We start from the raw sequence: 224,887 nt of genomic DNA on the forward strand, positions 1-224,887 counted from the left end.
CGCGCGCGACGATGCCGAAGCTGTTGAAGGGCTGCAGCGCGACGTTGGACTCCACGATCATGGGAGAATTGTCGCATTCACCTTGCGCATCCGAGGAGCCTGCATGCCGTCTTTCGATACCGTCTGCGAACCGAACCTTCCCGAGGTCAAGAACGCCGTGGAAAACACGGCCAAGGAAATCGCGACCCGCTTCGACTTCAAGGGGACGGCCGCCGCCGTCGAACTGAAGGACAAGGAAATCACCATGATCGGCGACGCCGAATTCCAGCTCGTGCAGGTTGAAGACATCCTGCGCGCCAAGCTGACCAAGCGCAGCGTCGACGTGCGTTTTCTCGACAAGGGCGACGTGCAGAAAATCGGCGGCGACAAGGTCAAGCAGGTGATCAAGGTCAAGAGCGGTATCGAGACCGAGGACGCCAAGAAGATCACCCGCCTGCTCAAGGACAGCAAGATGAAGGTGCAGGCCGCCATCCAGGGCGACGCGGTGCGCGTCACCGGCGCCAAGCGCGACGACCTGCAGGCGGCCATGGCGCTCATCAAGAAAGACCTGCCGGACATGCCGCTCAGCTTCAACAATTTCCGCGACTGAGCCGCCCATGAAGGCCCCGCTGCTCGCTCTGTGGCTGGGCCTCGCCGCTGCCGGCGTGCATGCCGGTTCGGTGATGCTCACCGGCACCATCGGCAACCGCGCGATTCTGGTGGTCAACGGCGGTGCGCCTAAGACGGTGGCCATCGGCGAGAAGGTGCAGAACGTGCGCCTGCTGTCGCTGCAGGACGGCCAGGCCGTCGTCGAATCCGCCGGCCAGCGCATCACGCTGCGGATGGATTCGCCGGTGAGTGTCGGCGAAGGTGGCGGCAGCGGCGCGGGCGGTTCGCGCATCGTGCTCAATGCCGACAGCCGCGGCCACTTCATGGCGAGCGGCGCCATCAACGGGCGCAGCGGGGTCAGCTTCATGCTCGACACCGGTGCCACCACCGTGGCGATGTCGGTGGCCGATGCCACACGCCTCGGCCTCGACTACCAGAAGGGCACGCCGGTGCGCATGAACACCGCCAACGGCGTGGCGCAAGGCTACCGGCTGCGGCTGGATTCGGTTCGGGTAGGCGATGTCGAGGTGCGCGACATCGACGCCATCGTCTCGCAGCAGCCGATGCCCTTCGTGCTGCTGGGCAACAGCTTCATCGGACGCTTCTCGATGCGGCGCGACGCCGAGCAGATGGTGCTCGAACGCCGCTTCTAGTCTGCGTCAGGGGTCAGGGGTCAGCGGTCAGCGGTCAGCGTTGCGCGGCCGTCACCACCACTTCGATCTTGTAGCCCTTGTTGGCCAGCGCCGCCTGCACGGTGGCGCGCGGCGGCGTGTGGCCGGCCGGCACCCAGGCGTCCCACACCTCGTTCATCGCGCCGATCTCGGCGATGTCGGTGAGGAAGATCTGCGTCATGAGGATGCAGGTCTTGTCGCTGCCGGCCTCGGCCAGCAGCTTGTCGATCATCGCGAGCACCTGCGCGGTCTGGCCGCGGATGTCCGCCGTGGTGTCGTCGGGCACCTGGCCCGCGAGGTAGACGGTGCCGTTGTGCACGGCCGTCTCGCTCAGGCGCGCGCCGACGTGGAAGCGTTGAATCTCTGCCATGGTCATTCCTTTTTCTTGTTGGCGCCGAGCTTGGACTCGGTGCCGGCCACCAGACGGCGGATGTTTTCGCGATGCCGCCAGATCAGCAGCAGGCTGACGGCGATGAGGGTGATGAGCACCGTCCGGTTCAGCGGCCAGGCGATGCCACCGCCGATCAGGTAGAACGACGGCGCGAAGAAGGCGGCGACCAGCGACGCCAGCGACGAGTAGCGGAAGAAGAAGGCGATGATGGCCCAGCTCATGCCGGTGGCGAGCCCAAGCATCCAGTCGATGCCGACCAGCACGCCCGCCGCCGTGGCCACGCCCTTGCCGCCCTTGAAGCCGAAGAAGACCGGGTACAGGTGGCCGATGAAGGCCGCGAGGCCCGCCAGCGCTGCGGTGCCCATCCCCATGCCGAGGTCGGGCCCGATCAGGCGGATGACGAACACCGGCAGCCAGCCCTTGAGCGCGTCGAGCAGCAGCGTGGCCAGGGCCGCGCCCTTGTTGCCCGAACGCAGCACGTTGGTAGCGCCGGGGTTGCCGCTGCCGTAGCTGCGTGGGTCGGCCATGCCGAGCGAACGGCTCACGATCACCGCGAAGGACAGCGAGCCGAGCAGGTACGACAGGACGATCGCGATGAACGAGGGAAGGTGAAAGCTCAAGGGGGTCTCCGTGGGGGCTGCGCCGTGCTTGCGGCGGTGCGCCGTCGTCGGGCTGGCTATTCTGCCAGCGCGCACTGCACCGGTTGCGCGCGGAGCACCGCCGCGCTCGCTCAGTTCGCGGGGTCGCGGATGTCCCAGCGGATCTTGTCGATCTCTGCAAGTACCTCGGGCGAGAGCTGGGTGCCCCAGGCGTCGATGTCCTCGTCGAGCTGCGCCACCGAGGTCACGCCGATGATGGTGCTCGCCACCTGCCACTTGGTGTAGCAGAAGGCCAGCGCCAGGCGCGCCGGCGTCATGCCGTGGTCGCGCGCGAGCTGGTTGTAGCGGCGCGCTGCCCTGAGCGCATCGGCGCGGCCCCAGCGCTGCTTGCGCACCGACTCGTAGCTGGCGATGCGGGCGCCCTTCGGCGCGTCGGGGCCGTCGATGCCACTCTGGTCGTACTTGCCGGTCAGCAGGCCGAAGGCCAGCGGCGAATAGGCCAGCAGCGAGACGCCCAGGCGGTGCATGGTTTCGTCCAGCCCGTTCTCGAGGCCGCGGCTCACCAGGCAGTAGACGTTCTGCACGCTGGCAATGCGCGGCAGCCCGTGCTGCTCGGCCAGGCGGACGAACTCGTGCACGCCGTAGGGCGTCTCGTTCGACAGGCCGATGTGGCGCACCTTGCCCGCCTTCACCAGCCCACCGAGCGCTTCGAGCTGCGCGTGGATCGAGGTCTCCGACGTTTCCTTCGTCGGTTCGTAGTACAGGTTGCCGAAGGCCGGCACATGGCGCTCGGGCCAGTGGATCTGGTAGAGGTCGATCACGTCGGTCTGCAGCCGCTTCAGGCTGGCATCGCAGGACGCCACGATGTCCGCGGCCGTCATGCCCTTGCCTTCGCGCACCCAGTCCATGCCGCGCGACGGGCCGGCGACCTTGGTGGCCAGCGTGACCTTCTGGCGCGCGCCGGGGCGCTTGGCGAACCAGTCGCCGAGGATGGTTTCGGTGGCGCCGAAGGTTTCGCGGCGCGCCGGCACGGCGTACATCTCTGCCGTGTCGAGGAAGTCCACGCCGCGCTCCAGCGAGCGGTCGAGGATGGCGTGGGCGGTGGGCGAATCGACCTGCTCGCCGAAGGTCATGGTGCCGAGGCAGATCGGGGTGACGTGCAGATCACTCTGCCCGAGTCGGATGCGTTGCATGGTGAAGATCGCGAGGACCGGAGAAGAAGGAAGCGCCAAACTGTACCGCGCCGCACGCGCCGCTGCAGGGCGCGGCCGGCATGTCCGTTGCGCGACCGGCAACGCCCTGTGCCTTCGTATGATCGATCGAATGTATGTCCCGCAACGCCCCTCCTCCAGCGCCCATGTGCCGGTGCGCACCCTGCGCTACCACCTGCGCAGCTGGGGTACGCCCTCCCCGACGCGGCCGCCGCTGGTGCTGCTGCATGGCTGGATGGACGTCTCGGCCTCCTGGCAGTTCGTGGTCGACGCGCTGGCCGAGGAGCGCTTCGTCGTCGCACCCGACTGGCGCGGCTTCGGCCTGACCGACGGCGGTGCGGTCGACAACTACTGGCTGCCCGATTACCTGGCCGACCTCGACTGGCTGCTCGACCATGTGGCGGGCGAGGCGCCGGTCGACCTGGTCGGCCACAGCATGGGCGGCAACATCGCGATGCAGTACGCGGGCGTGCGTCCGCAGCGCATCCGCCGTCTGGTCAACCTCGAAGGCTTCGGCATGCCCGCGCGACAGCCCGAGGAGGCGCCCGCGCGCTATGGGCAGTGGATTGACCAGCTCAGGAAGCTGCACCGCGGCGAGATGGCGATGCACGGCTACTCGGACCCGGACGGCGTGGCACGCCGCCTGATGAAGACCAACCCACGCCTGCCGCAAGACAAGGCCGACTGGCTGGCGCGGCACTGGGCGGCCGAACAGCCGCACCCCGACGGCGGCACCCGCTGGGCCATTCTGGGCGACGCCGCGCACAAGGTGGTCAACGCCAACATCTACCGCGTGGACGAGGCCCTGGCCCTCTACGCCGCCATCACCGCCCCGGTGCTCTCGATCGAGGCAAGCGACGACAGCCTGGCCCGCTGGGCCGGGGGCTACACGCGCGCCGACTACCACCGGCGGCTGGCGTCGGTGCGCGACGTGCGAAGCGCCCAGGTCCCCGACTGCGGCCACATGCTGCACCACGACCAGCCCGAACGGGTGGCCGCGCTGATCGACGCCTTCTTGCGCTGACGCAGCGGCGGGCGCTCGGGACGTTCTCCGACACACGCAGACACCAATCGCGGGCAGACTCGGCGGGTTTTGCTCATCTCGCGCGCAGCCCATGCCCCACACCGCCGTCAACGCCATCGCCCCCCGAGAGTTCCAGCGCCTGCTGAGCCGGAACGTGAAGCTGCCACTGATCGGGGGCGTGCTCGGCGCAGTGGTCTTCGTCGGCCTCATCTTCTATCTGCTGTCGGTGATCTCATGGGTCGAGCACACCGACCGGGTGACCCGGGAGGCGAGCGAACTCCAACGGCTGAGCGTCGACCTGGAAACCGGCATGCGCGGCTTCCTGATCACCGGCGAAGACGTGTTCCTGCAGCCCTACGAGAGCGCGCAACCGCGGCTGGCCGCCGGCATGGCCGTGCTGCGCGAGCGCGTGTCCGACAACCCGGCACAGGTTGACCGGCTCGACCGCATCGCCACGCTGCAAACCGCGTGGAACGGGTTCGCCGCAGAGATGATCGCGTTGCGCCGTGCCGGCGGCGACGTCGAGCAGGCGATCCGGGCCGGCCGCGGCCGACGCCTGTCGGACGACATGCGCACCGGCTACGCGAACTTCATCAACGTCGAACAGACGCTGCGCTTCCAGCGCAACAACGAAGCCAACAACACGGCCATCGCGATCGTGGCGCTGTTCCTCTTCTTCACGCTCACGCTCTCCGGTCTGCTGGCCTTCTTCGGTCGGCGCCAGCTGGTGCGGCTCTCGGAAGGCTACGACACGGTGCTGCAGCGGCAGGCAACGCATGCGGAGGCCTTACAGCGGCAGGCCTGGCTGCGCGGCGCGCAGACGGAGCTGGCCGACGACCTGGTCGGCGAGCTCAGTGCGCTCGAGATGGGCCGCAAGGTTCTGGGCTTCTTCGCGCGGCATATCGGCAGCAGCGTGGGCGGGCTGTATGTGCGTGAACGCGGCGGCGAGCTCCGCCGCGTCGCCAGCTACGGCTTCTCGCCCGAGGCCGAGGGCGCCAACCTGGTGATCGGTCCGAACGAGGGGCTGGTGGCGCAGGCGGCGAATGGCCGCAAGCCGATGGTGGTGGAGCCTGTCGGCACCGACTACCTGCGGGTGAACTCTGGCATCGGCGACATGGCGCCGCGGGCGATCGTGCTGCTGCCGGTGCTGAACGACGGCCGTGTCAACGGTGTCATCGAACTGGGCCTGCTGCGTTCCCCCGATACCCAGGCGCGGGAGCTGTTCGAGTTGCTGGCCGGCACCATCGGCAGCTCGGTGGCCGCGGTGCGCTACCGCGAACAGCTGCAGGACGCGTTGGCCGAAACGCAGCAGCTCAACGAAGAGCTGCAGGTGCAGCAGGAAGAACTGCGGACGGCCAACGAGGAGCTCGAAGAGCAGTCCCGCACGCTGCGCGCCTCGCAGGCCACGCTGGAGAACCAGCAGGCCGAGTTGGAGCAGACCAACAGCCAGCTGTCGGAGCGCACCGAAGCGCTCGACCTGCGCAACGCGGCGCTGCGCCGCGTGCAGGCCGACCTGGAAGACCGCGCGCAGGAGCTGCAGCGCGCCAGCCGCTACAAGTCGGAGTTCCTCGCGAACATGTCGCACGAGCTGCGCACGCCGCTCAACAGTGCGCTGATCCTGGCCAAGCTGCTGGGCGACAACCCGCAGGGCAACCTATCGGCTGAGCAGGTGAAATTCGCCGAGTCGATCTATTCGTCGGGCAACGACCTGCTGGTGCTGATCAACGACATCCTCGACATCGCCAAGGTCGAAGCCGGCAAGCTCGAGCTGGTGGCCGAGGAGGTGCCGCTCGCCCGCCTGGCCGACAGCCTGGCGATGACCTTCACGCCGCTGGCGGGCCAGAAGCAGCTCGGCTTCCAGGTGGCGGTAGCGCCCGACGCCCCGGCGCTGCTGGTGACCGACCGGCAGCGCCTCGAGCAGGTGCTGAAGAACCTGCTGTCGAACGCGCTCAAGTTCACCGACCGCGGCGAGGTCAGCCTCACCATCTCGGCCGGTCCCGACGGCGGCGCCCGCTTCGCGGTGCGCGACTCGGGCATCGGCATCGCGCCCGACCAGCAGGACGTCATCTTCGAGGCCTTCCGCCAGGCGGACGGCACCACCAGCCGGCGCTACGGCGGCACCGGCCTGGGGCTGTCGATCTCGCGCGACCTCACCAAGCTGCTGGGCGGCACGCTCACGGTCGACAGTACGCCCGGCCAGGGCAGCACCTTCACGCTGACGATGCCGGCGCAGGCGCCGCTGCAAGCGCGCATGGATGCGCCCGCGGTGCCTGCCACGCCCGCCCGCCTCTACACGGCGCCCGTGGCGGCGATGCCGACCGCCTCGCCGACCATCCCGGCGCCGGTGATCCCGCAGTTCGCCGACGACCGCGCGCAGCCGCGCAACGCGTCGCGGCGCGTGCTGGTGATCGAGGACGAGCCGCAATTCGCCCACATCCTGTACGACCTGGCCCATGAGCTGGGCTACCAGTGCATCGTGGCCCACGGTGCCGGCGACGGCTTCGACCTGGCTACGCAGCTGCTGCCCGACGCGATCCTGCTGGACATGCGCTTGCCGGACGCGCCGGGCCTCAACGTGCTGCAAAAACTCAAGGACCAGCCGCAGACGCGCCACATCCCCGTGCACATCGTCTCGGCCATGGACCACACCGAAACCGCCATGCACATGGGCGCGATCGGCTATGCGCTCAAGCCCGCCTCGCGCGAACAGCTCAAGCAGGTGTTCCAGAAGCTGGAAGACAAGCTCACGCAGAAGGTCAAGACCGTGCTGCTGGTCGAGGACGACGACGTGCAGCGCGACGCGGTGGTGAAGCTGATCGGCGACGAGGACGTCGCCATCACGGCCGTGGGCTCGGGCGAAGAGGCGCTCGAGCTGCTGCGCGCCCGCGTCTTCGACTGCATGGTGACCGACCTGCGCCTGCCCGACATGCAGGGCAGCGAGCTACTCAAGAAGATGGCCACGGAAGAGATCTGCTCATTCCCGCCCGTCATCGTCTACACCGGCCGCAACCTGACGCGCGACGAAGAGGCCGAGCTGCTGCGCTATTCGCGCTCGATCATCATCAAGGGCGCGCGCTCTCCGGAGCGCCTGCTCGACGAGGTGACGTTGTTCCTGCACAAGGTCGAGGCCGACCTCTCCACCGAACGCCGCAACATGCTCAAGGCCGCGCGCGGGCGCGACCGGGTTTTCGAAGGCCGCCGCATCCTGCTGGTGGACGACGACGTGCGCAACATCTTCGCGCTCACCAGCGCACTGGAGCAGCGCGGCGCGATCGTCGAGATCGGCCGCAACGGCCGCGAAGCGCTCGAGAAGCTCGACCGCGTGGCCGACATCGACCTCGTGCTGATGGATGTGATGATGCCGGAGATGGACGGCCTGGAGGCCACGCGCCGCCTGCGCCAGGACCCGCGCTTCGAGAAGCTACCGGTCATCACCGTCACCGCCAAGGCCACCAAGTACGACCAGGAACAGTGCCTGGCCGCCGGCGCCAGCGACTACCTCGCCAAGCCGGTCGACCTGGACCGCCTGTTCTCGCTGCTGCGCGTCTGGATGCCCAAGATGGAGCGGCTGTGAAACCCGCGCCTTTCCAGCCGGTGCGTCCGCTCGAACCGCCGAGCGACATCGAGATCGAGCTGCGCCTGCTGATGGAGGCGATCTACCTGAAGTACAGCTACGACTTCCGCAATTACACCGGCGCCTCGCAGAAGCGGCGCGTGCTCTATGCACTGGAGCAGTTGCGGCTGCCGAGCGTCTCGGCGCTCCAGGAGCGGGTGCTGCACGACCCGACGGTATTCGCCCAGCTGCTGCAGTTCCTGACGATTCCGGTGAGCGAGATGTTCCGCGATCCGGACTACTTCCTCACCCTGCGCCAGCAGGTGGTGCCGGTGCTGCACACCTATCCGTCGGTGAAGGTCTGGGTGGCCGGCTGCAGCACCGGCGAGGAGGCCTGGTCGCTCGCCATCCTGCTGCGCGAGGAAGGCCTGCTCGACCGCACCCAGATCTACGCCACCGACATCAATCCGGCGTCGCTCGAGAAGGCGCGCCAGGGCATCTTCCCGATGGCGGCGGTGCGCAACTACACGCTCAACTACCAGCGTGCCGGCGGCCAGCGGGCCTTCTCCGACTACTACACCGCCGCCTACGACGCGGCGCGCTTCGACCCCTCGTTGTGCGCGAACGCGGTCTTCGCCGACCACAGCCTGGCGACCGACAGCGTCTTCGCCGAAACCCAGTTCGTGTCGTGCCGCAACGTGCTGATCTACTTCAACCGCGCGCTGCAGGACCGGGCCCTGGGCCTGTTCCACGAGTCGCTGTGCCACCGCGGCTTTCTCGGCCTCGGTGCCAAGGAGAGCATCGACTTCTCGGCCTTCGCCACCCGCTTCGACACGCTGTCGCGTGCCGAACGCATCTACCGCAAGGCCTCGTGACGACGCTCGAGCGCGCCCTGCGCCGCATCGACGCGGCGGTGATCGGCACGTCGGCCGGCGGGGTCGACGCGCTCGCCACGCTGCTGCACGATCTGCCGCAGCCTTGGCACCTGCCGCTGGTGACCGTGATCCACCTGCCGGAGCGGCGTGAGAGCCGGTTGGTCGAGGTCTTCGCCCAACGGCTCTCGATCCCGGTGCGCGAGGCCGAGGACAAGGCGCCCGTCGCGGCCGGCACCCTCTACTTCGCGCCACCGAGCTACCACCTGTCGATCGAGCACTCGCGCGAGTTCTCGCTGAGCTGCGAGCCGCCGGTGCTCTGGTCGCGCCCGTCGATCGACCTGCTCATGGCCTCGGCGGCCGACGCCTACGGCCCGGACGTGGCCGGCCTGCTGCTCACCGGCGCCAACGCCGACGGCGCCGCCGGGCTGCGAAGGATTCATGCCGCCGGCGGATTCACCGCCGTGCAGGAGCCCTCGGAAGCCGAGGTAGATACCATGCCCCGTGCGGCGCTCGCCCTCCACACCCCCGACCGCGTGCTGCCCTTGCACGCGCTGCGTACCCTCTTGATGGAATTCAATGCGCTCCATGCCGATTGACGTCGAAAGCAAGCTGCTGATCGTCGACGACCTTCCCGAGAACCTGCTGGCGCTGCAGGCGCTCATCCGCGGCCCCGCCCGGCCGGTGTTCCAGGCCACCTCCGCCGAACTGGCGCTGGCGCTCATGCTCGAACACGAATTCGCCCTCGCCATCCTCGACGTGCAGATGCCCGGCATGAACGGCTTCGAGCTGGCCGAGATGATGCGCGGCACCGAGCGCACGCGCCACATTCCCATCATCTTCGTGAGCGCCGCCGGCCGCGAGATGAACTACGCCTTCAAGGGCTACGAAAGCGGCGCGGTCGACTTCCTGCAGAAGCCGCTCGACCCCCATGTGGTGGCCAGCAAGGTCAACGTCTTCGTCGACCTGCACCGCCACCGCAAGGCGCTCAAGCACGAGATGGAGGCGCTCGCCGCGGCGCACCGCGAGCAGGCCACCCTGGTCGAGAAGCTGCAGGTGGCACAGGCCGACCTCGAGCGGGCGGTGCGCATGCGCGACGACTTCATGTCGATGGTCTCGCACGAACTGCGCACGCCGCTCAACACGCTCTACCTCGAGACGCAGGTGCGCAAGCTGCATCTGGGCAAGGGCAACCTCGCGCCCTTCGCGCCCGAGAATCTGCCGGCCATGATCGAGCGCGACCAGCGCCAGATCCAGAACATGGTGCGGCTGATCGACGACATGCTCGACGTGTCGCGCCTGCGCAGCGGCTCTCTGTCGATCCGGCCCAAGCCGGTCGACCTGGCGGGCCTGGCGCGACGGGTCGCCGACAGCCTGGCCATCCAGGCCGATGCCGCCGGCTCGACGCTGGAGATCGACGCACCGCAACCCATCGAGGGCATCTGGGACGAATTCCGCATCGAGCAGGTCCTGACCAACCTGATCACCAACGCACTGCGCTACGGCCGCGGCAGCCCGGTGGCGGTGAGGGTGGTGCGCGACGGCGACCGGGCCGCGCTGTCGGTGCGCGACCGCGGCATCGGCATCGCGCCGGAGGACCACGGCCGCATCTTCGAGCAGTTCGAGCGCACCGACGACAGCCGCAAGCACGCCGCCGGGCTCGGGCTGGGGCTCTACATCACGCGCGAAATCGTGCGGGCGCACGGCGGCGAGATTTTGCTGGAGAGCGCCCCGGGCGAAGGCGCGCTGTTCCGCGTCACGCTGCCGTTGCACGCCCCGGCGGGCGACGCCTGAGCCACCGCCCGGCCGCGTCGCCGATGGGCCCATGCGCGCCGTGAGAAAATGTCGGGTTGCTCCCGGCGCCGCCGGGCTATCGTATTTTTCCCGAGGACTTCCCCATGGACGCAGAACAGATCAACCAAATCGGCGCTTTGCTGGCAGACCTGAGCGCTCGCACCCTCGAGTTACGGGGGTATCTTTGACTACGATGCCAAAGCCGAACGCCTGAGGACGGTCAACGCCTCGCTCGAAGACCCCAACGTCTGGAACGACCCGAAGAAGGCCCAGGAACTGGGCCGCGAGAAGAAATCGCTCGACGACGTGGTCGTCACGCTCGACCGCCTCACCAGCGGCCTGTCGGACAACACCGAGCTCTTCGAAATGTCGAAGGCCGACGGCGACATGGACGGCCTGCAGGCCATTGCCGATGACGCCGCGCTGCTCGAAGCCGACATCAAGCAGCTCGAGTTCCGCCGGATGTTCAACAACCCGGCCGACCCGCTCAACGCCTTCGTCGACATCCAGGCCGGCGCCGGCGGCACCGAGGCCTGCGACTGGGCCAGCATGCTGCTGCGCCAGTACCTCAAGTACGCCGAGCGCAAAGGCTTCAAGACGCAGATCGAGGACGAAACCCCGGGCGACACCGCCGGCATCAAGGGCGCGACCATCAAGGTCGAGGGCGACTACGCCTTCGGCCTGCTGCGCACCGAGACCGGCGTGCACCGCCTGGTGCGCAAGTCGCCGTTCGACTCCTCGGGCGGGCGCCACACCAGCTTCGCCTCGATCTTCGTGTACCCGGAAATCGACGACTCGATCGAGATCGACATCAACCCGTCCGACGTGCGCACCGACACCTTCCGCGCGTCCGGCGCGGGTGGCCAGCACATCAACAAGACCGACTCGGCGGTGCGGCTCACGCACATCCCGACCGGCATCGTGGTGCAGTGCCAGGACGGCCGCAGCCAGCACAGCAACCGCGACGTGGCGTGGAAGCGCCTGCGCTCGCGCCTGTACGACTTCGAGATGCGCAAGCGCCAGGAAGAGCAGCAGAAGCTCGAGGACAGCAAGACCGACGTGGGCTGGGGCCACCAGATCCGCAGCTACGTGCTGGACAACAGCCGTATCAAGGACCTGCGCACCAACGTTGAAGTCTCGGCCACGCAGAAAGTGCTCGACGGTGACCTCGACGTCTTCATCGAAGCGTCCCTGAAGCAGGGCGTCTGATGGCGCGCGACGACGACGAACTCGCCCCAACGAATTTTCTGGAGACACCCGATGCTGCAACTGCGTGATGGACAAGGACAGCCGCTGGCGATCCGCCGCGAAGACTATGTTGCCCCCGCCTGGTGGATCGACACCGTCGACCTGACCTTCGACCTGGACCCCGCCAAGACGCGCGTGCTCAACCGCATGCGCCTGCGCCGCAACCCCGAGCTGCCGAACGGGCCACTGCGCCTGGACGGCGACGAGCTGAACCTGGCGCGCGTGCTGGTCGACGGCCAGGGCGCCTCGTTTCGCATCGAGTCCGACCAGTTGGTGATCGACAACCTGCCCGACAGCTTCGAGCTGGAGATCTTCACCACCTGCTGCCCGGTGAAGAACACCAAGCTGATGGGCCTGTTCGTCAGCGAGAACACCTTCTTCACCCAGTGCGAGGCCGAGGGCTTCCGCCGCATCACCTACTTCCTCGACCGTCCGGACGTGATGGCGAGCTACACCGTCACGCTGCGCGCCGACAAGACCGCCTACCCGGTGCTGCTGTCGAACGGCAACCTGATGGACAGCGGCGAGCTGCCCGAGGGCCGCCACTTCGCGAAGTGGGTCGACCCCTTCCGCAAGCCGAGCTACCTGTTCGCGCTGGTCGCGGGCAAGCTGGTGGCGCGCGAGCAGCGCATCACCACGCGCGCGGGCAAGGACCATCTGCTGCAGGTCTATGTGCGCGCCGGCGACCTCGACAAGACCGAGCACGCGATGAACTCGCTGATCCACTCGGTGCTGTGGGACGAAACCCGCTTCGGCCTGCCGCTGGACCTCGATCGCTTCATGATCGTTGCGACCAGCGACTTCAACATGGGCGCGATGGAGAACAAGGGCCTGAACATCTTCAACACGAAGTACGTTCTAGCCAACCAGGCCACTGCCACCGACGCCGACTACGGCAACATCGAAAGCGTGGTCGGCCACGAGTACTTCCACAACTGGTCGGGCAACCGCGTGACCTGCCAAGACTGGTTCCAGCTCTCGCTCAAGGAAGGCCTCACGGTCTTTCGCGACCAGGAGTTCAGCATGGACCTGTGCGCCGATGCGTCGGCCCGCGCGGTCAAGCGCATCGAGGACGTGCGGGTGCTGCGCACCGCCCAGTTCCCCGAAGACGCCGGCCCCATGGCGCACCCGGTACGGCCCGACAGCTACATCGAGATCAGCAACTTCTACACCGTCACCATCTACGAGAAGGGTGCGGAGGTCGTGCGCATGATGCAGACGCTGGTCGGCCGCAAGGGCTTCGAGGCCGGCATTTCGCTGTACTTCAAGCGCCACGACGGCCAGGCCGTGACCTGCGACGACTTCGCGCAGGCCATCGCCGATGCCAACCTCGACTCCGACCTGTCGCGCCTGCTGCCGCAGTTCAAGCGCTGGTACAGCCAGGCCGGCACGCCGCGCCTGGCAGCGACCGGGCACTACGACGCCGACGCGCGCACCTACACGCTGCGCTTCGAGCAGAGCTGCGCCCCGACGCCGGGTCAGGCGCTCAAGCTGCCCTTCGTCATTCCGGTGAACCTGGGCCTGCTCGACCCCACGGGCCGCGAACTCCCGCTGCAGCTCGATGGCGAGGTCGATGTGGTGCGCGGCACGCGCACGCTGGTGCTGACCGAATCGGCGCAGCAGTTTACTTTCGTCGGCGTCGATGCCGAGCCGGTGCCATCGATCCTGCGCGGCTTCAGCGCGCCGGTGATCCTCGACTTCGACTACAGCGACGCGCAGCTGCTCACACTGCTGGCCAACGACCCCGACCCGTTCAATCGCTGGGAAGCCGGCCAGCGCCTGGCCCTGCGCAGCGCGTTGAAGGCCATCGACGAGAGCGCCACACCCGGCGCGCCGGTGCTCGACACGGCGTACGTCGACGCCATGTCGGCCGTGCTGCGCGACCCGAAGCTCGATCCCGCCTTCAAGGAGCTGGTGCTCACGCTGCCGTCGGAAACCTACATCGCCGAGCAGCTGCCGGTGGTCGACCCGCAGCGTATCCACGCGGTGCGCGAAGCGATGCGTGCCCAGCTGGCCACCGCGCTGCAGCCGCAGTGGGAAGCGGCGTACGAAGAACACCACGACACCGGCGCCTACACGCCCGATGCCGGGTCGGCCGGGCGCCGCGCACTGTCGGGCATGGCGCTCACGCACCTGTGCCTGGCGGCGCGCGAATCCGGCGACTCGGTGTGGCCGGGCAAGACGCTGCAGCGCTTCAAGGACGCCGGCAACATGACCGACCGCTTCAACGCACTGGCGGCCCTGGTGTCGTCCGGCCACGCGCTGGCCGCGCAGGCGCTGGCGCGCTTCCATGCGCTGTTCCACGACGAGGCGCTGGTGATCGACAAGTGGTTCTCGCTGCAGGCCGGCTCGCCGGACCGCGGCGGCAACGTGCTGCCGCTGGTCAAGCAGCTGATGAAGCACCCGGACTTCTCGCTCAAGAACCCGAACCGGGCGCGCAGTGTGATCTTCAGCTACTGCAGTGCCAACCCGGGCGCCTTCCACCGCCCGGACGCCGCCGGCTATGTGTTCTGGTCGGAGCGGGTCTGCGAGCTCGACGCGATCAACCCGCAGGTCGCCGCCCGGCTGGCTCGCTCGCTCGACCGCTGGAGCAAACTGGCAGAACCCTACCGCAGCGCTGCACGCGAGGCCATCGCCCGCGTGGCCGCCAAACCCGAGCTCAGCAAGGACACCCAGGAAGTGGTGAACCGCGCACTGGCCGACTGACAACAAGGACCCACCATGTCGCAACAGAAAATCTCACTCACCCGCTATCTGGTCGAGCAGCAACGTGCCGACGGCCACATCCCCGGCCAACTGCGCCTGCTGCTCGAAGTGGTGGCGCGCGCCTGCAAGAGCATCAGCCAGGCCGTCAACAAGGGCGACCTCGGCGGCGTGCTCGGCACCGCCGAGAGCGAGAACGTGCAGGGCGAGGTGCAGAAGAAGCTCGACATCATCGCCAACGAGGTGCTGATCGAAGCCAATGAATGGGGGGGCCACCTCGCCGCCATGGCGAGCGAGGAGATGGACAGCATCTACGTCGTGCCCAACCGCTACCCGCAGGGCGAGTACCTGCTGCTGTTCGACCCGCTCGATGGCAGCAGCAACATCGACGTGAACGTCAGCATCGGCACCATCTTCAGCGTGCTGAAGAAGCCGGACGACCATCCCGGCGTGTCGGAAGCCGACTTCCTGCAGGCCGGTGCCAAGCAGGTGGCGGCGGGTTACTGCATCTACGGCCCGCAAACCACGCTGGTACTGACCGTGGGCGACGGCGTCGCGATGTTCACGCTCGACCGAGAGCAGGGTTCCTTCGTGCTGACCAAGGAGAACATCCAGATCCCGGCCGACACCAAGGAGTTCTCGATCAACATGAGCAACATGCGGCACTGGGATGCGCCGGTGAAGCGCTACATCGACGAGTGCCTGGCCGGCAGCGAAGGCCCGCGCGGCAAGGACTTCAACATGCGCTGGATCGCCAGCATGGTGGCCGACGTGCACCGCATCCTGATGCGCGGCGGCATCTTCATGTACCCGTGGGACCAGCGCGAGCCGGGCAAGCCGGGCAAGCTGCGCCTCATGTACGAAGCCAACCCGATGAGCTGGCTGGTCGAGCAGGCCGGCGGCATGGCGACCAACGGCCGCGAACGCATCCTCGACATCCAGCCGGGCAAGCTGCACGAACGCGTGAGTGTGGTTCTGGGATCAAAAAATGAAGTCGAGCGCGTGACCCGCTACCACGACCCGCTATAATCGCAGGCTTCGCCGGTGTAGCTCAGTCGGTAGAGCAGCTCATTCGTAATGAGAAGGTCGGGTGTTCGATTCATCTCTCCGGCACCAATACAGATAAAGCGCTGTTGTCATCCCAGGATGGCAACAGCGCTTTTTTCTTTGAGGCAGCACAAGCGTTCGCTGGCGTGGCCCACGGCATCAGGGGTCGACCACCAGATACGTGTCTTCCTTCAACTCCTCCATCACCACATAACTGTTCGACTGCGCCGACACCGGCAGCCGCTTGAGGATGCCGCCGAGCAGTTGGCGGTACTGCTCCATGCCCTTGATGCGGAACTTGAGCAGGTAGTCGAAGCTGCCGGACACCAGATGGCATTCCATGATCTCGGGCATGTGGATCAGCTCGCGCCGGGTCTGTTCGAACAGGTCGTCCGACTTGGCCGAGAGCTTGATCTCCACGAAGACCAGGAGCGTGCGGCCGACCGCGCTCGGCGCCACCCGCGCGTGGTAGCCGGTGATCACGCGTTCGCGCTCCAGCCGGCGCACCCGCTCTGAACAGGCCGAGGGCGAAAGCCCGATCTGTTCGGCCAGTTCGGTGTTGGAAATTCTCCCGTTGCGTTGCAACGCGTCCAGGATTTTTCGGTCGATTCGGTCGAGGTCGATCATTCTTCGGCACCCGCATGAAAAGCAATGAAGGAACCGCAATTGTCGCGGTGCCAGCCCTTCAAATCCGTGAAAACTGCGGCGTCGGCCCTTCTAAAGTCCAGTTTTCTCTCTGCTGGATGCATCGTGAAAGTTATTGTCCTGGGCTCGGGCGTGGTCGGCACCACCACTGCGTACTACCTCGCCCGCGCAGGCGCCGAGGTCACGGTGATCGATCGCCAGCCCGGCCCGGCGCTGGAAACCAGCTTCGGCAACGCCGGCCAGGTGTCGCCCGGCTACTCGACGCCCTGGGCCGCACCCGGTATTCCGCTGAAGGCAATGAAGTGGATGTTCCAGAAGCACGCGCCACTGGCCGTGAAGCCCGACGGCACCCTCTTCCAACTGCGCTGGATCGCCGCCATGCTGCGCAACTGCACCGCCGAGCGCTACACGGTGAACAAGGAGCGGATGATGCGCATCGCGGAGTACAGCCGCGACTGCCTGCGCACACTGCGCGCGGACACCGGCATCGCCTACGAGCACCGCACCGGCGGCACGCTGCAGCTCTTTCGCACGCCGGAGCAGCTCGCGGCGGTGAAGCGCGACACGGCCGTGCTCGAAGAGTGTGGCGTCGCCTACGAACTGCTCGATGTCGACGGCATCGTCCAGGCAGAGCCCGCGCTCATGCAGGCCCGTGACCGCCTGGTGGGCGGACTGCGCCTGCCCGGCGACGAGACCGGCGATTGCCAGCGCTTCACCACCGCGCTGGTCGCGCTGGCCCAGGCGGCCGGCGCCGACTTTCGCTTCGACGCAGCGGCCACGCGCGTACTGCACGACGGCCAGCGCATCCGCGGCATCGAGGTCGACGGCGAGACCGTCACGGCCGACCGCTACGTGCTCGCGCTCGGCAGCTATTCGCGCGAACTGTTGCTGCCGCTGGGCCTCGATCTGCCGGTCTACCCGGTGAAGGGCTACTCGCTCACCGCGCCGATCGTCGATGCATCGCTGGCGCCGGTGTCGACGGTGCTCGACGAGACCTACAAGATCGCGATCACGCGTTTCGATGACCGCATCCGCATCGGCGGCATGGCCGAGCTGTCGGGCTTCGACCTCGGCCTGAAGCCGCAGCGCCGTGCCACGCTCGAGATGGTCACGCGCGACCTGTTCCCCGGTGGCGACCTCGAAGCCGCCACCTTCTGGACGGGCCTGCGGCCGATGACGCCCGACGGCACGCCCATCATCGGCGCCACGCGGCAGTTCCCGAACCTCTACCTGAACACCGGCCACGGCACGCTGGGCTGGACCATGGCCTGCGGCTCCGGCAAGCTGCTGGCCGACCTGGTGCTGGGGCAGCGCCCCGAGATCGACACCGAAGGTCTGTCGCTCGACCGCTACGCGGGCGCGAAGGCCCGCAGCCCACGCGGCCTCCAGGTGGCGCCGACGGCGCACGCATCGCACGCCGGCTGAGAGGCGACACGGCACGACCATCAGTCGAAAGCCGCGGGGGGCCGCGGCATGCAGATTGCGTAGGGTACGTTCGACACCTATGCTGCAATTCCTCTCCCGCCGGCTGGGCCGACTCACCGTCGGCCGCAAGCTTCTCCTGATCTACCTGCTGGACCTGACGGCCGTCATCTTCATCAGCGGCATCCTCATCAACGAGAAGTTCATCGCCATCGACTTCGGCCGCAAGGAGAAGGCCGGCGCCGCGTACATCGAACGGCTACGCCCCACGCTGATGGCGGTGGCAGGTTGGCGCAACGCCACGCTGGCGCCGCCGCAGACCCTGGCCGACATCGAGCAGTCCCTCGGCACCGGCATGCAGAGCGCCGAGGCGAGCCTGCGCTGGCGCCAGGCCGTGGCCGCGCTGGCTGCATCGCCCGGCCGTGCCACGACCCGGGCGGCGCTCGAGGCGGGCCGCGCGCTGGTCACGCGCGTGGGCAACCAGTCGAACCTGATCCTCGACCCGGACCTCGACAGCTACTACACGATGTCGCTGATCCTGCTGCGCTTCCCCGAGCTGCTCGAGCTGACGTCTGAAATGAGCGCGCGCCTGCACTCCCACGGTGCAGGCGAGCTCGATGCCACCGAATCGCGCACCAAATACTTCATCCTCGAAGGCCGCGTCGATGCCGTCGCCGCTGCCATCACCAGCGACTACGGTGAAGCCTTCGCCGCGTCGTCCGGCCCGCTGCAGCCGCGCCTCGACGGCTCCCGCGCACGGTTGGTGGCGAGCATCGACCGTTTCCGCGCAGCCGCGCGCCACGCCATGGACGACGGCAGCCTCGGGCTCGCCCCCTTCGACACCGCGCAGCAGGCGCTGTTCGCCAGCCTCGACACCGCCTGGGCCGATGCCGCCGTCGAACTCAACACCTTGCTCGACGCGCGCGAACGCGGCTTCTTCCAGCGCATGTGGATGCACCTGGGCACCGCGCTTTTCCTGCTGCTCGTGATCCTGAGCGCGGTGTTCTACGTGGCCCGCCAGATCTCACGGCCGCTGCGCGGCCTCTCGCTGGTGGTCGACACGGTGCGCCGCACCGGCGACCACAGCCTGCGCGCCCGCTGGGACAGCGGCGACGAGATCGGCCGGCTGGTGCTCGGCTTCAACGACATGCTGGCCCAGCTCGACCGCGAGCGCCGCGCCCAGCAGGAACTGGCGGCCTCGGCACGTGCCGCGGAGGCGCAGCGCGACCTGGTCGCCGCCATTCCGATCCCGCTCATGGTCACGGCCATTCCCGGGCACGAGGTGCTCAGCGCGAATCCGCCGGCGCAGGAATGGCTGGGCGGCCGGCAGATCGACCCGTGGGCGGCCGGGCTCGACCCGGGCATCCGCGGCCGCTTCTTTCAAAGGCTCGCCGACCGCGGCAGCGTCGACGAATTCGAGGTGTGCTGGCATGGCGGCGGCGTCTCGTCGTGGGCGGTGCTGTCGGCGCGGCGCCTCAGCTACCAGGGCCAGGACGCGCTGCTGACGGCCTTCACGCCGATCAGCCAGCTGAAGGTGATGGAGCAGCGGCTGGAACTGTGGTCGAAGGTGTTCGAAGCCTCCACCGAAGGCATCATGATCATCGACGCCGAGCGCCGCATCCTCACGATGAACCGCGCGCTGGGCCGGCTCACCGGGTACGACACGCGCGAGCTCGAGGGCGAGAAGCCTGAGCGGCTGTTGCTGGGCCAAGGCGCCACCTACGGTGACTTCTGGCCCCTGCTCGACGAGCGCGGCGCCTGGCAGGGCGAGGTGCTGGTACGCCGCCGCAACGGCAGCAACTACCCGGCCTGGCTGGTCGCCAGTGTCGTGCGCGACGGGCCCGAGCGCATCTCGCACTACATCTTCACCTCCATCGACATCACCGAGCGCAAGCGCAGTGAGGAACGCATCCGCTTCCTGGCGCTGCACGACGTGCTGACCGAGTTGCCCAACCGCTCGCTGTGCATCGAACGGCTGGGCACCGCCATGCAGCAGGCCCGCAAGCACGACCGCCGCCTGGGTGTGGTGTTCATCGACCTGGACCGCTTCAAGAACATCAACGACTCCCTCGGCCACCACGTTGGCGACGCGCTGCTGCGCGCGGTCGCCCGCCGCATGGTCGAAGCCGTTCGACCCGGCGACACCGTGAGCCGCCTGGGTGGGGATGAGTTCGTGATCGTGCTGGCCGACGTGGCGGACACGGACGAGGTGCGCGACATCGTCGAGCAGTGCCTGGTGCCGGCGATCCGGCGGCCCTACCAGCTGCATGGGGCCGAACTGCACGTGTCGTGCAGCGCGGGCATCGCGATGTACCCCGACGATGCGCAGGACATCGATTCGCTCATGCGGCAGGCCGACGTCGCGATGTACCAGAGCAAGTCCGGCGGGCGAAACATGGTGCACTTCTTCACGCCGGACATGGACGCGCGTGCGCAAAAGCGCCTGCAGCTGGAATCGCACCTGCGCCGCGCCATCGAGCGCAACGAGTTGAGCCTGTGCTTCCAGCCGCGTGTGCAGGCGCGCAGTGCGGCGCTGGTTGGGGTGGAAGCGCTGCTGCGCTGGCGCAACGACGAACTCGGCCCGGTGTCGCCCGCCGAATTCATTCCGATCGCCGAAGAGAGCGGGCAGATCGTCGGCATCGGCGCCTGGGTCATCGCGCAGGCCTGTGCCCAGCAGGCGGCCTGGCGCGCGCAGGGGCTGGGCACCGTGCCGGTGTCGATCAACGTGTCGGCCCTGCAGCTGCGTGACGGCGAGCTCACCGGCGTGCTGCGCGATGCGATGGCGGCGCACGACGTGGTGCCGTCGTCGATCGAGATCGAGATCACCGAATCGACGCTGATGGACGCGGCCGAGCAGTCGCTCGCGCAGCTGCGTGCGCTGAAGTCGCTGGGCGTGCAGCTGTCGATCGACGACTTCGGCACCGGCTATTCGAGCCTGAACTACCTCAACCGCTTCCCGATCGACAAGCTGAAGATCGACCGCTCCTTCGTGCACGACATGCTCGACGACCCGACTGACCTGGCGATCGTGCGCGCCATCGTGGGCCTGGGCCACACCCTGGGTCTGCGCGTGGTGGCCGAAGGTGTCGAAACCGTCGAGGAAGCCGCGCTGCTGCAGGCGGCGCACTGCGACGAACTGCAGGGCTACCTGTTCGGACGGCCGATGCCGCCCGAGGAAATTCCCGATTGGATCCGGCAGTGCACGCCGGTCGCGGCGGCCTGAGCCCGCGCGCCTGGCGTCTCTAGAAATTCGCGGCGAGCGCCATCGCGGCCGACAGCGTGACGAGCGCGAGCACGGTCGACACCACGACGGCCGCCGTCACCTGCTCTTCGGCCACCTTGTAGCGCTGTGAGAACAGGAAGGCGTTGGCGCCGATGGGCATCGCCGCGGCCACGACCATCACCGTGAGCGGCAGGCCGCGCACGCCCAGCAGCCAGCCGAAGCCGGCCACCAGCAGCGGGTGGACCACGTTCTTCACCACGGCCAGCGCGAGCGCGCCGCGCAGATGCGTGCCGACGGGGGTCAGCGCCAGCGTGATGCCGACCAGCACCAGCGCCACCGGGCTGAAGGCCTGGCCAAGCAGCATCAACGGCTTGTCGACGGCCACCGGCAGCGTGAGCCCGGTCTGCGCGAACAGCAGGCCCGCGATGATCGGCAGCGGCACCGGATGCAGCACCGAGTTGCGCACGGCGCGGGCCACGGTCCAGACGATCGGGCGCCCCGCGGCGCCGCTGGCCACGGCATGCTCGCGCGCGACGATGAGTTCGATCATGAGCGTGGCGGCCGTGATCAGCACCAGCGAATGCAACGACACCAGGGTCAGCAGCACGACCAGCCCGGCCGGCCCGTAGGCCAGGTCGACCAGGGCCACGCCGATGATCACCGTGTTGCTGAAGGTGGCCGTGATCGCGAGCACCGCCGCGCTTCGGGTGAGCCCCAAGAAGACCAGCATGCCCGCGAAGATGACGCCGGCGGCGATGAAGTAGGCCGCGACCGGCCGCAGGCTCAGCGCCTCAACGTGCACCGTGCTCATGGCGCGGAACAGCAGCGCCGGCGCCAGCAGCAGGAAGACCAGGTTCGACAGGTCCTTCACCGCAGGGGCACCGACCCATTGGCGGCGGCCAGCGAGGTAGCCCGCGGCGATGAGAAGAACGACAGGGAGCAGCGCGGAAAGGACGGGCGAATTCACCGCGGCGAGCATAGCGGCTCGCTGCGTTGGGTCGCTGTCTGGCGCTAGAAGCTCGCGCGCAGGCCGACCTTCAGGGAACGGCCCGGCAGCGGTGCCGCCGGGTACACCGTCGTGGTCAGGATCGAGGTCGCGCTGTAGGCCAGCTTGTTGGTGATGTTGTCCAGCCGCGCATACCAGGTCAGCGTCGCGCCCGTCACCTTCATCCGATAGGCCAGCGCCGCGTTCCACAGCGTGTAGCCTGCGGTCTCGCGTGTGCCGTCTTCCGGCACGCGGTGCTGCGCCGAATAGCGGTCGAAGCCGAAGCGCGCGGTCCACGGGCCGTCGCCGTAGGCGAGCGCGGCGCCGACACGCACCGGCGAAATGCGCGGCAGCGGCTCGCCAGTGTCGGTGTTGGTGGCGCGCACCAGGTCGCCGCGCCATTGCAGGTCGAGCGTGCCGCTGCGTTCCATCGCGGCGAAGCCCTCGTTGCCCAGCAGGCGCAGGTTGCCGCTGGCCTCGAGGCCGGTGAAGCGGGCGCGCACGCCGCCGTAGGCGTACTCGGCCAGCGTGTCCTCGGCGGCCGGGTCGGTCACGGCCTCGCCTTCGCCGTCACGCTGAACGCCGGTGGCGTTCAGCCCGATGTAGTTGCGAAAGCGCGTGACGTAGGCGTTGACCCGCGCGTTGTTCGGGCCGTTCTTCCACTGCGCGCCGAGGTCGAAGCCGATCGAGCGCTCCTTCTCGAGCGACGGGTCGCCCACCTCCCAGGCCGCGGTCGCGACGTGCGGGCCGTTGGCGAACAGCTCGTAGTCCTTCGGCGCCCGCTCGGTGTACGCGAGGTTCGACGTCAACTGCCATTGCGGCGTGAGGTTGACCAGGGCGCCGAGTGCCGCGCTGTGCGGGTTGAAGCTGCGCTCGCCCGTCGCGAAGCGCGTGATCGACAGGTCGTCGGGGTAGCCGAGCGATTCGACCTTCACCTGCTCGGTGCGCGCACCGAAGCTCAGGCGGCCCCACGAGGTGGCGAGCTCTTCGTGCAGGAACAGCGCATTGGCACGCGTGCGGCTGTGCGGCGCGAAGGCCTCTTCTCCGTCGGCCGAAAAGCGATTGCGCTCGCTGCTGAAGCCGATCATGCCTTCGACGTTGCCGATCTTCTGGTGGCGCGCCTCGATGCGCAGGTCGTTGCTCATGGTGGCGAAGGTGGTGCCGACCTCGCTGCCCTCGAACTCGGTGTGGCGGTAGTCGGTGTGGCCGAACTTGGTGCGGATGCTGGTGAAGAAGCCGCCCGGCCGCCACTCGCCTTCCAGCGCGTAGCGGTCGGACTTCATGCCGATCGTCACCTCGTCCTCGGCCACCGTGCCGTAGTCGCTGCGGTAGGTGCTGGCCGAGGCGCCGATCCAGCCGCGGTCGAAGAACAACGTGCCGCCGACCGCGCCGCCATGCGCGCTGTTCTGCGAATTGCAGATGCGGCGCGCCAGCCCGGGCGAGCCGGGCTTGGCGCATTCGAGATCGATCGGCACCCGCACGTCGTCCGACTTGCGGTCGAAGGCATCGACGTGCAACGCGTAGCGGTCGTTGCCGCCCTCGAGCACCACCCCGCCGCTGCGCTCCTGGCTGCCGGTAGCGTAGCCGAGGTCGGCGCGCCCACCGAAGCCATTGATCGGCTCGGTCGGAATGCGGTTGTCGATGACGTTGACCACGCCGCCCACGGCACTGCCGCCGTACTGCAGCGCCGAGGGGCCGCGCAGCACCTCGATGCGGTCGGTGACCAGCGCATCGACCGGCACCGCATGGTCGTAGCTCAGCGCCGAGGCGTCGGGCGCGCTGCCGCCGTTCTGCAGGATGCGGATGCGGTCGCCGTCCTGGCCGCGGATGATCGGGCGGCTCGCGTTGGGGCCGAAGTAGCTGCTGCTCACGCCCGGCACGCCGTCGAGCGTCTCACCCAGTGTGGAGCGCGAACGCAGCAGCAGCGTGTCGCCCTGCAGCGTCTCGGTGGGTGCGATCAGGTCGGACGCGCCGAGCGGGTTCCCGGTGACGGTGACCTCCTTGAGGCTCGGGGCCGGCGCAGCCGTGCCGGTGGAGCTGGCGGTCTGTGCATGCGCGCTCAGGGCGATGAAGGAAAAGGCGGCGGCGCTGACGGCGTGCCGGCTGAAATTGGAGATCATGGATGCGGACTCGTTGAAACAATGGAAGGCCGACCGCAGCCCTTCACAGGGCGCAGCCAGACGAATGACCAGAGGAATTCAGCGAGTCAGCGGCGGGCCACGCGCATCGAAGAGCGAGACCCAGCGGGCGAGTGCTTCGCCCAGGAAGTAGTGGAAGCGCGCCATCGGCAAGGCGATGGGCAGCACCACGAGAGGAACGGACAACGCCGCGGCGCCACCGGCGAGCTGGTCGTACAGCCGGCAGTCGGCGTCGGCGTGCACACCGAAGAGTGCGAGCAGGCCGCGGTGGTCATGGCCCTGCGACGAAACGGCCGACAACGTGGACGCTGTGTGCAGATGCACCACGGCCGGCGAGGTCGGCAGGTGCACCACCCTGTGCATCAGCCCGAGCGTGGACGCGAGCCACAGCGCGACCGCCAGGGCGATCAGCAGCGGCGTGCGGTACACAGCGGGGCGGACGAAGTGCATCGGTCTGCCTCAGTCCTTCACGCGCGCGGCGAAGGTCTTCTGAAACTTCTCGACCTTGGGGCCCACCACGAAGGCGCAGTAGCCCTGGTTGGGGTGGTTGACGAAGTAATCCTGGTGGTAGGCCTCGGCCGTCGAGTAGTTCGCGAGCGGCAGCACCTCGGTCACCACTGGCGCCCGGTACGTGCCGCTGTCGGCGATCTCCCGGATCACGTCGTCGGCCACCTGCTTCTGGCTGTCGTTCAGGTAGTAGATGCCACTGCGGTACTGCGTGCCGACGTCGTTGCCCTGGCGGTTGAGCGTGGTCGGGTCGTGCACGACGAAGAAGATCTCGAGGATCTCCCGCAGCGTGATCTGGGCGGGGTCGAAGGCCAGCTTGACGACTTCGTTGTGCCCGGTACGGCCGGTGCAGACCTGCTCGTAGCTCGGGTTGATCGTCTCGCCGTTGGAATAGCCGGACTCCACGTCGACGATGCCGCGCACCCGGTCGAACACGGCTTCGGTGCACCAGAAGCAGCCGCCGCCGAGCACGATGGTGTCGGTGGTGTTTGCCGGGCTGGGGGTGGTTGTCATGGTCGGTTCCAGAACGCGAAGCCCGCTATTGTCGCGGCTTGACGCACCGGATACGGGTCACTACATTACTAACCCGTCAGTCATTAACGCCGATGCCCCGTTTTCTCAACGACAAGCTCTGCCCGGTCCGCGCCAAGCGCGAACGCCGGAAGGAGGCACGCCCCGGCGAACTGATCCAGGCCGCGCTCGAGCTGTTCGTCGAAAAAGGCTTCGCCGCGACGCGCTCCGAAGAGGTGGCGGCCCGGGCCGGTGTGTCCAAGGGCACCCTCTTCCTCTACTTCCAGAGCAAGGAAGACCTGCTGCGGGCCGTGATCACCGAGAACCTGGCCGGCCGCTTCCCCGAATGGAACGAGGAGTTCGACACCTTCGAGGGCAGCACCGCCGACATGCTCCGCCACTGCACGCAGGTGTGGTGGGAACGCGTGGGCGCCACGCCGGTGGCCGGGCTGACCAAGTTGATGCTCAGCGAAGGCAACAACTTTCCCGAACTGGCGGCCTTCTACCAGCACGAAGTGGTGCGCCCCGGGCATGCGCTGATGCGGCGCATCCTGCGGCGCGGCATCGACAGTGGCGAGTTCCTGCCGGTCGACGTCGACCACGCCATCTATTCGGTGATCGCGCCGATGGTCTTCCTGTTCCTGGCACGCCACAACCCGACCTGGATCGACCACGACATCGCACTCGATCCGCTCCGATACGTCGCGACGCAGACCGAGATCGTCATCCGCGGCCTGTCCCTGCATCCGCCGACGTCACCGCACGCCACCTAAAATCATGGGTTTGCCTGAGCCCACTAGGAAAAGAGAAATCCCATGAACACCCCCGCCTCGCAGGAGCGCCTGCGCTTCAACATGATCGAGCAGCAGATCCGCCCCTGGGACGTGCACGACCCGCAGGTGCTCGCACTGCTGGCCGAAATTCGCCGCGAGGACTACGTCCCGGCCGCGCACCGCGCCCTGGCCTTCTTCGACATGGAGCTGCCGCTGGCCGACGCCACCGAGCCGGGCCAGACGATGCTGGCGCCGAAGATCGAGGCACGCATGCTGAACGACCTGCATGTGCAGAAGCACGAATCGGTGCTCGAGATCGGCACCGGTTCGGGCTTCATGGCCGCCCTGCTCGCCCACCGCGCGGCCAAGGTGCTGACGCTGGAGATCGACGCCACGCTGGCCGCACGGGCCACCGAGACGCTGCGCCGCAACGGCGTGCAGAACGTCGAAGTGCGCCACGCCGACGGCGCCCAGCCGCTGCCGAGCGGCCCGACCTTCGACGTGATCGTGCTGAGCGGCTCGGTCGCCCGCGTGCCGCAGAACCTGCTGGGCTCGCTGAACATCGGCGGCCGGCTGGTTGCCATCGTCGGCGGAGAGCCGATGATGCGGGCCCATTTCGTGACCCGTGTGAGCGAAGGCAAGTGGGAAACGACGCAGCCCTGGGACACCATTGCGCCCCGCCTGCTGAACTTCCCCGAACCTTCGCCGTTCCGCTTCTGATGGTCGACCAGGTCCGCCCCGCCGATCTGGACGCCTGGTTCGCCCAGGACAGCGCCGCCGCGCCGGTGCTGCTCGACGTACGCGAGCCGTGGGAACTCCAGACGGCCAGCGTCGCGCCGCAGGGCTTCACGCTGGTCGCGATTCCGATGAACGAGATTCCCGGCCGCCTGGCAGAACTCGACCCGACCGCGCGCATTGCCTGCCTGTGCCATCACGGCGCACGCAGCCAGCGCGTGGCGGCCTTTCTGAGCCAGAACGGCTTCGGCGACGTGGCGAACGTGGCCGGCGGCATCGACGCCTGGTCGGCCAGCCGCGACGCCGGCGTGCCGCGCTACTGATCTTTCCCAAGGACCGCATGCTCCTGCCCCGGCTTCTTCCTGTTTCAGCCGCGATGGCAGCCGTGATGGCAGCAGCATTCGCCTCCCCCGCCGGCGCCCAGAGCCTGCTGACGCTCTACGACGCGGCACGCGGCTACGACGCCACCTACCAGGGCGCACGCGCGCAGTACGACGCGAGCCTGGCGCGGGCGGCGCAGGCCAAGGCGGGCGTGCTGCCGCAAGTGGGCCTGCAGGGGAACGTGTCGCGCACCAACCTCGACATCGACGTGATCTCGGGGGCGCCCTCATCGTCGGGGCCGCGCGACTACACCACGCAGACGGTGGGCGTGAACGCCACGCAGCCGCTGTACCGCCCGGCCGCCTGGGCGGCCTACGAACAAGGCAAGCGTCAGGCCGAGATCGCCGAGACGGTGCTCACCACCGCCGAGCAGGATTTGATCGTGCGGGTGAGCCAGGCCTACTTCGATGTGCTCGGCGCGCAGGACACCCTGGCGCTGGTGCGTGCGCAGAAGACCGCCGTGGCCGAGCAGCTCGCCTTCGCCAAGCGCAACTTCGAGGTCGGCACCTCCACCATCACCGATTCGCGCGAGGCACAGGCGCGCTACGACCTGGTGGTCGCGCAGGAAATCAGTGCCGACAACGACCTGCAGGTCAAGCGCCTCGCGCTCGATCAACTGGTGGGCCAGGCGGGCAGCGCGCCGCTGCCGCTGGCCAGCGCCGCGACGCTGCCCGCGCCGACGCCCGCCGACATGGGCGCCTGGGTGGCGCAAGCCGAGGCGGTGCATCCTGCCATCCGCCAGGCCCGGCTCGGCGTCGACGTCGCCGGGCTCGAGGTGCAGAAGGCCGAAGCCGGCCACAAGCCGACGGTCGACGCCCAGCTGGGCTACAACCTGACGCGCTATCCGCAGGGCAACGCCACCACCACCGTCGGCACCTATGCCCGCGGCCCCAGCGTCGGCGTGGTGTTCAACATGCCGCTGTTCGCCGGCTTCGCCACCGAGAACCGCATCCGCGAAACCCTGTCGCTCGAAGACCAGTCGCGTGCCACGCTCGAATCGACGCGCCGCAGCGTGACCCAGGCCACGCGCGCCGCCTACCTCGGGCTGATCTCCGGTGCCAGCCAGGTACAGGCGCTCGAAGCGGCCGAGGCGTCGAGCCAGAGCGCGCTCGACGCGAACCGGCTGGGCTACCAGGTCGGTGTGCGCATCAACATCGACGTGCTGAACGCCCAGAGCCAGCTGTTCCAGACCAAGCGCGACCTGGCGCTGGCGCGCTACAACGTGTTGTTGGGCAACCTGAAGCTGCGCCAGGCGAACGGGACGCTGGTACCGGCCGATCTGCAGGCGATCAATTCGACACTGGCAGCGCCTGCGATGCCGACGGCCCCGCCGCAGCCGGTCACCCTCAATCCGCCGGTCCGCTGAGGTCTCGCGGGCCGCCAGCTCAGATCGGACGACATGTTCACGAGCAATGCCGACTTGCTATTGACGCTAACCTCCAAGCGGCTCACTGCGCATGTTCTGCAGCCCCACCAGCACCCTGAGTATCCGAAGGAGCTCCTGCTTCAACAGGAATCTGTCCGCTTTTGGTTTGTATTCCGAGTGAAATTTCTCTTCCACTGGCAGCGATGGTCTCCGGGCGATGTGCAATCACGATTCGCGTGAGTTGAAGGCCACAAATAGCCGCCGATATCTCGCTCTCCAAGCCCGTATCCAGGTGGCTGGTCGCCTCGTCCAGGAACAAGAGGCTCGGCCGTTTGTAGAGCGCTCTGGCAAGCATGATCCGTTGTTTCTGGCCGCCCGATAGCGTTGTGCCCATGTCGCCGACCAAGGTGTTGTAGCCCATTGGCATCTTGAGAATGTCTGCATGAATGCGGGCCAGCTTTGCGCACTCTTCGAGGTAAGGCTGATCGGGTGGAGTGTCGAAGAAGCAGATGTTGTCGGCGAGTGACCCAGCGAACAAACGGTCATCCTGCATGACCGCGCCAATGAGAGTGCGGTAGCAGGTCAATCCGATTTGCGTCAGCGGCATACCGCCGATCAGCACTTCTCCTTCGATGGGAAGCAACTGCCCTAACATGATCTTGAGCAAAGTGGTCTTGCCGCAACCGGAGGGGCCTGTGAGGACCACCGACTCACCACTTGCGACGTGCAAGCTCAGGCCATCGAGAATCCACGGCTCACCGTCGGCGTAGCGGAAACGGACGTTGCGCAACTCGATGCTGGGCTCAATCGTGTCGGAGGAAAAGAAAGGCTGGGGCAGGTCGTTTTCGGGTGGATGGAGAACGATGTCGGAAAGGCGCTCCGCCTGCAGTCGCAGCATTCGAAACTCAATGCCCTTGTCAATAAGGCCGCTGATGCGGGTGGTGAATTGATCCTTGTACGAGATGAAGGCCATCAGCATGCCAATGGTGAACGTACGATCAAGGACGGACCTGCTGCCGAGCCAGACAATCAGCACGCCCTCCACAGAAAGAAGCAACGCGTTGATCGTCTGGAACGTGATGTTCAGACGCTGGATCTCGATGCCTGCATTGGTACTGTCCACTGCCATTTTGAGGAATCGCGTCTTGCGATCCGCCTGCCGGTTGAAGAGCTTGATCGCCTGAACGCCACGGATGGTCTCCATGAAATGTGACTGCTGGCGCGCGAGTCGAACGATCTGGCCTTCGGAGGCGCTACGCAAAGAGTCGTAACGCACCAGGCGCAATGCTCCATAAAGCACCACAGCGCCCAATGCAATGAGCGCAAGCAACGGACTGTAGATCAGCATCATGACCATCGTCGTGATGGCCATCAAACCGTCTAGCAGAGCCGATACAAAGCTGGTCGTGAGTGTCTGCTGAATTATTGAAATCGCGCCGAAGCGAGAAACGATGTCGCCCACGTGCCGCTTTTCGAAGAACGCAGTGGGCAATCGAAGCAGGTGCTCCATGACATTCGCCACCCATTGGAGATTCAGATTGGTTCCCATATGGAGCAAAACCCACGAGCGCACCAGCGATACGGCGGTTCGAAGAATGCCGAGCAACAAGATGCCAATGACGATGACCGTAAGCAGATCCTTGTCGCCAGATACCAAGACATCATCGACGATCCACTGCATGAGGAACGGTCCCACAAGCGCGAAGATCTCCAGGGCGAGCGCCAGCACTAACACCTGAAGGAGGGAAGTTTTGAGACCGCGAACGCGGCCCATCAATCCTCGTATCCGGATTGACTGGCGCTCGGTTCGCTTCTTGAAATTGAGCGCGGGCTCTGCCTCTATCGCCACGCCGGTGAAGCGCTTGGAGACGTCGGCGAATGTCAGCGTCTGCAATCCGACCGCCGGATCGTGGATAGTTACCTTGTCGCCTCGGACTTCCTTCAGGACCACATAGTGGTTCAGATTCCAATGCAAGATTGCCGGCAAGGTCAGCCGCTGAAGTACTTCCAACTCCACGCGCACCGGCCGGCACGACAGGCCCATTCGACCGGCCACTTGAATCAGGTGTGGCAGGTTCATGCCCTTGAGAGACACGGAATACAGCTGTCTCAGACTTGAAAGATCGGTGCGATAGCCGTGATACGAAGCGACCATAGCGAGGCATGCCAAACCGCATTCCGCAGCTTCGGTTTGAAGTATCAAGGGCAGCTTCTTGCCCAAGCCGAGGTTCAGCCCTTCGAAAACATTCATCAGACTCTGCCCGACACGCTGTACAACGGCTCAAGAATCCATTCGAGCAATGTGCGCCGGTCGAGCCAAATGTCGGCGTCAACCTGCATTCCAACCTGCAGGTGCTCTTTCTTGCCGTAGGCAACAACATATTCTTCGTCAGGCTGCACTGTGATCACGTAGTAAACATCGGTCGCGGACGCCGGAAACGGTAGTTCCTGAGCGGGCACTGCCGTGCGCGACACCTTGACGACCTGCCCCTGATGGCTGCCGAATTTTTGATACGGAAACGTTTGATATTGCAGTCGAGCCGCGCCCCCTATTCGGACAAACCCCACGGAACGACTGGGGACGTAGAGATCGGCCCGAATCTGTGTACCCGCAGGAATCAAACTCATGAGCGGTTGAGCAGGGCTGGCCTGCTTGCCGCGGTCAATTTGAAAGGCGGTCACCATGCCGTCCGCGGGAGCGAGAACATATGATTCCCTGTGCGCCTCGTTCTCAAGCCCGTTCGCAGTGATCTCCGCAATCGAGCGGTCCAATCCGGCGATATCGTTGCGCTCTCGGGTCGGGAGACTATTCAGTTCAGCCTGAAGCGCCACGGCATCGCGCTCACTCGCGATCTTGTTTCGCTGAAAATCACGAAGGCGGTTCTGCTGGTCCAGCAAGTCGCCTCGTTTCTCCTGCAACGCAAGCTCAGAAACGAATTTCTCACTTGCCAGTTGCGTGTAGCGATCAACGCCGCTCTGTGAGAGTTGCACACGTTGCTGCTGTGCTGCGACTGCCCGGCTCAACTGCTCCTGCTCCTGTGCGAGTTGCAACAGTCGCTTTCTCGCGGAGCCTATTTGCTCCGCGTAAAGCTGGCGTGTTTTTGATTTTTCCTCGACCAAGCTCATCTTTCGCAGCGAGAGTTGCTTGGCAATCTCAATTTGGGTATTGCCCTGCATGCTGGTGCGCTCTGTGGAAATGATCGCAACGAGATCTCCTTTCTTGACAATCTGGCCTTCAACGACCATCAACGATGCAACCGCACCCGTCTGCTGAGGGTAAATTTTGAGAAGGCCTTGATCAGGCACCAGATAACCCGACGCACGAGCCTTCTTTGTATATTCACCCAAGACCAAATAGGCGACAACACTTAATGCGATGAAGAAAAAAAGCACCGCAAAAAAACAAAAAGAAATCGGTCGCGCGAGCGATATTTCGCCCAACCATGTATCTCGTTTGTGGTCGAGCACTTCTTGACGGAAAAAGGAAAAGGGTGTTTTTACCATCGATAGTGGCCCACTGCGCCAGCACATTGGGCTTACTCCTCATTGACTTTTTCTGTTCCTTGCTTTGAAATTGAAAACAGAAGATACAGACCGTAAAAAACCCCTAAGATCCCGGCACCAGCGGTTAAATATTGCGCCAATAGACGAACAGTCCGGACGGCTTGATCGCCCTCCGGCGGACCAGTAAAAATATAGAGAAATTGGCTAATTGAGCTGAAGCCGATGGCAAGCATCAGCAGGCCTTGACGCATTCTGGAAAACTTCTTTTTTCCCGGATAAATCTCGTACGTCGAAATTATCAATATAGCAGCGGAAAAGGCGATAGAGGCGGCAAGGAAAAAAGTCATTGGCATCTCCAGAATACCGTCAACTCAAATTTGAATAATATATTGATTCGCAGGACGCCTCGCTACTGAAGACGAGTCATCTTTACATTCTTTTTTTCGAGAAAAACCATCAAGCCAGCTTTTCCTCCCAGATGCGCGGCCCCAACCAATATCAGCACGACTTCTTCTGAATGAATGGCCTTTACGATGTTCTCCCCGATGAAGGGATTTCGATCATCCACATCGAGCGCGATGGTGTAGCTTGGCAAGCCAAGCATAACCGTATTAAACCAAAGCGCCTTTTCTCGAGCAGTACTGACGTCCGGTTGGGCACTGAAATTGGACGCATAATTGTCTACCGCATTTTTATATGCCCTTATTTTATTGTTATCGAGCATCAAATCGGACATCAGAGAGATTAGTTCGTCGATTTGAGAAATCCCGGCGCGCCGCTCGGAGGAGTAATATTCAGCCAGCCCCTCCGCTTCAATGATCTTAAACTTTTTTTCTTGCGCAACTCGAATTAGCTGGGCGTCGATATTCGGCTTCATGCCCACACTCGGCGCAAGAACTTTCGAATATTGCAACGCCCGATAGACCGCGATCGGATGCAGTCTAAAAAAATAATTGATCTCGGAATCGCTGTATTGAGCAGCACGCAGAGCAGGGCGGATTTTCTGAATGGTTTTTTCAGAGAGGCTGTTAAAGCCAGGATCGCCGCTTTTTCTCCGATAACCTTCCCACGATAAAATGCCGCCATTTGCAATATTGGACTCCACCACAAGAGCACGCGCTTTTCTTTCGCAGCTCATTATCAGTGCATTCTCCAATGCAGGAACGACTGCAAGATGCGAAGTCGCAATAAGACACCCTCGGTCGCGCCCGTCCATTTCAAGTGAAAAAATCAACGGGACATCGGGCTCCGACGCCCTTGCGCGAAGAAAAACCAGAACAGCCAACAAAAACACGCAATACCTTATCGTGCTCAATCTAAGAAAATGCATGTTTAGGTCTTATGTGGACGCGTGCAATTGACGCCGTCAAGTGCACGCGGTTACTCTCGCTCGGCCTACTGCCAGCTACCAACCATCGCTATACCCACTTGTGTCTCCCATGGGGTTGCCGTTCGCAGCTCCTGCCGCTCCTCCTGCACCTCCCATCCCTGGATTCGAAGCTGCGCTTAATCCGGCTCCAAGTGCGCCCATTGCGGCAACTGCGGCACCGGCCGGGGTGGCGGCTACCGCGACGCCGATTGCAGCACCAATGGCACCGATTGCGGTGCCAATAGCACTTGTTGCCTGACCAGCGGTCGGTCCGGCCGCGTCCGCCCCGCAACCTCCAGCGTCGCATCCAGCGGCATCCCCGCAATCTCCGGCGCCGCATCCACCGCCATCGCCGCCGTCCCCACCACCGCCCCCATCTCCACCACCGTCATCCCCGCCGCCAACGAACAGGAGCTCATCGGGTGACAATTCACGATAGCCCCAATATTGGGTTGTCGTTCTTACCTCTTCGCTTTTTTCAAAGTTCATGGATAACTCCTAAAGCGCCTCTCCCTGAGGCAGGTTGACTAGACTGAGAAACCCTCCCGGTCTAGCATCCCTATTTCTCGTGCATGACGCACCAGAACTTGGAATCGGTATAACTTTTTTTGTTCCAAAAGATTTGCGCACTCGAGTTGAAGCAAATGGCACCAAAACTCTTGCCGAGAATAGTCAAGCTTCAGCGCCTCTATCCAGCTGCAATCTTTTCCTTTGAGAGTGTCCTCAAATAATTTTGGTCGGGGGAGAGTGCAAAAATGCCAGACCAGATCCTCCGCATAGCCTCCAATCAACTCTCGGACCTCAGGGCGTTTAGTTTGATTGACTGTGACGTGCCCGAACACGGTCGTTCCATAAATCGAGTGAAACAAGCCGGCCATACACACGCGCGCGTCGGCACCACTAGTCGACAAAATCCGGTGCACTCCACTCAAATGGCTCCAAAGGGTGGCTCCGCTGTGTGAGGTATTCCCCGCGCCGTGCTCGAGTAAATAGTTCTTAAATCTATTGGGGATCACTTTCGCTCCCCGGCGCTCTCGTTTTGAACATGAGCGTCACGCGCATTGCCGGGCAAAGACGTGTCAAACCACGAGCTGCATGTGTAACTTGCCCATCAAATATTACGCCCCGTCCTGGCTTGGGAAGAACGGCCTGGAAAATATCACCAGCATCATTGAGAAATACTGTTTCTCCCGCCCACTCGGGTTTCCAGATTGGGTTGATGTAGAAAATGGTTGTGTAATTGCCTGGGCTGCGGCTATCCACATGCGGATAGCCTTCAACGCCGAATGTATGAGCATTGGCATAGCAGCGAACCAACGCGTGTCCAGGAAGGTGTTCTTCCTTCAATCTCAGCCAAAGATCACGGATCTCGAAAAGTTCAGAATTTTCGAGCAAGATGTGCTCGCAATTCTCCTGATTTGTGCGAGGGGTTTTTAGGAAATCGTGGTTCCAATGCCCGAACGGAGTTTTATCTCTGTCCGACTGCCACCCAAACTTCCAAAAGACATTGCTTTGGAAAAATCCTTGAATTGAATCAAGTTGACTGTCGCCAAGATAATCATCAATTAGTCGGAAACGATCCATTGCACCTTTCCTCCCATAGAACTTACGTTTTATTGGACGACTTCATTGAATTGCCACCGTCTGAGTTCTAGCTGACCCGTCAAATTAGCATGTAAGATTTTGTAATATGGTCTAATTGTTTCTTGCCGCACCCAAGGGGTTTGGAAGGTGCTTTTCCACAGAAATTAACTTTTATGTTTTTAGAATTTGAAATGTCAATTAATACGTATGCAGGGACATTGCCGCGTTCGTCCATCGGTATAAGCGGCCGGTAATGCTCCGCCTGCCACTGCAAGCGCAGCGGTCGCTTCGCCCTTGAACAGGCTGGGGTCTCGGGACCACTCCGCACTCCAAGGATCTCGTTTGGTTTAGGGCACTTTCAGTCGCCGCCTTGTTGCATATTTGCGCTCTAGTTACATTTTCAAACATTGAAGTCGCATTGAATCGCACGGTTTCCAAGTTTCATTTCGTGCGATGTGCCGACGCGGAGTCAGCGGGCTCCCCCCAAGCCAGTCGCTTGGCTGGTTTGCTGGAGGGTCGTTCCTTGCTGGCAAGCCACCCCTGGACTGCGGCTCAATGCCTTTGGATTGCTGCAGGCGCGGTTTGGGCAACGCCGTCCCAAGCGCATCAGCATCGACGTGTCAACGCGGAGAGCCTGCTAGTTCAGACCAAGCGCGACCTGGCGCTGGCGCGCTACAACGTGTTGTTGGGCAACCTGAAGCTGCGCCAGGCGAACGGGACGCTGGTACCGGCCGATCTGCAGGCGATCAATTCGACGCTCTCTGCGACGGCAGCACCGCCGCGCTGAGCGGCAATCAATCCAGGGTGGGATCGGCCCGCTCTTCCGGCACCGCATCGGCCGAAGGCGGCGGAGCCGCCGCAGCGCCTTCGGCGATCGCCAGCACCGCAGCTGCCGTGCGCTCGGCAGCACCGCGGTTCGACGCCGCGAAGCCGTGGGCCGACTGCACCATCGCCTCGCGCCGGACCGCATCGCCGACCAGCGACAACGCGGCGCGCACCGCCTGCTCCATGGTCTGCACGCGCAGCGCGGCACCGGCCGCGACCGCGAGCTCGGCCACCTCGGCGAAGTTGAAGGTCGAGGGGCCGAGAACGACGGGGCAGCCGCAGGCCGCGGCCTCGATCAGGTTCTGCCCACCAAGCGCCTCGAAGCTGCCGCCAAGCAGCGCTGCATCGGCCAGCCCGTAGTACAGCGCCATCTCGCCGAGCGAATCGCCCAGCCAGATCTCGGCTGCGGTCGGCGCGCCGGCCGCGCTGCGCCGGGCCACGCCGAAGCCGTTGGATTCGATCAGCGCGGCCACTTCGTCGAAGCGTTGCGGATGGCGCGGCACGATCATCCACTGCACCGCTGCGACCTGGCGTGCGATGGAGTCGATGCCGGGCTGTTCCGGCGGCAAGGGGCGGGTGGCGCCGAAGCGCTTGAGCACGTCGAGCAGCATCTGCTCCTCGCCCTCGCGCGAGCTGGCCAGCACGACCAGCGGGCGCGGCAACTGGCCCTTGAACTTGGCAGCCGCCGCGAGCTGCCGTGCATCGGGCGTGGCGTCGAATTTGAGGTTGCCGTAGACGCCGGCCACCTTGGCGCCGAGCGACACCAGCCGGTGCGCGTCGGCCTCGGTCTGCGCCCACACGGCCGTCAGGCTCGAGTACGCCGGCCGCGCGAGCCAGCCCAGCCGCTCGGCCGAGGCCAGCGATTTCTCGTTGAGCCGTGCGTTCGCCAGCACCAGCGGAATGCGGCGCTCGCGGCAGGCCGCGACCATCACCGGCCAGACCTCGGTTTCCATCAGCACGCCGATGCTCGGCGCGAATCGATCGAGAAAACGCGCGACTGCCGCCGGCGTGTCCCAGGGCTGCCACACCTGCAGGTCGCCCGCCTCGAGCAGCTTGGCGCCTTCTTCACGGCCGGTGGCCGTGCCATGGGTCAGCAAAATCGGGATGCCCGGGTGCTGGCGCCGCAGCTCGGCAATCAGAATGCCGGCCGCGCGCGATTCGCCCAGCGACACCGCATGCACCCAGCACCAGCCGGTGCCGACGGCCGCCTCGTCATAGTGGCCGAAGCGCTCCTCGACGGCGACCGCATAGCCGGGCTCGGCCTCGGCGCGCCGCTTGAGCTTGCGCCGCACCAGCGGCTGGACCAGGGACGTGAACGCGCCGTAGAGGCGCAGCGACAACGAACGCACGCTCGGCCGGGTCAGTGCGCCGCTTCGGCGAGCTGCGCGTCGGGCTTGACGGTCTTGAGCAGGGCCAGCATGGCGTCCTGGATGCGATGCAGCGCGGCCTCGGTCTGGCCTTCGAAGCGCATCACGAGCACCGGCGTGGTGTTCGATGCGCGGATCAGGCCGAAGCCGTCGGGCCAATCGACGCGCACGCCGTCGATGGTCGAGATCTGCGCGGGCGCGTCGAACTTCACCGTCTTGATCAGCTGGTCGACCAGCACGTGCGGCTCGCCCTCGGCGCACTTCACGTTCAGTTCGGGCGTCGAGAAGCTCGTCGGCAGGCCGTCGAGCACGGCGCTGGCGTTGGGGCTCTTGCTGAGGATCTCGAGCAGGCGGCAGCCGGCGTAGGTGCCGTCGTCGAAACCGAACCAGCGTTCCTTGAAGAAGATGTGGCCGCTCATCTCGCCACCGAGGGGCGAGTCGATTTCCTTCATCTTCGCCTTGATCAGCGAGTGGCCGGTCTTGTAGATCATCGGCACGCCGCCGGCGGCTTCGATGGCCGGGCCGAGGCGCTGCGAGCACTTCACGTCGTAGACGATGGTGCCGCCCGGCACGCGCGACAGCACATCCCGCGCGAACAGCATCATCTGGCGGTCCGGGTAGATGTTGTTGCCTTCCTTGGTCACGATGCCCAGGCGGTCGCCGTCGCCATCGAAGGCCAGGCCGAGTTCGGCGTCACCGGCCGCCAGCGCGGCGATCAGGTCCTTCAGGTTCTCGGGCTTGCTCGGGTCGGGATGGTGGTTGGGGAAGTTGCCGTCGACCTCGCTGAAGAGTTCGGTCACCTCGCAGCCGATGGCGCGCAGGATGGCCGGGGCCGAGGCGCCGGCGATGCCGTTGCCCGAGTCGACCACGATCTTCATCGGGCGGGCCAGCTTGATGTCGCCGACGATGCGCTGGGTGTAGGCCTCGGTCACGTCGACCTGGCGCACGCTGCCGCCGGGGGCGAGCGTGGCGCTGTCGGCTTCCATCACCTTTCGCAGGCCCTGGATCTCGTCGCCGTAGATCGCGCGGCCGGCCAGCACCATCTTGAAGCCGTTGTAGTCCTTCGGGTTGTGGCTGCCGGTGACCTGGATGCCGCTGGTGGCGAGGGTGTGCGCCGCGAAGTACAGCATCGGCGTGGTGACGGCGCCGACGTCGATGACTTCGACGCCAGTGGCCACGAGGCCGCGGATCAGCGCCTCGACCAGCGAGGGGCCCGACAGACGGCCGTCGCGGCCCACGGCCACGGACTTTTCGCCGGCGGCACGTGCCGCGCTGCCGAAGGCCTTGCCCAGCGCCTCGGCGATCTCGGGGTCGAGCGTGCTGGGGACGATGCCCCGGATGTCGTAAGCCTTGAAGATCGAAGCGCTGAGTTGCATGGGTGTGCCCTGAAAGTTCTCAAAACGGCGCCCATTGTAGGCATGGCCTCCGTCTGCCAGATGTCCGGAAATGGCTATTCCGCCCCAGGTCGAAACGTATGATCGATCGCATGACGACCACGCATGCATCCCTCGACACCCCCGTCGCTGGCGCGGGCCTGGCGAGCGATGCCTGCTATCTGGCGATGAAGACACACGACGCCCGCTTCGACGGCCGCTTCTTCACCGCCGTGACCTCCACCGGCATCTACTGCCGGCCGGTCTGTCGGGTGAAGCTGCCGCGGCGCGAGAACTGCCGCTTCTTTCAGCATGCGGCCCAGGCCGAAGCGGCCGGATTCCGGCCCTGTCTGCGCTGCCGGCCCGAGCTGGCGCCGCGCGCGGCGAGTTGGTCGACCGAAGACGCCTCGCGCATCCTCGCGCTGCAGGCAGCACGCTTGATCGACGAGCCCGACGCCTGGAGCGAGGATGGCCCGGGCGCCGCCCGCATCGCCGCACGACTGGGCGTGAGCGACCGCCATCTTCGCCGCATCTTCGAGGCCCAGTTCGGCGTCTCGCCGCTGCAGTACCTGCAGACGCGGCGGCTGCTCGCCGCCAAGCAGCTCATCGCCGACACCACCCTGCCGATGGCGCAGGTGGCCCTGGCCAGCGGCTTCGCCAGCGTGCGGCGCTTCAACGCCGCCTTCGTGGCGCACTACGGGCTCAACCCGAGCGCGCTGCGGCGTGCGGGCGGCGCAAGCGGCGAACGGAACGAGCGCGCGATCGAGGTGCGACTCGGTTTCCGGCCGCCGTACGACGCCTCGGCCGTGCTCGGCTTCTTCGCGCGCCGCGCGCTGCAGGGTGTCGAGGCCTTCGACGCCAGCGGCCAGCGCTTCGCCCGCACGTTGCGGCTGCCGCATGCCGGCGCACTGCACGCCGGCTGGCTGGAGCTGCAGTTCGACCTCGACCGCGAGCGGCTGCGCCTGTGGGTCAGCGACTCGCTGGCCGGCGCGCTGCCGGTGGTCATCAGCCGGGTGCGGGCAATGCTCGACCTCGATGCCGAGCCGATGGCCATCAACGCGCTGCTGCACGATGCCTTTCCCGCCGGCGACGGCCTGCGCGTGCCCGGCACGGTCGACGGCTTCGAGTTGGCGGTGCGCGCGGTGCTCGGCCAGCAGATCACGGTGGCCGCGGCGCGCACGCTCGGCTCGCGCCTGGTCGAAACGCTGGGCGAGCCGATCGACACGCCGGTCGCGGGATTGACCCGGCTCTTTCCTTCACCAGCCGCGTTGGCCGCGGCGAGCGGCGACACGCTCGGCCGACTCGGCATCGTGCGGCAGCGCCAGGGTGCGCTGCAGGCGCTGGCCCGGGAGACCGCCGACGGCCGGCTGCGGCTGCATCCCGGCGCCGACGTGCCTGCCACGCTGGCCGCCTTGCAGGCGCTGCCCGGCATCGGCGACTGGACCGCCCAGTACATCGCGATGCGCGCCCTGCGCTGGCCCGACGCCTTTCCGGCCGGTGACGTCGCGCTGCAGAAGGCACTGGGCGTGAGCACGGCACGCGAGGCGGCCGACGCCTCGCAGTGCTGGCGCCCCTGGCGCAGCTACGCGGTGCTGCGGGCCTGGCACACGCTGCCCGCGCCGATGCCCCAGCGCGTGACTGCACCGCCGGCCCTCGACACCCCCGTACCGGATGGCCTGCCCGCCTGAAGGAACGCCCCGGAGACCCCCCATGAAATTCAAGACCCCCCTGCTGCGCACCCTGCGTGCCGACAGCCCGCTCGGCGGCGTCACGCTGGCCGCCACCGACGACGGCCTGGCCGGCCTGTGGTTCGACCGGCAGCGACACCTGCCCGACATGAGCGGCTGGCAAGCCGACGACACGCATCCGGTGCTGCGCGCGGCGGCGGCCCAGTTGCAGGACTACTTCGCCGGCACCCGCGACGCTTTCGACCTGCCGCTCGACCTGTCGCACGGCACCGCCTTCCAGCAGGCGGTGTGGCAGGCTCTGTGCGCCATTCCGTCCGGCGCCACCACGAGCTACGGCGCGCTGAGCCTGCAGGTGGGCAAGCCCACCGCGGTGCGTGCCGTGGGTGCCGCGGTCGGGCGCAACCCGATCAGCGTGATCGTGCCCTGCCACCGTGTGCTCGGCGCCAACGGCTCGCTCACCGGCTATGCCGGCGGGCTGGAGCGCAAGACCGCGTTGCTCGCCCGGGAAGGCGCCCTGTGAGCAGCGTGAACCGAACGACGCACCGCAGCGATGCCGCACCGACCGCCACGGCCCAGCCGGCAGCCGCCCCCGCCGACAAGCCGTGGCTGCTCGACCTGGTCATGCTCGGCGCGCTGTGGGGCGCGTCCTTCCTCTTCATGCGCATCGCCGCACCGGAATTCGGCGCGCTGCCGGCCGCCGCGCTGCGGGTTGGCATCGCCGCCCTCTTCCTGCTGCCCCTGATGCTGCTGCGTGGCCACGGCCCGGCGCTGGTGCGGCACTGGAAGCCGACGCTGCTGATCGGCGTGCTGAACTCCGGCCTGCCCTTCGCCTTCTTCTGCTTCGCGTTGCTCACAATCAACAGCGGCCTGGCGGCGGTGATCAATGCCACGGTGCCGATGTTCGGTGCGCTGGTCGCGTGGGCCTGGTTCGCCGAACGGCCGAGCGCGTCGCGCCTGCTCGGCCTGGTGATCGGCTTCGCCGGCGTGGCGATGCTGGCCAGCCGCAGCGCCGGCCTGCATGCCGGCGCTGCCGGCGACCATGCCGCCCTGTGGGCAGTGCTCGCCTGCCTCGCGGCCTGCCTCTGCTATGGCGTGTCCGCCAGCGCGACGCGGCGTCACTTGAGTGGCGTGCCGCCGCTGGCGACGGCGGCCGGCAGCCAGCTCGGCGCGACGCTGTTCCTGGCCTTGCCCGCGCTGTGGTTCTGGCCATCGCAGATGCCCAGCCTGCGCGCCTGGCTGGCGCTCGCGGTGCTCGGCGTGGCCAGCACCGGCGTGGCCTACATCCTGTTCTTCCGGCTGATCGAGCGCGCCGGCCCGGCCCGCGCGCTCACCGTGACCTTCCTGGTGCCGGTGTTCGCGGTCTTCTACGGCGCCGTGTTCCTGGGCGAAGCAGTGACCGGGTGGATGCTGATCTGCGCCGCGGTGATCGTCTGCGGCGTGGCCCTGTCGACCGGCCTGGTCAATGTCGGCCGGCACGCCACGACGCGCACCTGAGCGCTCAAATGGCGCCGGCCACCACGTTGATCGACAGCGCCAGCACCAGCATGTTGAAGGCGAAGGACAGCACGCCGTGCACGAGCGTGATGCGGCGCATCGCGCGCGACGTGACCTGCACGTCCGACACCTGCGAGGTCATGCCGATCACGAACGAGAAGTAGAGGAAGTCGAAGTAGTCCGGGTCCAGCTTGCCGGGAAAATCCAGACCGGGGCCGGCGTCGGTCTTCTGCAGCTCGGCCTGGTAGTAGCGGTGCGCATAATGGAAGGCGTAGATGGTGTGGATCAGCAGCCACGAACTGGCGAGTGCCAGCAGCCCGAGCGCGATGTAGGCGGCCCGTTCGACGCCGACCATCCGCTGGACCTGCTGCAACAGCAGCGTGATGGCTGCGATGCAGGCACCGACCGCGGTGAGCATGACGATCAGGATCAGCACGTTCGGCGGATCGAGCGACTGCGAGCGCGCGCGGGTGCGCTGCGCATCGAAAGTCTGCGCCAGCCACCACGCCAGCGCCAGGTACACCGCGCTGCCGAAGCTCCAGGCCGCCAGTCCGCGTGCGATGCCGCTGATCGGCCACGGCAGCAGGGCGAAGGCCACGCCCGCGGCCGCCCCATAGGCGAGCCGCTGAAGGCCCGCGGCTTCCGACAGATGTTTGTGCATGGGCCGACTGTAGTGCGACAGCTCAGCTCAGTTCAGTTCAGTTCAGCTCAGTTCAGCCCGGCCGCCGGCCAGACGGTCACCCGTGTCGAAGCCGACAATAGCCCCCACACCCCGGCGATTTCGCGCGTCGGGCGGCCTTCCCCACGAGCTTCGCCTGCCTTGAGACTTCTGCGCCACTCCCCGCCATCGGCCCGCACCGGCCACCGCCTGCTGCGCCGGCTCTGGCTGCTGGCCTTCTGCAGCCTGCCAGTGCTGGCCTTCGCCGCCGAGCCTGCCCCTGTGGTGCGTGCCGGGGCTGCCGACGGCATGACGCCGCGGGTCGGGGCCTGCATCGCCTGCCATGGCCGGGAGGGCGCCAGCGGCAACGCCGCCTTCTTCCCGCGGCTGGCCGGCAAGCCGGCGGGCTACCTGTACAACCAGTTGCTGAGCTTCCGCGACGGCCGGCGCTTCAATGCCGACATGGTCCACCTGGTGCAGCATCTGTCGGATGACTACCTGCGCGAGATGGCCGACTATTTCGCCGCGCTCGACCTGCCCTACCCCACCGTGCAGGCCGCCAGCGATGCATCCCCAGCGACGCTGGCGCGCGGCAAGGCGCTGGCGCTGCAGGGCGACGCGGTGCGCGGCATTCCCGCCTGCACGCAGTGCCACGGTGCGACGCTCACCGGCGTGCTGCCGGGCATTCCGCCGCTGGTGGGCCTGCCGCGTCTCTATCTGTCGTCGCAACTGGGCGCCTGGCTCACCGACGATCGCCATGCGCTGGCGCCCGACTGCATGGCGGCGGTGGGGAAGCGGCTGACGACCGACGACGTGAACGCCGTGGCGAGCTGGCTCTCGGTGCAGCCGGTGCCCGACCGCGCCAAGCCGGTTGCCGCCCTGCCCGGCCCGTTGCCGATGCCCTGCAGCGCCCTGCCGACGGCGGCCGCCCGATGAAGACGAGCCTGCTGCGGCGCAGCGTCTATCTCTTCATCGGCGCGGTTGCCGCGCTGCTGCTCGGCACGGCCGCGGTGATCGTGCTCAACCTGCGCGACGAGGCCCCGCTGACCGCGGGCGCAGACGCCCGCTTCGTGGCGACGCCGACGCAGGTCGAGCGCGGCCGCTACCTCGCGCTGGCCGGAAACTGCGCCGGCTGCCACACCGTCCGTGGCGGCGCGGCCTACGCCGGCGGGCTCGGCATCGGCACGCCCTTCGGCACCATCCATGCGAGCAACCTCACGCCCGACCTGCAGCACGGCATCGGCGACTGGAGCGCCAGCGAGTTCTGGCGCGCGATGCACAACGGCCGGTCCAAGGACGGCCGGCTGCTGTATCCCGCTTTCCCCTATCCGAACTTCACGCGCATCACCCGTGCCGATTCGGACGCGCTCTATGCCTACCTGCGCAGCGTGCCGCCCGCGACGACGCCGAACACGCCGCATCGCCTGCGCTTCCCCTACAACACGCAGGCGGCGCTGGCCGTGTGGCGCGCGCTGTCGTTCACGCCGTCGACCTTCGTCGCCGCGGCGGATCAGTCGGCCGAATGGAACCGCGGCGCCTACTTGGTCGAAGGCCTCGGCCACTGCATCGCCTGTCACGGCGCGCGCAACCTGCTCGGGGCCACGGAGGAAAAGCGCGGCCTGTCGGGCGGCCTGATTCCGGCCGAGAACTGGTATGCGCCGTCGCTCGCATCGAAGCGCGAAGCCTCGGTGGCCGACTGGGCCACGGCCGACGTGGTGGCGCTGCTCAAGAACGGCACCGCGGCCGGCGCCTCGGTGAGCGGGCCGATGGCCGACGTGGTGTTCCGCAGCACGCAGCACCTCAGCGAGGCCGACCTCACGGCGATGGCGCTGTACCTGAAGAAGCTGCCGGACACGACGCCCGGCGCCGACGGAGCCGTCGACGCGCCCGTGCGGCGCGATGCCGGCACGATGGAACGCGGCGCCCGCATCTACGACCAGCGCTGCGCCTACTGCCACGGCGACGCAGGCCAGGGCGTGCCAGGCGCCTTTCCGCCGCTGGCCGGCAACCGCGCGGTGCAGCTCGCGACGCCGCTCAACCTGATCCAGGTGGTGCGGCGCGGTGGCTTCCTGCCCTCGACCGCCGGCAATCCGCGGCCCCATGGCATGCCACCCTTCGGCCAGGTGCTCGACGACAACGAGATCGCAGCCGTGCTGACCTACGTGCGCGGATCGTGGGGCAACGACGCACCGCCGGTGACGCAGCGCGACACGATGCGGCGCTGAGCACCGGCTGGAGGCATCGGTGCTGGCCGGACCGCGCGGCTCAAGGCGTGGCGCAGGTGAAGCTGGCCGCCACGTTCACGTCGCCCGTCCCCCGGTAGCGCGGATAGCCCGGATACACGCACAACGGTCGTGTGCGTCCCGGCACGCCAGCGGTATCGGCGACGACCTGGGCCGGCGGCGCAACGCCACCTTCGACCCAGTTCTCCAGCGTGGTCAACGAATCCCATGCCGCGTTGAAAACGCTGCTGACGGCGTGGCCATAACCCGGGATCTCGTAATAGCGCAGGAAGCGATCCAGCTGCGCCGTGCCCATCGTGCTGCGGAGCCGTTCCAGGTACTGCTCGGTCGCCCGCGTGCTGACCAGCGCATCGTGCGCGCCATGCGCCATCAGGATCTTGCCGCCCTTGTCGTTGAACGCTGACAGGTCGGTGCCATTCGCATCCTGCAACGCCGTGAGTGCGACGATGCGCGCCTGCAGTGCGCCCGGATTTTCCGGATCGAGCGACAGCGGATTCGCGTTCGGGTCGCGCGTGACGAAAAACTTGACCCATTGATCCCAGAAGGTGCTGCCGTACGGCGGGGACGTGGTGGCTGTGACCGGCGGCATCGGATTGGCCGGCTGCTCGGTGCCGAGCGACAGCGTGAGCACCGTCGGCTGCAGCGGACTCGTGCCGGGCACGCCGAAATCGGTGCCCCAGGTGTTGAAGCCGGGGTATGTGGTCTCACCGCTCGCGAGCCGGTAGTTGAGCACCAGCGGCGTGTTCGTCACTTCGAAGCCGGTGATCTGGGCATCGGACAGACAACTGTCGCCGAGGTCGGCACCACCCGCACAGCGCAGCGCCGCGCCCCGGAGGACCGCGGTGCGCGGATTGAAGCTCGTGTTGCAAGCCCTGACGTTGCTGATCAGGCCATCGGCCACGCCATCGAGCGCATCGCAGGCTTCCAGCGAAGCGTCGAGCAGCAGCTTGCGCTTGGCGCGGCTCGGGTAGGCGTTCGGCTGTGCAAGGGCGCGTGCGATGCGGCCGAACTGCAGATCGAGCGCCGCTGCATTCCACGCCGGGTAGAGCACGATCGCGCCGTTGTAGTCGCCCGGCCACCGCGTGACGGCGATGAGCGCTTCGCGGCCGCCGGTCGACCCGCCGGCGAAGTAGGTTCGCTGCACCCTGTCGGCATAGCGTGCCTGGATCAACGCCACGGCGACATCGCGGGTCTTCTTGATCGCGTCGCCGGCGAAGTTGCGCAGCATCTCGTCATTGGCGCCGAAGCTGCCGTCGCGGCTGGTGGTGAGCGGGTTGGCCTGATGGCCCGAGTCGCTGCCGAACGTCGCGTAGCCACGGGCCAGCGGCGTGGGCTTGTCGGCGGGGCCGGCCGGTACGTTGCCGGCGCCGGTGGCGATGGTCCCGTTGTAGCCGCCGCCGCCGAACATCACCGCCTTGCCGTTCCAGGCCGCCGGCAGGTTCAGCTGGAACTTGATGCTCTGCGCGGTGGCGTCGACGGGCTTGATGTCGCCCAGTACCTTGCAGTATTCGCCGACGGCCGCATTGCCGGTGCCTGCCGCCGGGACGACGGCGCTGCTGGTCACGGTGGCGCCGGTGGTCTCCAGACCGATGGCGGACGCCGGGATCGTCATGCCGTTGAGCTGCGCGCATGTCCTTGCGACCGCCGGTGGCTCCTTGTCGCCGTCGCCACCGCCGCAACCCGCGACCACCAGGGCGGCAACCAATGCCGAGCCGAGCGCCGCGAAGCGTGGGGAAGGCATGAAAGGCATCAATGGCACGGGCAAACCGGATGAGGTTGCAGTGGAGCGGATCATGCGGATCTCCTGGTGGTTTCCTGCGACATCGGGACCGCGCACAGGGCGGCCCAGTTTATGGTCGTGCCAGGAGGCGCACATAGGGAGATGCCCGGACGGAACCGGGCGGGGGCGCTCAGCGCATGGCGCGGTCGACCAGCAGCGTGTCGGTGAACTGCTCGAAGGCGACCACGCTCCCTGCGCTCAAGGTCCAGACGTGGGCCACGCGGGCCTGCATCTGCTGGCCGGTGGCGCGGTACGTACCGTGGTAGCTGCCGGTGCCGACGATCCGGTCGCCACCGTCGATCAGCAGTTCGAGCTCGAAGCGATAGCCTTCCCAGGCTTTGCCGAGCACGGCAAAGACGTTGTCGACCACCGCCTGCGGGCCGATCCAGACGCCCGCGCAGGGAAAGCCGGCCATCTCGGTCCAACGCACCTGCGGCGAGACATGGGCCATCATGGCCTGGACGTCGCCGCGTGCGGAGGCCTCGTAGTGGGCACGGACGATCTCGAGGTGGGACATTGCAGCGGTCATAAAGCGCATCCTTTCAGCGTGCCTGTGAAATCCCCGCCGGGCGCGGCTTCCGACATCGTCACCTTCTGCGCGAGCAGACTGCGCCAGGCTTCCGGGCGACCGAGATAGCGGCCGATGTCCAGCACGACCATCCGATCGTCCTGCGCCAGCGCCATCGTCGGAAAGCCGCTGGCGCCGAGGCGGCCAAGCAGCGCCCGGCTGTTGTCGATGTGGGCCTGCGTGACGGCACCTTCGGCCAGTGCAAAGGCGCGCTCGAAGGCCAGGCCGTCGATGCCGATGTCGACCGCCAGCGCGCGCAGGGGCTCGGGCTCGGCGATGCGCATGCATTCGACGTAGTGCGCCCGCTGCAGCCGCGCCAGCAAGTCCAGCCCGCGCTGCGCGACGTGCTCCGCCGCCAGGATGGCGGTGATCGGCGGCTCGGAATCGAGCACCGCACCCGTGTCGCACAAGAGGCCGTCCAGGTACGCCCCGCCGAAGGGTTGCCCGCTCGCCGCGGCGATGCGCCGATCGTGTTCCACCACGAAGCGGCGCAGTTCGGCGGTGACGGCGCGGCGCTGGGCACCGGCCATCATGCCGCCCGCATGCGCCTGCACCGGGAGCAGCTCGCGGGCCACCTGGATCAGCGGCGCGGCGCCGTAGCACCACCCGCAGAGCGGGTCGTACAGGTAGTGGAGCCGGGTCACCACTTCATCTCGCCCTTGTTGACCTTGGCGCCGATGTCCAGCGCCACCATCAGGCCTGCATCGGGATAGGCCTTCTTCATCGCGTCGACCAGCGCAGCGCTGTTGGCGGCCTTCGGCAGTTCGGTTTCGAAGCGGGCCAGGTAGGCCTGGCTCCAGAGCAGCTGCGATGCATCCTGCGGCGTGCCCGGCAGGCCGTGGCCGGGGATGACGCGGACCGGCTGCAACGCGGCCATGACGCCCAGCTTCTTGCTCCAGTCGGCGCGCTCCTGCACCGTCTGCGCATCGGCCGTCCAGAGGTGCAGGCCGCCGTAGACGTTGACGCCGCCGGCGATGGTCTTGAGCGACGGAATCCAGACGTAGCTGCGATGCGGCAGGCTGTCGTCGAGGCCCTTGATCTCGAGCGTCTCGCCCTCCAGGGCGATGGTGTTGCCTTCGAGCACGGCCGGCAGCGGCACCGCCTTCGGCGCGTTGCTGCCCATGCGCGGACCCCAGACCTGCAGCTTGGTGGCCAGCGTCGCCTGGATCTTCTTCAGCGTGGGCGCGGTCGTGACGACCTGGGCATCGGGGAAGTACTGCTTCAGCACCTCGATGCCGAAGTAGTAGTCGGGATCGGCCTGGCTGATGTAGATGGTCTTGAGCGTCTTCTTGCTGTCCAGCACCATCGCCGCGATGCGCAGCGCATCGGCCCGGCTGAAACCGGTGTCGAGCAGCACCGCGTCGGCCTTGCCCGACACCAGCACGGCGTTGACGTGGAAGCTGCCCGCGTCGGCGTTGTAGACCTGCAGGGTCAGCGGGGCGGCCTGCGCGGCGGCATCGTGGGCCACCACGCCCATGGTCAGTGCCAGGGGCGCCAGCAGGCGGGCGAGGGTCTTGGAGCGGAAATTCATGGCTGTCCCAGTTTGTGAGAGATGTAAAGGGTTGACTCTATTGACTCCAAATTGATTGATAAACCGTAGACTGATCAATTGTTTGTCTACTGGAACGAGCCAATTGGACCGCCTCTCCGCCATGCAGGTCTTCGTCGAGATCGCCGAACGCGCCAGCCTCACCGGGGCCGGCAAGGCGCTCGGGATGTCGCGCGCGATGGTGTCGCGCAACCTGGAGAGCCTGGAGCTGTGGCTCGGCGTCCGGCTGCTGCACCGGACCACCCGGCGGGTCAGCCTGACGGAAGCCGGCACCGAGGCCTTGCAGCGCTGCCGCCAGATGCTGGAACTGAGCAGCGAAGCGCAGGCCGCCGCCGGCGCCCGGCGCAGCGCGCCGCGCGGCCGGCTGCGCATCACGGCCAGCGCCTCCTTCGCCCAGGCCCGCCTGGCCGATGTGATCGCCGAGTTCCTCGCGCTGCATCCCCAGGTCGAGATCGAATTGCTGGTGCAGGAGCGCGCTGTCAACCTGGTGGAAGACCGCATCGACCTCGCCGTCCGCATCGGCAACCAGCTGGACGAATCGCTGGTGGCGCGCCGGCTGGGCGAATGCCGCTCGGTACTCTGCGCTTCTCCTGCCTACCTGGCGGCCGCCGGCCTGCCCGCCTCGCCGGAGGCCCTGAGCACGCACCGCTGCATCACCCACAGCTACGTCGGCCACAACGAACTGCGGTTGTGGCAGGACGGGCGCCTGGTAAAGGCGCCGTTCCATGGGGTTCTGCAGACCAACGAGCCCACGGTGGCGCGCCGGGCGGCGATCCGCGGCACGGGCATCGCACTGCTTCCCACCTACCTGGTCGGCGACGATCTGGCGGCGAACACGCTGATCCGCCTGCTGCCCGACTACGAGCCCGAGATCCTCGGAATCCATGCGGTCTACCTGTCGCGCCAGTACCAGCCCAAGCTGCTGCGGCTGATGCTCGACCACCTGGCGGCGTCGTTCGGCGCGCTGGCCGCGCCCGAAGCCCTCGCGCCCATCGGCATTGAATCACCTGGCAGCTCGATGATCACCTTCCTACCGGTTGACCGCGGTGTGCATGAGGCCGTGCCCGGCTCCGATGCACCGGGTGGCCCCATGCCCATCGCACACCCTGCGACGACCACGACCCACTGACACCCGGCCCGCACCGATGGTGCCGGGCTTCTCCCCCCCTGGATCCCCATGAACCGTAGTTTCGGACTCGACCTTGCGCGTGTCGCGGCAGTCGCACTCGTTCTCGCCTCCCACTTCGCCAAGAAGCTCGAGTTTGTCGGCGTCTTCGGGGTCGAGATGTTCTTCGCGCTCAGCGGCTACCTGATCGGCGGCATCCTGTATCGCTCGCTGCTCACCACGCCGCGGTGGTCCTTCGAGGACGTGCGCATCTTCTGGATGCGCCGTTGGTATCGCACCGTTCCGAACTACCTGCTCTTCCTGGTTGTGGCGCTCCCCTTCCATGCGCATTTCGGGAGCCTGCCAACCCTGCACCACTTCGCGGCGCACCTGCTCTTCCTGCAGAACATGATGTCCGGCGAGAACTCCTTCTACGGCGTGTCCTGGTCGCTCGCCGTGGAGGAATGGTTCTATCTGACCTTCCCGTTGATGCTCCTTGCCTTCACGGCCGCCGGGCTGCGCAAGCGCTCGGCCTTCCTGGTGACCACCGTGGTGTTCATGGTGGTGCCGCCGCTGTTGCGCGAGTACGTGCTGCTGCACGCGCCGGCCGACGAGGTGCGGCGAATGACGCTGCCCCGCCTGGACGCGATCTTCTACGGAGTCGCTGCTGCATTCCTGGTCGCACGCCGGCCATGGAACGGCCGCTTGCGCCTGGCCAGCATGCTGGCCGGTGCGGCGCTGGCGCTCACCCTCTTCGTGCTGTACGCGCTCGACCTCGACGGCACCGGTGTCTACCGGACAACGTTCGTGCTCGCGCCCGCCTCGTTTGCGCTGATGCTGCCGTGGATACAGCGCCTGGCCGCCCCGAACGGCTGGCTGCGTGCATTGCGCACGCCGGTCACGCACCTGAGCCAGTGGTCCTACTCGATTTACCTCAGCCACATCCCCGTGCTGTTCACGGTCTATGCGTTGTTCGGCAACAGCCGGGACCACCCCACCGTGAATGTGCTGTCGAAGGTGGTGGGGCTGGCGGCCTGCCTGGTGCTGTCACGCTTCATCTTCGTGCACTTCGAAAAGCGCATCACCGACATGCGGCCCGCCGAGGCCCACCGACCGCTGCCTGCAGGCAACCGATCCGCGGCCTGACGGCCACGGACGCGCCGGCCGGGCAGCCGCTCAGGCGCGGCTTTTGGGCAGAAGCCGGTCCTTCAGCACGCGTGCGATGGAGTGCCTGATCATCCAGGTTCGGCCCCATTTCGGTCGATTGAACCGGCCGTACTGCTGGTGCCAGAAAGCCGATCGATAAGAGTGCCAGAGCGAATGCCCTCGATGCAGCCAAGGGCCGGTCAGGTCCCACGGCTTCGGGGAGCCCGAGAAGTGGATGATGGCGTTTTCGATCTCGCCGGGTTGCTGGTACGCGGGCGGCCACTCGGTGTTGTAACGGGCCGGCAGCTGCACGAAGCGGCCGTTGGCATAGGCGTTGAGCACGGTCTGATCGTGTGATGTGAGGCTGTCGCGATGCTGCCTGGCGAAGTTTCTCCAGGTCTGCGCGGCGTTGCGTCGGCGGCATTCGTCCAGGTCGAAGAAGACCACCCCGGAATTGAAGTAGGGCGTGTCGGGCTGGAGCCCGGCATGTTCCTTCAGGAAGCGCTGATCGATCGTCCATTCGACGGTGCAGCCAAAGACGGCGGCCATGAACTCTCCGTTGAATGCCACTTCCTTCTCCAGCGCCAGCACGTCCAGACGGACGGCCAGGTCGGAGTCGAGGTAGAGCGCGCGCGGCGCCTGGATGCGCTCCGGAATCAGCAGCCGTCCGTACGCAGTCCAGTCCCCATGCAGGGGGCGCAACTCTCCGAATTCCTTCTGGGCATCGAAGTCAATAAAGCTGATTTCGCCGCCGAAGCTCTCGCCGGCAAGCAGTCGGCGCACGTTGTCCTTGTCGCGCGGACCGAGGCCCGATGACAGGAAGTGCAAATGCAACTTCTCCGGCTGGCTGCAGTTGCGTACAAGGGAAACAAGAGTGACACCGAGCCCCTCCATGCCAAGCGGGCTGATGTTAAAGACGACGTCCATGAGCACTTTTTCCCTTCCTTTGTGAAGGATTCGATGTTAGTGCTTTGGACCTAAATGCGTAAGCATTGACGAAAGTAAATCGGCCCGACGCAATCGAAACGAAAGGTGTCGGCAGTGCTCGGGGCTGCACTGGCCTCTCACCTGACCTTGACGACGACCTTGCCCTTGGCACGTCCCTGTTCGACGTAAGCCAATGCATCGGCCGTGGTATCCAGCGGAAACACGCGGTCGACCGTGGGTCGGATAGCGCCCGATTCGATCAGCGAAGCGATCTTGCCGAGTTGGCCCCCGTCGGCGCGCATGAAAAGGAACGAGTAGGTGACGCCGCGCTGCTTGGCGTTCTTGCGGATGCCGTAGCTCAGTAGACGCAGCACTTGCCTCAACGGCCAGGCAAGGCCTTGTTCTGCCCCGTAGTCGGGCGTGGGTGGACCTGAGATGGAGACGAGATGCCCGCCCGGCCTGAGGATCTGCAGCGACTTTTTCAACTCGTCGCTGCCCAGGCTGTTCAGCGCCACGTCGTAGTCGCGCAGTTCGGTGGCGAAGTCCTGCTTCTTGTAGTCGATGACGACATCGGCGCCGAGTGACTTGACCCAATCGACATTGCTCGTGCTGGTGGTCGTGGCGACGAATGCGCCCAGATGTTTGGCCAACTGGATGGCGATGGTCCCCACGCCGCCGGAGCCCGCCTGGATGAAGACCTTCTGCCCCTTCTTCAGCTGGGCGATCTCGACCAGCACCTGCCAGGCTGTCAGAGCGACCAACGGGATCGAGGCCGCCTCCTCCATGCTCAGATTGAAAGGCTTGCGCGCCACCGACTGCTCCTTGACGGCGATGTACTCGGCGAAGGTGCCGATCCGGAAGTCATCCGGCCGCGCATAGATCTCGTCCCCCGGCTTGAACTGCCGCACGCGCGCGCCGACCTTGACCACCTTGCCGGCGACGTCGTGGCCCAGCACGAGGGGCATGCGATAGGGCAGGACAAGCTTGAACTCCCCGCTCCTGATCTTGATGTCGAGCACATTGACGCCTGCCGCGTGGATCTGGATCAGAACGTCATCGTCCCGCAGTTCGGGCTCCGGTACTTGGGCGATCCGGCCAGTTTCTTTCTTGCCGTAGCGATCGATGATGAAGGCTTTCATGTTGTTCTAGCTCCAAATGACTGCGGGAAGGCGGCGTAGCAAAAGGGGGGGTTTCACGCGTTGACGTCGACGACCGTGCGGCCGCGTACCTTGCCTTGAATCACCCGGCCGGCAAGGCCTGGGACTTCGGCCAGGCCGACCACCTGCGTGGCACGTGCGAGCTTGCCCAGGTCCAGATCGGTGGCCAGGCGTGCCCATGCCTGCAGCCGCACGTCCCGCGGCGCATTCACCGAGTCGATGCCGACCAGGGTCACGTTGCGCAGAATGAAGGGCAGCACCGAACCGGGCAGGTCTGCACCCTGCGCGAGCCCGAAGGCCGCCACCGCTCCGCGGTAGCGCGTCTGCGCCAGCACGTTGGCCAGCGTGTGGCTACCCACCGAGTCGATCGCGCCGGCCCAGCGCTCCTTGGCGATCGGGGCGCCCGGCTCGGACAGCGTGCGGCGGTCGATGACCTCGGCCGCCCCGAGCTCGCTCAGGTAGTCCGTCTCCTCCAGCCGCCCGGTCGATGCGACCACCCGATAACCCAGCCTGGACAGCAAAGCGATCGCGATCGAGCCGGCGCCGCCGCCGGCTCCGGTGACCAGCACGTCGCCCTTGTCCGGCGTCACGCCCGCATGCTCGAGCCCGACTACCGACAGCATGGCTGTGTACCCCGCCGTGCCGATGGCCATGGCATCGCGCGTCGAAAACACGTCGGGCAGTTTGACCAGCCAGTCGCCATTGACGCGCGCCTTCTGCGCCAGACCACCATGGTGGGTCTGGCTCAGGCCCCAACCGTTGGCGACAACGCGTTCGCCGACCGCGAAGCCTGCGTGCGACGAGGCTTCCACGGTGCCCGCAAAGTCGATGCCCGGAATCAGCGGGAACTGGCGAATCACCGGTGCATGGCCGCTGACCGCCATCGCGTCCTTGTAGTTCACGGTCGAATAGTCGATCGCGACGGTGACGTCGCCCGGCATCAGGTTGGCTTCGTCGAAGTCGACCAGGGCGGTGGAAATCACGTCGCCCGTCTTGGTGGTCAGCAGTGCTTTGAATGTCATGGTTTGGCTCAGAAAGCGGTGCGGTCGTAGGGGGAGACGATCTTCGGCGGCTGCAAGAATGCAGTCAGGCCCTGAAACCACATCACCTCTTGGAAATCGCCGCTGATGGTCAAGTCTTTGGTGCGCAGGCCCCTCAGGAATGCCGCCTGGCTGTCCTTGGCCGAGAGGATCGTGAAGCCCTTGGCAGCGTCAGTGAAGTTCAGGGTGAACTGGGGGTTCGGTGCCAGGCCGACCGCGGATCGGATGGCGCCATCGCGGATGACGTAGTGACGGCCCCCGCCCGATGCGGTGCGGATCTGGAACACCAAACTCTTGCCTGCGACGTAGCGCGCACAGTCGGGGTTGTTCTTGATCTGTCGTTTCAGGAGCTGCGTGAACGCCCACAGCAGGAACTTGAACTTGAGCATGGGGAGGGCTTTCTGGATGCTGGATCTTGAATGGGGGTCGATGCGTGCCGTGGCCGTCACTCGCTCAGGAACCGCACCGCGTGATGCAGAAAGCGCTCCGGGCACTGGAACTGCGCGCCATGGCCGCAGTCCGGGTAGATGAACAATTGCGCGTTCGGCAGGTTGCGGGCCATGTAGAACGAGTTGACGGTCGGGATCATCACGTCGTGCACGCCGTTGAGGATGAAGGTCGGCTGCTGGATGCCGCGCAGGTAGGAAAAGGGGTCGTCTTCCGACAGCCTGGGCAGGTACAGCATGTTGGCTTCGATCTGCGCCTTGGCGACTTCGGGTGACGACGGCGGGTCCTGGTCGACGCGCTGATGCCGCCGCTGCCAGAAGTCGCGCGCGGCCTGCTCGGCTTGCTTCGATCGGCCGAAGAACAGGTACACGAAGTCTTCGAAGGTGGGAACCGGGCGTGGCGCCGTGGTCAGCACCTGCGGCTCCATGTCCGGGTCGCCACCGCGCGGGCCGGTGCCCAGCAGCATCAGCTTGCGCACCAGCTCGGGATGGCGCCAGGTCAGGTCCAGCGCCTGGAAGCCGCCCAGCGAGAAGCCCAGCACGTCGATCTTCTGCAAGCCCAACGCGCGAACGAAGGCGGCCGCATCGTCGGCCATGTCCTCGATACGGGTGCGCGGCTGGCCGCTGGACGAAGCGACACCGCGGCCGTTGTAGAGGATGACTTCGCGGCCTTCGGCCAGACCGTCCGTCATCAACGGGTCCCAGTGGTCCATACCGCCGCGGAAATGCTGCAGGAGCAGCAGGGGCGGTTGTCCGGAATCGGCATTGCCCCAGCGGCGGTAGGCGAATCGCGTACCGTCGACATCGGCGAAGCGCGTGGGCGTGGTGAGATGGGTGTCGGTCATGTGCTCAGCTGTCGAGGGGCTTCGGGGGGTTGGTGTGGTTGTGAAAACTTCGCCGAATCACTTGGCCAGAAATGCCAGCGCTTTGGGCACGAAGTCCTCGTGGTACTGAAACACCCCACCATGACCCGCATCGGCGTAGACGACCAACTGGCTGTTCGGCAGGCGCTGGGCGAGGTCGTGCGAATTGCTGGTCGGCACCATTCGATCGTCATCGCCATTGGCCACGAGAACGGGCTGGCTGATCACCGAGAGGTCGGCCGGCCGCTTTTGCCCCCACGCACGGAGCGCCTGCAGTTGCGCCACATAAGCACCGATGCTGATGTCCTTGTCGCGGTCCGCGGTGCGTTCCTGCAAACGCTTCAAGTAGGCGTTCCCGGCCGCGATGCCGTTCGACGTGCGCGTGAAGAAAAGATACTGCTTCGGATCCTGGCCGGTGAATGTCGCGCGGAGCAGGTCGTAGTTCGCCACGCCAGCCACCGTGCTGATACCCAGGCCACCGGCCGGTCCGGTGCCGGCCAGAATCAGTTTGCGCACCAGCGCGGGCTCTTTCAACACGATCTCCTGCGAAATCATTCCTCCCATCGAGAAGCCGAAGAGATCGACCTGCTTGAATCCCTTGGCCTTGATGAAGGCGATAGCGTCGTCCGCCATCTGTTCGATGGTGTTCGCCGGCGTGCCCGTGGATGCGCCGACGCCACGGTTGTCGAACACGATCACGTGATGCCTGGCGGCCAACCCATCGACGACACGGGGGTCCCAGTTGTCGAGGACCGCGGCCAAGTGACCGAGAAGCACCACCGGCGTGCTGCCGTTGCGTTGCCCCAGCTCACGGTAAGAGAAGTCAACACCGCCGGCGGACACGCTCTGCGTGGGCACGCTCACCCACGTCGCCCCTTGCACCAGGGTCGCGGCAGGCGAGCTGCCGGCAACTGCAGTCGTGTCGTTGGCCCCTGCCAGAGGCGAAATAAGCGCCGCGGACAGCGCAATGAGGGAAAGACGGACGCGAATGCCACCGGTGGCGAGGTCGGTCAGAAGCATGGTCATGGATATCTTTTGCAGTTGTCTGTTGGTTGGTCGGCGTTCGAGCACGCCTTCTCAGTCATGTCGTCCAGCTTCAAAAACCGAACTCGACGCAATGATGTCAAACATCATCAAAATTGTCCAGGCTTTGATGATGATTGACATCAATGTATAGTGGCTTCTTCAGACAGGCACAAACCACCGCGGACAAAAGATGAAGGTCACCAAGGCGCAGGCGCAGGCCAACCGGGCACACGTGGTCGAGACGGCGTCCACACTGTTCCGTGAGCACGGCTACGACGGGATTGGCATCGCTGATCTGATGGCCGCCGCTGGCTTCACCCACGGCGGCTTCTACAAGCACTTCCGCTCCAAGGCCGAGCTGATGGCGGAATCGGCAGCCTGCGGGATCGCGCAGACGGCGGCGCTGACCGCGGGGGTGGACAGGTCGGAATTCGTGCGGCATTACCTCTCTCGCGAGCACCGCGACAGCCGCGCGGCCGGCTGCACGATGGCCGCGCTGGGCGGAGATGTGGCGCGCCAGTCGGAAACGGTCCGGGCGACATTTGCGGATGGCATCGAGAGCCTGCTGGCTGCACTTCGGTCCGAGGACGCGTCCCTGGACGATGCAGACGCGGGTCAGGCGCGAGCCAGGTCGCTCGACCTACTGACGCATGCGGTCGGCGCCATCGTCATGTCGCGCGCCTGCCCCGACGATTCGCCGCTCGCCGACGAGATTCTTTCGGTCTGCCGCGACAGGATCCTCGCAGCGCTGCAGGCGGCAGAGTGATGTACGCGCCGGTAGCACGAACCGCGGCTTGCCGAGCACCTGAGTCGCCACCCGCGATGCGAACCGCCGCGTCACAAAGCGCACGGTTAAGCACGACAGCTTGTTGAACAGGCCGGGAACGACCGTGCGCTTGCCGCGCAGCATGGCCCGGATGGCGGCGTGTGCCACGAACTCCGCGCTTTTCATCGACGCGTTCGCGATCCATGAGTAGTCGCCCCCGCCGGATTCGGCATGGAACGCGGTTTCGGTGCCACCGGGGCAGATGCAGGTTACCGACAGCGGCGTGCCGCGGTGCTCGTCGTGCAGGGCCTCGCTGAAGTTGCGCACGAACGCCTTCGACGCTGCGTACAGCGCCATGTTCGGCACGGACTGGTACGCGCCGGTCGACGCGATGTTCACCATGTGCGCGGGTCCGGTGCTTGTCTTACGCGCGTCGACAAAGCATCGCGCGAGCTCGACCAGCGAGGTCATGTTGAGCTGGACGAGCTCCGCGTCGCGCGCCCAGTCGACCTCGTCGAACCGGCGGAAATAGCCGAACCCGGCGTTGTTGATCAGGATGTCGATCGGGCCGCCGGCGGTCGCGTCGTCCCACAACGCACGCACGGCACCGGGCTTACCGAGATCTGCGGTGGCGATCTCGACCTTCACGCCCTTGCAGGTCGCGGCGACCGCATCGAGTGCGTCGCGGCGCCGCGCTGTCAGCACGAGATCAACGCCGAGCGCCGCGAGCTCACGCGCGATGGCCGCGCCAATGCCGCTGGATGCGCCGGTCACCAGGGCGCGCTTGCCAATACCGACGGGTGTGCAGGTACTCAAATCGTTCTCCGGATCGTGTGGAGCGGCCAAGGAGTTCCTAGGCCCGCGAGTTTTGCGTTTGAGGGTGCAATCGGGGACGTTTGAGGCTCAACCCGCGAGCGCCGGATAGTCCGTGTAGCCCTTGGCACCGGGCGTGTAGAACGTGTCCGGGGCAGGAGCGTTCAACGGCGCATCCTGGCGCATGCGCTCGACCAGGTCAGGGTTGGCGATGAAAGGCCTGCCCATGGCTGTCAGGTCCGCGCGGCCTTCGCTCAGCACCTGTTGTGCGCTGGCTTTGTTGAGTCCGCCGGCGAGGATGAAGGGGCCGTGGAACGCCGCCTTCAAATCGGTCTTCAGCTTTGCGGGGACGGGCGGGGCGCCCATGGCCGAATGGTCCAGGACGTGAACATACATGAGGCCCAGCGCGGAGAGTTGCTTCACCAGCGTCAGGCACTGTTCGTCCACGCCTTCGAATGCGCCGGTGCTATTGACCACGCCGTGAGGCGACAGTCGGATGCCAACTCGCTCGGCGCCGATCTCCTTCACCGTCGCACGGGCGACCTCGAGCACCAGCCGGTTGCGCCCTTCGGGCGTGCCGCCGTAGCCATCGGTGCGTCGGTTGACGTTGGCGTTCAGGAATTGCTCGAGCAAGTAACCGTTGGCCGCGTGCAATTCGATGCCGTCGAAGCCGGCTTGGATGGCAAGGCGCGCGGCCGTTGCGTACTCGCCAATCACGGCCTGGATGTCGGCCTCTGTCATGGCGCGCGGCGGCGTGTGCGGCTGGCTGCCTTGCATATCGGTCCACATCTCGCCAGGACAGGTCTCGGGTGAGGGTCCAAGCACTTCGGCGCCGGCCGGCAGGTTGGCCTGGTGGGACACCCGGCCGGTGTGCATCAGCTGCACGACGATCTTGCCGCCCTTGGCATGCACTGCGTCGGTCACCAGCTTCCAGCCTTGCACCTGGGCGTCATTGAACAGACCCGGTATCCGGGCATAGCCCAAGCCGTTGGGCGACGGCGAGGTTCCTTCCGTGATGATGAGGCCGGCGCTCGCGCGCTGGGCGTAGTAGGTGGCCATCAGGCTGTTGGCCGTGTTGTCGTCGCTCGCGCGGCTGCGCGTGAGCGGCGACATCACGGTGCGGTTCTTGAGCGGGGTGGCGCGCAGGGAGAAGGCGTCGAAAAGCATTGAGCTGTCCTGGAGGAATTGGGAGAGGAAAGAGAAGAAGAGAGAGCCGGGATCGTGGCCTGAGGGCTCAGCCGAGCCGGTAGCGCGGGGCCGGCGTTCCAACCTGGGTGGCCGCGAACAATTCGGAGCGCGCTGCCTCGTACTTCTCCCACAGCGCCGCATCGGCGACCGACGGCCAGGTGATCGCTTCGCCCTGGTCCAATCCCGCCAGTGCCGCATCGACCATGTGCTCGGTCGTCATCAAGGCCTCTTTGTTGAGAGCCGCCAGCGGGACGCCCGACAGGTCCCAGATCTCGGTGGCCGTCGATGCCGGCAGCACCAGTTGAACCCTCACCCCGGTGCCCGCCAGCTCTTCCTGCAGACCTCGGCTGTATTGCAGGACGAAGGCCTTGGTGCCGCTGTAGACAGCGCTGATGGCCAGCGAATGGATCGCCAACACGGAAGCGATGTTGATGATCAACCCCTCGTTTCTCGCGATGAAGACCGGCACCACCGCTTGCGTCAGGCGCGTCAGCGCGGTGATGTTGAGGCTGATCTGGGACAGCGCGTCGGCTGCCGACCGCTGAGCCACCGGCCCCAGCCGCGCGATGCCGGCGTTGTTCACCAACACGCGCACGTCGGCACGGGTGGCTAGCAGCTTTTCGAGGCGTGCCAGATCCTGGTCTTCGCTGAGATCGGCCACCATCGCTTCGGCCTGGATGCCGTGCGCCTTCGCGAGCTGTGCACAGAGCGTTTCGAGGCGGTCAACGCGCCGAGCGACCAAGACGAGATCGAAGCCGCGCGCTGCCAGCCGATCCGCATAGACGGCGCCGATCCCGGAAGAAGCCCCGGTCACGACCGCGACTTTGTTAGAACTGAGAACTGTCATTGAGGTTATCCCATACGATTGTGTGCTCAACCAACTTTGGTTGAGGGCTCAAATGTAAGAGCAATCCTCTCGGTCGCCGTCGATAGTGCAGCACTCAACCATTTGAACGATATGGGTAATAGCAAGGGTCTTGTGGATACAGCAGACGACGGGGCGTTGCCCTCCAGCTGCGAGCTGGGCCTCCTGAGCGAATGGGCCTGTACGAACACATCGCTGCGCCGGGCGGCACGCAGACTCGGTCAGCTGTATGACGAAGCGCTCTCACCCCTGGATCTCAAGGCCACGCAACTCGCCCTGATCGGCCAGATCGACAGGCTCATGGTCGCCTATCCGCAAGGCCCGACGCTGCAGGAGCTCGCGGCCCAACTGGCCATCCAGATCTCGGCCCTGACCCATGCGCTCAGACCGCTGGTGCGCGATGGACTGGTCGAATTGCGCCAGGACACGGACGACCGGCGGACCAAACATGGCGTCCTCACACCGCTCGGCAAAGCGCGACTTTCAGAAGGCGTGCTTCGCTGGTCCACAGCCAACAAGCAAGTGGAATTGGCCCTCGGCTCAGCCTCGGCTGCGAAGTTGCGAGAACTGGCGGACCAGGTGGCGTCCGACGAGTTCCTGGCTGCATTCAAGGCGGCAAATTAGAGGCCGCTGCACAACTCCAGATCCCAAGAACAGGCGCGGCCGGGGCACGTTTGTCAAGGTATGTCAGGAAGCCATCGAACTTTCCAAAAGCAAAGAAAAACGGCCTACGCCTTGTGAGCGTAAGCCGTTGATAACTACTGTTTTTGGTCGGTGTGAAAGGATTCGAACCTTCGACCCCTTGCACCCCATGCAAGTGCGCTACCAGGCTGCGCCACACACCGAAGCCCGCAATTATAGCCGGCGAGATCAGTGCCCCGTGGCCAGGAGTTCGCGAATTTCGAACAACTCGCGGCGCAGCTGCTGCCAGGGGCCGGCGTCGGAGGACGGTGCATCGGCAGGCTGCACTTGGTGGATCGCAGCTTCCCACTCTTCGGGGTCGAGGTCGGTGGCCTCGACGCCCTCGACCATCACCTCGCCGTTCGGGCCGCCCGCCTTGCGGCGATCGCGCTCGAACTGCGTGAGCTCCTGCAGCTTGTTGCGTGCACCGCTGATCGTGAAGCCCTGGTCGTAGAGCAGGTCCCGGATGCGGCGGATCATCAACACCTCGTGGTGCTGGTAGTAGCGTCGATTGCCGCGCCGCTTCATCGGGCGCAGCTGCGTGAATTCCTGCTCCCAGTACCGAAGCACATGCGGCTTGACGCCACACAGTTCGCCGACTTCACCGATGGTGAAGTAGCGTTTGACGGGGATGGGGGGGAGCGTTTTCTCCATTGAAATCAAGATCGTGCGCGCGAAACCTAAGAGGTTACTCCACGCGCACACGGCGCAACAAGCACTTATTCCACTCCGACCCGCCAGGCGGTCGCATCAGCCGCTTCATCGGTACTTTCAAGCTCGTCGGCCATGCCCGCCTGGATCTGTTCCTTGAGCTTGGCGCTGGCGTGAAAGGTGGCGACGCGGCGCGCGCCGATCGGGATCGCCTCGCCGGTGCGCGGGTTGCGCCCGGGGCGCGGCGCCTTCACGCGGATCTGGAAGTTACCGAAGCCGGAAATCTTGACGTCGGTGCCCTCGATCAGACTGGCCGATACCAATTCGAAGAAGGCTTCGACCATGTCCTTCGATTCGCGCTTGTTCAGGCCGATCTGCTCGAACAGCAGTTCGGCCAGGTGCGCCTTGGTCAGCGCCGGCGTTTCGAGGGCTTCGAGCGTGAAATCCATGGCGTTCATCCTCTCAGGCGTGCGCCGAGCTCGGCAGCGAGTCGGTCGACGATTGCACGCACCGCCGGGTCGACCTGCTCGTCGGTCAGGGTCGCGCTGTCGCTGTGGAAGCTCAGGCGCACTGCCATGCTCTTTTCGCCAATGGCCAATCCGCCCGATGCCACCGCGCCGTCACGCGCGGCTTGCGGCCGGTAGATGTCGAACAGCACGGCGTCGCGCAGCAGCCCGCCGGTCGACGCCCCCGCGATGGTCTTCATGAGCGCGCCGTGCGTGACGCTCTCGGCCACCAGCACGGCGATGTCGCGCTCCACCGCCTGGTGCTTGGGCACCGGATTGGCCACAGGGACCGGGCGCGCAGTGACGGCGTCCAGATCGAGTTCGAACACGATCGGCGCCTGCGCGAAGTCCCACTTCTGGCGCCAGCGCGGATGCAGTTCGCCGACCACGCCGATGACGCGTCCGTCGACCAGCACGCGGGCCGCACGGCCCGGGTGCAGCGCCGGGTGCTCGGCCCCCTCGAAGCTGGGCACGCGCGGTGCGAGCAAAGCCTCGACATCGCCCTTCACGTCGTAGAAGTCGACGCGCTGCGGCTTGCCGTCCCAGCGCGTCGCTTCGGCGTCGCCCCAGGCCAGGCCAGCCAGGCGCATCGGCTGGCGAATGCCCTTGACGGTGCTGTCGGTGGTCTCGACCGTGTCGTCGCGCAGGAACACGCGGCCCGCCTCGAACACGCGCACGCGCGGCGCCTTGCGGTCGAGGTTGAACTTCAGCACCTGCAGCAGCGAGCCGATCAGCGACGAGCGCATCACGCTCATCTGGCTGGCGATCGGGTTCAACAGCTTGATCGGATTCGCGTTGCCGGCGAGGTCCTGCTCCCAATGCGCCTCGACGAAGCTGAAGTTGATCGTTTCCTGGTAGCCCAATGCCGCGACGCGATGGCGCACCGCAAAACGGCTGCGTTGCGCTTCCGGCCGCACGCGTGCGGTGATCGGCGCGAGCGGCGCGGTGGTCGGCAGGTTGCTGTAGCCGATGAGGCGCGCGACTTCTTCGATCAGGTCTTCCTCGATCAGCAGGTCGAAGCGGTGCGGCGCGGGCGTGACGATGACCGTGCCCTCGCCTTCCTCGATCGGCAGGCCAAGTCGGCGCAGCGCATCGACGCATTGCGCCTGCGTGACGGGCATGCCGATCACACGGGCTGCGCGGGCGACCCGGAGGGTCACCGGCTTGGCCTCGGGCAGGCGCAGCGTCTCGTCGACGATCGGGCCGGCCTCGCCGCCGCAGATGTCGATCACGAGCTGCGTGATGCGCTCGATGATCTGCACCGTGCGGCTCGGGTCCACGCCGCGTTCGTAGCGGTGGCCGGCATCGGTCGAGAAATTGAAGCGGCGCGAACGGCCCTGGATCGCTTCGGGCCACCAGAAGGCAGCCTCGACGTAGATGTTCTTCGTGTCGTCGGACACGGCGGTCGCGTCGCCACCCATGATGCCGGCAAGCGATTCGACGGCCTCGTCATCGGCGATCACGCCGACCTTTTCATCGACGGTCACCGTGTTGCCGCTGAGCAGCTTGAGCTGCTCGCCGGCACGGCCCCAGCGCACCGTGAGGCCGCCGTGGATCTTGTCGAGATCGAAAATGTGCGAAGGCTGGCCGTACTCGAACATCACATAGTTCGAGATGTCGACCAGCGGCGTGACGCTGCGTTGGCCGCAGCGTGCCAGGCGGTCGACCATCCAGGCCGGCGTCTTCGCCGTGGTGGTCACGCCGCGCACGATGCGGCCGGAAAAGCGGCCGCAGAGTTCGGGCGCCAGCACCGTCACGGGCAGCGTGTCGGCGAGCTTGGGCGTGACGGAAGGGATCGCCGGCGTCTTCAGCGGCGCACCGGTGAGGGCCGACAGTTCGCGCGCGATGCCGTAGACCGACAGGCCGTGCGCCAGGTTCGGCGTCAGCTTGAGCGTGAGCAGCGTGTCGTCGAGCTGCAGCACATCGCGCACATCAGCGCCAAGGGGCGCATCCGCCGACAGTTCGAGCAGACCGCCATGGTCTTCGCTCAGCTTGAGTTCGCTCGCCGAGCACAGCATGCCCTGGCTCTCCACGCCGCGCAGCTTGCCCAGCTTGATGAGGAAGGGCTTGCCATCCTTGTCGTCGTCCGCCGGGGGCAGTTCGGCGCCGACCAGCGCGCACGGCACCTTGATGCCGACGCGCGCATTCGGCGCGCCGCACACGATGTTGAGCAAGGCGCCCTGCCCCACGTCGACCTGGCACACGCGCAGGCGATCGGCGTTGGGGTGCTGCACGGCCTCCTTGATCTCGCCGACGACGATGTGGCTGAAGGGGGGCGCGGCGGGGCGGCTCTCTTCGACTTCGAAGCCACCCATGGTGAGCGTCTCGGCCAGTTCGGCGCTGGACAGCCGGGGGTTGCAGAACTCGCGCAACCAGGACTCGGGGAATTGCATCTCGTTGTTCTCTTTGGGACGTTGCTCTGGACGGGTTGCTGGAACTGCGTTATTGAAATTGGGAAAGAAAGCGCAGGTCGCCGTCGAAGAACAGCCGCAGGTCGTTCACGCCATAACGCAGCATCGTGAGCCGGTCCGGCCCCATGCCGAAGGCGAAGCCGATGTAGCGCTCGGGGTCGAGTCCCATGTTGCGCACGACGTTCGGGTGGACCTGGCCGGAGCCCGCGACCTCGAGCCAGCGGCCGGCCAGCGGGCCGCTCTGGAACTGGATATCGATCTCGGCGCTGGGCTCGGTGAAGGGGAAGAAGCTGGGGCGGAAGCGCAGCACCAGGTCGTCGCTCTCGAAGAAGGTACGGCAGAAGTCGGTGAAGACGACCTTCAGGTCCTTGAAGCTGACGTTCTCGCCGAGCCACAGGCCTTCGCACTGATGGAACATCGGCGAATGCGTGGCGTCGCTGTCGACGCGGTAGGTGCGGCCGGGTGCGATCACGCGGATCTCGGGCGCCTTCGTGGCGCCGGTCGCGTCACCCGCGGCGCCGTCGAACTGGGCCGCGTACTTCTTGATGTGCTGGTGGGCGTAGCGCACCTGCATCGGGCTGGTGTGCGGACGCAGGTTGTACGGAATGCCGTCATCGCCGTTGATGTCGACATAGAAGGTGTCCTGCATCGAACGCGCGGGGTGGTTCGGCGGGTTGTTGAGCGAGGTGAAACTGTGCCAGTCGCTCTCGATTTCCGGGCCGTCGGCCACATCGAAGCCCATGCTCGAGAAGATCGCCTCGATGCGCTCGAGGGTGCGGCTCACCGGGTGGAGGCCGCCGCCGGCAGGCCGACGCCCCGGCAGGGTCACGTCGAGCGATTCGGCGCGCAGCTGCACCGCGAGCTCTTCATCGGCCAGCTGCTGGCGACGCTCGGTCAGGGCCGCTTCGATCGCCTGCTTGACCACATTGATCGCCGCGCCGCGCAACTTCTTCTCGTCGACCGGCAACTGGGCCATGCCCTTCATCAGTTCGGTGATGCGGCCGGCCTTGCCGAGGAAGAGCGCCTTGGCGTTCTCGAGATCGGCGGGCGCCTTGGCGTGGGCAAAGGCGGCCCGTGCGGTGTCGACCAGGGAGTCCAACTCGTTCATGACATTTCTTCGAGGGGGAAAATAAAAAAGGGCTGGTGCTTTTTCAAGCGCCAGCCCTTGTGCCGTGGGCGCAGACGGCCGCCCCGAAGAGCGACAGACTGCTGTGCGGGATCAAGCAGCCAGCTTGGCCTTGACCTGCTCCACGATGCCGGCAAAAGCGGCCTTGTCGTGCACGGCGATATCGGCCAGAACCTTGCGGTCGATCTCGATACCGGCCTTGCGGATGCCGTTGGCGAACTGGCTGTAGGTCATGCCCAGTTCGCGGGACGCGGCGTTGATACGCGCGATCCACAACTGACGGAACACGCGCTTCTTGGTGCGGCGGTCACGGTAGGCATATTGACCCGCCTTCATCACCGCCTGTTTGGCGACGCGGAAGACATTGCCGCGGCGACCGCGGAAACCCTTGGCGAGGGCGAGAACTTTCTTGTGGCGGGCGCGAGCCGTTACACCACGTTTGACGCGAGGCATGTGTTACTCCTGTTCGTCTGAATTAAATGCCCATGCCGGGCAGCATGGCAGCCATCGAAACCATGTTGGTTTCGTGAACCGTCACTGCACCGCGCAGATGGCGCTTGTTCTTGGTGGTCTTCTTGGTCAGGATGTGACGCTTGAAGGCTTGACCGCGCTTGACGGTGCCACCGGGACGAACGCGGAAACGTTTTTTCGCGCTGCTCTTGGTCTTCATTTTGGGCATGTTCATGCTCCTTTAATTTGTGCTCGTGAGGCGCTGCGGATACTCCACAGGCTTGTTGGCCCCGAGACACTTCTTTATCCCGCCGCCGCCTCGGTCCGAAGACCGGGGCAACCGCGAAAACCCTTCAAAACCTTCTTCTACAAGCTCAGGCTGTGGCCGGTGCCGAAGCGGCAGCCTCGGTCGCCGGCTTGCCGCCGTTGGGCTTCTTGCGGCCCGGCGCGATCATCATGATCATCTGGCGACCTTCCAGCTTCGGGAACTGCTCGACGGTGATCACGTCGGCCAGCTCGTCGCGAATGCGATTGAGCAAGGCCAGCCCAAGCTCCTGGTGCGTGATCTCGCGGCCGCGAAAGCGCAGCGTGATCTTGCATTTGTCGCCCTCTTCAAGAAAGCGCTTGATATTGCGCATCTTGATGTTGTAGTCGCCATCGTCGGTACCGGGCCGGAACTTGATTTCCTTGACCTCGATGACCTTCTGCTTCGACTTCGCTTCCGCGGCTTTCTTCTGCTCGTGGTACTTGAACTTCCCGTACTCGATCAGTCGGCAGACCGGCGGATTGGCCGCAGCCACCACTTCGACCAGGTCCACATCGGCCTCACCGGCCAAACGCAGAGCCTCGGAAATACTCATGACACCCAATGGCTCGTTTTCCGGGCCGACCAGGCGGACTTCCGGGGCCATGATTTCCCGGTTCAGGCGGTGTTGGCGTTCCTCGCGGTGGCGGCGGTCGCGAAATGCAGTAGCGATGGTCAGAATCCTTCAATCAAATTGCTACAGAAACTGTAGCTAACACCGTCGAATCCACGCCCACAAACGGACCTCTCGAGAAAATCAGCGTTTGTGTTGAATGTCGTCGGCGATCTTTTGGGAGAACGCCTCTACCGACATGGCACCGAGGTCAACATTGCCTCGGGCGCGCACTGCGACGGCACCTGCTTCCTTCTCCTTGTCGCCTACGACGAGGATGTATGGGAGCTTTTGCAACGAATGCTTCCGTATTTTATACGTAATCTTTTCGTTGTGCAGATCGAGCTGAACTCTAAGCCCTTGATTCTGCAACGTTTTCGCCACTGAAGCAGCGTAGTCGGTCTGTCCTTCACTGATGTTGAGCACCGCGACATGCACCGGTGCGAGCCACGCAGGCAGCGCGCCGGAGTGGTGTTCGATGAGCATGCCGATGAAACGCTCGAGGCTGCCGACGATGGCGCGATGCAGCATCACCGGATGCGCGCGACCGCTCGTTTCCGTCACGTACTCGCCACCCAGTCGCTCGGCCGTGTTGAAGTCCACCTGCATCGTGCCGCACTGCCATTGGCGGCCCAACGCGTCCTTCAGCGTGTACTCGATCTTGGGACCGTAGAAGGCGCCGTCGCCGGGCGAGATGATGAAGTCCACACCCGACCGACGCAGTGCTTCCATCACGGCGTGCTCGGCCTTGTCCCACAGTTCGTCCGAACCGACACGGTTGTCGGGCCGCGTCGCGACCTTGTAGAGGATGTCCGTGAAGCCGAAGTCGGCGTACACCTTCTGCAGTTGCGCCGTGTAGTTGACGCACTCTTCCAGGATCTGGTCTTCCGTGCAGAAGATGTGGCCGTCGTCCTGCGTGAAGCCGCGCACGCGCATGATGCCGTGCAGCGCGCCGCTGGGTTCGTTGCGGTGGCACTGACCGAACTCGCCGTAACGCAGCGGCAGGTCGCGATAGCTGCGCAGGTCCGACTTGAAGATCAGCACGTGGCCCGGGCAGTTCATCGGCTTGAGGGCGTACTCGCGCTTCTCCGACTCCGTCGTGAACATGTTGTCGCGGTAGTTTTGCCAGTGGCCCGTCTTCTCCCACAGGCTCTTGTCGAGGATCTGCGGACCCTTCACTTCCCAGTAACCCGTGTCGCGGTAGATGGCGCGCATGTACTGCTCCACCTGCTGCCACACCGCCCAGCCCTTGGGGTGCCAGAACACCACGCCCGGCGCCACTTCGTCGATGTGGAACAAGTCGAGTTCCTTGCCCAGCTTGCGGTGGTCGCGCTTCTCGGCCTCCTCGATGCGCTGGATGTACTGCTCGAGCTGCTTCTTGTCGGCCCAGGCCGTGCCGTAGATGCGCTGCAACTGCTCGTTCTTGGCGTCACCGCGCCAATAAGCGCCAGCCAGCTTCGTGAGCTTGAAGACCTTCAGGAAACGCGTGTTCGGCACGTGCGGGCCACGGCACATGTCGACGTATTCCTGGTGGTAGTACAGGCCCATGGCCTGCTCGTCGGGCATGTCGTCGACCAGGCGCAGCTTGTAGTCCTCACCACGCGACTTGAAGACCTCGATCACCTCGGCGCGCGGCGTCATTTTCTTGACGACGTCGTAGTCCTGCGCGATCAGCGCCTTCATGCGCTCTTCGATCGCCGCCATGTCCTCGGGCGTGAAAGGCCGTTCGTACGAGATGTCGTAGTAGAAGCCTTCGTCGATCACCGGCCCGATCACCATCTTGGCCGTCGGGTACAGCTGCTTGACCGCGTGGCCGACCAGGTGGGCCGTGGAGTGGCGAATGATCTCGAGGCCTTCCTCGTCCTTCGGCGTGATGATCTGCAGCTTGGCATCGTGGTCGATGATGTCGCTGGCATCGACCAGCTTGCCGTCGACCTTGCCGGCCACCGTCATCTTGGCCAGGCCGGGGCCGATGGATAGGGCGACGTCGGCCACCGACACCGGGCCGGGGTACTCGCGCTGCGAATTGTCGGGAAGCGTGATCTGGATCATGGAAAAAACCTTGGATTGAAAAGCAAAAAAGCGCGGTGATGACCGCGCTTTTTCTGGTGGACAGCTGGTCGAACCAGCGTGCGCGGACTACCGGCGCGTTCCTTCGAAGGAAGCGCGGCCGAATGCAGCGGTCGTAGTTCGCGGTGTCATAACCAGGTGCCTTTCTCGCTCTTGTGGGTCAAACGAAGCCTTGGATTCTATCCGCAGCCACGAAAAAAACCCGGCGCTCAGGCCGGGCTTGGACGCAACGACGGGCCGGATCAGTGGAACTGCTCTTCCTCGGTCGAACCGGTCAGCGCCGTCACGCTCGACTTTCCGCCCTGGATGACCGTGGTCACCTCGTCGAAGTAGCCGGTACCGACTTCCTGCTGATGCGACACGAAGGTGTAGCCGCGCTCGCGCGCCGCGAACTCGGGCTCCTGCACTTTCTCCACATAGGCCGACATGCCGCGCTGCGCGTAGTCCTGCGCCAGATCGAACATGTTGAACCACATCGAGTGGATGCCGGCGAGCGTGATGAACTGGTACTTGTAGCCCATGGCGCCCAGTTCCTTCTGGAACTTGGCGATGGTCGCGTCGTCGAGGTTCTTCTTCCAGTTGAAGGACGGCGAGCAGTTGTATGCCAGCAGCTTGCCCGGGTGCACCTTGTGCACGGCTTCGGCGAACTTGCGGGCGAACTCGAGATCCGGCGTGCCCGTTTCGCACCACACCAGATCGGCATAGTGCGCATACGCCACCGCGCGGCTGATCGCCTGGTCCATGCCCTTCTTCGTGCGATAGAAGCCCTCGGCCGTGCGCTCGCCGGTGATGAAGGGCTTGTCGTTGTCGTCGTAGTCGCTGGTAATCAGGTCGGCAGCCTCGGCATCCGTCCGTGCGATGACCAGTGTCGGCGTGCCACACACGTCGGCGGCCATGCGCGCCGCGATGAGCTTCTGCACGGCTTCGGTGGTCGGCACCAGCACCTTGCCGCCCATGTGGCCGCATTTCTTCACCGACGCAAGCTGGTCTTCGAAGTGCACGCCACCGGCACCGGCCTTGATCATGGCCTTCATCAATTCGAAGGCATTGAGCACGCCGCCGAAGCCGGCCTCGGCGTCCGCCACGATCGGCGCGAAGTAGTCGACGTAGCCCGCGTCGCCCGGGTTGGTGCCCTTCGACCACTGGATCTCGTCCGCACGACGGAAGGTGTTGTTGATGCGCTCGACGACGGTCGGCACCGAATCCACCGGGTACAGCGACTGGTCCGGGTACATCGATGCGTAGCTGTTGTTGTCCGCGGCGACCTGCCAGCCCGACAGGTAGATCGCCTTGATGCCGGCCTTGACCTGCTGCATGGCCTGGCCACCGGTCAGCGCGCCGAGGCAATTCACATAGGGCTCGCTGTGCACGAGGTCCCAGAGCTTCTCCGCACCACGGCGTGCGAGCGTGTGCTCGATCGGGAACGAGCCACGCAGCCGCACGACCTCGGCAGCGGTATAGCCCCGCTTGATGCCCTTCCAGCGCGGGTTGGTGGCCCACTCTTTCTCCAGGGCGGCGATCTGCTGTTCACGGCTGAGTTGTTCGGTGAGGGTCTGCGGCATGGTGACTCCGTTGCGGTTGATTGAATGGGAAAGGCGCTGGGCCTTGGCATTCACTGTATGCCGCAGACCTCTGTCTTATGTCTTATATAAGACATATATTTTCTTCAACCAAAACAACCACTTAACTCGCAATTCCCTCAATGCGAAATTCTCTTTCTCATATCGAGAAAAAATAGTGCGCCGCAGCATCAACGCATTGCACATCGCGAAAGGCGTTTCCGACAATGAAACGCCGGCTCAGCGGCGACGCCAATCACCGCCGGGGATCAGGGGCCGACCGGACAGGCGCTCCGGATGGATCTCGTAGACCAGGCAGTTCAACGACTGACCGGCCATCACCACCGGCACGTCCCGCTTGCGGTATTCGCCCGATCCGTCGGCCTTCACTTCTTCGAGGATGTCGAGCGCGGCCTCGACCGCAGCCGTGATGCGGTAGACCTCGCCCACCACCTGGCCGCCCTCGCCCAGAACGATCCCGGGGTAGGCCCCGAGGTCGTACAGACAACCGCCGATCGACGCCTGGCCGACGAACAGCGGCACTGGGCGGTAGCGTGCGATGTCGTTGCGTTCACCGCGGCGCAAGGTGCCATAGACGAACACAGGGCGGGTCGCTTCTTCGGGTTGGGGCATCATCGAAATCCAATCTCCAGCATCGATCGCCAGTCTAGTGAGCCCCGCCGCCAACGATCCACGCCGCCTCGTCGCCTATGGCTGTCTTGCCCTGAGCATGTCCTTGGTGGGCGCGTACGTGGCGCTCTCCAAGCCATTGGTCGCCGCCTTTCCCGTGCTGTTGCTCGCCTGGTTGCGCTTCGGCATCGCCGCGCTGGCCATGCCGCACTGGCTGCGCCGGCCGGCCGACGAAGCGCCGATGACGCGGCGCACGCGCGGGCTCGTGTTTCTCGAATCCTTCCTCGGCAACTTCATGTTCTCGATCTGCATGCTCTTCGGCGTGAGCCTGACGAGCGCGGTGTCGGCCGGCGTGATCATGGCGTCGATCCCCGCCGTGGTCGCGGTGGCGAGCTGGCTCTTCCTGCGTGAGCGCATCGGCTGGCGCATCGGCATGGCCATCGGTTGCGCAGCCATCGGCATCGGCTTGCTGGCACTGACGCCTGCGCATGCGCCCGCCGACAGCGCAGCGCCGCGCGCGTCGATGCCGTGGCTCGGCAACGTGCTGGTCTTCTGCGCGGTGCTCTGCGAAGCGTCGTATGCCGTCATCGGGAAGTCGCTGACCGGACGACTCGGTCCCAAGCGCATCTCGTCGCTCATCAACCTCTGGGGCTTCGTACTGTCAACGCCCTTCGGCATCTGGTTCGCGCTGCGTTTCGATTTCGACGCCGTCAGCGCAGGCATCTGGACACTGCTCGTCGTGTACGCGCTGGCCGCGAGCATCTGGACCGTGTGGCTCTGGATGACTGGCCTGCAGCGCGTGCCTGCCGCGCAGGCCGGCGTGTTCACCGTGATGCTGCCGGTCAGCGCTGCCGTCGTCGGCGTCGTGGTGCTCGGAGAAACACTCAGCATGCCGCAGATCGGCGCCTTCGCGATGGCCCTGGCGGGCGTCGTTCTCGCCACCTGGCCATCACGCACGTCGACGCCGATGGCGCACTGAGCACGCGACACGCGCGCCCAGAGCGATGAAAGCAGCGCTTTCCCCTCTGAAAAAACAACAGCCCCCAATGAAAAAGTCCCGTTTTCCCTTGGAAACGCGTTTTTTCTCCTTTAGCATGCGCTCTGCCAGTGGAGACGCAGCTTTTCATTGGTGAAACCAACCAAAAAAGGAAATCAACCATGGCAACTGCAAAGAAGGCTCCGGCCAAGAAGGCTCCCGCGAAGAAGGCCGCTCCGGCCAAGAAGGCGGCAGCACCTGCGAAGAAGGCTGCTCCGGCCAAGAAGGCTGCACCCGCCAAGAAGGCCGCTCCGGCCAAGAAGGCACCTGCGAAGAAGGCTGCACCCGCCAAGAAGCGCACGCCCAACGCAGCGTTCATGAAGGCCCTGACCCCCAGCCCGGCACTCGCCGCCGTCGTCGGCTCGACGCCGCTGCCGCGCACCGCTGTGGTCAGCAAGCTGTGGGACTACATCAAGAAGAACAACCTGCAGGACAAGGCCAACAAGCGCAACATCAACGCCGACGCCAAGCTGAAGGAAATCTTCGGCAAGGCCCAGGTCTCGATGTTCGAGCTCGCCGCCCTGATCGGCAAGCACGTCAAGTGAGCCCCCGCGGCGCCCCGTGCGCTGCATCGAAAAGCCGGCAACCGCCGGCTTTTTTTTCGTCTGCATTCTTCGCGCTTCGCGGTGTCTCAGCCCCTGCCCTGCGCAGCCTTCGTGATCGCGCTCAGCGTGCCCCGTGTGGTGATCACCTGGGGGTCGAGCGGAATCTCGGTCAGCGAGCCCGTGTCGGCCGCCAGCGTGCGCGCCTGCCTCCTCACCCAGCAGCACCCTCCATAATTCCCGTCCCGGTTAGTTAGAACCAGAACCATGGCCTCCCCCTCCTCGCCCCCGCGCCTTCGCGACGCCGACAAGTCACAGCTGACGATCCTCACCGCAGCGCTCGAGGAGTTCTCGCAATTCGGCCTGGCGGGTGCACGCGTCGATCGCATCGCGGAACAGGCCGGCGTCAACAAGCGCCTCATCTACTACTACTTCGGCAACAAGGACGATTTGTTCCTCGCGGTGCTCGAACGCACCTACGCCGACATCCGCGCGGCCGAACAGGCGTTGCACCTCGACGCCATGGACCCGGTCGAAGCGGTGCGCCAACTCGTGTCCTTCACCTGGCACTACTACCTCGAGCACCCGGAGTTCATCACGCTGCTCAACAGCGAGAACCTGCACCAGGCGGTGCACCTGAAGCAGTCCGCACGCATCCAGGAAATGAACTCGCCGCTGGTGCAGTTGCTGGCCGACGTGCTCGAGCGTGGCCGGCAGCAAGGCCTGTTCCGCGACGGCGTCGATCCGATCCAGCTCTACATCTCGATCGCGTCGATCTGTTACTTCTATCTCTCCAACAACGCCACGCTGTCGGCCATCTTCGGCCGCGACCTGAAGGCGCCCAAGGCACTGGCGCAACGCCTGTCGCACATGACCGAGATGGTGCTCGGCTACGTCCTGCGCTGACGCGCGCTTTGTCGCTTCCTTCTGCCGCGGCGCGCCCCTCGCGGCCTCGCAACACAACCTGACGACGCCCACGCGCGATGCGCATCAGCGCTCGGGTAATCCCTGACTCGGACCTTCCGCACGGCGATTGACCGTAGCGCGCCATCGGCCGAAAATTGCACTCAATTCACCAACTGGTGAATTAACGAGTTCCCCGGCATTCGACCAAACCGACTCAGAGACGAACGGAGACATCCATGACCACTTTCGCCCGCATCGCCGCGGCCGCCTCGATGGCGTGCCTCGCCGCATTGACCACCCCAGGCGCCGTCGCGCAGAACGGCTACCCCAACAAGCCGATCCGCGTGATCGTGCCCTTCGCCGCCGGCAGCACCACGGACATCATTGCCCGCGCCATCACCGACAAGATGAGCCAGAGCATGGGTCAGACGCTGGTGGTGGACAACCGCGGCGGCGCCAGCGGCACGATCGGCCAGCAGGCCGTGGCCACGGCCGCGCCAGACGGCTACACCATCATGATCCACTCGTCGTCGCACACGGTGAGCCCCTCGACCTTCGCCAAGCTGCCGTTCGACACCGTCGGCGACTTCGTCGGCATCACGCCGATCTCGTCGCTGCCCAACGCGCTGGTGATCTCGCCTGCGAAGAACATCAAGACGCTGAAGGAACTGGTGGATACGGCCAAGGCCAAGCCGGGCACCATCAACTTCGCTTCGGCCGGCCAGGGCAGCGCCACGCACCTGAACGCCGAGAAGTTCAAGATGGCCGCGAAGATCGATGCGACCAACATTCCCTTCAAGGGATCGGGCGAGGCGGTGACCGAAGTGCTGTCGGGCCGCGTCGACTACTACTTCTCGCCCATCGCACCGGTCATCGGCCAGATCAAGGAAGGCACGCTGCTGGCGCTGGCCGTCGGCTCGCCCAAGCGCGCCGCTGCATTGCCCAACGTGCCCACCACGGCTGAAGCCGGCGTGCCAGGTTCCGAATTCAACTTCTGGATCGGAATGATGGCGCCGGCCAAAACACCGAAAGACGTGGTGAACCGCCTGCACGACGAAGTCGAAAAGGCACTCGCATCGCCCGAAGTGAAGGAGCGTTTCCTCAAGCTCGGCGCCGATGCCTGGACGCTCAAGCCCGAGCAGTTCGATGCCTACATCAAGGACGAGATCAAGAGCAACGCTGCACTCGTCAAGGCCGCTGGCCTGCAACCCACCCAATAACCTCAGAACCACGCAACCACCATGGCTACACAACGACTCGGACTCATCATGCACGGCGTCACCGGACGCATGGGCATGAACCAGCACCTGATCCGCTCCATCTGCGCCATCCGCGCGCAGGGCGGCGTGGCGCTGTCGAACGGCGACAGGGTCATGCCCGACCCGATCCTCATCGGCCGCAACGCCGAGAAGATGGAGGCCCTCGCCAAGAAGCACGACATCGCACGCTGGGGCACCGACCTCGACAAGGCGCTCGCCAACCCCGACGACACGATCTTCTTCGACGCCGGCACCACGCAGATGCGCCCCACGCTGCTGGCCAAGGCGATCCGCGCCGGCAAGCACGTGTATTGCGAGAAGCCGATCGCGACCAACCTGAACGAAGCCGTCGAGATTGCGCGGCTGGCGGAAGGCTCGGGCCTGAAGCACGGCGCCGTGCAGGACAAGCTCTTCCTCCCGGGCCTGCGCAAGCTCGACATGCTGCGCCGCGCCGGCTTCTTCGGCCGCATGCTGAGCGTGCGCCTGGAGTTCGGCTACTGGGTGTTCGAAGGCGACCTGCAACCGATTCAGCGTCCGAGCTGGAACTACCGCAAGGAGGACGGCGGCGGGATGATCCTGGACATGATGTGCCACTGGCGCTATGTGCTGGACAACCTGTTCGGCGAAGTGAAGTCGGTGTCCTGCCTGGGTGTGACGCACATCCCGAAGCGCTGGGACGAAAGCGACAAGCCCTACGAGTGCACGGCAGACGACGCGGCTTATGCCACCTGCGAACTGATCGGCCACAACGGCGAACCGGTGGTGGCGCAACTCAACATGAGCTGGGCGACACGCGTGCGCCGCGACGACCTCGTCACCTTCCACGTCGACGGCACCGACGGCTCGGCCGTCGCTGGACTTTCGTCATGCCGTGCGCAGTCGCGCGTGGCCACACCGCGCCCGGTGTGGAACCCCGACGAGAAGCAGACGATGAACTTCTTCGATCAGTGGCAGGACATTCCCGACTCGCAGGTCTACGACAACGGCTTCAAGATCCAGTGGGAGCACTTCATTCGCCACGTGGTCGAGAACGAGCCGTACAAGTGGACGCTGCCCGAAGGCGCCAAGGGCGTGCAACTGGTCGAGGCCGCGCTCGAATCGTGGAAGGACCGCCGCTGGGTCGACGTGCCCGCGCTGAAGGTCTGAGGAGCAGCGCCATGGCACTCACCCTCACCCTGCCGACCGCGAACCTGTCCCTGGCACCGTACACGTTGAAGGGCAGCGTGCCCGTGAAGCCAGCGGCCGGCGTCAAGTTCAACCGCATCGCCTACTCGGCCGCGCACGTCGTGGCCGATCCGCTCGCCGTGGTCGATCCGTGGCTGCAGGCCGCCGTCGACTGGGACACCACCATCGCCTACCGCCAGCACCTCTGGTCGCTCGGCCTGGGCGTGGCCGAGGCGATGGACACCGCGCAGCGCGGCATGGGCCTCGACTGGCCGACCTCGCTGGAACTGATCCGCCGCTCGCTCGATGCAGCGAAGGATGTGCCTGGTGCATTGGTCGCCTCGGGCTGCGGCACCGACCACCTGAACCTCGACGAGGTGAAGAGCGTCGACGACGTGATCCGCGGCTACGAAGAACAGATGGCCGCCATCGAGAAGCTCGGCGGCAAGTTGATCGTGATGGCCAGCCGCGCGCTGGCACGCGTCGCGAAGAGCCCGGCCGATTACGAGCGCGTGTACGACCGCATCCTGTCGCAGGCGAAGCAGCCCGTCGTGCTGCACTGGCTCGGCGAGATGTTCGACCCTGCGCTGGCCGGCTATTGGGGCACGAGCGACGTCGACGCCGCCATGGACACGGCCGTCGGCATCATCGCGGCGCATCCGGACAAGGTCGACGGCATCAAGATCTCGCTGCTCGACAAGGACAAGGAGATCGCGATGCGTCGGCGCCTGCCCTCGGGCGTGCGGATGTACACCGGCGACGACTTCAACTATGCGGAGCTGATTGCGGGCGACGGCCATGGCAGCGAGCCGATGCACGGCCAGAGCGATGCGCTGCTCGGCATCTTCGACGCCATCGCGCCTGCCGCGAGTTCGGCGCTCGGCGAACTCGCTCAGGGCAACGTCGAGAAGTTCCACGCCATCCTCGGCCCGACGGTCCCGCTGTCGCGCCACATCTTCGCGGCACCCACGCGCTTCTACAAGACGGGTGTGGTGTTCATGGCCTGGCTCAACGGCCACCAGACGCACTTCACGATGGTCGGCGGCCAGCAGAGCACGCGTTCGCTGCAGCACTTCGCCGAACTGTTCCGCCTGGCCGATGCAGCCAGCGTGCTCGAGAAGCCCGAGCTGGCGGTGCAGCGCATGAAGACGCTGCTGGCAATACACGGCGTCGACGCCTGACCGAATCGACGCTTCAGACAACAACCGGAGACAAGACCATGAAGAAGAGATTCCTGCTGAAGGCCATCGTGCCCGTGATGCTGGCCGCCGTCGCCGGTGGCGTGTTCGCACAAGCCTGGCCGACCAAGCCGGTGCGCGTCGTCATCCCCTTCCCGCCCGGTGGCACGCTCGACACGGTGGGCCGCCTGCTGGCGCAGAAGCTCGGCGAGCAAACCGGACAGAACTTCATCGTCGAGAACCGGCCCGGCGGCAACGGCACCATCGGCGCCGACAACGTGGCCAAGGCGCCGGCCGACGGCTACACGCTGCTGTTCAACGCCTCGACCTTCACGACGGCGCCGATGACGATGAAGTCGGTGCCCTACAGCGTGGTCGCCAACTTCACGCCGGTGGCGCTGGTCGCCAAGGCGCCGCTCTCGGTGGCGATCAACAAGAACCTGCCGATCACCGACGTGAAATCGCTGGTCGCTTACGCCAAGGCGAATCCCGGCAAGATGACCTTCGCGGTCGGCTCGATCGGCTCGGCCGGCCACCTCTCGACCGAGATGCTCAAGCGCGCCGGCAAGCTCGACTACCTGATCGTTCCGTACAAGGGCACAGCGCCCGCCTTCCAGGACCTGATCGGCGGACAGATCGACGGCTTCATCGACCCGATCCTCGGCTCGCTGCAGTACCACAAGAGCGGCATGCTGCGCGTGGTCGCGGTGACCTCGAAGGCGCGCGCGGCCAGTCTGCCCGACGTGCCCACGGTGGGCGAGACGATCGACGGCTACGAGTTCTATAGCTGGTACGGCCTGTGGGGCCCGGCCAAGCTGCCGGGCGACATCACGCAGCGCCTGAACGCCGAGGTCAACAAGGCGCTGGCCAGCGCCGACATGCGCGAGAAGCTCACGCCGCAGGGCTTGCTGCTGACGCCAGGCTCGGTCGAGGACTTCGCGAAGTTCCAGCGCGACGACATGGCCGCGTCGCAGAAGATCATCACGGAAGGCAATATCCGTGTCGAATGACCGGCGGCACGCTGTCGTCACCGGCAGCAGTTCGGGCATTGGGTTCGCCATCGCCCGGCGGCTGCTGGACGATGGCTGGCACGTCACCGGTCTCGACCTGGCGCCGGCCACGCTTGCGCACGCTGCCTTCACGGCGGTCGCGGTCGACCTGCGCGACGGCGCGGCCACCGAGCAGGCGAGCCACACCACGCTGGAAGGCGGCGCCATCGACGCGCTGGTGCATGCCGCCGGCGTGCTGCGCGTGGGACCGCTCGGCGCGCTCGACGCCGACGCGGGCCAGCTGATGTGGCAGCTGCATGTCGATGCGTTGACGCGCATCGCCGGCGTGCTCGTGCCACGCATGCAGCAGGCGGGCCATGGCCGCGTCGTGATGGTCGGCAGCCGCGTCGCGCGCGGCATGGCCGGACGCAGCCAGTATGCGGCCACCAAGGCCGCGCTCGTGGCGCTGGCGCGCAGCTGGGCCGCGGAGGTCGTTGCCGATGGCGTGACGGTGAACGTCGTCTCGCCGGCCGCCACCGCCACGGCCATGCTCGACGACCCGGCACGCCAGTCGGCCGCGCCGCGCGTTCCGCCGCTGGGCCGCCTGATCCAGCCGCAGGAGATCGCTGCGCTGGTGGCCTACCTGCTGTCGCCCGATGCGGCTGCAATCACCGGCCAGGAGATCCAGATCTGCGGCGGGGCTTCGCTGTGACCTCGCCTTCTCCCAACGCACCGCAGCGTGTGTTCGACCGCTCGCTGCCGGTCGGCCTCGTCGGTCTCGGCCTGGTCGGCACCGCGCTCTCGCTGCGGCTCAAGCAGGCGGGCTTCGAGGTCGTCGGTTTCGACATCCGCTCCGAGGCGCGTGAGGCACTGCAAACACAAGGGCTGCGCGTCGCCGCATCGCCCCGCGAACTCGGCATCGACTGCCAGGTCGTCGTGCTTGCCGTGTTCGACACGGCCGGCGCCATCGAAGCCATCGAAGGCCCTGACGGCCTCCTTGCAGGCGGTGCGGTGGCCGCGGTCATCGACTGCTCGACCGGCATCCCCGAGGCGCTCGAGGCCCTCGCACAACGGCTCAGCGCGCGCCACATCGACCTCATCGAAGCCCCGCTGTCGGGCTCCAGCAGCCAGATTGCGGCCGGCGAGGCCACGCTACTGCTGGGTGGCGACGCCGAAGCGATCGAGGCGCTGGCGCCCTGGCTGTCGGCGCTGTCGTCGAAGCGCATCCATGTCGGCGGCGCCGGGGCCGGTGCGCGCGCCAAGCTGGCGACCAACCTGGTGCTGGGCCTCAACCGTGCTGCCCTGGCCGAAGGCATGGTGCTGGCCGAATCGATGGGCATCGCACCGGCGCGTTTTCTCGAACTCGTGTTGGCCACGCCGGCGCGTTCCGACGCCGCGCTGGCCAAGGGCGCGATGATGGTGGCCGAAGACTTCGCGCCGCAGTCGCGCATCCGTCAACATCTGAAGGACGTCGACCTCATGCTGGACCATGGCCAACGCACGGGGCAGCGCCTGCCACTGTCCGAAACCCACGCCGCGCTGATGCGCGCCGCCGTCGCCGCGGGCGATGGCGAGCTCGACAACGCCGCCATCCTGCGGCAGCTGCGCCGAGAGCGGACCTTGCCCCCTTCCACCTTCACCGACGAACACTGAGATTCCGATGCGCGACTTCTCGCAAGACCACGACTGGCTTTCCATCAACACCGCGACGGTGCGCAAGCAATCGGGCGCCGAAGTGCCGCTCGACCGCATCATCGACCAGTGCGCCGAACGCGGCATCCGTGCCATCAGCCCGTGGCGCGACCAGGTGGCGGCGGTCGGCCTCGACAAGGTGGCGGCACAGTTGAAGGCCCACGGCATCGGCCTGTCGGGCTACTGCCGCGGCGGCTTCTTCCCTGCGCCCGATGCGGCCGGTCTGAAGGCCGCGCTCGACGACAACCGCCGCGCCATCGACGAAGCGAAGACACTGAACGCGCCCTGCCTGGTGCTCGTGGTCGGCGCCCTGCCCGGCGCGCTCGACGGCAAGGCCGCCTACACCGACATCGCACGCGCCCGCAACGAGGTGCGCGACGGCATCGCTGCGTCGCTCGAGTACGCCCGCGAGGTCGGCATGCCGCTGGCCATCGAGCCGCTGCACCCGATGCAGGCGGCCGACCGTGCCTGCATCAACACGCTGGAACACGCGCTCGATGTCTGCGACGAACTCGATCCTGGCAAGACCGGCATGCTCGGTGTGGCGCTCGACATCTACCACGTGTGGTGGGACCCGAAGCTGCAGCAGCAGATCGCGCGTGCGGGCACCGGCCCGGAGGGACGTGACGGCCAGCGGCTGCTGGCCTACCACGTGTGCGACTGGCTCACGCCGACGCGCGACCTGCTCGCCGACCGCGGGATGATGGGCGACGGCATCGTGGAGCTGAAGAAGATCCGCGGCTGGGTCGAGGCCGCGGGCTTCGACGGCTTCAGCGAAGTCGAGATCTTCTCGGTGCTCGACTGGTGGAAGCGCAGTGGCGAGGAAACGCTCGACACCTGCATTTCACGGCACAAAACTGCGGTCTGATTTTCGTCGGACGAGCGCATGCCCGCACGGCGCGAGCCCGCCTTTGGCAAGCCGCGCTCCGTCCCGGGAACGGAGCGGCCTCGGTGAGTCGATGGGCGCTGATCAGACTTTCACGGGGACGTGGAAGTCGATGAACGACCCTGGCTTCTGCGGATCAAAGCGGCCATCGTAGAGCTCAAAGTCGGGTCCCTCGATCACCGTCAAGCGCGAGGCTGGGATCAACTCGCCCCAGATCGCCGCCATCGCCTGCTTGATCTGCGGGTGCAGCGCCGTGCCATCGAGCGTGATGCGGAACACGGCATAGGTCGCAGCCGGGATCTCCATCGTCGAGAAGCTCGGCGGCGGCGCGCAGGCGGACTCCACACCGACACCCGCCATGTACTGAAAGCTGCCCTCCGCCTTGTCCACATGGGAGACAACGCCGTAGGTCGCCCAGCTCTCGGCTTGGCCTGCGATTGGCAGAGCGCCGATCAACGCGGACCACAGCTGTGGAATCTCCGCCTTGGTGGCCTCGTCGAATCGGCGCGCCGGGCCAGCGACGCGGAAAGCGGGCATCGCTACCAGCCCTCGCAGGCAAACGACGGATGTGTTCTGGTCGGTAGGGAGGTTCATGGGATATTGGCCTTCGATGGGTTCGACCGCGAATCCGGTGCGGAACCGGCCCGGGGAGACGCCGAACAGGCGCTTGAACGCCCGCGTGAACGCCTCCTGGGATTCGAATCCGCAGTCGAACGCCAGGTCGACGAGCTTGAGGTTCGGCTCGTCGCAGAGCCGTCGGGCCCCGCGGACGAGTCGGCGGCCGCGCACATGGGCCATCACGCTGCGGCCCATGCGCGCGGTGAACAGCCGTGAGAAGTGATACGGCGACAGGCCGACCCGCGCCGCAACCTGCTCCAGCGTCAACGACCGGTCGAGCTGCTGCTCTATCCACGCGACGACGCCCGGGAGCGGGTCAAGGTCAAGGGGTGACGGGCTGTTCATGCCTGCATCATGTCAACAGCACTGCGTCGTGTCTTGACCGAATTTGCTACGCAGACGAAGTACCGGATCGCGCCCAGCCGAGAGGAGCACGCGTGGTCGCTCTCGAGCCGTACCGAACTCGAGGCTGCAAAATTCGCTCCATGCCCAACCCGACAGTCGACGACCTGCGGCGCTATGCCATCACCCGCACGCTCTTCAAGCCCACGACGCTGCCGCGCGCCATCCGGCAGCTCGGCTTCGTGCAGGCCGACCCGATCCGCGCACCGGCACGCGCCCAGGACCTGACCCTGCGTCACCGCGTGAAGGACTACCGCGCCGGCGATCTCGAAGCCCGCTACACACGGCTCGCCGTCGAGGAAGACTGCCTCGTCAACTACGGCTTCCTGCCGCGCGAACACCTGGCGTTGATGCATCCGCGCGAGGCCAAGCGCGCGTGGGACGCCGAGACACAGCGCAAGGCCGCCGATGTGCTCGCCTACGTGCGCGAGCACGGGCCGGTGCATCCACGCCAGGTCGACGCGCACTTCGCGCACGGCCGCATGCAGAACTACTGGGGCGGCTCGAGCAATGCGAGCACCCATCTGCTCGACGGCCTGCACTACCGCGGACTGCTGCGCGTGCTGCGACGCGACAACGGCACGCGCGTGTACCAAGCCATGACGCATCTGCCTGCGGACGAGAGCCCGGCCGGCCGCGCACGACGCGCCGCCGCACTGATCGACCTCGTGGTGCGCAAGTACGCACCGCTGCCGGCCGCCAGCCTGACCTACCTCGTGCGCCTGCTCGGCTACGGCGCGCCGCACCTGTCGGTGCAAACGCAGGCCGCGTTGCGGCTCGCGCGCGAGGCGCTGGCCAGTTGCCGCATCGACGGTACGGTCTGGTACTGGCCAGCCGACGAGAACCCCGCCTCGCGCCGCCATGCACCCGACGATGCCATCCGGCTGCTCGCACCCTTCGACCCGGTGGTGTGGGACCGCCGCCGCTTCGAGCTGCTCTGGGGATGGACCTACAAGTTCGAGGCCTACACGCCAGAACCGAAGCGACAATTCGGCTACTACGCATTGCCGATGCTGCAGCACGAACGCGTGCTCGGCTGGGCCAACGTGTCCGCACGGGCAGGATCGCTGCAGCCGAGCTTTGGCTATGCCGGCAAGAAGCCGACAGGTGCCGCGTTTCGCGCGGCGCTCGACGACGAAATGCAGCGCATGACGGAGTTTCTTGCAGCGCGCTGAACAAGCCACCTCGCCGCGCTCAAGGGTTTTGCCCCATGGGCGACAGCGCGCGTTTCGCAGCGTGCCTAGAATTCACACCGCCCCGGCGCGAGCCGGGACATGCGTTCTCAGGGCGGGGTGAAATTCCCCACCGGCGGTGACGGCGACTCGTTCGCACAAGCCCGCGAGCGCCTGCGCTGCGTCATGCATCGCAGGGTCAGCAGACCCGGTTGGAATCCGGGGCCGACGGTCACAGTCCGGATGAAAGAGAGCGCGGACCGTCGGCATGGCTGCGCGCGTTTCGTCGTGCGTGGCCGGCCACCGGCTTCGTGCGCCCTGATTCAGGAAACCTGCTTTCAAGAGGCACACCGTGAGTCAGATCAACGACCTTCCCCTTTCGGCCATCTCGGCTTCCGAGCCGCAGCGCGTCGCTTTCATCGAGGCGCAATGGCATGCCGACATCGTCCACCAGGCTCGCCACGCCTTCCTCGCGGAGATGGAGCGCCAGGGCTTCGCGCGCGATCGCATCGACGTGATCGCCGTGCCCGGCGCCTTCGAGATCCCGCTGCATGCCAAGCGCCTGGCGCTGTCGGGTCGCTATGCGGCCATCGTCGGCTGTGCGCTGGTGGTCGACGGCGGCATCTACCGCCACGAGTTCGTGGCCGACACGGTGGTGAGCACGCTGATGTCGCTGCAGCTCGAGACCGACGTGCCGATCCTCTCGGCCGTGCTCACGCCGCACCACTTCCACGAACACGTCGAACACCGCAAGTACTTCCACGCGCACTTCGCAGTGAAGGGCACCGAGGCGGCCGACGCCTGCATCAAGACCATCGAAGGGCTGCGGCAGGTCGACGCGCTGCTGGCCGCCTGAGCAAGCAGGCCTTTCGGTCAGCGCTGCAGCAGCGTCGGCAGCGACGACGCCAGCAGCATCACGCCCGACACCGTCAGCAACCCCAGCACGATCTGGCGGAAGGCCGCGTCGCTGATGCCGACGTAGAGCCGCGCACCGAGCAGCACCGGCACCAGCACGCAACCGGCGACGATGGCCAGCATCGGCAGCATCGCCAGGCCCACGTTGCCGGCGCCCAGGTGCAGCGCGAAGGCGACGGTCAGCATCGCGAGGTTGAAGTTCTGGATGACGGCGCGCTGCGCGTCCTTGTCCATGCGGCGCAGCGTGCACCACAGCGTGGGGATGGCACCGGCGAAGCCGCCCACGCCGCTGCAGATGCCGCCGGCCAGGCCGGCCACCGCATCGGCCACGCGTCCGCCGGCGGTGATGCGCGGCAGGTTGCGCGCCATCAGCATGGCCGGGCACCAGATCACCAACAGCGCGCCCAGGCAGGCCTTGAACACGGTCACGTCGAGCCGCGGCAGCAACCAGACGCCGAGTGGCACGCCGACCAACCCGCCGACGACGAAGGGCAGCAGCAGCCGCTTGTCGAAGCGGCGCTTCTGCGAGAAAGCGGCGATGAGCTGCCCCGTGAGCGCGCCGAAGGTGGCCAGCACGGCCGCGAGCTTCGGCTCGACCGTCCAGGCCCAGATCGACATGGCGACCAGGCCGAACGCAAAGCCCGACAGGCCTTGCACGAAACCCGCCACGGCCGCGCCGAGCGCGACCAGCAGGTAGAGCGAGAGGGGCTCCAAGCGCCGCTCAGGCCGAGGCCGGCACCAGCGCCTCGCGCCGCACGCGGCGCACGTTGAAGGCGCTGGCGATCAGCACGCCCTGCACCAGCGCCAGCCCGACGATCACCGCCGTATAGCGGCCGTTGTCCATCAGGCGCCCGAAGACCAGCGGCGCCACCGCCTGCCCGATGTCGAGCCCGGCGTAGACCACGCCGTAGACGCGACCCGTGGCATTGGCTGGCGTCGACTTCTTCACCAGCAGGTCGCGCGACGGCCCGGCGATGCCCGACGCGAAACCCATCGCGCCGAACAGCACCGGCACCAGCACCGGCGCGAAGTCGGCGAAGGCCAGCACCAACGCCAACGCGGCGGCGATGCCGAAGCCCGCACCCACGATGCGCTCGCAGCGCGACGGGTCCGATGCCAGGAAGCCGCCGACCACCATGCCGGCCGCGCTCGCGACCATGTAGACCGTCAGGCACACCGCGATCAGCGCCACCGGCACGGCGTGCAGATGGCCGGCCGCGGCCGGCGCGAAGGTCTGCACCACGCTGATGACCATCGCGTAGAAAAAGAAGAAGCCGAAGCACATCCACACCGCGGGGATGCGCAGGAAGTCGAACTGCCCGGCGGTCGGCAGATGCGCGTCTTGCCCGGTGGCCTTCTGCACCGCCTTCACGTCGAGCGAGAACACGCTGCGGTACAGCCACAGCACCACCAGCACGGCCAGCGCCAGCGCTCCAGCCGCGGCGAGCGCCACGCGCCACGATGTCGCCAGCGCGATCGGCACCACGAAGGCCGGCGCCAGCGCCCAGCCCAGGCTGCCGGTGATGCCGTGCACGCTGTACGCATGGCCCAGCCGCGTGGGCGCGACCTTGCGGTTGAAGAGCGTGTAGTCGACCGGGTGGAACACGCCGTTGCCCACGCCACCGACCACCGCGCTGGCCAGCAGCATCCAGTAGCTCTGCGCCATCGCATAGCCGAAACCGGCCAGCCCGAGCAGGCCGAGCCCGACGAACAGCACCGGCCGCGGGCCCAGCTTGTCGACGATAAAGCCCGAAGCCGCCTGCACCAGGCACGAGACCACGAAGAACACGGTGAGCACCGCGCCCAGCTCGGTGTAGCTCACGTTGAACGCGTCCTTCAGCCAGGGGAACAGCGGTGCCAGGATGAGCTGGCTGAAATGGCTGATCGCATGGGCCAGGCCCACCAGGCCGATGAGCTGTGCGTCCGTGCGCAAGGTGTTCGCGGCGTTGGGAGGAGCGGCAGGGGCTTGGGACATGGCGACGTGCGGAAGATCGGAGGCATTGATCGTAGGCCGAGCAGACGCGGCAGAATGGCGATAGATAGACAACATTTGTCGAAACCATGACAGTTGCTGAACCGAATGCCGAATCTCCTCGATCACGGCCGCAGAACCCTCCGTCGACCACCACGGTGGTGGAGCCCCTCACCCCGCACCTCTACGCGCCCGACGCGGTGCGCCCGCTGCGCGCCAAGGAGCACTTCCTGCAGGCCGATACCTTCGTCGAACTGCATGTGCACCCCTGGCCGCAACTCACCTTCTCGACCCGCGGCGTGATCCGGCTAAGCACGCGGGACGGCAGCTACATCGTGCCGCCCTCGCGCGCGCTGTGGGTGCCGGCGGACGTGCCGCACAGCATCACGCTGATCGAAGACGCCGAGCTGCGCACGGTGTACGTCCACAGCTGGCTGGCACCGCCCTGGGAGCGCTGCGAGGTGCTGGAGATCAGCCCGTTGATGCGCGCCCTGATGCTGGCGCTGGACACCGCGCCCGACGGCCGACCGCCGGCCGACCCGCAGGCGCCGCACCGCGAGCGGATGATTGCGCCGCTGCTGATCGACGAGATCGAACGCGCCACGCAGATCCGCATCGACGTGCCGCTGCCGGCCGACAAGCGCCTGCGCCAACTGTGCGAAACGCTGCTGCGCAACCCGGCCGACCGCGCCACGCTGGCCGAACGCGCCAGCGCCATCGGTGCCAGCGAGCGCACCGTGGCACGCCTCTTTCGCGATCAGTTGGGCATGAACTGGCAGCAATGGCGCCAGCAGGCGGTGATGGCGCATGCGCTGCCGCTGCTGGCGCGCGGCATGGCGGTGAGCCAGGTGGCGACCGCCAGCGGCTATGCCACCGACAGCGCCTTCTGCGCGATGTTCAAGGCCGCGACCGGCCGCTCGCCCACCGCGTTCCAGCACAAGAAGCCCAGATAATCCCGCGGTGCATCTCGAACACTTCTGCGCGCCGTCACCATGGCGATGAACCGCGACCGGCTGCTGCGCTGGCTCCCCTTCCTGGCTTGGCCGCGTCCCGACCGCGCACTGCTCGTCAACGAGGCTTCGGCCGGCATCACCGTCGCGCTGATGGTCATTCCGCAGGGCGTCGCCTACGCTGCCCTCGCCGGCATGCCGCTGGTCACCGGCGTCTATGCGGCGCTGTTCCCTGCCCTCATCGCCGTGCTGTTCAGTTCGTCGGCGCGGCTGTCGGTCGGGCCGACCGCCCTCACCAGCCTGCTGGTCGGTGCTTCGCTGACGCCGCTGGCCGTCCCGGGCAGCCGCGAATGGGTCGCGCTCGCGGTCTGGCTCACGCTGCTGTCGGGCGCGATGCAGCTGCTGCTGGGCGTGGTGCGCTTCGGCTGGCTGCTGCGGCTGGTGAATTCACCGGTGCTGATGGGCTTCACGCAGGGCGCGGCAGTGCTCATCACGCTGTCGCAACTGCCCGCGCTGCTCGGCTTCACCGGGCGCAGCTACGCGCAACTGCTGCAGGGGCCGCCGCCGGATGTCATGGCGATCGGCTTCGGCCTCGGTGGCATGGCCATGCTGTGGGCCGGCAAGCGCATCGCACCGCGCTTCCCCACCACGATGGCGCTGGTGGCCGTCAGCGCCGCGGCGAGCGTCGCCGTCGGCTATGCGCTCCGGGGCGGTGCCGTGATCGGCGCGCTGCCCTCGGGCCTGCCGTCGTTCTACTGGCCCGGCGGGCTGGGCGCCACCGAACTCGGCACCCTGCTGCTGCCGGCCTTCCTCATCACGCTGGTCAGCTTTCTGGAGACGGCGTCGAGCGCCAAGGTCGACAACGCGCGCGCGGGCAAGCTCTGGAACGAGAACCAGGACCTGATCGGCCAGGGCCTCGGCAAGATCGCCTCGGGCCTCACCGGCTCGTTCCCCACCAGTTCCTCGTTCTCGCGCTCGGCCATCACGCTGTATGCCGGGGCGAAGACGCAGTGGTCCACGCTGTTCAGCGTGATCGTCGTGGCCGCCGCGCTGCTGTGGGCGATGCCGCTGCTGTTCCATGTGCCGCAGGCCGTGCTCGCGTCGGTGGTGGTCACGGCCACGCTGGGGCTGATGAAGCCCCGGGCCTTCGTGGCGCTGTGGCGCATCTCGCGGATCGAGGCCGCCATCGCGGTCGCGACCTTCGCACTCACCATCGCGACCGCACCGTCGATCTACTGGGGCGTGCTCGGCGGGCTGCTGGCGGCGCTCGCGCACTACATGTACCGGCACCTGCATCCGCGCATCATCGAAGTAGGCCTGCACGCCGACGGCAGCCTGCGCGACCGGCACCTGTGGCACCTGCCGCCGCTGGCGCCGAATCTCTACGCCTTGCGGATGGATGCCGAGCTCGACTTCGCCTCGGCCAGCACGCTGGAGCACGCCATCACCGCGGCCCTGGCCGAGCGGCCGGGGCTCACCGATGTGTGCCTGTTCGCGCACCCCATCAACCGCGTCGACCTGACCGGCGCCGAAGTCTTCGGCAACATCCGGCGGCTGCTCGAATCGCAGGGCGTGCGCCTGCATCTGTCGGGCCTCAAGCTGCCGGCCCAGCAGGTGCTGGAACGTGCCGGGCTGCTGAAGCCCGGTGCGCTGTTCTTCAGCTACCGAACCGATGCGGAGGCGCTGGCGGCATTGCGTGCAGCCGCAGATGTCAGTCCCGAACCCGCCCTCGCAGGCTCTTGACCTCCGACCGCTGGCTCTTGCCTTCCAGCCGCCGCTGCTTGGAGCCATAGGTCGGCTTGGTGGCGCGGCGCACGCGCGGCGGTGTCGCCACGCTGTCGACCAGCGCCTGCAGCCGTGCCAGCGCATCGCTGCGATTCATCTCCTGGGTGCGGTGCTGCTGCGCCTTGAGCACCAGCACGCCTTCCTGCGTGATGCGGCTGTCGCGCAGGGCGAGCAGGCGCTCCTTCACGTCCGGCGGCAGCGAACTGGCCAGGATGTCGTAGCGCAGGTGCACCGCGCTCGACACCTTGTTCACGTTCTGGCCGCCCGCGCCCTGCGCGCGGATGGCGCTCATCTCGACCTCGTCGGGGTCGATCTCCAGGGGGCGGCGGCTCGGGGTCATGCGGCGATTGTCCGGGAAGCACGGTCCCGGCGCCGCCCCCGGAATGCTCGACCAAACGTTACCGGCTCGGCAGGGGTCGCGGTGTAGACTGCCGGGTTTTTCGAAGCTCGCGTATGGTGCAAGTCCCCCGGCGTTCCGCCTTCGCCGATTCGTCGCTGGTTCGCCTGCTCGCGCGCTGGAACGAAGCCGACGTGCGCGCGCCTGCGGCGTCCACCGCGGAACGCCTGAGCCAGTGGCTGGGCTGGACCGACGCGATCGCGCTGTCGACGGTGCTGAACGCCCCGGCCGCACGCGCCAAGGCCGCCACAAGCACGCCAGAGGTCGAATGCGCTCGGGTGCGCGACGCCTTGGCCCGAACGATCCGCGAAGACAGCCTGTTCGCGAACGCCGACGACGACGCGCCGGTGCTCACGGCCATCGACTTCGCGCCCTACCGGCTGCGCTACCAGGCGCGGCAGCAGGCGATGGAGGTCGGCGTCGGCCCGTTGCGTGCCAAGTTGCGCAGTGCGCTGGCGGCGCGCTCGGCCGAGATGGCCAAGCTCGCCACGGTCGACGCCGTGATGGAACAGGCGCTGGAGGCGCGCGAGCACAGCCTGCTCGCGACGGTGCCCGCGATGCTCGAGAAGCGCTTCAAGGGCCTGCGCCAGGCGGCCATGCCGGCGCCGGACGCATCGGAGACCGACGCTGCGCCGCAGGTCTGGCTGTCGGTCTTTCACCAGGACATCCGCGATCTGCTGCTCGCGGAACTGGACTTTCGATTTCAACCGGTCGACGGGCTCCTGGAAGCCTTGCGATCGCACTAGGTGTTCATGAACAGATTCCTTCAACCCCTCGTCTTCGCCGCCGGCCTCGCGGCCATCTGCTGGGTCGGCGTCGGCTACATCGGCCACCATCCGCTGGCGCTGGCCATCACCGCGTTGATCGCCGCCTTCTACGTGATCGGCGCACTCGAACTGCGCCGCTACCACCGCGCCACCATGGGCCTCGCCGATGCGCTGCAGGGCCTGACCGAAGCGCCCGCCCGTCTCGGCCCGTGGCTCGACCGGCTCGACGCCTCGCTGCAGAACGCGGTGCGCCTGCGCGTCGAAGGCGAACGCGTCGGCCTGCCCGGCCCGGCGCTCACGCCCTACCTGGCCGGCCTGCTGGTGCTGCTGGGCATGCTCGGCACCTTCCTCGGCATGGTGGTCACGCTCAACGGCACCGGCGCCGCGCTGCAAGGTGCGACCGACCTGCAGTCGATCCGCGATTCGCTCTCCGCACCTGTCAAGGGCCTGGGCCTGGCCTTCGGCACCTCGGTGGCCGGCGTGGCGGCCTCGGCCATGCTCGGCCTGATGTCGGCCCTGTGCCGCCGCGCACGGCTGCAGGCCGGGCAACAGCTCGACACGCGCATCGCGACCACGCTGCGCCCCTTCTCGCTGGCGCACCAGCGCGAGGCCTCGTTCCAGCTGCTCGAACGCCAGGCCCAGGGCATGCCCGAGCTGGTGGCCCAACTGAGCGCCATGACCGCCGCGATGGAGCGCCAGAGCGAAGCGCTGAGCGAACGCCTGCTCGCCGGGCAGGACCGCTTCCACACCGAAGCCGGCGGCGCCTACACCGGCCTGGCCGCGTCGGTCGACCGCGCGCTGAAGGACAGCCTGATCGAAAGCGCCCGCCTGGCCGGCGCCACCATCCGGCCGGTGATCGAGGAAGCGATGGCCGGCATCGCGCGCGAGACCACCGCGCTGCACGGCGCCGTGGCGCAGACGGTGCAGCAGCAACTCGACGGTGTGTCGGCCCGCTTCGACGCGGCCACCGGCGACGTGACCAGCACCTGGAAGGCCGCGCTGGCCGACCACCGCCAGACCAACGAAGCGATGACCGGCGACCTGCGACAGGCGCTCGACGGGTTCAGCGAAGCCTTCGCGCAACGTTCGGCCGCGCTGGTCGACGGCGTGTCGACCCGCCTCGACGAGACGGTCGGCACAGTGTCGACCCACTGGCAAGGCGCCCTCGCGCAACACGAGCGCACCAGCGCGCAACTGGCCGCCGACACGCAGCAGGCGCTGACGCGCGCCGCCGACAGCTTCGTGCAGCAGGCGGCCGGGCTGCTGCAGAGCGTCGATCAGGCGCATGCCGGCCTGCAGACAGAGATCGCATCGCGCGACGCGCAGCGGCTGACGGCATGGACCCAGGCGCTCGAAGCCATGGCCGCCGCGCTGCGCCAGGAATGGCAGCACGCGGGCGAACACACGGTGCGCGAGCAGCGTGCACTCGGCGAGACGCTGACGCTGGCCGTGCGCGAGATGTCCGAGCGCACCGAGGCGCAGGCGACGCACACCATCACCGAAGTCACCGGCCTGCTGCAGGCCGCATCCGAAGCACCACGCGCCGCGGCGGAAGTGGTGGCCGAGCTGCGCACGCAACTGTCGGACAGCATGGCGCGCGACAACACGATGCTGGAGGAACGCGCTCGCATCCTCGAGACGCTGGGCACGCTGCTCGATGCGGTCAACCATGCATCGACCGAACAGCGCGCCGCCATCGACACGCTGGTCGCATCGTCGGCCGACCTGCTGGAACGCGTGGGCGGTCGACTCACCGACCAGATCGGCGAACAGGCCGACAAGCTCGCCAACGTGGGCGCGCAGATCACCGGCAGCGCCGTCGAGGTCGCCAGCCTGGGCGAGGCCTTCGGCTTCGCGGTGGAGCGCTTCGGCGAATCGAACGACAAGCTGGTCGCGCACCTGCAGCGCATCGAAGGCGCGCTGGGCAAGTCGATCACGCGCAGCGACGAGCAACTGGCCTACTACGTGGCGCAGGCCCGCGAGGTGATCGACCTGAGCATCATGTCGCAGAAGCAGATCGTCGAAGACCTGCAGCAGATCGCCGCGCGGCAACCCGCGGCCAGCGACGCATGATGCGCGACGACATCGACGAGGCCGACGGCGCCGGCGTGGCGCAGACGGTGCCCGTCTGGGCCGTGTTCGGCGACCTGATGGCCGGCCTGGTCGGCGCCTTCGTGCTGATCCTCGTCTACGCCATCGGCATGCAGCTCGACCTGGCCAGCAAGCTCCAAGCCGAGGTACAGCAACGGCAGGTCGCGGCGAAGCGCCTGCAGGCGCTGGAAGAAGCGCTGGCCGGCCCGCTCGCCGCTGGCCGCGTGACGATCGCCAATGGGCGCATCGGCATCAGCGGCAGCGTGCTGTTCGCGTTCAATTCCGCAGACCTGCAGCCCGAAGGCCGCCAGGTGCTCAAGAGCCTGGCCGGCCCGCTGGCACGCTACCTGCGCGAGCGCAACGAGATCCTGATGATCAGCGGCTTCACCGACGACCGGCAGATGCGCGGCAATGCCCGCCTCTTCGCCGACAACTGGGAGCTGTCGGCGCAACGCGCGCTGACCGTGACGCGCGCGCTGATCGAGGAAGGCATGCCCGCGGCGTCGGTGTTCGCCGCGGCCTTCGGCTCGGAGCAGGCGGTGGCGTCGAACGCCGATGCCGAAGGGCGTGCGAAGAACCGCCGGGTGGAGATGGCGCCCACGCCGAAGCCGTCGAACGACATCGTCGCGAAGCCTCGTGGCTGACAGCGATTCGACGGCCACCGAGACGCTCGACGCGTGGCGTGCGCGTGGCGCGGATCGGCTCGACCCGGTGCGCTTCCGCTTTCTCGAAGCGATGGCCCGGCGTGCGGCAGCGCACGAGGGCGAAGCACGCCGTCTGCTCGACGAGCGGCTGAAGCATCTGCTGGCCGTGCACGACGCCGACCTGGCGAAGGCCGCCGAGACGAAGAAGAAGACGCCGCCTTCAGCGCCCGTCGCGAGTGGCCTCACGGAACTGCTGGCGCACGTCGCCACGCGGACGGGTGTCGCGGAAGGCAGCGCGACGGCGGGCACCTCCGACCTCAAGTCGCTGCGCTACTTCCGCAGCACCTGGTCGCGCCTCAGTGCCGACCGGCGGCTGACGCAATCGCAGGCCAAGGTGCCGGAGAACGCCGGGCCGCTCAACTCGCAGCACCTGGTGCACCGCGCGATCACGCTGATGCGCGACGCATCGCCGGACTACCTCAATCGCTTGATGGCCTATGTCGACACCCTGTCGTGGATCGAGCAGGCCAATGCGAGCGCACCACCGCCAACCGCAGCCCGGCCCGAAGGCCGGAAGTCTGCGCGCAGCAAGAGCGCCTGAGTGACGCGTGGCGCGTTCAGACGCGCTCGAAGATCGCGGCGATGCCCTGCCCGCCGCCGATGCACATCGTCACCAGCGCATAGCGCCCGCCCGTGCGGTGCAGCTCGGCGATCGCCTTCGTCGTGATGATCGCGCCGGTCGCGCCCACCGGGTGGCCCAGCGAAATGCCCGAGCCGTTCGGGTTCACCTTGGCCGGGTCGAAGCCCAGTTCCTGAATCACCGCGCAGGCCTGCGCCGCAAAGGCCTCGTTCGACTCGATCACGTCGAGGTCGCCCACCTTCAGGCCCGTTCGCTCCAGCACCTTGCGCGTGGCCGGCACCGGGCCGATGCCCATGTACGCCGGCTCAACGCCCGCGTGCGCATAGCCCACCAGGCGCGCCATCGGCTTCAGGCCCAGCGCCTTGACGCGGTCGCCATTCGCCAACACCACAGCAGCAGCGCCGTCGTTGATGCCCGAGGCGTTGCCGGCCGTCACCAGGCCGTCCTTCTTGAAGGCCGGCTTCATCTTCGACAGCGATTCGACGGTGGTGTCGGCGCGCACGTGCTCGTCGGTATCGAACAGCACGACGCCCTTGCGCGTCTTCACCTCGACCGGGACGATCTGTTCCTTGAAACGGCCGGCCGCGATGGCGGCGGCGGCGCGCTGCTGGCTCTGCGCGGCGAGCGCGTCCTGCATCTCGCGCGAGATCTGGTAGCGCGCGGCGACGTTCTCGGCGGTGATGCCCATGTGCATCTTCTCCCACGGGTCGTGCAGGATGCCGAGCATGTAGTCGACCAGCACCGCGTCGCCCATGCGCATGCCGTAGCGCGCCGAGGTGTCGAAGTACGGGCCACGGCTCATCGATTCGGAGCCGCCGCCGATGGCGATGTCGCAGTCGCCCAGCGCAATGGCCTGCGCCGCCGACACGATGGCCTGCAGGCCCGAGCCGCACAGGCGGTTGACGTTGAAGGCCGGCGTCTCAATCGGGCAGCCGGCGTCGATGGCGGCCACGCGGCTGAGGTAGGCATCCTTCACGTCGGTCGGGATCACGTTGCCCAGCACGACGTGGCCGATGGCGTCGGCCGCCACGCCGCTGCGCTCGATGGCGGCCTTCACCGCGGTGGTGGCCAGTTGGGTGTTGGGCACGTCCTTCAGCGCGCCGCCAAAGGTGCCGATGGCGGTGCGGGCGGTGCCGACGACGAAGATGTCCTGGATGCTCATGGGTTGCTCCTGAAGATGGAAAGGTGTCGGCCTAGCGGCCGGTGAAAACGGGCGTCTTCTTCGCGAAGAAGGCGTCGATGCCGAGTCGGAAATCGTCGGTCACGGCGCACTCCCGGAACGCCGCGGATTCGGCGTCGAGCTGGTCGGGCAGGTCGCGCTCGAACGAAGTACGCATCAGCCGGCGCAGCCGGCCGAGCGCCACCGTCGGACCTTTGGCGAGGCGCTGCGCAAATGCCATCGACTCGCGCTCGAGGTCGGCGGCGGGCAGCACGCGGTTGATCAGGCCCATGCGCTCGGCGGCGGCGGCATCGAACATCTCGCCCAGCATCGCGATTTCGAGCGCGCGGCGCAAGCCCACCAGCCGCGGTAGCGCCCACGAGGCACCGACGTCGCAGCTGGTGCCGATGTTCACGTAAGCCAGGTTGAAGCGCGTGCCCTCCGCCGCCAGCACGAAGTCGGCCTGAAGCATCAGGCTCAGGCCGGCACCAGCCGCCACCCCATGCACCTGTGCGACGAGCGGTGCGTCCATGCCGGCGAACACCGTGAGCGCTTCGTGCAGCGGGCCGATCAGGTCAGCCGCGCCCTGCAATGGGTCGGCTTGCAGCACGGCAAGGTCGCCGCCGGCCATGAAGCCCTTGCCGGCGCCGCTCAGCAACACGGCGCGCACGCCTTTGTCCGCGGCGAGCTCGCGCGCAGTGGCAAGGAAGGCCCTCGCCATGGGCACGTCGATGGCATTGAGCGCGTCGGGACGGTTGAAGCGCAGCGTGGCGACGTCGCCGTCGCGGCCGACGAGGAGCGAGGGCTCGGAGGGGGTCATGCTTTTCCTTTCTTGCGAGGCGCCTTGGCCGCCTTGGTTGCCTTTTCCGCAGTGGCCGTTGGTGCAACCGCCCTCTTGCGTACCGCCACCCGGCGCCGCAGCACGCCGTTGAGCAGCAGGTCGATGCCCTGGTCGGCAATCTCCTCGGGCGAGAGATGGCCGTCGCTGCGGTACCAGCGGCCGACCCAGCTCAACGCGCCGGCGAGCATGAAGGCAGCCATCTTGGGGTCGCACGGCGCGAGCGAGCCCTCGGCCACGCCGTCGGCGATCAGCCGGCGGAACTGCAGGTCGATGCCGGCCTTGAGCCGGCGCAGCTCGGTCTTGAGCGGCTCGGGCAGCGGGTCTTCGCCGATGCGGATCACGCACATGCCGAAGTGCTGCGTGACGACCCCGGTGTAGATGCGCATGCAGGCCTTGAGCTGTTCGATGGCGCTGCCACCGGCGGCGCGCACCGCCTCGATGCCGTCGCGCATCAGGTCGAGCGCGGTGCGCACGCACTCGAGCAGGATCTGGTCCTTGCTCTCGACGTAGTAGTAGAGCGTGGGCTTGCTGACGTTGAGCCGCTCGGCGATGTCGTCGAGCGAGGTCGCGTGGAAGCCGCGTTCGTTGAAGAGCTGCGCCGCGGTCTGCAGCACCGCGTTGCGCTTGACCTCGCGCTGCTGCGCGCGGGTGCTCGCAGGCTCCCAGGGCGATGCGGAGGCGTTGGTACGAAGGGCGGAAGTGACCATGGCGAGAAAGGTGGGCACGGGAAAGTCCGGATGCCGCGACCTGCGGCGAACGGTGACATTACCGGCGAGTAGAAATTCTACGGACAAGTAGATTTCCTCGCCGGTCGCGCAAACCCTAGCCATCTTTTCCGCACGCACGTGCAAGCTCCGCCACCATGTCCGTACTGTCCGCCGGCCACGCCCCCAACTCTGCATCGCCGGTGCTGCAGGTCGAGGCACTGACGCTGGCCTTCGGCGGCGTAAAGGCACTCACCGGCGTGGGCTTCGGCGTGCAGCCGGGCTCCATCACCGCGGTGATCGGCCCCAACGGCGCAGGCAAGACCTCGCTCTTCAACACCATCTCCGGCTTCTACCGGCCGGCCGCCGGACGCGTGGTGTTCGAAGGCAACGACATCACCCGCATGCCACCCCCCCAGCGCGCCAAGCTGGGCCTGGCGCGAAGCTTCCAGAACATCGCACTGTTCCGCGGCATGACGGTGCTCGACAACATCAAGCTGGGCCGCCATTCGCACCTGAAGACCAACGTCTTCGACGCCCTGCTGTACGTCGGCCGCGCGCGTCGCGAAGAGGCCGAGCTGCGCCGCGATGTCGAGGAACGCATCATCGACTTCCTCGAGATCGACCACATCCGCCACGCCCCGGTCGCCGCCCTGCCCTACGGCCTGCAGAAGCGCGTCGAGATGGCGCGTGCGCTGGCCATGCAACCCAAGGTGCTGATGCTCGACGAGCCGGTGGCCGGCATGAACCGTGAAGAGACCGAGGACATGGCGCGCTTCATCCTCGACGTGCGCGACGAATGGGGCGTGACAGTGCTGATGGTCGAGCACGACATGGGCATGGTGATGGACCTGTCGGACCATGTCGTGGTGCTGAACTTCGGGCAGGTGATCGCACAGGGCGCGCCGGCCCAGGTGCAGGCCGACCCCGAGGTGATCCGCGCCTACCTCGGCGCGGGCGACGTGGGCGACCTGCGCCGCAAGCTGCGCGGCGAAGCCGTTGCGAGCGAGGCCGCATGATCGACTGGCCCTACCTCTTCGAGATCAGCCTGACCGGCATCGCCAGCGGTGGGCTCTATGCCTTGGCCGCATTGGCCTTCGTGCTGGTCTACAAGGCGACGCGCGTGGTGAACATCGCCATCGGCGAGATGCTGATGGTCGGCGCCTACCTGTTCTTCACCTTCGCGGCGAGCTTCGCGCTGCCGATCTGGATGGCGGTGATCGGCGCGGTCATCGGCACCGGCCTGCTGGGCGCCATCGTCGAACGCACGATGATCCGGCCGCTGCTGGGCGAGCCGCCCATCTCGGTGTTCATGGTGACGGTGGGGCTGGCATCCATCCTCGTCGGCCTCGTCGAGATCATCTGGACCGCCGACCAGCGGCGCCTGCCCGAGTTCCTGCCCAAGGCGCCGATCATGGTCGGCGATGCCTTCCTCGCACCCAAGGTGTTCTACGGCGCGTTGATCGCGGCTGTGCTGATCGGCGCGGTGCTGCTGGTGTTCCGTTTCTGGCGCGGCGGCGTCGCGCTGCGCGCCACGGCATCGGACCAGGCCGCCGCCTACTCGATGGGCATCAACGTGCCGCGCGTGTTCTCGCTGGCGTGGGTGGCGTCCGCGATGATCGCCTCGGTCGCCGGGATCATGGTCGGCGCCATCGGCGGCATCTCGTCGTCGATGGGCGTGTTCGGTCTGTCGGTGCTGGTGGTGGTGATCGTCGGCGGGCTCGACAGCGTGCTGGGCGCACTCGTCGGCGGCATCTTCATCGGCCTGATCGAGGCGCTGGCCGGGGCGTTCCTGGGCGGCGAGTACAAGCTGCTGGCGACCTTCATCGTGCTGGTGCTCGTGCTAATGGTTCGGCCCTACGGCCTGTTCGGCACCCATGAAATAGAACGGCTATGAGAATCGGCACCCTCAAGGAAAGCTACGCAGCCGACGCCGCGCTGTTCGACTCGCGCACGCAAAAGGTATGGCTCGCCATCGGCACCGCGTTGCTGCTGCTGTTCCCCTTCGTCGCCAGCGACTACTGGCTCTACCTCGCTTGCCTCGTCGCCATCAACGTGGCCAGCGCCACGGGCCTCAATATCCTCACCGGATACACCGGCCTGGTGAGCCTGGGCCAGGCTGCCTTCATGGGCCTCGGCGCGTACACGGTGGCGATCCTCGAGACGCGACTCGGTACACCCTTCCTGCTGAACCTGCTGGCCGGCGGCGTGGTCGCGATGCTGGGTGGCCTGGTGGTGGGCATTCCGTCGCTGCGCGTGAAAGGCCTGTACCTGGCCATCGCCACCATCGCCGCGTCGTTCATCACGCACTTTCTGTTCGCCAACCTCAAGCTGACCGGTGGCACCAGTGGTCTCTCACTGCCGCCCGCGACCTTCTTCAGCATGGCGCTCGACACCTCCTTCCGCCTCTACTGGTTGATCGTGCCCGTCATGATCCTGATGGTGCTCGGCGCGGCCAACCTGTTCCGCACACGCGTGGGGCGTGCCTTCATCGCGATCCGCGACCGCGACATCTCGGCCGAGGTGCTGGGCATTCCGCTGCTGCGCTACAAGCTGCTGTCGTTCGGCCTCTCGTCCTTCTACGCCGGCGTGGCCGGCGGGCTGTGGGCCTACTTCTTCCGCGTGGTCACGCCGGAGAGTTTTCCGCTGCTGATGTCCATCTTTTTCCTGGCCGCGATCATCGTCGGTGGCATGGGCTCGATCCTCGGCGGCATCTTCGGCGCGGTGTTCATGACCATGGTGCCCGAGCTGCTGAAGCTCATCGTCGACATCCTGCCGGGCGGCACCGAGATGACGGTGTTCCTCTCGCCGGTGCGCACCGTCGTCTTCGGTCTTCTCATCGTCGGATTTCTGGTGTTCGAGCCGCACGGGCTCGCAGAAGTGTGGCGGCGCACGCGCCGCTTCTTTCATCTATGGCCGTTCAGAAACTAGACCCCCAGGAGACACGCATGAACCAGACACACAAGCTCTCGCCCCGCCGCCGCGCCCTGCTGCTTGCAGCGGGCCTGGCCCTCGCCGCGCCCTTCGCCCAGGCGCAGGCCAACGAAGACATCGTCATCGGCGGCTCGATCCCCATGACCGGCGTGTTCGCCTTCGCGGGCATCGGCATCAACGCCGGCATGGCCGACTACGTGAAGATCGTGAACGATGCCGGTGGCATCAAGGGCCGCAAGCTGCGCTATGTGCCGGAAGACACCGGCTACAAGGTCGACGTGTCGGTCGCGGCGTTCAAGAAGATCACCAGCCAGAACAAGGTGAACCTCTACTACGGCGACTCGACCGGTTTCTCGAAGACCATCAACCCCGAGCTCGACCGCAACGGCCAGATCCTGATGGCGGGCGCGTCCTTCGCGACCGAGCTCAACGACCCGGCCAAGTACCCGAACCAGTTCCTGGTCGGCCCCGACTACACCGAGCAGTTCGGCATCCTGCTGCGCCACATCGCCAAGGAGAAGCCGGGCGCCAAGGTCGCCTTCGTGTACTCCGACTCCGAGTTCGGCCGCGACCCGATCGAGGCCAGCGAAGCCGCCGCCAAGAAGCTGGGCCTGTCGGTGCCGATCAAGCTCATGACGCCGCCGGGCAGCGTCGACGTGTCGACCGAGGTCATCAAGCTGCGCCGCGCCGCGCCCGACTACACGATCTTCCACGGCTACGTGCTCGCGCCGATCCCGGAATTCGTGCAGCAGGGCAAGCAGATGGGCATGACCAGCCAGTGGATGGGCACCTTCTGGACCATGGACAGCTCGACCGTCATGAAGATGGGCGAAGGCGCCGACGGCTTCATGGGCGTGATGCCCTACCGCTATTACTACGACACCTCGGCCAGGTCGCCGATGCTGGAGAAAATCCGCGCGATGCGGCCCGAGTACCAGAGCACGGCCTACACGCAGGGCTTCCTCACCGCGATGCTCTTCACCGAGGCGGCCAAGCGCACGCTCGATGCCGGCAAGCCGCTCGATGGCAAGAACCTCAAGGCCGCGCTCAACACCATCAAGGACTTCGACACCGGTGGCCTGATCGGCACGCCGATCACCATCAGCGGCAACTCGATCCCCGTGGGCCGCGTCTACAAGGCCGACATGAAGGCGCAGAAGATGGTGCCCGCGTCCGACTGGATCAACCTCAGCAAGTAAGCCGATGGAAGCAGACGCGGTCATGGCGGGCGAGATCGTTCTCGGTGTGAACAACATCGAGGTGGTCTACAACAAGGTGGTGCAGGTGCTGCGCGGCCTGTCGCTGGCCGTGCCGCGCGGCGAGATCGTGGCGCTGCTGGGCAGCAACGGCGCGGGCAAGTCGACCACGCTGAAGGCCATCTCGGGCCTGCTCGCGCTGGAAGACGGCGAGGTCGAGGCCGGCCGCATCGACTTCAATGGCCGCAGCACGGCCGACCGGCTGCCGCAGCAACTGGTGCGCGACGGGCTCAGCCATGTGATGGAAGGCCGCCGCGTGTTCGAGGACCTGACGATCGAGGAGAACCTCGTCGCCGCCACCTACGCACTGACCGGCCGCAAGGACGCCAAGCCCGACTTCGACGCGGTCTACAGCTACTTCCCGCGACTGCACGAGCGGCGCAAGGGCCTGGCCGGCTACCTCTCGGGCGGCGAGCAGCAGATGCTGGCCATCGGCCGGGCACTGGTCGCGCAGCCGCAGCTCATCCTGCTCGACGAGCCCTCGCTGGGCCTGTCGCCCAAGCTGGTCGAGGACATCTTCACGATCATCGCGCGCATCAACGCCGAACGCGGCGTGTCGATGCTGCTGGTGGAACAGAACGCGACGGTCGCGCTGGCCGTGGCGCACCGCGGCTACATCATGGAGAACGGCAAGATCGTGATCGACGGCAGCGCGGAACGGCTCGCGTCGGACCCCGACGTGCGGGAGTTCTACCTGGGCGTGGGCGGCAGCGGCGAGGCGCGCAGCTTCAAGGCCATCAAGCACTACAAGCGGCGAAAGAGATGGCTGTCGTGAAGTTTCCCGAACTCACCCTCCCGCAGATGCTGCGCGAACAGGCGCGGCTCAAGCCGTCGCACATCGCGATCCGCCAGAAGGACTTCGGCATCTGGAAGCCGCTGAGCTGGCAGGCCTACGCCGAGCGCGCCATGCACGTCGGGCTCGGCCTGCGCGCGATCGGGCTCGCGGCCGGCGGCCATGTCGGCGTGCTGTCGGAGAACCGCACCGAATGGGTGCTGGCGCAGATGGGCACCGGCCTCGTCGGCGGCGTGACCGTCGGCGTGTACCCGACCAGCCCGGCGAGCGAAGTCGCCTACGTGGTGGGCCACGCGGACATCGAAGTCATCGTCTGCGAGGACCAGGAGCAGACCGACAAGGTGATCGAGTCGCTCGACGGGCTGCCGCGCCTGCGGCGCATCGTCGTGATCGAGACCAAGGGCCTGCGCAACCTGGCGCCGGAACATCGTGAGATGGTGACGACCTTCGCCGAGGTCGAGCGGCTCGGCGTCGCGTCCGCTTCGCACGGCGGCGGCGCGCTGGTCGACATGGCGCTCGGCGCGCAGACGCTCGACGACGTCGGGCTGATGATCTACACCTCGGGGTCCACCGGCAAACCCAAGGGCGCGATGCTGTCGTACCGCAACATCCGCGGCGTGGTGCCGGGCATCGTCGACCGGCTCGGCCTGGACGGCGACACCACGCACCTGTCGTACCTGCCGCTGTGCCACGTGGCCGAGCAGATGCTCACGGCCTTCGTGCCGCCCTACCTTGGCTCGCAGGTGAACTTCGGCGAATCGATCCGCACCGTGCAGGAAGACCTGCGCGAAGTCGCGCCCAGCATCTTCCTCGGCGTGCCGCGCATCTGGGAGAAGTTGCACGCGTCGATCAGCATCAAGCTGCAGGAAACGGGTCGCCTGCAACGCGCGCTGTTCGACCGCGCCTGGAAACGCTGCGAGGCACTGGCCGCCAAGCCGCGCGCGGATTGGTCGCTCGCCGACCGCACGGCCCATGCCGCGAGCTACTGGCTGGTGCTGCGTGCGCTGCAGAACTTCATCGGCCTGCGGCGTGTGAGGGTGGCGCTGACCGGCGCGGCGCCGATTCCGCCGGACGTGGTGCGCTTCTTTCGCACGCTGGGCGTGCCGCTGGTCGAGGTGTACGGCCTCACCGAGTCGAGCGGCATGGTGACCGGCCACCGGCCCGTCGACATGGTGGTCGGCACCGTCGGGCCGCCGACGCTGGGCGTGGAACACCGCGTGGCCGACAACGGCGAGCTGCTGCTGCGCGGCGACATGGTCTTCGCCGGCTACTACAAGAACGACGAGGCGACGGCGCAGTCGATCCGCGACGGCTGGCTGCACACCGGCGACGTGGTGCGGCAAGAAGCCAATGGCCATCTGCGCATCGTCGACCGGCTCAAGGACATCATGATCACCGCCGGCGGCAAGAACCTTACGCCGTCGGAGATCGAGAACACGATGAAGGGCAGCCCCTACATCAAGGAATGCGTGATCGTGGCCGAGGGCCGCAAGTTCGTCGGCGCGCTGATCCAGATCGACTACGAGACGGTCGGCAAATGGGCCGAGGCGCAGCGCATTCCGTTCACCAACTTCCGCTCGCTCACCGAGCACGCCGACGTGCTGAAACTCATCGGCGACGAGGTGGCGCGCGGCAATGGCAAGCTGGCGCAGGTGTCGCACATCCGCCGCTTCCACCTGCTCGCCAAGGAGCTGGACCACGACGACGGCGACGTCACCGCGACCATGAAGGTGCGGCGCTCCGCGATCTACAAGAGCTACGCGAGCGAGATCGAGCGGCTGTACGTCTGATGGATGCGGGAAGGCGCCGATGACGGCGATCAGGCCCCGAAGGCGCCGTCGATCGTGTGCATCGCTCCCGTCACGAAGCCGGCTTCCGGCCCCGCCAGCCAGGCCACCATGCCTGCCACCTCTTCCGAACGGCCGTGGCGCTTGATCGCCATGAAGCTGTGCATCAGGTCCTTCATCGGCCCGTTCTCCGGATTCGCGTCGGTATCGATCGGGCCCGGCTGCACGATGTTGATCGTGATGCCGCGCGGGCCGAAATCGCGGGCCAGCCCGCGCGCCAGTCCTTGCAGCGCGGATTTGCTCAGCGCATAGGACGCCATGCCGGGGACCGGCATGCGGTCACCGTTCACGGATCCGATCACGATGATCCGCCCGCCTTGCGGCATCTGCCGCGCCGCCTCCACCGAGGCGTGGTACGGCGCATGGACGTTGATGCGGAACAGGCGATCCACCGCATCGGGGTCCTGCTCCAGCGCGTCGCCGAAGATGGCGATGCCGGAATTCACCACCAGCACGTCCAACGGGCCGCTGTCCCGCACGCGGGCAATGACCGCGTCTCGATCGGCACTGTCCGTCAAGAACGCGGTGCTGCCTGTTTCGGCAGCCAGGCGCTGCGCCGCTTCGGGCGAGCCGGCGTAGGTGAACGCCACCTGCGCGCCGTCCGCCACGAAGCGCCTGACGATAGCCGCCCCAATTCCCCGGCTGCCGCCGAGCACCAAAACCGACTTGTCCTTGAACGCTGACATGGATCACTCCTGGGTATTAATGTAGTGCATGATACATAATGCACCCTGCCCCTTGTCAAGGATTTTGTAATCATGACTACAGATATTTTGCGTGCCCGTGGTCGGCCACGCGGTTTCGACCCGGATGAAGCGGTCGCGACCGCACAGTGCCTCTTCCATGCGCGCGGCTACGACGCTGTCAGCGTGGCGGACCTGACGAAGGCGCTGGGCATCAACCCGCCCAGCTTCTACGCGGCCTTCGGCAGCAAGGCCGGCCTGTACGCACGCATCCTCGATCGCTATGCCGCGACCGGTGCCATCCCGCTCTTGCAGATCCTGGGTGTCGACCGGCCGTTGGCCGTGTCGCTTGCAGAGGTGTTGGAGCAGGCAGCTCGCAGCTACGCCGCCGACCCCACCGCGACGGGCTGTCTGGTGCTGGAGGGCACACGCTGCAATGACCCCGAGGCGCGCGACGCGGCCTGCGGCTTTCATGTGGCTGCGCAAGACGTGATTCGCCGCAGCATCGCCGAGCGCTATCCGCAGGAAGCGGATCGGCTGGCGGATTTCGTCAGCACCACCATGGCCGGACTCTCGGCCAGCGCCCGCCACGGGCAAAGCCTGGACCGCCTCCTGGCCACCGCGCGGCTCGCCGGCATGGCACTCAAACAGGCGCTCCCTGCTTAGCTGCGTTCACGTCCAAAATTGCGCGCGCCCACCACGAGCGCGCCTCAATCACCCCGCAGGGCCGCTTCGACCGCCAGCGCCACTGCAGCCAGCCGTGCATCGTCGCCACGCACCGACGACAGCATCAGGCCGACCGGCAGCTCGCCCGAGCGCTGGCACGGCAGGCTGAACGAGCAGCCGTCGAGGAAATTGATGGCGAAGGTGTTGCGCAGCAGCAGGCCGTTGGCCTTGAAGAAGGCCTCGTCGGTGGCCAGCGCCTCGATCGCCGGCGCGACGATCGGCACTGTCGGGCACAGCAGTGCGTCGAAGCCTTCGATGGCGCCTTCGACGCGGGCGATCCAGTCGCGGCGGCGGTCCTGCATCACGATGTAGTCGGCCGCGCTCACCGACATGCCGAGGTCGACGCGGGCGGCGACGCGCGGGTCGAAGCGGGCGCGCTGCGCGCCGATGCGGGCACGGTGCACGGCCGAGGCTTCGACCGGCGAGAAGCCGCCGGGTGCGTTGATCTGCGTGATCTCGGCCAGCTCGGCGAGCGGGAGGTCGACCACGATGGCGCCGGCGGCCGACAGCACGCCGAGCGCGTGCTCGAAGGCCAGCGCGACAGCAGGCTCGATGCCGTCGAACATCATCGTGCGCGGCACCGCCAGGCGCATGCCCTGCAGCGGGCGGCGGTGCACCGCGAGCGGCATGTCGGCGATGGCGGCGTCGACGAGCAGGCAGTCGGCCACGCTGCGCGTCATGGCGCAGACGGTGTCGAGCGAGCGTGCCAGCTCGAACGCACCGGTGCGCGGCACGCGCGACTGCGTGCTCTTGAAACCGACCAGGCCGCACAGCGCGGCCGGGATTCGGATCGAGCCCCCCGTGTCGGAACCCAGCCCGGCCACCGCCAGGCCGAGCGCGACCGACACCGCCGCACCCGACGACGAGCCGCCGGGAATGCGCGCCACCGCGGCGTCCGCCGGGTTGCGCGGCGTGCCGTGGTGCGGGTTGATGCCGACGCCCGAGAAGGCGAACTCGGTCATGTTGGTCTTGCCGACGATCGCCGCGCCGGCCGTGCGCAGGCGCGCGACGGCCACGGCATCCGCCACCGCGGCGGGTTCGCCCTCGCACACGACGGAACCGGCCATGGTGGTCTCGCCGGCCACGTCGTACAGGTCCTTCACCGTGACGGGCAAGCCGGCCAGCGCGGGCAGCGCCACACCGGCGCGCTGCGATGCATCGGCATGGCGCGCCGCGGCCAGCGCGGCATCACCGTACAGCCGCGTGAAGACGTTCTTTGCAGCGTCGGACGACGCGCCCTCGAGCGCCTGCGCGACGACGGCTTCGTGCGACAGCGCGCCACGCGCGACGCGGGCACGCAGCGTCGCGATGTCCAGGCCTGCGGCGGCGGCCATCAGGCGACCACCTCGAGCGCCTGAACGGCGTAGCGGTGCACGATGCTGCGCTTCAAGCGCGGGTCGTGGATCTCCAGCTCCATCTCGGTCGCCGGGCGAATGCCTTCGCCCTTGCCGTTGGGAATGGCGCCAAGCGTGCCGCAGGTCATGAATCGGCCTTCGGCGCCGCCCTCGGCCTGGTAGATGCCGTCGCGCAGCGCAGCCAGCGGGCGGATCGAGGCGAAGCTGCCCTTCTGGTAGTCGATCCACTGGCCGTCTTCCAGGATGCGCGAGCGCAGCTGCAGCTCGTCCTGGTAGCCGGCCACGTCGCGCCAGCGCCAGGCCGTGGTCGCTACGGGCTTGGCGCACATCTGCTTGGACACCACGACCGAGTAGGTCTCGACCTGGCGGTCGGTGTGGTCGGACGCCACCGTCAGCCACCACTCGCCGTCGGCGAAGAACAGCATCGGCTCGGCCTCGCCGGAGCTCTGGGCGCCAAGCGCCTCGATGACGGGTGATTGCGTCAGCAGCCCGGCGCCGACGCGGTAGTACAGCGGCACGCTCGACGGGCGCGGCACGCCGATGGCTTCGAGCTCTTCGATGTGGTGTTCGATGGCGGCAGCGTCGCGGCCGGTCCAGCCGGCGATCACCAGTTGGCGCGGCACGACCGACAACAGCTGCGTGGCACGGGTGCCGTCGGCCGTCACGGATTCGCAGGCGAAGGAAAGGGTCAGGGACATGAAAGAAGGCTCCGCGAAAAGGGGATCACATGAGATAGGCCGGCAACCACAGCGCGATGGCGGGGAACACCATCAGCACGATGATCGCGAGCATGTAGACGGCCATGAAGGGCATGACGCCGGCGAACATATCGGTGATGGGCCCGGGCTGCCGTCGCATGCCCTGCAGCACGTAGAGCACCGTGCCGTCGGGCGGGCTGATCATCGCGATCTCCACCAGCATCGTGATGACCACGCCGAACCAGATCGGGTCGTAGCCCAGCGCCGTGACCACCGGGAACAGCAGCGGAATGGTGGTGATCACCATCGACATGCCTTCCATGAAGGTGCCCAGCGCCAGGTAGAAGCCGATGATCACCAGCATGATCACCCAGCCCGGAAACGGCAGCCCCGTGAGGAACTTCGCCAGCATCTGCGGGATGCCCAGCGACGACAGGATGTAGTTCAGGAAGTACGCGCCGAAGAGGATCAACGCGATCATCGACGTGGTGCGCGCAGTTGCCTTCATCGACTCGGCCAGCATCTTCCACTTGAGCTTGCGGTCGACCAGCGCCAGCACCAGACTGCCCGCCACACCGAGCGCGGCCGATTCGGTGGGCGTGGCCCAGCCGGCGTAGATGGTGCCCAGCACCAGGCCGATCAGCAGTGCGGTGGGCACCAGGTCCGACAGGCTGGCGATGCGGTGCCGCCAAGTGATGGCCTTGGACGCCTCGTCACCGTGCAGCTTGAGCTTGTAGCTGTAGTACAGGATGACGGCCGTGAACAGCGCCACCACCAGGATGCTCGGCCCCACCGCCGCCAGGTACAGCGCGCCCACCGAAGTCTCGGTGATCAGGCCGTAGATGATGAAGGTGATGCCCGGCGGGATCAGGTTGCCCAGCGCGCCGCCGGCGGCCAGCGAGCCCAGCACCAGCTTGGGCGGGTAGTGGCTCTTCTCGAAGTACGGCAGCGCGACCGAGCCCATGGTCGCGGCAGTCGCCACGCTGGAGCCGGCCACGGCCGAGAACACGCCGCAGGAGATGATGTTGGTGTGCAGCAGGCCACCGGGCAGGCGGCCCATCCAGATGTTGAGCGCGCGGTAGAGCCGCTCCGACAGGCCGGCGCGCAGCATGATCTCCCCCATCAGCAGGAAGAGCGGCACCGACACCAGCACGAAGTTGGTCGACGGGCTCCAGATCATCTCGCCGATGAAGTTCCAGAAGGGGCGGTCCGAGAGCGCATAGCCTGCCAGCAGCGACAGCACCGCGAGCGCGGCGCCCACGTAGATGCCACCGGCGAAGAAGCCGATGAAGGCCACCAGCACCGAGGCCAGCGCCCACCAGGGCACGCCGGAGGTGGCGATGGCCGCCGCATGGTCGTGCATGCCGAACAGCGAAGCGCCGCCGATCAGCAGGCCGATCGCGACGATGAAGACGATGGCGATCATCGCGAAGCTCCTGTGGCCGTGGAAACGGCAGGTTGTTGCATGCCTTGCTGTGCTTCGGCCACGGCCTCGAGCGTCTCGGCGGCTTCGTCGACGTAGGTGCGCGCCATCAGCATGCGGTCCATGCCGTCGGCATCACCGGCCGCCAGCTGGCGCGCGGCGCGGGCCGCGAGCGCGACGACGGCCAGCAGCATCAGGACCAGGCCGGCGGCCCACAGGCCCTGCGGGATGGCCAGCGGGGTGTGCAGCGCCGACAGGTCGGTGGCACCGAAGTCCCATGAATCCTTGGCCAGCGAGAAGGCGCCCCAGGCGAAGAAGCCGGTGGCCACCAGCAGGGCGAGCAGCGACGCCAAGTGCAGCCAGACGCGCACCTTCAGCGGCATCTTCTGCACCAGCACGTCGATGCGCACATGGCCGCGCTCGAACAGCGTGCCCGCCAGCCCCCAGCTCATGCCGATGGCCATCAGGTAGCCGGTGACTTCGGTCGTCGCCTCGGTCGAGAAGCCCAGCAGGCGCCGGGCCGCGATGTCGAAGCAGATCAGCAGGGTGATCACCAGGTAGCACCAACCGGCGATGGTCATCGCCTTGGCGCTCACCCATTCGAGCGCACGGAACATCACTTGGCCACGTACTTGATGCCGGTGATCGGGGCGATCACCTCGGTGTACACCGCAGCGCAGCGGTCACCGCAGCGCTTGATCCAGCCAGGCAGCACGTCGTCGGCCAGATGCTTCTGCAGCGACGCGGTCACGCCGGCTTCAGGCTTGGCTTCGACCATCGGCTTCTTCATCAGCGTGTGCAGCTTGCAGCCGTCGGCGCGGCCGACGTTGCAGGCGATGCCGTCGTTGGTGGCTTCGACGCCGAGCTTCCACTGTGCTTCCTGCACCTCGCTCATCGTCTTCTCGAACTGGGCGCGCACGGCCGGGTCGAGCTTGTTCCACCAGGCCAGGTTCACGAAGTAGCCCGAGGTCGACCACGACAGCGGCAGCGTGTAGAGGTGCGTCGTGACTTCGGGCCACTTGACGCCGTTGCCCGAACCGGCACCGGTGATGCCGCAGTCGACCGTGCCGCGTTCCAGCGCGGTGTAGACCTCGCCGAAGGCCAGCGACACCGGTTGGCCGCCGAGCGACTTGATCAGGTCCGACGCCGACGGGCCGTTGGTGCGCACCTTCAGGCCCTTGAGGTCGGCCAGGCTCGCGACCGGCTTGCGGCAGAACAGCATCTGGCCCGAGAACGGATAGGTCGCGACCAGCTTGATACCCAGACGCTCCAGTTCCTTGTTGGCGACCGGCACCATCGCGTCGGCCACCTTGCGGGCCTGCGCAATGTCGGCGTTCATGCCGGCCAGGTCGACGCCGTCGAGCATTGGCACGTCGCCCGACACGGTGGTCAGCGGCGCGGCGGCGATGTCCACCTGGCCGGAGCGCACCAGGCGCAGCACTTCAGGGCCGTTCACGTTGCGTTCGGGCCAGGACGACAGCGTGACCTCGACGCGACCGTTGGTGGCCTTGTTGATGCCGTCGCGCAGCAGCGGCTGGTCGACCTTGGTGTACTGGGGCAGGTTCGGCGCCACCTGCGTGATGGCCTGCACGGCGATCTTGGGGCCGGCCGGCACCTGGGCAACGGCGGTGACGGCGGTACCGGCGAGCAGCATGACGGCCACGGCGACGGATGCGAGGGAAGACAGCGAAGGCTTCATCGGAAACTCCTGAAGAAAGAAGAAAAGACAGCGACTAGAAACTGGCGATGCGGTGGTTGAGCAGGTCGGTCACCAGCATGCAACCCGGCGCATGCGTGATGCAGAACGACGGCTTGGCAGCCATCACCACGGCCTGCGGCGTCACGCCGCAGGCCCAGAACACGGGCAGCTCGTCGTCCATCACCGCGACCGGCTCGCCGAAGTCAGGCGCGCCGAGGTCGGCGATGCCGATGAGGTCGGGCCGGCCGATGTGCACCGGCGCGCCATGCACCTGCGGAAAGCGCGAGGTGACCTGCACCGCGCGGATCGCGTCGGCCGCCTTCATCGGGCGCATGGACACGACCAGCGGCCCCTGGAAGATGCCCGCGGGCACGGTCGGCAGGTTGGTGCGGTACATCGCGACGTTGCGACCCTCGGCCACGTGACGCAGCGGCACGCCGGCCTCGAGCAGCGCCTCTTCGAACGAGAAGGAGCAGCCGATGACGAAGCTCACCAGGTCGTCGCGCCAGAGCGCATCGATGTCCCGCACCTCGTCGACCAGCACGCCGTCGCGCCAGACGCGGTAGAGCGGCAGGTCGCTGCGGATGTCGATGTCCTCACCCAGCGTGGGCAAGGCCGGGTCGCCCGGCTCCGACACCGCCAGCAAGGGGCAGGGCTTGGGGTTGCGCTGGCAGAAGCGCAGGAAGTCGTCGGCCTGCGCCTTCGGCAGGATCGCGAGGTTGCCCTGCACGTGGCCCGGCGCCATGCCGGCCGTGTGGCCCCCGTAGCGCCCGCTGCGCACCAGCAGGCGCGCAGCGCGGCCGGTAGGCGCCAGGGCGGCGAGGGAAGAATTGGCGGTGCTCATCCGTAGTACTGGATCTCGAACATCACGCAGCCGGTGCGTGAGACGAAGGGGCCGTGCACCGCGCCCGGCGGGCGGCAGGCGAAGGTGTAGGGGCCGAAGGCTTCGCCGCCCTCGCCTTCGGCGTCGCAGCCGACCACCAGCTCGCCTTCGACGATGAAGACCTCTTCATGGAAGTCGTGGACCACCCGCCGATCGATCAGCGCGCCGGCCGACCAGCGGGCCAGCCGCGTGCGCGAGCCGGTGCCGGCAGCCGTGTCGAGGTTGTCGGCCAGGATGATCTCGTCGATGCGCCCGGCCGAGCAGGCCACGGGCGACCATTCGGTGGACGCGTCGTCGGGACGGATTGCGAAGAACTCGCGATGTCTTTTGGCCGTCATGGATCTGTGCATGGCGCGCAGTGTTGTCGCACGCCCTCGCAGGGTCAAACGGGAAATTCTTTCGGTGACCTATAGCGTTTCGTGATGCACAGCCGTGGCGCACCCGGCCGCCCCAGCTTCGGGCGCGATGTGGGCCGGATCAGGGCGCGAGCACGTCGTCGCGGCAGGTCGCGATGAACTGCTCGCACGACAACTGCGCCATGCTGATCAGCGCTTCGGCCAGGGGCGACGCGGGTTCCAGCCGCATGCTGGCGACCAACGGCAGCGGGATCGGCACCGGGTCGACGTCGAGCACCACCAGCTTGCCCTGGCGCAAGTCCTGCTGGATCACGGCCAGCGGCAGCAGCGCCGTGCCGAAGCCGGTGCGCGCCAGATCGACCATGGCGCCGAGCGACGAGAAGTAGCTCACCCGCAGGTTGGCGCAGCCGCTCGCGTTCTGCGCGATGTTGCGATAGACGCTCGACTCGCGGTTGAAGGAGATGATGGGCTGCTCGGCGATGTCGGCGAAGGACAGCAGCTTGCGCGACGGGAACTTGAGCGCCAGCGACGGGCTGGTGACCCAGCGCATCGCGAGGTTGGCGATGCGGCGGTTGTCGATGAAGCCCGGCGTGATCTCTTCCGACAGGATCGCGCAGTCGATGGTGCCCCGCAGCAAATCGTCGCGCAGGCGCGGCGTGATGTCGGAGATGAGTTCCAGCGTGGCGTTGGGGTACTTCTCGGCGAAGCGGGAGAACAGGTCGGGCAGCCAGGTGTGGGCCACGGTCTCGATCACGCCGATGCGCAGCATGCCGGAGAAGGCGTCGGTCTGGCCCATGGCGGCGACCATGCGGGCCTGCAGCTCGAGCATGCGCTCGGCGTAGGGCAGCAGTTCAGTGCCGTGGTAGGTGAGCAGCACGCCGCGGTGCTCGCGGTCGAACAGGCGCACGCCGAACTGCTCTTCCAGCGTGGCGATGCGGCTGGAGATGCCGGCCTGGGTGGTGTGCATCTTCTCGGCGGCCGCCTTGAAGCTGCCGAGCTTGGCAACCCAGACAAAAGCCTCGAGAAAACGCACGTTCATGGGCGGAGTCTACGGGCAGTGCCGGCCCAGCCGGCCGCGACTCACTCGCCGCGCGGGGCGGGGCGGGCCCGGACGTCGGTCACTTCGCCGACGTCGCCCAGGGCGACCGGGCTGCGCGACGATTCGCCCCGTGCCCGGGCGCTGACCACGTCGGCCGCGGTCGGCGCGGCGGGTTGCTGCGCCGCACGAAAGCGGTCGAAGCCGCTGCGCGGGTTGAAGCGCCCACCCAGCGTGGCACTCCACGGCGCGACCGGCTGGCCTGTCAGGCGCGCCCAGCCGTAGCGCAGGCCCCACACGGCCGCCAGCAGCAGCACGGCGACGGCCAGGCTGGCCGCGAAGACCAGTCCCAGGCAGAAGAGAACGAAGCGGAGGATGAAATTCATCATCGGCATTAGGCCAGCGCCCCGGCCGATGGTTCCCCGCCCTTCGTGAACGAGAACTGCCCGGGGGACTGGATCGGGTCGGTCTCGACACGGATCGTGTCCTTCGGCCCGAAGCTGCCGTCCAGCAGCAGCTTGCTCAGCGGGTTCTCGATGCGCTGCTGGATCGCCCGCTTGAGCGGCCGCGCACCGAACACCGGGTCGAAGCCGACCTTGGCGATCTCCGCCAGCGCTGCCGGCGACACATCGAGCGCCAGGTCCATCTTCGCCAGACGCGCCTGCAGCACCTTCAGCTGGATCGCCGCGATCGATTCGATGTTCTTCGCGTCGAGCGCGTGGAACACCACTGTCTCGTCGATGCGGTTCAGGAACTCGGGGCGGAAGTAGTTCTTCAGCTCATCCCACACCGCGTCCTTGATGTCCTGGCTCGGCTGGCCCACCATCGCCTGGATGATCGGCGAGCCGATGTTGCTGGTCATCACGATCACCGTGTTCTTGAAGTTCACGGTGCGGCCCTGGCCGTCGGTCAGGCGGCCGTCGTCGAGCACCTGCAGCAGGATGTTGAACACGTCCGGATGCGCCTTCTCCACCTCGTCGAGCAGCAGCACGCTGTAGGGCTTGCGGCGCACGGCCTCCGTCAGGTAGCCGCCCTCCTCGTAGCCCACGTAGCCGGGCGGCGCGCCGATCAGGCGCGCAACCGAATGCTTCTCCATGAACTCGCTCATGTCGACACGGATCAGGTGGTCTTCGCTGTCGAACAGGAAGCCGGCCAGCGCCTTGCACAGCTCTGTCTTGCCCACGCCCGTCGGGCCGAGGAACAGGAAGGAGCCGGTCGGGCGGTTCGGGTCGCTCAAACCCGAGCGTGAGCGGCGGATCGCATTCGCGACCGCGCCGATGGCCTCGTCCTGGCCGACCACGCGCTCGTGCAGCTTGTCTTCCATCACCAGCAGCTTGTCGCGCTCGCCCTGCATCAGCTTGGCGACCGGGATGCCGGTGGCGCGGGCCACGACTTCGGCGATCTCCTCGGCGCCGACCTGCGTGCGCAGCAGCGTGGGCGCGCTGGACTTTCCCTTGCTCGCCTCGTTCTCCTCGGCTTCGCGCAGGCGCTTCTCCAGCGCCGGCAGCTGGCCGTACTGCAGCTCGGCGAGCTTGTTGAAATCGCCCTTGCGCTTCCACTCCTCGATCTCGAACTTGAGCTTGTCGATGTCCTCACGGATCTTCGCGCTGCCCTGGGCCTGCGCCTTCTCGGCCTGCCAGATCTCGTCGTAGTCGGCGATCTCCTTCTGCAGCTTCACGATCTCGTCCTCGATCAGGCCGAAGCGCTTGACCGAGGCTTCGTCCTTCTCGCGGCGCACGGCTTCGCGCTCGATCTGCAGCTGGATCAGGCGGCGGTCGAGACGGTCCATCACCTCGGGCTTGGAGTCCATCTCGATCTTGATCTTGGCCGCGGCCTCGTCGATCAGGTCGATGGCCTTGTCGGGCAGGAAGCGGTCGGTGATGTAGCGGTCGGAGAGCTCGGCCGCGGCGACGATCGCCGGGTCGGTGATCTGCACGCCGTGGTGCACTTCGTACTTTTCCTGCAGGCCGCGCAGGATGGCGATGGTCGCTTCGACCGAGGGCTCGCCGACGATGATCTTCTGGAAGCGGCGCTCCAGCGCGGCGTCCTTCTCGATGTACTTGCGGTATTCGTCGAGCGTGGTCGCGCCGACGCAATGCAGCTCGCCACGCGCCAGCGCCGGCTTGAGCATGTTGCCCGCGTCCATCGCGCCCTCGGCCTTGCCGGCACCGACCATGGTGTGCAACTCGTCGATGAAGACGATGGTCTGGCCTTCGTCCTTGGCGAGTTCATTCAGCACGGTCTTCAGACGCTCTTCGAACTCACCGCGGAACTTGGCGCCGGCCAGCAGCGCCGCCATGTCGAGCGACAGCACGCGCTTGCCCTTGAGCGAATCGGGCACCTCGCCCGCCACGATGCGCTGGGCCAGGCCTTCGACGATGGCGGTCTTGCCGACACCAGGTTCGCCGATGAGCACCGGGTTGTTCTTGGTGCGGCGCTGCAGCACCTGGATCGCGCGGCGAATCTCCTCGTCGCGGCCGATCACCGGGTCGAGCTTGCCGAGGCGTGCGCGCTCGGTCAGGTCCATGCAGTATTTCTTCAGCGCCTCGCGCTGGCCTTCGGCGTCGGCGCTGTTCACGCCCTGCCCGCCGCGCACCGCGTCGATGGCGGCTTCGAGCGACTTGCGCGTGAGGCCCTGGCTGCGCGCCAGATGGCCGACGTCGGCCTTGCTGTCAGCCAGCGCCAGCAGGAAGAGCTCGCCGGCGATGAACTGGTCGTTGCGCTTGATGGCTTCCTTCTCGGTCGCCTGCAGCAGCTTGTTGAGCTCGTTGCCGACCTGCACGGCGTCATGGCCCTGCACCTGCGGCAGCTTCTTGATGGCGGCCTCGGCCGCCTGCGTGAGGCCCGGCACGTTGACACCGGCGCGCTCCAGCAGCGCGCGCGGGCCCTCGTCCTGGCGCAGCATGGCCGCGAGCAGGTGAACCGGCTCGATGTAGGCGTTGTCGTTGCCCAGCGCGAGCGATTGCGAATCGCCCAGCGCTTCCTGGAACTTGGTGGTGAATTTGTCTTGGCGCATGGTGTGATTTCCTTGCCTTCAAAATAGGAGCGTTCGCGCACCGTTCAAGAGCACGGACAAAATCAGGCACGGCTATTGCACCGCCGTCCGCTTATCTCATTGGATTGGAGTCGATCATGGTTTTTTCAACGCAGCGCGCTCAACCGGTTCGCCGGGCGCTGGCGCTCGGCCTTGTTGTAGCCTCCCTGGGCCTGTCGGGCCTTGCGCAGGCGCAAAGCGGTACGCCGATCCGTCTGCTGGTGGGTTTCCCAGCCGGTGCGGGCAGTGATGCCATCGCTCGCGCCCTCGGCGAAAAACTCAAGGACGAACTCGGCGTTCCGGTCGTGGTGGAGAACCGGGCCGGCGCCGGCGGGCAGATCGCGGCCCAGGCCCTGAAGGCCTCAGCGGCCGACGGCCACACCCTGTTCCTGACGCACGACCACAGCATCTCGATCCTCCCGCAAGTGGTCAAGAACCCCGGCTTCAACCCGGCCGCCGACTTCGTGCCCGTGGCCGGCTTCGCCACCTTCGCCAACGTGCTGGCCGTGTCCGGTGGCACGCCTGCCAAGACGATGGACGAGTACGTGAAGTGGGTGCAGACCGCCCGCGGCGGCAAGGAAACCATCGGCGTGCCGGCCCCCGGCTCCATTCCCGAGTTCCTGGTCAAACTGATCGGCGAGAAGTACAAGCTCGACCTGCAGGCGGCTCCCTACCGCGGCAGCGCGCCCATGACGGCCGACATGCTGGGCAACCAGATCACCGCCGGCATCGCCTCGGTGCCCGACTTCATCGAGAACCACAAGGCCGGCAAGGTGCACATCGTGGCCGTCATCGGCGCCAAGCGTCAGCCGCTGCTGCCGCAGATCCCGACCTTCACCGAACTGGGCTTCGCCAACCTGGACGACTACCCCTACTACGGCCTGTTCGCACCGGTGGGCACGCCCCAGCCGGTGATCGACAAGTTCGGCACGGCGCTGCAGAAGGTGCTGGCCATGCCCGACGTGAAGAAGAAGCTGACCGACATGGGCCTGAACGTCGCGTATGAATCGCAAGGCCAGTTCGCCGGCCGCGTGCGCACCTACACCAGCGCCTGGGAAAAGATCATCCAGGCGAGCGGCTTCAAGCCGCAATAACTGTTCACGGATCGGGCGTTGTCAGCCCGAATCCTCACAGTGCGGCACGCCCCTTCCCCTGAGGCGCCGCGACAGTGGCACGTCCGAGCGTGAAATCCGCACGCTCCTGGCTCGCCTCTGCCGAATAAGATCGGGCAGCGTAAAAAACAAAGCGCACGTGTGACCGGGGAGGCCGCACAACCATGATCTTTCAAAGACTCACTTTCCCAATCCTTTCGGCATTGGCGCTAGGTGCCTGCGTCCACGTCCCGCCGACCCCACTCAAAGCGACGGCGCCCACAACGCTGTCCGCAGGACCCTATCGTCCCCACTCGTTGGACGAGTACCCCGATCTCACGCCAGATGAAATAGGACGGCGAATGCTCAAGCTGATCGACAGCCTCACATCCTTCGACGAGCTGTCTTTGGAGCGAATTCAGGAGGTGATGCGGTTGCCTCTGCACAAAATGCCATCAGGGTCGTCGCACGCATTCGGAATGCATTTGCCAGCGCCGGATTGGTACTACGTCTTCTCCTACTATGACCATCCCCAATTGTCAGAGTCGAAGAACATTACCTATAAGTTCCTCGGCGAAAACGAAACTGTCGACATGGGCCCAGTCTGCGCCATGGACTACAACGTCTACGTGGCGGCTCTGCAGAGCATGGGCTTTCAGGAAAGGGAGGACATGGCCCAGTACGACGCCCTTCATCTCCCGTTGCGTCGCGACGAGCGAACAGGGCAGATTGAGGATCGACCGCCTCAATTCCGGCGTCTGCCCACTTATTTTTTCACGCGTAACAACGTTGTGGTGCAGATCGTGCGCCGACGCGAGGCCGATGCTCCTGACGAGAAACTGCGTCACGCCTGCGCGGAATCGATCAGCGTCCGTCGATACGGCAAGGATTAACCGATGGCCAACCCCAATTTGCGACTGCAAGCGGCTCTCTCCCAATTCTCCGCCCAACCCGGCTTCACTCCCGCGCATGAAGCACAACTGCGTGCGGCCGTCGCCAGTGATGCCCGCTTGCTGGAGCGCCTGAACCAGGACGCATCCCGATGATTGCCCGCAAGCTCATATTGACGATGCTTGCAGCACTGGCCCTGAGCGCGTGCGTCCAGGCCCCGCCCACCTCATTCAAAGAGACCACGCCCATGACCATGTCTGCAGGAACCTACCGTCCTCATACGTTGGACGAATACCCTGATTTCACGCCAGAAGAAATGGGACGGCGAATGCTCAAGCTGATCGACAGCCTCACATCCTTCGACGAGTTGTCGTTGGCGAGGGTTCAGGAGGTGATGCGGTTGCCTCTTCACGAAATGCCATCAGGGACATCGCACGCTTTCGGAATGCATTTGCCAGCGTCGGATTGGTACTACGTCTTCGACTATGACGACAACCCTCGAGATCCGGACTATAAGGGCGTCACCTATCGATTCAACAACAAGAAGGAGCCTGCAGACATGGGGCCAGTCTGCGCCATGGACTACGACGCCTATGTGACGGCACTGAAGAACATGGGTTTCCAGGAACGGGAGGACTTGGCGCAGTACGACGCCTTACATCCCTATCCGCGCCCTAACGAGCAAACAGGGCTGTTAGAGCCCTCGCCTCCTCAATTCCGACGCCTGCCCGTTTATTTCTTTACGCGCAACGACGTTGTAGTGCAGATCATGCGTCGACGCGAAGCCGACTTTCCTAACGAAAAGCTGCATCACGCCTGCGTAGAGAAGATTGATGTCCGCCGCTTCGGCAAAGGATAAAGGCCATGACCGACCTCAATCCCCAACTGGAGATAGCCCTCTCCCAATTCGCTTCCCAACCCGGTGTTACGCCCGCGCAGGAAGCACAGTTGCGTGCCACCGCCGCCAGCGATGCCCGGTTGCTGGAACGCCTCAACCAGGACGCTGCCGACGGCCACCTCAGGGGCTTTGCCTTGTCGCCGGGCGGCGGCAAATCGAATCTGACGGGCACCTATGAGAAGGCCTCCGGCGTCGTCGCCCTGCCGGCCAGCAGCTTCACCCCTACCGGCACCGCCACCAGTGCAGACTTGAGCGCAACGCTGCGCTTGCAGGACATGTCGCTGCGCTTTGCCCACAGCGACTACGACGATCCCGTCAGCAAGCTCCGCCGCCCGATCACGCAGGAAATGCTGAACAACCTGCAGTCGACCCTCAATGGCTCGCCAACACTGGCGCAGGAGATGAAGAAGGCGGTCACGCCACCGGGGCCGGGGCAGGAAGCGCCCTTGGAGCACTTTGCGCCGCTCAGGGGCACGGTGGCCGGCGGCACTTACAACGGCGACACCAAGACCATGAGCTTGCCGCCGAGCAGTTTGGCGGTACCTGCGTCTCGATTCAATTCGGTCGACATGACCTTCGTGCTGGGCCATGAAACCCAGCATGCCTTCAACCATGCCGGCATGACTGCGGCCAACCAGTCCTTCAGCACCGAAGCCCGGCAGATCGCCCAGAGCAATAGCCTTGCGCACGACTACACCGGACCCATCGGCAAGCTGACTCAGGCTTCGCGCGAGGATGAGGCCAGCGCGCAGATTGCGGGATGGAATGCGTTGTTGAGCCGGCAGCAGCAGATCGCGCCAACGGCTGGACTCGATTACATGCTGAAAACCAAGAGTTCCAGGGTTTTCGATTTCGTCGAATTCAACGAATCGACCAACTCCGCTCACCCCCGCCCCGGCCTGACCTTCAACCCCGACGCCACGCTGTCGCCAACCCCCGCCAACATTGCCGCAGCGGGTCTGTATTACTTCGACAAGCCGCCCAAGGGCACACCCGGCGTACCGGAGAACCAAACCACCGGCATTGGCTTCCACGGCGACTCCGACTACCGAAACTACTACGGTACCCATGCAGTCGGCCGCGCCATCGACATGGAGCGAGACTTCGCCCAGCCCGTCAACGGCCAAAAGCCGAACATGCAGATCGACATGTCACGCCTGGGGCTGCGCGAAGACTTGATGGAGCGCAACGGCATCACCATCGGAAAAGACCCCGGCACGCCGCAGCCTTACTACGACACCAGCCAGTTGCCACCGGCGCCGCATCATTTCGATCACACCAACACTCCGCCAGGCACGCCCAACAGCCATCAACACGTGCCGGTGATTCCCGGCCCCGTGGGACCGTCCCCGACGAAATCCGGCGACCCGCATGACCAGGAAGCTGCCCCTTCTCCTGGCGCGCCACACGCGCAGCGGGAGCTCTCGCCCACAGCCGACTTCTCCGCCTATCTGGACCGCATGCTCGCGGCCGCGCAGTCGGGCGACGACGCGTCCTTCCGCAAGATGACCCAGACCCTGGCCGATCTACCACCCGGGCACGAGGTGCGTGCCGAAGCGGTCGCGACCGTCGACCGGCAGGAGCAATGGGCCGCACAGCAGCAAGCCCAACTGCAGCAAGCCGCGCAGCAGGTCAGTGGCCCCGTCATGCGCATGTGACACCCAGGATCAAATCGCCATTGCATCGAACGGGAGCGAAAGGGAAGAAATGAACGAAGAAAAGAGCATGGTATTGGTCAGCAAGATTGCAGCGCTTGTCGAGCAATTCGACCGTCGCTGCGAGCACACCAGCGGACAGTTGCAGCAGCTCGCGCAGCAGGTGCCGGGCATGGTGCGGCAGTCGGCCGACGCGCATTTGCGCCGCATTCCCGACGAGGTGATGGGCAGCGTCCGATCCGGAATCGAGCGGCCCGTCGCCGCCTACGAACAGCGTTTGCGCGAGGCGGGCGAGCAGTTGCAGCGAGCATCGACTGCACTCACCACACAACTGCTGCGCGCTGAAACGCTGCACAAGCATTTGGTCTGGAAAGTTGCCGGTATCACACTGGGCAGCTTGGTGCTTCTTCTGGCAGGCGGAGGATGGTTGTCCTGGCACTACTACGAGGAGATTCGAAAAAGCCAGTTGTCCGCCGATCTACTGAGGGCCTACAACCAGGCAGATGTCACGCTATGCGATGGCCGCTTGTGCGCCAAGGTAGGCAAAAGGGACAGGGCTAAGTATGGCGAATATGTTCAGGTCGAGTCCCGCTGAACCGTCGGCGTTGGCTTCAGCCGGAAAGTCACAGCCGCGTGCAGCAACACGGGCGGCAAGCGGGTGAGGCAAGGCGAAGGCGGTGCACCGCCGATCGGCTGATCGGCCCGCTGCAATTCACGCGTTGCCGGCCTGGATGCCCCAGCGCTTCAGCGCGTCATCGTCCGCGACGCGCGCATCGACCCAACGGGCGCCTTCGGGCGTCCGTTCCTTTTTCCAGAACGGCGCCTGGGTCTTGAGGTAGTCCATCAGGAATTCGCAGGCCTGGAAGCTCTGGCCACGGTGCGCCGAGACCACCGCCACCATCATGATCTGGTCGAGCGGCTGCAGCAGGCCGACGCGGTGCACCACGCGCGCGCCGAGGATGTCGAAGCGGCGGTGCGCCTCGTCGATCATGGCCTCGATGGCCTTCTCGGTCATGCCGGGGTAGTGCTCCAGCTCCATCGACGACACCTCGCTGCCATCGTTGCGGTCACGCACCGTGCCGATGAAGCTGCAGACCGCACCGACGCGCGTATCGCCGGCGCGCAGCACGGCGATCTCCTGCTGCAGGTCGAAGTCGTCGGTCTGGATGGAAACGCGGGGGCCTGCCATATCAGCCGCCCGTCACTGGGGGAAAGAATGCCACCTCGCTGCCGTCGTGCAGCGCCGCCGACTCCGGGCGCATGACCTGGTCCATCGCCATGCGAACGGCCTTGCCCCGCGCCAGCGCGCCGGCATGCGGGCCGCCGCGTGCGATCAGCTCGTCACGCAGGTCAGCCAGGGTGGCGGCCTGCGTCTGGATGGTTTCGCCACTGCCCAAGGCTTCGCGCACCGAGGCGAAATAGCGGATGTCGATCTTCATGATCAAAGACTCTCAGGCCAGCAGGGAAGCGAAGGAAATGAACTGCACGGTGTCGCCCTTTTTGAAAGGCTGACCGGCCGGCGTGTCGATCACGCCGTCGCCCCAGACGGCCGAGGTGAGCACGCCTGAACTCTGATTGGGGAACAGGTCGAGCCCGCCCATTGCATTACGACGCGCACGCAGGAACTCGCGGCGGCGATCGGCGCGCGGCCAGTCGAAGTCTGCGCGCATCGCGACCGGCGCCGGTGCCACCCGCGTCGCGCCCTGCAACGTGAGCAGGAAGGGCCGAACCAGCAGCAGGAAGGTGAGGAAGCTGGACACCGGGTTGCCGGGCAGCCCGGTCACGTGCGCATTGCCGATACGGCCGTACGCGAAGGGCTTGCCGGGCTTCATCGAAAGCGACCACAGCTGCAATTCGCCGAGCGCCTCGACGGCCGCCTTGATGTGGTCTTCTTCGCCCACCGACACGCCGCCGGTGGTGACGATCAGGTCGTTGTGTTCGGCCGCGGTGCGCAGCGCGTCGATGGTGGCGTCGCGCCGATCGGGCACGATGCCCAGGTCGCTCACGTCGCAGCCCAGGCGCGTCAGCAAGGCGCGCATGAAGAAGCGGTTGGAGTTGTAGATGGCGCCGGGCTTCATGGCCTCGGGGGCGACCTCGCCCGGCATGACCAGTTCGTCGCCGGTGGACAGCAGCACGACGCGCGGCCGGCGCGCGACCTGCAGGCGGTCGAAGCCGATGCTGGCCGCCAGGCCCAGCGCGGCGGGCGTGAGGCGCTCGCCGCGCGCCAGCACGACATCGCCGGCGGCCACGTCCTCGCCGGCACGGCGGATCCACTGGCCGGCGGCCGGCACGGTGTCGATGCGCACACGGCCGAGCGAACCTTCTTCGGGCAGCGTGCCGGTGTCCTCCTGCATGACGACCGCATCGGCGCCTTCGGGTATCTGCGCGCCGGTGAAGATGCGTGCCGCGGTGCCGGCCGCCAGCGGTGTGCCGACGCTGCCGGCGGGGATGCGCTGAGCCACGGTCAGCACCTCCCCCACGGTGGCGCAGTCGGCCGCCCGGACGGCATAGCCATCCATCGAACTGTTGTCGCGCGGCGGCACGGTGAGGCCGGAGACCACATCCTGCGCCAGCACGCGGCCGTCGGCCTCGAAGGTCGACACGCTCTCGGCCTCCAGCCGCGGCGTCGCCTTGGCAAGCAAGCTCGCCAGGGCCTCGTCGAGCGGCATCAGCAGAGCGCGTTCAGAGGGTCGGGACATGGTCATCGGCTCGGTAGACGAAACGATCGGCATTGTCGAGCAGCCACTGCCCGAGCGCATCGACGTCGTCGAGATCGAACACCGGGATCAGGGTCGGACGCGGCAGCGCGTGCGGGCGGTCGGTGGCCAAGGCCACGATGAAGGGATCGTCGCCATACTGGGCTGGCCGCGGCGGCTCGCCCGGCACCGGTTCGCGCCAGATCTCGACCTTCAGCAGATCGCTGTGCTTGAAGCCTTCGACCAATACCCAGTCGACACCGTCGTAGAGCTCGGCAATCAGGTGGTGCACCGACAGCTGGGCCGGCTGCTCGAACTCACGCATCAGCGCCAGCCGCTTGTCGGAGGCCACCACCACCTCGAAGGCCCCGGCCTCGCGGTGGCGATAGGTGTCCTTGCCCGGGTGGTCGATGTCGAACTTGTGGTGCGCATGCTTGACCACCGACACGCGCTGGCCCTGCAGCCGGAGCACGGGGATCAATCGTTCGACCAGCGTGGTCTTGCCTGCGCCGGAATAACCGGCAAAGCCGATGACGTTCATGCGGTGGTCGGCGCGGTCATTCGTCGCAATGCTGCGCGATGTAGGCCTTCACGGCTTCCGCGTCAGCTGGGAGCTTGACGACGCGCTTGGGCAGCATCTCGATGCCTTCGAACTTCGCCGGGCGGTCGGGCTGATGCCCGAGCGCCTCCACGATGGTGGCGGCGAACTTGATCGGCAGCGCGGTCTCCAGCACGATCATCGGCACGCCCGGCACGAGGTGCTCGCGCGCTGCCTTCAGGCCGTCGGCGGTGTGGGTGTCGACCACCACCGCGAAACGCTTGTCGGTGTCGCGGATGGTGACCAGGCGATCGGCGTGCGTGCTGCGGCTGCTGACGAAGCCGAAGCGCGTGGCGGCTTGCGCGAAGACTGGGTCGGCGCTCAGGTCGAAGCGGCCGCCGCGAGCGAGCGCGTCCTGGAACAGCGCGCGGGTACGGGCACCGTCGCGGCCCAGCAGGTCGAACACGAAACGCTCGAAGTTGCTGGCCTTGCTGATGTCCATCGACGGGCTCGATGTCTCGTGCGTGTCGGCCGCCGCGCGCACGCGGTAGACGCCGGTGCGGAAGAACTCGTCGAGCACGTCGTTCTCGTTGGTGGCGACCACCAGCGTGCGGATCGGCAGGCCCATCATGCGGGCCACGTGGCCGGCGCAGACGTTGCCGAAGTTGCCAGAGGGCACGGTGAAGCTGACCTGCTCAGGTGTCGCCTGGACGCGACCCGAGGTCGCTTGAAAATACCCGGCGAAGTAATAGACGACCTGCGCCAGCAAGCGCGCCCAGTTGATGGAGTTGACCGTGCCGATCTTGTACTTGCGCTTGAAGCCGAGGTCGTTCGACACCGCCTTCACGATGTCCTGGCAGTCGTCGAACACGCCGGCGACGGCGATGTTGTGGATGTTCGGGTCCTGCAGGCTGAACATCTGCGCCTGCTGGAACGGGCTCATGCGCCCCTCCGGCGAGGTCATGAAGACGCGCACGCCCTTCTTGCCGCGCATGGCGTATTCGGCTGCGCTGCCGGTATCGCCGCTGGTCGCGCCCAGAATGTTGAGCTTCTCGCCGCGGCGGCCCAGTTCGTACTCGAACAGGTTGCCGAGCAACTGCATCGCCATGTCCTTGAAGGCGAGTGTCGGGCCGTTCGACAGGCCTTCGAGGTACACGCCGTCTTCCAGCTCGCGCAGCGGCACGATCTCGTCGCTGCCGAAGACTTCGGCGGTGTACGTCTTGGCGCACAGCGCCTTCAGCTCTTCGGCAGGGATGTCGTCGATGTAGAGCGAGAGGATCTCGAAGGCCAGTTCGGCATAGGGCAGCGTGCGCCACTTCGCGAGCAGGGCCGCATCGACCTGCGGATAGTGCTCGGGCAGGTACAGGCCGCCATCGGGCGCGAGGCCCTCGAGCAGGATGTCGCAGAAGCGGCGGCGGTCGGGGTGACCACGGGTGGACAGGTAGCGCATCAGGACAGCTCTTCCTTGCGGATGCGCACGATCGGTGCCAGCACCGTCGGCAGCGCCTGGAGCTGTGCCATCGCGTCGTCGAGCGTGCCTTCGCGCGTGTCGTGCGTGAGGATGATGAGGTCGGTCTGCGTGGAGCCTTCGCCGCCGATCTCGTCGGCTTCGCGCTGCAGCACGGCGTCGATGCTGATGCCTGCGTCGGCCAGCAGGCCGGTGACCTTGGCGAGCACGCCGGCCTCGTCGGCCACGCGCAGGCGCAGGTAGTAGCTGGTGACCACCTCGCGCATCGCAACGACCTTCAGATCGTCGCTCATCGCGTTGGGGTGGAAGGCCAGATGCGGCACGCGGTGGGCCGCGTCAGCGGTGTGCAGGCGCGTGATGTCGACCAGGTCGGCGATGACGGCGCTGGCGGTCGGCTCGCTGCCGGCGCCCTTGCCGTAGTAGAGCGTGGTGCCCACGGCATCGCCGTGCACCACCACCGCGTTCATCGCGCCTTCGACATTGGCGAGCAGGCGCTTGGCCGGCACCAGGGCCGGATGCACCCGCAGTTCGACGCCGCCGGCGGCACGGCGCGTGATGCCCAGCAGCTTGATGCGATAGCCCAGTTGCTCGGCGTACTTGATGTCCTGCGCGGCCAGCTGGGTGATGCCTTCCACGTGCGCCTTGTCGAACTGCACCGGAATGCCGAACGCGATGGCGCTCATCAGCGTGAGCTTGTGGGCGGCGTCGACGCCTTCGATGTCGAAGGTCGGGTCGGCTTCGGCATAGCCCAGGCGCTGCGCCTCCTTCAGCACGGTGGCAAAGTCCGAGCCCTTGTCGCGCATCTCGGACAGGATGAAGTTGGTGGTGCCGTTGATGATGCCGGCGATCCACTGGATGCTGTTGGCGGTGAGGCCTTCGCGCAGCGCCTTGATGATCGGGATGCCACCGGCCACGGCCGCTTCGAAGGCGACCATCACGCCCTTCTGCTGGGCCGCCGCGAAGATCTCGGTGCCGTGCACTGCGAGCAGCGCCTTGTTGGCGGTCACCACGTGCTTGCCGGCCGCAATGGCTTCGAGCACGAGGTCCTTTGCGATGCCATAGCCGCCGATCAGTTCGACGACGATCTCGATGTCCGGGTTGGCGATGATCTGGCGCGGATCGGCAAACACTTCGGCCGCGTCACCCACGAGCGCCCGGGCCTTGGCGACATCGCGACGTGAAACTGCGACGATCTCGATGCCGCGGCCGGCACGGCGTTTGATTTCGGCTTGATTGCGGCGCAGCACTTCGAACACGCCGCTGCCGACGGTGCCGATGCCGAGCAGGCCTACTTGGATGGGTTTCATTCTTTGGAGAGTCAGGTCAGGAAAGCGTCTGTGCCCGGTGGGACACAGCGTCAGGCGTTGTAGTTGCGATAGCGCTCAAGGAATTTTGCGATGCGGCCGATGGCCTCGCGCAGGTCGTCCTCATGCGGCAGAAACACGATACGGAAATGCTGTTGGTCCGGGAAGTTGAAGCCCGAGCCCTGCACCAGCATCACGCGTGTTTCGCGCAGTACCTGCATGAAGAAATCCCGGTCGTCCGAGATCGGGTACATCACGGGATCGAGCTTCGGGAACATGTAGAGCGCGGCCTCGGGCTTCACGCAGGTCACGCCGGGGATGGCCGTGATGAGCTCGTAGGCGAGATCACGCTGGCGGCGCAGGCGGCCACCCGGCTTCACCAGGTCGTTGATGCTCTGGTAGCCGCCGAGCGCGGTCTGGATCGCCCACTGGCCCGGCACGTTGGAGCCGAGCTTCAGGTTGGCCAGCATGTTCAGGCCTTCGATGTAGTCGGCCGCGTTGGCCTTTGGGCCCGACACGATCATCCAGCCCGCACGGTAGCCGCACGAACGGTAGGCCTTCGACAGCGAATTGAAGGTGAGCGTGAGTACGTCGGTCGACAGGCTCGCCATGGCGGTGTGCTTGGCGTCCTCGTAGAGCACCTTGTCGTAGACCTCGTCGACCAGCAGCACCAAGTGGTGCTCGCGCGCGATCGCGACCATGCCGCGCAGCAGTTCGTCGGGGTAAAGCACGCCCGTCGGGTTGTTCGGGTTGATCACGACGATGCCGCGCGTGCGCGGCGTGATCTTGGCGCGGATGTCGGCCAGGCTCGGCAGCCAGTGGTTGTCTTCTTCGCAGAGGTAGTGCACCGGCTTGCCGCCCGACAGCGAGACCGCGGCGGTCCAGAGCGGGTAGTCCGGCATCGGCACCAGCAGTTCGTCGCCATCGTCGAGCAGCGCATTGGTCGCCATCACGATGAGCTCGCTCGCACCGTTGCCCAGGTAGATATCGTCGAGCGTCACGCCCTCGATGCCCTGCTGCTGCGTGTAGTGCATCACCGCCTTGCGCGCGGCGAAGATGCCCTTGCTGTCCGAATAGCCGGCCGAATCCGGCAGGTTGCGGATCATGTCCTGCTGAATTTCCTCGGGCGCATCGAAGCCGAACGGCGCCATGTTGCCGATGTTCAACTTGATGATCTTCTGGCCGTCCTCTTCCATCTGGCGGGCGGCATCGACGATCGGCCCGCGCACGTCGTAGAGCACATTGGCCAGCTTGGCCGATTTCTTGAGCTGCTTCAAAGTCCCTCCGGGGCGTGCCTACATAGGGGAAAACCTATAATTTGACCACAGTTCCCCCAGCGCGCCGATGAAGCTCCAGCCCGATAGACCCGACGTTCAGACCCTCACCGCACACGGCCCGGGCTGGGTCGCCATCAACAACGAGCGCGTCGAGCAGAGCGTGGTGCTCGGGTCGCGCGGCGAGCGTTTCGTCTGGGACTGCACGCGCTTCGAAGACCTTGGCCCCGAACACTTCGCCCAATTGGCGGGCCTCGGTGCCGAAACGGTGATCTTCGGCAGCGGCACACGGATCCGGTTTCCGCAACCCGCGTGGCTGCGCCCGCTGATCGCGCAACGTACCGGCCTCGAGACGATGGACACCGCTGCGGCCTGTCGCACCTACAACATCCTGGCCGCCGAAGGACGGCACGTCCTGGCGGCGCTGGTCGTCGAGCGCCCGAACGCTGGCGATTAGAGGCCATTTCGCGCTAAAATCGCAGGTTGCGAACCGGCGATCCGCCCTCAGTGAGCAACGACCAATCCTCCAACGCTCCGGCTGCAGCCGTGCGATTGGAACCCAACGGAGAAAACAAGTTTCATGGCGATCGTTGTCAACAAACCCATCCCCGAATTCGAGTCCAACGCCACCGGCGGCCTGAAGGTCTCGAACACCTCGCACCTCGGGCACGTGCTGGTGATGTACTTCTACCCGAAGGACAACACGCCCGGCTGCACGACCGAAGCGATGCAATTCCGCGATCGTTACAAGGATTTCGTGAAGGCCGGTGCCACCGTGTTCGGCGTGTCGCGCGACAACATGAAGTCGCACGACGAATTCAAGGCCAAGCTCGAGTTGCCCTTCGAACTCATCGCTGACACGGAGGAAAAGATGTGTCACATGTTCGGCGTGGTCAAGAACAAGATCATGTACGGCAAGAAGGTCAAGGGCATCGAGCGCAGCACTTTCCTGATCGGCGCAGACGGCGTGCTGAAGGCCGAATGGCGTGGCCTCAAGGTGCCTGGCCATGTGGACGACGTCCTCAAGGCCGTGAAGGCCCTCAAGAAGGAAGCCTGAGCAGCCATTTGCGTGCGGTTACGCACAGGCCTGTTGGCGAAGCACCACGCACGCCTGACGCGACACACGCAATGTGCATAATGGGTTCATGCCGTTGAGCTCCACGACCGCATCCATCGAACAAAGCCGCCCGGGTCTTCAGGCGGCTTTTTCGTTTTCTGGCATCCACTTTTTTGCGAGCACACAGCCCCATGCCATTGCCTCCCGCCCCCACGAAGCGTGCAGCCCTTCTTTCGCCAGACGCGCTCGACGCGCCGGCACACGCGTCGGCCAAGGCACCGCGCCGCGGCGGCCGACACGCTGACGACGCGCCGGACGCCGGTCCGCGCGCCATGGAACTGTTCGACGAGCGCGGCCCGGCGTCGGGCGGCGGACGCCCACCTGCGCCTGAAGTGGCGCAGCAGATCGAAACCAAGCCGCGGCCGGCACCCCGGCCCGAGCTCGTACCGGAACCGGTGCGGGCAGAGCGTGCCCCCGCGCCCGTGCAGGCGCCCTCGCCTGCGCCGGCTTCTTCGCAGACTCAGGCTGCGCGTCCGCGCGGCGATCGGCCTGCTCAGGAGGGCACGCGCGCCCGACGTGGCAAATCCACCGGCCCGGCCAAGCTTTTCGTGCTCGACACCAATGTGCTGCTGCACGATCCGATGTGCCTGTTCCGCTTCGAGGAGCACGACATCTTCCTGCCGATGATCGTGCTGGAAGAACTCGACGGCCACAAGAAGGGCACGACCGAGGTGGCGCGCAACGGCCGCCAGACCAGCCGCACGCTCGACGCACTGGCTGGCGCCAAAGACGCCGACATCGTCAAGGGCCTGAAGCTGGACGCCACGGGCCACCGCCAGGCAGGCGGCAAGCTGTTCTTCCAGACCGCTCCGCTCGACTACACGCTGCCGACCAGCCTGCCGCAGGGCAAGGCCGACAACCAGATCCTGGGCGTGGTGCAGGCCCTGCGCGACCTCTACGCGAAGGACCGCCCGGGCACTCCGAAGCAGGAAGTGGTGCTGGTGTCGAAGGACATCAACATGCGCGTCAAGGCGCGTGCGCTGGGCCTGGCCACCGATGATTACCAGAACGACAAGACGCTCGAGGACGGTGACCTGCTGTATGCAGGCTCGTACGCGCTGCCGGCCGATTTCTGGACGCGCCAGAGCAAGACGGTCGAGAGCTGGCAGAGCGGCAGCAGCACCTTTTATCGCATCAGCGGCCCGATCGTGCCGAACCTGTACATCAACCAGTTCGTGTACTTCGAAGCGCCCGGCGAGCCAAGCATGTACGCACGGATCACCGAGATCCGCGACAAGACAGCCGTGCTCAAGACGCTGAAGGACTACAGCTCCGGCAAGAACGCGGTGTGGGGCGTGTCGACCAAGAACCGCGAGCAGAACTTCGCGATGAACGTGCTAATGGACCCGGAGATCGACTTCGTCACCCTGACCGGCACCGCCGGCACCGGCAAGACGCTGATGGCGCTCGCCTCGGGCCTGACGCAGGTGCTTGACGACCGCCGCTACACCGAGATCATCATGACGCGGGCGACGGTGAGCGTCGGTGAAGACATCGGCTTCCTGCCCGGCACCGAGGAAGAGAAGATGGGCCCGTGGATGGGCGCGCTGGACGACAACCTCGAGTTCCTGGCCAAGGGCGACGGCGGCGGCGCTGGCGAATGGGGCCGCGCGGCCACCAACGAGCTGATCCGCAGCCGCATCAAGATCAAAAGCATGAACTTCATGCGCGGGCGCACTTTCCTGAACAAGTACGTGATCATCGACGAGGCGCAGAACCTGACGCCCAAGCAGATGAAGACGCTGATCACCCGTGCGGGGCCGGGCACCAAGATCATCTGCATGGGCAACCTGGCGCAGATCGACACGCCCTACCTCACCGAAGGCTCCTCGGGCCTGACGTTTGCGGTCGACAAGTTCAAGGGCTGGCCGCACAGCGGGCACATCACGCTGGCGCGCGGCGAGCGCTCGCGGCTGGCCGACTTCGCGAGCGAAGTGCTCTGAGACAGCAGGGCACCATGGCTCCAGAGAGCCCGCGCAGCCTGCAGGCCGTGCGGGCTTTTTTTCGTCCGTCGCGACACGCTCCTGACAAGACGCTGTCAGGAGCCGGCGTGCACCATCCCGGCTCCTTCATCAACAGAAACGAAAGCGAGTCGATCATGCAAAACGCCCTCAGCTGGTTCGAAATCCCCGCCAGCGACCTGGACCGCGCGCAGACCTTCTATCAAACCGTGCTCGGCCAGGAATTGCAGCGCCAGGACTTCGGTGGCGCACCGCTGGCGGTGTTCAAGTACGAGCGGCCGGGCGTCGGCGGCGCGCTGCAGGCCAACGCCAAGGGAAGCGCTCCGTTGGGCAGCGGTATTCGCATCTATCTGAGCTGCACTCGGTTGGACGCCGTGCTGGAGCGCATCGCGCCCGCCGGAGGCGCCATCGTTTCCCCGAAGGAAGCACTGCCGCAGGGAATGGGCTTCATTGCCCACTTGCGTGACACCGAGGGCAACGCCGTCGGCCTGCACTCGCTCGACTGAAGGTCAGGCACGCAGCCCTCGACACACCCAAGCGCCAAGACCAGGAATCGATCCGATGCGCCGCGCCGACCGCCTGTTCCATATCGTGCAGCTCATTCGCGGACGACGGCTCACCACGGCCGCGTTCCTGGCGCAGCGGCTCGAAGTCTCGGAGCGCACGGTGTACCGCGATGTGGCCGACCTGCAGCACCAAGGCGTCCCCATCGAGGGCGAAGCCGGCGTCGGCTATCGCTTGGGCGCCGGCTTCGAATTGCCGCCGCTGATGTTCACCCAGGAAGAAGCGACGGCCCTCGTCGCCGCAGCGCGCGTGGCACAGACATGGGTCGACCCGGCGATGGCACGCGCCATTGAAACCGGGCTTGGCAAGATCCTGTCGGTGCTGCCGCCGGCCGCGCGCGTGTCGGCCGAGGCGCTCACCATGTATGCGCCCGCCATGGCCCTCGACGATGCCACGCGCATGCAATTGCAGACACTGCGTGAAGCGGTGCAGTCGCGCAACAAGCTGCGGGTGTCCTACCGCGACCTGGCGGGCGACGCGACCGAGCGCACCGTGCGGCCGCTCGGCTGCCTCTATTGGGGCAAGGTGTGGACGCTGTCGGCCTGGTGCGAATTGCGTGGCGACTTCCGCGGCTTTCGTGTCGATCGCATGAGCACCGTCACAGTGCTCGACGAACGTTTTCGCGACGAGCCCGGCAAGACGATGGCCGACATGCTGCGCCGGGTCGAGGCCGAGCAGCGCGAGCGCAAACGTGCAGTTCAGTAGTCGTCGCTGCTTCCGAAGCTCGCCAAGTTCTCGAACTTGGTGAGCGGCTTGAGGAAAGCCAGCTTCACCGTGCCGGTGGGGCCGTTGCGGTGCTTGCTGATGATCACCTCGGCCACGCCCGGCTCCTTGCTGTTCTTGTCGTAGTAGTCGTCGCGGTAGATGAACATGATGATGTCCGCGTCCTGCTCGATCGCGCCGGATTCGCGCAGGTCGCTCATCATCGGGCGCTTGTCGGTGCGGCTTTCCACCCCGCGGCTGAGCTGCGACAGCGCAATCACCGGGCACTTCAGCTCCTTGGCCAGCATCTTCAGGCCGCGCGAGATTTCACCCACTGCCGTCGCGCGGTTCTCGTCGTTCATGCTGCTCGAGACACTCATGAGCTGCAGGTAGTCGACCACGATCAGGCCCAGCTTGCCGTACTGGCGGGCCAGCCGGCGCGCATTGGCGCGCAGTTCGCTCGTGGTGAGGCCGGGGGTCTCGTCGATGTGCAGCGAGATCGTCCGCAGCTTCTCGATGGCCTCGGTCAGGCGCGGCCATTCTTCGTCGGTCAGCTTGCCGGTGCGCAGATGGCCCTGGTCGATGCGGCCGATGGAGCCGACGATACGCACCGCCAGCTGCGACGCACCCATTTCCATCGAGAACACCGCCACGGGCAGGCCTTCGTTCAGCGCCACATGCTCGGCGATGTTGATCGCCAGCGAGGTCTTGCCCATCGACGGACGCGCCGCCAGCACGATCATGTCGCCGGCCTGCAGGCCCGAGGTCATCTTGTCGAACTCGTAGAAGCCGGTGCGGATGCCGGTGATGTCGTTCGGGTTGTCCGCCATCTCGGTCACGCGATCGAGCAGTTCGACCACCAGCGAATCCATGCTCTGGAAACCCTGCTTCATCCGCGAGCCTTCCTCGCCGATGTTGAAGATCTTCTGCTCGGCCTCGTCGAGGATCTTGTCGACCGCCTTGCCCTGCGGGTTGAAGGCATTGGTCGCGATCTCGTCGGCCGCGCTCACCAGCTTTCTCAGGATCGAGCGCTCGCGCACGATCTCCGCGTAGCGGCGGATGTTGCTCGCGCTGGGTACGTATTGCGCCAGCGAGTTCAGGTAGACCAGGCCGCCCATCTCGTCGGCCTTGCCCAGGTTCTGCAACTGCTCGTAGACGGTGATCACGTCGGCCGGCTTCGACGCATTGATCAGGGTGCCGATGGCAGCGTAGATCAGCTTGTGCTCGTGTCGGTAGAAGTCGGCGTCGACCAGCAGGTCGCCCATCCGGTCCCAGGCTCCGTTGTCCAGCAGCAAGCCGCCGAGCACGCTCGACTCCGCCTCGATGGAGTGCGGCGGAATGCGCAACTGGGCGATCTGGCGGTCGGGCGACGGGTCGTTTTCGGCGTAGGAGAAGACAGCGGACATGGATTTCCTGAAGGAGCGCCAATGCTACGGTGCAGACTCTGCGCCGTCATGGGATAAGGCTGTGGATAAGCAGTGACTTGCCGGTGCAGCAACAGGGACAACACCAAAGAAAAAGCCGCCCGAAGGCGGCTTTCGCGATGCGCCGAAGCGCAAGGGCGGACTCAGGCGCTTTCGCCGTAGACCGTCACCGTGATGTCGACCACCACGTCGGTGTGCAGCGCGACGCTCACCGTGCTGTCGCCAACGACCTTGATCTGGCCGTTGGGCATGCGCACCTGCGACTTCACGACCTTGTAGCCTTGCTTGTTCAGCTCTTCAGCGATGTCGCTGTTGGTGACCGAACCAAACAGGCGGCCATCGACACCGGCCTTCTGCGTGATCTTGACGGTGGTGCCGCCGAGCTTTTCGCCCTGGGCTTGCGAATCGGCCAGCTTGGCGGCCGCAGCCTTTTCGAGTTCGACGCGCTTGGCTTCGAATTCGGCCTTGTTGGCTTCGGTGGCGCGACGGGCGCGGCCCGACGGAATCAGGAAGTTGCGGGCGTAACCGTCCTTGACCTTGACGATTTCGCCGAGGGTGCCGAGGTTGACGACCTTGTCCAGAAGAATGACTTGCATGGTGTCTGCTCCTTAGACGCGGTGCTGGTCGCTGTACGGGACCATGGCCAGGAAGCGCGCGCGCTTGATGGCGGTGTTGAGTTGGCGCTGGTAGATCGCGCGCGTGCCCGTCAGGCGTGCGGGGATGATCTTGCCGTTTTCGCTGATGAAGTCACGCAGCGTGTCGATGTCCTTGTAGTCGATCTCTTCGACGCCAGCGACGGTGAAGCGGCAGAAGCGCTTGCGCTTGAACAGCAGCGACTGGGTGTTGCGCTTCGGGCGCTTGTCTTTGTTGAATTTCTTGAACGTGGCCATTTCGGGACCTCTCTTCGAAAATTAATCTTGCTGAAAATCCTGGATGTGCAGCACCGGATGCTTCGCCGTCCCCGGCGTCGCCAGAAAGCCCCTGAACATCCAGAGACTTCCCAGCGCCTGCTTCGCGAGCCGCTCGGCCACTGCGCCGAAGGCAACGGCCTTGAGGGCCGCCTTCACCTGTCGGGGCTTGCCGGCTTCTTCGATCGTCGACTCGTGTTCGAGTCGCATATCGAGAGCAGGCAGACCGGCAGGCGTGAAGCGCAGGGCGCCGAGTTCGGCAACGCAGGCCGTCAGCAACAGCTGATTGGCCGCGGCAACCGGGCTCACACCATCAGTTGTTGTTGGCGGCGTATTCGGCCTGCTGCGCCTTGCGGGCTTCTTCGCGCTCGACCGTCTTCATCATCGACGAAGGACCGGTGTCGGCCTTCTTCTTGACCACGGTCAGGTGGCGCAGCACGGCGTCGTTGAACTTGAACGCGTGTTCCAGTTCGCCCATCACGGCTTGTTCAGCCTCGATGTTCACGCACAGGTAATGCGCCTTGTTGAGCTTGTTGATCTGGTAGGCCAGCTGACGGCGGCCCCAGTCTTCAACGCGGTGGATCTTCCCGCCGCCGGCCGTGATCAGGCCCTTGTAGCGTTCCAGCATGGCCGGAACTTGCTCGCTCTGATCCGGATGGATCAGCAAAATGATTTCGTAATGACGCATGGCACTCCTTGTGGATCTTCCGTAGAAGGGATAAAGCCACCCGCAGCGTCGGCGCAGTGTGGCAAGGCAAAGCCAGCGATTATAGCAGCAGGTCGGCCGTCATGGCCAAGCGAGAGCGAGGTGGCCGCTCAAATGCCCAGGGCGCGGTCGAGAACCGCCGCCTTCTCCGGCCCGACGGAGGCGCGGATCTTGGGCGCCAGCGCAAGCAACTCTTCGTAGGAGGTCGTTCCCTCGACAGCCAAATTGAGGCGAAAGCCGCGCAGCCCCAGATTGCCGGTCAACTGCGTGGCCACCGGATACGCATCCTTGTAGCGCTGCTGCGACGAACGAACGCCTGGCGCTGCATCGAGCGCCGGTTCAAATTCGATCTTCCGGGGGGCGGCTTCCACCACCGCCACCGTCGCAGGGGCAGCCCTCTGTGCCGGCGCCGACGGGGCCAACAACGGTGCACCTTCAGGCCCGAGCAGGCCCAACTCGATCATCTGCTCGATGTCGTCCTGCGCAATGCCTTCGCACGACGCGAGAATCTCGCCCACGGAACGGCGGCCGTCAAATAGGATGAAGGCAGAGCGTTGCCGCGGAGTCAGCCGGACCGACCGGTCCTTGAAGACTTGCTGTCCGGTGTCTGTCTTGACAAGAATCATGGCGCCCTCGACAGGAGTGTCTCGAGCGGGCAGTTTGACAGCAAAAAAGCAATTTGTTGCAAATACAGCCGGCTGACGCGGGGATTACGTCACGAACCGCCAGCGCCGGCGCCGGCGTTGCGCGGGGTCCACACCCGTGACGCCGGTCGCCTCGCCGCTCAGCGGCTCGCCAGTTGCTGCCAGGTGTCGATGACGCTGTCAGGGTTCAGCGAGATCGATTCGATCCCCTGCTCCGCCAGCCAGAGCGCGAAGTCCGGATGGTCGCTCGGCCCCTGGCCACAAATGCCCACGTATTTGCCCGCCGACTTGCAGGCGGTGATGGCACGGCTGAGCATCGCCTTGACGGCCGGGTCGCGCTCGTCGAAATCGGCAGCGAGCAATTCCAGGCCCGAATCCCGGTCCAGGCCGAGCGTGAGCTGCGTCAGGTCGTTGGAGCCGATCGAGAAGCCGTCGAAATACTTCAGGAACTCGTCCGCCAGGATCGCATTGCTCGGCACCTCGCACATCATGATGATCTTGAGTTCGTTGACGCCGCGCTTAAGGCCTTCCGCCGCCAGAAGATCGGTCACGCGCTCAGCCTGCTTCAAGGTGCGCACGAAGGGCACCATGATCTGCACGTTGGTCAGGCCCATGTCGTTGCGCACCCGCTTGAGCGCCTCGCACTCCATCAGGAAAGCCTCGCGGAACTCCTCGCTCACGTAGCGTGCGGCACCGCGGAAGCCCAGCATCGGGTTCTCCTCTTCGGGCTCGTAACGGCTGCCACCGATCAGCTTGCGGTACTCGTTGGACTTGAAGTCCGACAGGCGCACGATCACCGGCTTGGGCCAGAAGGCGGCGCCGATGGTCGCGATGCCTTCGGCCACCTTGTCGACATAGAACGCCCGCGGCGACGCATGACCGCGCGCCACCGACTCGACTGCCTTTTTCAGGTCGGCGTCGACGTTCGGATAATCGAGGATGGCCTTCGGATGCACGCCGATGTTGTTGTTGATGATGAACTCGAGCCGAGCCAGGCCGACACCGTGGTTCGGCAGCTGCGCGAAGTCGAAGGCCAACTGCGGGTTGCCGACGTTCATCATGATCTTCAGGTCGATCTCGGGCATGGCGCCGCGCTTCACCTCGGTCACCTCGGTCTCGAGCAGGCCGTCGTAGATGAAGCCGGTGTCGCCTTCGGCGCAGCTCACCGTGACCAGCGTGCCTTCCTTGAGCAGATCGGTCGCGTCGCCGCAGCCGACCACCGCCGGGATGCCCAGTTCCCGCGCGATGATGGCCGCGTGGCAAGTCCGGCCACCGCGGTTGGTCACGATGGCAGCGGCGCGCTTCATCACCGGTTCCCAGTTCGGGTCGGTCATGTCGGTCACGAGCACGTCGCCGGCCTGCACCTTGTCCATCTCGCTGATGTTGTAGACCAGCCGAACCGGGCCCGTGCCGATCTTCTGACCGATGGCGCGGCCTTCGGCGAGCACCGCACCGCGCCCGAGTAGCTTGTAGCGCTGCTCGGCCTTGCCCTGCTGCTGGCTCTTCACGGTTTCAGGACGCGCCTGCAGGATGTAGAGATGGCCGTCGGTGCCGTCCTTGCCCCATTCGATGTCCATCGGGCGGCCGTAATGCTCTTCGATGACCAGTGCGTACCTGGCCAGCTGCTCGACATCGGCATCGCTCAACGAATAGCGGTTGCGCAGCTCGGTCTTGACATCAGTGGTCTTCACCAGTTTTCCGGTGGCGGCCTTTTCCTCGGGCGTGGCGAACTCCATCTGGATCAGCTTGGAGCCCAGGTTGCGGCGGATCAGCGCGCGCTTGCCGGCCTTGAGCATCGGCTTGTGGACGTAGAACTCGTCGGGGTTCACGGCGCCCTGCACCACCGTCTCCCCCAGGCCATAGCTGGACGTGATGAACACCACGTCTTCGAAGCCGGATTCAGTGTCGATGGTGAACATCACGCCGGCTGCACCCAGGTCGGAACGCACCATGCGCTGTACGCCGGCCGAGAGCGCCACCACGTCGTGCGCGAAACCCTTGTGCACGCGGTAGCTGATGGCGCGATCGTTGTAGAGGGAGGCGAACACCTCCTTCATCTTGTGCAACACGTCGTCGATGCCCACCACGTTCAGGAAGGTCTCCTGCTGACCGGCGAAGGATGCGTCGGGCAGGTCTTCGGCCGTGGCCGAGGAGCGCACGGCGAAGCTGGCTTGCGGGTTGCCCGCGCTCAGTGTGGCGAAGGCATCGCCGATGGCCTTCTGCAGGTCGGCCGGGAAAGGCTGGGCTTCGACCATGGCACGGATCTCGGCACCGGCGGCGGCCAGGGCGCGCACGTCTTCGGTGTCGAGCGCCGCCAGGCGCTTGCTGATCTTGTCGGCCAGGCCGTCGTGCGCCAGGAACTGGCGGAAGGCATGGGCCGTGGTGGCGAAGCCGGTGGGCACCCGCACGCCCTGCGGCAACTGGGAAATCATCTCGCCGAGGCTGGCGTTCTTGCCGCCGACCGACTCGACGTCGGTCATCCTCAGGTTTTCAAACGGTACGACCAGGGCGGTCGCGTCGAAAAGTGCAGACATGGGAGAGCTCCAGAAGTTAAAACCGTGGTCGCATGCGGACGGCGCTGCACGATCGTTCTCGTTGCTGTGGGTGCGGGCGCGGTGGGCATGGAGAAATTCGGGGTGTGAGAAATGCGGTTTGTAAAGGCAGAAACACAAGCCAGAATCTCGATAATGGGCCGGATTGTAGGCGCGCCCCCGCCGGTCGTGCCGAAGGACAAAACCGCCAAACCATGACCACACGCTCCGTTTTCTTCGTCTCCGACGGCACCGGGATCACCGCAGAAACCTTCGGCAACGCCGTTCTGGCGCAGTTCGAGATCAAGCCGCGCCACATCCGACTGCCCTTCACCGACACCGTGGACAAGGCCCACCAGGCGGTTCGGCAGATCAACCACACGGCCGAGATCGAGGGTCGGCGACCGATCGTCTTCACCACGCTGGCCAACATGGACGTGCTGGAAGTGATCGAAACCGGCTGCAAGGGCATGCTGCTCGACATGTTCGGCACCTTCGTGCGGCCGCTCGAAATCGAGCTGGCGATGAAGTCGAATCACCGCATCGGTCGCTTCAGCGACGTCAGCAAGAGCAAGGAATACAACGACCGCATCGCGGCGATCGACTTCAGCCTGCAACACGACGACGGCCAAAGCAACCGCGACCTTCAAGGCGCCGATGTGATCCTGGTCGGCGTCAGCCGCAGCGGCAAGACGCCGACCTCGCTGTACCTGGCCATGCAGCACGGCCTGAAAGCGGCGAACTACCCGTTGATTCCGGAGGACTTCGAGCGACTGCAACTTCCGCCCGCCCTCCTGCCCCATCGGAAGAAGATCTTCGGCCTCAGCATCCTGCCCGAGCGCCTGAGCGAAATCCGCAACGAACGCCGGCCCAATTCGCGCTATGCCAGCCTCGAGAATTGCCGCCACGAGGTGAGCGAGGCCGAAGCGATGATGCGCCGCGCCGGCATCCGCTGGCTCAGCACCACCACCAAGTCGATCGAAGAGATCGCGACGACCATCCTGCAGGAGCTGCAGCCGCAACGGCTGACCTACTGAGCTCTCGCGCTCGGAACGCGTTCTCAGCCGAACAGGAACTGCGCCGTCCCGTCGGCCGCCTCCACCGGCTGGCACGGCATCGCCCACACCCGCTCGATCAGCGCCGGCAGCAACACCTCGGCCGCGGGGCCTGCGTGCACGGCACCAGCGCCATCGAGCACCAGCACCTCGTCGGCATAGCGGCGCGCCAGGTTCAGGTCGTGCAGCACCGCGACCACGCCGACGCCCTGCCCGGCCCGCTCCCGCAGCAGACGCATCGCCGCGTGCTGGTGCGCCAGGTCGAGCGCCGCGGTCGGCTCGTCGAGCAGCAGCCAGCGCACGGTGCCGTCGGGCCGCGGCGCCCACAGCTGCGCCAGGGAACGTGCCAGATGCACCCGCGCCTTCTCGCCGCCGGACAGCGTGTTGAGCACGCGCGGTGCGAGCGCGGTCACATCGGTCAGCGCCATCGCGGCGGCGATGATCGCGTCCTCGTCGTTGGAGGGTGCACGCCGGTGCGGATAGCGGCCCAACGCCACGATCTCTTCGGCACTGAACTCGAAGGCCACCGCGCTTTCCTGCGGCATCAGCGCCCGACGCAACGCCAGCGCGGGCGCGCCGTGCGCAGCGATCGGCTGGCCGTCGAGCAGCACCCGGCCCTCGGTCGGGGTGCGCTGCCCGCCCAGCAGCGACAGCAACGTCGACTTCCCCGCGCCGTTGGGGCCGAGGATGGCCGTCACACGCCCGGGCGCAAAGCGGGCGGTGGTCGGTGGCAGCAGCGCCTTGGCGCCGACCACGACGCGCACGTCGATGCACTCGAGCGTCACAGCCGCCCCCTGAAGTGCCGCAGCATCAGCAGGAACATCGGCACGCCGATGGCCGCGGTCAGCACGCCGAGCGGCAACTCGGTCGGCGCCATGACCGTGCGCGCCACGGTGTCGGCGGCCAGCACCAGCACCGCGCCGAGCAGCGCGGAACCCGGCAGCACGATGCGGTGGTCGGGCCCTGCCAGCAGGCGCACCCAGTGCGGCGCGATGAGGCCGACGAAGCCGATGATTCCGGTGGTCGCCGTCACGGCGCCGACCGCGAACGCGGTGACCCAGATGGCACGGCGCTTGACGCGCTCGACATCCACGCCCAGCAGCGCCGCCTGCGCCTCGCCCAGCGCGATGGCGTTGAGCGGACGCGCCAGCGTCATGCCCGCCCCGAGCGCGATCAGCACGATGCCGCCGACCAGCGCGACCGCGCTCCAGCGGGCACCGCCGAGGCTGCCGAGCAGCCAGAACTGCAGGCTGCGCAACTGCTCGTCGGTCGCAATCACGCTCAGAAAGCCCAGGCCCGAACCGGCCAGCGCGTTGATCGCGATGCCGGCCAGCAGCATCAGCGCCATGCGCGTGCCGCCCTCGCTCTGCGAGAGGCCGTAGATCAGCAGCGTCACGGCGAACCCGCCGCCGAAGGCCATCGACACCAGCGTCCAGCTGCCCAGCGCGCGCGGCAGCAGGGGGAAGAACGCGGCACCCAGCACGATCGTCACACCCGCCGCCAGCGCGGCGCCGCTGCTGATACCGATCAGCCCCGGGTCGGCCAGCGGGTTGCGGAACAGTCCCTGCATCAGCGTGCCCGCCATGCCCAGACCCGCACCGGCCACCAGGCCGAGCAGCAGCCGCGGCAGGCGGATGTTCACGAAGACGAGGTGTTCGGGTGACGGCTGCGCCGTGCCCAACCAGACGTCGCGGAACACGCCGAGCAACTGCGACGTGCTGATCGCATAGGCACCGGACGACGCCGCCACGACCAGCACCAGCGCCAGCAGCGCGGCGCCCGTTCCGAGCACCGCCCGCGCAGGCCAGCGCGCGCTCATGCGGACCGGAACTGCGCGTGCAAGTCGCCGATCATGCCGGGCAGGCGCGGCCCGAAACCGAGCAGGCGCACGGCGTCGTGCGCGATGAGCGCCCGCTTCGCGTAGGCCGGCGTCAGCGCCAACTCGGGGCGCTGCCAGAACTTGTCGACGCCGCCGTGCGCCTCGATGCTCTGGCGGGTGGTGAGGATCAGCTCTGGCGCGGCGCTGGCCATGGCCTCGGCCGTCATCGGCCGGTAGCCCTGGAAGCCACTCAGGCAGTTGAGACCGCCGGCAAAGCCGATCACCGCATGTGCAGCGGTCTTCTCGCCCGACACCTGCGGGCTCGCACTGTGCGAGAGCACGAAGAGCACGCGCGGCTTGCGCCCGGTCGCGGCGGCAACGCGCTGCTGCACCTGGGCCCATTCGGCATCCAGCCTGGCCTGCAGTTCACGCGCCTGTGCCTCGCGCGATGCGGCACGGCCGACGGCCTGCACCTTGCGCTGCACCTCGGCCCAGCTGTGGTCGGCCTCGATGAGTTCGAGCTTCACGCCGGCGCTGCGGACCTGCTCGAGCACCACGGGCGGACCCGATTCGTTGGTGGCGATCACCGCATCGGGCTTCAGCGACAGCAGGCCTTCGGCCGACAACTGGCGCATGTAGCCGACCTTGGCCGTTTGTAGCGCGGCGGGCGGATAGAGGCTGGTGGTGTCGGTGCCGACCAGTTGCGCCTCGGCGCCGAGCGCATAGACCACCTCGGTGATCGCACCGCTGACCGTGACCAGGCGCGGGGTCTTGGCTTGCGCGGTGGCAGGAAGCGCGAATGCGCCGAACGAAGCCGCAAGGAAACGCATCGCATCGCGACGGTTCGTGCCGGAAAGAGAGCCAAAGGCCATGAGGGGCTCACGACCCGGTTTCATGCCGCGACGCCCACGCGCTCCAGCTTGCGCACCAGCGCACGCCAGTCCTCGCGCTCGGGCGCGCCGGGCTTGCGCGCACCGAAGAACATCGCCATCAGGCCGCCCTCGCGGTCGAAGGCCTCGACCGAGGTGACGACGCCGTCGCTGGTGGGTTTCTCCACGATCCACACCGCGTCGATCAGGTCTTCGCGCAGGTGGAGGTTGAAGCCGGGGTCCAGCACATTGAGCCATTGCATGCCGCGCATTTCCATCGGCTCGATGCGCACCACCGGACCGGTGTGGATCTGGATACAGCCCGGGCTGCCGACGAACACCATGATCGGCACGCCTTCGAAAGCCGCGTCGTGCAGCAGCGCCCGCAGCGCCGACGACGCCGCGCGTTGTGTGAAGCGCCCTTCGGTCAGGCGAAAGCTCTGCTGGCGCTCGACCTCGAAACGATTGAGCAGCCCGAAGAACTCATGCGTGTCCTGCATGGCCGCCCAGGCGGTGCGCAGGCCGTCGGCATCGATAGCGGCATCCTCGCGCGGCGCCTTTTTTGGTGCGGCCGGCATGAAGAGCGGCGTCAGCGAGCCATCGGCGTGCGCGTCGATGACCGACTGCAGTGCGCCGCGGTCGGTGGCGTCGCGCGCGAAGACCTTGTGCACGGCGACACCGTGCACGTCGTAGAACTGCAGGCTCAACGACGGCAGCTGATCGGCGTTGGCCGCCGCCTCGCTCACCGCGAAGCCGGCATGCCACTGGCCGAGGAAGAGGCGCAGGTCGATGTCCTCGCCCAGCGCCAGCGCGACATGGCCGGAGCCCGACAGCTTCTGATAGACGCCCGTCTTCTCGTGCACGGTCGAGGTGTTGCGCGTGAGCGCGAGCAGCGGGCCGCACAGCTCCAGCGACTGCAGCAGCTCGAGCCAGGGTCCGCGCAGCGGCGTGGCACGCAACGCCTGCGCGTGGTCCCCCGCGTGCGCCGCGATGGCCGCGCCCTCGCTCAGACCCATGGTCTCGGCGGCGTCCTTGTGGCGCCGACTCTGGGCACGCAGGGTTGCGAACTGACTGCGGATCTCTTCATTGCGCATCGGGGTGTTCTTCATCGGGTTCTTCTCGCGTTTCGGATCAGAAATCAGCCACCAGCGACACGTTGAAGTGTCGGCCCGGCTGGGTGTAGGCATCGACCAGGTTGGAGTTTTGCGCCACGCCGCGCACGTCGCTCCACATCCAGTACTTCTTGTCGGTGGCGTTGACCATCGCGACGTTCAGGCGCAGGTCCTTGCGGATGCGCCATTGCGCGCTCAGGTCCAGCGTGGTCGCCGAGGGCGTGACGAACTGGGTGGCGTTCGCCACCCGCGTGGCTGCCACGATTTCGGTGTTGTCGACGTCCGAGCCCTTTTTCGCCGAATGATGGACGACGTCGGCACGCAGGCTCCATGCGGGGGCCTGGTACTTGAGCCCGACGTAGAGCTTTTGCGGATCGACCGAGTTGAGCGGCACGTCCATCGTGCGGTCGCGGCCGCGCGTCTGGCCGTAGGCGAAGGGCAGCGAGAAGCCGGTGCCGCGGGTCGTCCAGTCGAGTTCACCCTTGACTTCGAAGCCGCTGATGCGCGCCTTGCCGATGTTGACGGACTGGTAGATCAGCGGGTCGATGCGCGGGATGCCGCGGCCGCCGACCAGCCGATCGTTCTCGATCAGGTCCTTGTAGTTGCCGGTGAAGGCGGCCACGTCGAAGTGGAGGATGCCGGTGCGGCCGCGCACGCCCAGTTCGAAGTTCTGGCTCTTCTCCGGCTTCAGGTCCGGGTTCGGAATGGTCTTGTAGCCCGAGGTCACGTTCTCGAAGAAGTTGTTGACCTGGAAGGCATTGGGCGCCTTGAAGCCGGCCGCGTAGTTGCCGTACACACTCCATTGCGGTGCCGCGCGGAACAGCACGCCGAGCTTGGGCGACACCGCCGAATCCGACAGCGACACGGCCGTCGCGTTGAATCCGGTCTGATCGGCATCGATGGAGAAATGGTCGATGCGCACGCCGGGCGTGATGCTCCAGCGGTCGTGGATGAACTCGTCCTGCACATAGAGGGCGCTGGTGCGCTCCTTGGTGTCGGGGAAGCGCTTGAGCGGATAGGTCTCGCCGGCCGGCGGCACCAGGCCGGTCTGCAGGTTCTCGATCTTCGCGAGCGTGTAGTCGACGCCGTAGGTGATGCGCTGCGCCCAGGCGCCCATCTGGATCGTCTTGTCGGCCTGCAGGCCAAGCTGCAGCGTGTTCTCGTCATAGGTGACGTCGCGGATACGGTCGGCGGAGGTGAAGCGGTCTTCGGCGATGTACTCGCGCGAATCGGCCTTCTGGTAGCTCACCACCGCCTGCAGGTTGTCGGCCAGCGCCGAGTTCACGCGGACGCGGCCGTCGTAGGTCAGACGGTTGCGCTCCTGGTCGGTCTTCGCGTCGAGGCCGATGACCGAAGCGGCGGCGTAGGGCGGCTTGGCGATGCCGGACAGCAGGTCGTAGCGCGACGTCTTCTCGACATGCTCGAACGTCAGGCTGTGACGCTGGTCGGCATTCGGCGTGACGATGACCTTGCCGAGCAGCGAATTGCCGCGGCCGCGCTCGGGGTTGGGCGTGGTGCGGTCGATGTTGGCCGCGTTGTTCTCGCCCATGTTCTCCAGCGCATGCCCACGGTTCACGTTGGCGGACAGCAGCCACTGCACCGTCTCGCTGGGCTTGCCGGCGAGCGTCACGCCGGTGTGCCAGCCGTTGTCGTCACCGCTGTAGCCCACGCTGGCACTGCCGCCGAAGGTCTTGCCGTCGCGCAGGAAGGAGGCGGGCTCGCGGGTGATGAAGTTCACCAGGCCGGCCAGCCCGTCGGAGCCGTACAGCGCAGACGCCGGCCCCTTGATGATCTCGATGCGTTCGACCAGCCCGATGTCGAAGTAGTCGCGCCCGAAGGCGTTGGCGCTGAAGACGTAGCTGCGCGGCGTGCGGATGCCGTCGGTCAGCAGCAGCACCCGGTTGCCGTCGAGGCCGCGGACGTTGAAGCCCGAGTTTCCGTCGCGCCCGGTGTTCCCCGCCGCCAGGCCGAAGCGCGCAGGCGCGCGCTTGACCGACACGTTCGGCAGGTCCCGCACCGCATCGCGGATGTCGTGGATCTGTTGCGACTCGATGGTGTCGCGGTCGATCACTTCGACGCTGGCGGCGAGGTCGTCCTTCTTCTGCTCGCTTCTGGACCCGCTCACCACCACTTCGCCGAGTGCGGCGGTTCGGAATTCGCTCGTTGGCTGGGCAACAGCCGGCACGACCATGCCGAAGCCGAGCGCGATGAGACAGGAAAGGGTGGAAAGACGGAAATCGAAGGCGTGTGGTGCCATGGGGGGGAGTCCAGCGAACAGTTGGTTGGCTGCTCGCTGGACCCGCGCAGTGAAGGCGCTTCCGTCTGGCTGGCGGTGGCCGGACGGAATGTCCGGGCCGCGAATTATATGCGAATCATTCTCATTTTCACCACATATCTCAAGCAACAGCGACGGCGTCCTTCTTCTGCTCGGCCGGTGCCGGCGTGCGAATCAGGTGGTCGAAAGCGCTGAGGGCCGCTTTCGCACCATCGCCCGCCGCAATGATGATCTGCTTGAAGGGCACGGTCGTCGCATCGCCTGCGGCGAACACGCCCGGCACCGAGGTCTGGCCCCTGGCGTCGACCATGATCTCGCCGTGCTTCGACAACTCGACCGTGCCCTTGAGCCAGTCGGTGTTGGGCACCAGGCCGATCTGGATGAAGACGCCTTCAAGCGGCACGGTCCGGCTTTCGCCGGTCGCGCGGTCCTTGTAGACCAGGCCATTGACCTTCTGGCCGTCGCCCGTGATTTCGGTCGTCTGCGCGTTGGCGTGGATCGTCACGTTCGGCAGGCTCTGGAGCTTGCGCTGCAGCACCGCATCGGCACGCAGTTGCGTGTCAAATTCGATCAGCGTCACCTGGCCCACGATGCCCGCGAGATCGATGGCTGCTTCGACGCCGGAATTCCCGCCGCCGATGACCGCCACCCGCTTGCCCTTGAACAGCGGACCGTCGCAGTGCGGGCAGTAGGCCACGCCCTTGTTCTTGTATTCGTGCTCACCGGGCACGTTGATGTTGCGCCAGCGTGCACCGGTCGAAACGATCACGGTGCGGCTCTTCAGCGAGGCGCCGCTTTCCAGTTTGACTTCGACGTAGCCGTCGCCCGGCACCAGCGCCGCGGCACGCTGCAAATTCATGATGTCCACGTCATAGGTGCGCACATGTTCTTCGAGCGCCAGGGCGAACTTCGGCCCCTCGGTTTCCTTGACCGAGATGAAATTCTCGATGCCCAGGGTGTCGAGCACCTGACCGCCGAAGCGCTCCGATGCGATGCCGGTGCGGATGCCCTTGCGGGCCGCATACACGGCAGCCGCAGCGCCCGCCGGGCCACCACCGACGATCAACACGTCGAAGGGGTCCTTGGCGGCGATCTTCTTGGCTTCGCGCTCGACACCACTGGTGTCGATCTTGGCGAGGATCTCTTCGAGGCTCATGCGGCCTTGGCCGAACTCCGTGCCGTTGAGGAACACGGTGGGGACGGCCATGATCTGGCGCTCCTTCACCTCCTCCTGGAAGGTGCCGCCTTCGATCATGGTCGTGCGGATGCGTGGGTTCTGCACCGCCATCAGGTTCAACGCCTGCACGACGTCCGGGCAGTTATGGCAGGTCAGCGAGACGTAGATCTCGAACTCGAAGTCACCATCGAGCGCACGGATCTGCTCGAGCACTTCCTGCTCGACCTTGGGGGGATAGCCGCCGATCTGCAGCAGAGCGAGGATCAGCGACGTGAATTCATGGCCCATCGGCAGGCCGGCGAAGCGCGGGCCATGGTTCTCGCTCGGGCGATTGACCGAGAACGAGGGCTTGCGATGGTTGTCGTCGCGACTTTCTGTCAGCTTGACCAGCGGCGACGACTCGGCGACGTCCTTCAGCAGCGACAGCAGTTCGCCCGAGGCCTGGCTGTCGTCGAGCGACGCGACGATCTCGATCGGCTGGGTGGCACGTTCGAGGTAACTCTTCAGTTGGGCTTTGGTGGCTGCGTCGAGCATGGCGGACTCACTTTCGATATTCAAAAACTATCAATCAGGGATAAAAAGACCCGGGGCCTCATGAGCGCCCGGGCCTTCTGGCGCGAGGCGCTTAGATCTTGCCGACGAGGTCGAACGACGGCGCGATCGTCTTGTCGCCATCATTCCACTTGGCCGGGCAGACTTCGTTGGGATGCGCTGCGGTGTACTGCGCGGCCTTGAGCTTGCGCAGGGTTTCCTTCACGTCGCGAGCGATCTCGTTGGAGTGCACTTCGGCGGTCTTGATCATGCCGTCGGGGTTGATCACGAAGGTACCGCGCAGCGCCAGACCCTCTTCCGGGATGTGCACGCCAAAGGCGTTGGTCAGCGTGTGGGTCGGATCACCCACCAGCGGGAACTTGGCCTTGCCGACGGCAGGCGAGGTGTCATGCCACACCTTGTGGGAGAAGTGGGTGTCGGTGGTCACGATGTAGACCTCGGCACCCAGCTTCTGGAATTCGGGATAGTTGTCGGCCGCGTCTTCGACTTCGGTCGGGCAGTTGAAGGTGAACGCAGCCGGCATGAAGATGAGCACGGACCATTTGCCCTTGAGCGTCTCGTCGGAAACCTCGATGAACTTGCCGTTGAGATAGGCCTGGGTCTTGAACGGTTGGACTTGGGTGTTGATCAGGGTCATGGTGCTTCCTTGGAGGTGCAGATGAAGAAATGGGTGAGCCATGAGTATAGCTACCAAAATTAGATTTTTAATAGTGTTGAGCTATCGATTGCATCGGTCTGACCTATGGATCCAAAGACGTCGCCAGGCGCTGAACACGAACGCCTATCACCCTCACACGCATGCAGACCGGCTGCGCATGGGATTGCTTGCGTGCCCCTGCGGCGGACACGGACAATTGCTGTTTACAGAACAAGGAAAACACCATGAAGGGCGACCCTCAAGTCATCGAACATCTCCAGGCGCAGCTCAAGAACGAGCTGACCGCGATCAACCAGTACTTCCTGCACTACCGCATGCTGAAGCACTGGGGCCTGGACAAGCTCGCGAAGAAGGAATACGAGGAGTCGATCGGTGAGATGAAGCACGCCGACTGGCTGATGGACCGCATCTTCATGCTCGACGGCCTGCCCAACCTGCAAGACCTGGCCAAGCTGAACGTCGGTGAAGACGTGCCGGAGCTCCTGGGCTGTGACCTCAAGGCGGAGTACGGCGCACAGGCGACGATCAAAGCCGGCATCGCGCATTGCGAGACGGTTCGCGACTATGTCTCGCGCGACCTGTTGCAGAAGATCCTGGACGACACCGAGGAGCACATCGATTTTCTCGAGACCCAGATCGACCTGCTCGGCAAGGTCGGCATCCAGAACTACCTGCAGTCGCAGATGGGCGAACTCGAATAGTGGCGGGCATGCATCAGTGACAGATCGCCAACGGGACCTCGGTCCCGTTTTTTTGCGACATGGATGATCCGGTGCGATCGGTGTCGATCGATGTGACGCTGGCGCCGGCGCCCTTCCTCGGCAGGTGGCGCGCATGACCGACGAACTCTGAGCCGACGGGGCCATCTGCCGCCCCTGCTGCCACGAGGGATAGTGATTGCAAATGCGACAAATTCGTATTTATAATTGGACATCTTTCAACAGCCAGCCAAAGCGCCTTCACCACCATGATCGTTTGCGTCTGCCGTCGAGTGTCCGACCGGGAAATCGCGCGCCATGCGCGCGCCGGCATGACCTTCGACGAGGTGCAGTTCGAACTGGGAGTGGCAACGCAATGTGGCCAATGCGAGGGCTGTGCGCGCGACGTCGTTGCGCAATGCAGCGCCTCGCACCCCGTTGCGGCGCTGAACCACGGCGATGGGGGCCGGGTCATTCAGCTTGCCACTTCCATTCAGGAAAGCAGCGCATGGAACTCGTCTCGGCACTCGCGGGCAGCTTGATTTTCGTGGCCGGCTCGGTCTGGTGGATTTTTCGCAAATAGACAGCGGTTGTGCTGCAGTAGGGTGTGCCAGGTGCATGCCCTGATCGATGGGTGATTTCGTGTCCGACCGCTTTTCTTCGTCCCGTCCCACTGTGCTGGGACTTTCGCGCAATGCCGTCATCGCCGGCGGCGTCGTGCTCTTCCACGTCGCCGCCTTGTGGGCGCTGCAGAGCGGACTGATCCGAAAAGCCGCCGACATCGTGATTCCGGTGGAGATCCTGAGCGAGTTCATCGATCCGCCCAAGCCCAAGGAACCGCCTCCCCCGCCACCAGCGCCACGCCCGAAGGAAATCAAGGCGCCGCCTCCGCCGCGCCCGATGGCCATTCGCACCCCCGCGCCGGCACCCGACGCGCCCAAGGGCGTGATCGAACCGCAGCCGCCCGCGCCGCCGCTGGCAGCACCGGCGCCTCCCGCACCGCCGACACCGCCCTCGCCGCCACCCGCCCCCCCGGCCCCGCCGGCAGTGCAATTGCCGTCCTCCAACGCCGACTACCTCAACAACCCGAAACCGGTGTACCCCGCCATGAGCAAGCGGCTCGGCGAACAGGGCAAGACGATCGTCCGGGTGCTGATCGGCGTGGATGGCCTGCCGCAGAGCGCGAGCATTCGGCAATCGAGCGGCTACGAACGCCTCGATGAAGCAGCCCGCGCCGCCGTCATGAGCTGGCGCTACGTGCCGGGCAAACGCAATGGCGTGGTTGAACCGATGGAGTTCAACGTACCGATCAACTGGGTTCTCAACTAATTTTTCTGGAGCAGTTTCGTATGGATTCCCACTTTGGCCTGATGAACGTCTGGAGTCAGGGCGACTTCGTCACCAAGGCCGTCGCACTGCTGCTGATCGGCATGTCGCTGGCGTCCTGGATCGTCATCTTCATCAAGGCACTCGACGTCATCAAGTACAAGCGCCTGGCCAAGCATTCGCAGGACTTCTGGCACAGCGAGGACTTCGCGACCGCCTTGAACAAGCTGGGCAAGGACGAGAGCAACCCGTTTCGGGGCCTGGCCCTGGAGGGCCGGGAAGCCGCCGCCCACCATCGCAACACCAAGGCGCATCTGCATGACGCGCTGGACGTGAGCGACTGGATCACGCGCGCACTGCGCAATGGCATCGACGAGTTCACCGCGCGGCTGCAATCAGGCCTGGCGATCCTGGCATCGGTGGGTTCGACCGCGCCCTTCATCGGGCTCTTCGGCACTGTGTGGGGCATCTATCACGCGCTGATGAGCATCGGCTCGGCCGGTCAGGCCACCATCGACAAGGTGGCGGGCCCCATCGGCGAAGCGCTGATCATGACGGCGCTCGGCCTGGCCGTCGCGATTCCGGCGGTGCTGGGCTACAACGCGCTGGTGCGGGGCAACAAGTTCGTCCTGACCAAGCTCAACAGCTTTGCGCACGACCTGCACGCCTACTTCGTGACCGGTGCCCGCGTCCAGTCGACCGACGCCACGATCGTTCCGCTCAAGAAGGGCTGAAGACATGTGCCCCCAAGCTCACATTTGTTCGCTGCCTGCCAAGGGAGCGCATGCCTCCCTAGAGGCGGCTCATCGGGAGGCATGAGATGGCTTTCGGAACCCAAGACGAACCCGATGAAGTGATGAACGAGATCAACATGACGCCGCTGGTCGACGTCATGCTGGTGCTGCTCATCATCTTCATCATCACCGTGCCGGTGATGAAGCACGCGGTGAACATCGACCTGCCCCAGGCGACCAGTGAGCCCGAGCAGACGAAACCGCAGAACATCCTGTTCACCGTGGCGGCGGACGGCAGCTACTACTGGAACGAGAACAAGATCGAGGACAGCGCACTGAAAACGCTCCTGGCCGCGGAAGCGACGAAGACGCCGCAGCCCGAGCTGCATATTCGTGGCGACAAGGCGGTGCGCTACGAGCGCGTCGCGCAAGCCATGTCCGCCGCGCGCGAAGCCGGTGTGCGCAAGATCGGCTTCATCACCGAGCCGGACAGCGCCAAGTAAGCCGTTGGAGGTCTGAAAAATAAATCGATCGCGATGATTGCTTTTTTATTGCGAATCATTATCATTCAGTCATCGTTCGACAAGAGGAACTCCAGATGCAAGCCACTCCCAACGCGTTCTCCGTCCTGAGCCACCCATCGCTCGACCAGTCGGGCAGCGGGATGCTCGCCCCCCAGACCAATCGGCCGGTACCCCTGGTCGAAAGCACCGACCTGCTGCGCGGCAGCAAGACCGTGGGCATCATGCACAACGGCTCGCTCTATCGCCTGCAGGCCACCAAACTCGGCAAGCTGATCCTCACCAAGTAGGAATCGGCCCGCCCCTCGCGCAAGTTTCATCGTGGGGCGACTCGAGGAGATCACTCTCCGAAGGGTCGTTTTTTGCTAGCCATCGGTTCGCCGACTAGCCAAGCTTTTTTTCCACCTTGACACCGCTCCAATGAAAACGCCGACCTTGGGTCGGCGTTTTGCTTTTGAGTCGGATGCGTCTCAGAGGCCGAGCGCTGCGATGCCGGCCTTGGCAATTTGCGCGTCTTCGTTCGACTTCACGCCGCTGACCCCGACCGCACCGATCACCTGTCCGTCCTTGACGATGGGGACGCCCCCCTCGAGCAGACCATGAACCGCAGGCACCGTCAGGAAAGCGGTGCGGCCACCGTTGATGATGTCTTCGTAGCCCTTGCTTTCCCGGCGGCCCATGGCGGCGGTGTGCGCCTTGGCCGGCGCGATGTGCGAGGACAGCGCTGCAGCGCCATCCAAGCGCTGGAGCCAGAGCAGGTTGCCGCCGTCGTCCGAGATCGCGATGGTCACGGCCCAGTTGTTTTTCAACGCTTCGGCCTCGGCAGCCGCCGCAATGGCCTTGACATCGGCGAGTTCGAGAAAGGACTTGGTCTTCATGGCATGACTGGGGGTTGAAAAACTGCAAGCATAGCCTGAGCCTCTGGGCAGCCGGCTCCGAATGCGTGAACAGGGACATGCGGTTTTTGTCACGAATCCGGGCCCCGCCGTCCTAGAATATGGGTCGACCTGCTCTGCAGCCAACTCAGGAGTCCCTGCCATGAACGACCGCGTCAACACCCTCGATACTGCCGTCGGCTACGGCCAGACGGTGCCTCAGGCCGACCGGCAGCGTGTCTTGCGCAACACGTACTGGCTGTTGGCCCTGAGCCTGCTGCCGACCGTGCTGGGCGCCTGGATGGGCGTTTCCACCGGCATCACACGCTCGCTGACGGGCGGCCTTGGGCTGATCGTTTTCCTGGGCGGCGCCTTCGGCTTCATGTTTGCGATCGAGAAGACCAAGAACTCCGCCGCCGGCGTGCCGGTGCTGCTCGCCTTCACCTTTTTCATGGGCCTGATGCTGTCGCGGCTGATCGCGATGGTGCTCGGCTTCAAGAACGGCGCCGACCTCATCATGATCGCCTTCGGCGGCACCGCCGGCGTGTTCTTCGCCATGGCGTCGCTCGCCACCTTCATCAAGCGCGACCTGTCGAGCATGGGCAAGTGGCTCTTCGTCGGCGCCATGGTGCTGATGGTGGGTGCGCTCATCAATGTGTTCGTCGGCTCCAGCGCCGGCATGATGGCGATCTCGGTGGCGGCGATCGCGATCTTCTCGGCCTACATGCTGTACGACCTGAAGCAGATCATCGACGGCGGCGAAACCAATTACATCAGCGCGACGCTGGCCCTGTACCTGGATCTGTTCAACGTCTTCCAGAGCTTGCTGGCCCTGCTCGGGATCTTCGGCGGCGAGCGCGACTGACAGTCAGCACGCTGAAGAGACAAGGCCCCGTCGGGGCCTTTTTCATGGGCGCTCGAAGACAGCGATCGACTCGACGTGCGCCGTGTGCGGGAACATGTTGACCACGCCGGCCGCCGTGCACCGGTAACCCGCCTGGTGCACCAGCAGACCCGCATCGCGCGCCAGGGTCGACGGATTGCAGCTCACGTAGACGATGCGCCGAGGCGCCGTCCACCCCGACGGCAAGCCGCCTTCTTGCTGATGCAGATCGGCCAGTGCCTTCGCCAGCGCAAAGGCGCCCTCGCGCGGCGGGTCGACCAGCCACTTGTCGGCGACGCCGTCGGCCACCAGCATCTCCGGCGTCATGTCGAACAGGTTGCGCGCCACGAAGCGCGTGGGCGCCAGCGCGCCGCGCGGCGACACGGCCGGGCGGTTGCGTTCGAAATTGTCGGTGGCGCGATCGACCAAGGTGTCGCTGCCCTCGATGCCCAGCACTTCGCGCGCGCGCGTGGCCAGCGGCAGCGTGAAGTTGCCCAGGCCGCAGAACCAGTCGATCACGCGCTCGTCGCCCTGCACGTCGAGCAGGCGCAACGCGCGCCCGACCAACACGCGGTTGATGTGCGGATTGACCTGGGTGAAGTCCGTCGGCTTGAAGGGCATCGTCACGCCGAATTCGGGCAAGGCATAGGACAGCTCGGGGCCACCCGTGTCCAGCCGCTGAACGGTGTCCGGCCCCTTGGGCTGCAACCACCACTGCACACCCGGATTCAGCGACGCGAAATCGCGCAGACGCTGCAGATCATCCGGCGACAAGGGCGCGAGATGACGCAGCACCAGCGCGATCACGCCCAGGCCCGTGCCGTTCGGCGCATCGCCGCAGGCCAGTTCGATCTGCGGACAGGTGTCGTGGGCATCGAGCGAACCGATGAGCGCACGCAAGGGCATCAGCATGGCGCTCACCACGGCCGGCAGCACGGGACAGACCTCCATGTCGGCCAGGTAGCGGCTCTTGCGCTCATGAAAGCCGATCAGCACCGTGCCCTTCTTCACCACGTGGCGCACCGACAACCGCGCCCGATAGCGATAGTGCCAGGCCGGCCCTTCCAGGGGTCGAAGCATGTTTTCGGGCTTCACCTTGCCGAGATGCCACAGGTTGTCTTCCAGCGCGCGCTGCTTGACCGCGACCTGCGCGGCCGCATCGAGGTGCTGCATCTTGCAGCCGCCGCAGGCGCCGGTGTGCAACCCGAAGTGAGGGCAGCCGGGGCGCACGCGCTGCGACGATTCGCGGCGGATTGCACTCACCGTGCCCTGGGCCCAGTTGTTCTTCTTGCGGTGCTGGGTGAATTGCACCTCCTCGAAGGGCAAGGCGCCTTCGATGAACACCACCATGCCATCGGCCTTGTGGGCCACGCCTTGCGCGTCGAGGTCGAGCGACTCGACGGTCAGCCATTCATCGCGGGCATCGGTGGCGACGCCACCTTTTTCTGTCGTTTCGGTCATGGGGGATTGTCTCAGGCGGCCGATGCCACGCGGCGCGCATCAGGCGCGCCGCCATCGCAGGGAATGCAGGCGCTACTGCCGCGAGGGCAGATAGCGCGCCGGGTCGACCGGCTTGCCTTGGCGGCGAATCTCGAAATGAAGCTTCACGCGATCGGCGTCGCTGTTGCCCATTTCCGCGATCTTCTGGCCCTTCTGGACCGACTGGTCTTCCTTCACCAGCAGCGCCTGGTTGTGCGCATAGGCGGTGAGGTAGGTGTTGTTGTGCTTCAGGATGATGAGGTTGCCGTAACCGCGCAGTCCGGCACCTGCATACACCACGCGCCCGTCCGCCGCGGCGAGGACGGAGTCGCCCGCCTTGCCGCTGATGTCCAGGCCCTTGTTCTTGGCTTCGTCGAAGCCAGCAATGAGCGAGCCGTGCGCCGGCCAGATCCAGCCGAGGTCCTCGTCGCCCGAGGCTGCAGCGGGCGGCGCCGCCGGCTTGGCGGGGGCGCTGGCGGCAGCCACCGGCGCGGCCGGTGCGGCCGGTGCGATGGTCGGCTGCGGCGCCACCGGCCGCGTGACGACACCATTGCCTTCGACCGTTGCAGGCGCGGTCGCGACCGCCGTGCCACCCGGCGCAATGACTCGCAACACCTGCCCGACTTCGATCAGGTCCGGGTTGTCGAGATTGTTCCAGCGCGCGATGTTCTGCCAGGTCTGGCCGGTTTCGTTCGCGATGCGCCGGATGGTGTCACCGGGCCGCACCGCGTAGTAGCCGGGCTTGCCGTAGTTTTCGATCCCCGGCAAGGGCTTGCCCGAGGCATCGGTGGTAACGAGCGGCACCCCGGGCACCGGGGCGGCGGTGCCGTTCGCACGTGTCATCGTGCCGCGGTCTTCGACCGGCGCAGGACCGCTCGGCGTGGCGCATCCCGCAATCACGAGCGTCGACGCCACCATCAAACCAGCCAACCAGCGCCGATCGCCAAAACCCTGCATGTGTTCGTCCTTCAAGCAATCCCCGATTTTAGGGGGACAAAATGTACCGCTTCAAGAATGCGACGCTGCAGTCCTGTGACGGTTTTATCGATCACGACCAGCGCCTGACCGCCGCCGGCAGCGTGGGTCGGCGCGACGATGCGTCCGCCGACGGCCAATTGCTCCACCCAGGCCTCCGGCACAGCCTCGCCACCGGCGGCGGCGATGATTCCGGCATAGGGCGCACCCTTGGCATAACCCACCATGCCGTCGCCGAGTATCAGGTGCACCGTCGCGAGCCGAAACGGCCGCAGGTTGGTCCGTGCACGCTCGTGCAGACCACGCAGCCGTTCGATGCTGTAGACCTCGGTCGCCACATGGCTCAGTACCGTGGCTTGGTAGCCGCAGCCGGTGCCGACTTCCAGCACGCGGCCGAGCCGCTCGTTGGGCTTGCCCACAAGCGCGGGGGCGCCCAGCAGGAGTTCGATCATCCGGGCCACGACGTTCGGCTTCGAGATCGTCTGCCCCAGGCCGATCGGCAAGCTGGTGTCTTCGTAGGCCTGGTTGACCAGTGCGCTGTCGACGAAGCGATGTCGCTCCACCGCACCCATGGCGCGCAGTACGCGCGTGTCGGCGACGCCTTGCGCCGCCAGGCGCTGCACCATGCGCGCGCGCACCGCGTCGGAGGCCATCGACGGCGTGGTGGGCACCAGCGGCCGCACCGGCACGGCCGGCTGCCGCCCGCGCGTTGCGGCCGATGCGGTCGGCGTCAGTCGCACCGGGAAGCCCGGTCTGGAAGGTGGCTTGGCGGACATCAGCGCGCGCGCTCGCCGCCCGTCGCTCGGCATGCGATCACCGCAGCAACCGCGTCACGGTGTCGCGCCATTGGCCCAGATTTGCATGGTCCGTCAGGTCGATCTGCAAGGGCGTGAGCGCCACGTGCCCCTCGGCCGTGGCATGAAAGTCGGTGCCTTCGCCGCTGTCCTTGGCGCCACCGGCACCGGCGATCCAGTACATGGTCTCGCCGCGCGGGCTTTCCTGGGTGATGACCTTCTCCGCCGCATGCCGGCGGCCCAGACGACAGACCTTGATGGGTTTGAGCTCGTCGAAAGGCCGGTTCGGAATGTTGACGTTCAGCAGCCACGCCGGCCCTTCGAGCATGCGCTCGCGCTCGATGCGTTCGACCAGGCGGCGCGCCACGCGCGCCGCCGCATCGACATGTGCCCAGCCCTTCTCGATCTGCGAGAAGGCGATGGCCGGAACGCCGAAAAGGTAGGCCTCCATCGCCGCACCAACCGTCCCGGAATAGATGGTGTCGTCGCCCATGTTGGCGCCGTTGTTGATCCCCGACACAACCAGGTCGGGCTTGTAGCCGAGCACGCCCTTGAGCGCGATGTGCACGCAGTCGGCCGGCGTTCCGGTGACGTAGCGGAAGCCGTTGTGGGCCTGGTGAACGTACAGCGGTGCGGCCAAGGTCAGCGCGTTCGACTTGGCGCTGTTGTTGTGCTCCGGGGCGATGACCTCGACATCGGCGAGGTCCTTGAGTGCATCGTGCAGGGCGACGATGCCGGGCGCCTGGAAGCCGTCGTCGTTGGAAATGAGTATCTTCATGGCGTCTGGGAGTGCGCGCGATTGTAGGCGTCGGGCCGGTCGCCGCAGGGACAAGAACCCCGCTCCGGGCACCCTATCATGGCCCGCATCCCCCGTCTGAGCGACCTATCGAAGGAGACATCCGCATGCACGCTTGGCTTTGCGAAAACCCGACCGGCGTCGACGCGCTGAACTGGAAAGAGCTGCCCACGCCCACGCCCGGGCGCGGACAGGTGCTCATCGAAATCCAGGCCGCCAGCCTGAACTTCCCCGACCTGCTCATCGTCCAGAACAAGTACCAGATGAAGCCTGCGCTGCCCTTCGTGCCAGGCTCCGAATACGCCGGCGTGGTGCAAGCCGTCGGCGACGATGTCACACACCTGAAGCCCGGACAGAGCGTGGCCTGCCTGTCGGGCACCGGTGGTTTCGCGACCCATGTCGTGGCGCCGGCTGCGCTGTGCATGCCTTTGCCGGAGGGCTTCGACCCCGTCGACGCAGCGGCATTCATCATGACCTACGGGACATCCTGGCATGCCCTGATCGACCGCGCGCAACTGAAGGCGGGCGAAACCGTACTGGTGCTGGGTGCAGCCGGTGGGGTGGGTACCGCGGCGATCCAGATCGCGAAGGCCGCCGGTGCGACCGTCATTGCCGCGACATCGACCGACGAGAAATGCGCACTGTGCGAATCGCTCGGCGCCGATCGGAGCATCAACTACAGCCGGCATGCATTGCCGACCGGTTTTCGTGACGCGATCAAGGAAGCCACCGGCGGCAAAGGGCCCGATGTCATTTACGACCCGGTGGGTGGCGACTTCGCGGAGCCGGCCTTCCGTTCCATTGCATGGCGCGGCCGCTATCTGGTGGTGGGATTCGCAGGCGGCGGTATTCCGTCGCTGCCGCTCAATCTGGCGCTGCTCAAAGGCGCCTCGCTGGTCGGCGTGTTCTGGGGCGACTTCGCCAAGCGCGAGCCGAAGGCGAATGCCCAAATGATGGAGGAATTGGCGCACTGGTATGCCCAGGGGAAGATCAAACCGGTGATCGACCGCACGATGCCCATGGCCGAATTGAAAGCAGCCTACGCCCACATGGGATCGCGCGGCGTCAAGGGCAAGCTGGTCATGGTCAACTGAAGCCACGCGCGCAAAAAGAAAGGCCCGCATCTGCGGGCCTTTTCCTTGGACGGGCGACTTGGCGTCGCCGCAATCCGCTTACTTGATCTCGTAGTCCGACAACGACTTCCCGGCTGCCAGTGCTTCCGTCACCCATCGTGGCTTGCGTCCTCGGCCGCCGGACCAGGTTTCTCCTGCTGGACCCCGGTACTTGGCCGCCTTGGCGGGCGCGGCGCTCATGCTGCGCTTGCCCGGCGTGCGGGTGGACAGCTTGAGATCCGCGGCGGTCAAACCGAATTCCGCAATCTTTTGACGGACTTCCTCGATCACGCCTGCGCGTTCATGATTGCGCAGTTCTTCCGCTTGCTTGCGCAATTGTGCAATGTGCTCTTCGTTCTTTTTGATCTGCGAATTGATGTCAGCGAGGGTAGAGGCCATTGAGCGTCCCAGGTCGGATTGGAAAGGAAAAAATTCTAATTCAGAATGCAATAGCAACAAAGCCCGGAAACAAAAAAAAGCGCCCGTCTTACAACGGGCGCTTTTTATACAAGCGTTTTGGGGTGGCTGATGGGACTCGAACCCACGACGACCAGAATCACAATCTGGGACTCTACCAGCTGAGCTACAGCCACCGCAGAGCCGTCGATTATAGCGTCAGAAATCAGCGCACGGCCAGGGGATTCAGCTCCGGACGCGGCACCAGGATCTCGGCCTTGAATCGTTGCTTCAGCACGTTGTAGTAGGCGGCGTTCTCGGCCGCCGCGACCGCCTGGGCGAACTGCTCGTTTTCCTGCTTGGCGGCATCCGCGGGCGCGGCGGCGCGGCCCAGGCTCTTGACCACGCGCACCACGGCATAGCCGTCGGTGCCGAGATCGACGCCCGTCAGCAACGGCAGCTGCGTCGCATCGGCGCGCAGGGCGGCTTCCACCACCGGCTGCGGCTGCGCTTGCGGATCGATGCGCGACACCGTGACCGGTGCGCCCAACGCGGCCCCGACCGGGCTGGTGCGCCAGGCGGCCAGTTTGGTTTCGCCTTCGGTCTTGGCGAGCGCCGCGGCACGTTCCGCCACCAACTGTGCCCGCACCTTGTCCTTGACCTCGGTCAGCGGCGTCGTGCGGGCCGGCGAATACTGGACCACACGACCGGACGCCAGTTGGTTGGGGCCGATCTCGATGGCCTCCGTGTTGTGCTTGCGCTCCAGCGTGTCCGGCGCGAACAGCGCCTTCAGAAAATTGGCGCTGGCCAGCGCACCCGCGGCGCCCGGCGCCGGCGTGCGGGCCACGCCGCTGGCCTTGCGGAGGGTGAGCTTCAACTTGTCGGCGGCCGGCTGCAGACTGTCCGGCTGCTGGTACACAGCATCGGTGAATGCCTCCGCCGCCTTGGCGAATTCCTGCGTGGCCTGCTGGCCGCGCACCTCGTTTTCGATGGCGGCGCGCGCCTGCTCGAAAGGTTGCAGAACGGCCGGCTTGATGTCGTCCAAGCGGATGATGTGATAGCCGAACTCGGTCTCGACGACGTTGCTGATCTCGCCCTTCTTCAATGCGAACATGGCGTCTTCGAACGGCTTGACCATGGCACCGCGCGCCACGAAGTCGAGGTCGCCGCCCTTCTCTGCCGAGCCCGGGTCCTGCGAGTTCTTTCGGGCCACCTCGGCGAAGGCGGCCGGCGCCTTCTTCACGTCGGCCAACAGCTTCTCGGCCTTGGCGCGGGCCGCGTCGCGATCGCCCTTCGATGCACTGGCCGGTGCCGTGATCAGGATGTGACTCGCACGGCGCTCTTCCGGCGTCCCGAAGCGCGCGCTGTTCTGCTCGTAATAGCTCTTGAGGTCCGCATCGCTCACCGTGACGTTCTTCTTCGCAGCATCCAGGTCGAGCACCAGGTATTCGATGCTGGCCTGCTCAGGCGCCTGAAACTGGGCCGCGTGGCTCGTGTAGTAGCTGTCGATGTCCGCATCGCTCACCGCGACCTTGGCGTTGAAGTCCGCCGGATTGAAGCGTGCGACCTGCACCTCTCGCCGATCGAAGAACGCGTTCAGCGTGGCCTGGGCTTGTGCCGGCGTCGCGAACGCGGTGCCGGAGACGCCGAGCATCACCTGTTGCGTGGCCATGCCGGAGCGCACAGCGGCTTCGTACTGTTCGGGCGTCTGGCCGGTGGCCATCATGAAACGATCGCGGTCGAACTTGCCGTCGGGCGTGCGGAACGATGCCAGGCTGGCATCCTCGGCGAACAGGCGCGTGAGCCGTTCTTCCGACACGGTCATGTTCGCCTTGGCGGCAGCGACGGCGAGCACGCGGTCGCGCACCATGCGTTCGAGCGTCGCGTAGCGCGCGGCGTCCGAATCGAGCAGGGCCGGGTCGACGTTCGGTGCCTGGCGGCGAATGCGATCGACCTCGTTGCGATGCTGCTGGTCCCACTCCGGACGCGTGATGTCGTGGCCGTCGACGCGAGCGACCTTCTCGCCCTTTTCGTTGCCCTGGTAGCGGTCGACGCCGAACAGGACGAAGGACGGAATGATCAGCACGAACAAGGCGCCCATGACGAACTTGTTGTACTTGCGGAAGAACTCAAACATGCTTGAACGCTCTCAGTGTGACGTTGCCGAAGGCAAAACAAAAAAGGCGAACTCGTGTTCGCCTTTTTGCCGGGTGGTGGGTGCTGAGGGGTTCGAACCCCCGACCTACGCCTTGTAAGGGCGCCGCTCTACCAGCTGAGCTAAGCACCCCCGGGGAAGTCGTGTCTCAGTTCAGCGCGTCTTTGAGCGCCTTGCCGGGACGGAACTTCGGAATCTTGGCGGCCTTGATTTTAATCGCGTCGCCGGTGCGCGGATTGCGACCGGTGCGCGCCGCACGTTTGCCCACTGCGAAAGTCCCGAAACCGACGAGCGACACGGAGTTGCCCTTCTTGAGCGTGGTACGAATGGCGCCGATGGTGGACTCGAGTGCGCGCGTGGCGGCGGCTTTGGAGATGTCGGCGTTTTTTGCGATGTGCTCAATCAGTTCGGTCTTGTTCACAAGGGCCCCTCAAAGGAAAAGTGGATCGGTCGTCAGATGCGGTGGCCGGCCCCACGACGGAACCTTCGGCATGCGGATGGAGGCAGAGCTGACGCGTCGGCAGCAAACTGCCAACGAGGATTACAACCACAGGGCTACGGGGTGTCAATAAGTCACACGGCCGCGCGGCCCCGCGGGGACGGCGATTCTAGAGGGGTTTCGTGAACTGGTTTTCAAAGCGCTTGCGCGACCGCAAGACCCAGGTCGGCGGTGCTCGCCGTGCCGCCGATGTCGCGTGTGCGCGGTGCGCCGCGTTGGGGCGCCAGCACCTTTTCGATCGCCGCGAGGATCGCATCGTGCGCGTCCTTGTGGCCGAGGAACTCCAGCATCATCGCGCCGCACCAGATCTGGCCGATCGGGTTCGCGATGCCCTGCCCCGCGATGTCGGGCGCCGAACCATGGACCGGCTCGAACAGCGACGGCGTGGTGCGCTCGGGGTTGAGGTTGGCGCTCGGTGCGATGCCGATCGTGCCGGTGCAGGCCGGGCCGAGGTCCGACAGGATGTCGCCGAACAGGTTGCTCGCCACCACCACGTCGAAGAAGTCGGGCCGTTGCACGAAGTGCGCGGTCAGGATGTCGATGTGGAACTTGTCCAACGTGATGCCGGGGTAGTTCTTCGCCATGGCGACGACACGCTCGTCCCAGTACGGCATGGTGATCGAGATGCCGTTCGACTTCGTCGCGCTCGTCAGATGCTTCTTCGGCCGCGACTGCGCAAGCTCGAAGGCGAACTTCAGCACACGGTCCACGCCGATGCGCGACATCACGGTTTCCTGCACGACGATTTCGCGCGGCGTGCCCTCGTACATGCGGCCGCCGATGCTCGAGTATTCGCCCTCGGTGTTCTCGCGCACGATGTACATGTCGATCTCGCCCGGTTCGCGGGGCGTGCCGTCGCGGCGGACCACGGGCGCGACGATGCCGGGCATCAGCCGCGCCGGACGCAGGTTGATGTACTGGTCGAACTCGCGGCGGAACAGCAGCAGCGAACCCCACAGCGAGATGTGGTCGGGGATCTTCTCGGGCCAGCCGACGGCGCCGAAATAGATCGCGTCGTGGCCGCCGATCTGGTCCTTCCAGTTGTCGGGCAGCATCTTGCCGTGCTTCTCGCAGTAGTCCCAGCTCGAGAAGTCGAAGTGGTCGAAGGCCAGGTCGATGCCGAACTTGCGCGCCGCAGCATCGAGCACCCGCAGGCCCTCGGGCATGGTCTCCTTGCCGATGCCGTCGCCGGCGATGACTGCGATGCGATGGGTGCTCATGGGAAAGTCCTTGGAAGGTTTTGTCTCAGGATTGGAAGAAGGAGAAGGCTTCGCGCACGACATCGTCCGGCGCCTCTTCGGGAATGTAGTGGCCGCACGGTACCGTGCCGCCCGACACGTCGTCGGCCCGCTCACGCCACAGCGCCAGCACGTCGAAGCATTTGCCCACCACGCCGTGCGCGCCCCACAGCACCCGCAACGGCTGCGCCAACCGGCGACCCGCTGCGATGTCCTCGCGATCGTGCACCAGGTCGATGCCGGCGGACGCTCGGTAGTCCTCGCAGATCGCCTCGGCCGTGCCGGGCAGTGCCGCGCAACGTTCGTATTCGGCCAGCGCTTCGGGCGCGAACGGCGCCAGGCCCGCATGCCGGCCGCCCATGACGCTGCGCACATAGCGCGAGGGGTCCGAGGCCAGCAGCGCCTCCGGCAGCGGCGGGGGTTGAATGAGGAAGAACCAGTGCCAATAGGCGCGCGCAAACGCTTCCGACGTGTTCTTGTACATCGCCAGCGTGGGTGCGATGTCGAGCAGCAGCATGCGTGTCACCGACTGCGGATGGTCGGCGGCGAGGCGATGCGCAACCCGCGCCCCCCGGTCGTGGGCCAGCACCTGGAAGCGCTCGAAGCCGTGATGCCGCATCACCGCGATCGCGTCGTGCGCCATCTCGCGCTTGCTGTAGACCCGGTGCTCCGCATCGGAAGCAGGCCGACCCGAATCGCCGTAGCCACGCAGGTCCATCAGCACCACGGTAAAGCGCTCTGCCAAGGCCGGGGCCACGCGGTGCCAGATGGCGTGGGTCTGCGGATGGCCGTGCAGCAGCAGCAGCGCGGGGCCTCGGCCGCCGATACGGCCATGCAGCGCCACGCCGTCGCGCTCGATGTCGAAGGGGGTGAATTCATTCAGCACGCAGCGATTGTGCGTTGCCGCCCCGCAGGCTTCAAGCAACAATCATCGAATTGATTATTTCCCCCAAGGCCGGAATGGAACGCGCCGATCTCGAACTAGTCACCACGGTGCGCCGGCGCGGCAGCCTGTCCGCCGCCGCGGCCTCCCTCGGCGTCGCGCCCTCGGTCGTGACCAAGCGACTCGCGGCGCTCGAAGCACGCCTGGGGCAGCGGCTGTTCGAGCGCACCACGCGGCGGCTGCACCTCACACCGGAAGGCGAAGCGGTCTGTCTGCATGCGGAGAAACTGCTCGAAGGCTTCGCGGCGCTCGAAGCCGATTTGAGCGACCGCCAGACCGCTCTGCGCGGCCGCCTGCGCATCGCCGCCACGTTGGGTTTCGGCCGGCGATGGCTCGGCCCGGCGCTGGCCGATTTCCAGCAGCGCCACCCGGCCCTCCAGATCGACCTGCAACTGACCGAGCGCCTGCCGGACCTGGGCGCCGACGGCTATGACGGTGCCGTGTGGCTGTGGTCGGTGCAGGGCGCGCGCAGTTCGCAATGGACCGCGCGGCGACTCGCGCGCAACCAGCGCGTCGTCGTCGCATCACCGGACTACCTGGGCCGGCACGGCACGCCGCGCGAACCGGCCGACCTCACCAGCCATGCCTGCCTGGTCGTGCACGAGAACGCGGAGGCGCATAGCGCCGGCCATGCCCACTGGGTGCTCAAGCACGACAAGGACAGCGCGTTGGTTCGGGTCCGCATTCAGGGCCCGCTGTCGAGCAATTCCGGCGAGATGGTGCGCGACTGGTGCCTGGCCGGCCGCGGCATCATGCTGCGCAGCCTGTGGGACATCGCACCGCAGCTCGCGTCGGGCGAACTACGACGCGTGCTGCCGCAGTACGCGATGCCCGACGCCGACATTCACTGGATCGCGCCCTGGCGACCGAAGGTGCCGCGCCGTGTGCGCCTGCTGGTGGACTTCCTGGCCGAGCAGTTTCGCGGCGAGCCCTGGAAGCCCGGCTAGGGCCGGCGCTGATCGCGCACCACCAGCGCCACGCCCGCCGCGGTCACGGCCGTGCCGAGGAGCGTCAAGGCAGTGATCGATTCGGAGAACAGCAGCCAGGCCATGACCGCGGTGGTCGGTGGCACGAGGTACAGCAGGCTCGTCACCGCGGCGGCCGAGCCTCGCTGGATCAGGATGTAGAACAGCGAACTCCCGCCCAAAGACAGCACCAGCACCGACCACGCCATGGCCCCGGCCGAATGGGTGTTCCACACGATGGGCGCGGCCTCCATCGTGGCGAAGGGCGCGGTGACGGCCACTGCCGCCGCGAACTGCACCAGGCTCGCGCTGCGCACATCGCAGGGCGCCACGAAGCGCTTCTGGTACAGCGTGCCGGCGGTGATCGACAGCAGCGCGGCCACGGCCAGCGACAGGGTCTGCGGACTCACTTCGCCGCTGTCGCCGAACTTGCGCGACACCACCAGCACCAGGCCGGTGAAACCCAGCAGCAGCCCGGCCCACTGGTGGCCGGTGATGCGCCCGCCCCGCAGCGACAGCCACACGCCGGTGAGCACCGGTTGCAGACCGACCATCAGCGCCACCAGCCCCGAGCCCATGCCCGCACGCACGGCGCCCCACACACCGGCCAGGTAGCCGGCCTGCACCAGGATGCCGGTGACTGCCAGGTGACCCCACTGCGCGCGGGTGGTCGGCCAGGCGACGCGCGCGATCAGCGCCCAGGCCGCGAAGGCGATGAAGGACAGCGCATAGCGCACCGCCAGGAACTTGAGCGGGGGCGCGTACGGCATGCCGTAGCGCGCCACGATGAAGCCGGTGCTCCAGATGAGCACGAAGACGGCGGGCATGACGCGAAGCCAGCCCGCGTGGCGGGCCGGCGCGTTCATTTCGCGCGCGCCCGGATCTCCGGGATGGCTTTCTGCAGGTAATAGACCATCGACCAGACGGTGAGCACCGCCGACAGCCAGATCAGCCACTGGCCCCAGGCGCCGGTGTCGATGGCATCGAACAGCCGACCGTCGAACAGCAGGAAGGGAATGGCCACCATCTGCACCACGGTCTTGACCTTGCCGATCATGTGCACCGCCACGCTTTTGCCGGCACCGATCTGCGCCATCCACTCGCGCAGGGCCGAAATGGCGATCTCGCGGCCGATGATGATGAGCGCCACGAACACGTCGGCGCGGTTCAGGTGCACCAGCACCAGCAACGAAGCGCAGACCAGGAACTTGTCGGCCACCGGGTCGAGGAAGGCGCCGAAGGCGGAGGTCTGATTGAGCTTGCGTGCCAGGAAGCCGTCGAGCCAGTCGGTGGCCGCGAACACGATGAACATCACCGTCGCGATGAGGTTGCGCATCGGCTCGGCGATCGGCAGGTAGAACACACCCACGATCAGCGGGATCGCGACGATGCGCGTCCAGGTCATGATGGTGGGGAGCGTCCAGAACATGCGAGTGATTGTGGCATGGCCCCATGAAGGAACCGGCCTACGGCGCAGCCCCTCAGTGCAGCGCGCGGTAGATCTCTTCGGCCAGGTCGGCAGCGATGCCCTCGACCGAGGCGATGTCCTCAACGCTCGCCGCCGCCACGCCGCGGATGCCGCCGAAACGCTGCAGCAATCGCGCCCGCCGCTTCGGTCCGATCCCGGGAATGTCCTCGAGCTGGCTGCCGCCGACCCGCACCTTCGCGCGCTTGGCCCGCATGCCGGTGATGGCGAAGCGGTGGGCCTCGTCGCGAATCTGCGCGACCAGCATCAGTGCGGCCGAATCGCGGCCGAGGTACACCTTCTCGCGGCCATCGGCGAACACCAGTTCTTCCAGGCCGACCTTGCGGCCCTCGCCCTTTTCGACGCCGACGATCAGCGACAGCGGCAGGCCCAGTTCGCCGAACACCTCGCGCGCCATCGACACCTGGCCCTTGCCGCCGTCGACCAGCACCAGGTCGGGCATGCGCGCGGCCTTGGTGGCGGGCGGCGCATCGCTGCCGGCCCCTTCCGCATCGCCGGGCGGCGGTGCATCGGTCTCTGCGGCGATCGCCTCGGCCAGCTTGCCATAGCGGCGGTGCAGCACCTGGCGCATCGCCGCGTAGTCGTCGCCCGGCGTGATGCCGTCGATGTTGTAGCGGCGGTATTCGCGGTTCTGCATGGCATGGTGCTCGAACACCACGCACGACGCCTGCGTCGCCTCGCCGGCGGTGTGCGAGATGTCGAAGCACTCGACGCGGAAGTTGTCGAGCTCGTCGGGCGCCAGCTCGAGCGCGTCGACCAGCGCGCGCGTGCGCGCCTGCTGCGAGCCCTCTTCGGCCAGCAGCCGCGCCAGTTGCAGCTGCGCGTTCTTCTGCGCCATCTCCAACCAGTGGCGGCGCTGTTCGCGCGGCTGGAAGACCGCGGTGATGCGTGTGCCCGATTGCTGCGACACGGCCTCGATCAGTTCGCGGCCGACCTGCTCGCTCAGCACCAGCGTGGCGGGCACGGCCACGTCGATGTAGTGCTGCGCGATAAAGGCCTCGAGCACCTGCGACTCGACCGACAGCTGATCGGTGCCCTCTTCCGATTCGCGCTCGCTGTCGTGCATCTGCGCGGCATCGTCGACATGCACCGGAAAGTAGGCCCTGTCGCCCAGGTGCCGGCCGCCACGCACCATCGCCAGGTTGACGCAGGCCCGCCCGCCCTGCACCTGCACCGCCAGGATGTCGACGTCCTTGTCGGAAGCGATCTCGATCGACTGCTGGTGCAGCACGCGCGACAGCGCCGACATCTGGTTGCGCAGCTCGGCCGCCTGCTCGAATTCGAGCTTCTCGGCATGCATCGTCATGCGGGCCTCCAGTTGGCTCAGCACCACCTGCGTGTCGCCCATGAGGAAGGCCTCGGCGTTCGCCACGTCCTGCGCATAGGCCTCGGGCGTGATGTAGCCGACGCACGGCCCGGTGCAGCGCTTGATCTGGTAGAGCAGACAGGGCCGGGTGCGGTTGGCGTACACCGTGTCCTCGCAGGTGCGCAGCTTGAACACCTTCTGCAGCAGCTGGATCGACTCCTTGACCGCCCAGGCGCTCGGGTACGGGCCGAAGTAGCGGTGCTTGCGGTCGGTCGCGCCGCGGTAGTAGGCCAGCCGCGGGAAGGTGTGCGCGGCGATCTTCAGGTACGGATAGCTCTTGTCGTCGCGAAACAGGATGTTGTAGCGCGGCTTGAGGCTCTTGATGAGGTTGTTCTCGAGCAGCAGCGCTTCGGCCTCGGAGCGCACCACCGTGGTCTCCATGCGCACGATCTTGCTGATCATGTGGCCGATGCGGGTGCCGCCGTGGCTCTTCTGAAAGTAGTTGGCGACCCGCTTCTTCAGGTTGCGTGCCTTGCCCACATAGAGCACGGCGCCCGCCGCGTCGAAATAGCGGTAGACGCCGGGCAGGTTGGGCAGGGCTGCGACTTCGCTGAGCAGTTGATCGGAATGCACGTCGGACATGGCGCCCATTGTCTCGCGGGCCGCGTCGCCCCCGCTGGCACCGGACAACGCCCAGCTGGCACGGCATGTGCTCCACTCGACGGGCCTGCAGTCCTGCACGGTTTTTCAACGATAACAACTCGATAACGCTTATGAAAAGAAACCTGCCCTGGAGGGCCCTGAGTCCGACCGTCCTGGCCCTCACGCTGCTCGCCTGTGGCGGCGGCTCTGACAACGGAAGCGCCCCGGCCACCCCCACCCCCACCCCCACGCCACCGCCGGTTGCGGTCGACAACAGCTGCCTCACCAGCACCACCGCCACGCCGGTGGTGGTCGGTTCCGGCGACGCCGGTGACCCGGCCGCACCGGAGCCGGCGTCCGGCTACGTCGTCGGCCACAAGGTCGTCACGGCCAAGACCTTCATGGTGGTCGCGAACCATCCGCTCGCCACCAAGGCCGGCTGCGACGTGCTCAAGGCCGGCGGCAGCGCCGCCGATGCCGCCATCGCGGTGCAGGCCGTGCTCGGTCTGGTCGAGCCGCAGTCGAGCAGCCTCGCGGGTGGCGCCTTCATGCTCTACTACGACGCCAAGACCAAAAAGGTGCAGGCCTACGACGGCCGCGAGACCGCACCGGCCGCCGCCACCGCCAACTACCTGCGCTACGTCGACGACACGACCGACCAGACGCTGCCCAAGCCCAACGCGCGTGCCAGCGGCCGCTCGATCGGCACCCCCGGCGTGATGCGCATGCTCGAGATGGCGCACGGCGACCACGGCAAGCTGCCCTGGAAAGACCTGTTCGGCGAAGGCACCCGGCTGGCCAGCGACGGCTTCAAGGTCGGCGGTCGCATGGCGGCAGCGATCGCCTCGTCGGCGTCCAACCTCAAGCGCGACGCCGAGGCGGCCGCCTATTTCCTCGACGCGTCGGGCAACCCGAAGCCGCTGGGCACGACGCTCACCAACCCGGCCTACGCCGACGTGCTGAAGGCGATGGCCAGCCAGGGCGCCGATGCGATGTACACCGGCAAGATCGCCGAGGACATCGTCGCCAAGATCCAGATCACGACCGGCGCCGACGGCTCGGTCATCACGCCCGGCAAGACCACGCTGGCCGACCTGAAGAACTACAAGCCGATGCGCCGCGAGCCGGTCTGCACCACCTACCGGGCCTACTACGTGTGCAGCATGTCGCCGCCGTCCTCGGGTGGCATCGGCGTGCTGTCGACCCTGGGCATCCTGGAGAACTTCAACATGGGCCTGCATGCACCGTCGCAGGTCGACCTCGAAGGCGGCAAGCCGTCGGTGATGGGGGTGCACCTGGTGGCCGAGGCCGAGCGCCTGGCCTATGCCGACCGCGACAAGTACGTGGCCGACACCGACTTCGTGCCGCTGCCCGGCGGCAGTGCCGACACGCTGCTCAACAAGACCTACATGCGTTCGCGCGCCAACCTGATCGACTTCAGCAAGAGCATGGGCACCGCGGTGGCCGGCGACTTCGGCGTGCCACCGGTCGGCATCGACAAGACGGTCGAACAGGGCACGACGCATTACTCGATCGTCGACAAGGAAGGCAACGTGGCCTCGATGACCACCACGGTCGAATCGACGCTGGGCTCCTACCACATGAGCCACGGCATCATGCTGAACAACCAGTTGACCGACTTCAGCGCCAACCCGATCGATCCGGTCACGAGTGCACCGGTCGCCAACCGCGTCGCGCCGGGCAAGCGGCCACGCAGCACGATGGCACCGACGCTGGTGTTCAACGGCAACCAGCCGGGCGACTTCCTGATGGCCACCGGCTCGCCGGGCGGCGGCACCATCATCCAGTACGTGGTGAAGACCGTCGTGGGCGCCCTGGACTGGGGCCTCGATGCACAGCAGGCGACCTCGTTGGTCGACTTCGGTGCGACCAACAGCCCGACCACCAACGTGGGCGGCGAGCATCCGAACGTGGACATCACGAACGGCGGCAACAACGACCCGCTCATCCTCGGCCTGCGTGCGCTCGGCCACACGGTGGCGACCGGTTCCCAGTCGAGCGGCATCAGCACCATCATCCGCAAGCCGGCGAGCGGAGGCCTGGTGCTCACCGGCGGCGCCGACCCGCGCCGCGAAGGCATCGTGCTCGGCGATACTTTCACGCCCTGACGCCAGCGCGCCGGCTCGGTGCCGTCAAGCCCCGGTGGCCGTGAGGCCGTCGGGGCTTTTTCATGGCGAGGCAAACATGCGCTGGGACATCTTCTGCAAGGTCATCGACAACTTCGGCGACATCGCCGTCTGCTGGCGGCTGGCGCGTGAGCTGGGCCGGCGCGGCATGCCGGTGCGGCTGTGGGTCGACGACCCGTCGGCCCTCGCCTGGCTCGCGCCCGGGGGCGCCGACAACGTGAGCGTGGTGCCCTGGTCCGACCCGACCATCGTTGCCGAGGCCGCCACGCGCGATCCGCTGCCGGACGTGCTGATCGAGGCCTTCGGCTGCGACCCGGCCGCCGCGCTGCTGGCGCGTTTTGCCGAGGTCGCGCGCCACGCGCGCCGGCCGTGGATCAACCTGGAATACCTGTCGGCCGAGCCGTATGTGGCGCGTCTGCACGGCCTGCCCTCGCCGGTCTTCCAGGGGCCCGGCGAAGGGCTGACCAAGCATTTCTTCTATCCCGGCTTCAGCCCGGCCACCGGCGGCCTGCTGCGCGAGCCGAACCTGTCCGTGCACCAGGCGGCCTTCGACCGGAAGGCGTGGCTGGCGCGGCACGGCATCGACTTCCAGGGTGAACGGCTGGTCTCGCTCTTCTGTTATGAACCGCGCGCCCTGCCGCGCCTGCTGCAGCAACTGGGCGCGTCGCCGACACCGGTGCGCTTGCTGGTGACCGCCGGGCGTGCGACGTCAGCGGTGCAGGCGGCGCTTGCATCCCTGCCGGGCACCGCGCCGTTGCCCGCGCTCGACTTCCTGCCATTGCTCCCGCAACAGCAGTACGACGAGTTGCTCTGGAGCTGCGACTTCAATTTCGTGCGCGGCGAAGATTCGATCGTCCGTGCGCTCTGGGCCGGTCGGCCCTTTGCCTGGCAGATCTATCCGCAGGACGACGATGCGCACCACGTCAAGCTGCACGCCTTCCTCGACGTGATCGAAGCGCCGACGAGTTGGCGCGCCTTCCATCTGGCCTGGAACGATGCGTCCGATGGGCCGCTCGCGTGGCCGGACGACGGCACGCGCGCGGCATGGCAAGAGGCGGCGACACAGGCACGAGCCCGGCTGCAGGCCCAGGACGACCTTGCCAGCCAGCTGGTGCGCTTCGCGGTAAGGCACGGCCCCCGGGAAGCGCGGCCCTAAGCCAAGGTGAGCGTCGCCGTGCCGATGCCATCGAAAGATGCTCGCACGGTGGCCGGCCCATCGAGCCAGACCATGCCGCACCACGAACCGGTGGTGAGCACGCTGCCCGCCGCCAGGCGGTCATGGCGCGCCACCGCGTGCTGCAGCCACTGCTGCGCCATCCACATCGGGTCCCCGCACGGGTGCGCGCCCCGGTAGCGGCCGACTTCCTTGCCATCGACCTGCAGGCTGGCGGCCTGCGCCGCCCAGTCGACGGACCGGATCGGCACCCAGTCGCCCAGCACCAGGGCGCCATTCGACTGCAGGTCGACCTGGCGCAGCGGCGCGGGGGCCTGGTCGGCGCCCTGCCAGCGGAAGTCGACCAGTTCGATGGAGACGGTCATGGCGTCGAACAACGCCTCGGGCGCTTGCACGGCGCGGGCGGCGAGGTCGGGCGCGCTGACGTCACGCGCAAGACGGAACGCGACTTCGATCTCGATGCCGAGGCGGTGAAAGTTCTTCGCTTCGAGGCGTCCGGGCGAGGCCAGTACGAAGGACTCAGGGATACGCGCGAAGGTGGCGAACGAAGTGGTCGTCGGACCGCCGCCCTTCCAGGTGCTCGGCGCGGCCGGGTCCGCATCCCAGCCGAGTTCGGCGGCCACGCGGTCCTGCAGCGCGCAGATGTCGTCCGGCGACAGGGCCGTGTCGTGCCAGGGGGTTTCATCGGCGGCGATGCCGCTGCGGCGGGCGGCTACCAGGGCGGCCGCGATGCCGTTGAGAGCGTCGTTCATCACGCACCGAAGTCTGCCCGATTTGGCCTGGCCTTGCGAAAACCGCTAAAATCGCTGGCTATCCAAAATTTGCCGCCGCTTTTCAACTGCAATTTCGGGAATTCGTTCTCGAACCGGCAGAACTGCAATAGCGCCACGGCCTGCCGCGCGCAGCGGCCAACCAGCCAGACAACGTTATGAAAATCGCTCAAGAAATCCGCGCCGGCAACGTGATCATGCACGGCAAGGACCCGATGGTCGTCCTCAAGACCGAATACAGCCGCGGTGGCCGCAATTCCGCCACCGTGCGCATGAAGATGAAGAGCCTGGTGGCCAACTTCAACACCGAAGTGGTCTTCAAGGCCGACGACAAGATCGACCAGATCGTGCTCGAGAAGAAGGACTGCACCTATTCCTACTTCGCCGACCCGCTGTATGTCTGCATGGACAGCGAGTACAACCAGTACGAAGTCGAAGCCGAGAACATGGGCGACGCGCTGAACTACCTCGAAGACGGCATGGCCGTCGAAGTGGTGTTCTACGAAGGCAAGGCCATCTCGGTCGAACTGCCGACCAGCGTCGAGCGCGAAATCACCTGGACCGAACCCGCCGTCAAGGGCGACACGTCCGGCAAGGTGCTCAAGCCGGCCAAGATCGCTACCGGTTTCGAAGTGCCGGTGCCGCTCTTCGTCGCGCAGGGCGACAAGATCGAAATCGACACCCGCACGGGTGAATACCGCAAGCGCGTCTGAGCGACCTGCACACCACCAAGGCTCCTGACGGAGCCTTTTTTGTTGGCGCCGCACCTTTTCGGCCCGAAGATTGCTCAGGAGCACCGCATGAACAGCAAGACCCACAATCTCCACGACAAGCGCCTGGCCGATGCCTGGGCCACCCTCCAGGCGCATTCGGACAAGGGGCTGCCGCTGGATCGCGACCCATCCCGCCTGGCCTTCGCCGACCCTGAATTCCTGTCGCGCCGTGAAACCCGCGGCCTGCGCATGCAGTTGGAGCTGATGAAGCCCGACCTGCAGATGCGCGAGCACGGCATCGAGAACACGGTCGTCGTGTTCGGCAGTGCGCGCTTCCGCAGCGAGGAAGAGACCCGCGCCCTGATCGCCCAGGCCGAGGCCGCGGGCGACGCTGCCGCATCGCAGCGCTGGCAGAAGCTCGCACGCAACGCGCACTACTACGAGCAGGCACGGGCCTTCGGCAAGATGGTGGCCCAGTACAGCGACGACAAGGAGCCGGCGGACAAGCTCTTCATCTGCACCGGCGGCGGCCCGGGCATCATGCAGGCGGCCAACCGCGGCTCCTACGAAGGTGGCGGCCTCAACATCGGCCTGGCCATCGCGCTGCCGATGGAAGAAGAGCCCAACCCCTACGTCACGCCGGCGCTGAGCTTCAAGTTCCACTACTTCGCCATCCGCAAGATGCATTTCATGATGCGTGCGAAGGCGCTGGTGGCCTTCCCCGGCGGCTTCGGCACGCTCGACGAGCTGTTCGAGGTGGTCACCCTGGTGCAGACGCGCAAGGCCAAGCAGGTGCCGATCGTGCTGTACGGCTCCGACTACTGGAAGCGGCTGATCGACTTCGCCTTCCTGGCCGACGAAGGCGTGATCTCGCCCGAGGACGTGAAGCTCTTCGAGTACGTCGACACGCCCGGCGACGCCTGGGACGCGATCAAGCGCTTCTACGCGCTTTGAGTTTCCAGACGGTGGGGCTGCCCATGGCCACCACACCGCCGACGATCCAGAACACACCGGCGATGCCGATGACCGCGCCGGCGGCGCCGAACAGCATCGGCATGGCAACGCTCGACGCGTTGATGGTCATCAGCCGCAAGCCGAGCGCCTCGCCATGGCGCGCGTGCGGCGTGATCTGGTGCAGCATGCTCATGATCATCGGCTGCACCGCGCCCAGCGAAAAGCCCAGCACCACCGAGCACAGCGCCATCGTCCAGGCCGAGTGCAGCAGCGGATAGACGCAGAACAGCGAAGCGGTCACCAGCGTCGACGTGAGAATCACGCCGCGCTCCGAGGTCCGGTTGACGAACAGCGGCAGCGCCAGGCGCACCGCTGCGGCCGCGATGGCGAAGGCGCCGAGGATCGTGCCGATGACCGACGCCCCCAGGCCCCGCTCGTGGCCGAGGATAGGCAGCACAAACGCATGCACGTCCCAGCTCGACGACTGCAACCAGTTCACGAACAGCAGACGGCGGAACAGCGGTTCGCGCAGCAGATCCCAGGCCCGGGTGGTTGCGGCGCCGACCGGCGGAGGCACCGGCGCGGGTTCGCGAGCCGTCCGGACCAGCAGCCAGCAGGCGACCGGCATCAGCGCCATGACCGCGAAGGTCACGCGGTACGACAGCAGGTCGGCGGGAACATGCCCGGCATGGTCGATGAGCAACCCGGCCACGAACGGGCCGACGAAGTTCGCCGCCGCTGGCGCGATCGCCAGCCAGCTGAACACGCGCTTGAGGTCGTTGGGACTTTGCGCGGCACGCCCGACATGGCGTTGCAGTGCGATCACGGTCGCGCCGGTGGCCCCGCCGGTCAGCAGCGCAGCCAGGCACATGACGGGGAAATACGGCAGCACCAGCGCGATGCCGGCGCCGAGCGAGGCCGCGACCACCGACAGCGCCAGCGGCCGACGCAGTCCGTGCCGATCGGCGAAGCGGCCCGCGGGCAGCGCCAGGAAGACTTGCGTGAGCGCGAAGAGCGAGATCAGCAGGCCGACCGCCGCGGCGCTGTAGCCCTGCTGCAGCGCCAGCAACGGCGTGGCCAGCCGCATGCCGGCCATGGTCGCGTGCAGGAAGACCTGCGCGGCGATCAGTCGGAGGAGTTCTGCGCCCTTCACGGCGCGCCGTCGTCCTCGGTGTCGACTGCAGGCAGCAGGGCCTGCGCCTGCGCTTCGGGCAGCGCCTCAACGCCCTTGAGCGCGCGCCGCATCTGGCGCTGTCGCGTGTCGGCCTTGTCGATCGTGTCGGAGGCCTTGGCGACCTGCTCCTTGATACGCTCGACCCATTCGCCGAAGCGGTTGAACTCGGTCTTCACCGCGCCCAGCACCTTCCACACCTCCGACGCCTGCTGCTCCAGCGCCAGCGTACGAAAGCCCATGTGCAGGCTGTTGAGCATGGCCAGCAGCGTGGTCGGGCCGGCCAGCGTCACGCGGTGCTGGCGCTGCACCGCGTCCATCAGGCCAGGGCGGCGCAGCACTTCGGCGTAAAGGCTTTCGACCGGCAGGAACAGGATCGCGAAATCGGTGGTGTGCGGCGCGGCCAGGTAGTTGTCGGCGATCGACTTGGCCTCGCTGCGGATGCGCGCCTCGAGCGCCTTGCCGGCAATCTCCACCGCCAACGCATCGGCGCGCTCGTGGGCGTCGATGAGTCGCTCGTAGTCGTCGCGCGGAAACTTCGCGTCGATCGGCAGCCAGACCGGCGCGCCGTCAGCGCTGCGGCCGGGGAAGCGCACCGCGAAGTCGACCCGCTGGCCGCTGCGCGGCTTGGTCTCGACCTGCTTGGCGTACTGTTCGGTGGTCAGCACCTGCTCGAGCAGTGCCTCGAGCTGCACCTCGCCGAAGACGCCGCGCGTCTTCACGTTGGTCAGCACCCGCTGCAGGCTGCCGACACCGACGGCCAGCGTCTGCATCTCACCCAGGCCCTTGTGTACCTGGTCGAGCCGGTCGGCCACCTGCTTGAAGCTTTCACCGAGCCGCGCCTCGAGCGTGCTCTGCAGCTTTTCGTCGACCGTCTTGCGCATCTCGTCGAGCTTGGCAGTGTTGGTCTGCTGCAGCTGCGCCAGCTGCGTTTCCATCGTCGTGCGCACCTCGGCCAGCCGGCGGGCGTTGGATTCGCTCAGGCCCTGCAATTGCGTGTTGAGCGTGTCGGCCAGCGTCTTCTGCATCAGCGTGAGTTGCTGCGCGAAGGCGTCGATCTGCGCGTTCTGGGTGCGGGTGGCCTCGGCCCCCTGCTGCACCAGCGCGGCCTGGAAGCTCGCGAAGTTCTGGCCCAGCTCCTGGCGCGTGCTGCGCGCCGAATCGGCCACCTCCTGCCGCAAGGCGCGTTCGCTGCGCTCGGTGCCGTCGGCCAGGGTCGCCAACAGTTCGGCGTGGCGGTCGGGTGGGGGCCGGCGCATCAACAGCGCAACGAGAAGGATGACGGTGAGAGCCGCGAGGCCCAGCAGGATCCAGAGTCCGATTTCGGAAGACGACACGTGAGCGGGGTCCGGTTACTTCTTGGTGGAGACGATCGGCGTCAGCGGGCCCTTGCCACCGAGAAAGGAGATCAGGTTGTCGGCTGCCAGGTCGGCCATGGCGCGGCGCGTCGGGATGGTCGCGCTGGCGATGTGCGGTGTGAGCACCACATTGGGCACGGTCAGCAGCGCGGGGTTGACCGAAGGCTCGCCCTCGAACACGTCGAGGCCGGCCGCGGCGATGGTGTTGTTGCGCAGCGCCTCGGCCAGTGCCGCGTCGTCGACGATGCCGCCGCGCGCCAGGTTCACCAGCGTGGCGGTGGGCTTCATCTGCTTCAACTCGGCCGCGCCGATGGCGTGGTGCGCCGCCGGCGAGTACGGCAGCACCAGCACCAGGTGGTCGGCGCGCTTGAGCAGTTCTTCCTTGCTGACGTAGCTGGCCTTCAGCTCCGACTCGATCGATGCGTCCAGCCGCGAACGGTTGTGATAGATCACCTCCATCCCGAAGCCCAGCGCGCCGCGTCGTGCAATGCCCTGGCCGATGCGGCCCATGCCGAGGATGCCCAGTGTGCTGCCGTGCACGTCGGCACCGGCGAACATGTCGTAGCGCCACTTCTTCCAGTCGCCGCGGCGCAGGAAATGCTCGCTCTCGGTGATGCGCCGCGCGGTCGCCATCAGCAGCGCGAAGCCGAAATCGGCGGTGGTCTCGGTCAGCACGTCGGGCGCGTTGGTGGCCATCACGCCGTGGCGCGCCATCGCGTCAACGTCGAAGTTGTTGTAGCCCACGGCCATGTTGGCGCAGATCTTCAGGTCCGGGCAGGCGGCGAGCACCGCCTCGTCGATCTTCACGCTGCCGGTGGTGAAGGCACCCTGCTTACCCTGCAGGCGGCGGATCAATTCGTCGCTCGACCAGTCGGCATCGTCCACATTGGCTTCCACCTCGAAATGCTGCTTCAGTTTTTCGATGGTCTCAGGGAAGACGGCACGGGTGACAAGAACGTGAGGTTTTGACATGGGCAACTCCTGTGATCAGCGGAAGAAAAGGAAGGTGACGGCGACGAACAGCGGGATCAGGCAGGCGCCCGACCAGGCCATGTAGCCGAAGAAGCTGGGCATGCGCACGCCGCGGTCTTCGGCGATGGCCTTGACCATGAGGTTGGGCGCGTTGCCGATGTAGGTGTTGGCGCCCATGAACACGGCGCCCGCCGAGATGGCGGCCAGCGTGTTCGCATAGGTGGTCATGAGCGCGGCCGGGTCGCCGCCCGCGGTGTTGAAGAACACCAGGTAGGTCGGCGCGTTGTCCAGGAAGGAACTCAATGCGCCGGTGGCCCAGAAGTACATCGCGGGGTCGGGCTGGCCGTCGGGCCGGGTGACCGCCGCCACCACCGCACCGAAGGGCCCGTGGGTACCGGCCTTGAGCATCGCGATGACCGGCACGATGGTCAGGAAAATGCCGGCGAAGAGCTTCGCCACCTCGGCCATCGGGCCCCAGCCGAACTGGTTGTCGGCATGCACGGCACCGGGCGTGATCTTCAGCGACAGCAGCGTGATGGCGATCAGGCCGACATCGCGCACCAGCCCCGGCAGGCCAACCGGCGTGCCGTAGATGTCGAAGACGACGTCGGACTTCCAGGTGCCGCTCATGAGCACCAGCGCGATCACGGCGCCCAGCAGCCAGAAGTTCCTGACGCCGTCGAAGCCCAGGCGCGGCGTGTCCGGCGTGGGGTCGACCGGCAGCACGCCTTCCTTGCGGTAGTAGTGGCGATCGATGACCCAGAACATCGCGAGCAGCGCGCCGGTCACGAAGAGCGTGCCGGGCAGGATGTGGCGCGCGGTCCAGAAGAACTCCACGCCCTTCAGGAAGCCCAGGAACAGCGGCGGGTCGCCCAGCGGCGTGAGCGAGCCGCCGACATTCGACACGATGAAGATGAAGAACACGACCACGTGCGCCTTGTGCATCCGGTTGTCGTTGGCGCGGATCAGCGGACGGATCAGCAACATCGACGCGCCGGTCGTGCCCATCAGGCTGGCAAGCACTGCACCGATCGCGAGGATCGCCACGTTGAGCCCGGGCGCGCCATGCAGGTTGCCGCGGATGTGGATGCCGCCGGCCACGGTGAACAGCGCCGTGAGCAGGATGATGAAAGGGATGTACTCCGCCAGCGCCGCATGCACGAGCTGGGTGCCGGCCAGCGCCGGCCCGAAGACGGCGGCGAAGGGCAGCAGGAACGCGAGCGCCCAGGCGGCCACCACCTTGCCGAAGTGGTGGTGCCAGAACGACGGCGCGAGCAGCGGCATCAGCGCGATCGAGAGCAGCAGCCCGGCGAAGGGCACGCCCCACAGCGGCGACAGGCGGGCGCCGTCGAACTCGGCGGCATGCGCCAGGGCCGGAGACAGCAAGGGCAGCGCCGGCAGCGCCAAACGGCGCAAGACCTTCTTCATCGGTCAATTCGCTTTCAGGGAAGAGGTCACGCGATCTCGAAGACCTGCCGCAGGTAGGCGAGGTATTTCTCGTCGTCGCACATGTTCTTCGACGGCGTGTCGGACAGCTTGGCCACCGGCTGGTCGTTGCAGCGGATCATCTTGATGACGATCTGAAGCGGCTCGTAGCCGAGGTCGTTGGTGAGGTTGGTGCCGATGCCGAAGGCCAATTGGCAGCGGCCGCGGAACTGCTGGTAGAGCTCGATGGTGCGCGGCACGGTGAGGCCGTCGCTGAAAATCAGCGTCTTGGTCAAGGGGTCGACCCGCTTGGCGATGTAGTGCGCCAGCATGCGCTCGCCCCACTGGAACGGGTCGCCGCTGTCGTGGCGGGCGCCGTCGAAGAGCTTGCAGAAGTACAGGTCGAAGTCGCGCAGGAAGGCGCTCATGCCGTAGACGTCGGACAGCGCGATGCCCAAGTCGCCGCGGTACTCGCGCGCCCACGACTCGAAGCCGAAGACCTGGCTGTCGCGCAGCCGCGGGCCGAGCGCCTGGCAGGCCTGCAGGTATTCGTGGGCCATGGTGCCCAGCGGGATCAGGCCGAGCTTCATGGCGTAGAGCACGTTGCTGGTGCCGGCGAACTGCGGCAGCTTGGCGCCCAGCTGCACCGGCGCGGTGACGGCGCCGAGGCGGCCGCTCAGGGTGCGCAGCACCTCCTCGTGCCACTCCTTGGAGAAGCGGCGGCGGGTGCCGTAGTCGGCGATCTTCAGGTCAGAGAGGCCCTCGGCCTGCAGCTGGCCGATCTTGGTTTCGAGACGGCGGCGGCCTTCGGCCAGGTTCGGCTGCTTCTGCGTGTTGCGGAAATAGACCTCGTTGACGATGGCCAGCACCGGGATCTCGAACAGGATGGTGTGCAGCCACGGTCCCTTGATGCTGATGTCCAGTTCGCCGGTAGGCAAGGGCGTGATGTCGATGTACTTCTCGTTCAGCCGGAACAGGCCGAGGAAGTCGACGAAGTCGCTCTTGATGAAGCGCATCGAGCGCAGGTAGGCGAGTTCGGGCTCCCGGAACTGCAGCGAGCAGAGGCCGCGCACCTCTTCGCGGATCTCGCTGGCGAAGCGCGCCAGGTCGACGCCGGGATTGCGGCACTTGAAGCGGTATTCGACCCGGGCGCCGGGGAAGTGGTGCAGCACCACCTGCATCATCGTGAACTTGTACAGGTCGGTGTCGAGCAGGCTGTGAATGATCATGGTGCGTTGCGCGTGTGTCTCGGGTCAGCGTGCGCTCGATTATCACGGTCCCCGTCGGCTTGTGCCTACGGGCCCCGCCCGGGGCGTCCTACCGCGCGTTCAGCGCACCCCTGCCTACAGTACCTTCACGCCAGCACAGCGCTTTTCCGCATCGAAGCGCTCCGGCCGGTGGTTCATCCATTCAAGAAGGAGATCGTCATGAACAAAGACACGGTTGAAGGCAACTGGAAACAGCTCAAAGGCAAGGTCAAGGAGCAGTGGGGCAAGTTGACGGACGACGACTTCGACGTCATCGCCGGAAAGCGCGACCAACTGCTGGGCCGCATCCAGGAACGCCACGGCATCAGCCGCGACGAAGCCGAGACCCAGGTCAAGGCCTGGGAGAGTGCCGAAGGCCGCACGCCCTCCGCGCTCTGGTACGAAAAGTCCTGACCGCCCCGCATTCCCCTTTTTCAAAACCACACCAACAGACTCAACGGAGAACTCTCATGAAAAAACATCTGCTCATGCTCGCCATCGCGTCCACCTGCTTCATCGGCGCCCAGGCCGGCGCGCTGACGAAGGACGAATACAAGGTCGCGAAAGAAAAGATCGAGGCCGACCACAAGGTCGCCAAGGCCCAGTGCGCCACCCTGAAGGACAACGCCAAGGACGTCTGCGTGAAGGAGGCCGATGGCAAGCAGAAGGTGGCCAAGGCCGAACTGGAACAGCAGTACAAGCCCAGCGACAGCCATGCGCGCAAGGTCGCCGAAGAAAAGGTGGCCATGACCTATGAAGTCGCCAAGGAAAAGTGCGATGACCAGACCGGCGACGCCAAGAACGCCTGCGTGAAGCAAGCCAAGGCCGACGAGTCCAAGGGCAAGGCCGACATCAAGGCCATGAAGAAGATGTAAATCGCCCTCCGGCGGTTCACCGACGACGGCGCCTTCGGGCGCCGTTTGCCTTTCCTGGCCTGCGTTCAGGCCTGCAATTCGCTCACCAGCGCGCGCAGCGCGTCCGGCAGCGGCACCGGCCGCCGCGTCTGGCGATCCACATAGACATGGATGAAGTGGCCCTGGGCGGCCGCGGCCTCGGCGCCTTCGGCAAAGAGCGCGATCTCGTAGCGCACGCTGGAACTGCCTGCCTGCGCAACCCGGATCCCCGCCTCGACCGTCTGCGGGAAGGCGAGCGGCGCGAAGTAGTTGCACTGGGTCTCGACCACGAAGCCGACGGTGCCGCCCTGATGGAGGTCGAGGGCGCCCCGCTCGATCAGCAGGGCATTCACCGCGGTGTCGAACCAGGCGTAGTAGACGACGTTGTTGACGTGGCCGTACAGGTCGTTGTCGGCCCAGCGCGTCGGGATGCTGCGGAAGGCGCGGTAATCGGAGCGGCGATGGGGGCGGGGGCGCGTCGTCGTCATGGCGCGGCATTCTGCCAGCGCGGCTGCGCCGGGCGGGAGCACCTTGCGGCAGGACAAGCTCACCCCCTTTTAGACCCCGGGTTCTAAACTGGCCGTGCGCACGCCAAAAGGCTTGATCGGCTGGCTCAGCTCCCTATACTCAAGCCCATGCTGCACCGCAACATAGACGAGACAGGCGCAGCGCAAACGTGATCCATCTTTCAACCCTCCGGAGTTACCACCATGGCACTGACCGCTGACCAAATCCTCGCCGCCCAAAAGGCCAACCTCGAAACCCTGTTCGGCCTGACCACCAAGGCCTTCGAAGGCGTCGAGAAGCTCGTCGAATTGAACGTGACCGCTTCCAAGGCCGCCCTGAGCGAAGCCGCCAGCACCACGCAAGCGATGCTGAGCGTCAAGGACGCCCAGGAACTGCTCGCGCTGCAAGCCAGCCTGTTCCAGCCGCTGGCTGAAAAGACCTCGGCCTACAGCCGCCACCTCTACGACATCGCCCAAGGCACCGGCGCAGAGTTCAGCAAGGCATTCGAAGGGAAAGCCGCCGAAGCCCAACAAGCCTTCGTCGGCCTGGTCGACAGTGCTGCCAAGAACGCACCCGCCGGCTCCGAAACCGCCATCGCCGTGATGAAGAGCGCCGTTGCCGCCGCCAACAACGCTTTCGAATCGGTCCAGAAGGCCGTCAAGCAAGCCAGCGACGTCGCCGAAGCCAACTTCAACGCGGTGCAGACCACCGCAGTGAACGCAGCCAAGAGCACCGCCCAGACCGCTTCGCGCAAGCGCTGAACCCGCGCTGTCTCAAGGGATCCCTCGGGATCCGATGCAAGCCCCACCCTGGTGGGGCTTTTTTTCGTCCGGCTCTTCGATAATCGTGCGTTCAACCCACTAGGAGACACACGCATGCAGATCGAAGGCAAGGTTTTTATCGTCACCGGCGCCGCCTCGGGGCTCGGCGAGGGCACGGCACGGATGCTGGCCGCCCACGGGGCCAAGGTGGTGATTGCGGACATGCAGGCCGACAAGGGCGAAGCGGTCGCGCGCGAGATCGGCGGCGTGTTCGTGAAGTGCGACGTCACGCAGGAGGCCGACGGTCAGGCTGCGGTCGCCGCCGCCTTGCAGCTCGGCAAGCTGGTCGGCCTGGTCAACTGCGCCGGCATCGCCACCGGCGAGAAGACGGTCGGCAAGAACGGCCCGCACGGCCTGGCGGTGTTCGCCAAGACGGTCACGATCAACCTGATCGGCAGCTTCAACATGATCCGCCTGGCCGCCGATGCCATGGCGAAGAACGAGCCGGAGCCCACCGGCGAGCGCGGCGTGCTGATCTCCACCGCGTCGGTAGCCGCCTACGACGGCCAGATCGGCCAGGCGGCGTACAGCGCCTCCAAGGGAGGCATCGTCGGCATGACGCTGCCGATCGCCCGCGACCTGGCGCGCAACGGCATCCGCAACATGACGATCGCCCCCGGCATCTTCGGCACGCCCATGCTCTTCGGCATGCCCCAGGAGGTGCAAGACGCACTGGCCGCCAGCGTGCCCTTCCCCTCGCGCCTGGGCACGCCGACCGACTACGCCAAGCTGGCCAAGCACATCATCGAGAACGACATGCTGAACGGCGAGGTGATCCGCCTGGACGGCGCGATCCGCCTGGCGCCGCGCTGAGCCGCACCTGGCCCTGCCCGTTTCTCCCCGCCCGCCGCTAGATCCCGCTCTTCTCTCCCGCCGGCGGCTCGTTGCTGCCGGTGCGTTCGAGCCGCTCGTACTGCGCGATCACCTGCGCGCCGAACAGCACCAGCGTCGCCGCGATCTCCAGGCTCAGCAGCACCACGATGGCGGTGGTGAGCGAGCCGTAGACCACGCTCACCTGGGAGAGCGTCGAGAAATACCAGACCAGCGTGTGCCGGGTCAGCTCCCAGAGCAGGGTGGCGGTGACGCCGCCCAGCAGCGCATGCCGCAGCGACAGCCGCCCGACCGGCATCACCAGGTAGAGCGAGGTCAGCATGAAGACCTCGCCGGCGATGCCCAGCAGGTACAGCAGCACGCCCGACACACCCGACAGCGACCAGCTGTATCCGAACAGCTCGACGCTCTCCTGGCCGATGAGCTGGAGCGCGCCCGAGACCAGCGTCACCAGCAGCAGGCCGACGCACAGGCTCAGGATGTAAAGGTAGGGCATCACCGCCGAGACCAGGAAATGCCGGCTGCGATCGGCCTTGCGGTGGTGAAAGATGACGGCCATCGCGCTCTCCAGCACCGTGAAGGCCAGCGAGCTGAAGAAGATCATCGTGACCAGCAGCACCGGGCCGAGCACGTCGCGGTGCGCCAGGAAATTCGAGAGTTCGGTAACCACCGCGCGCGACTGGCTGGGCAGCAGCCACTCCAGGTAGCGGCCGATGGTCGCCAGCAGTTCGGCGCGCTCGATCAGGTGCGACAGGCCGATGACGCTCAAGATGAGCAGTGGCACCATCGACAGCAGCGCGTAGTACGCGACCGCGCCGGCCAGCAGCAGGCCCTGGTTCGCCTTGAAGCTCTTGAGCGCCGACCACAGGAAGTGAAGCGGATGCCGTAGCAGCGGCGCAGCATGGAGGAAGGAGGCGCGGATCATGGTGGGTGCCAGCCAGTATGCCGCCGCGGCACGACACGGCGGTGTCGGCGGTCGGCCCGTCTCCGGCAGGCGCAAACCGGCAAGGCAACGGGCGCTTGCGTATGATTTGCCGCTCCCCGCCATGACCATCCCACCCTCCTTCATCCAGGAACTGATCGCCCGTGCGGACGTCGTGGAGATCGTCGGGCGCTACGTGCAGCTCAAGAAGGCCGGGGCGAACTTCATGGGGCTGTGCCCCTTCCATGGCGAGAAATCGCCCTCTTTCTCCGTCAGCCCGACCAAGCAGTTCTATCACTGCTTCGGCTGCGGCGTGCACGGCAACGCCATCGGCTTCCTGATGGAGCACGCCGGCATGGGCTTTGTCGAAGCGGTGCACGACCTGGCCGGCCAGTACGGCATGCAAGTGCCCGAAGACGACGCCTCGCCCGAGGAGCGCGCCCGCGCCGCCGGTCAGCGCCAGAAGCAGGCGACGCTGTCCGAGGTGCTGGAAAAAGCCGGCGAGGCCTATCGCAAGCAGCTGCGCCAGTCGCCGGGCGCCATCGACTACCTCAAGGGCCGTGGCGTCTCCGGCGAAGTCGCGCGGCTCTACGGCATCGGCTACGCCCCGGCCGGCTGGCGCTCGCTCGCCAGCGTCTTCCCCGACTACGACGATCCGCTGCTGGCCGAGAGCGGCCTGGTGATCGTCGGCGAGGCCGACGACAACGGGGACGGCAAGCGCTACGACCGCTTCCGCGACCGGGTGATGTTCCCGATCCGCAACGTCAAAGGCGAATGCATCGGCTTCGGCGGCCGCGTGCTGGGCGACGAAAAGCCGAAGTACCTGAATTCGCCCGAGACCCCGGTCTTCAGCAAGGGCCGCGAGCTCTACGGCCTGTACGAAGCGCGTGCCGCCTTCCGCGACCGTGGCTACGCGCTGGTCACCGAGGGCTACATGGACGTGGTCGCGCTGGCGCAGCTGGGCTTTCCCAATGCGGTCGCCACCCTCGGCACCGCCTGCACGCCCGAGCATGTGCAGAAGCTGTTCCGCTTCACCGATTCGGTCGTCTTCAGCTTCGACGGCGACGCGGCAGGCCGCCGCGCTGCCCGCAAGGCACTGGACGGCGCCCTGTCCTATGCCAGCGACGTTCGCAGCGTCAAGTTCCTGTTCCTGCCGGCCGAGCACGACCCGGACAGCTTCATCCGCGAGCACGGCGCCGAAGCCTTTGCCCGCTTCGTGAACGAGGCGACGCCGCTCAGCCGTTTCCTGATCGAGGCGGCGCGCGAGGGCTGCGACCTCGGCAGCGCCGAAGGGCGCGCCCACATGGCCAGCAATGCCAAGCCGCTGTGGAGCGCCCTGCCCGATGGCGCGCTCAAGCGCCAGCTGCTTGGGGAAATCGCCGAACTCGTACAGCTCGCCGCGGCCGACCTGACCTCGCTCTGGGCACCGGCCGCCGCGGCGGCACCGGCCCGCAGCGGCCCGAAGCCGCCCGCGGCCGCGGTTGAGGTGCAGCGCTACGAAGACGACGGCACACCCATCACCTACGACCGGCGGGGGCGCAAGGGCCGCGGCGACTGGGGCGACAAGCCCGGGCGCGGCAACTGGGGCGACCGCCGGGCGCCCGCGCCGACCGGCAGCATCGGCCGCACCCGCCTGCGCCCACCCGGCCGGGCCGACGTCGCGGCGCGCCTGCTGCTGTCGAACATGCACGAGTGGGAGGCGCTGTCGCACGAACTGCACGGCCTGCTGTGCGACCTGCCCGGCGAGCACGGGCAGCTCTTCATCTGGCTGGACGGCCAGTGCCACGAGCATGGGGTGCAACCCTGGGCGGCCCTGCGAGAAGGCTTGCGCGGCCAACCCTTCGAGGCCCTGGCGGAGCGGCTCATGACCGAGCCGGAGGGCGGCTCGATCGCGGACGCCGAGGGCGAACAGGCCGCGGGGGCCGCCAAGGAGCTGCGCAACGTGCTCGACTTCATGCTGGACGACCTGCTCAAGGCGCTCCAGAGCGAAGCGATCGCCGCGGTGGGAAGCGACCCCTCCGCGCTGGAACGCTACAAGGCCCTGGAGGCGCGGCGGCTGGAACTGCGCCACCGCCTGAAGCCTTCCGTGGCGGGCTGACAGGCATCCGCCCCTTGAAATCGGGCTTGACGCTATAATCTACGGCTTCGTCTCGCGACGAATGAGGCAAGAGCGACAGCAGCACCTCCGGGCCGACCCCACGCGCAATGCACTTCCCCACGGGAAACGGGTCAATACACCGCAAGGACTGCACACCAAATGTTCGCCCGACATCTTGCTTCTTGAGGAACTCGGTTCCTCGCTGGAGGACTCCAAGTCCTCGAGTTCCCCGTGTCCGTGCCCGCGCCGGTTCAGTGGCGCCAGTGATTCCGCTTGTTTCGTTTTTGTTCTACGAGGTCGTATGCCCAGTACAAAGAAGCCTGCCGTGCCTGTCGCCAAGAAATCCGCCGCGGTCAAACCGTTGAAAGCGGCAGCCTCGCCTGCACCTGCCAAAAAGAGTGCCATCGCGTCCAAGGCGACTGCCGCAACGAAAGTGAAATCCGTGCCCACGAAAACGCCCACCGCCGATACCGTCAAGACCGCCGCCCTGAAGGCCGCACCCGCCCCTGCCACCGCCAAGAAGGTCGGCCGTCCGCCCAAGGCCGCCAGCGCCGCTGCGGCACCCGCGACCGGCGCCAAGCGCGGCCGCAAGCCCAAGGCCGGCAACGAGCCCAAGGAAATCGAAGAAGACTTCTCCGACGTCGAGGCCGAATTCGCCGAGGAAGAACCCGCGGCTGCAGCCGGCACGGAAACGACCACCGTCGAGAAGGTCAAGCCGCTGCGCATGAAGATCAGCAAGGCGAAGGAACGCGCCTTGATGAAGGAATTCGGCCTGGACGAAACCGTCCTGTCCGAAGAAGACATGGCCAAGCGCCGCCAGCGCCTGAAGACGCTGATCACGCTGGGCAAGACCCGCGGCTACCTGACCCAGGGCGAAATTTCCGACCACTTGCCCGACAAGCTGGTCGATGCCGAGACCATGGAAGTCGTGGTCACGATGCTGAACGACCTGGGCGTGGCCGTCTACGAACAGACGCCCGACGCCGAGACGCTGCTGCTGAACAACACGGCCCCCACCGCGACCACCGTCGAGGAAGCCGAAGAAGAAGCCGAAGCCGCGCTTTCCACGGTGGACAGCGAATTCGGCCGCACGACCGACCCGGTCCGCATGTACATGCGCGAAATGGGCACGGTCGAGTTGCTGACGCGCGAAGGCGAAATCGAAATCGCCAAGCGCATCGAAGGCGGCCTGATGGCCATGATGGAGGCGATTTCCGCCTCGCCGAAGACCATCGCCGCGATCCTGGAAATGGCCGCGACCATCCGTGAAGGCAAGGTCGTCATCTCGACCATCGTCGACGGCTTCTCGAACCCGAACGAGGCCGACGACTACGTGGCCGAAGAAGACTTCGACGAATTCGACGAAGAAGACGACGACGACGGCAAGGGCGGCTCCAAGGCACTGACCAAGAAGCTGGAAGAGCTCAAGCGCGATGCCCTCGAGCGCTTCGACCGCATCGCCGACATGTTCGAGAAGATCCACAAGATCTACGACAAGGAAGGCTACGGCACACCGGCGTACACCAAGGCACAGCAGGCGATGTCCGATGAGCTGATGACCATCCGCTTCACGGCCAAGACCATCGAGAAGCTGTGCGATCTGGTGCGCACGCAGGTCGACGACATCCGCAAGAAAGAGCGCGAGCTGCGCCGCATCATCGTGGACAAGTGCGGCTTCCCGCAGGACGACTTCATCCGCGACTTCTCGGGCTACGACAAGAACGGCAACCGCATCGCGTCCAACCTGCTCAACCTGAAGTGGGTCGAGAAGCAGGCGGCCTCCGGCAAGCCGTGGAGCACGGTGATGGCCCGAAACATTCCGCCGGTGCAGGAGTTGCAGCAGCAACTCGCCGACATCCAGTCGAGCGTCGTGGTGCCTCTGACCGAGCTGAAGGACATCAACAAGCGCATGAACGACGGCGAACGCTCGTCGCGCGACGCCAAGAAGGAGATGATCGAGGCCAACCTGCGCCTGGTGATCTCCATCGCCAAGAAGTACACCAACCGCGGCCTGCAGTTCCTGGACCTGATCCAGGAAGGCAACATCGGCCTGATGAAGGCGGTCGACAAGTTCGAATACCGTCGCGGCTACAAGTTCTCGACGTACGCGACGTGGTGGATCCGCCAGGCGATCACGCGCTCGATCGCCGACCAGGCGCGCACCATCCGCATCCCGGTGCACATGATCGAGACGATCAACAAGATGAACCGCATTTCGCGCCAGCATCTGCAGGAGTTCGGCTTCGAGCCCGACGCCGGCATCCTGGCCGCGAAGATGGAGATCCCGGAAGACAAGATCCGCAAGATCATGAAGATCGCGAAAGAGCCGATCTCCATGGAAACGCCGATCGGCGACGACGACGATTCGCACCTGGGCGACTTCATCGAGGACAGCAGCAACACGGCGCCGATCGAGGCCGCGATGCAGGCGGGCCTGCGCGACGTCGTCAAGGACATCCTCGACTCGCTGACGCCGCGCGAAGCCAAGGTGCTGCGCATGCGCTTCGGTATCGAGATGAGCACCGACCACACGCTGGAAGAAGTCGGCAAGCAGTTCGACGTGACGCGTGAACGCATCCGCCAGATCGAAGCCAAGGCGCTGCGCAAGCTGAAGCACCCGTCGCGCTCGGACAAGCTGCGCAGCTTCATCGACACGCTTTAAGCGTTTCAGCAGCCACGCCCCTGAAAGCGGACTTGCCGGACCCAGCGTTCGGCAAGTCCGCTTTGTTTTGTTCTGTTCGAGAGACGCATGAACCCCGACGCCCAAACCCTCTGGAAAGCCCCGCGATGGGCGCTCGCCATCCTGCTCGCGGTGCTGGGCATGCTCGGCCCCTTCTCGATCGACACTTACATCCCGGCCTTCTCGGGCATCGCGAAGTCCATCGGCGCGACGCCGGTGGAGATGCAGCAGACGCTGTCGGCCTACCTGTTCGGCTTCGCCTTCATGAACCTGTTCCACGGCGCCCTGTCGGACAGCTTCGGGCGGCGCCCGGTGGTGCTGTGGGGGCTGGCCGTGTTCACCCTAGCATCGCTGGGCTGCGCACTGTCGCAGACCATCGGGCAACTGGTGCTGTTCCGCGCGCTGCAGGGCCTGTCGACCGGGGCCGGCATCGTCGTGTCGCGCGCCGTCATCCGCGACATGTTCCCGCCGGCCGAGGCGCAGAAGGTGATGGCGCAGGTCACCATCTACTTCGGCGTGGCACCGGCCATCGCGCCGATCGTCGGCGGCTTCCTCTTCGTGCATGCCGGCTGGCATGCGATTTTCTGGTTCCTCGTGGCCGTCGGCGTGGTGCTCTTCGCGGCCAACTACAAGCTGCTGCCCGAGACGCTGCACGCCACGCAGCGCCAGCCCTTCAACGCGCGCCATCTGATGCGCGGCTACTGGGACCTGTGCTCGGACCCGCGCTTCCTGCTGCTCGCACTCGCCAGCGGCGTGCCCTTCAATGGCATGTTTCTCTACGTGCTGTCGGCGCCGGCGTTCCTGGGTGACCACCTGGGCCTGGCACCCACGCAGTTCTTCTGGTTCTTCCTGCTGAGCATCGGCGGCATCATGGCCGGCGCCTGGGCCAGCGGCCGCATGGCTGGCAAGGTGGCGCCCAAGCGTCAGATCCGCGACGGCTTTCTGATCATGCTGACGACCTCGCTGGTGAACGTCGCCGCCAATGCCTTCTTCGTCGCGCATCCGGCCTGGGCCATGTGGCCTATCGGGCTGTTTGCCTTCGGCTGGGCGCTGATGGTGCCGGTGGTGACGCTGCTGGTGCTCGACCTGCACCCCGAGCGGCGCGGCATGGCCTCGTCGCTGCAGGCCGTGATCGGCTCGACCGCCAACGGCCTGGTGGCCGGCGTGATCGCGCCCCTGGTGATGCATTCGACGTTGGCGCTGGCCGTGACGTCGATTCTCATGATGGGCATCGGCCTGGTGGCCTGGGTTTGGCTGCACAGCCGCTGGCCCGAGATCGGCCGGCAGATTGCGAAGTACTAGGGCGCCTACCCCGCCGTGCAGCGATACGCACTCGGGCTCAGTCCAGCTCGGGCACGGAACACGCGGCTGAAGTGCGAGAGGTTGCCGAAGCCGCAATCGATCGCGATGTCGGTCAGCGATTGAGTGGCGCGCGCCGGGTCGCGCAGGGCGCGCATGCAGGCTTCGATGCGCTCGCGCAGGATGTAGCCGGCCAGCGTGTCCTCTTCCTCGGCGAATGCCGCATGCAGCAGGCGTTTGCTGCAGTTGAGCGCCTGCGCGATGCCGTCGATCGACAGGTCGGGGTCGCGCAACCGCAGCGCCACATGCGCCCGGATGCGGTCGCGCAAGGCGGCGCGCTGGCTGTTCGCCGTCTCCAGTCCAGCCGCTTCCAGCAGCGAGAGCTGGACCAGTTGCACGATCAGTTCGCCGGCCACGCGCGCGGCCGATTCGCTCATGAAAGGCAGCTCCCTGTAGGTGCTGCGCATGGTGTCGAGCGCGACCCGCGAAATGCCGCTTGCGCCGCCGGCAGGCCGTGCCATCAATTCCCGCAGCCGATGGCCGTCGACCCGGATGCGCTCACGCGGCAGCATCACGATCAGGTGGTCCGACCGCTCGGGGTTGTCGACGGTGTAGCCCTCGGTGGTGTCGTAGATGGTCCAGGCACCGCTGCGCACGCTGACGCTGCGACCATACTGCGTCACCGCGGCACTGCCCTGCCAGGGCGCGACGATCTTGAGACAGGCCTGGTCGCTGGTGCGCACCATGCCCGCGGTGCGCAGCACGCGATGGCGGTTGGCTTCCAGCTTGGTCATCACCACATCCCCCGCACGCGCGGCCGCGATGTGGCCCTCGAAGCCGGTGTCGCCGTAGAAGTCGGACTCCAGGCCACCGAAGTGCTGCCAGATCCATTCGCGCCACTGCGGCGCACGCTCGCGCGCAGCGACATGGTCGGTCGACATCGACAACGAACGGGTCATGGGCGCCTTTCCAGGGGAGAAGGGAGGAGGCTCGATTATTTGCCCGGCGCCGACACCCAGCGCCCACCCATTCCAGAGGGTTAACCCGGACCGCCGTGCGTTCAGCGTCAAGCGCTTCGTGCGCCCGCAGCACAGCGCAAAGGCGGGGCCCTTCCTACGATCCCGATACCGGCTGCCCTCCTGCCGGTCAAGGAGTCCGACCATGTCCGCTTTGTCCCGCCGCACGCTCATCCAGGGCGCCAGCGCCCTCGGCGCCGCCGCCGTGGCGCCTCGCCTGCTCGCCCAGAGCGCACCCGTTCGCATCGGTTACGCCATCGCGCGGACCGGCCCCTGGGCGGCCGGCGCGCAGGTCAGCCAGGAGCCCAACTACCTGCTGTGGGCCGAGCAGGTCAATGCGGCAGGCGGGCTCGCCGTCAAGGGCGCGAAACGGCCCATCGAGCTGATCGGCTACGACGACCGCAGCGAAACCGAAACCTGCGTGCGCACCTTCGAGAAACTCATGGGCAGCGACAAGGTCGACCTGGTGTTGCCGCCCTGGGGCTCAGGCGCGAACTTCGCGATCGCGCCGCTGGCCAATCGCTTCGGCTATCCGCTGCTGGCGCCCACCGCCCTGTCGCGCAAGCTGATCGACATGCAGCTGCCCTACTTCTTCTCGCTGCTGCAGCAGCCCGACAAGATGATGGGCGCCCTGGTGGACCTGCTGGTGGCCAACGGCGTGAAGACGATCGCCATCGTCTACATGGACGACCTTTTCGGCCTGGAGAACTTCGCCGCACTCAACAGTGCGTTGAAGAAGACACAGATCCAGGTGCTCGAACGCAAGAGCTATCCGCTCGGCGTGAAGGACCTCGCGCCCGTGCTGCGCGGCATCAAGGACCAGAACCCGGACGCCTTCATCGGCATCACCTACCCGCCCGACACGATCCTGGCGAGCCGGCAGGCACGCGAGGTGGGCCTCAACCCGAAGTTCTTCTATGCCTCGGTGGGCACCGCCTTCCAGCTCTACAAGAACGTGATGGCGGCGAACACCGAGGGCGTGCTCGGCATGGGCTCGTGGAACGCCAAGACCAGCCCCGAGGCCAAGGCCTATTTCGACGCGCACACGAAGAAGTTCGGCAAGGAGCCCGACCGCTGGGCCAGCGGCCATGCATGGGCCGGGCTCGAAATCCTGCAGCAGGCCGTGGGCAGCATCGGGCTGGACCGCAAGGCGCTGCGCGACCACATCGCGAAGACCGAGTTCAAGACCATCCTCGGCCCGATCCGCTTCGCGGGCAGCGAGAACGCGTCCATCCCCGGCACGGTGGCGCAATGGCAGGGCGGGGAGTTCGAGGTCGTCTGGCCGCCGGCACGCGCCACCGCGAAACTCGTCGCGGCCAAGCCCGCCTGGAAGTAGGCCGGTGTCCTTCACGTCCTGGGCCGAGCTGATCGCCGGCGGATTGATCACGGGCGGCATCTACGCGCTGGTGGCCATCGGGCTGAACCTGCAGTACGGGCTGATGCGCATCATGAACATCTCGCACGGCGAGTTCCTCATGCTGGGCGCCTTCTTCACCTGGTGGGCCCACACCACGCTGGGCATCTCGCCCCTGCTGCTGATGCCCGCGGCCTTCGTGGCCCTGTTCGTCCTGGGCATCGTGGTGCACCGGCTGTGCTTTCGCCGGCTGGCCGCCCGCACACCCAACGTCGACCTGTTCGAGGCCCGCAGCCTGATGGTCGGCTTCGGCCTGATGTTCGTGGTGCAGAACACGGCGCTGCTGCTGTGGGGCGGCGACCTGCGCGGCTACGAGTACCTGGCCGAACCGGTGCAGATCGCGGGCATGCGCTTCACGGCCAACAAGCTGTTGCTGTTCGGCGTGTCGCTGGCGCTGAGCCTCACGCTCATCGTGCTGCTGCGCTTCACGCTGCTGGGCAAGGCGGTGCGCGCGCTGATGCAGTCGCCCACCGGCGCACAGCTGGTCGGTATCCACACCGGGCGCCTGCACCCGCTGATGTTCGGCATCGGCCTCGGGTTGTCGGGCGTAGCCGGCGCGCTGCTCTCGATGACCTACGAGATCAGCCCCTCGATGGGCGAGCCCTACACCGTGACGGCGCTGATCGTGATCACGCTCGGCGGCTTCGGCAGCATCGTCGGCAGCCTGGCCGGCGGCCTGCTGCTCGGACTGGTGGAGGCGCTGGGCATGCACTGGACCAGCCCTTCTCTCAAGATGCTGCTGTCCTATGGCGTCTTCATCGGCGTCCTGATCTGGCGCCCCAACGGACTGTTCAAGCGATGAATCTGCCTGTCTCGCCCTCCTCTTCTTTCATGCGCTGGCGGGTACCTGCGGCCATCGCCGCGCTGCTGGCGGCCGCCGCACTGCCCTGGGCCGCGAGCGAGTTCGTGGCCTCCATCGCCCTGAGCTGCCTGATGTACATCGCCCTGTCGACGAGCTGGTCGATCTTCTGCGGCGCCACGCGCTACCTGTCGCTCGCGACCTCGGCCTTCTTCGGCCTGGGCGCGTACGCCAGCGCGATGCTGCTCGAGGTCTTGCCGTGGCCGATGGTCATCGCCGCTGGCGCACTGCTCGCGGCGGCCACCGCGCTGGTGATCGGCGCCGCGGTGCTGCACCTGCGCGGCACCTACTTCGCGGTGCTGACCTTCGGCATGACCGAGCTGATCCGTCATGCGATCACCTTCGTCGAGAAGCAGGTGTCGGGCACCGTGGGCCGGGTGCTCACCGTCGTGCCCTCCAGCGAGACGGTCTACCTCACGATGCTGCTGATCGCGGCGGCTTCCATCGCCACGGCCGTGTGGGTGCGGCGCAGCCGCTTCGGCCTGGCACTCGCAGGCATCGGTGCCGACGAGCAGCGCGCGCAGACGCTGGGTGTGAACACGCGCAACGCCAAGCTGGCAGGCTTTGCGCTCACCGCCGCCTTCGCGGGCGCGGTCGGCGCGGCCATGGCAGTGCGCTGGACCTACATCGACCCGCCCGCGGTGTTCAGCCCCTTCATCGGCTTCCAGACCGTGCTGATCGCGCTCATCGGCGGCACGGCCAGCATCGGCGGGCCGGTGCTCGCCGCCATCGTGTTCAGCCTGCTGGCCGAGACGCTGCGGCTGCAACTGCCCTACGGCTACATGATGGTGCTGGGCCTGCTGCTGATCCTGTGCGTGCTCTACCTGCCCAACGGCCTCGCCTCGCTGTGGCAACGGCGCCCGACCCGACCCCTGGAGAACGGCCATGGCTGACCCCCTGCTCGAAGCCCGCGCGCTCACGGTGCGCTTCGGTGGCCTGACGGCGGTGGACGCCGTCAGCGCCACGCTGCAGGCCGGTGAACTCGTCGGCATCATCGGCCCGAACGGCGCCGGCAAGACCACCTTCTTCAACGCGATCTCGGGCGTGATCCCGCCGACCGATGGCCAGCTGCGCATCGCAGGCACCGACCTCACCGGACAGCCGCCGCAGCGCTATGCGGCACACGGCGTCGCACGCACCTTCCAGACCCCGCGCGTGTTCCACGACATGAGCGTGGCCGACAACATCCGCTTCGGCATGCAGTTTGCGGGCCGCCACCGCCAGGCGCCGGCTGGCCTGCAGACCGAAGGGGACATCCTGTCGCTGCTCGGCCTCGGCGCCTGGGCCAACCAGCCGGCCGGACTCGTCACGCCGTCGCAGCAGCGCCTGCTGGAGATCGGCATGGCGCTGGGCACGCGGCCGCGCGTGCTGCTGCTCGACGAGGTGGCCGCGGGCCTGACCGAGGCCGAGGTCGAAGCCATGGCGCAGCGCATCCGCGGGCTGCGCGACGACTTCGGCCTGACGGTCGTGTGGATCGAACATGCGGTGACCACCCTGCTGCGCCACGTCGAGCGCGTGTTGGTGCTGCACCAGGGCCGCAAGATCGCCGACGCGGCGCCGGCCGAGGTGGTGCGCGACGCGGGCGTGATCGAGGCCTACCTCGGCGACGAAATGGTGGAGGTCACCGTATGAACGGCGCCACATTGAACGTCGACAGCCTGGGCGCCGGCTACCACGGCTTCCAGGTGCTGCGCGGCATCTCGCTGGAAGTGCGGCCCGGCATCACCGTCATCGTCGGCCCGAACGGCGCTGGCAAGACCACGCTGCTCAAGGCCATCGAGGGCCTGCTGCCGCGCAGCGGCACCGTGCGGCTCGACGGCGAACCGCTGCCGCCGGCCGACACCACCGCCTGCGTGCGGCGCGGCCTCGCGCTGGTGGCCGAGGGCCGCCAGCTCTTCCCCCACATGAGCGTGACGGAGAACCTCGAGCTCGGCGGCTGGCTCGCGTCGCCTGCCGAGCGCACGCGCCGGCTCGCGCAGGCCTTCGAGGACTTTCCGCGCCTCAAGGAACGCGCGAACCAGGCCGCCGGCACCATGAGCGGCGGCGAGCAGCAAATGGTGGCGGTGGCCCGCGCCATGATGAGCGCACCGCGTTTGCTGATGCTCGACGAGCCTTCACTCGGCCTCGCGCCGCGCGCGATCGACGAATTGCTGGTGATCGTGCAGCGCATCGCCGCGCAGGGCGTGACGGTGCTGATGGTCGAGCAGAACGTGCGCAAGGCGCTGTCGATCGCCGACCGCGGCTACGTGCTGGAACGCGGCCGCCTCGTGGCCGAGGGCGAGGCGGCGGTGCTGCTCGCCTCCGATGCCATCCGCCACGCCTATCTCGGTGTGACCTGAAGCCGGGTGCTTCGAAACGCCCTTCCTCCTCTCATCCCTTACAGGAAACTCCCATGCAACGCATCGACATGCTGATCGACGGCCAACGCACCGCCGCCACCGGCGGCGCCACCTTTGAACGCCGCAACCCGCTCGACGGCCAGGTGGCCACACGCGCACCCGCAGCCACCACGGCCGACGCGGTCGCCGCCGTCGAATCCGCCGCGAAGGCCTTCCCCGCCTGGGCCGCGCTCGGACCCGGCGCGCGCCGCGCGCTGCTGCTGAAGGCGGCCCACGCCCTGGAAGCGCGCGCCGAGAACTTCGCACGCGCCATGGCGGCCGAGACCGGCGCCTCCGGCATGTGGGCCGGTTTCAACGTACACCTGGCCGCCGGCATGCTGACCGAGGCGGCCTCGATCACCACGCAGATCAGCGGTGAAGTGATCCCCTCCGACGTGCCCGGCAGTCTCGCGATGGCGGTGCGCCAGCCGGCCGGCGTGGTGCTCGGCATCGCGCCCTGGAACGCACCCGTCATCCTCGGCGTGCGCGCCATCGCGACGCCGCTGGCCTGCGGCAACACCGTGGTGCTCAAGGGCTCGGAGCTCTGCCCGGCCACGCACGGCCTCATCATCGAAGCCCTGCAGGACGCGGGCCTGCCACCCGGCGTGGTGAACTTCGTGACCAACGCGCCCGCCGACGCGGCGGCCGTGGTCGAGGCCATGGTCGCGCACCCGGCGGTGCGGCGCGTGAACTTCACGGGTTCGACGCATGTCGGACGGCTGATCGCGATGACCTGCGCCAAGTACCTGAAGCAGGCGGTGCTCGAACTCGGCGGCAAGGCGCCCTTCGTGGTGCTCGACGATGCGGACATCGACGCGGCGGTGGATGCCGCCGCCTTCGGCGCGTTCGCCAACTCCGGCCAGATTTGCATGTCGACCGAACGCATCGTGCTGGACATCCGCATCGCCGACGCCTTCGCCGCCAAGTTCGTCGCCAAGGCCAAAGCGTTGCCCCTGGGCGACCCCCGTGCCGGCGAGCCGGTCGTGTTGGGTTCGGTGGTGGACATGACCACGGTGGCGCGCTGCAACGCGCTGATCGACGACGCACTCGCCAAGGGCGCCACCCTGCTGATCGGCGGCAAGGCCGACAGCACGCTGATGCCCGCGACGGTGCTCGACCAGGTGACGCCCGCGATGAAGATCTACCACGAGGAATCGTTCGCACCGGTCAAGGCGCTGGTGCGCGTCGACGGCGTCGAGGCGGCCATCGCGACGGCCAATGACAACGCCTTCGGCCTGTCGGCCGCGGTGTTCGGGCGCGACATCGCGCGCGCCTGGCAGGTGGCGCAGCGCATCGAGTCCGGCATCTGCCACATCAACGGCCCGACCGTGCACGACGAGGCGCAGATGCCCTTCGGCGGGGTCAAGGGCTCGGGCTACGGACGCTTCGGCGGCAAGGCCGGGATCGAGGCCTTCACAGAGCTGCGCTGGATCACGCTGCAGACCACGCCACGGCACTACCCGTTCTGAGGCAGCGCGCATCACGGGCGCAGGTCAGGCGGCGCGTTTGCCCGTGTGGTAGCGGCCTGTGCCGCGGGCGATGACGCGATCGGTTCCCAGCACGTCCCCCGGCTGGTAATCCGGCTGCCCCGTGATGCGTTCGTACAGCGGCGCGAAGTCGATGGTCGCCAGTTCGAGCAGATCGGCAAGGCTGTCGATGACGAAGTAGCTTTCCTGGAAATCGTCGATGCGGTAGTTCGTGCGCATCACCCGCTCCAGGTCGAAGCCGATGCGGTTGGGCGAGGCGTCGTCGAGCGAGAACACGCTCTCGGTGCGCGACGACGCGATGCCGGCGCCGTAGATGCGCAGACCGTCCTTCTGCTGGATCAGCCCGAACTCCACCGTGTACCAATAGACGCGCGCCAGCTTGTCGAGCACGCCCAGCTTCTTCGCACGCAGGCCGCCTTCACCATACGCCTGGATGTAGTCTGCGATCGACGGGTTCATCAGCATCGGCACATGGCCGAACACGTCGTGAAACACGTCGGGCTCTTCCAGGTAGTCGAGCTCGTGCAGCTTGCGGATGAAGTTGCCCGCGGGAAAGCGCCGGTTGGCCAGGTGCTCGAAGAAGACCTCGTCGGGCACCAGGCCCGGCACGGCCACGACCTGCCAGCCGGTGCGCTGCGTCAGCACCTCGCTCAGTTCCAGGAAGTTCGGAATCTGCTCGGCACCGATGGGCAGGTTCTTCATGCCTTCGACGAACTCGTCGCAGGCGCGGCCGGGCAACAGCTTCGTCTGGCGTTCGAAGAGCGTCTTCCAGACGGCATGCTCGGCTGGCGTGTAGTTCGACCAGCCCTGGTCGATGGTCCAGTCGGGCCGATCGGGCCTGGCCGCATCGCCGGCCGCGAGCCCGTGCTTGGTCGCTTCGGCGGCCAACATGCTCAGGCCTCGGCCGTGTCGAGAACGCCGCGGCGGATCTGGTCGCGTTCGAGCGATTCGAACAACGCCTTGAAATTGCCCTCGCCGAAGCCGTCGCGGTAGTCGCCGCGCCGCTCGATGAACTCGAAGAACACCGGCCCCAGCATCGGCGTGGAGAAGATTTGCAGCAAGAGGCGCGGCTGGCCGCCCTCCGTAGTGCCGTCCAGCAGGATGCCGCGCGCCTGCAGCTCCGGCACGTTCTGGCCGTGGCCCGGCAGGCGGGTGTCGAGCATCTGGTAGTAGATGTCGTTGGGCGCGGTGGCCGTCTGCACGCCGGCCATGGCGAGCTTGTCCACCGCTTCCTTCAGGTCGTCGCAGATCAGCGCGATGTGCTGGATGCCTTCGCCGTTGAACTCCATGAGGAATTCCTCGATCTGGCCCCCGCCCTTCTTGGACTCCTCGTTGAGCGGGATGCGGATTTTGCCGTCGGGCGCCGTCATGGCCTTCGACGTGAGGCCGGTGTATTCGCCCGAGATGTCGAAGTAGCGGATCTCGCGGAAGTTGAAGAGCTTCTCGTAGAAGTCGGCCCAGAAGGTCATGCGACCGCGGTACACGTTGTGCGTGAGGTGGTCGATGAGCTTCAGGCCGTGGCCGACCGGATGGCGGTCCACGCCGTCGATGAACTCGAAGTCGATGTCGTAGATCGACTTGCCTTCTTCATAGCGGTCGATCAGGTACAGCGGCGCGCCGCCGATGCCCTTGATGGCCGGCAGGCGCAGTTCCATCGGGCCGGTGGCGATCTCGATCGGCTGGGCGCCGAGCTCGAGCGCGCGGTTGTACGCCTTGTGCGCGTCCGTCACCCGAAAGGCCAAGCCACAGGCCGAGGGGCCGTGTTCTGCCGCGAAGTAGCCGGCCTGACTCTTCGGCTCGCGGTTCACGATGAAGTTGATGTCGCCCTGGCGGTACAGCACCACGTCCTTGGAGCGGTGCTTGGCCACCAGCGTGAAGCCCAGCGTCTCGAATACCGGCTCCAGCACGCCCGGCGTGGGCGATGCGAACTCGACGAATTCGAAGCCTTGCAGGCCCATGGGGTTCTCGTAGTGATCGGCCATCGTGTGTCTCCAGAAATTGCGGGTGGGGTTGTGGTCGATGCTAGGCGCTCGCCACACACGATTCCTGCAACTTGCGGCCCCCCGATGGTCCAGCACGCAGGATTCCTGCAAAATCTCCCAGATGAGCGCTCCAGTCGAACTCGACACTATCGATCTGCGCGTACTTCGCGCGTTGCAGGCCAACGGCCGGGCCACCTACGACGAGCTGGCGGCCCAGGTCAGCCTGTCGTCGTCGGCGACGCTGCGGCGCGTCAAGCGGCTGGAGGAATCGGGCGTGATCCAGGGCTACGTCGCCCTGTTGCGGCCCGAGCGCGTCGGTCTGCCGCTGATGGCCTACATCAACGTGCGGCTCGAAAAGCACACCGAGAGCCACAAGCGCAGCCCGATGGACGCCTTCCGCGCCTCCATCCAGGGCTGGCCGGAGGTGATCGAGTGCCACTCGCTCACCGGCGACATGGACTACCTGCTGCGCGTGGTGGTCGCCGACATGGCGCACTACTCGCGCTTCGTGATGGACACGCTGCTCAAGCACCCGAGCGTGCAGGACTGCAAGACCAGCTTCGTGCTCGACCGGGTGAAGACGACGACCGCCCTGCCGATCTGAGCCGCCGACCGCTCAGGAAGCGAGCTTCGACACGACGACGGAATCGTCTGACGGCGGCTCCATCTCGCCCTTCAGAATCTTGCACGCCTGCAGCGCGCCCTGGCCGGCAGCACTCGACTGTGCGCCGATGGCCGCCAGTCGCCGCTCGCGCTCGGCGCCCTCCAGGTCCATCGACACCTTGCTCAGTGCGAGCGCGGCGGTGAGCGCGTCGCTGGCCGCGACCAGGAACATGTACGACGCTGCCCGCATGCGGTTGGCCTGGGCCGTCTCCTGGCGTGACACGACCAGGCCGCGTTCCGAGAGGTCGGGCAGGCTCAACAGGTCGGTGGGCTCGAAATGGGTCACGGGCATCCGGTCCAGATCGCTGGCGGCAATGACCATCGCCAGCGCCTTGTGGGCCGCATGGACGGTGGAAAGATGGCTTTCTCGCATGATGGGCTCCTCCGCGCTCGAACAGGGCGCATTCTCACCCCAATGCGGCGGCGGCGGCACCCCGCACCGACCCGCAGGCCGGCACGGGCCGCACCCGGCCCGGCCCCGGCGCACCGCGTTAGAACTTTCCCAGCACGTTCAGGAAGAAACCCTTGCTGCGGTAGCTCAGGTCGGTCAGGTCGTCGGAGTAGTCGGTGAAGTTGTAGCCCACACCGACCTTGAAGTTCTCGTTGACGTGGTAGTACGCCGCGGTGAGCCAGCCGTCCTTGCGGTCGTGCAGTTCCTTGGCGCGCAGCGAGCGCAGCTCGACCATCCAGTCCCAGTTGCGCACCAGCTTCCAGTCGAGCCGCACCACTGCGAGCTCGGCGGTGCTCTTGAACCACGGCGCCGAATCGTCCCGGCTGGCGCGCAGGTCGCCGCGCCGCCAGGCGTACTTGCCGCCGATGGTCCAGCGCTCGTTCAGGTCGTAGGTCGCGTCCACCGCCAGCACATGGCTGCGCTGCTGGTAGTCGATGCCGGTGCTGGTCACCGTGCCCATGTTGCTGTCCAGGCCGGTGTTGACCACCTGCCCCGGCGACGAGAGGTCGTACAGGAAGGTGTACTTGAACAGCAGGTTCAGCTTGTCGTCCAGCGCCGGCCGCAGGCCGTAGCCCAGCATCGCCTCGGTGTACTTGGCAGCGTTGAGCGCGCCGCTGCTGCTGTCGCTGTCGGCCCAGTTGAACTTGCCGATCCAGCGCGCGTCGCGGTCGACCTTCCAGCTGAAGGAGTTCTTCACCAGCCAGCTGGTGCGGCGCTCGGTGCTGCCCTCGTCCTGGCGGTACTCGATGCCACCGCTGTACTTCACTGCGTCGCTCGAGTAGCCGGCGGTGGTCGCCACCGCTTCGCGCTTCATCACGCCGAGCGTCTCCGCGCCGATCCAGCCGTTCTCGAAGTTGACGCCGAAGGTCCAGTGCGTGTCGGGGGCGTACTGCACGCCGTAGGCATGCGTCAGGCCCGGCTGCTCGCCGGTGCTCTGGCGATGCTCGGTGAAGAGCGACAGGCCGTCGCCCACGCGCGAACGCACGCCGGTCACCAGGTTGCCGCCGCGGCCGATCAGGTTCTCGTCGGTGCGGCCGGTGTCGGCCACGTAGGTCACGTAGACGCTGGAGCGGTCGTCGTACTGGTAGTCGACGCCGGCCTTGCCCGCCGCCCCGCCGTCGCCGCCCGAGAGTTCGCCGCGCAGCGCGAGCTTGTCGGTCACGCGGTACTTGCCGCCGAAGCCGAGGCGGTCGTTCTCCAGCCGCGTGCCGGTGGTGCGCACGCTCTTCTGCGCGAACCCGTAGAGGCTGTAGCGGTCGGCGCCGGTGTAGTCGAGCTGCACCGCCACGTCGCTGCGCTCGCCGAACACGGCCTGCGTGCTCGGCAGCGATGGGCTGGTGATGAGCGAATCGCCAGTCTTCTCGTCGTAGCGCAGGCCCAGGCCGAGCTTCCACGCAGGTGAGAACTGCCAGCCGTACTGCGCATCGAACACGTTGCTGTTGTAGCCGTCGCGTTCGTCGCGGCGGTCGGCCTTCAGGCGCAGTTCGCCGGTGTCGCCGACCGGCAGGTTGGCCTGCAGGCCGGCCTGCGTGGTCTCGTTGCTGGCGTACTGGCCGGGCGCCGAGAAGCCGGCGCCGCGCGACTGCGAATAGGCGCTGACACGGCCGCCCTGACCGAGCTCGAAATCGCGCAGGTCGGCCTGCCCCTCCACGCGCCACGCGTTGGCCCGGCCGTTGGGGCCGGTGGCGCCTCCGCTCGCAGAGCTGAAGTTGAAGCCGCCGTCGAGCGAGTCGTACTGCTGCGTGCCCGGGCCTTCGCTGCGCGCCACCTCGGCCTTGAGGTAGCTGGTCTCGGTCTTGCGCAGCGTGAGGTCGGCACCGGCCAGGCGCTGGTCGCCGCCGATCTGGTCCTGCCGCGCGGCGGTCACGCCCACACCCACGTGGTCGTTGGCCCACCAGGACACGCGCCCGCCGGTCGCCATGGTGTCGAGCGAACTCGACAGCGGCGTGTACTCGTAGTCCACCACCAGGTAGGCCGGCATGCCGGCGAAGCCGCCCGCGCGCACCAGCGAGCCGTCGTCGGCCAGGCTGGTCAGCGGCGACGACAGCAGCACGCGGCCTTGCAGGTAGTCGATCTCGTAGTCGGAGGTCGGCACCAGCTGCGTGCGCTTGAGGACGAAGCCCGAGTTGCGGTCGCGGACCTCGATGCTCACCCGCTCGGCGCCGCGCGTGATGTCCTGGTTGCGCAGGTAATACAGCGAGCCGCCGGTGCCGCGGAATTCCTCGCGGGCCGACAGCGTGCCAGGCTCGGCCGCATAGGCCTGCAGCTTGAGGCGCGCGTCGCCGAAGGCGGTGGTCTCCTCGCCCAGGTAGCGCCCGTGGAAGCCGTAGAGGCCGCGGCTCACGCGGGTGAGTTCGGTGTCGCCGAAGCTCAGCTTGAAGTTGCCCCACATCGCCTGCGAGCGGCCGTCGTCTACCCGCAGGTAGAAGCGGCCCTGCGTCGGCGCGTCCTCGATCGAGGTCGAGTCGTCGCCGAAGGTGCTCCACGAGTCGGCCGGGTCGAAGCGCCGGAACAGCGAGGTCGGATCCTTGTGGTCGAGGTTGCGGAACATCTCGTTGAGCGGCCGCTCCTCGGTGTCGAGGCTGGCGGTCAGCGTCCAGCGGTCGTCGAGCTGGCCCTTCGCATAGCCGGCCAGCCGGCCTTCGCTCCAGCTGCCGCCGTCGTAGCGGTTCCGGTCGTTGGTGACCAGCGCGGCCGGGCCGCTGACGCTGTTCTTGCCGAGGGTGAGGTCGGCCTGGCCGATGAAGAACCAGTCGCTGGTCGGCAGCTCGAAGTCGCGCCGGTAGACGCGCGCGGCGCCCTGCGCGTCGGTGACGGCGATCTCGCCGGTCTGCACGCGGCGCGGCACCAGTTGCTGGAAGACGAAGCGCCCGGCCTCGTCGACCGGCACCGCGAAGCCGAGCGCGCGCACCCGCTCGCCGGGCCGGATCGCCGCGCCGCTGGCGGTCACGGTGCCGGCCTTGATCGGGATGTTGGCGATCGCCAGGTTGCTCTTGCCATAGGCCTGCAGCAGCTCGCGTTCGGGGTCGGGCGTGCGCAGGTCGGGCGCGTGGCGCTCGGCCACGCTGAGCGAGAGGTCGTCGGTTTCGTCGAAGCGGCCCTGCGCGTCGTAGAGCCGCAGGCGGTAGTACACCTTGCCGCCGGTGCTGTCGGCGCGCGCGTCGAGCAGGCCGGCCGGTACCGTCCATTCGCCGCGCAGGTCGGCGTCCAGCGGCACGGTGGCCAGCGGGCGCCGCTGCATCACGTCGTTGGCGGTGAAGAGGCGCAGCTCCGCGCGCATCGCGAACAGGCGGTAGTTGCTGTAGCCGGCGAAGCGCACGGTGTCGCCGGCGACCACGGTGGTCGGCCAGGCCGCCGCGCTCAGGCGCCGCGGCGCCGAGAGGTTGTCGTACTGCAGGCGCAGCTGGTTGCGCTCGAGCTGCACGTCGACGCAGCGCTGGCGGTCGGCGCTGGTGGCGGCAATGCCGTCGGCGCCCAGCAGCTGCCCGTCGACCGTGATGCGCAGCGGCGCATCGTCGGTGCCGAAGGCGCTGAGCGTGCCGCAGGCCGTGGGGTCGACCGCAGCCGTGCCGGGCCGCACGACGGCCGGCGTCACGTCGGTCCAGAACACGCGCACCTCGACGCGCCGGTTCGCGGCCCAGCGGGCCGGGTCCTCGGCCGGCATGGCCAGCGGCTCGCTCGCGCCGCGCGAGGCGGCGCTGGCGGCGCCCGCCGGCAGGCCGAGCTGTTGCGTCAGGTAGCGCCCCACCTGCTGGGCGCGGGCCAGGCCGAGCGCCTGGTTGTCGGGGAAGCGCGCCTGCAGCGCCGGGCTGATGCGCTGCACGTCGGTGTGGCCGACGATCTCGAAGCGCAGTCCCTCGCGGCCCTTCACCTGCGCCACGATGCGGTCGAGCGCCTCGCGGTCGACCGGGCGCAGCAGGTCGGCGCCCGATTCGAAGCGGGGCGTGCTGCTGTCGCTGCGCGGTGTGCGCTGGGCCGGCGTGCTGGCGTCCGGTGTGCCGCCGACCAGCGCGCGCTCGTCGCCGAGCAGGAAGACGGCCCGGGGCAGTTCCTGTTCCGCGCTGCGCGGAAGGGTGTCGGTACCGGACAGCTCCACCGCGCGCGGATCGGCCGCGCTGCGGTCGAGCATGCGCCCGCGGGTTTCGGCACTGCCGTGGGTGGGCGCCGGCGCGGTCTGCGCGGCAGCCAGGCCCATGGTCAGGCAGGCACTGGTGACTGCGCTCGCCAGGGCGATGCGCCGGGGTAACGTTCTCATGGGCACTCGCTGCGGGATGGGTGACTGGGCGGGGTTCATGGCGGGGGCGTTTCCAGGCCTCATGGCTTCGCGGAAGCGGGGACCCGCTCGACCTCGACGTCCAGGTTGAAGAGCGGTGGCTCGCCGCGGTCCGCGCGCTCGCGGCCCAACTGCTTCCAGCGCGCGAGCACGTCGGCCTTGACGGCCTCCATGCGCTGCGTGGCCAGGGCGTCCGGCTCGCCGGCGGCGGCCCGGTACGCCAGGCGCAGCACCGATGGCTTCTCGGCCAGCGCGGTCACGGCCGGGGCCAGCTGCGCGGCGTGCGCCGGCAGCAGCGCGGCACTGCCGTTCTCGAAGGCGCTCGACTGCAGCGCGAGGCGCACGACGCGATGCACCGTGGCGCCGAAGTTCACCTTCAGCACCTTGCCGCGGGTGGCGCGTTCGGCGGCCGGGTTCTCGCTGGTGGTCCGATAGCCCGAGGGCAGCGTGCGCTCGTCGACCTTCAGCACCAGGTTGCTGCCGGTGCCTTCCTTCGGAATCGCGGCGCAGGCGATGTGGTAACGGCCTTCGGCATCGGTCGTGATCAGCAGGCCGTTGACGGTGGCGACGCGCGCGTTGGCGATGCCGGGCTCGCCGGCGTCCTGGTAGCCGTTGGCGTTCTTGTCGTCGTAGACGGTGCCGATCACATCGGTGCAGTCGAACAGCGCATCGGGTATGACGCGCACCGTGGCGGTGGCGAGGTTCGAGAGCGCGCGGCCACCGACGCCCTGCTGGGCGATCACCTGGTTCACGTACTCGCCCTCCCCCACGCCGACGCCGGCGCCGGCGACCATCAGGTATTCCTTGGTCTCGTTGCCGTTGAAGTTCTGGCCCGGCACGACCAGTTGGCGGCCGTTGAGCTGTGGCACCACCGGCAGCGCAGCGCCACCGGGCAGCGTGCGCACCGTGAGCGAGCCCGCCACGAAGCGGAAGCCCGGCGGCAGCGTGTCGACGATGGCGACATTGCTCAGCGTCGCGCCGCGCGTGTTGCGCGCCGTGATGCGGTAGGGCAGCAGTTCGCCCTTCTTCACCGTCAGCTTCGAGGTCGTCTTGCGCAGCTCGATCAGCGTGGTGTTGGCCGGGTCCAGCGGGATGTTGTTGGCCACGACGTGCTGGCCGCCGCCCGCCGGCATCTGGAAGGCCAGGTAGTAGCCGGCACCGGTGACGAGCGCACCCCCCGGGCTGACCACGCAGGGGTTGCTCTGCGCCGGCACCGGGCCGCCGGCCGGCGGCGTGCAGGCCTGCGTGCCGAGGGCACCCGCCGCGGCGGGGAACATCGACGACGGCAGGTACGCGCCGGGCGGCACCACCGTCAGGCGGTACTCGCCCGCGGGGGCACCGGGCAGCAGGAAGAAGTCGTAGCTGCCGGAAGTGCCGGTGCTGTAGCTGTCGCGGCCGTCCAGCAGATGGCGGGCCGGGTCGAAGCCGGCCGGGCCGACCAGCGTCACCGTGGCGCCTGGCACCGGTGTGCCGCTGACGCTGTCGTACACCACGCCACCCGGGTCGTAGGGCAGGTCCTGCTGAACGGTGTTGGTGCCGGCCGCGACGCGCACCTTGATCGACACGCGTGGGTCGCTGGCCGGCGGCGTCGGGTACGGGCCGTTGCCGGCGTTCTGCGCCGGGTCGGTCGGCCAGGTGCCGCCGACCAGGCGGCCGTCGGGGGTGCGGAAGCGCACGCGGTATTCGCCCGGCGTGAGGTCGCCGAAGCGGTAGCTGCCATCGGCACCGGTGACCACGCTGTAGAGCGGCACCAGCGCGCTGTCGGCGCAGGCGTTGCTGCCGTCGGTGCAGCGCGTCAACTCGACGGTCCAGCCTTCGCCGCCGCCCTCGCCGCTGTCGTTGCCGCGGTTGTGGTTGCCGTCCAGCCAGACGCGGCCGCTGAGCGAGCCCGGCTGGCTGTTGCGTTCGCTGAGGTCGTAGCCGGTGCCGTCGAGCGCGCTGGCCGAGATCGGCACGCGGATCACGTTGGTGCCCTGCACCGTGCCGCCAAGCGTGCCGGCCTTGGCGCCGCCTTCGTCGTAGCCCGTGGGCTGCGTCTCGGTCAGGGTGTAGCCGTTGGCGTCGGGCAGCGGCAGGTCGGCCAGGCGGTAGGCGCCATTGGCATCGGTCACGGCGCTGCGCGTCACCGGCGCGCCGGCGGCGTCGGTGCCGGTCAGCGTGAGTGTGATGCCGGCGATCGGCAGGTCCTGCGGCTCGCGCGTGCCGTTGCCGTTGGCGTCGTTCCACACCGTGCCGGCCAGCGACGCGCCGCGTTCGCCGAAGTTGTAGTTGTCGCCGTTGCCGCGTGCGTAGGCGATGGCGGCGAGCGCGTCGTTGCCCAGCGTGCCGCTGGCCGCGCCCTCGACGGTGCCGAGCGCATCGAGGCCGTCGGCGTAGGTCACCGGCTGCGTTTCGCGCACGGTGTAGCCGGCCGCGTCCGCCGGGAGCAGCCCGGTGAAGACATAGCGGCCGTTGGCGTCGGTGCTGACGCTCAGGTCGACCGGCAGTCCGCTGGCCGAGCGCCCGGTCAGGCGCAGCGACACGCCGGCGATGGCGGGCTCGCCCTCCTGGCGCGTGCCGTTGTTGTTGCTGTCGACATAGACCCAGCCGGCGATCTGGCCGCCGCGTTCGCCGAAGTCGTAGTCGATGCCGGCTTCTTCCGACACCAGTGCGATGCCGCCGATGCGGTCGTTCACGCTGGCCGGGTTGGCGGTGCCGCGCGGTGCACCGGCGACGGTGCCCACGGCCTCGGTGCCGTCGGCCACGCCGACGGGCTGGGTCTCGTCGACCTGGTAGCTGCCGGGCAGCAAGGTGGTCGTGGTGTAGACGCCGCTGGCGTCGGTGACCAGCACCTGCGTCACCGCATTGCCGAGGAAGTCGGTGCCGCTGACCGTCACCGTCACACCGGCGATACCGGGCTCGCCGGCATCGCGCACGCCGTTGGCGGGCGTCAGGTCGGCATAGACATGGCCGGAGAGGCTGGCCGGTCGCACGGCCGAGAAGTTGTTGGCGGCCGAGCCCGCGCCGGCCGCGCCCAGGCGGATGCCCTGGATCACGTTGGCGTTGGAGCCGTTCGGCCCCGCACTCACGCCGGTGCCGGCCGTGGGCACGGTGCCGGCCACGCTGCCGGTGCCGCTCACGGCGCCCGCGCGCGTCAGGCCGGGCGCATAGCCGGTCGGCCGCGTTTCGGTCACGCTGTAGAGGCCCGGTGCGAGGTTCGGGAAGTTGTAGTTGCCCGCCGCGTCGGTCAGCGTCGTGAGGCTGACCGTGTTGCCCTGGTCGTCGGTGCCGGTCAACACAATGGTGACGCCCGCCAGGCCCGGTTCGGTCGCGGGTGCGCCCTGCAGGCCGCTGCCGTCGCGGTCGTAGTACACGCGGCCCGAGATGCCGCTCGGCAGCAGTTCGCCGAAGTCGTAGGCGCCCTGGGTCAGGGGCGGCGAGCTGCCGCTCACGGTGACGCCGGTGATGACGTCGCCGCTGGTCTGCGCCGTGCCCGGCTGTCCGTTGGCGCTGGCCTTGCCCGGCGCGTAGCCGGTCGGCTGCGTCTCGGTGATGGTGTAGCCGCTGCCGCCCGAAGGCGGGACGTTGCGGAACTCGTAGCTGCCGGCCGGGCCGGTCGGCACGGCGACGATGTTCACCGGGTTGCCCGCGGCGTCGGTGCCGGTCAGGCGCACGGTCACGCCGGTGATGCCGGTGTCGCCGGCCTGGGGCGCGCCGTCGTTGTTCTGGTCGACGAACACGCGCACCGAGATCCGGGTGAGCACTTCGCCGAAGTCGTAGCCGGTCGCGGCCACGTTGGAGCGCAACGCGATGGCGCTGACCTGGTCGTTGGTGGCGGCGCTGCCGCCGGCGGTGCCGGCCGCATCGCTGCCGTCGACATAGCCGGCCGGTTGCGTCTCGACCAGCGCATAGGTGCCGGGCAGCAGGTTGGCGAAGCTGTAGGCGCCGCTCGCGTCGCTGGTGGCGGCGGGCACGCTGACCGCGTTGCCGAACATGTCGGTGCCGCTGAGGGTGACGGCCACGCCGGCGATGCCGAGGTCGCCCGCGTTGTACGCGTTGCCGTAGTCCACGTCGTGGTAGACCCGCCCGGCGATGGACGCCGCGCGCACCTCGCCGAAGAAGTTGTTGCCCGACACGCCGCCCGTTGTCAGGACGATGGCCTGCACGACGTTCGCGTTGGAGCCGTTGGGGCCGTTGACCGTGCCCGCCGGCACCGTGCCCGGCGTGCTGCCGGTGCCGCTGCCGGCCCGGGTGATGCCAGGCAGGTAGGCGGCCGGCTGGGTCTCGGTGACGGTGTAGGTGCCGGCCGGGACGATGAAGTTCCAGTTGCCGTTGGCGTCGGTCGTGGTGGTCAGCGTGACGGGGGTGCTCGTCGCTGCATCGGTGCCGGTCAGCGTGATCGTCACGCCGGCGATGCCGGGCTCGCCGCTGTCGGGCTGGCCGCTGCCGTTGAGGTCTTCGTACACCCGGCCGCTGACGCCGGCGTTCTGCACCGTGATCTGGCCGCTGTTGAAGTTGTTGCCCCCGGTGGTCACGGCGCCGCCGTTGGTGTCGCCGGAACCCGTCGTGACGATGCTGGCCGTGTTGGTGATGACGGTGCCGTTGGCCGGCGGCGTGCCGGTGACGAAGCGCACCGGGATGCGCACGGTCGCCGTGCCGGCGGCGGGCATCGAGGCGATGGCGCAGGTGACCACGTTGCCGGCCACCGCGCAGGTCGGCGCGGCCGGCGTGAAGCTGCCCGCTGTCACGGTGAAGCTCGGTGCGCCAGCGACTTCGAGCGTGCTCGGCAAGGCGTCGCGGAACTCGGTGGTGTCGGCCGTCTGGGGCCCGTTGTTGCGCACCAGCACCCGCCAGTCGAAGGTCTGGTTGGTGGCCATGCTCGTGACGGGCGTGGCCGTGCCGCTCGCCACAGCCTGCTTGCTCACGACCTCGACGTCGGCCTTGTAGCGGAAGGCCGTGCTCTCGGTGACGAGGTTGTTGCTGGGCAGCGCGTCGTACTGGTTCTGGCTGCTGTCCAGGAAGTCGACCGCCATCCCGTTGACGAAGGCGCCCTTGCCGGCGCCCTTGAGCACCACCTGGACCGACACGCTGTTGGGTTCGCCGGTCGCGTTCGTGCCGCTGCCGCCCAGTCTCGGCACGGTAAAGACGATCTGGCCGCCCACCGCGCCGACGGCTGCGCCGCCCTGCAGAGCGAAGGTGACCCCGGCCGGCACGTTGACGCTCACCAGCGTCGGCGCCGATTCGCCGCCCGACGCCGTCACCGGCAGCGTGTCGACGATGCGCACGCCCTCGGCCGTCGAGGGCCGGTTGTTCGACACCCGCAGCGTGTAGGTCACGTTGTCGCCCACGTCGACCGGGTCGGCATCGTCGGTCTTCTCCGCGACCAGGTCGTAGTCGGGGATCGTGATGCTCGCCGGGGCGCTCGCCGCGTTGTTGGTCGAGAGCGTCTCCGGCGTCCCGGTCGAGACCGTCACCGCATTGGTGAGCGTGGTGTTGGCGGTCGAGGCCAGCGGGCGCACTTGCACGGTGACCGTCTGCTGCTGGCTGCGATCGATGGCCGCCCAGCTGCAGCGCAACTGGTTGTTGCCGGCGCCGGTCGGCGCGGTCGTGCTCGGCGTAACGGAACAGCTGCCGCCCCCATTGGCCACGGCCGACAGGAACATCAGGCCCGACGGCAGGGTGTCGACCACCTCGACGGCATAGGCCCGGCTGAAGCCGCCGTCCGGTGCGGTGGTGCGATTTACCGCGGCGAGGGTGTAGGTCAGCAGCTGGCCGGCCTTCACGGTCGACGGGCTGGCGTTCTTCGTCACGGTGACGTCGGTCAGCGCGGTGTAGTAGGCCGAGGCGGTGCCGCTGTTGGTCAGCCCGGCGTCGTCGAGCACCGGGTCGGCCGGGGTCGCTGCCACGGCGCTGGCCTTGTTGTCGATGCGGAAGGCATGGTCGGTGGCCGAGGCGCCGTCGCCGTAGTGAGCCGCCGTGACCTGCAGCACCGGGCACAGCGGATCGGCGGTCGCCGGCGCGCTGGCGGCCCGGCACACCGGCAGCGTCGTCAGGCTGCAGTTGCTGAGGAAAGCCGTACCGTTGGCCGCCGGCGCGGTCACGCTGCAGACGGCCGCGAAGGTGCCGCCGTTCGGTGTCAGCTGCACCGTCGATGTGCCGACCACCTGGGCGAAGCTGTCGCTGATGGCCACGTTCTGGGCCGCCGACGGGCCGGCGTTGACGATCTCGATCGCCCAGACGACGGGGCTGCCGGCGACCTGCGGGCTGCCGGCGCTGGCGCCGAGGGCGCTGATCACGCGCTTGTTCACCTTGACGTCCGCGGCGGTGCCCGAGTCGTCGACACCGGTGTCCACGTCCATGCAGTCGTTGCCGGTGTTCGCGTCCGGGTCGGCGCCCGCCGTCGGCGCGCCGGCCGGCAGCGCCACGTTCACGCACATGTGGTTGCGCAGCAGGGTGCCGGTCGGCGTGGGCAGCGTGGTGATCGTCACGTTGAGCGTCACGAAGCCGCCGTTGCGGGCACTACCGCCAGCGCTGACGTCGACCGGAATGTCGGCCGTGGTGACCCGGCTGCAGTTGACGTCGGCCGGACCGACCACCGGCAGCGTCGCGGGCAAACCACCCTTGGTCACGGCGCAGCTGAAGCCGTTCGGCGCGATGCTGTTGAGCGTCATGTTCGCCGGCAGGTTGTCGACCAGCGCGACGGTGCTGCCCGCCAGCAGGCGGGTGCTGCCGAGGTTGGTCGAGCCCACGGTGAAATCGAAGGCCTGGTTCAGCGGCACGCTGTTCTGCGGCCAGCCGCGGCGCTTGTCGGCGCGGAAGTCGGTGTCCGAGACGGCCACGTCGGCCGGTGCCTGCGCGATGACCGAGCCCGCCACCGGCCCGGTGGCCGCGAGCGTGGCCTGGTTGACCACGCCGGTGCCCGGCGTCGTGGCCCGCACCGGCACGACGATGTTGCCGAGTGCGAGGTCGGCGCCGCCTGCGCCGCCGATGTCGGCGCGGGTGCAGGACAGCGTCTGGCCAGCGACGTTGCAGCTCCATCCGGCGGCCGCCGTGGGCGTGCCGTCGAGGGCGAAGTTCGCCGGGATGGTGTCGGTCAGCGTCACGCCGGTCGGTGCCGTGCCGCTGAAGCGCGGCGCCAGCGTGAAGTTGAAGCGTTGGCCGACCAGCAGCTGGCCGCCGTCGTGCGTCTTGCCGAGCGTCAGCAGGCTGCCCGGCGTCACGGTGGTCACACCGCCGGCGTTGTTGTTGGTCGAAACGCCGTCGCCGACGGCGCCCGACGCCGGTGCCACCGCCGCCTGGTGCGAGATGGTCGAGCCCGACGCGGCGATGACGACGCCCTGGACCGTCACCGTCGCGCTGCCGCCCACCGCAAGCGCGCCCACGTTGCAGTTCAGGGTGCCGCCAGAAATCGAGCAGCCGGCCGGCAGACCGGTGGGCGACACCGAGAAGCCCGTCGGAAGGGGGTAGCTCAGGACGGAGCCGGTCGAGGCGTCCGGCCCGCCGTTGGTCAGCGTGAAGACCACCGGCTGCGTGCTGCCGCTGGGGGCGCTCGCCGGCGCGCTGAGCGTGACGCCGATGTCGGCCCCCTTGTTCACCGTGATCGTCTTGGTTTCGGACGAACCGCCGCCGTCGATCGTGGCCGTCACCGAGAGCGAGCCCTCGGCCACCGTGCCGAGCACGATGCCGATGTCCACCGTCTGGCTGGCCGCCAGCGTGATCCCGGCGCACTGCACGCTGCCGGGGCCGGCGCTGCCCACCGGTACGGTCGCGCTGCAGCTCACGCCGGCCGGCAGCGCCTCCGTGCCCTGGTAGATCGATCCGGCCGGGAAGGTGAAGGTGAAGCCGGTGCCGGGCGCACCGACCGGCGAGCTGTTGAGTTCGGCGACGAGGACGTGGTTCGTCACCTGGGCGCGGGCCGGCACGATGGCTGGGGTGGGCTCCAGCGCCGAAATGCGGGACTGGGCGTGGGCGGTGGCGGCCAGGAGCAGCGAGGATGCCGCAATGGCGGCGATCCGGCGGGCGATCCGGGTGGCGGCAGGCAGCAGGCGGCGAGGCCTCGGGGTACTCAAGATGGTCATGCGGGCGGTCGTCTCGAATGAGCCGCCAGGGCCACCGCGCAAGATGCGCGGCCTCTCACCGGGCGGCAGGGCTGCATGCGACGACTGAGCGCAAGGGCGTCAGTCGGAAGTCATGCGACGGCCGCGATGGTGCAGATAGATCTTGTTACATTCATCCAGGATTGATCACAATTCCTGACGGTTGTTGACGAATGTGAACCCATTTCCGGAGTGGGCACTCCCTTGGAACGGTGTGCATTCGCGCGAAATGAGACCCAGGCAACCCGGCGAGGCGGGTGTCGAACGAATGCCAAGCATCGTGATATTTGTCACGGTTTGAGCCGTTGGCCGCCCGCCACAAACCCCCACCGATCGAGCCCCGGCATGCCCGGCGACCGGCCACGTGCCGGCTATTTCACGAGCACATAGCCCGTGCCGCGCACCGAATGCAGCGGCAGCCGCATGCCCAGCTTCTCGGCCTTGCGGCGCACGCGGCTGGCGATCGCGTCGATGCGGTGTCCGTCGAAGTCGAACACGTCGCCGCCGAGCGCCCGGATCAGTTCGTCGCGGCTGACCGCCGAGCCCCGGTGGCGAAACAGGCAGGCGACGAAGGCCCGCTCGCTGGTGGTCAGCTTCATGCGGCGGCCCTCCGGGTCGCTCAGGATCCAGTCGCCCTCGAGCAGCCGCCACGGCCCGCTGCGCTTCGGTTCCTGCGGCGCGGGCACCGGTGCGTCGGCGCCCACGCCGGCGTCGATGGCGCTGGCCGGCTCTGCGCGCAGGCGGCGTGCGATGGCGTTCAGCGTTTCGGCCAGCTCCGCCATGTGCACCGGTTTCACCAGGTAGGCGTCGGCGCCCTGGCGCAGACCGAGGAGGCGGTCTTCCAGCTGGCCGCGGGCGGTGACCAGCACCACGCCGATGCGGCGAACACTCCGAAGGTGGGACACGATGGACAGCCCGCTCTCCCCCGGCAGACCGATGTCGACCACCGCGATGTCGCAGGGCGCGCGCGCGAAGGCCTTGTAGAAGGCCGGCGCGGCAGCAAAGCCCTGGGCCTCGAAGCCCAGCTCCCCGAGCGCGAAGACCATCTCTTCGCGCAGATCGTCGTCATCCTCGATCACGTGAACGCGCAGCGGTGGGACTGAACTCGTCGGTGGCATCTCGATCGATTGTAAATTCGCAGGCCTCGTGCACCCGGCCGCCAGACCGTGGGCCGGCCCGCCCCATGCACCTCCTTACCCCTCTTTCCGCTCTCGCCGCTCTCGCCGCTCTCGCCGCTCTCGCCGCTCTCGCCGCGCTCACCGGTCTCCCCGCCCTCCTCGGACGCCTTCACATGCTGCGCCGTGGCCTGTTCGCCTTCGCCTGCTGGCTCGCGATCGGCCTGCCCGCGCAGGCGGTGGTGCTGTCGGCGTCCGACGGGCTCGAGCGGGCGGTCGACCTCGCGGGCGTCCTCACGGCACAGCACGACCCCTCGACCCGGTGGCGCGTCGACGATCTGGCTCGCGGACCGCGGCAGCAGCACGGCTTCGAGCCGGTCGACGGCCCCGTGGAAGCCGGCTATACCCGCGACGCGGTGTGGCTTCGCTTCTCGCTGGTGCGCACGCCGGACGCGCCGTCGCGCTGGCTGCTGCGCGTGCGGCCCGCGCGCCTGAACGAGGCCACGCTGTACGCGCCGGACGGCCGCGGCGGCTTCGTCGAGACGCCGCTGGGCGACCGTCGGCCCTTCACCGAGCGCCCGGTGGCCGACCACAACTTCGTCTTTCCGATCGAGGTCGCAACGAGCGCCGGCGACTATTTCCTGCGGCTGCGAAACGACGGTCCGCCGCTGCGCGCCGAGCTGGACCTGTGGCAGCCGGCCGGCTTCGATCGCTTCCAGACCCAGGACTACACCGCCATCGGCGTGCTGCTCGGCGCCGCGATGCTGGCAATCTGCATGAACCTGATCTTCATGGGGTGGCTCAAGGACACGCTCTACGGCCACTACGCGCTCTACGTGCTCTGCTCCGTCTCGCTGGCCACCGCACGGCAGGGCTATCTGGCCGAATGGGTGCTGGACACGCGCCCCGAGCGCGTGGCGCAGGCGGTGCTGGCGGTGAACTGCCTCTTCAATGTGGTCGGCACCCTGTTCATGGCCCGCATCTTCGGCTTCCGCCGGCACTGGCTGCCGGCGGCGCGCTTCTTCGATGCGGTCGCGGTGTTCAACCTGCTGGCATTCGGCGTGGCCCTGACGGACTTCCACCCGCTGATCGGCGTCTGGGTCGGCGTCGGCAGCGCCGCATCCACCCTCTTCGGCGCCCTGTTCGTCTGCTACCTGCTGCTGGTGCGCCGCCAGTTCCAGTACCTGCTGCCGGCAGCGGCCTTTTCGATCGGCACGGTGGTCGGGCTCTACAGCCTGCTCAAGCTCTGGCTCGGCGACCGGGTGCCCGGCGCCGCGCCCGAACACATCTACATGCTTGGCACCCTCACGCACCTCATCCTGCTGAACGTGGCGGTGGCCGACCGCACCCGCCGCGCCGAGCGCGATGTCCGCCAGGAACGCGAGCAGGTGCTGTCGGTGCGGCGCGAGGCCGAGCAGGCGCTCGAGTCCACCGTGGAACGCCGTACCGCCGAGCTGGCGGGCGCCAACGTCGCATTGCGCGACGAGATCGCCAAGCGCAGCCGTCTGGAGGCGCGCCTGCTCCAGTCGCTGGACGTCACGCGCCAGACGGTCGAGCAGCAGCATGAATTCGTCTCGATGGTGTCGCACGAATTCCGCACGCCGCTGGCCGTGATCGACGCCGCGGCGCAGTCGCTCGACCTGTCGAAGCTGGGCGCGGAGCCGGCCGTCAAACTGCGCACCGGACGGATTCGTCGCTCGGTGCAGCGCCTGTCGATGCTGATCGAGAACGTCCTCATGGCCGACCGGCTGCACCTGGAACGACGCGCGTTGCGGCTGGAGCCGATCGACCTGGAGGCGCTCGCGCGGGGGCTGTGCGACACCTTCAACCTGCCCGGGTCGGAACGCCTGCAGTTGGCGGTGCACGCGCCGCGGGCCGAGGTCCGGGGCGACCGCTCGCTGATCGAGATCGCGCTGCAGAACCTGATGCACAACGCGCTGAAATATTCGCCGTCGGAAAGCACCGTACGCGTCACGCTGCGACAGGTCGGCGAGGCGATGCAGATCGACGTGGCCGACCACGGCGCCGGCGTACCGGCGGCGGACGTGGAGCGCATCTTCGAGAAGTACTTTCGATCCGACACCGTCGCGAAGGTCGCCGGCTCGGGGCTGGGCCTGCACCTGGCGCGGGAGATCGCGCGGCGGCACGGCGGCGACGTGCGGCTGGCCGCGACCGGTGCCGAGGGCTCGACCTTTCGGTTGGTGCTGCCGGTGGCCGCCGACGATCCGATGCGCGCCCTCAGCGCGTGACGCCGAGCAGGCGGTCGAGCACCGCAGGCTGTGCGCGCAGCAGCTCGGCACGCTCGGCGTGCACCACGCGGCCCTGGTCGAGCACCACCGCGTCGTCCGAGATCGCGAGCACCGCCTGCGGATGCTGCTCGACGATGATGGCCGCCAGCCCTTCGTCGCGCGTGATGCGGCGGATGGCCCGCAGCAGCTCTTCCACGATGATCGGCGCCAGCCCCTCGAGCGGCTCGTCCAGCAGCAGCAGCCGCGGATTGAGCACCAGCGCCCGGGCCACCGCGAGCATCTGCTGTTCGCCGCCCGAGAGCTGCGTGCCGAGGTTGCCCTTGCGCTCGGCCAGCCGCGGGAACATCGCGTAGGCACGCTCCGGCGTCCATTGGCCGGGGCGCGCGACGGCGCTCAGGTTCTCGTCGACGGTGAGCGACTTGAAGATGTTGCGCTCCTGCGGCACCCAGCCGATGCCCGCCGCCGCGCGGCGGTGCGGCGCCAGCCGGTTCAGTTCCACGCCGCCGAGCACGATGCGCCCGCCGTGCTGCCGCGTGGCACCGGCCAGCGTGTTGATGAGCGTCGTCTTGCCGGTGCCGTTGCGGCCGAGCAGCGCCAGCGTGCGGCCCTCGCCCAGCGTGAACGACACGCCGGTGAGCACCACCGCTTCGCCATAGCCTGCGCTCAGGTCGTCGATCTGCAGCAGTGCCTCAGGCATGCGTCGTGCCCTCCCCGAGGTACACCGCCTTGACGCGCGGATCGGCGGCGATCGCCTCCGGCGTGCCCTCGGTCAGCACCGCGCCGTTGACCAGCACCGTCATGCGGTCGGCAAAGCTGAAGACCAGGTCCATGTCGTGCTCGATCAGCAGCACCGACACGTCCGCCGGCAGCGCCGCCACGGTCTGCAGCAGTTCCTCGCGCTCGCCGGCCGGCACGCCGGCCACCGGCTCGTCGAGCAGCAGCACCCGCGGCTCGCAGGCCAGCGCAATGGCGATCTCGAGCAGGCGGCGCTTGCCGTAGGCGAGTTCGCGGGTCGGCTGCCGCGCCACCTCGGTCAGGCGGAACTGGCCCAGCAGTTCGGCCGCGCGCTCGACCACCGCCGCATCGCTGCCGAGCGGGCGCCACCACCGCGCCCCGGCGCCGCGGCGCTGCGACACCACGAGCGTCAGCGTCTCCAGCGGCGTCATCGAATCGAAGAGCTGGTTGATCTGGAAGGTGCGCACCAGCCCCTGCGCCACCCGCCGGTGCGGAGCCAGGCGGGTGATGTCGCGGCCGTCCAGCACGATGCGCCCGGCGGTGGGCGTCAGCATGCCGGTGAGCAGGTTGATCAGGGTGGTCTTGCCGGCACCGTTGGGGCCGATCAGCGCATGCCGCGCACCGCGGCGCAGGTCGAGCGTCACGTCGTGCGTGGCGACGATGCCGCCGAAGCGCATCACCAGCCCCTCTGCCGACAACACGGTATCGCTCATCGCTTGAACACCTTCCACGGCTGGAGCAGCCGGTCGCGCCCGACCATCACCAGCAGCACCAGGATCAAGCCGATCCAGAACATCCAGTACTGCGGCGTGACGGACGACAGCGTGTCCTGCAGCAGCTTGAACACCACCGCGCCGGCGATGCCGCCGTACAGCCAGCCGACGCCACCGATCACCAGCATCAGCAGCACGTCGGCCGAACGGTCGAAGGCCAGCACGTCGAGCGAGGCGAAGCCGGTGGTCTGTGCCAGCAGCGCACCGGCCGCACCCGCTGCCGCCGCGGCGACGGTGTAGACCACCGCGATGCGCGACACCACCGGAATGCCGATCGCCATCGCGCGCATGCGGTTGTCGCGGATGGCCTTCAGCGTGGCGCCGAACGGCGAGCGCACCAGCCGCCGCATGAGCAGGAAGAGCAGCAGCACCACCGAGAGCGAGTACCAGGCGGCCGTGCGGCCGTAGAGATCGAACTCGAAGCGGCCGAGCACCGGCCCCATGACCACACCCTGCAGGCCGTCGGCGCCACCGGTGAGCCAGTCCAACTTGTTCGCCAGTTCCAGCAGCAGCAGCGCGGTGCCCAGCGTGACCATGAGCCGCGTGAGATCGGTGCCGCGCAGGATCGTGACGCTGGCCAGCGCGCCCAGCGCCGCGCACAGCACGATCGCGAACAGCAGCCCGAGGGTCGGATCGGGCAGGCCATGCTTGGCGAACAACGCCGCCGCATAGGCGCCGAAGCCGAAGAAGGCCGCATGGCCGAGCGAGACGATGCCGGTGAAGCCGAGAATCAGGTCGAGCGACATCGCGAACAGCGCGACGATCGCGATCTCGTTGACCATGAGCGCATGCGCCGGAACGACGAAGGGCAGCGCGAACGCGAGTGCCCAGACGGCGAACTCCCAGGGCCGCCAGCGCGCTGCGGCGAGCAGGCTGTCTCGGAACCCGCCCTTCACTTGCCACCCCGCCGGGTGAACAGGCCCTGCGGGCGCCACATCAGAATCAGGATCATCAGCAGGTAAACGGTGAAGGCACCCATCTTCGGAATGAAGTACTTGCCCGCCACATCGGCCACGCCGAGCAGCAGCGCGGCCAGCAGCGGGCCGGTGATCGACGAGGTGCCGCCGACGGCAACCACGATCAGGAAATAGATCATGTACTTGAGCGGGAAGCTCGGGTCCATGCCGAGGATCTCGGCGCCCAGCGCGCCGCCCAGGCCGGCCAGGCCCGAGCCGACGGCGAAGGTCAGCAGGAAGACGCGGTTGACGTCGATGCCCAGCCCGGCGGCCACCCGCGGGTCGTCGACCGCCGCGCGCAACCGGCTGCCGAAGCGCGTCTTCGAGAGGATCAGCTGCAGCACCACCGTGAGCGCCGCGCACACCGCGATGATGAAGAGCCGGTAGTGCCCCATGCCCAGCAGCAGCGCACCGTCGCCGACCTCGGTGCGACCGCGCAGCCATTCGGGCAACTGGATGTTCTGCTGCGACGAGCCGACGAAATAGTCGATCGCCGCCACCGCCATGAAGGTCAGCCCGATCGAGAACAGCACCTGGTCAAGATGCGACTTGCCGTACATCGGCCGGTACAGCGTTCGCTCCAGCAGCGCGCCGACGCCGCCGACCACCACGAAGGCCAGCGGCAGGCACAGCAGGAACGGGATGCCCAGCTTCTGCATCGCGAAGACGGTGAGGTAGCCGCCGGCCATCGCGAAGGCGCCGTGCGCCAGGTTGATGAAATTCATCAGGCCCAGCGTCACGGCCAGGCCGACCGCGAGCACGAACAGCAGCATGCCGTAGGCGATGCCGTCGAAAAGAATAGTCAGCATGGAGCGGCGCGCGTCCCCGCGTTCACTTGGCCTTGCCGGGGTCTTTCACCGCCTTGATGACGTCGAACTCGACGTTGTAGAGCTGGCCGTCCTTCTTCTCGACCTTGCGCAGGTACACGTCCTGCACGATGTCGCGCGTCTGCGCGTCGATCAGCACCTGGCCGCGCGGGCTCTCGAAGATCTGGCCCTTCATCTTCTCCAGCAGCGCGGTGCCATCGCCCTTGCCGCCGGTGGCCTTGAGCGCTTCGTAGATGACGCGCATGCCGTCGTAGCCGCCCATCGCCATGAAGTTGGGACGCATGTTCTTGTTGGCCTTCTGGAAGGCCTCGACGAACTTCTTGTTCATCGCCGACGGATGCGCCGTCGAGTAATGGTGCGAGGTAACCACGCCGAGCGCGCCCTCGCCCATGTCGTTGAGCTGGTCGTCGTCGGTCACGTCGCCGGTGGCGATCAGGCGGATGCCGGCCTTGTCCATGCCGCGTTCGAGGAACTGCTTCATCACTGCCGCGCCGGCGCCCGAGGGCACGAAGACGAACAGCGCGTCGGGCTTGGCGTCGCGCACCTTCTGCAGGAAGGGGGCGAAGTCGGGGTTGCGCAGCGGCACCCGCAGCTTCTCGATCACCTTGCCGCCATTGAGCTGGAAGCGCTCGCTGAAGAACTTCTCGGCGTCGTTGCCCGGGCCGTAGTCGGACACCAGCGTCACCACCGACTTGACGCCGTTCTTCGGCGCCCAGTCGCCCATGGCCACCGACACCTGCGGCAGCGTGAAGCTGGTGCGCACGATGTACGGCGAGGCCTCGGTGATGCTGGAGGTGGCGGCGGCCATCACCACCAGCGGCGTCTTCGACTGGGTGGCAATGGGTGCAGCCGCCAGCGCGGCCGGCGTGACGCCGAAGCCGGCCAGCACGTTCACCTTCTCGTTCACCACCAGCTCCTGCGCCAGGCGCTTGGTGACGTCGGGCGTGGCCACGTCGTCCTTGACGATCACCTCGATCTTGCGGCCGGCCACGGTGTCGCCGTTCTGCGCGATGTAGAGCTTCACCGCCGCCTCGATCTGCCGCCCGGTCGAGGCCTGCTGGCCGGTCATGGGCAGGATCAGGCCGATCTTGAACTTGTTGTCCTGGGCGCTCGCCACCGACATCGAGAGCGCGAGGGCCGACAGCGCGGCGATCTGGAGGAGGGGTCGTCTTTGCACGGGCTTTTCCTTGGAAGGCAGGTCGATCGGAGTGCTTCGATTCTTGGTCAATTTGCAAGCCGGCACGGAGCAGGCAATCACCTAGCCCGGCGTCGTCGCCGACGCTTGTTGCGCGATTTTCGACCACGCTGCGCGATCATCGCGCAGCGTGGTGGACGTGGAAACGCAGGGCGGACCGTCGTCCCGGTAGGCCGAATCGAGCGTCAGGGTGCCGACCGCGCGCGACACGCAAGCGCACAGGCGCGAGGCGGCCTGCTTCTCGTGGGCGCTCAGGAAAACGTCGCGGTGATCGATCTCGCCGTCGACCGCCAGCACATCCATGGCGCACAGGCCGCATTCGCCACGGCGGCAGTCCGACAGCGTCTCCACGCCCGCGGCTTCGAGCGCCTCGAGCAGCGTGGTGTCCGCCGGCACGGTGATCGTCAGGCCGTGCCGCGGCAGGCGCACTTCGAAGGCTTGCGCCGCCAGCCGGCCGCTGCTGCCGAAGGTTTCGAAGCGCAGGTCCTGCATCGGCCGACCGGCCGAGGCCCAGGCGCGCTGGACCGCTTCGAGCATCGGCACCGGGCCGCAGGTGTAGAGCTGCCCGCCCGGCGGCAGGGCCGCGATGGCCGCCGCGAAGTCGATCGACGCCGCGCCTTCGTGGGTGCTCACCGCCGATTCGCCCAGCGCCTCGCGCAATTGCGGCAGGTAGCCGAACTCGCCCGCATGCCGCGCGCCGTAGAGCATGCGTACCGGCAGCCCGTGGCGCCGCGCATGCGCGCCGAGCCGCTGCGCCATGCCCACCAGCGGCGTGATGCCGATGCCGCCCGCCACCAGCAGGTAGCCGGGCGCCGACAGGTCGAGCGCGAAATGGTTCTGCGGCGCGCTCAGTTGCAGCCAGTCGCCCACGGCCAACCGCCACATGGCCAAGGAGCCGCCACGGCCGTCGTCGAGGCGCTTGACGGCGATGCGCCAGTTCACGCCGTCGCCCTCCCCGACCAGCGAGTACGAACGGGTCTGCAGCCGGCCGGGGGCCGTCGTCACCTGCACCTGCAGATGGGCGCCGGGTTCGTGCGCGGCGGCCGACCCACCTTCGGGCCGCAGGGTGAATTCACGCACCGTCGGCGTGATGTCGCGCAGCGCCACCAACTGCGCCTGCACCCACTGAAGATCGCTTTTCATCGAAGGTCCTGCCGGGGAAGAAATGGAATCAACCGCGCCGGCGGATGAGCTGCACGCCCGGCAAGGGGCGCTGCTCGGCCGTCGGCGTGCCGTGCAAGGCCTCGCGCAGGTTGCGCCGGGCGATGCGGCTGTGCTCACGCATCAGCGCCTCGGCCCGCGAGCCTTCGCCGGCTTCGATCGCTTCGAGCACCTGCACATGCTGGTCCTGCGCGATCAGCAGCATGTCGCGCGCTGCGGGCGAATTGGCCTGCACCACGACGAAGCCGGAGGGCGACGCGAACGGCAGCGCGGTCACGCGCTCGAGCTGCTGCGTGAGCACCGGGCTGCCGGCCAGTTCGCACAGCAGCGCATGGAAGCGCTCGTTGTGCGTCACGTAGCGCGAGAAGGCCGCATCGTCGAGGGCCGGCTCTCGCAGCAGCTCGTCGATGCGCTGCAGGCAGGCGCGCGCCTCGCGCAGCACCACCGGTGCAGCACCGCGCTCGGCCGCGAGGCGCGCCACCAGGCCTTCGAGCGTGCCGCGCAGCTCGATGGCGTCGGCCACGTCGCGTTCGGAAAAAGTGCGCACCGCATAGCCGCCGTTGGGCAGGGCTTCGAGCAGGCCTTCCTGCTCGAGCCGCATCAGCGCGGTGCGCACCGGCGTGCGCGACACGCCGAGCTGCTCGGAGACCGCGACCTCGGCGATGCGCGCGCCACCGGGCAGCTCGCCCGCGAAGATCATCTCGCGCAGCCGCAGTTGCGCCTTGACGGCCTGCGAGCTGCTGCCGCCGTCGCCGGCTTCGGGTGTGAGGGGCGCGAGCTTCATGCGGCCTGCCGATCCGGCGGGACGCCGCCGTCGACCGGGCGGATCGGGATGGCCGCGCGCGCCGGCCGTTCGTCGGCAATCAGGCGATCGATGAGCCGCCGCGCCCACATCGAACCGGCGTCGATGTTGAGGTTGTAGAACCGATGGTCGGGGTGCTCGTCGATCGCCTTCTGCTGCGCCTCGAGCACCAGCTCGTCCTCGCGGAAGATGCCGGCCACGCCCTCACGCAGTTCGTGCGTGAGGCGCTGCTCGCCCAGACAGTAGTTGCGTGCGAAGGCCCAGAAGTAGAGGCAGGTCTTGTCGGTCTCGGGCGTGATGGTGTTGAGCACGTAGCCGTTGACGCCTCGGCTGCGGTCGCCGGGGTTGCCGTCTTTCGGTACCGCGCCGCTGCCGGCCTCGGCCACGCCGACATCGATGTTCACCGTGCACGGGCCTTCGAAACGGATGATCTGCCAGCGGTCGACCTTGCCGGTGTAGCCGCGCGCATGGCGGATCTGGCCGCCCCAGAACGGCGGCGGGTCGATGTTTTCCATCCATCGCGTGACGGTGGCCGAACGGTCGCCGTGGGTGGCGACGAAGGGCGCCTCGGCCACTTCGCGGCTGCCGATCGACGAGCCGTGCACGAAGGTCTCGTGCGTCAGGTCCATGAGGTTGTCGACCACCAGGCGGTAGTCGCAGTGGACGCGGATCATCTTGCCGTCGCCGGCCCAGGCGGGGTCGTCGTTCCAGTGCATGTCGGGCACCAGCGCCGGGTCGGCCTGGGCCGGATCGCCGGGCCAGATCCAGACGAAGCGGTGCTTCTCGACCACCGGGAAGCTGCGCACGCAAGCCGAGGGGTTGAGCGTTTCCTGGCTGGGCATGTGGGTGCAGCGGCCCTGGCTGTTGTAGACCAGGCCGTGGTAGCCGCACACCACCTCGTCGCCTTCGAGCCGGCCCAGCGACAGCGGCATCAGTCGGTGCCAGCAGGCGTCTTCGAGCGCCGCGACCTGGCCGTCGGTGCGGCGGTAGAGCACCAGCTTCTGGTTGCAGACGGTGCGCGGCAGCAGCGTGTGGCGCACTTCGACGTCGTAGGCGGCGGCGTACCAGGCGTTGAGCGGGAAGGTCATCGGGTGTCTCCTGGATTCGCAATGTATACAGAGACGGCCAAAAATCCAGTACTTTCGCGGTTTTCAAGGGTAAATACCGACTTCTCTGTATCCACTGGCAATGCTCTGCAAGGCGATACGATCGTTGACCATCCGCTCAATTCAGGAGTCGACCCATGTCCCAGCACGCCGCCCTTCCCGCCCGCTACGACCATGTGGGCAGCTTCTTGCGCCCCCGCTATCTGCTGGAGGCGCGCGAGCAGAAGGCCAAGGGCGAGATCACGCCCGAACAGTTGCGCCAGGTCGAAGACCAAGCCATCACCGAGATCGTGAAATTCCAGGAAGACGTCGGCCTCAAGAGCATCACCGATGGCGAATTCCGCCGCACGTATTTCCACATCGACTTTCTCGACCAGCTCGGCGGCGTGAAGACGGACATCCCCGTCACCATCCGCAAGCCCGACGGCACCGAGGAACTCGCGCCACCCGCGATGCGCGTGATCGACAAGGTCCGCCACGTGAAGGACATCCAGCGGGCCGACTTCGAATACCTGAAGAGCCAGGTCTCGGCCGGCCGCACACCGAAGGTGACCATCCCCTCGCCGACCATGCTGCACTTCCGCGGCGGCCGTGCCGGCATCAGCAAGGATGCGTATCCCGAGCTCGACCCGGTGTTCTACGACGACGTGGCCAAGGCCTACGGTGACGAACTGCGCTCGCTCGCCGCCGCCGGCTGCACCTATGTGCAGATGGACGACACCAACCTCGCCTACCTCTGCGACGAGCACATGCGCGAAGCCGCCCGTCAGCGCGGCGACGACCCGAACGAGCTGCCGCACCGCTACGCGGCCTTCATCAACAAGGTGGTGGCGCAGAAGCCGGCCGGCATGACCTTGGCCATGCACCTGTGCCGCGGCAACTTCAAGAGCACCCATGCCGCCTCCGGCAACTACGAGCCGGTGGCCGAAGCGCTGCTGCAGGAGATGGACCTCGACGCCTACTTCATGGAGTACGACGACGCGCGCTCCGGCGACTTCAAGCCGCTGCGCTACCTGCCCAAGGGCAAGACGGTGGTGCTCGGCCTGGTCACCACCAAGTTCGACCAGATGGAAGACAAGGACGCGCTCAAGCGCCGCATCGACGAGGCCGCGAAATACGCACCGCTGGAGCAGCTCGCGCTGTCGCCGCAATGCGGCTTCTCGAGCACCGTGCACGGCAACAACATCGCCGTGGAAGCGCAGCGCAACAAGCTTCGGCTGGTGATCGAGACCGCGCGCGAAGTCTGGGGCGACGCCTGACGCGATCCGCTCAGCCGCCGACCGCAGGAAAGGCCCGCTGGAGCGTCTCCCGCACGGTGTTCGCCACGCCGTGGCGGCTGCCCGCGCGCCACGCAAGGTGCAGCTCGGCCTGCAGCGCCGCACCGGCCTGCAGCGGCCGGAAGACCACGTTCGCATAGCCCAGCCGCCGGGCCGACTGCGGGACCAGCGCGACGCCGATGCCGGCGTCCACCAGCGACAGGATCGAATGGGTGTGGCTGAGCGTCTGCACGGTCTCGGGCGCCACGCCCTCGGCGCGCAGGCGCCCCGCGACCAGCTCGTAGAGATAGCGGGTTTCCGACGGACAGAATTCGATGAAGGGCTGCCCCTGCAGGGCCGACAGGGGCATCGCCCGCCCGCGTGCCAGGGCATGGCCGGCGGGTGCGGCGAGCACCATCGGCTCGCGCATCAGCGGGGCCGATGCGACGGAGCTTCGGGGCGTGAAGGGCCGCACGATGCCCAGTTCGATGCGGTCGGCGGCCAGGGCCTCGAGCTGGTCCACCGTCTGCATTTCGCGCAACGCCACATGCACGTCGGGCAGCGCCTCGCGAATGGCGGCCAGCACCTGCGGCAGGAGCGCGAATCCGGCCGCCGCGATGAAGGCGATGCCGACACTGCCCGCATCGGCGCGCATCGCACGCCGTGCCGCCAGCGTGGCCGCCTGGCTGCGCCGCAGGATGTCCTCGGCCTCGCGCAGGAAGGTGCCGCCCGCCAGCGTGAGCCGCACGGTGCCACCGGCGCGCTCGAGCAGGCGCACGCCGAGCTCGTGCTCCAGCAATTGGATCTGCCGGGTCAGCGGCGGCTGCGTCATGTTCAACAGCACGGCGGCGCGGCCGAAATGCAGTTCGGTCGCCACCGCCACGAAACATCGAAGTTGGGAAAGCTGGAACACGATTCAGTTTTTGGATGGCGGCATCGCCTGATTGGATTGGACGGCATCGTCACCGGTTTCTAGAGTCGAGCTCGCTTTTCAACGATCCCGATTCTGGAGACAACGACGTGAGTTTCTTTCAAGGCGCGACCCTGCGCCAGGCGCTGGACGGCATCTCCGGCATTCTGGTGACCCCTTTCGACGCGCACGACGCCATTGCCGCGGCGCCCCTGCAGCCGGTGGTCGACCGTGCCGTCCGCGCCGGCGTGCAGGTGCTGGTGGCCAACGGCAACACCAGCGAGTTCTACGGCCTGCAGGCGCACGAGGCCGAACAGGCGGTGCAGGTCGCGGCGCAGTGCGTTGCCGGCCGGGTGCCGCTGCTGGCGGGCGTCGGCCGCAGCGTGCACGAGGCCTGCGCACTGGCCCGCGTCTCGCGCGATGCGGGCGCCGATGCGCTGATGGTGCACCAGCCGCCCGACCCCTTCGTCTCGCCACGCGGCGTCGTGGCCTATGTGCAGCGCATCGCCGAAGCCGGTGGTGGGCTGCCGCTGGTGCTCTACCTGCGCAACGAGAACATCGGCCTGGACGCCATCGAGGCGCTGTGCCGTGTTCCCGAGGTGATCGGCGTCAAGTGGGCCTCGCCCACGCCGCTGGTGCTGGCGCAGGCGATTCGCCGCGTGGCCGACCGCAAGCTGGCCTGGGTCGGCGGCCTGGCCGAGGTGTGGGCGCCGCCCTTCTACGCGGTGGGCGCGCGCGGCTTCACCTCGGGTCTGATCAACGTGCTGCCCGAGCGCTCGGTCGCGATCTACAACGCACTGGAGGCGGCCGACCATCCACACGCCATGCAGCTGATCGACGAGATGCTGCCCTTCGAGGAACTGCGCGCGCAGGAAAACAACGGCGCCAACGTGACCGTCGTCAAGGCCGCCCTGCAGCTCATGGGCAACGACTGCGGCGCCACCCGACCGCCGTCGGCCTGGCCGCCGACCGAGCGCCAGCAGCAGACCTTGCGCGCCCTGCTCGAGCGTTGGCAGTTGCTGCGCTGAGCTGCCCCGATTCAAAGCCCCTTCCTTCATAACCATCAGAGACATCCCCATGCCCATGCGTCGTTCCCTTCTTCTGCTTGCCGCCCTGCTGCCCCTGGGCGCCGCCGCCCAGGCCCAGCCCTTTCCGGCCAAGCCCATCACCATCGTCATCGGCTCCACGCCCGGCAGTGCCACCGACGGCCTGGCCCGTGCGATCGGCGCGGCGCTGACCCAGGCGACCGGCCAGGCGGTGGTGGTCGACAGCCGTGCCGGCGCCTTCGGCAGCATCGCGGCGCAGTACACGGCCAATGCGCAGCCCGACGGCTACACGCTGTTCATG

Annotated in this window: 212 protein-coding genes, 4 tRNA genes, 2 pseudogenes and 1 riboswitch (2 of these 219 only partly in view); of the genes and pseudogenes, 95 read left to right on the forward strand and 123 right to left on the reverse strand. The window is 66.9% G+C overall.

Annotated features, from left to right (window positions below):
• A protein-coding gene (gene murB, locus ACSFBE_RS09080) for a UDP-N-acetylmuramate dehydrogenase (RefSeq protein ID WP_435490059.1) crosses the window boundary here: on the reverse strand, positions 1-61 show its 5' portion. The gene continues 992 nt to the left of window position 1, outside the view; 61 of the gene's 1,053 nt are visible here — the first part of the coding sequence; it begins with the start codon at positions 59-61; its stop codon lies beyond the left edge, outside the window.
• A gap of 42 nt (positions 62-103) precedes the next feature.
• Between murB and ACSFBE_RS09085 the strand changes: the two genes are divergently transcribed.
• Together ACSFBE_RS09085 and ACSFBE_RS09090 are read left to right on the forward strand one after the other, a co-directional pair.
• Positions 104-589 carry a YajQ family cyclic di-GMP-binding protein gene (locus ACSFBE_RS09085; protein ID WP_435454022.1) on the forward strand — a complete coding sequence of 162 codons (486 nt, stop codon included), beginning with the start codon at positions 104-106 and terminating at the stop codon, positions 587-589.
• 7 nt (positions 590-596) lie between these two features.
• Entirely contained in the window at positions 597-1,241 is a 645-nt protein-coding gene (locus ACSFBE_RS09090) for a retropepsin-like aspartic protease family protein (protein ID WP_435490060.1), read from the forward strand.
• Positions 1,242-1,275: 34 nt separating this feature from the next.
• Here ACSFBE_RS09090 and ACSFBE_RS09095 read toward each other — a convergent pair whose 3' ends face one another.
• The 3 genes from ACSFBE_RS09095 to ACSFBE_RS09105 all read right to left on the reverse strand — a co-directional run bounded on the left by ACSFBE_RS09095 (position 1,276) and on the right by ACSFBE_RS09105 (position 3,442).
• Positions 1,276-1,629, reverse strand: coding sequence for a RidA family protein (locus tag ACSFBE_RS09095; RefSeq protein WP_353505982.1), 354 nt, complete (start codon positions 1,627-1,629; stop codon positions 1,276-1,278).
• Positions 1,630-1,631: 2 nt separating this feature from the next.
• Positions 1,632-2,270: a glycerol-3-phosphate 1-O-acyltransferase PlsY gene (gene plsY / locus ACSFBE_RS09100; protein ID WP_435490061.1), complete on the reverse strand. Its 639-nt coding sequence runs from the start codon at positions 2,268-2,270 to the stop codon at positions 1,632-1,634.
• 110 nt (positions 2,271-2,380) lie between these two features.
• Positions 2,381-3,442, reverse strand: a complete 1,062-nt coding sequence (locus ACSFBE_RS09105; protein ID WP_435490062.1) for an aldo/keto reductase — start codon at positions 3,440-3,442, stop codon at positions 2,381-2,383.
• 130 nt (positions 3,443-3,572) lie between these two features.
• Between ACSFBE_RS09105 and ACSFBE_RS09110 the strand changes: the two genes are divergently transcribed.
• The 9 genes from ACSFBE_RS09110 (at position 3,573) to ACSFBE_RS09150 (ending at position 15,770) form a co-directional block, all read left to right on the forward strand.
• Positions 3,573-4,484, forward strand: coding sequence for an alpha/beta fold hydrolase (locus tag ACSFBE_RS09110; RefSeq protein ID WP_435490063.1), 912 nt, complete (start codon positions 3,573-3,575; stop codon positions 4,482-4,484).
• A 91-nt stretch (positions 4,485-4,575) separates the two neighbouring features.
• Positions 4,576-8,058, forward strand: coding sequence for a response regulator (locus tag ACSFBE_RS09115; RefSeq protein ID WP_435490064.1), 3,483 nt, complete (start codon positions 4,576-4,578; stop codon positions 8,056-8,058).
• The gene (locus tag ACSFBE_RS09120) at positions 8,055-8,912 is read left to right on the forward strand and encodes a CheR family methyltransferase (protein ID WP_435490065.1); all 858 of its coding nucleotides are present in this window, start codon (positions 8,055-8,057) and stop codon (positions 8,910-8,912) included. Before ACSFBE_RS09115 ends, ACSFBE_RS09120 begins: the two co-directional genes overlap by 4 nt.
• Positions 8,909-9,508 carry a chemotaxis protein CheB gene (locus ACSFBE_RS09125; protein ID WP_435490066.1) on the forward strand — a complete coding sequence of 200 codons (600 nt, stop codon included), beginning with the start codon at positions 8,909-8,911 and terminating at the stop codon, positions 9,506-9,508. The genes ACSFBE_RS09120 and ACSFBE_RS09125 overlap by 4 nt, the downstream gene beginning before the upstream one ends.
• On the forward strand, positions 9,498-10,703 hold the full coding sequence (locus ACSFBE_RS09130; RefSeq protein WP_435490067.1) for a hybrid sensor histidine kinase/response regulator: 1,206 nt from the start codon (positions 9,498-9,500) through the stop codon (positions 10,701-10,703). Before ACSFBE_RS09125 ends, ACSFBE_RS09130 begins: the two co-directional genes overlap by 11 nt.
• 104 nt (positions 10,704-10,807) lie before the next feature.
• A protein-coding gene (gene prfB / locus ACSFBE_RS09135) for a peptide chain release factor 2 (protein ID WP_435490068.1) occupies positions 10,808-11,912 on the forward strand; the annotation gives its coding sequence in 2 pieces (ribosomal slippage) (positions 10,808-10,888 and positions 10,890-11,912; 1,104 coding nt in all).
• Between the two features lie 51 nt (positions 11,913-11,963).
• Positions 11,964-14,657, forward strand: a complete 2,694-nt coding sequence (gene pepN, locus ACSFBE_RS09140; RefSeq protein WP_435490069.1) for an aminopeptidase N — start codon at positions 11,964-11,966, stop codon at positions 14,655-14,657.
• Between the two features lie 15 nt (positions 14,658-14,672).
• Positions 14,673-15,683, forward strand: coding sequence for a class 1 fructose-bisphosphatase (locus tag ACSFBE_RS09145; RefSeq protein ID WP_435490070.1), 1,011 nt, complete (start codon positions 14,673-14,675; stop codon positions 15,681-15,683).
• A gap of 11 nt (positions 15,684-15,694) precedes the next feature.
• A tRNA-Thr gene (locus tag ACSFBE_RS09150) sits at positions 15,695-15,770 on the forward strand.
• Positions 15,771-15,860: 90 nt separating this feature from the next.
• Here the strand turns inward: ACSFBE_RS09150 and ACSFBE_RS09155 are convergent.
• On the reverse strand, positions 15,861-16,328 hold the full coding sequence (locus tag ACSFBE_RS09155; RefSeq protein WP_435490071.1) for a winged helix-turn-helix transcriptional regulator: 468 nt from the start codon (positions 16,326-16,328) through the stop codon (positions 15,861-15,863).
• 123 nt (positions 16,329-16,451) lie between these two features.
• Between ACSFBE_RS09155 and ACSFBE_RS09160 the strand changes: the two genes are divergently transcribed.
• Both ACSFBE_RS09160 and ACSFBE_RS09165 read left to right on the forward strand, forming a co-directional pair.
• Positions 16,452-17,771 (forward strand): D-amino acid dehydrogenase, encoded by a 1,320-nt coding sequence (locus ACSFBE_RS09160; protein ID WP_435490072.1) that lies wholly within the window; start codon positions 16,452-16,454, stop codon positions 17,769-17,771.
• Positions 17,772-17,850: 79 nt separating this feature from the next.
• A complete protein-coding gene (locus ACSFBE_RS09165; RefSeq protein WP_435490073.1) occupies positions 17,851-20,991 on the forward strand; it encodes an EAL domain-containing protein in 3,141 nt (1,046 codons plus the stop codon).
• A 19-nt stretch (positions 20,992-21,010) separates the two neighbouring features.
• Here the strand turns inward: ACSFBE_RS09165 and ACSFBE_RS09170 are convergent, their stop codons facing one another.
• The 4 genes from ACSFBE_RS09170 to msrA all read right to left on the reverse strand — a co-directional run bounded on the left by ACSFBE_RS09170 (position 21,011) and on the right by msrA (position 25,134).
• Complete coding sequence (locus tag ACSFBE_RS09170; RefSeq protein WP_435490074.1) at positions 21,011-21,958, reverse strand: AEC family transporter; 948 nt, start codon at positions 21,956-21,958, stop codon at positions 21,011-21,013.
• Positions 21,959-22,002: 44 nt separating this feature from the next.
• Positions 22,003-24,096, reverse strand: a complete 2,094-nt coding sequence (locus ACSFBE_RS09175) for a TonB-dependent receptor (RefSeq protein WP_435490075.1) — start codon at positions 24,094-24,096, stop codon at positions 22,003-22,005.
• 78 nt (positions 24,097-24,174) lie between these two features.
• Positions 24,175-24,564, reverse strand: a complete 390-nt coding sequence (locus ACSFBE_RS09180; protein ID WP_435490076.1) for a hypothetical protein — start codon at positions 24,562-24,564, stop codon at positions 24,175-24,177.
• A 9-nt stretch (positions 24,565-24,573) separates the two neighbouring features.
• Complete coding sequence (gene msrA, locus ACSFBE_RS09185) at positions 24,574-25,134, reverse strand: peptide-methionine (S)-S-oxide reductase MsrA (RefSeq protein WP_435490077.1); 561 nt, start codon at positions 25,132-25,134, stop codon at positions 24,574-24,576.
• Between the two features lie 92 nt (positions 25,135-25,226).
• Between msrA and ACSFBE_RS09190 the strand changes: the two genes are divergently transcribed.
• The 4 genes from ACSFBE_RS09190 to ACSFBE_RS09205 all read left to right on the forward strand — a co-directional run bounded on the left by ACSFBE_RS09190 (position 25,227) and on the right by ACSFBE_RS09205 (position 28,386).
• Positions 25,227-25,904 carry a TetR/AcrR family transcriptional regulator gene (locus ACSFBE_RS09190; protein ID WP_435490078.1) on the forward strand — a complete coding sequence of 226 codons (678 nt, stop codon included), beginning with the start codon at positions 25,227-25,229 and terminating at the stop codon, positions 25,902-25,904.
• Between the two features lie 42 nt (positions 25,905-25,946).
• Positions 25,947-26,624 carry a protein-L-isoaspartate O-methyltransferase family protein gene (locus ACSFBE_RS09195; RefSeq protein ID WP_435490079.1) on the forward strand — a complete coding sequence of 226 codons (678 nt, stop codon included), beginning with the start codon at positions 25,947-25,949 and terminating at the stop codon, positions 26,622-26,624.
• Positions 26,624-26,962, forward strand: a complete 339-nt coding sequence (locus ACSFBE_RS09200) for a rhodanese-like domain-containing protein (protein WP_435490080.1) — start codon at positions 26,624-26,626, stop codon at positions 26,960-26,962. Before ACSFBE_RS09195 ends, ACSFBE_RS09200 begins: the two co-directional genes overlap by 1 nt.
• Positions 26,963-27,027: 65 nt before the next feature.
• Positions 27,028-28,386 (forward strand): TolC family outer membrane protein, encoded by a 1,359-nt coding sequence (locus ACSFBE_RS09205; RefSeq protein WP_435490081.1) that lies wholly within the window; start codon positions 27,028-27,030, stop codon positions 28,384-28,386.
• Positions 28,387-28,468: 82 nt separating this feature from the next.
• Here ACSFBE_RS09205 and ACSFBE_RS09210 read toward each other — a convergent pair whose 3' ends face one another.
• The 7 genes from ACSFBE_RS09210 to ACSFBE_RS09240 form a co-directional block, all read right to left on the reverse strand.
• Positions 28,469-30,637 (reverse strand): peptidase domain-containing ABC transporter, encoded by a 2,169-nt coding sequence (locus ACSFBE_RS09210; RefSeq protein WP_435490082.1) that lies wholly within the window; start codon positions 30,635-30,637, stop codon positions 28,469-28,471.
• On the reverse strand, positions 30,637-31,890 hold the full coding sequence (locus ACSFBE_RS09215; protein ID WP_435490083.1) for an HlyD family secretion protein: 1,254 nt from the start codon (positions 31,888-31,890) through the stop codon (positions 30,637-30,639). The genes ACSFBE_RS09210 and ACSFBE_RS09215 overlap by 1 nt, the downstream gene beginning before the upstream one ends.
• A gap of 32 nt (positions 31,891-31,922) precedes the next feature.
• Complete coding sequence (locus ACSFBE_RS09220; protein ID WP_435490084.1) at positions 31,923-32,237, reverse strand: hypothetical protein; 315 nt, start codon at positions 32,235-32,237, stop codon at positions 31,923-31,925.
• A gap of 62 nt (positions 32,238-32,299) precedes the next feature.
• Complete coding sequence (locus tag ACSFBE_RS09225) at positions 32,300-33,184, reverse strand: TraB/GumN family protein (protein ID WP_435490085.1); 885 nt, start codon at positions 33,182-33,184, stop codon at positions 32,300-32,302.
• A gap of 269 nt (positions 33,185-33,453) precedes the next feature.
• Positions 33,454-33,678 (reverse strand): hypothetical protein, encoded by a 225-nt coding sequence (locus ACSFBE_RS09230; RefSeq protein WP_435490086.1) that lies wholly within the window; start codon positions 33,676-33,678, stop codon positions 33,454-33,456.
• Positions 33,679-33,786: 108 nt separating this feature from the next.
• Positions 33,787-34,275, reverse strand: a complete 489-nt coding sequence (locus tag ACSFBE_RS09235; protein ID WP_435490087.1) for a DUF6817 domain-containing protein — start codon at positions 34,273-34,275, stop codon at positions 33,787-33,789.
• Positions 34,262-34,843: a 2OG-Fe(II) oxygenase gene (locus tag ACSFBE_RS09240; protein ID WP_435490088.1), complete on the reverse strand. Its 582-nt coding sequence runs from the start codon at positions 34,841-34,843 to the stop codon at positions 34,262-34,264. Before ACSFBE_RS09240 ends, ACSFBE_RS09235 begins: the two co-directional genes overlap by 14 nt.
• 602 nt (positions 34,844-35,445) lie before the next feature.
• On the opposite strand from ACSFBE_RS09240, the pseudogene ACSFBE_RS09245 reads away from it, so the two are divergent.
• Positions 35,446-35,630: pseudogene (locus ACSFBE_RS09245) on the forward strand (TolC family outer membrane protein); the annotation flags it as partial.
• A gap of 7 nt (positions 35,631-35,637) precedes the next feature.
• Here the strand turns inward: ACSFBE_RS09245 and ACSFBE_RS09250 are convergent.
• Together ACSFBE_RS09250 and ACSFBE_RS09255 are read right to left on the reverse strand one after the other, a co-directional pair.
• On the reverse strand, positions 35,638-37,017 hold the full coding sequence (locus ACSFBE_RS09250) for a 3-deoxy-D-manno-octulosonic acid transferase (protein WP_435490089.1): 1,380 nt from the start codon (positions 37,015-37,017) through the stop codon (positions 35,638-35,640).
• An 11-nt stretch (positions 37,018-37,028) separates the two neighbouring features.
• The gene (locus ACSFBE_RS09255) at positions 37,029-38,411 is read right to left on the reverse strand and encodes a phosphomannomutase/phosphoglucomutase (RefSeq protein ID WP_435490090.1); all 1,383 of its coding nucleotides are present in this window, start codon (positions 38,409-38,411) and stop codon (positions 37,029-37,031) included.
• Between the two features lie 110 nt (positions 38,412-38,521).
• Here ACSFBE_RS09255 and ACSFBE_RS09260 point away from each other — a divergent pair, with 110 nt between their 5' ends.
• The 3 genes from ACSFBE_RS09260 to ACSFBE_RS09270 are packed head-to-tail and all read left to right on the forward strand — an operon-like array spanning position 38,522 to position 41,590.
• Entirely contained in the window at positions 38,522-40,096 is a 1,575-nt protein-coding gene (locus ACSFBE_RS09260; protein WP_435490091.1) for a DNA-3-methyladenine glycosylase 2 family protein, read from the forward strand.
• Between the two features lie 22 nt (positions 40,097-40,118).
• A complete protein-coding gene (locus tag ACSFBE_RS09265; RefSeq protein ID WP_435490092.1) occupies positions 40,119-40,616 on the forward strand; it encodes a methylated-DNA--[protein]-cysteine S-methyltransferase in 498 nt (165 codons plus the stop codon).
• Positions 40,617-40,621: 5 nt separating this feature from the next.
• Positions 40,622-41,590: a DMT family transporter gene (locus tag ACSFBE_RS09270; protein ID WP_435490379.1), complete on the forward strand. Its 969-nt coding sequence runs from the start codon at positions 40,622-40,624 to the stop codon at positions 41,588-41,590.
• A 4-nt stretch (positions 41,591-41,594) separates the two neighbouring features.
• Here ACSFBE_RS09270 and ACSFBE_RS09275 read toward each other — a convergent pair whose 3' ends face one another.
• Positions 41,595-42,251 carry a DUF1345 domain-containing protein gene (locus ACSFBE_RS09275; protein WP_435490093.1) on the reverse strand — a complete coding sequence of 219 codons (657 nt, stop codon included), beginning with the start codon at positions 42,249-42,251 and terminating at the stop codon, positions 41,595-41,597.
• A gap of 207 nt (positions 42,252-42,458) precedes the next feature.
• Between ACSFBE_RS09275 and ACSFBE_RS09280 the strand changes: the two genes are divergently transcribed.
• Positions 42,459-43,184: a c-type cytochrome gene (locus tag ACSFBE_RS09280; RefSeq protein WP_435490380.1), complete on the forward strand. Its 726-nt coding sequence runs from the start codon at positions 42,459-42,461 to the stop codon at positions 43,182-43,184.
• The gene (locus ACSFBE_RS09285; protein ID WP_435490094.1) at positions 43,181-44,473 is read left to right on the forward strand and encodes a c-type cytochrome; all 1,293 of its coding nucleotides are present in this window, start codon (positions 43,181-43,183) and stop codon (positions 44,471-44,473) included. Before ACSFBE_RS09280 ends, ACSFBE_RS09285 begins: the two co-directional genes overlap by 4 nt.
• 40 nt (positions 44,474-44,513) lie before the next feature.
• On the opposite strand, the gene ACSFBE_RS09290 is transcribed toward ACSFBE_RS09285, so the two are convergent.
• The 4 genes from ACSFBE_RS09290 to ACSFBE_RS09305 all read right to left on the reverse strand — a co-directional run bounded on the left by ACSFBE_RS09290 (position 44,514) and on the right by ACSFBE_RS09305 (position 48,370).
• Positions 44,514-46,232, reverse strand: coding sequence for a tannase/feruloyl esterase family alpha/beta hydrolase (locus ACSFBE_RS09290; protein ID WP_435490095.1), 1,719 nt, complete (start codon positions 46,230-46,232; stop codon positions 44,514-44,516).
• A gap of 169 nt (positions 46,233-46,401) precedes the next feature.
• Positions 46,402-46,800 carry a nuclear transport factor 2 family protein gene (locus tag ACSFBE_RS09295; RefSeq protein WP_435490096.1) on the reverse strand — a complete coding sequence of 133 codons (399 nt, stop codon included), beginning with the start codon at positions 46,798-46,800 and terminating at the stop codon, positions 46,402-46,404.
• The gene (locus tag ACSFBE_RS09300) at positions 46,797-47,483 is read right to left on the reverse strand and encodes a DsbA family protein (RefSeq protein ID WP_435490097.1); all 687 of its coding nucleotides are present in this window, start codon (positions 47,481-47,483) and stop codon (positions 46,797-46,799) included. Before ACSFBE_RS09300 ends, ACSFBE_RS09295 begins: the two co-directional genes overlap by 4 nt.
• Positions 47,480-48,370: an MBL fold metallo-hydrolase gene (locus ACSFBE_RS09305; protein ID WP_435490098.1), complete on the reverse strand. Its 891-nt coding sequence runs from the start codon at positions 48,368-48,370 to the stop codon at positions 47,480-47,482. Before ACSFBE_RS09305 ends, ACSFBE_RS09300 begins: the two co-directional genes overlap by 4 nt.
• 103 nt (positions 48,371-48,473) lie before the next feature.
• On the opposite strand from ACSFBE_RS09305, the gene ACSFBE_RS09310 reads away from it, so the two are divergent.
• Both ACSFBE_RS09310 and ACSFBE_RS09315 read left to right on the forward strand, forming a co-directional pair.
• Positions 48,474-49,517 carry a LysR family transcriptional regulator gene (locus ACSFBE_RS09310; protein ID WP_435490099.1) on the forward strand — a complete coding sequence of 348 codons (1,044 nt, stop codon included), beginning with the start codon at positions 48,474-48,476 and terminating at the stop codon, positions 49,515-49,517.
• Positions 49,518-49,565: 48 nt separating this feature from the next.
• Positions 49,566-50,639 (forward strand): acyltransferase family protein, encoded by a 1,074-nt coding sequence (locus ACSFBE_RS09315; protein ID WP_435490100.1) that lies wholly within the window; start codon positions 49,566-49,568, stop codon positions 50,637-50,639.
• A 30-nt stretch (positions 50,640-50,669) separates the two neighbouring features.
• Here the strand turns inward: ACSFBE_RS09315 and ACSFBE_RS09320 are convergent, their stop codons facing one another.
• From ACSFBE_RS09320 to ACSFBE_RS09345, 6 genes are all read right to left on the reverse strand, one after another.
• On the reverse strand, positions 50,670-51,566 hold the full coding sequence (locus tag ACSFBE_RS09320) for a glycosyltransferase family 8 protein (RefSeq protein ID WP_435490101.1): 897 nt from the start codon (positions 51,564-51,566) through the stop codon (positions 50,670-50,672).
• A 137-nt stretch (positions 51,567-51,703) separates the two neighbouring features.
• Positions 51,704-52,705, reverse strand: a complete 1,002-nt coding sequence (locus ACSFBE_RS09325) for an NADP-dependent oxidoreductase (RefSeq protein ID WP_435490102.1) — start codon at positions 52,703-52,705, stop codon at positions 51,704-51,706.
• A 53-nt stretch (positions 52,706-52,758) separates the two neighbouring features.
• Positions 52,759-53,745 (reverse strand): acrylyl-CoA reductase (NADPH), encoded by a 987-nt coding sequence (gene acuI, locus ACSFBE_RS09330; protein ID WP_435490103.1) that lies wholly within the window; start codon positions 53,743-53,745, stop codon positions 52,759-52,761.
• Between the two features lie 8 nt (positions 53,746-53,753).
• Positions 53,754-54,152, reverse strand: coding sequence for a helicase (locus tag ACSFBE_RS09335; RefSeq protein WP_435490104.1), 399 nt, complete (start codon positions 54,150-54,152; stop codon positions 53,754-53,756).
• 56 nt (positions 54,153-54,208) lie between these two features.
• Positions 54,209-55,054 (reverse strand): alpha/beta fold hydrolase, encoded by an 846-nt coding sequence (locus tag ACSFBE_RS09340; protein WP_435490105.1) that lies wholly within the window; start codon positions 55,052-55,054, stop codon positions 54,209-54,211.
• A gap of 57 nt (positions 55,055-55,111) precedes the next feature.
• The gene (locus ACSFBE_RS09345) at positions 55,112-56,098 is read right to left on the reverse strand and encodes an alpha/beta fold hydrolase (RefSeq protein WP_435490106.1); all 987 of its coding nucleotides are present in this window, start codon (positions 56,096-56,098) and stop codon (positions 55,112-55,114) included.
• A gap of 190 nt (positions 56,099-56,288) precedes the next feature.
• Here ACSFBE_RS09345 and ACSFBE_RS09350 point away from each other — a divergent pair, with 190 nt between their 5' ends.
• Positions 56,289-56,864 carry a TetR/AcrR family transcriptional regulator gene (locus ACSFBE_RS09350; protein WP_435490107.1) on the forward strand — a complete coding sequence of 192 codons (576 nt, stop codon included), beginning with the start codon at positions 56,289-56,291 and terminating at the stop codon, positions 56,862-56,864.
• Positions 56,865-57,092: 228 nt separating this feature from the next.
• On the opposite strand, the pseudogene ACSFBE_RS09355 reads toward ACSFBE_RS09350, so the two are convergent.
• The 3 genes and pseudogenes from ACSFBE_RS09355 to ACSFBE_RS09365 form a co-directional block, all read right to left on the reverse strand.
• Positions 57,093-57,638: pseudogene (locus ACSFBE_RS09355) on the reverse strand (SDR family NAD(P)-dependent oxidoreductase); the annotation flags it as partial.
• A gap of 129 nt (positions 57,639-57,767) precedes the next feature.
• Entirely contained in the window at positions 57,768-58,844 is a 1,077-nt protein-coding gene (locus ACSFBE_RS09360) for an alkene reductase (protein WP_435490381.1), read from the reverse strand.
• A gap of 67 nt (positions 58,845-58,911) precedes the next feature.
• Positions 58,912-59,712 (reverse strand): SDR family NAD(P)-dependent oxidoreductase, encoded by an 801-nt coding sequence (locus ACSFBE_RS09365; protein WP_435490382.1) that lies wholly within the window; start codon positions 59,710-59,712, stop codon positions 58,912-58,914.
• Between the two features lie 111 nt (positions 59,713-59,823).
• Between ACSFBE_RS09365 and ACSFBE_RS09370 the strand changes: the two genes are divergently transcribed.
• A complete protein-coding gene (locus tag ACSFBE_RS09370) occupies positions 59,824-60,354 on the forward strand; it encodes a MarR family winged helix-turn-helix transcriptional regulator (RefSeq protein ID WP_435490108.1) in 531 nt (176 codons plus the stop codon).
• 144 nt (positions 60,355-60,498) lie between these two features.
• Here ACSFBE_RS09370 and ACSFBE_RS09375 read toward each other — a convergent pair.
• From ACSFBE_RS09375 to ACSFBE_RS09425, 11 genes are all read right to left on the reverse strand, one after another.
• Positions 60,499-60,575, reverse strand: a tRNA-Pro gene (locus ACSFBE_RS09375).
• Positions 60,576-60,600: 25 nt separating this feature from the next.
• Positions 60,601-61,065: a MerR family transcriptional regulator gene (locus tag ACSFBE_RS09380; RefSeq protein WP_435490109.1), complete on the reverse strand. Its 465-nt coding sequence runs from the start codon at positions 61,063-61,065 to the stop codon at positions 60,601-60,603.
• A 65-nt stretch (positions 61,066-61,130) separates the two neighbouring features.
• Positions 61,131-61,520 carry an integration host factor subunit alpha gene (locus ACSFBE_RS09385; RefSeq protein WP_435490110.1) on the reverse strand — a complete coding sequence of 130 codons (390 nt, stop codon included), beginning with the start codon at positions 61,518-61,520 and terminating at the stop codon, positions 61,131-61,133.
• Entirely contained in the window at positions 61,517-63,961 is a 2,445-nt protein-coding gene (gene pheT, locus ACSFBE_RS09390) for a phenylalanine--tRNA ligase subunit beta (RefSeq protein WP_435490111.1), read from the reverse strand. Before pheT ends, ACSFBE_RS09385 begins: the two co-directional genes overlap by 4 nt.
• A 49-nt stretch (positions 63,962-64,010) precedes the next feature.
• Positions 64,011-65,087, reverse strand: a complete 1,077-nt coding sequence (gene pheS, locus ACSFBE_RS09395; protein WP_435490112.1) for a phenylalanine--tRNA ligase subunit alpha — start codon at positions 65,085-65,087, stop codon at positions 64,011-64,013.
• 111 nt (positions 65,088-65,198) lie between these two features.
• On the reverse strand, positions 65,199-65,558 hold the full coding sequence (gene rplT, locus ACSFBE_RS09400) for a 50S ribosomal protein L20 (protein WP_262077102.1): 360 nt from the start codon (positions 65,556-65,558) through the stop codon (positions 65,199-65,201).
• Between the two features lie 22 nt (positions 65,559-65,580).
• Complete coding sequence (rpmI, locus tag ACSFBE_RS09405) at positions 65,581-65,784, reverse strand: 50S ribosomal protein L35 (protein WP_132733279.1); 204 nt, start codon at positions 65,782-65,784, stop codon at positions 65,581-65,583.
• 145 nt (positions 65,785-65,929) lie between these two features.
• Complete coding sequence (infC, locus tag ACSFBE_RS09410; RefSeq protein WP_435490383.1) at positions 65,930-66,541, reverse strand: translation initiation factor IF-3; 612 nt, start codon at positions 66,539-66,541, stop codon at positions 65,930-65,932.
• Positions 66,542-66,616: 75 nt separating this feature from the next.
• Entirely contained in the window at positions 66,617-68,524 is a 1,908-nt protein-coding gene (thrS, locus tag ACSFBE_RS09415; RefSeq protein WP_435490113.1) for a threonine--tRNA ligase, read from the reverse strand.
• 260 nt (positions 68,525-68,784) lie between these two features.
• A complete protein-coding gene (gene aceA / locus ACSFBE_RS09420) occupies positions 68,785-70,104 on the reverse strand; it encodes an isocitrate lyase (RefSeq protein WP_435490114.1) in 1,320 nt (439 codons plus the stop codon).
• Positions 70,105-70,341: 237 nt separating this feature from the next.
• A complete protein-coding gene (locus ACSFBE_RS09425) occupies positions 70,342-70,734 on the reverse strand; it encodes a gamma-glutamylcyclotransferase family protein (protein WP_435490115.1) in 393 nt (130 codons plus the stop codon).
• Positions 70,735-70,771: 37 nt separating this feature from the next.
• On the opposite strand from ACSFBE_RS09425, the gene ACSFBE_RS09430 reads away from it, so the two are divergent.
• Together ACSFBE_RS09430 and ACSFBE_RS09435 are read left to right on the forward strand one after the other, a co-directional pair.
• On the forward strand, positions 70,772-71,710 hold the full coding sequence (locus ACSFBE_RS09430; protein ID WP_435490116.1) for a DMT family transporter: 939 nt from the start codon (positions 70,772-70,774) through the stop codon (positions 71,708-71,710).
• Between the two features lie 179 nt (positions 71,711-71,889).
• The gene (locus tag ACSFBE_RS09435; protein ID WP_262077107.1) at positions 71,890-72,312 is read left to right on the forward strand and encodes an SWIB/MDM2 domain-containing protein; all 423 of its coding nucleotides are present in this window, start codon (positions 71,890-71,892) and stop codon (positions 72,310-72,312) included.
• A gap of 86 nt (positions 72,313-72,398) precedes the next feature.
• Here the strand turns inward: ACSFBE_RS09435 and ACSFBE_RS09440 are convergent, their stop codons facing one another.
• On the reverse strand, positions 72,399-72,527 hold the full coding sequence (locus ACSFBE_RS09440; protein WP_435490392.1) for a hypothetical protein: 129 nt from the start codon (positions 72,525-72,527) through the stop codon (positions 72,399-72,401).
• A gap of 49 nt (positions 72,528-72,576) precedes the next feature.
• Here ACSFBE_RS09440 and ACSFBE_RS09445 point away from each other — a divergent pair, with 49 nt between their 5' ends.
• The 8 genes from ACSFBE_RS09445 (at position 72,577) to ACSFBE_RS09480 (ending at position 80,365) form a co-directional block, all read left to right on the forward strand.
• Positions 72,577-73,215 carry a TetR/AcrR family transcriptional regulator gene (locus ACSFBE_RS09445; RefSeq protein ID WP_435490117.1) on the forward strand — a complete coding sequence of 213 codons (639 nt, stop codon included), beginning with the start codon at positions 72,577-72,579 and terminating at the stop codon, positions 73,213-73,215.
• Between the two features lie 236 nt (positions 73,216-73,451).
• Positions 73,452-74,435, forward strand: a complete 984-nt coding sequence (locus ACSFBE_RS09450) for a tripartite tricarboxylate transporter substrate binding protein (protein WP_435490118.1) — start codon at positions 73,452-73,454, stop codon at positions 74,433-74,435.
• A gap of 21 nt (positions 74,436-74,456) precedes the next feature.
• A complete protein-coding gene (locus ACSFBE_RS09455; RefSeq protein ID WP_435490119.1) occupies positions 74,457-75,620 on the forward strand; it encodes a Gfo/Idh/MocA family protein in 1,164 nt (387 codons plus the stop codon).
• 11 nt (positions 75,621-75,631) lie between these two features.
• Complete coding sequence (locus tag ACSFBE_RS09460) at positions 75,632-76,819, forward strand: dihydrodipicolinate synthase family protein (protein WP_435490120.1); 1,188 nt, start codon at positions 75,632-75,634, stop codon at positions 76,817-76,819.
• Positions 76,820-76,857: 38 nt separating this feature from the next.
• Positions 76,858-77,826 carry a Bug family tripartite tricarboxylate transporter substrate binding protein gene (locus ACSFBE_RS09465; RefSeq protein ID WP_435490121.1) on the forward strand — a complete coding sequence of 323 codons (969 nt, stop codon included), beginning with the start codon at positions 76,858-76,860 and terminating at the stop codon, positions 77,824-77,826.
• Positions 77,816-78,517, forward strand: coding sequence for an SDR family NAD(P)-dependent oxidoreductase (locus ACSFBE_RS09470; protein WP_435490122.1), 702 nt, complete (start codon positions 77,816-77,818; stop codon positions 78,515-78,517). The genes ACSFBE_RS09465 and ACSFBE_RS09470 overlap by 11 nt, the downstream gene beginning before the upstream one ends.
• Complete coding sequence (locus tag ACSFBE_RS09475) at positions 78,514-79,458, forward strand: NAD(P)-dependent oxidoreductase (protein WP_435490123.1); 945 nt, start codon at positions 78,514-78,516, stop codon at positions 79,456-79,458. Before ACSFBE_RS09470 ends, ACSFBE_RS09475 begins: the two co-directional genes overlap by 4 nt.
• Before the next feature lie 7 nt (positions 79,459-79,465).
• A complete protein-coding gene (locus tag ACSFBE_RS09480; protein ID WP_435490124.1) occupies positions 79,466-80,365 on the forward strand; it encodes a sugar phosphate isomerase/epimerase family protein in 900 nt (299 codons plus the stop codon).
• Between the two features lie 102 nt (positions 80,366-80,467).
• Here the strand turns inward: ACSFBE_RS09480 and ACSFBE_RS09485 are convergent, their stop codons facing one another.
• Positions 80,468-81,346: an AraC family transcriptional regulator gene (locus tag ACSFBE_RS09485; protein WP_435490125.1), complete on the reverse strand. Its 879-nt coding sequence runs from the start codon at positions 81,344-81,346 to the stop codon at positions 80,468-80,470.
• Between the two features lie 140 nt (positions 81,347-81,486).
• Between ACSFBE_RS09485 and ACSFBE_RS09490 the strand changes: the two genes are divergently transcribed.
• Positions 81,487-82,578: a DNA glycosylase AlkZ-like family protein gene (locus ACSFBE_RS09490; protein ID WP_435490126.1), complete on the forward strand. Its 1,092-nt coding sequence runs from the start codon at positions 81,487-81,489 to the stop codon at positions 82,576-82,578.
• Positions 82,579-82,677: 99 nt separating this feature from the next.
• A riboswitch (FMN riboswitch) is annotated at positions 82,678-82,834 on the forward strand.
• A gap of 93 nt (positions 82,835-82,927) precedes the next feature.
• The gene (locus ACSFBE_RS09495; RefSeq protein WP_435490127.1) at positions 82,928-83,431 is read left to right on the forward strand and encodes a 6,7-dimethyl-8-ribityllumazine synthase; all 504 of its coding nucleotides are present in this window, start codon (positions 82,928-82,930) and stop codon (positions 83,429-83,431) included.
• Positions 83,432-83,448: 17 nt separating this feature from the next.
• Here the strand turns inward: ACSFBE_RS09495 and ACSFBE_RS09500 are convergent, their stop codons facing one another.
• Positions 83,449-84,204 (reverse strand): sulfite exporter TauE/SafE family protein, encoded by a 756-nt coding sequence (locus tag ACSFBE_RS09500; RefSeq protein ID WP_435490128.1) that lies wholly within the window; start codon positions 84,202-84,204, stop codon positions 83,449-83,451.
• Positions 84,205-84,211: 7 nt separating this feature from the next.
• Positions 84,212-85,465: an MFS transporter gene (locus ACSFBE_RS09505; RefSeq protein WP_435490129.1), complete on the reverse strand. Its 1,254-nt coding sequence runs from the start codon at positions 85,463-85,465 to the stop codon at positions 84,212-84,214.
• Positions 85,466-85,620: 155 nt separating this feature from the next.
• On the opposite strand from ACSFBE_RS09505, the gene ACSFBE_RS09510 reads away from it, so the two are divergent.
• Together ACSFBE_RS09510 and ACSFBE_RS09515 are read left to right on the forward strand one after the other, a co-directional pair.
• On the forward strand, positions 85,621-86,415 hold the full coding sequence (locus ACSFBE_RS09510; protein WP_435490130.1) for an AraC family transcriptional regulator: 795 nt from the start codon (positions 85,621-85,623) through the stop codon (positions 86,413-86,415).
• Between the two features lie 39 nt (positions 86,416-86,454).
• A complete protein-coding gene (locus tag ACSFBE_RS09515; protein ID WP_435490131.1) occupies positions 86,455-88,155 on the forward strand; it encodes a SulP family inorganic anion transporter in 1,701 nt (566 codons plus the stop codon).
• Here the strand turns inward: ACSFBE_RS09515 and arfB are convergent.
• The gene (arfB, locus tag ACSFBE_RS09520) at positions 88,124-88,537 is read right to left on the reverse strand and encodes an alternative ribosome rescue aminoacyl-tRNA hydrolase ArfB (protein WP_435490132.1); all 414 of its coding nucleotides are present in this window, start codon (positions 88,535-88,537) and stop codon (positions 88,124-88,126) included. The genes ACSFBE_RS09515 and arfB overlap by 32 nt on opposite strands.
• A 113-nt stretch (positions 88,538-88,650) precedes the next feature.
• On the opposite strand from arfB, the gene ACSFBE_RS09525 reads away from it, so the two are divergent.
• The 4 genes from ACSFBE_RS09525 to ACSFBE_RS09540 are packed head-to-tail and all read left to right on the forward strand — an operon-like array spanning position 88,651 to position 92,697.
• A complete protein-coding gene (locus ACSFBE_RS09525; protein WP_435490133.1) occupies positions 88,651-89,340 on the forward strand; it encodes a DUF3348 domain-containing protein in 690 nt (229 codons plus the stop codon).
• 6 nt (positions 89,341-89,346) lie between these two features.
• Entirely contained in the window at positions 89,347-91,434 is a 2,088-nt protein-coding gene (locus ACSFBE_RS09530) for a DUF802 domain-containing protein (RefSeq protein WP_435490134.1), read from the forward strand.
• Positions 91,434-92,096 (forward strand): OmpA family protein, encoded by a 663-nt coding sequence (locus ACSFBE_RS09535; RefSeq protein ID WP_435490384.1) that lies wholly within the window; start codon positions 91,434-91,436, stop codon positions 92,094-92,096. The genes ACSFBE_RS09530 and ACSFBE_RS09535 overlap by 1 nt, the downstream gene beginning before the upstream one ends.
• Positions 92,089-92,697: a DUF2894 domain-containing protein gene (locus ACSFBE_RS09540; protein ID WP_435490135.1), complete on the forward strand. Its 609-nt coding sequence runs from the start codon at positions 92,089-92,091 to the stop codon at positions 92,695-92,697. The genes ACSFBE_RS09535 and ACSFBE_RS09540 overlap by 8 nt, the downstream gene beginning before the upstream one ends.
• 16 nt (positions 92,698-92,713) lie before the next feature.
• Here ACSFBE_RS09540 and ACSFBE_RS09545 read toward each other — a convergent pair whose 3' ends face one another.
• Genes ACSFBE_RS09545 through ACSFBE_RS09555 form a run of 3 tightly spaced genes read right to left on the reverse strand, consistent with a single transcriptional unit; the run spans position 92,714 to position 95,443 of the window.
• Positions 92,714-93,898: an acetyl-CoA C-acyltransferase family protein gene (locus tag ACSFBE_RS09545; protein ID WP_435490136.1), complete on the reverse strand. Its 1,185-nt coding sequence runs from the start codon at positions 93,896-93,898 to the stop codon at positions 92,714-92,716.
• Between the two features lie 31 nt (positions 93,899-93,929).
• Positions 93,930-94,715 carry an enoyl-CoA hydratase/isomerase family protein gene (locus ACSFBE_RS09550; RefSeq protein ID WP_435490137.1) on the reverse strand — a complete coding sequence of 262 codons (786 nt, stop codon included), beginning with the start codon at positions 94,713-94,715 and terminating at the stop codon, positions 93,930-93,932.
• Positions 94,712-95,443, reverse strand: coding sequence for a TetR/AcrR family transcriptional regulator (locus ACSFBE_RS09555; protein ID WP_435490385.1), 732 nt, complete (start codon positions 95,441-95,443; stop codon positions 94,712-94,714). Before ACSFBE_RS09555 ends, ACSFBE_RS09550 begins: the two co-directional genes overlap by 4 nt.
• A gap of 155 nt (positions 95,444-95,598) precedes the next feature.
• On the opposite strand from ACSFBE_RS09555, the gene ACSFBE_RS09560 reads away from it, so the two are divergent.
• Genes ACSFBE_RS09560 through ACSFBE_RS09585 form a run of 6 tightly spaced genes read left to right on the forward strand, consistent with a single transcriptional unit; the run spans position 95,599 to position 102,213 of the window.
• Positions 95,599-96,459, forward strand: coding sequence for an ABC transporter ATP-binding protein (locus ACSFBE_RS09560; protein WP_435490138.1), 861 nt, complete (start codon positions 95,599-95,601; stop codon positions 96,457-96,459).
• Complete coding sequence (locus tag ACSFBE_RS09565) at positions 96,456-97,337, forward strand: branched-chain amino acid ABC transporter permease (RefSeq protein WP_435490139.1); 882 nt, start codon at positions 96,456-96,458, stop codon at positions 97,335-97,337. The genes ACSFBE_RS09560 and ACSFBE_RS09565 overlap by 4 nt, the downstream gene beginning before the upstream one ends.
• Positions 97,334-98,371 (forward strand): branched-chain amino acid ABC transporter permease, encoded by a 1,038-nt coding sequence (locus ACSFBE_RS09570; RefSeq protein ID WP_435490140.1) that lies wholly within the window; start codon positions 97,334-97,336, stop codon positions 98,369-98,371. The genes ACSFBE_RS09565 and ACSFBE_RS09570 overlap by 4 nt, the downstream gene beginning before the upstream one ends.
• Positions 98,372-98,388: 17 nt before the next feature.
• Entirely contained in the window at positions 98,389-99,573 is a 1,185-nt protein-coding gene (locus ACSFBE_RS09575) for an ABC transporter substrate-binding protein (RefSeq protein WP_435490141.1), read from the forward strand.
• A gap of 4 nt (positions 99,574-99,577) precedes the next feature.
• Positions 99,578-100,405 (forward strand): ABC transporter ATP-binding protein, encoded by an 828-nt coding sequence (locus ACSFBE_RS09580; protein ID WP_435490142.1) that lies wholly within the window; start codon positions 99,578-99,580, stop codon positions 100,403-100,405.
• Entirely contained in the window at positions 100,393-102,213 is a 1,821-nt protein-coding gene (locus ACSFBE_RS09585) for an AMP-dependent synthetase/ligase (protein WP_435490143.1), read from the forward strand. Before ACSFBE_RS09580 ends, ACSFBE_RS09585 begins: the two co-directional genes overlap by 13 nt.
• Positions 102,214-102,242: 29 nt before the next feature.
• Here the strand turns inward: ACSFBE_RS09585 and bdcA are convergent, their stop codons facing one another.
• Complete coding sequence (gene bdcA, locus ACSFBE_RS09590) at positions 102,243-102,956, reverse strand: SDR family oxidoreductase (protein WP_435490144.1); 714 nt, start codon at positions 102,954-102,956, stop codon at positions 102,243-102,245.
• A 72-nt stretch (positions 102,957-103,028) separates the two neighbouring features.
• Here bdcA and ACSFBE_RS09595 point away from each other — a divergent pair, with 72 nt between their 5' ends.
• Positions 103,029-103,619, forward strand: a complete 591-nt coding sequence (locus tag ACSFBE_RS09595; RefSeq protein WP_435490145.1) for a TetR/AcrR family transcriptional regulator — start codon at positions 103,029-103,031, stop codon at positions 103,617-103,619.
• Positions 103,620-103,663: 44 nt separating this feature from the next.
• On the opposite strand, the gene ACSFBE_RS09600 is transcribed toward ACSFBE_RS09595, so the two are convergent.
• The 10 genes from ACSFBE_RS09600 to clpB form a co-directional block, all read right to left on the reverse strand.
• Complete coding sequence (locus tag ACSFBE_RS09600; RefSeq protein ID WP_435490146.1) at positions 103,664-105,013, reverse strand: amidase; 1,350 nt, start codon at positions 105,011-105,013, stop codon at positions 103,664-103,666.
• Positions 105,013-105,732 carry a DUF2848 domain-containing protein gene (locus ACSFBE_RS09605; protein WP_435490147.1) on the reverse strand — a complete coding sequence of 240 codons (720 nt, stop codon included), beginning with the start codon at positions 105,730-105,732 and terminating at the stop codon, positions 105,013-105,015. Before ACSFBE_RS09605 ends, ACSFBE_RS09600 begins: the two co-directional genes overlap by 1 nt.
• Before the next feature lie 25 nt (positions 105,733-105,757).
• On the reverse strand, positions 105,758-107,158 hold the full coding sequence (locus tag ACSFBE_RS09610) for a TRAP transporter large permease (RefSeq protein ID WP_435490148.1): 1,401 nt from the start codon (positions 107,156-107,158) through the stop codon (positions 105,758-105,760).
• Positions 107,155-107,772 carry a TRAP transporter small permease subunit gene (locus ACSFBE_RS09615; RefSeq protein WP_435490149.1) on the reverse strand — a complete coding sequence of 206 codons (618 nt, stop codon included), beginning with the start codon at positions 107,770-107,772 and terminating at the stop codon, positions 107,155-107,157. Before ACSFBE_RS09615 ends, ACSFBE_RS09610 begins: the two co-directional genes overlap by 4 nt.
• The gene (locus ACSFBE_RS09620) at positions 107,772-108,854 is read right to left on the reverse strand and encodes a TRAP transporter substrate-binding protein (RefSeq protein WP_435490150.1); all 1,083 of its coding nucleotides are present in this window, start codon (positions 108,852-108,854) and stop codon (positions 107,772-107,774) included. The genes ACSFBE_RS09615 and ACSFBE_RS09620 overlap by 1 nt, the downstream gene beginning before the upstream one ends.
• A gap of 34 nt (positions 108,855-108,888) precedes the next feature.
• A complete protein-coding gene (locus tag ACSFBE_RS09625) occupies positions 108,889-109,698 on the reverse strand; it encodes a putative hydro-lyase (RefSeq protein WP_435490151.1) in 810 nt (269 codons plus the stop codon).
• Positions 109,695-110,075 carry a cupin domain-containing protein gene (locus ACSFBE_RS09630; protein WP_435490152.1) on the reverse strand — a complete coding sequence of 127 codons (381 nt, stop codon included), beginning with the start codon at positions 110,073-110,075 and terminating at the stop codon, positions 109,695-109,697. Before ACSFBE_RS09630 ends, ACSFBE_RS09625 begins: the two co-directional genes overlap by 4 nt.
• 139 nt (positions 110,076-110,214) lie before the next feature.
• Positions 110,215-111,132: a LysR family transcriptional regulator gene (locus ACSFBE_RS09635; RefSeq protein WP_435490153.1), complete on the reverse strand. Its 918-nt coding sequence runs from the start codon at positions 111,130-111,132 to the stop codon at positions 110,215-110,217.
• 41 nt (positions 111,133-111,173) lie between these two features.
• Positions 111,174-111,515, reverse strand: a complete 342-nt coding sequence (locus ACSFBE_RS09640; protein ID WP_435490154.1) for a hypothetical protein — start codon at positions 111,513-111,515, stop codon at positions 111,174-111,176.
• Positions 111,516-111,523: 8 nt separating this feature from the next.
• Entirely contained in the window at positions 111,524-114,145 is a 2,622-nt protein-coding gene (gene clpB / locus ACSFBE_RS09645; protein ID WP_435490155.1) for an ATP-dependent chaperone ClpB, read from the reverse strand.
• Positions 114,146-114,261: 116 nt separating this feature from the next.
• Here clpB and ACSFBE_RS09650 point away from each other — a divergent pair, with 116 nt between their 5' ends.
• From ACSFBE_RS09650 to ACSFBE_RS09675, 6 genes are all read left to right on the forward strand, one after another.
• Complete coding sequence (locus tag ACSFBE_RS09650) at positions 114,262-115,257, forward strand: Bug family tripartite tricarboxylate transporter substrate binding protein (RefSeq protein ID WP_435490156.1); 996 nt, start codon at positions 114,262-114,264, stop codon at positions 115,255-115,257.
• Between the two features lie 359 nt (positions 115,258-115,616).
• On the forward strand, positions 115,617-116,147 hold the full coding sequence (locus tag ACSFBE_RS09655) for a hypothetical protein (protein WP_435490157.1): 531 nt from the start codon (positions 115,617-115,619) through the stop codon (positions 116,145-116,147).
• A gap of 3 nt (positions 116,148-116,150) precedes the next feature.
• A complete protein-coding gene (locus ACSFBE_RS09660; protein WP_435490158.1) occupies positions 116,151-116,300 on the forward strand; it encodes a hypothetical protein in 150 nt (49 codons plus the stop codon).
• Complete coding sequence (locus ACSFBE_RS09665; RefSeq protein WP_435490159.1) at positions 116,297-117,004, forward strand: hypothetical protein; 708 nt, start codon at positions 116,297-116,299, stop codon at positions 117,002-117,004. The genes ACSFBE_RS09660 and ACSFBE_RS09665 overlap by 4 nt, the downstream gene beginning before the upstream one ends.
• A 5-nt stretch (positions 117,005-117,009) precedes the next feature.
• A complete protein-coding gene (locus tag ACSFBE_RS09670) occupies positions 117,010-118,701 on the forward strand; it encodes a hypothetical protein (protein WP_435490160.1) in 1,692 nt (563 codons plus the stop codon).
• A gap of 49 nt (positions 118,702-118,750) precedes the next feature.
• Positions 118,751-119,293 carry a hypothetical protein gene (locus ACSFBE_RS09675; RefSeq protein WP_435490161.1) on the forward strand — a complete coding sequence of 181 codons (543 nt, stop codon included), beginning with the start codon at positions 118,751-118,753 and terminating at the stop codon, positions 119,291-119,293.
• Between the two features lie 117 nt (positions 119,294-119,410).
• Here the strand turns inward: ACSFBE_RS09675 and ACSFBE_RS09680 are convergent, their stop codons facing one another.
• The 7 genes from ACSFBE_RS09680 to ACSFBE_RS09710 are packed head-to-tail and all read right to left on the reverse strand — an operon-like array spanning position 119,411 to position 125,981.
• Complete coding sequence (locus ACSFBE_RS09680) at positions 119,411-119,887, reverse strand: molybdenum cofactor biosynthesis protein MoaE (RefSeq protein WP_435490162.1); 477 nt, start codon at positions 119,885-119,887, stop codon at positions 119,411-119,413.
• Between the two features lies 1 nt (position 119,888).
• Positions 119,889-120,137, reverse strand: coding sequence for a MoaD/ThiS family protein (locus ACSFBE_RS09685; protein WP_435490163.1), 249 nt, complete (start codon positions 120,135-120,137; stop codon positions 119,889-119,891).
• 12 nt (positions 120,138-120,149) lie between these two features.
• Complete coding sequence (locus tag ACSFBE_RS09690) at positions 120,150-121,397, reverse strand: molybdopterin molybdotransferase MoeA (RefSeq protein ID WP_435490164.1); 1,248 nt, start codon at positions 121,395-121,397, stop codon at positions 120,150-120,152.
• Positions 121,381-121,935: a molybdopterin-guanine dinucleotide biosynthesis protein B gene (mobB, locus tag ACSFBE_RS09695; protein ID WP_435490165.1), complete on the reverse strand. Its 555-nt coding sequence runs from the start codon at positions 121,933-121,935 to the stop codon at positions 121,381-121,383. Before mobB ends, ACSFBE_RS09690 begins: the two co-directional genes overlap by 17 nt.
• Before the next feature lie 16 nt (positions 121,936-121,951).
• Positions 121,952-123,382, reverse strand: a complete 1,431-nt coding sequence (thrC, locus tag ACSFBE_RS09700) for a threonine synthase (RefSeq protein ID WP_435490166.1) — start codon at positions 123,380-123,382, stop codon at positions 121,952-121,954.
• Entirely contained in the window at positions 123,382-124,707 is a 1,326-nt protein-coding gene (locus ACSFBE_RS09705) for a homoserine dehydrogenase (RefSeq protein ID WP_435490167.1), read from the reverse strand. Before ACSFBE_RS09705 ends, thrC begins: the two co-directional genes overlap by 1 nt.
• Positions 124,708-124,757: 50 nt before the next feature.
• On the reverse strand, positions 124,758-125,981 hold the full coding sequence (locus ACSFBE_RS09710; RefSeq protein ID WP_435490168.1) for a pyridoxal phosphate-dependent aminotransferase: 1,224 nt from the start codon (positions 125,979-125,981) through the stop codon (positions 124,758-124,760).
• A gap of 67 nt (positions 125,982-126,048) precedes the next feature.
• Here ACSFBE_RS09710 and ACSFBE_RS09715 point away from each other — a divergent pair, with 67 nt between their 5' ends.
• The 5 genes from ACSFBE_RS09715 (at position 126,049) to ACSFBE_RS09735 (ending at position 130,325) form a co-directional block, all read left to right on the forward strand.
• On the forward strand, positions 126,049-126,435 hold the full coding sequence (locus ACSFBE_RS09715) for an Mth938-like domain-containing protein (protein ID WP_435490169.1): 387 nt from the start codon (positions 126,049-126,051) through the stop codon (positions 126,433-126,435).
• 123 nt (positions 126,436-126,558) lie between these two features.
• On the forward strand, positions 126,559-127,035 hold the full coding sequence (locus ACSFBE_RS09720) for a peroxiredoxin (protein WP_435490170.1): 477 nt from the start codon (positions 126,559-126,561) through the stop codon (positions 127,033-127,035).
• A 191-nt stretch (positions 127,036-127,226) separates the two neighbouring features.
• Positions 127,227-129,038: a PhoH family protein gene (locus ACSFBE_RS09725; protein WP_435490171.1), complete on the forward strand. Its 1,812-nt coding sequence runs from the start codon at positions 127,227-127,229 to the stop codon at positions 129,036-129,038.
• 14 nt (positions 129,039-129,052) lie between these two features.
• Positions 129,053-129,562: a VOC family protein gene (locus ACSFBE_RS09730; RefSeq protein ID WP_435490172.1), complete on the forward strand. Its 510-nt coding sequence runs from the start codon at positions 129,053-129,055 to the stop codon at positions 129,560-129,562.
• A gap of 55 nt (positions 129,563-129,617) precedes the next feature.
• Positions 129,618-130,325 (forward strand): helix-turn-helix transcriptional regulator, encoded by a 708-nt coding sequence (locus ACSFBE_RS09735; RefSeq protein ID WP_435490173.1) that lies wholly within the window; start codon positions 129,618-129,620, stop codon positions 130,323-130,325.
• On the opposite strand, the gene dnaB is transcribed toward ACSFBE_RS09735, so the two are convergent.
• The 7 genes from dnaB to ppsA form a co-directional block, all read right to left on the reverse strand.
• Positions 130,319-131,728 (reverse strand): replicative DNA helicase, encoded by a 1,410-nt coding sequence (gene dnaB, locus ACSFBE_RS09740; protein ID WP_435490174.1) that lies wholly within the window; start codon positions 131,726-131,728, stop codon positions 130,319-130,321. The two genes, ACSFBE_RS09735 and dnaB, sit on opposite strands and share 7 nt — an antisense overlap.
• Before the next feature lie 161 nt (positions 131,729-131,889).
• Positions 131,890-132,342, reverse strand: coding sequence for a 50S ribosomal protein L9 (gene rplI, locus ACSFBE_RS09745; protein WP_435490175.1), 453 nt, complete (start codon positions 132,340-132,342; stop codon positions 131,890-131,892).
• 12 nt (positions 132,343-132,354) lie between these two features.
• The gene (rpsR, locus tag ACSFBE_RS09750) at positions 132,355-132,636 is read right to left on the reverse strand and encodes a 30S ribosomal protein S18 (protein WP_007830781.1); all 282 of its coding nucleotides are present in this window, start codon (positions 132,634-132,636) and stop codon (positions 132,355-132,357) included.
• A 21-nt stretch (positions 132,637-132,657) separates the two neighbouring features.
• Positions 132,658-132,963, reverse strand: coding sequence for a primosomal replication protein N (priB, locus tag ACSFBE_RS09755; RefSeq protein WP_435490176.1), 306 nt, complete (start codon positions 132,961-132,963; stop codon positions 132,658-132,660).
• A gap of 4 nt (positions 132,964-132,967) precedes the next feature.
• Positions 132,968-133,342: a 30S ribosomal protein S6 gene (gene rpsF / locus ACSFBE_RS09760; protein ID WP_435490177.1), complete on the reverse strand. Its 375-nt coding sequence runs from the start codon at positions 133,340-133,342 to the stop codon at positions 132,968-132,970.
• A gap of 128 nt (positions 133,343-133,470) precedes the next feature.
• The gene (locus tag ACSFBE_RS09765; RefSeq protein WP_435490178.1) at positions 133,471-133,986 is read right to left on the reverse strand and encodes a hypothetical protein; all 516 of its coding nucleotides are present in this window, start codon (positions 133,984-133,986) and stop codon (positions 133,471-133,473) included.
• A gap of 158 nt (positions 133,987-134,144) precedes the next feature.
• Entirely contained in the window at positions 134,145-136,538 is a 2,394-nt protein-coding gene (ppsA, locus tag ACSFBE_RS09770) for a phosphoenolpyruvate synthase (protein WP_435490179.1), read from the reverse strand.
• Positions 136,539-136,750: 212 nt separating this feature from the next.
• Here ppsA and ppsR point away from each other — a divergent pair, with 212 nt between their 5' ends.
• On the forward strand, positions 136,751-137,572 hold the full coding sequence (ppsR, locus tag ACSFBE_RS09775; protein ID WP_435490180.1) for a posphoenolpyruvate synthetase regulatory kinase/phosphorylase PpsR: 822 nt from the start codon (positions 136,751-136,753) through the stop codon (positions 137,570-137,572).
• 23 nt (positions 137,573-137,595) lie between these two features.
• Here ppsR and ACSFBE_RS09780 read toward each other — a convergent pair whose 3' ends face one another.
• The 7 genes from ACSFBE_RS09780 to ahpC form a co-directional block, all read right to left on the reverse strand.
• Positions 137,596-138,375, reverse strand: coding sequence for a heme ABC transporter ATP-binding protein (locus ACSFBE_RS09780; RefSeq protein WP_435490181.1), 780 nt, complete (start codon positions 138,373-138,375; stop codon positions 137,596-137,598).
• Complete coding sequence (locus ACSFBE_RS09785; protein ID WP_435490182.1) at positions 138,372-139,409, reverse strand: FecCD family ABC transporter permease; 1,038 nt, start codon at positions 139,407-139,409, stop codon at positions 138,372-138,374. The genes ACSFBE_RS09780 and ACSFBE_RS09785 overlap by 4 nt, the downstream gene beginning before the upstream one ends.
• Complete coding sequence (locus ACSFBE_RS09790) at positions 139,406-140,239, reverse strand: heme/hemin ABC transporter substrate-binding protein (protein WP_435490183.1); 834 nt, start codon at positions 140,237-140,239, stop codon at positions 139,406-139,408. The genes ACSFBE_RS09785 and ACSFBE_RS09790 overlap by 4 nt, the downstream gene beginning before the upstream one ends.
• Positions 140,240-140,301: 62 nt before the next feature.
• The gene (locus ACSFBE_RS09795) at positions 140,302-141,387 is read right to left on the reverse strand and encodes a hemin-degrading factor (RefSeq protein ID WP_435490184.1); all 1,086 of its coding nucleotides are present in this window, start codon (positions 141,385-141,387) and stop codon (positions 140,302-140,304) included.
• Between the two features lie 22 nt (positions 141,388-141,409).
• On the reverse strand, positions 141,410-143,647 hold the full coding sequence (locus tag ACSFBE_RS09800; protein ID WP_435490185.1) for a TonB-dependent hemoglobin/transferrin/lactoferrin family receptor: 2,238 nt from the start codon (positions 143,645-143,647) through the stop codon (positions 141,410-141,412).
• A gap of 139 nt (positions 143,648-143,786) precedes the next feature.
• A complete protein-coding gene (gene ahpF, locus ACSFBE_RS09805; RefSeq protein ID WP_435490186.1) occupies positions 143,787-145,376 on the reverse strand; it encodes an alkyl hydroperoxide reductase subunit F in 1,590 nt (529 codons plus the stop codon).
• A gap of 91 nt (positions 145,377-145,467) precedes the next feature.
• Positions 145,468-146,031, reverse strand: a complete 564-nt coding sequence (ahpC, locus tag ACSFBE_RS09810; protein WP_435490187.1) for an alkyl hydroperoxide reductase subunit C — start codon at positions 146,029-146,031, stop codon at positions 145,468-145,470.
• Between the two features lie 245 nt (positions 146,032-146,276).
• Between ahpC and bfr the strand changes: the two genes are divergently transcribed.
• The 6 genes from bfr to hemP all read left to right on the forward strand — a co-directional run bounded on the left by bfr (position 146,277) and on the right by hemP (position 149,621).
• Positions 146,277-146,753 (forward strand): bacterioferritin, encoded by a 477-nt coding sequence (gene bfr, locus ACSFBE_RS09815; RefSeq protein WP_435490188.1) that lies wholly within the window; start codon positions 146,277-146,279, stop codon positions 146,751-146,753.
• A gap of 266 nt (positions 146,754-147,019) precedes the next feature.
• Positions 147,020-147,292, forward strand: a complete 273-nt coding sequence (locus tag ACSFBE_RS09820) for a (2Fe-2S)-binding protein (RefSeq protein ID WP_435490189.1) — start codon at positions 147,020-147,022, stop codon at positions 147,290-147,292.
• A gap of 88 nt (positions 147,293-147,380) precedes the next feature.
• Positions 147,381-148,079 carry an energy transducer TonB gene (locus tag ACSFBE_RS09825; protein WP_435490190.1) on the forward strand — a complete coding sequence of 233 codons (699 nt, stop codon included), beginning with the start codon at positions 147,381-147,383 and terminating at the stop codon, positions 148,077-148,079.
• 20 nt (positions 148,080-148,099) lie between these two features.
• Positions 148,100-148,810: a MotA/TolQ/ExbB proton channel family protein gene (locus ACSFBE_RS09830; protein WP_435490191.1), complete on the forward strand. Its 711-nt coding sequence runs from the start codon at positions 148,100-148,102 to the stop codon at positions 148,808-148,810.
• 86 nt (positions 148,811-148,896) lie between these two features.
• Complete coding sequence (locus ACSFBE_RS09835; protein ID WP_435490192.1) at positions 148,897-149,313, forward strand: ExbD/TolR family protein; 417 nt, start codon at positions 148,897-148,899, stop codon at positions 149,311-149,313.
• A gap of 95 nt (positions 149,314-149,408) precedes the next feature.
• Positions 149,409-149,621, forward strand: coding sequence for a hemin uptake protein HemP (gene hemP, locus ACSFBE_RS09840; RefSeq protein WP_435490193.1), 213 nt, complete (start codon positions 149,409-149,411; stop codon positions 149,619-149,621).
• A gap of 180 nt (positions 149,622-149,801) precedes the next feature.
• Here the strand turns inward: hemP and ACSFBE_RS09845 are convergent, their stop codons facing one another.
• Positions 149,802-150,209, reverse strand: a complete 408-nt coding sequence (locus tag ACSFBE_RS09845) for a GlcG/HbpS family heme-binding protein (protein ID WP_435490194.1) — start codon at positions 150,207-150,209, stop codon at positions 149,802-149,804.
• 160 nt (positions 150,210-150,369) lie between these two features.
• Here ACSFBE_RS09845 and ACSFBE_RS09850 point away from each other — a divergent pair, with 160 nt between their 5' ends.
• On the forward strand, positions 150,370-151,071 hold the full coding sequence (locus ACSFBE_RS09850) for a Bax inhibitor-1/YccA family protein (protein WP_435490195.1): 702 nt from the start codon (positions 150,370-150,372) through the stop codon (positions 151,069-151,071).
• A gap of 42 nt (positions 151,072-151,113) precedes the next feature.
• On the opposite strand, the gene rlmD is transcribed toward ACSFBE_RS09850, so the two are convergent.
• From rlmD to surE, 4 genes are all read right to left on the reverse strand, one after another.
• Positions 151,114-152,550 carry a 23S rRNA (uracil(1939)-C(5))-methyltransferase RlmD gene (gene rlmD, locus ACSFBE_RS09855; protein ID WP_435490196.1) on the reverse strand — a complete coding sequence of 479 codons (1,437 nt, stop codon included), beginning with the start codon at positions 152,548-152,550 and terminating at the stop codon, positions 151,114-151,116.
• Positions 152,551-152,622: 72 nt separating this feature from the next.
• Positions 152,623-153,525: a peptidoglycan DD-metalloendopeptidase family protein gene (locus tag ACSFBE_RS09860; RefSeq protein WP_435490197.1), complete on the reverse strand. Its 903-nt coding sequence runs from the start codon at positions 153,523-153,525 to the stop codon at positions 152,623-152,625.
• Between the two features lie 11 nt (positions 153,526-153,536).
• Entirely contained in the window at positions 153,537-154,319 is a 783-nt protein-coding gene (locus tag ACSFBE_RS09865; protein WP_435490198.1) for a protein-L-isoaspartate(D-aspartate) O-methyltransferase, read from the reverse strand.
• Positions 154,320-154,356: 37 nt separating this feature from the next.
• Positions 154,357-155,115 (reverse strand): 5'/3'-nucleotidase SurE, encoded by a 759-nt coding sequence (gene surE, locus ACSFBE_RS09870; protein ID WP_435490199.1) that lies wholly within the window; start codon positions 155,113-155,115, stop codon positions 154,357-154,359.
• 125 nt (positions 155,116-155,240) lie between these two features.
• Between surE and ACSFBE_RS09875 the strand changes: the two genes are divergently transcribed.
• Positions 155,241-156,227 carry an NADPH:quinone oxidoreductase family protein gene (locus tag ACSFBE_RS09875; RefSeq protein WP_435490200.1) on the forward strand — a complete coding sequence of 329 codons (987 nt, stop codon included), beginning with the start codon at positions 155,241-155,243 and terminating at the stop codon, positions 156,225-156,227.
• 78 nt (positions 156,228-156,305) lie between these two features.
• Here the strand turns inward: ACSFBE_RS09875 and ACSFBE_RS09880 are convergent, their stop codons facing one another.
• The 7 genes from ACSFBE_RS09880 to ACSFBE_RS09910 all read right to left on the reverse strand — a co-directional run bounded on the left by ACSFBE_RS09880 (position 156,306) and on the right by ACSFBE_RS09910 (position 161,416).
• Entirely contained in the window at positions 156,306-156,644 is a 339-nt protein-coding gene (locus ACSFBE_RS09880; RefSeq protein ID WP_435490201.1) for an H-NS histone family protein, read from the reverse strand.
• A 118-nt stretch (positions 156,645-156,762) separates the two neighbouring features.
• Positions 156,763-156,838 (reverse strand) — tRNA-His (locus tag ACSFBE_RS09885).
• A 29-nt stretch (positions 156,839-156,867) separates the two neighbouring features.
• On the reverse strand, positions 156,868-158,778 hold the full coding sequence (locus tag ACSFBE_RS09890; RefSeq protein ID WP_435490202.1) for a SurA N-terminal domain-containing protein: 1,911 nt from the start codon (positions 158,776-158,778) through the stop codon (positions 156,868-156,870).
• 74 nt (positions 158,779-158,852) lie between these two features.
• Positions 158,853-158,928 (reverse strand) — tRNA-Val (locus ACSFBE_RS09895).
• Positions 158,929-158,944: 16 nt separating this feature from the next.
• Positions 158,945-159,217: an HU family DNA-binding protein gene (locus ACSFBE_RS09900; RefSeq protein ID WP_140842779.1), complete on the reverse strand. Its 273-nt coding sequence runs from the start codon at positions 159,215-159,217 to the stop codon at positions 158,945-158,947.
• A 212-nt stretch (positions 159,218-159,429) separates the two neighbouring features.
• Positions 159,430-160,515: a tartrate dehydrogenase gene (locus ACSFBE_RS09905; RefSeq protein ID WP_435490203.1), complete on the reverse strand. Its 1,086-nt coding sequence runs from the start codon at positions 160,513-160,515 to the stop codon at positions 159,430-159,432.
• Between the two features lie 25 nt (positions 160,516-160,540).
• A complete protein-coding gene (locus ACSFBE_RS09910) occupies positions 160,541-161,416 on the reverse strand; it encodes an alpha/beta fold hydrolase (RefSeq protein ID WP_435490386.1) in 876 nt (291 codons plus the stop codon).
• Positions 161,417-161,493: 77 nt separating this feature from the next.
• On the opposite strand from ACSFBE_RS09910, the gene ACSFBE_RS09915 reads away from it, so the two are divergent.
• Complete coding sequence (locus tag ACSFBE_RS09915) at positions 161,494-162,423, forward strand: LysR family transcriptional regulator (protein ID WP_435490204.1); 930 nt, start codon at positions 161,494-161,496, stop codon at positions 162,421-162,423.
• Here ACSFBE_RS09915 and ACSFBE_RS09920 read toward each other — a convergent pair.
• Genes ACSFBE_RS09920 through uvrC form a run of 3 tightly spaced genes read right to left on the reverse strand, consistent with a single transcriptional unit; the run spans position 162,420 to position 165,875 of the window.
• A complete protein-coding gene (locus ACSFBE_RS09920; RefSeq protein WP_435490205.1) occupies positions 162,420-163,268 on the reverse strand; it encodes a DMT family transporter in 849 nt (282 codons plus the stop codon). The genes ACSFBE_RS09915 and ACSFBE_RS09920 overlap by 4 nt on opposite strands.
• Positions 163,269-163,303: 35 nt before the next feature.
• Complete coding sequence (gene pgsA / locus ACSFBE_RS09925) at positions 163,304-163,870, reverse strand: CDP-diacylglycerol--glycerol-3-phosphate 3-phosphatidyltransferase (RefSeq protein ID WP_435490206.1); 567 nt, start codon at positions 163,868-163,870, stop codon at positions 163,304-163,306.
• A gap of 52 nt (positions 163,871-163,922) precedes the next feature.
• Complete coding sequence (gene uvrC, locus ACSFBE_RS09930; protein ID WP_435490207.1) at positions 163,923-165,875, reverse strand: excinuclease ABC subunit UvrC; 1,953 nt, start codon at positions 165,873-165,875, stop codon at positions 163,923-163,925.
• 131 nt (positions 165,876-166,006) lie between these two features.
• On the opposite strand from uvrC, the gene ACSFBE_RS09935 reads away from it, so the two are divergent.
• Positions 166,007-168,004, forward strand: a complete 1,998-nt coding sequence (locus tag ACSFBE_RS09935; RefSeq protein ID WP_435490208.1) for a gamma-glutamyltransferase family protein — start codon at positions 166,007-166,009, stop codon at positions 168,002-168,004.
• 76 nt (positions 168,005-168,080) lie between these two features.
• A complete protein-coding gene (gene earP, locus ACSFBE_RS09940; RefSeq protein ID WP_435490209.1) occupies positions 168,081-169,178 on the forward strand; it encodes an elongation factor P maturation arginine rhamnosyltransferase EarP in 1,098 nt (365 codons plus the stop codon).
• On the opposite strand, the gene ACSFBE_RS09945 is transcribed toward earP, so the two are convergent.
• Both ACSFBE_RS09945 and ACSFBE_RS09950 read right to left on the reverse strand, forming a co-directional pair.
• Positions 169,175-169,948: a fumarylacetoacetate hydrolase family protein gene (locus ACSFBE_RS09945; RefSeq protein WP_435490210.1), complete on the reverse strand. Its 774-nt coding sequence runs from the start codon at positions 169,946-169,948 to the stop codon at positions 169,175-169,177. The two genes, earP and ACSFBE_RS09945, sit on opposite strands and share 4 nt — an antisense overlap.
• Positions 169,948-170,139, reverse strand: a complete 192-nt coding sequence (locus ACSFBE_RS09950) for a hypothetical protein (RefSeq protein WP_435490211.1) — start codon at positions 170,137-170,139, stop codon at positions 169,948-169,950. Before ACSFBE_RS09950 ends, ACSFBE_RS09945 begins: the two co-directional genes overlap by 1 nt.
• On the opposite strand from ACSFBE_RS09950, the gene efp reads away from it, so the two are divergent.
• Complete coding sequence (gene efp, locus ACSFBE_RS09955; protein WP_435490212.1) at positions 170,125-170,679, forward strand: elongation factor P; 555 nt, start codon at positions 170,125-170,127, stop codon at positions 170,677-170,679. The genes ACSFBE_RS09950 and efp overlap by 15 nt on opposite strands.
• 87 nt (positions 170,680-170,766) lie before the next feature.
• Positions 170,767-171,633 (forward strand): LOG family protein, encoded by an 867-nt coding sequence (locus ACSFBE_RS09960; protein ID WP_435490213.1) that lies wholly within the window; start codon positions 170,767-170,769, stop codon positions 171,631-171,633.
• Here the strand turns inward: ACSFBE_RS09960 and ACSFBE_RS09965 are convergent.
• The 5 genes from ACSFBE_RS09965 to pncB all read right to left on the reverse strand — a co-directional run bounded on the left by ACSFBE_RS09965 (position 171,611) and on the right by pncB (position 177,788).
• Entirely contained in the window at positions 171,611-172,786 is a 1,176-nt protein-coding gene (locus ACSFBE_RS09965; RefSeq protein WP_435490214.1) for an MFS transporter, read from the reverse strand. The two genes, ACSFBE_RS09960 and ACSFBE_RS09965, sit on opposite strands and share 23 nt — an antisense overlap.
• Positions 172,783-174,063, reverse strand: coding sequence for a DNA recombination protein RmuC (locus ACSFBE_RS09970; RefSeq protein WP_435490387.1), 1,281 nt, complete (start codon positions 174,061-174,063; stop codon positions 172,783-172,785). The genes ACSFBE_RS09965 and ACSFBE_RS09970 overlap by 4 nt, the downstream gene beginning before the upstream one ends.
• 93 nt (positions 174,064-174,156) lie before the next feature.
• Entirely contained in the window at positions 174,157-175,134 is a 978-nt protein-coding gene (locus ACSFBE_RS09975) for a 2-hydroxyacid dehydrogenase (RefSeq protein WP_435490215.1), read from the reverse strand.
• A gap of 15 nt (positions 175,135-175,149) precedes the next feature.
• Positions 175,150-176,562, reverse strand: a complete 1,413-nt coding sequence (locus ACSFBE_RS09980) for a sodium:proton antiporter (protein WP_435490216.1) — start codon at positions 176,560-176,562, stop codon at positions 175,150-175,152.
• Positions 176,563-176,588: 26 nt separating this feature from the next.
• Complete coding sequence (pncB, locus tag ACSFBE_RS09985; protein ID WP_435490217.1) at positions 176,589-177,788, reverse strand: nicotinate phosphoribosyltransferase; 1,200 nt, start codon at positions 177,786-177,788, stop codon at positions 176,589-176,591.
• A gap of 198 nt (positions 177,789-177,986) precedes the next feature.
• On the opposite strand from pncB, the gene ACSFBE_RS09990 reads away from it, so the two are divergent.
• Positions 177,987-178,220 (forward strand): CsbD family protein, encoded by a 234-nt coding sequence (locus tag ACSFBE_RS09990; RefSeq protein WP_435490218.1) that lies wholly within the window; start codon positions 177,987-177,989, stop codon positions 178,218-178,220.
• Positions 178,221-178,276: 56 nt separating this feature from the next.
• A complete protein-coding gene (locus ACSFBE_RS09995) occupies positions 178,277-178,681 on the forward strand; it encodes a hypothetical protein (protein ID WP_435490219.1) in 405 nt (134 codons plus the stop codon).
• 65 nt (positions 178,682-178,746) lie between these two features.
• Here the strand turns inward: ACSFBE_RS09995 and ACSFBE_RS10000 are convergent, their stop codons facing one another.
• Positions 178,747-179,187 carry an acyl-CoA thioesterase gene (locus ACSFBE_RS10000; protein ID WP_435490220.1) on the reverse strand — a complete coding sequence of 147 codons (441 nt, stop codon included), beginning with the start codon at positions 179,185-179,187 and terminating at the stop codon, positions 178,747-178,749.
• Between the two features lie 222 nt (positions 179,188-179,409).
• Between ACSFBE_RS10000 and ACSFBE_RS10005 the strand changes: the two genes are divergently transcribed.
• Both ACSFBE_RS10005 and ACSFBE_RS10010 read left to right on the forward strand, forming a co-directional pair.
• Positions 179,410-179,967, forward strand: a complete 558-nt coding sequence (locus tag ACSFBE_RS10005) for a phasin family protein (protein WP_435490221.1) — start codon at positions 179,410-179,412, stop codon at positions 179,965-179,967.
• A gap of 114 nt (positions 179,968-180,081) precedes the next feature.
• A complete protein-coding gene (locus tag ACSFBE_RS10010; RefSeq protein ID WP_435490222.1) occupies positions 180,082-180,840 on the forward strand; it encodes a 3-hydroxyacyl-CoA dehydrogenase in 759 nt (252 codons plus the stop codon).
• A 37-nt stretch (positions 180,841-180,877) separates the two neighbouring features.
• Here the strand turns inward: ACSFBE_RS10010 and ACSFBE_RS10015 are convergent, their stop codons facing one another.
• A complete protein-coding gene (locus ACSFBE_RS10015) occupies positions 180,878-181,783 on the reverse strand; it encodes a YihY/virulence factor BrkB family protein (RefSeq protein WP_435490223.1) in 906 nt (301 codons plus the stop codon).
• Between the two features lie 121 nt (positions 181,784-181,904).
• Here ACSFBE_RS10015 and dnaG point away from each other — a divergent pair, with 121 nt between their 5' ends.
• From dnaG to ACSFBE_RS10030, 3 genes are all read left to right on the forward strand, one after another.
• Positions 181,905-183,878 carry a DNA primase gene (gene dnaG, locus ACSFBE_RS10020; RefSeq protein ID WP_435490224.1) on the forward strand — a complete coding sequence of 658 codons (1,974 nt, stop codon included), beginning with the start codon at positions 181,905-181,907 and terminating at the stop codon, positions 183,876-183,878.
• Between the two features lie 301 nt (positions 183,879-184,179).
• Positions 184,180-186,540 (forward strand): RNA polymerase sigma factor RpoD, encoded by a 2,361-nt coding sequence (rpoD, locus tag ACSFBE_RS10025; protein ID WP_435490225.1) that lies wholly within the window; start codon positions 184,180-184,182, stop codon positions 186,538-186,540.
• Positions 186,541-186,627: 87 nt separating this feature from the next.
• The gene (locus ACSFBE_RS10030; RefSeq protein WP_435490226.1) at positions 186,628-187,860 is read left to right on the forward strand and encodes a multidrug effflux MFS transporter; all 1,233 of its coding nucleotides are present in this window, start codon (positions 186,628-186,630) and stop codon (positions 187,858-187,860) included.
• A gap of 5 nt (positions 187,861-187,865) precedes the next feature.
• On the opposite strand, the gene ACSFBE_RS10035 is transcribed toward ACSFBE_RS10030, so the two are convergent.
• Positions 187,866-188,816 carry an AraC-like ligand-binding domain-containing protein gene (locus ACSFBE_RS10035; protein WP_435490227.1) on the reverse strand — a complete coding sequence of 317 codons (951 nt, stop codon included), beginning with the start codon at positions 188,814-188,816 and terminating at the stop codon, positions 187,866-187,868.
• Between the two features lie 202 nt (positions 188,817-189,018).
• Here ACSFBE_RS10035 and ACSFBE_RS10040 point away from each other — a divergent pair, with 202 nt between their 5' ends.
• Genes ACSFBE_RS10040 through ACSFBE_RS10065 form a run of 6 tightly spaced genes read left to right on the forward strand, consistent with a single transcriptional unit; the run spans position 189,019 to position 194,993 of the window.
• On the forward strand, positions 189,019-190,209 hold the full coding sequence (locus ACSFBE_RS10040; protein WP_435490228.1) for an amino acid ABC transporter substrate-binding protein: 1,191 nt from the start codon (positions 189,019-189,021) through the stop codon (positions 190,207-190,209).
• A 4-nt stretch (positions 190,210-190,213) separates the two neighbouring features.
• Positions 190,214-191,089, forward strand: a complete 876-nt coding sequence (locus tag ACSFBE_RS10045; protein ID WP_435490229.1) for a branched-chain amino acid ABC transporter permease — start codon at positions 190,214-190,216, stop codon at positions 191,087-191,089.
• A 29-nt stretch (positions 191,090-191,118) separates the two neighbouring features.
• Complete coding sequence (locus ACSFBE_RS10050; protein ID WP_435490388.1) at positions 191,119-192,039, forward strand: branched-chain amino acid ABC transporter permease; 921 nt, start codon at positions 191,119-191,121, stop codon at positions 192,037-192,039.
• Positions 192,032-192,778: an ABC transporter ATP-binding protein gene (locus ACSFBE_RS10055; protein WP_435490230.1), complete on the forward strand. Its 747-nt coding sequence runs from the start codon at positions 192,032-192,034 to the stop codon at positions 192,776-192,778. Before ACSFBE_RS10050 ends, ACSFBE_RS10055 begins: the two co-directional genes overlap by 8 nt.
• Positions 192,775-193,485, forward strand: coding sequence for an ABC transporter ATP-binding protein (locus ACSFBE_RS10060; protein WP_435490231.1), 711 nt, complete (start codon positions 192,775-192,777; stop codon positions 193,483-193,485). Before ACSFBE_RS10055 ends, ACSFBE_RS10060 begins: the two co-directional genes overlap by 4 nt.
• A 53-nt stretch (positions 193,486-193,538) precedes the next feature.
• The gene (locus tag ACSFBE_RS10065; RefSeq protein ID WP_435490232.1) at positions 193,539-194,993 is read left to right on the forward strand and encodes an aldehyde dehydrogenase family protein; all 1,455 of its coding nucleotides are present in this window, start codon (positions 193,539-193,541) and stop codon (positions 194,991-194,993) included.
• Positions 194,994-195,017: 24 nt separating this feature from the next.
• Here ACSFBE_RS10065 and phhA read toward each other — a convergent pair whose 3' ends face one another.
• Together phhA and hppD are read right to left on the reverse strand one after the other, a co-directional pair.
• Positions 195,018-195,902 carry a phenylalanine 4-monooxygenase gene (phhA, locus tag ACSFBE_RS10070; protein WP_435490233.1) on the reverse strand — a complete coding sequence of 295 codons (885 nt, stop codon included), beginning with the start codon at positions 195,900-195,902 and terminating at the stop codon, positions 195,018-195,020.
• Between the two features lie 2 nt (positions 195,903-195,904).
• On the reverse strand, positions 195,905-196,993 hold the full coding sequence (hppD, locus tag ACSFBE_RS10075; protein WP_435490234.1) for a 4-hydroxyphenylpyruvate dioxygenase: 1,089 nt from the start codon (positions 196,991-196,993) through the stop codon (positions 195,905-195,907).
• 121 nt (positions 196,994-197,114) lie between these two features.
• On the opposite strand from hppD, the gene ACSFBE_RS10080 reads away from it, so the two are divergent.
• Positions 197,115-197,597, forward strand: a complete 483-nt coding sequence (locus tag ACSFBE_RS10080; protein WP_262077939.1) for an Lrp/AsnC family transcriptional regulator — start codon at positions 197,115-197,117, stop codon at positions 197,595-197,597.
• 12 nt (positions 197,598-197,609) lie between these two features.
• On the opposite strand, the gene ACSFBE_RS10085 is transcribed toward ACSFBE_RS10080, so the two are convergent.
• From ACSFBE_RS10085 to ACSFBE_RS10100, 4 genes are all read right to left on the reverse strand, one after another.
• Complete coding sequence (locus tag ACSFBE_RS10085; protein ID WP_435490235.1) at positions 197,610-198,029, reverse strand: hypothetical protein; 420 nt, start codon at positions 198,027-198,029, stop codon at positions 197,610-197,612.
• 118 nt (positions 198,030-198,147) lie between these two features.
• The gene (locus tag ACSFBE_RS10090; RefSeq protein ID WP_435490236.1) at positions 198,148-202,362 is read right to left on the reverse strand and encodes an OmpA family protein; all 4,215 of its coding nucleotides are present in this window, start codon (positions 202,360-202,362) and stop codon (positions 198,148-198,150) included.
• 59 nt (positions 202,363-202,421) lie between these two features.
• Positions 202,422-210,437: an SdrD B-like domain-containing protein gene (locus tag ACSFBE_RS10095; protein ID WP_435490237.1), complete on the reverse strand. Its 8,016-nt coding sequence runs from the start codon at positions 210,435-210,437 to the stop codon at positions 202,422-202,424.
• 389 nt (positions 210,438-210,826) lie between these two features.
• Positions 210,827-211,534, reverse strand: coding sequence for a response regulator transcription factor (locus tag ACSFBE_RS10100; protein WP_435490238.1), 708 nt, complete (start codon positions 211,532-211,534; stop codon positions 210,827-210,829).
• 212 nt (positions 211,535-211,746) lie between these two features.
• Between ACSFBE_RS10100 and ACSFBE_RS10105 the strand changes: the two genes are divergently transcribed.
• Complete coding sequence (locus ACSFBE_RS10105; protein ID WP_435490239.1) at positions 211,747-213,819, forward strand: sensor histidine kinase; 2,073 nt, start codon at positions 211,747-211,749, stop codon at positions 213,817-213,819.
• On the opposite strand, the gene ACSFBE_RS10110 is transcribed toward ACSFBE_RS10105, so the two are convergent.
• The 8 genes from ACSFBE_RS10110 to ACSFBE_RS10145 form a co-directional block, all read right to left on the reverse strand.
• Positions 213,809-214,516, reverse strand: coding sequence for an ABC transporter ATP-binding protein (locus ACSFBE_RS10110; protein WP_435490240.1), 708 nt, complete (start codon positions 214,514-214,516; stop codon positions 213,809-213,811). The two genes, ACSFBE_RS10105 and ACSFBE_RS10110, sit on opposite strands and share 11 nt — an antisense overlap.
• Complete coding sequence (locus tag ACSFBE_RS10115) at positions 214,509-215,267, reverse strand: ABC transporter ATP-binding protein (RefSeq protein WP_435490241.1); 759 nt, start codon at positions 215,265-215,267, stop codon at positions 214,509-214,511. Before ACSFBE_RS10115 ends, ACSFBE_RS10110 begins: the two co-directional genes overlap by 8 nt.
• A complete protein-coding gene (locus ACSFBE_RS10120) occupies positions 215,264-216,223 on the reverse strand; it encodes a branched-chain amino acid ABC transporter permease (protein ID WP_435490242.1) in 960 nt (319 codons plus the stop codon). Before ACSFBE_RS10120 ends, ACSFBE_RS10115 begins: the two co-directional genes overlap by 4 nt.
• Complete coding sequence (locus ACSFBE_RS10125) at positions 216,220-217,092, reverse strand: branched-chain amino acid ABC transporter permease (protein WP_435490243.1); 873 nt, start codon at positions 217,090-217,092, stop codon at positions 216,220-216,222. The genes ACSFBE_RS10120 and ACSFBE_RS10125 overlap by 4 nt, the downstream gene beginning before the upstream one ends.
• 22 nt (positions 217,093-217,114) lie before the next feature.
• A complete protein-coding gene (locus ACSFBE_RS10130; protein WP_435490244.1) occupies positions 217,115-218,287 on the reverse strand; it encodes an ABC transporter substrate-binding protein in 1,173 nt (390 codons plus the stop codon).
• Positions 218,288-218,368: 81 nt separating this feature from the next.
• A complete protein-coding gene (locus tag ACSFBE_RS10135; protein ID WP_435490245.1) occupies positions 218,369-219,448 on the reverse strand; it encodes a PDR/VanB family oxidoreductase in 1,080 nt (359 codons plus the stop codon).
• Between the two features lie 28 nt (positions 219,449-219,476).
• Positions 219,477-220,250: a GntR family transcriptional regulator gene (locus ACSFBE_RS10140; RefSeq protein ID WP_435490246.1), complete on the reverse strand. Its 774-nt coding sequence runs from the start codon at positions 220,248-220,250 to the stop codon at positions 219,477-219,479.
• Positions 220,247-221,356 (reverse strand): aromatic ring-hydroxylating dioxygenase subunit alpha, encoded by a 1,110-nt coding sequence (locus tag ACSFBE_RS10145; protein WP_435490247.1) that lies wholly within the window; start codon positions 221,354-221,356, stop codon positions 220,247-220,249. The genes ACSFBE_RS10140 and ACSFBE_RS10145 overlap by 4 nt, the downstream gene beginning before the upstream one ends.
• Before the next feature lie 155 nt (positions 221,357-221,511).
• On the opposite strand from ACSFBE_RS10145, the gene ACSFBE_RS10150 reads away from it, so the two are divergent.
• Positions 221,512-222,633, forward strand: coding sequence for a 5-methyltetrahydropteroyltriglutamate--homocysteine S-methyltransferase (locus ACSFBE_RS10150; protein WP_435490248.1), 1,122 nt, complete (start codon positions 221,512-221,514; stop codon positions 222,631-222,633).
• Between the two features lie 10 nt (positions 222,634-222,643).
• Here ACSFBE_RS10150 and ACSFBE_RS10155 read toward each other — a convergent pair whose 3' ends face one another.
• On the reverse strand, positions 222,644-223,543 hold the full coding sequence (locus tag ACSFBE_RS10155; RefSeq protein ID WP_435490249.1) for a LysR substrate-binding domain-containing protein: 900 nt from the start codon (positions 223,541-223,543) through the stop codon (positions 222,644-222,646).
• A 107-nt stretch (positions 223,544-223,650) separates the two neighbouring features.
• Here ACSFBE_RS10155 and ACSFBE_RS10160 point away from each other — a divergent pair, with 107 nt between their 5' ends.
• Both ACSFBE_RS10160 and ACSFBE_RS10165 read left to right on the forward strand, forming a co-directional pair.
• Positions 223,651-224,568 (forward strand): dihydrodipicolinate synthase family protein, encoded by a 918-nt coding sequence (locus ACSFBE_RS10160; protein WP_435490250.1) that lies wholly within the window; start codon positions 223,651-223,653, stop codon positions 224,566-224,568.
• A 49-nt stretch (positions 224,569-224,617) separates the two neighbouring features.
• A protein-coding gene (locus ACSFBE_RS10165) for a Bug family tripartite tricarboxylate transporter substrate binding protein (protein ID WP_435490251.1) crosses the window boundary here: on the forward strand, positions 224,618-224,887 show its 5' portion. It continues 690 nt past the right edge of the window; 270 of the gene's 960 nt are visible here — the first part of the coding sequence; the start codon lies at positions 224,618-224,620; the stop codon falls past the right edge of the window.

The organism is Variovorax sucrosi (genome assembly GCF_051216635.1).
Classification (GTDB): domain Bacteria; phylum Pseudomonadota; class Gammaproteobacteria; order Burkholderiales; family Burkholderiaceae_C; genus Variovorax.

Coding starts and splice junctions, on each gene's coding strand:
- ACSFBE_RS09450 (WP_435490118.1), top strand. CDS start 73,452: ATGACCACTTTCGCCCGCATCGCCGCGGCCGCCTCGATGGCGTGCCTC.
- ACSFBE_RS09335 (WP_435490104.1), bottom strand. CDS start 54,152: ATGCTCAAGTTCAAGTTCCTGCTGTGGGCGTTCACGCAGCTCCTGAAA.
- ACSFBE_RS09865 (WP_435490198.1), bottom strand. CDS start 154,319: ATGTCCGCCAAGCCACCTTCCAGACCGGGCTTCCCGGTGCGACTGACG.
- rpmI (WP_132733279.1), bottom strand. CDS start 65,784: ATGCCCAAAATGAAGACCAAGAGCAGCGCGAAAAAACGTTTCCGCGTT.
- rpsF (WP_435490177.1), bottom strand. CDS start 133,342: ATGCGTCATTACGAAATCATTTTGCTGATCCATCCGGATCAGAGCGAG.
- clpB (WP_435490155.1), bottom strand. CDS start 114,145: ATGCGCCAAGACAAATTCACCACCAAGTTCCAGGAAGCGCTGGGCGAT.
- ACSFBE_RS09175 (WP_435490075.1), bottom strand. CDS start 24,096: ATGATCTCCAATTTCAGCCGGCACGCCGTCAGCGCCGCCGCCTTTTCC.
- ACSFBE_RS09115 (WP_435490064.1), top strand. CDS start 4,576: ATGCCCCACACCGCCGTCAACGCCATCGCCCCCCGAGAGTTCCAGCGC.
- ACSFBE_RS10150 (WP_435490248.1), top strand. CDS start 221,512: ATGTCCCAGCACGCCGCCCTTCCCGCCCGCTACGACCATGTGGGCAGC.
- ACSFBE_RS09705 (WP_435490167.1), bottom strand. CDS start 124,707: ATGAAACCCATCCAAGTAGGCCTGCTCGGCATCGGCACCGTCGGCAGC.
- ACSFBE_RS09650 (WP_435490156.1), top strand. CDS start 114,262: ATGGTTTTTTCAACGCAGCGCGCTCAACCGGTTCGCCGGGCGCTGGCG.
- ACSFBE_RS09370 (WP_435490108.1), top strand. CDS start 59,824: ATGGGTAATAGCAAGGGTCTTGTGGATACAGCAGACGACGGGGCGTTG.
- ACSFBE_RS09835 (WP_435490192.1), top strand. CDS start 148,897: ATGGCTTTCGGAACCCAAGACGAACCCGATGAAGTGATGAACGAGATC.
- ACSFBE_RS09350 (WP_435490107.1), top strand. CDS start 56,289: ATGAAGGTCACCAAGGCGCAGGCGCAGGCCAACCGGGCACACGTGGTC.
- pheT (WP_435490111.1), bottom strand. CDS start 63,961: ATGCAATTCCCCGAGTCCTGGTTGCGCGAGTTCTGCAACCCCCGGCTG.
- dnaB (WP_435490174.1), bottom strand. CDS start 131,728: ATGTCCGCTGTCTTCTCCTACGCCGAAAACGACCCGTCGCCCGACCGC.
- ACSFBE_RS09980 (WP_435490216.1), bottom strand. CDS start 176,562: ATGAAGAAGGTCTTGCGCCGTTTGGCGCTGCCGGCGCTGCCCTTGCTG.
- uvrC (WP_435490207.1), bottom strand. CDS start 165,875: ATGTCCGACGTGCATTCCGATCAACTGCTCAGCGAAGTCGCAGCCCTG.
- ACSFBE_RS09290 (WP_435490095.1), bottom strand. CDS start 46,232: ATGCCTTCCCCACGCTTCGCGGCGCTCGGCTCGGCATTGGTTGCCGCC.
- ACSFBE_RS09130 (WP_435490067.1), top strand. CDS start 9,498: ATGCCGATTGACGTCGAAAGCAAGCTGCTGATCGTCGACGACCTTCCC.
- msrA (WP_435490077.1), bottom strand. CDS start 25,134: ATGACAACCACCCCCAGCCCGGCAAACACCACCGACACCATCGTGCTC.
- ACSFBE_RS10015 (WP_435490223.1), bottom strand. CDS start 181,783: ATGATCCGCGCCTCCTTCCTCCATGCTGCGCCGCTGCTACGGCATCCG.
- ACSFBE_RS10115 (WP_435490241.1), bottom strand. CDS start 215,267: ATGAGCGATACCGTGTTGTCGGCAGAGGGGCTGGTGATGCGCTTCGGC.
- ACSFBE_RS09680 (WP_435490162.1), bottom strand. CDS start 119,887: ATGGCAGGCCCCCGCGTTTCCATCCAGACCGACGACTTCGACCTGCAG.
- ACSFBE_RS09860 (WP_435490197.1), bottom strand. CDS start 153,525: ATGCAGGGTTTTGGCGATCGGCGCTGGTTGGCTGGTTTGATGGTGGCG.
- efp (WP_435490212.1), top strand. CDS start 170,125: ATGAAAATCGCTCAAGAAATCCGCGCCGGCAACGTGATCATGCACGGC.
- ACSFBE_RS09505 (WP_435490129.1), bottom strand. CDS start 85,465: ATGTCCCAAGCCCCTGCCGCTCCTCCCAACGCCGCGAACACCTTGCGC.
- ACSFBE_RS09795 (WP_435490184.1), bottom strand. CDS start 141,387: ATGAAGAACACCCCGATGCGCAATGAAGAGATCCGCAGTCAGTTCGCA.
- ACSFBE_RS09625 (WP_435490151.1), bottom strand. CDS start 109,698: ATGAGCACCGCCAATTCTTCCCTCGCCGCCCTGGCGCCTACCGGCCGC.
- ACSFBE_RS09155 (WP_435490071.1), bottom strand. CDS start 16,328: ATGATCGACCTCGACCGAATCGACCGAAAAATCCTGGACGCGTTGCAA.
- ACSFBE_RS10105 (WP_435490239.1), top strand. CDS start 211,747: ATGCTGCGCCGTGGCCTGTTCGCCTTCGCCTGCTGGCTCGCGATCGGC.
- bfr (WP_435490188.1), top strand. CDS start 146,277: ATGAAGGGCGACCCTCAAGTCATCGAACATCTCCAGGCGCAGCTCAAG.
- ACSFBE_RS09825 (WP_435490190.1), top strand. CDS start 147,381: ATGGGTGATTTCGTGTCCGACCGCTTTTCTTCGTCCCGTCCCACTGTG.
- ACSFBE_RS09945 (WP_435490210.1), bottom strand. CDS start 169,948: ATGAACGACGCTCTCAACGGCATCGCGGCCGCCCTGGTAGCCGCCCGC.
- ACSFBE_RS09445 (WP_435490117.1), top strand. CDS start 72,577: ATGGCCTCCCCCTCCTCGCCCCCGCGCCTTCGCGACGCCGACAAGTCA.
- ACSFBE_RS09605 (WP_435490147.1), bottom strand. CDS start 105,732: ATGTCCCTGACCCTTTCCTTCGCCTGCGAATCCGTGACGGCCGACGGC.
- ACSFBE_RS09460 (WP_435490120.1), top strand. CDS start 75,632: ATGGCACTCACCCTCACCCTGCCGACCGCGAACCTGTCCCTGGCACCG.
- ACSFBE_RS09095 (WP_353505982.1), bottom strand. CDS start 1,629: ATGGCAGAGATTCAACGCTTCCACGTCGGCGCGCGCCTGAGCGAGACG.
- pepN (WP_435490069.1), top strand. CDS start 11,964: ATGCTGCAACTGCGTGATGGACAAGGACAGCCGCTGGCGATCCGCCGC.
- ACSFBE_RS10035 (WP_435490227.1), bottom strand. CDS start 188,816: ATGACCCGTTCGTTGTCGATGTCGACCGACCATGTCGCTGCGCGCGAG.
- rplI (WP_435490175.1), bottom strand. CDS start 132,342: ATGCAAGTCATTCTTCTGGACAAGGTCGTCAACCTCGGCACCCTCGGC.
- ACSFBE_RS09545 (WP_435490136.1), bottom strand. CDS start 93,898: ATGAGCATCCAGGACATCTTCGTCGTCGGCACCGCCCGCACCGCCATC.
- ACSFBE_RS09215 (WP_435490083.1), bottom strand. CDS start 31,890: ATGGTAAAAACACCCTTTTCCTTTTTCCGTCAAGAAGTGCTCGACCAC.
- ACSFBE_RS10080 (WP_262077939.1), top strand. CDS start 197,115: ATGAGCGCTCCAGTCGAACTCGACACTATCGATCTGCGCGTACTTCGC.
- ACSFBE_RS09385 (WP_435490110.1), bottom strand. CDS start 61,520: ATGAACGCCATGGATTTCACGCTCGAAGCCCTCGAAACGCCGGCGCTG.
- acuI (WP_435490103.1), bottom strand. CDS start 53,745: ATGACATTCAAAGCACTGCTGACCACCAAGACGGGCGACGTGATTTCC.
- ACSFBE_RS09210 (WP_435490082.1), bottom strand. CDS start 30,637: ATGAATGTTTTCGAAGGGCTGAACCTCGGCTTGGGCAAGAAGCTGCCC.
- ACSFBE_RS09560 (WP_435490138.1), top strand. CDS start 95,599: ATGTCCGTACTGTCCGCCGGCCACGCCCCCAACTCTGCATCGCCGGTG.
- ACSFBE_RS09435 (WP_262077107.1), top strand. CDS start 71,890: ATGGCAACTGCAAAGAAGGCTCCGGCCAAGAAGGCTCCCGCGAAGAAG.
- ACSFBE_RS09285 (WP_435490094.1), top strand. CDS start 43,181: ATGAAGACGAGCCTGCTGCGGCGCAGCGTCTATCTCTTCATCGGCGCG.
- ACSFBE_RS09670 (WP_435490160.1), top strand. CDS start 117,010: ATGACCGACCTCAATCCCCAACTGGAGATAGCCCTCTCCCAATTCGCT.
- ACSFBE_RS09690 (WP_435490164.1), bottom strand. CDS start 121,397: ATGTCCCGACCCTCTGAACGCGCTCTGCTGATGCCGCTCGACGAGGCC.
- bdcA (WP_435490144.1), bottom strand. CDS start 102,956: ATGTCAGCGTTCAAGGACAAGTCGGTTTTGGTGCTCGGCGGCAGCCGG.
- ACSFBE_RS09785 (WP_435490182.1), bottom strand. CDS start 139,409: ATGAGCGCGCGCTGGCCTGCGCGGGCGGTGCTCGGAACGGGCGCCGCG.
- ACSFBE_RS09255 (WP_435490090.1), bottom strand. CDS start 38,411: ATGCAACTCAGCGCTTCGATCTTCAAGGCTTACGACATCCGGGGCATC.
- ACSFBE_RS09875 (WP_435490200.1), top strand. CDS start 155,241: ATGCACGCTTGGCTTTGCGAAAACCCGACCGGCGTCGACGCGCTGAAC.
- ACSFBE_RS09915 (WP_435490204.1), top strand. CDS start 161,494: ATGGAACGCGCCGATCTCGAACTAGTCACCACGGTGCGCCGGCGCGGC.
- ACSFBE_RS09205 (WP_435490081.1), top strand. CDS start 27,028: ATGGCAGCAGCATTCGCCTCCCCCGCCGGCGCCCAGAGCCTGCTGACG.
- ACSFBE_RS09345 (WP_435490106.1), bottom strand. CDS start 56,098: ATGACCATGCTTCTGACCGACCTCGCCACCGGTGGCATTCGCGTCCGT.
- ACSFBE_RS09195 (WP_435490079.1), top strand. CDS start 25,947: ATGAACACCCCCGCCTCGCAGGAGCGCCTGCGCTTCAACATGATCGAG.
- ACSFBE_RS10060 (WP_435490231.1), top strand. CDS start 192,775: ATGAACGGCGCCACATTGAACGTCGACAGCCTGGGCGCCGGCTACCAC.
- ACSFBE_RS09660 (WP_435490158.1), top strand. CDS start 116,151: ATGGCCAACCCCAATTTGCGACTGCAAGCGGCTCTCTCCCAATTCTCC.
- ACSFBE_RS09640 (WP_435490154.1), bottom strand. CDS start 111,515: ATGAATTTCATCCTCCGCTTCGTTCTCTTCTGCCTGGGACTGGTCTTC.
- ACSFBE_RS09730 (WP_435490172.1), top strand. CDS start 129,053: ATGGCTCCAGAGAGCCCGCGCAGCCTGCAGGCCGTGCGGGCTTTTTTT.
- ACSFBE_RS10085 (WP_435490235.1), bottom strand. CDS start 198,029: ATGCGAGAAAGCCATCTTTCCACCGTCCATGCGGCCCACAAGGCGCTG.
- ACSFBE_RS09850 (WP_435490195.1), top strand. CDS start 150,370: ATGAACGACCGCGTCAACACCCTCGATACTGCCGTCGGCTACGGCCAG.
- ppsR (WP_435490180.1), top strand. CDS start 136,751: ATGACCACACGCTCCGTTTTCTTCGTCTCCGACGGCACCGGGATCACC.
- ACSFBE_RS09145 (WP_435490070.1), top strand. CDS start 14,673: ATGTCGCAACAGAAAATCTCACTCACCCGCTATCTGGTCGAGCAGCAA.
- ACSFBE_RS09535 (WP_435490384.1), top strand. CDS start 91,434: ATGCGCGACGACATCGACGAGGCCGACGGCGCCGGCGTGGCGCAGACG.
- mobB (WP_435490165.1), bottom strand. CDS start 121,935: ATGAACGTCATCGGCTTTGCCGGTTATTCCGGCGCAGGCAAGACCACG.
- ACSFBE_RS09260 (WP_435490091.1), top strand. CDS start 38,522: ATGACGACCACGCATGCATCCCTCGACACCCCCGTCGCTGGCGCGGGC.
- ACSFBE_RS09305 (WP_435490098.1), bottom strand. CDS start 48,370: ATGAATTTCCGCTCCAAGACCCTCGCCCGCCTGCTGGCGCCCCTGGCA.
- ACSFBE_RS09845 (WP_435490194.1), bottom strand. CDS start 150,209: ATGAAGACCAAGTCCTTTCTCGAACTCGCCGATGTCAAGGCCATTGCG.
- ACSFBE_RS09630 (WP_435490152.1), bottom strand. CDS start 110,075: ATGACGGCCAAAAGACATCGCGAGTTCTTCGCAATCCGTCCCGACGAC.
- ACSFBE_RS09675 (WP_435490161.1), top strand. CDS start 118,751: ATGAACGAAGAAAAGAGCATGGTATTGGTCAGCAAGATTGCAGCGCTT.
- ACSFBE_RS10000 (WP_435490220.1), bottom strand. CDS start 179,187: ATGACGACGACGCGCCCCCGCCCCCATCGCCGCTCCGATTACCGCGCC.
- ACSFBE_RS10110 (WP_435490240.1), bottom strand. CDS start 214,516: ATGCCTGAGGCACTGCTGCAGATCGACGACCTGAGCGCAGGCTATGGC.
- phhA (WP_435490233.1), bottom strand. CDS start 195,902: ATGTTGGCCGCCGAAGCGACCAAGCACGGGCTCGCGGCCGGCGATGCG.
- ACSFBE_RS09110 (WP_435490063.1), top strand. CDS start 3,573: ATGTATGTCCCGCAACGCCCCTCCTCCAGCGCCCATGTGCCGGTGCGC.
- ACSFBE_RS09880 (WP_435490201.1), bottom strand. CDS start 156,644: ATGGCCTCTACCCTCGCTGACATCAATTCGCAGATCAAAAAGAACGAA.
- ACSFBE_RS09200 (WP_435490080.1), top strand. CDS start 26,624: ATGGTCGACCAGGTCCGCCCCGCCGATCTGGACGCCTGGTTCGCCCAG.
- surE (WP_435490199.1), bottom strand. CDS start 155,115: ATGAAGATACTCATTTCCAACGACGACGGCTTCCAGGCGCCCGGCATC.
- aceA (WP_435490114.1), bottom strand. CDS start 70,104: ATGCCGCAGACCCTCACCGAACAACTCAGCCGTGAACAGCAGATCGCC.
- ACSFBE_RS09525 (WP_435490133.1), top strand. CDS start 88,651: ATGGTGCAAGTCCCCCGGCGTTCCGCCTTCGCCGATTCGTCGCTGGTT.
- ACSFBE_RS10010 (WP_435490222.1), top strand. CDS start 180,082: ATGCAGATCGAAGGCAAGGTTTTTATCGTCACCGGCGCCGCCTCGGGG.
- rpsR (WP_007830781.1), bottom strand. CDS start 132,636: ATGGCCACGTTCAAGAAATTCAACAAAGACAAGCGCCCGAAGCGCAAC.
- ACSFBE_RS09165 (WP_435490073.1), top strand. CDS start 17,851: ATGCTGCAATTCCTCTCCCGCCGGCTGGGCCGACTCACCGTCGGCCGC.
- pncB (WP_435490217.1), bottom strand. CDS start 177,788: ATGATCATTCACAGCCTGCTCGACACCGACCTGTACAAGTTCACGATG.
- ACSFBE_RS09735 (WP_435490173.1), top strand. CDS start 129,618: ATGCGCCGCGCCGACCGCCTGTTCCATATCGTGCAGCTCATTCGCGGA.
- ACSFBE_RS09715 (WP_435490169.1), top strand. CDS start 126,049: ATGAAGCTCCAGCCCGATAGACCCGACGTTCAGACCCTCACCGCACAC.
- ACSFBE_RS09720 (WP_435490170.1), top strand. CDS start 126,559: ATGGCGATCGTTGTCAACAAACCCATCCCCGAATTCGAGTCCAACGCC.
- ACSFBE_RS09990 (WP_435490218.1), top strand. CDS start 177,987: ATGAACAAAGACACGGTTGAAGGCAACTGGAAACAGCTCAAAGGCAAG.
- ACSFBE_RS09555 (WP_435490385.1), bottom strand. CDS start 95,443: ATGGTCACTTCCGCCCTTCGTACCAACGCCTCCGCATCGCCCTGGGAG.
- earP (WP_435490209.1), top strand. CDS start 168,081: ATGCGCTGGGACATCTTCTGCAAGGTCATCGACAACTTCGGCGACATC.
- ACSFBE_RS09570 (WP_435490140.1), top strand. CDS start 97,334: ATGAGAATCGGCACCCTCAAGGAAAGCTACGCAGCCGACGCCGCGCTG.
- ACSFBE_RS09595 (WP_435490145.1), top strand. CDS start 103,029: ATGACTACAGATATTTTGCGTGCCCGTGGTCGGCCACGCGGTTTCGAC.
- ACSFBE_RS10090 (WP_435490236.1), bottom strand. CDS start 202,362: ATGAGAACGTTACCCCGGCGCATCGCCCTGGCGAGCGCAGTCACCAGT.
- ACSFBE_RS10005 (WP_435490221.1), top strand. CDS start 179,410: ATGGCACTGACCGCTGACCAAATCCTCGCCGCCCAAAAGGCCAACCTC.
- ACSFBE_RS09085 (WP_435454022.1), top strand. CDS start 104: ATGCCGTCTTTCGATACCGTCTGCGAACCGAACCTTCCCGAGGTCAAG.
- ACSFBE_RS09320 (WP_435490101.1), bottom strand. CDS start 51,566: ATGGACGTCGTCTTTAACATCAGCCCGCTTGGCATGGAGGGGCTCGGT.
- ACSFBE_RS09580 (WP_435490142.1), top strand. CDS start 99,578: ATGGAAGCAGACGCGGTCATGGCGGGCGAGATCGTTCTCGGTGTGAAC.
- ACSFBE_RS09975 (WP_435490215.1), bottom strand. CDS start 175,134: ATGTCAAAACCTCACGTTCTTGTCACCCGTGCCGTCTTCCCTGAGACC.
- ACSFBE_RS09790 (WP_435490183.1), bottom strand. CDS start 140,239: ATGCGTTTCCTTGCGGCTTCGTTCGGCGCATTCGCGCTTCCTGCCACC.
- ACSFBE_RS09515 (WP_435490131.1), top strand. CDS start 86,455: ATGGCGATGAACCGCGACCGGCTGCTGCGCTGGCTCCCCTTCCTGGCT.
- pgsA (WP_435490206.1), bottom strand. CDS start 163,870: ATGTTCTGGACGCTCCCCACCATCATGACCTGGACGCGCATCGTCGCG.
- ACSFBE_RS10040 (WP_435490228.1), top strand. CDS start 189,019: ATGTCCGCTTTGTCCCGCCGCACGCTCATCCAGGGCGCCAGCGCCCTC.
- ACSFBE_RS09615 (WP_435490149.1), bottom strand. CDS start 107,772: ATGTTCCGTGCGCTCGAATGGGTGAGCGCCAAGGCGATGACCATCGCC.
- ACSFBE_RS10140 (WP_435490246.1), bottom strand. CDS start 220,250: ATGAAGCTCGCGCCCCTCACACCCGAAGCCGGCGACGGCGGCAGCAGC.
- ppsA (WP_435490179.1), bottom strand. CDS start 136,538: ATGTCTGCACTTTTCGACGCGACCGCCCTGGTCGTACCGTTTGAAAAC.
- ACSFBE_RS09325 (WP_435490102.1), bottom strand. CDS start 52,705: ATGAAAGCCTTCATCATCGATCGCTACGGCAAGAAAGAAACTGGCCGG.
- ACSFBE_RS09465 (WP_435490121.1), top strand. CDS start 76,858: ATGAAGAAGAGATTCCTGCTGAAGGCCATCGTGCCCGTGATGCTGGCC.
- ACSFBE_RS09295 (WP_435490096.1), bottom strand. CDS start 46,800: ATGACCGCTGCAATGTCCCACCTCGAGATCGTCCGTGCCCACTACGAG.
- hppD (WP_435490234.1), bottom strand. CDS start 196,993: ATGGCCGATCACTACGAGAACCCCATGGGCCTGCAAGGCTTCGAATTC.
- ACSFBE_RS09830 (WP_435490191.1), top strand. CDS start 148,100: ATGGATTCCCACTTTGGCCTGATGAACGTCTGGAGTCAGGGCGACTTC.
- pheS (WP_435490112.1), bottom strand. CDS start 65,087: ATGAACGAGTTGGACTCCCTGGTCGACACCGCACGGGCCGCCTTTGCC.
- ACSFBE_RS09765 (WP_435490178.1), bottom strand. CDS start 133,986: ATGATTCTTGTCAAGACAGACACCGGACAGCAAGTCTTCAAGGACCGG.
- ACSFBE_RS09265 (WP_435490092.1), top strand. CDS start 40,119: ATGAAATTCAAGACCCCCCTGCTGCGCACCCTGCGTGCCGACAGCCCG.
- ACSFBE_RS09550 (WP_435490137.1), bottom strand. CDS start 94,715: ATGACCCCCTCCGAGCCCTCGCTCCTCGTCGGCCGCGACGGCGACGTC.
- ahpC (WP_435490187.1), bottom strand. CDS start 146,031: ATGACCCTGATCAACACCCAAGTCCAACCGTTCAAGACCCAGGCCTAT.
- ACSFBE_RS10135 (WP_435490245.1), bottom strand. CDS start 219,448: ATGAAAAGCGATCTTCAGTGGGTGCAGGCGCAGTTGGTGGCGCTGCGC.
- thrS (WP_435490113.1), bottom strand. CDS start 68,524: ATGATCCAGATCACGCTTCCCGACAATTCGCAGCGCGAGTACCCCGGC.
- ACSFBE_RS09220 (WP_435490084.1), bottom strand. CDS start 32,237: ATGACTTTTTTCCTTGCCGCCTCTATCGCCTTTTCCGCTGCTATATTG.
- ACSFBE_RS09635 (WP_435490153.1), bottom strand. CDS start 111,132: ATGAACGTGCGTTTTCTCGAGGCTTTTGTCTGGGTTGCCAAGCTCGGC.
- arfB (WP_435490132.1), bottom strand. CDS start 88,537: ATGACCCCGAGCCGCCGCCCCCTGGAGATCGACCCCGACGAGGTCGAG.
- ACSFBE_RS09800 (WP_435490185.1), bottom strand. CDS start 143,647: ATGGCACCACACGCCTTCGATTTCCGTCTTTCCACCCTTTCCTGTCTC.
- ACSFBE_RS09935 (WP_435490208.1), top strand. CDS start 166,007: ATGAAAAGAAACCTGCCCTGGAGGGCCCTGAGTCCGACCGTCCTGGCC.
- ACSFBE_RS09970 (WP_435490387.1), bottom strand. CDS start 174,063: ATGCGCCGGCCCCCACCCGACCGCCACGCCGAACTGTTGGCGACCCTG.
- ACSFBE_RS09995 (WP_435490219.1), top strand. CDS start 178,277: ATGAAAAAACATCTGCTCATGCTCGCCATCGCGTCCACCTGCTTCATC.
- dnaG (WP_435490224.1), top strand. CDS start 181,905: ATGACCATCCCACCCTCCTTCATCCAGGAACTGATCGCCCGTGCGGAC.
- ACSFBE_RS09180 (WP_435490076.1), bottom strand. CDS start 24,564: ATGCACTTCGTCCGCCCCGCTGTGTACCGCACGCCGCTGCTGATCGCC.
- ACSFBE_RS09340 (WP_435490105.1), bottom strand. CDS start 55,054: ATGACCGACACCCATCTCACCACGCCCACGCGCTTCGCCGATGTCGAC.
- ACSFBE_RS09490 (WP_435490126.1), top strand. CDS start 81,487: ATGCCCAACCCGACAGTCGACGACCTGCGGCGCTATGCCATCACCCGC.
- ACSFBE_RS09600 (WP_435490146.1), bottom strand. CDS start 105,013: ATGGCCGCCGCCGCAGGCCTGGACATCGCGACGCTGCGTGCCCGCGTC.
- rlmD (WP_435490196.1), bottom strand. CDS start 152,550: ATGACCGAAACGACAGAAAAAGGTGGCGTCGCCACCGATGCCCGCGAT.
- ACSFBE_RS10055 (WP_435490230.1), top strand. CDS start 192,032: ATGGCTGACCCCCTGCTCGAAGCCCGCGCGCTCACGGTGCGCTTCGGT.
- hemP (WP_435490193.1), top strand. CDS start 149,409: ATGCAAGCCACTCCCAACGCGTTCTCCGTCCTGAGCCACCCATCGCTC.
- ACSFBE_RS09365 (WP_435490382.1), bottom strand. CDS start 59,712: ATGACAGTTCTCAGTTCTAACAAAGTCGCGGTCGTGACCGGGGCTTCT.
- ACSFBE_RS09960 (WP_435490213.1), top strand. CDS start 170,767: ATGAACAGCAAGACCCACAATCTCCACGACAAGCGCCTGGCCGATGCC.
- ACSFBE_RS09315 (WP_435490100.1), top strand. CDS start 49,566: ATGAACCGTAGTTTCGGACTCGACCTTGCGCGTGTCGCGGCAGTCGCA.
- ACSFBE_RS09685 (WP_435490163.1), bottom strand. CDS start 120,137: ATGAAGATCGACATCCGCTATTTCGCCTCGGTGCGCGAAGCCTTGGGC.
- ACSFBE_RS09620 (WP_435490150.1), bottom strand. CDS start 108,854: ATGAAGCCTTCGCTGTCTTCCCTCGCATCCGTCGCCGTGGCCGTCATG.
- rpoD (WP_435490225.1), top strand. CDS start 184,180: ATGCCCAGTACAAAGAAGCCTGCCGTGCCTGTCGCCAAGAAATCCGCC.
- ahpF (WP_435490186.1), bottom strand. CDS start 145,376: ATGCTCGACGCAGCCACCAAAGCCCAACTGAAGAGTTACCTCGAACGT.
- ACSFBE_RS10125 (WP_435490243.1), bottom strand. CDS start 217,092: ATGCTGACTATTCTTTTCGACGGCATCGCCTACGGCATGCTGCTGTTC.
- rplT (WP_262077102.1), bottom strand. CDS start 65,558: ATGCCTCGCGTCAAACGTGGTGTAACGGCTCGCGCCCGCCACAAGAAA.
- ACSFBE_RS09485 (WP_435490125.1), bottom strand. CDS start 81,346: ATGAACAGCCCGTCACCCCTTGACCTTGACCCGCTCCCGGGCGTCGTC.
- ACSFBE_RS09380 (WP_435490109.1), bottom strand. CDS start 61,065: ATGGAGAAAACGCTCCCCCCCATCCCCGTCAAACGCTACTTCACCATC.
- ACSFBE_RS10030 (WP_435490226.1), top strand. CDS start 186,628: ATGAACCCCGACGCCCAAACCCTCTGGAAAGCCCCGCGATGGGCGCTC.
- ACSFBE_RS09480 (WP_435490124.1), top strand. CDS start 79,466: ATGCGCGACTTCTCGCAAGACCACGACTGGCTTTCCATCAACACCGCG.
- ACSFBE_RS09240 (WP_435490088.1), bottom strand. CDS start 34,843: ATGGATCGTTTCCGACTAATTGATGATTATCTTGGCGACAGTCAACTT.
- thrC (WP_435490166.1), bottom strand. CDS start 123,382: ATGCGCTACCTGTCCACCCGTGGTCACCCCGACCGCCGCCGCTTCTGC.
- ACSFBE_RS09565 (WP_435490139.1), top strand. CDS start 96,456: ATGATCGACTGGCCCTACCTCTTCGAGATCAGCCTGACCGGCATCGCC.
- ACSFBE_RS09655 (WP_435490157.1), top strand. CDS start 115,617: ATGCTCAAGCTGATCGACAGCCTCACATCCTTCGACGAGCTGTCTTTG.
- ACSFBE_RS09425 (WP_435490115.1), bottom strand. CDS start 70,734: ATGCCCCAACCCGAAGAAGCGACCCGCCCTGTGTTCGTCTATGGCACC.
- ACSFBE_RS09665 (WP_435490159.1), top strand. CDS start 116,297: ATGATTGCCCGCAAGCTCATATTGACGATGCTTGCAGCACTGGCCCTG.
- ACSFBE_RS09090 (WP_435490060.1), top strand. CDS start 597: ATGAAGGCCCCGCTGCTCGCTCTGTGGCTGGGCCTCGCCGCTGCCGGC.
- ACSFBE_RS09575 (WP_435490141.1), top strand. CDS start 98,389: ATGAACCAGACACACAAGCTCTCGCCCCGCCGCCGCGCCCTGCTGCTT.
- ACSFBE_RS09275 (WP_435490093.1), bottom strand. CDS start 42,251: ATGCACAAACATCTGTCGGAAGCCGCGGGCCTTCAGCGGCTCGCCTAT.
- ACSFBE_RS09820 (WP_435490189.1), top strand. CDS start 147,020: ATGATCGTTTGCGTCTGCCGTCGAGTGTCCGACCGGGAAATCGCGCGC.
- ACSFBE_RS09610 (WP_435490148.1), bottom strand. CDS start 107,158: ATGATCGCCATCGTCTTCATCGTCGCGATCGGCCTGCTGATCGGCGGC.
- ACSFBE_RS09905 (WP_435490203.1), bottom strand. CDS start 160,515: ATGAGCACCCATCGCATCGCAGTCATCGCCGGCGACGGCATCGGCAAG.
- ACSFBE_RS09455 (WP_435490119.1), top strand. CDS start 74,457: ATGGCTACACAACGACTCGGACTCATCATGCACGGCGTCACCGGACGC.
- ACSFBE_RS09725 (WP_435490171.1), top strand. CDS start 127,227: ATGCCATTGCCTCCCGCCCCCACGAAGCGTGCAGCCCTTCTTTCGCCA.
- ACSFBE_RS10095 (WP_435490237.1), bottom strand. CDS start 210,437: ATGACCATCTTGAGTACCCCGAGGCCTCGCCGCCTGCTGCCTGCCGCC.
- ACSFBE_RS09530 (WP_435490134.1), top strand. CDS start 89,347: ATGAACAGATTCCTTCAACCCCTCGTCTTCGCCGCCGGCCTCGCGGCC.
- ACSFBE_RS09230 (WP_435490086.1), bottom strand. CDS start 33,678: ATGAGCTCCTGTTCGTTGGCGGCGGGGATGACGGTGGTGGAGATGGGG.
- ACSFBE_RS09360 (WP_435490381.1), bottom strand. CDS start 58,844: ATGCTTTTCGACGCCTTCTCCCTGCGCGCCACCCCGCTCAAGAACCGC.
- ACSFBE_RS09890 (WP_435490202.1), bottom strand. CDS start 158,778: ATGTTTGAGTTCTTCCGCAAGTACAACAAGTTCGTCATGGGCGCCTTG.
- ACSFBE_RS10050 (WP_435490388.1), top strand. CDS start 191,119: ATGCGCTGGCGGGTACCTGCGGCCATCGCCGCGCTGCTGGCGGCCGCC.
- ACSFBE_RS09920 (WP_435490205.1), bottom strand. CDS start 163,268: ATGCCCGCCGTCTTCGTGCTCATCTGGAGCACCGGCTTCATCGTGGCG.
- ACSFBE_RS10065 (WP_435490232.1), top strand. CDS start 193,539: ATGCAACGCATCGACATGCTGATCGACGGCCAACGCACCGCCGCCACC.
- ACSFBE_RS09190 (WP_435490078.1), top strand. CDS start 25,227: ATGCCCCGTTTTCTCAACGACAAGCTCTGCCCGGTCCGCGCCAAGCGC.
- ACSFBE_RS09585 (WP_435490143.1), top strand. CDS start 100,393: ATGGCTGTCGTGAAGTTTCCCGAACTCACCCTCCCGCAGATGCTGCGC.
- ACSFBE_RS09105 (WP_435490062.1), bottom strand. CDS start 3,442: ATGCAACGCATCCGACTCGGGCAGAGTGATCTGCACGTCACCCCGATC.
- ACSFBE_RS10145 (WP_435490247.1), bottom strand. CDS start 221,356: ATGACCTTCCCGCTCAACGCCTGGTACGCCGCCGCCTACGACGTCGAA.